Origin of the sequence: Kitasatospora sp. NPDC050463 (assembly GCF_040655255.1) — a bacterium.
In the GTDB taxonomy this organism is placed as follows: domain Bacteria; phylum Actinomycetota; class Actinomycetes; order Streptomycetales; family Streptomycetaceae; genus Kitasatospora.
Genome location: NZ_JBFAJO010000010.1, coordinates 1 through 163,067, shown reverse-complemented (window position 1 = coordinate 163,067; position 163,067 = coordinate 1). Strand labels below are relative to the sequence as shown.

The 163,067-nt window shown below is 73.0% G+C and carries 153 protein-coding genes and 5 pseudogenes; 77 read left to right on the top strand and 81 right to left on the bottom strand.

The window, feature by feature from the left end; translation table 11 throughout:
- Nucleotides 1–148: 148 nt before the first annotated feature.
- Nucleotides 149–883 (bottom strand): alpha/beta hydrolase, encoded by a 735-nt coding sequence (locus AB0J08_RS09375; protein ID WP_360629481.1) that lies wholly within the window; start codon nt 881–883, stop codon nt 149–151.
- 277 nt (nt 884–1,160) lie between these two features.
- Nucleotides 1,161–1,967 (bottom strand): DeoR/GlpR family DNA-binding transcription regulator, encoded by an 807-nt coding sequence (locus tag AB0J08_RS09370; RefSeq protein WP_360629477.1) that lies wholly within the window; start codon nt 1,965–1,967, stop codon nt 1,161–1,163.
- Nucleotides 1,968–2,133: 166 nt separating this feature from the next.
- Between AB0J08_RS09370 and galT the strand changes: the two genes are divergently transcribed.
- The 3 genes from galT to AB0J08_RS09355 all read left to right on the top strand — a co-directional run bounded on the left by galT (nt 2,134) and on the right by AB0J08_RS09355 (nt 4,963).
- Nucleotides 2,134–3,258 carry a galactose-1-phosphate uridylyltransferase gene (gene galT / locus AB0J08_RS09365; protein WP_360629474.1) on the top strand — a complete coding sequence of 375 codons (1,125 nt, stop codon included), beginning with the start codon at nt 2,134–2,136 and terminating at the stop codon, nt 3,256–3,258.
- 72 nt (nt 3,259–3,330) lie between these two features.
- Nucleotides 3,331–4,461 (top strand): galactokinase, encoded by a 1,131-nt coding sequence (galK, locus tag AB0J08_RS09360; protein ID WP_360629471.1) that lies wholly within the window; start codon nt 3,331–3,333, stop codon nt 4,459–4,461.
- Nucleotides 4,462–4,564: 103 nt separating this feature from the next.
- Nucleotides 4,565–4,963, top strand: coding sequence for a DUF4440 domain-containing protein (locus AB0J08_RS09355; RefSeq protein WP_360629468.1), 399 nt, complete (start codon nt 4,565–4,567; stop codon nt 4,961–4,963).
- A gap of 130 nt (nt 4,964–5,093) precedes the next feature.
- Here AB0J08_RS09355 and AB0J08_RS09350 read toward each other — a convergent pair whose 3' ends face one another.
- On the bottom strand, nt 5,094–6,014 hold the full coding sequence (locus AB0J08_RS09350) for a LysR family transcriptional regulator (protein ID WP_360629465.1): 921 nt from the start codon (nt 6,012–6,014) through the stop codon (nt 5,094–5,096).
- A gap of 144 nt (nt 6,015–6,158) precedes the next feature.
- On the opposite strand from AB0J08_RS09350, the gene AB0J08_RS09345 reads away from it, so the two are divergent.
- A complete protein-coding gene (locus AB0J08_RS09345; RefSeq protein WP_360629462.1) occupies nt 6,159–6,758 on the top strand; it encodes a cupin domain-containing protein in 600 nt (199 codons plus the stop codon).
- A gap of 68 nt (nt 6,759–6,826) precedes the next feature.
- On the opposite strand, the gene AB0J08_RS09340 is transcribed toward AB0J08_RS09345, so the two are convergent.
- The 6 genes from AB0J08_RS09340 to AB0J08_RS09315 all read right to left on the bottom strand — a co-directional run bounded on the left by AB0J08_RS09340 (nt 6,827) and on the right by AB0J08_RS09315 (nt 13,371).
- Entirely contained in the window at nt 6,827–7,618 is a 792-nt protein-coding gene (locus AB0J08_RS09340; RefSeq protein WP_360629459.1) for a hypothetical protein, read from the bottom strand.
- A gap of 67 nt (nt 7,619–7,685) precedes the next feature.
- A complete protein-coding gene (locus tag AB0J08_RS09335; protein ID WP_360629456.1) occupies nt 7,686–8,687 on the bottom strand; it encodes a hypothetical protein in 1,002 nt (333 codons plus the stop codon).
- Between the two features lie 6 nt (nt 8,688–8,693).
- Entirely contained in the window at nt 8,694–9,881 is a 1,188-nt protein-coding gene (locus AB0J08_RS09330; RefSeq protein ID WP_360629453.1) for a hypothetical protein, read from the bottom strand.
- Complete coding sequence (locus AB0J08_RS09325; RefSeq protein ID WP_360629450.1) at nt 9,878–10,867, bottom strand: hypothetical protein; 990 nt, start codon at nt 10,865–10,867, stop codon at nt 9,878–9,880. Before AB0J08_RS09325 ends, AB0J08_RS09330 begins: the two co-directional genes overlap by 4 nt.
- 63 nt (nt 10,868–10,930) lie before the next feature.
- On the bottom strand, nt 10,931–12,100 hold the full coding sequence (locus AB0J08_RS09320; protein ID WP_360629447.1) for a hypothetical protein: 1,170 nt from the start codon (nt 12,098–12,100) through the stop codon (nt 10,931–10,933).
- A gap of 446 nt (nt 12,101–12,546) precedes the next feature.
- Nucleotides 12,547–13,371 (bottom strand): DUF4389 domain-containing protein, encoded by an 825-nt coding sequence (locus tag AB0J08_RS09315; protein WP_360629444.1) that lies wholly within the window; start codon nt 13,369–13,371, stop codon nt 12,547–12,549.
- Between the two features lie 420 nt (nt 13,372–13,791).
- Here AB0J08_RS09315 and AB0J08_RS09310 point away from each other — a divergent pair, with 420 nt between their 5' ends.
- From AB0J08_RS09310 to AB0J08_RS09300, 3 genes are read left to right on the top strand one after another with little or no spacing between them, the layout of a single operon-like run.
- Nucleotides 13,792–14,166 (top strand): hypothetical protein, encoded by a 375-nt coding sequence (locus AB0J08_RS09310; protein ID WP_360629441.1) that lies wholly within the window; start codon nt 13,792–13,794, stop codon nt 14,164–14,166.
- The gene (locus AB0J08_RS09305; RefSeq protein ID WP_360629438.1) at nt 14,163–15,986 is read left to right on the top strand and encodes a GMC family oxidoreductase; all 1,824 of its coding nucleotides are present in this window, start codon (nt 14,163–14,165) and stop codon (nt 15,984–15,986) included. Before AB0J08_RS09310 ends, AB0J08_RS09305 begins: the two co-directional genes overlap by 4 nt.
- The gene (locus tag AB0J08_RS09300) at nt 15,986–16,855 is read left to right on the top strand and encodes a hypothetical protein (RefSeq protein WP_360629434.1); all 870 of its coding nucleotides are present in this window, start codon (nt 15,986–15,988) and stop codon (nt 16,853–16,855) included. The genes AB0J08_RS09305 and AB0J08_RS09300 overlap by 1 nt, the downstream gene beginning before the upstream one ends.
- A 14-nt stretch (nt 16,856–16,869) precedes the next feature.
- Here the strand turns inward: AB0J08_RS09300 and AB0J08_RS09295 are convergent, their stop codons facing one another.
- The 8 genes from AB0J08_RS09295 to AB0J08_RS09260 form a co-directional block, all read right to left on the bottom strand.
- Nucleotides 16,870–17,943 carry a bile acid:sodium symporter family protein gene (locus tag AB0J08_RS09295; RefSeq protein ID WP_360629431.1) on the bottom strand — a complete coding sequence of 358 codons (1,074 nt, stop codon included), beginning with the start codon at nt 17,941–17,943 and terminating at the stop codon, nt 16,870–16,872.
- On the bottom strand, nt 17,940–18,311 hold the full coding sequence (locus tag AB0J08_RS09290) for a hypothetical protein (protein ID WP_360629428.1): 372 nt from the start codon (nt 18,309–18,311) through the stop codon (nt 17,940–17,942). Before AB0J08_RS09290 ends, AB0J08_RS09295 begins: the two co-directional genes overlap by 4 nt.
- Nucleotides 18,308–19,177, bottom strand: a complete 870-nt coding sequence (locus tag AB0J08_RS09285; RefSeq protein WP_360629505.1) for an isocitrate lyase/PEP mutase family protein — start codon at nt 19,175–19,177, stop codon at nt 18,308–18,310. Before AB0J08_RS09285 ends, AB0J08_RS09290 begins: the two co-directional genes overlap by 4 nt.
- 317 nt (nt 19,178–19,494) lie before the next feature.
- Entirely contained in the window at nt 19,495–19,713 is a 219-nt protein-coding gene (locus AB0J08_RS09280) for a hypothetical protein (protein WP_360629425.1), read from the bottom strand.
- A gap of 117 nt (nt 19,714–19,830) precedes the next feature.
- Complete coding sequence (locus tag AB0J08_RS09275; RefSeq protein ID WP_360629423.1) at nt 19,831–20,745, bottom strand: acyltransferase domain-containing protein; 915 nt, start codon at nt 20,743–20,745, stop codon at nt 19,831–19,833.
- A gap of 131 nt (nt 20,746–20,876) precedes the next feature.
- The gene (locus AB0J08_RS09270; RefSeq protein ID WP_360629419.1) at nt 20,877–21,500 is read right to left on the bottom strand and encodes a phosphatase PAP2 family protein; all 624 of its coding nucleotides are present in this window, start codon (nt 21,498–21,500) and stop codon (nt 20,877–20,879) included.
- A 194-nt stretch (nt 21,501–21,694) separates the two neighbouring features.
- Nucleotides 21,695–22,600: a class I SAM-dependent methyltransferase gene (locus tag AB0J08_RS09265; protein WP_360629416.1), complete on the bottom strand. Its 906-nt coding sequence runs from the start codon at nt 22,598–22,600 to the stop codon at nt 21,695–21,697.
- Between the two features lie 268 nt (nt 22,601–22,868).
- Complete coding sequence (locus tag AB0J08_RS09260; protein WP_360629413.1) at nt 22,869–23,411, bottom strand: PadR family transcriptional regulator; 543 nt, start codon at nt 23,409–23,411, stop codon at nt 22,869–22,871.
- A gap of 176 nt (nt 23,412–23,587) precedes the next feature.
- Here AB0J08_RS09260 and AB0J08_RS09255 point away from each other — a divergent pair, with 176 nt between their 5' ends.
- Nucleotides 23,588–25,006 (top strand): MATE family efflux transporter, encoded by a 1,419-nt coding sequence (locus tag AB0J08_RS09255; protein WP_360629410.1) that lies wholly within the window; start codon nt 23,588–23,590, stop codon nt 25,004–25,006.
- 87 nt (nt 25,007–25,093) lie between these two features.
- Here AB0J08_RS09255 and AB0J08_RS09250 read toward each other — a convergent pair whose 3' ends face one another.
- The 5 genes from AB0J08_RS09250 to AB0J08_RS09230 all read right to left on the bottom strand — a co-directional run bounded on the left by AB0J08_RS09250 (nt 25,094) and on the right by AB0J08_RS09230 (nt 29,840).
- Nucleotides 25,094–26,482 carry an MFS transporter gene (locus AB0J08_RS09250; RefSeq protein ID WP_360629407.1) on the bottom strand — a complete coding sequence of 463 codons (1,389 nt, stop codon included), beginning with the start codon at nt 26,480–26,482 and terminating at the stop codon, nt 25,094–25,096.
- Nucleotides 26,479–27,063, bottom strand: coding sequence for a TetR/AcrR family transcriptional regulator (locus AB0J08_RS09245; RefSeq protein WP_360629404.1), 585 nt, complete (start codon nt 27,061–27,063; stop codon nt 26,479–26,481). Before AB0J08_RS09245 ends, AB0J08_RS09250 begins: the two co-directional genes overlap by 4 nt.
- A gap of 374 nt (nt 27,064–27,437) precedes the next feature.
- A complete protein-coding gene (locus tag AB0J08_RS09240) occupies nt 27,438–28,805 on the bottom strand; it encodes a cation:proton antiporter (RefSeq protein ID WP_360629401.1) in 1,368 nt (455 codons plus the stop codon).
- Between the two features lie 4 nt (nt 28,806–28,809).
- Nucleotides 28,810–29,295 carry a TrkA C-terminal domain-containing protein gene (locus AB0J08_RS09235; RefSeq protein WP_360629398.1) on the bottom strand — a complete coding sequence of 162 codons (486 nt, stop codon included), beginning with the start codon at nt 29,293–29,295 and terminating at the stop codon, nt 28,810–28,812.
- 368 nt (nt 29,296–29,663) lie between these two features.
- Nucleotides 29,664–29,840, bottom strand: coding sequence for an antitoxin (locus tag AB0J08_RS09230; protein WP_360629395.1), 177 nt, complete (start codon nt 29,838–29,840; stop codon nt 29,664–29,666).
- A gap of 246 nt (nt 29,841–30,086) precedes the next feature.
- On the opposite strand from AB0J08_RS09230, the gene AB0J08_RS09225 reads away from it, so the two are divergent.
- The 3 genes from AB0J08_RS09225 to AB0J08_RS09215 all read left to right on the top strand — a co-directional run bounded on the left by AB0J08_RS09225 (nt 30,087) and on the right by AB0J08_RS09215 (nt 34,257).
- A complete protein-coding gene (locus AB0J08_RS09225; RefSeq protein WP_360629502.1) occupies nt 30,087–31,574 on the top strand; it encodes a M28 family metallopeptidase in 1,488 nt (495 codons plus the stop codon).
- Between the two features lie 275 nt (nt 31,575–31,849).
- Complete coding sequence (lpdA, locus tag AB0J08_RS09220; RefSeq protein ID WP_360629392.1) at nt 31,850–33,256, top strand: dihydrolipoyl dehydrogenase; 1,407 nt, start codon at nt 31,850–31,852, stop codon at nt 33,254–33,256.
- A gap of 173 nt (nt 33,257–33,429) precedes the next feature.
- A complete protein-coding gene (locus tag AB0J08_RS09215) occupies nt 33,430–34,257 on the top strand; it encodes a PhzF family phenazine biosynthesis protein (RefSeq protein WP_360629389.1) in 828 nt (275 codons plus the stop codon).
- 112 nt (nt 34,258–34,369) lie between these two features.
- Here the strand turns inward: AB0J08_RS09215 and AB0J08_RS09210 are convergent, their stop codons facing one another.
- On the bottom strand, nt 34,370–34,852 hold the full coding sequence (locus AB0J08_RS09210) for a MarR family winged helix-turn-helix transcriptional regulator (RefSeq protein ID WP_360629386.1): 483 nt from the start codon (nt 34,850–34,852) through the stop codon (nt 34,370–34,372).
- Nucleotides 34,853–34,964: 112 nt separating this feature from the next.
- On the opposite strand from AB0J08_RS09210, the gene AB0J08_RS09205 reads away from it, so the two are divergent.
- The 3 genes from AB0J08_RS09205 (at nt 34,965) to thrS (ending at nt 38,196) form a co-directional block, all read left to right on the top strand.
- Nucleotides 34,965–35,738: a dienelactone hydrolase family protein gene (locus AB0J08_RS09205; RefSeq protein ID WP_360629498.1), complete on the top strand. Its 774-nt coding sequence runs from the start codon at nt 34,965–34,967 to the stop codon at nt 35,736–35,738.
- A gap of 215 nt (nt 35,739–35,953) precedes the next feature.
- Nucleotides 35,954–36,676 (top strand): leucine-rich repeat domain-containing protein, encoded by a 723-nt coding sequence (locus tag AB0J08_RS09200; RefSeq protein WP_360629383.1) that lies wholly within the window; start codon nt 35,954–35,956, stop codon nt 36,674–36,676.
- The gene (thrS, locus tag AB0J08_RS09195; RefSeq protein WP_360629380.1) at nt 36,604–38,196 is read left to right on the top strand and encodes a threonine--tRNA ligase; all 1,593 of its coding nucleotides are present in this window, start codon (nt 36,604–36,606) and stop codon (nt 38,194–38,196) included. The genes AB0J08_RS09200 and thrS overlap by 73 nt, the downstream gene beginning before the upstream one ends.
- Nucleotides 38,197–38,255: 59 nt before the next feature.
- On the opposite strand, the gene AB0J08_RS09190 is transcribed toward thrS, so the two are convergent.
- Nucleotides 38,256–38,663 (bottom strand): VOC family protein, encoded by a 408-nt coding sequence (locus AB0J08_RS09190; protein ID WP_360629377.1) that lies wholly within the window; start codon nt 38,661–38,663, stop codon nt 38,256–38,258.
- 79 nt (nt 38,664–38,742) lie between these two features.
- Between AB0J08_RS09190 and AB0J08_RS09185 the strand changes: the two genes are divergently transcribed.
- Nucleotides 38,743–39,195, top strand: coding sequence for a MarR family winged helix-turn-helix transcriptional regulator (locus AB0J08_RS09185; RefSeq protein ID WP_360629374.1), 453 nt, complete (start codon nt 38,743–38,745; stop codon nt 39,193–39,195).
- Nucleotides 39,196–39,287: 92 nt separating this feature from the next.
- On the opposite strand, the gene AB0J08_RS09180 is transcribed toward AB0J08_RS09185, so the two are convergent.
- Nucleotides 39,288–39,881: a C40 family peptidase gene (locus AB0J08_RS09180; protein ID WP_360629371.1), complete on the bottom strand. Its 594-nt coding sequence runs from the start codon at nt 39,879–39,881 to the stop codon at nt 39,288–39,290.
- Between the two features lie 280 nt (nt 39,882–40,161).
- Between AB0J08_RS09180 and AB0J08_RS09175 the strand changes: the two genes are divergently transcribed.
- Nucleotides 40,162–40,566: a RidA family protein gene (locus AB0J08_RS09175; RefSeq protein ID WP_360629368.1), complete on the top strand. Its 405-nt coding sequence runs from the start codon at nt 40,162–40,164 to the stop codon at nt 40,564–40,566.
- Nucleotides 40,567–40,663: 97 nt separating this feature from the next.
- Here the strand turns inward: AB0J08_RS09175 and AB0J08_RS09170 are convergent, their stop codons facing one another.
- The gene (locus AB0J08_RS09170; RefSeq protein WP_360629365.1) at nt 40,664–41,221 is read right to left on the bottom strand and encodes a YceI family protein; all 558 of its coding nucleotides are present in this window, start codon (nt 41,219–41,221) and stop codon (nt 40,664–40,666) included.
- 430 nt (nt 41,222–41,651) lie between these two features.
- On the opposite strand from AB0J08_RS09170, the gene AB0J08_RS09165 reads away from it, so the two are divergent.
- The 3 genes from AB0J08_RS09165 to ligA all read left to right on the top strand — a co-directional run bounded on the left by AB0J08_RS09165 (nt 41,652) and on the right by ligA (nt 45,599).
- Nucleotides 41,652–42,326: a ScbR family autoregulator-binding transcription factor gene (locus AB0J08_RS09165; protein WP_360629362.1), complete on the top strand. Its 675-nt coding sequence runs from the start codon at nt 41,652–41,654 to the stop codon at nt 42,324–42,326.
- Nucleotides 42,327–42,789: 463 nt separating this feature from the next.
- Nucleotides 42,790–43,428, top strand: coding sequence for a ScbR family autoregulator-binding transcription factor (locus AB0J08_RS09160; protein ID WP_360629358.1), 639 nt, complete (start codon nt 42,790–42,792; stop codon nt 43,426–43,428).
- Between the two features lie 110 nt (nt 43,429–43,538).
- A complete protein-coding gene (ligA, locus tag AB0J08_RS09155; protein WP_360629355.1) occupies nt 43,539–45,599 on the top strand; it encodes an NAD-dependent DNA ligase LigA in 2,061 nt (686 codons plus the stop codon).
- 33 nt (nt 45,600–45,632) lie between these two features.
- Here ligA and AB0J08_RS09150 read toward each other — a convergent pair whose 3' ends face one another.
- The gene (locus tag AB0J08_RS09150; RefSeq protein WP_360629352.1) at nt 45,633–46,298 is read right to left on the bottom strand and encodes an HAD family hydrolase; all 666 of its coding nucleotides are present in this window, start codon (nt 46,296–46,298) and stop codon (nt 45,633–45,635) included.
- 259 nt (nt 46,299–46,557) lie between these two features.
- Between AB0J08_RS09150 and AB0J08_RS09145 the strand changes: the two genes are divergently transcribed.
- From AB0J08_RS09145 to AB0J08_RS09120, 6 genes are all read left to right on the top strand, one after another.
- Nucleotides 46,558–47,349 (top strand): putative protein N(5)-glutamine methyltransferase, encoded by a 792-nt coding sequence (locus AB0J08_RS09145; RefSeq protein WP_360629349.1) that lies wholly within the window; start codon nt 46,558–46,560, stop codon nt 47,347–47,349.
- Between the two features lie 157 nt (nt 47,350–47,506).
- A complete protein-coding gene (locus tag AB0J08_RS09140; protein WP_360629346.1) occupies nt 47,507–48,322 on the top strand; it encodes a GNAT family N-acetyltransferase in 816 nt (271 codons plus the stop codon).
- A 171-nt stretch (nt 48,323–48,493) separates the two neighbouring features.
- Complete coding sequence (locus AB0J08_RS09135) at nt 48,494–48,811, top strand: hypothetical protein (RefSeq protein ID WP_360629343.1); 318 nt, start codon at nt 48,494–48,496, stop codon at nt 48,809–48,811.
- On the top strand, nt 48,745–50,076 hold the full coding sequence (locus tag AB0J08_RS09130; protein ID WP_360629340.1) for an MFS transporter: 1,332 nt from the start codon (nt 48,745–48,747) through the stop codon (nt 50,074–50,076). Before AB0J08_RS09135 ends, AB0J08_RS09130 begins: the two co-directional genes overlap by 67 nt.
- A gap of 209 nt (nt 50,077–50,285) precedes the next feature.
- Nucleotides 50,286–50,915, top strand: a complete 630-nt coding sequence (locus AB0J08_RS09125; protein WP_360629337.1) for an anthrone oxygenase family protein — start codon at nt 50,286–50,288, stop codon at nt 50,913–50,915.
- 161 nt (nt 50,916–51,076) lie between these two features.
- A complete protein-coding gene (locus AB0J08_RS09120) occupies nt 51,077–51,433 on the top strand; it encodes a hypothetical protein (protein ID WP_360629333.1) in 357 nt (118 codons plus the stop codon).
- 32 nt (nt 51,434–51,465) lie between these two features.
- Here the strand turns inward: AB0J08_RS09120 and AB0J08_RS09115 are convergent, their stop codons facing one another.
- Complete coding sequence (locus AB0J08_RS09115; RefSeq protein WP_360629330.1) at nt 51,466–51,951, bottom strand: anthrone oxygenase family protein; 486 nt, start codon at nt 51,949–51,951, stop codon at nt 51,466–51,468.
- 151 nt (nt 51,952–52,102) lie between these two features.
- Here AB0J08_RS09115 and AB0J08_RS09110 point away from each other — a divergent pair, with 151 nt between their 5' ends.
- Nucleotides 52,103–53,152 carry an AraC family transcriptional regulator gene (locus tag AB0J08_RS09110; RefSeq protein ID WP_360629327.1) on the top strand — a complete coding sequence of 350 codons (1,050 nt, stop codon included), beginning with the start codon at nt 52,103–52,105 and terminating at the stop codon, nt 53,150–53,152.
- Nucleotides 53,153–53,212: 60 nt separating this feature from the next.
- Here the strand turns inward: AB0J08_RS09110 and AB0J08_RS09105 are convergent, their stop codons facing one another.
- Nucleotides 53,213–53,533, bottom strand: a complete 321-nt coding sequence (locus tag AB0J08_RS09105; protein WP_360629323.1) for a cupin domain-containing protein — start codon at nt 53,531–53,533, stop codon at nt 53,213–53,215.
- Nucleotides 53,534–53,682: 149 nt separating this feature from the next.
- Here AB0J08_RS09105 and AB0J08_RS09100 point away from each other — a divergent pair, with 149 nt between their 5' ends.
- Together AB0J08_RS09100 and AB0J08_RS09095 are read left to right on the top strand one after the other, a co-directional pair.
- Nucleotides 53,683–53,982, top strand: a complete 300-nt coding sequence (locus tag AB0J08_RS09100; protein WP_360629320.1) for a YciI family protein — start codon at nt 53,683–53,685, stop codon at nt 53,980–53,982.
- 208 nt (nt 53,983–54,190) lie between these two features.
- A complete protein-coding gene (locus AB0J08_RS09095) occupies nt 54,191–55,660 on the top strand; it encodes a glutamate synthase subunit beta (RefSeq protein ID WP_360629495.1) in 1,470 nt (489 codons plus the stop codon).
- Between the two features lie 36 nt (nt 55,661–55,696).
- Here the strand turns inward: AB0J08_RS09095 and AB0J08_RS09090 are convergent, their stop codons facing one another.
- Entirely contained in the window at nt 55,697–56,704 is a 1,008-nt protein-coding gene (locus AB0J08_RS09090) for an NADP-dependent oxidoreductase (RefSeq protein WP_360629317.1), read from the bottom strand.
- A gap of 362 nt (nt 56,705–57,066) precedes the next feature.
- On the opposite strand from AB0J08_RS09090, the gene AB0J08_RS09085 reads away from it, so the two are divergent.
- The 3 genes from AB0J08_RS09085 to AB0J08_RS09075 all read left to right on the top strand — a co-directional run bounded on the left by AB0J08_RS09085 (nt 57,067) and on the right by AB0J08_RS09075 (nt 60,245).
- Complete coding sequence (locus AB0J08_RS09085; RefSeq protein ID WP_360629314.1) at nt 57,067–58,380, top strand: DUF3533 domain-containing protein; 1,314 nt, start codon at nt 57,067–57,069, stop codon at nt 58,378–58,380.
- 268 nt (nt 58,381–58,648) lie between these two features.
- Nucleotides 58,649–59,305 carry a GPP34 family phosphoprotein gene (locus AB0J08_RS09080; protein ID WP_360629311.1) on the top strand — a complete coding sequence of 219 codons (657 nt, stop codon included), beginning with the start codon at nt 58,649–58,651 and terminating at the stop codon, nt 59,303–59,305.
- Nucleotides 59,306–59,612: 307 nt separating this feature from the next.
- On the top strand, nt 59,613–60,245 hold the full coding sequence (locus AB0J08_RS09075; protein WP_360629308.1) for an NAD(P)H-dependent oxidoreductase: 633 nt from the start codon (nt 59,613–59,615) through the stop codon (nt 60,243–60,245).
- Nucleotides 60,246–60,437: 192 nt separating this feature from the next.
- Here AB0J08_RS09075 and AB0J08_RS09070 read toward each other — a convergent pair whose 3' ends face one another.
- Both AB0J08_RS09070 and AB0J08_RS09065 read right to left on the bottom strand, forming a co-directional pair.
- Nucleotides 60,438–61,103, bottom strand: a complete 666-nt coding sequence (locus tag AB0J08_RS09070) for a hypothetical protein (protein ID WP_360629305.1) — start codon at nt 61,101–61,103, stop codon at nt 60,438–60,440.
- Nucleotides 61,104–61,310: 207 nt separating this feature from the next.
- Nucleotides 61,311–62,420 carry an aminoglycoside phosphotransferase family protein gene (locus AB0J08_RS09065; protein WP_360629302.1) on the bottom strand — a complete coding sequence of 370 codons (1,110 nt, stop codon included), beginning with the start codon at nt 62,418–62,420 and terminating at the stop codon, nt 61,311–61,313.
- A 146-nt stretch (nt 62,421–62,566) separates the two neighbouring features.
- On the opposite strand from AB0J08_RS09065, the gene AB0J08_RS09060 reads away from it, so the two are divergent.
- Nucleotides 62,567–63,241, top strand: a complete 675-nt coding sequence (locus tag AB0J08_RS09060; protein WP_360629298.1) for a hypothetical protein — start codon at nt 62,567–62,569, stop codon at nt 63,239–63,241.
- Between the two features lie 11 nt (nt 63,242–63,252).
- Here AB0J08_RS09060 and AB0J08_RS09055 read toward each other — a convergent pair whose 3' ends face one another.
- A complete protein-coding gene (locus AB0J08_RS09055) occupies nt 63,253–63,402 on the bottom strand; it encodes a hypothetical protein (protein ID WP_360629295.1) in 150 nt (49 codons plus the stop codon).
- An 81-nt stretch (nt 63,403–63,483) separates the two neighbouring features.
- Here AB0J08_RS09055 and AB0J08_RS09050 point away from each other — a divergent pair, with 81 nt between their 5' ends.
- Complete coding sequence (locus AB0J08_RS09050; RefSeq protein ID WP_360629292.1) at nt 63,484–64,476, top strand: DUF5937 family protein; 993 nt, start codon at nt 63,484–63,486, stop codon at nt 64,474–64,476.
- Nucleotides 64,477–64,500: 24 nt separating this feature from the next.
- Here AB0J08_RS09050 and AB0J08_RS09045 read toward each other — a convergent pair whose 3' ends face one another.
- Nucleotides 64,501–65,136, bottom strand: coding sequence for a DUF1345 domain-containing protein (locus tag AB0J08_RS09045; RefSeq protein WP_360629289.1), 636 nt, complete (start codon nt 65,134–65,136; stop codon nt 64,501–64,503).
- A gap of 371 nt (nt 65,137–65,507) precedes the next feature.
- On the opposite strand from AB0J08_RS09045, the gene AB0J08_RS09040 reads away from it, so the two are divergent.
- The 4 genes from AB0J08_RS09040 (at nt 65,508) to AB0J08_RS09025 (ending at nt 69,236) form a co-directional block, all read left to right on the top strand.
- On the top strand, nt 65,508–66,365 hold the full coding sequence (locus tag AB0J08_RS09040; protein WP_360629286.1) for a hypothetical protein: 858 nt from the start codon (nt 65,508–65,510) through the stop codon (nt 66,363–66,365).
- A gap of 73 nt (nt 66,366–66,438) precedes the next feature.
- Complete coding sequence (locus AB0J08_RS09035; RefSeq protein WP_360629283.1) at nt 66,439–66,921, top strand: hypothetical protein; 483 nt, start codon at nt 66,439–66,441, stop codon at nt 66,919–66,921.
- 64 nt (nt 66,922–66,985) lie between these two features.
- Complete coding sequence (locus AB0J08_RS09030; protein WP_360629280.1) at nt 66,986–67,537, top strand: GNAT family N-acetyltransferase; 552 nt, start codon at nt 66,986–66,988, stop codon at nt 67,535–67,537.
- A gap of 238 nt (nt 67,538–67,775) precedes the next feature.
- Entirely contained in the window at nt 67,776–69,236 is a 1,461-nt protein-coding gene (locus tag AB0J08_RS09025) for an FAD-binding oxidoreductase (protein ID WP_360629277.1), read from the top strand.
- A 197-nt stretch (nt 69,237–69,433) separates the two neighbouring features.
- Here the strand turns inward: AB0J08_RS09025 and AB0J08_RS09020 are convergent, their stop codons facing one another.
- Complete coding sequence (locus tag AB0J08_RS09020) at nt 69,434–69,730, bottom strand: WhiB family transcriptional regulator (RefSeq protein ID WP_360629274.1); 297 nt, start codon at nt 69,728–69,730, stop codon at nt 69,434–69,436.
- 177 nt (nt 69,731–69,907) lie between these two features.
- Nucleotides 69,908–70,717 carry an SDR family oxidoreductase gene (locus AB0J08_RS09015; RefSeq protein ID WP_360629271.1) on the bottom strand — a complete coding sequence of 270 codons (810 nt, stop codon included), beginning with the start codon at nt 70,715–70,717 and terminating at the stop codon, nt 69,908–69,910.
- 319 nt (nt 70,718–71,036) lie between these two features.
- Here AB0J08_RS09015 and AB0J08_RS09010 point away from each other — a divergent pair, with 319 nt between their 5' ends.
- Nucleotides 71,037–71,477, top strand: coding sequence for a DUF2690 domain-containing protein (locus tag AB0J08_RS09010; RefSeq protein WP_360629268.1), 441 nt, complete (start codon nt 71,037–71,039; stop codon nt 71,475–71,477).
- Between the two features lie 162 nt (nt 71,478–71,639).
- Here AB0J08_RS09010 and AB0J08_RS09005 read toward each other — a convergent pair whose 3' ends face one another.
- Complete coding sequence (locus AB0J08_RS09005; RefSeq protein WP_360629264.1) at nt 71,640–72,080, bottom strand: hypothetical protein; 441 nt, start codon at nt 72,078–72,080, stop codon at nt 71,640–71,642.
- Nucleotides 72,081–72,292: 212 nt separating this feature from the next.
- Nucleotides 72,293–72,808: a hypothetical protein gene (locus tag AB0J08_RS09000; protein WP_360629261.1), complete on the bottom strand. Its 516-nt coding sequence runs from the start codon at nt 72,806–72,808 to the stop codon at nt 72,293–72,295.
- A 339-nt stretch (nt 72,809–73,147) separates the two neighbouring features.
- Here AB0J08_RS09000 and AB0J08_RS08995 point away from each other — a divergent pair, with 339 nt between their 5' ends.
- The 6 genes from AB0J08_RS08995 (at nt 73,148) to AB0J08_RS08970 (ending at nt 80,998) form a co-directional block, all read left to right on the top strand.
- Nucleotides 73,148–73,558 carry a VOC family protein gene (locus AB0J08_RS08995; protein ID WP_360629258.1) on the top strand — a complete coding sequence of 137 codons (411 nt, stop codon included), beginning with the start codon at nt 73,148–73,150 and terminating at the stop codon, nt 73,556–73,558.
- Between the two features lie 218 nt (nt 73,559–73,776).
- Nucleotides 73,777–76,176: an excinuclease ABC subunit UvrA gene (locus AB0J08_RS08990; protein ID WP_360629255.1), complete on the top strand. Its 2,400-nt coding sequence runs from the start codon at nt 73,777–73,779 to the stop codon at nt 76,174–76,176.
- A 197-nt stretch (nt 76,177–76,373) separates the two neighbouring features.
- Nucleotides 76,374–76,748: a helix-turn-helix transcriptional regulator gene (locus AB0J08_RS08985; RefSeq protein ID WP_360629492.1), complete on the top strand. Its 375-nt coding sequence runs from the start codon at nt 76,374–76,376 to the stop codon at nt 76,746–76,748.
- A gap of 10 nt (nt 76,749–76,758) precedes the next feature.
- Nucleotides 76,759–77,175 (top strand): VOC family protein, encoded by a 417-nt coding sequence (locus tag AB0J08_RS08980; RefSeq protein WP_360629252.1) that lies wholly within the window; start codon nt 76,759–76,761, stop codon nt 77,173–77,175.
- A gap of 484 nt (nt 77,176–77,659) precedes the next feature.
- Nucleotides 77,660–80,242 carry a collagenase gene (locus tag AB0J08_RS08975; protein ID WP_360629249.1) on the top strand — a complete coding sequence of 861 codons (2,583 nt, stop codon included), beginning with the start codon at nt 77,660–77,662 and terminating at the stop codon, nt 80,240–80,242.
- A 282-nt stretch (nt 80,243–80,524) separates the two neighbouring features.
- Nucleotides 80,525–80,998 (top strand): hypothetical protein, encoded by a 474-nt coding sequence (locus AB0J08_RS08970; protein WP_360629246.1) that lies wholly within the window; start codon nt 80,525–80,527, stop codon nt 80,996–80,998.
- A gap of 70 nt (nt 80,999–81,068) precedes the next feature.
- Here the strand turns inward: AB0J08_RS08970 and AB0J08_RS08965 are convergent, their stop codons facing one another.
- The 7 genes from AB0J08_RS08965 to AB0J08_RS08935 form a co-directional block, all read right to left on the bottom strand.
- Nucleotides 81,069–82,568, bottom strand: a complete 1,500-nt coding sequence (locus tag AB0J08_RS08965) for a cytochrome P450 (protein WP_360629243.1) — start codon at nt 82,566–82,568, stop codon at nt 81,069–81,071.
- 156 nt (nt 82,569–82,724) lie between these two features.
- On the bottom strand, nt 82,725–83,342 hold the full coding sequence (locus tag AB0J08_RS08960; protein WP_360629240.1) for an ATP/GTP-binding protein: 618 nt from the start codon (nt 83,340–83,342) through the stop codon (nt 82,725–82,727).
- The gene (locus tag AB0J08_RS08955; protein ID WP_360629237.1) at nt 83,323–83,682 is read right to left on the bottom strand and encodes a DUF742 domain-containing protein; all 360 of its coding nucleotides are present in this window, start codon (nt 83,680–83,682) and stop codon (nt 83,323–83,325) included. Before AB0J08_RS08955 ends, AB0J08_RS08960 begins: the two co-directional genes overlap by 20 nt.
- On the bottom strand, nt 83,679–84,086 hold the full coding sequence (locus tag AB0J08_RS08950) for a roadblock/LC7 domain-containing protein (RefSeq protein ID WP_360629234.1): 408 nt from the start codon (nt 84,084–84,086) through the stop codon (nt 83,679–83,681). The genes AB0J08_RS08955 and AB0J08_RS08950 overlap by 4 nt, the downstream gene beginning before the upstream one ends.
- Nucleotides 84,083–85,654: an ATP-binding protein gene (locus AB0J08_RS08945; protein ID WP_360629231.1), complete on the bottom strand. Its 1,572-nt coding sequence runs from the start codon at nt 85,652–85,654 to the stop codon at nt 84,083–84,085. Before AB0J08_RS08945 ends, AB0J08_RS08950 begins: the two co-directional genes overlap by 4 nt.
- A gap of 671 nt (nt 85,655–86,325) precedes the next feature.
- Nucleotides 86,326–87,687 (bottom strand): diacylglycerol kinase family protein, encoded by a 1,362-nt coding sequence (locus AB0J08_RS08940; RefSeq protein ID WP_360629228.1) that lies wholly within the window; start codon nt 87,685–87,687, stop codon nt 86,326–86,328.
- A 121-nt stretch (nt 87,688–87,808) separates the two neighbouring features.
- Nucleotides 87,809–88,135: a carboxymuconolactone decarboxylase family protein gene (locus AB0J08_RS08935; RefSeq protein ID WP_360629489.1), complete on the bottom strand. Its 327-nt coding sequence runs from the start codon at nt 88,133–88,135 to the stop codon at nt 87,809–87,811.
- A 524-nt stretch (nt 88,136–88,659) separates the two neighbouring features.
- On the opposite strand from AB0J08_RS08935, the gene AB0J08_RS08930 reads away from it, so the two are divergent.
- On the top strand, nt 88,660–89,073 hold the full coding sequence (locus AB0J08_RS08930; RefSeq protein WP_360629224.1) for a PLDc N-terminal domain-containing protein: 414 nt from the start codon (nt 88,660–88,662) through the stop codon (nt 89,071–89,073).
- A 119-nt stretch (nt 89,074–89,192) separates the two neighbouring features.
- Here the strand turns inward: AB0J08_RS08930 and AB0J08_RS08925 are convergent, their stop codons facing one another.
- Nucleotides 89,193–89,543: an isomerase gene (locus tag AB0J08_RS08925; protein WP_360629221.1), complete on the bottom strand. Its 351-nt coding sequence runs from the start codon at nt 89,541–89,543 to the stop codon at nt 89,193–89,195.
- A gap of 106 nt (nt 89,544–89,649) precedes the next feature.
- On the bottom strand, nt 89,650–91,650 hold the full coding sequence (locus AB0J08_RS08920) for a hypothetical protein (protein ID WP_360629218.1): 2,001 nt from the start codon (nt 91,648–91,650) through the stop codon (nt 89,650–89,652).
- A gap of 341 nt (nt 91,651–91,991) precedes the next feature.
- Here AB0J08_RS08920 and AB0J08_RS08915 point away from each other — a divergent pair, with 341 nt between their 5' ends.
- Both AB0J08_RS08915 and AB0J08_RS08910 read left to right on the top strand, forming a co-directional pair.
- The gene (locus AB0J08_RS08915; RefSeq protein ID WP_360629215.1) at nt 91,992–93,011 is read left to right on the top strand and encodes a LacI family DNA-binding transcriptional regulator; all 1,020 of its coding nucleotides are present in this window, start codon (nt 91,992–91,994) and stop codon (nt 93,009–93,011) included.
- Between the two features lie 457 nt (nt 93,012–93,468).
- Nucleotides 93,469–94,575, top strand: a complete 1,107-nt coding sequence (locus AB0J08_RS08910; protein WP_360629212.1) for a hypothetical protein — start codon at nt 93,469–93,471, stop codon at nt 94,573–94,575.
- Between the two features lie 835 nt (nt 94,576–95,410).
- Here the strand turns inward: AB0J08_RS08910 and AB0J08_RS08905 are convergent.
- From AB0J08_RS08905 to AB0J08_RS08890, 4 genes are all read right to left on the bottom strand, one after another.
- Nucleotides 95,411–95,875, bottom strand: coding sequence for a calmodulin-binding protein (locus AB0J08_RS08905; RefSeq protein ID WP_360629209.1), 465 nt, complete (start codon nt 95,873–95,875; stop codon nt 95,411–95,413).
- A gap of 822 nt (nt 95,876–96,697) precedes the next feature.
- Complete coding sequence (locus AB0J08_RS08900; protein WP_360629206.1) at nt 96,698–97,993, bottom strand: glycosyl hydrolase family 28-related protein; 1,296 nt, start codon at nt 97,991–97,993, stop codon at nt 96,698–96,700.
- Between the two features lie 315 nt (nt 97,994–98,308).
- Nucleotides 98,309–98,710: a VOC family protein gene (locus tag AB0J08_RS08895; RefSeq protein WP_360629203.1), complete on the bottom strand. Its 402-nt coding sequence runs from the start codon at nt 98,708–98,710 to the stop codon at nt 98,309–98,311.
- Between the two features lie 163 nt (nt 98,711–98,873).
- The gene (locus AB0J08_RS08890; RefSeq protein WP_360629200.1) at nt 98,874–99,860 is read right to left on the bottom strand and encodes a DUF5937 family protein; all 987 of its coding nucleotides are present in this window, start codon (nt 99,858–99,860) and stop codon (nt 98,874–98,876) included.
- Nucleotides 99,861–99,930: 70 nt separating this feature from the next.
- Between AB0J08_RS08890 and AB0J08_RS08885 the strand changes: the two genes are divergently transcribed.
- Nucleotides 99,931–100,803 (top strand): oxidoreductase, encoded by an 873-nt coding sequence (locus AB0J08_RS08885; RefSeq protein WP_360629197.1) that lies wholly within the window; start codon nt 99,931–99,933, stop codon nt 100,801–100,803.
- A gap of 205 nt (nt 100,804–101,008) precedes the next feature.
- On the opposite strand, the gene AB0J08_RS08880 is transcribed toward AB0J08_RS08885, so the two are convergent.
- Both AB0J08_RS08880 and AB0J08_RS08875 read right to left on the bottom strand, forming a co-directional pair.
- Nucleotides 101,009–101,704: a hypothetical protein gene (locus tag AB0J08_RS08880; protein ID WP_360629193.1), complete on the bottom strand. Its 696-nt coding sequence runs from the start codon at nt 101,702–101,704 to the stop codon at nt 101,009–101,011.
- 648 nt (nt 101,705–102,352) lie between these two features.
- Nucleotides 102,353–103,849, bottom strand: coding sequence for a hypothetical protein (locus AB0J08_RS08875; RefSeq protein WP_360629190.1), 1,497 nt, complete (start codon nt 103,847–103,849; stop codon nt 102,353–102,355).
- Between the two features lie 307 nt (nt 103,850–104,156).
- Here AB0J08_RS08875 and AB0J08_RS08870 point away from each other — a divergent pair, with 307 nt between their 5' ends.
- On the top strand, nt 104,157–104,297 hold the full coding sequence (locus tag AB0J08_RS08870; RefSeq protein WP_360629187.1) for a hypothetical protein: 141 nt from the start codon (nt 104,157–104,159) through the stop codon (nt 104,295–104,297).
- Between the two features lie 246 nt (nt 104,298–104,543).
- Here AB0J08_RS08870 and AB0J08_RS08865 read toward each other — a convergent pair whose 3' ends face one another.
- Nucleotides 104,544–104,798 (bottom strand): hypothetical protein, encoded by a 255-nt coding sequence (locus tag AB0J08_RS08865; protein ID WP_360629184.1) that lies wholly within the window; start codon nt 104,796–104,798, stop codon nt 104,544–104,546.
- Between the two features lie 191 nt (nt 104,799–104,989).
- Between AB0J08_RS08865 and AB0J08_RS08860 the strand changes: the two genes are divergently transcribed.
- From AB0J08_RS08860 to AB0J08_RS08845, 4 genes are all read left to right on the top strand, one after another.
- A complete protein-coding gene (locus AB0J08_RS08860) occupies nt 104,990–105,190 on the top strand; it encodes a hypothetical protein (protein WP_360629181.1) in 201 nt (66 codons plus the stop codon).
- Nucleotides 105,191–105,587: 397 nt separating this feature from the next.
- Entirely contained in the window at nt 105,588–106,070 is a 483-nt protein-coding gene (locus AB0J08_RS08855) for a GreA/GreB family elongation factor (RefSeq protein WP_360629178.1), read from the top strand.
- A 149-nt stretch (nt 106,071–106,219) separates the two neighbouring features.
- Entirely contained in the window at nt 106,220–107,161 is a 942-nt protein-coding gene (locus AB0J08_RS08850) for an NAD-dependent epimerase/dehydratase family protein (RefSeq protein ID WP_360629175.1), read from the top strand.
- A gap of 108 nt (nt 107,162–107,269) precedes the next feature.
- Nucleotides 107,270–107,632 (top strand): hypothetical protein, encoded by a 363-nt coding sequence (locus AB0J08_RS08845; protein ID WP_360629172.1) that lies wholly within the window; start codon nt 107,270–107,272, stop codon nt 107,630–107,632.
- A 105-nt stretch (nt 107,633–107,737) separates the two neighbouring features.
- Here AB0J08_RS08845 and AB0J08_RS08840 read toward each other — a convergent pair whose 3' ends face one another.
- The 4 genes from AB0J08_RS08840 to AB0J08_RS08825 all read right to left on the bottom strand — a co-directional run bounded on the left by AB0J08_RS08840 (nt 107,738) and on the right by AB0J08_RS08825 (nt 111,617).
- Entirely contained in the window at nt 107,738–107,911 is a 174-nt protein-coding gene (locus AB0J08_RS08840) for a CsbD family protein (RefSeq protein ID WP_360629169.1), read from the bottom strand.
- A 227-nt stretch (nt 107,912–108,138) separates the two neighbouring features.
- Nucleotides 108,139–109,170 (bottom strand): hypothetical protein, encoded by a 1,032-nt coding sequence (locus AB0J08_RS08835; protein WP_360629166.1) that lies wholly within the window; start codon nt 109,168–109,170, stop codon nt 108,139–108,141.
- On the bottom strand, nt 109,170–111,299 hold the full coding sequence (locus AB0J08_RS08830) for a DUF6571 family protein (protein ID WP_360629163.1): 2,130 nt from the start codon (nt 111,297–111,299) through the stop codon (nt 109,170–109,172). Before AB0J08_RS08830 ends, AB0J08_RS08835 begins: the two co-directional genes overlap by 1 nt.
- Nucleotides 111,300–111,302: 3 nt before the next feature.
- Nucleotides 111,303–111,617: a hypothetical protein gene (locus tag AB0J08_RS08825; RefSeq protein WP_360629159.1), complete on the bottom strand. Its 315-nt coding sequence runs from the start codon at nt 111,615–111,617 to the stop codon at nt 111,303–111,305.
- Between the two features lie 602 nt (nt 111,618–112,219).
- Here AB0J08_RS08825 and AB0J08_RS08820 point away from each other — a divergent pair.
- The 4 genes from AB0J08_RS08820 to AB0J08_RS08805 all read left to right on the top strand — a co-directional run bounded on the left by AB0J08_RS08820 (nt 112,220) and on the right by AB0J08_RS08805 (nt 117,430).
- Entirely contained in the window at nt 112,220–113,056 is an 837-nt protein-coding gene (locus tag AB0J08_RS08820) for an SDR family oxidoreductase (RefSeq protein ID WP_360629156.1), read from the top strand.
- A gap of 63 nt (nt 113,057–113,119) precedes the next feature.
- On the top strand, nt 113,120–114,577 hold the full coding sequence (locus AB0J08_RS08815) for a cytochrome ubiquinol oxidase subunit I (RefSeq protein ID WP_360629153.1): 1,458 nt from the start codon (nt 113,120–113,122) through the stop codon (nt 114,575–114,577).
- Nucleotides 114,574–115,593 carry a cytochrome d ubiquinol oxidase subunit II gene (locus tag AB0J08_RS08810; protein ID WP_360629150.1) on the top strand — a complete coding sequence of 340 codons (1,020 nt, stop codon included), beginning with the start codon at nt 114,574–114,576 and terminating at the stop codon, nt 115,591–115,593. Before AB0J08_RS08815 ends, AB0J08_RS08810 begins: the two co-directional genes overlap by 4 nt.
- 64 nt (nt 115,594–115,657) lie before the next feature.
- Nucleotides 115,658–117,430, top strand: a complete 1,773-nt coding sequence (locus AB0J08_RS08805; RefSeq protein WP_360629147.1) for a cation:proton antiporter — start codon at nt 115,658–115,660, stop codon at nt 117,428–117,430.
- Between the two features lie 245 nt (nt 117,431–117,675).
- Here the strand turns inward: AB0J08_RS08805 and AB0J08_RS08800 are convergent.
- The 11 genes and pseudogenes from AB0J08_RS08800 to AB0J08_RS08750 all read right to left on the bottom strand — a co-directional run bounded on the left by AB0J08_RS08800 (nt 117,676) and on the right by AB0J08_RS08750 (nt 132,034).
- Nucleotides 117,676–119,503, bottom strand: a pseudogene (locus AB0J08_RS08800) (glycoside hydrolase family 15 protein).
- Between the two features lie 130 nt (nt 119,504–119,633).
- A complete protein-coding gene (locus AB0J08_RS08795; RefSeq protein WP_360629143.1) occupies nt 119,634–120,407 on the bottom strand; it encodes an aminotransferase class IV in 774 nt (257 codons plus the stop codon).
- 140 nt (nt 120,408–120,547) lie between these two features.
- Nucleotides 120,548–122,158 (bottom strand): trehalase family glycosidase, encoded by a 1,611-nt coding sequence (locus AB0J08_RS08790; protein ID WP_360629140.1) that lies wholly within the window; start codon nt 122,156–122,158, stop codon nt 120,548–120,550.
- The gene (locus AB0J08_RS08785; RefSeq protein WP_360629137.1) at nt 122,158–122,982 is read right to left on the bottom strand and encodes a carbohydrate ABC transporter permease; all 825 of its coding nucleotides are present in this window, start codon (nt 122,980–122,982) and stop codon (nt 122,158–122,160) included. Before AB0J08_RS08785 ends, AB0J08_RS08790 begins: the two co-directional genes overlap by 1 nt.
- Nucleotides 122,983–122,989: 7 nt before the next feature.
- The gene (locus AB0J08_RS08780) at nt 122,990–123,934 is read right to left on the bottom strand and encodes a sugar ABC transporter permease (RefSeq protein WP_360629134.1); all 945 of its coding nucleotides are present in this window, start codon (nt 123,932–123,934) and stop codon (nt 122,990–122,992) included.
- Nucleotides 123,931–125,226, bottom strand: a complete 1,296-nt coding sequence (locus tag AB0J08_RS08775) for a sugar ABC transporter substrate-binding protein (protein WP_360629131.1) — start codon at nt 125,224–125,226, stop codon at nt 123,931–123,933. Before AB0J08_RS08775 ends, AB0J08_RS08780 begins: the two co-directional genes overlap by 4 nt.
- A 58-nt stretch (nt 125,227–125,284) precedes the next feature.
- Entirely contained in the window at nt 125,285–126,034 is a 750-nt protein-coding gene (locus tag AB0J08_RS08770) for an SDR family NAD(P)-dependent oxidoreductase (RefSeq protein ID WP_360629128.1), read from the bottom strand.
- On the bottom strand, nt 126,031–127,143 hold the full coding sequence (locus tag AB0J08_RS08765) for an ATP-NAD kinase family protein (protein ID WP_360629126.1): 1,113 nt from the start codon (nt 127,141–127,143) through the stop codon (nt 126,031–126,033). The genes AB0J08_RS08770 and AB0J08_RS08765 overlap by 4 nt, the downstream gene beginning before the upstream one ends.
- Nucleotides 127,140–128,696 carry an aminomethyl-transferring glycine dehydrogenase subunit GcvPB gene (gcvPB, locus tag AB0J08_RS08760; RefSeq protein WP_360629123.1) on the bottom strand — a complete coding sequence of 519 codons (1,557 nt, stop codon included), beginning with the start codon at nt 128,694–128,696 and terminating at the stop codon, nt 127,140–127,142. The genes AB0J08_RS08765 and gcvPB overlap by 4 nt, the downstream gene beginning before the upstream one ends.
- Entirely contained in the window at nt 128,693–130,030 is a 1,338-nt protein-coding gene (gene gcvPA / locus AB0J08_RS08755) for an aminomethyl-transferring glycine dehydrogenase subunit GcvPA (RefSeq protein WP_360629120.1), read from the bottom strand. Before gcvPA ends, gcvPB begins: the two co-directional genes overlap by 4 nt.
- Before the next feature lie 9 nt (nt 130,031–130,039).
- Complete coding sequence (locus AB0J08_RS08750; protein ID WP_360629117.1) at nt 130,040–132,034, bottom strand: beta-galactosidase; 1,995 nt, start codon at nt 132,032–132,034, stop codon at nt 130,040–130,042.
- A 107-nt stretch (nt 132,035–132,141) separates the two neighbouring features.
- On the opposite strand from AB0J08_RS08750, the gene AB0J08_RS08745 reads away from it, so the two are divergent.
- The 4 genes and pseudogenes from AB0J08_RS08745 (at nt 132,142) to AB0J08_RS08730 (ending at nt 135,103) form a co-directional block, all read left to right on the top strand.
- The gene (locus tag AB0J08_RS08745; protein ID WP_360629114.1) at nt 132,142–132,786 is read left to right on the top strand and encodes a GntR family transcriptional regulator; all 645 of its coding nucleotides are present in this window, start codon (nt 132,142–132,144) and stop codon (nt 132,784–132,786) included.
- 108 nt (nt 132,787–132,894) lie between these two features.
- A pseudogene (locus AB0J08_RS08740) lies at nt 132,895–133,347 on the top strand (SRPBCC family protein); the annotation flags it as partial.
- A gap of 287 nt (nt 133,348–133,634) precedes the next feature.
- On the top strand, nt 133,635–134,591 hold the full coding sequence (locus AB0J08_RS08735) for a TIGR03557 family F420-dependent LLM class oxidoreductase (protein WP_360629111.1): 957 nt from the start codon (nt 133,635–133,637) through the stop codon (nt 134,589–134,591).
- A 143-nt stretch (nt 134,592–134,734) separates the two neighbouring features.
- Complete coding sequence (locus AB0J08_RS08730) at nt 134,735–135,103, top strand: low affinity iron permease family protein (RefSeq protein ID WP_360629108.1); 369 nt, start codon at nt 134,735–134,737, stop codon at nt 135,101–135,103.
- Between the two features lie 189 nt (nt 135,104–135,292).
- On the opposite strand, the gene AB0J08_RS08725 is transcribed toward AB0J08_RS08730, so the two are convergent.
- Both AB0J08_RS08725 and AB0J08_RS08720 read right to left on the bottom strand, forming a co-directional pair.
- Complete coding sequence (locus tag AB0J08_RS08725) at nt 135,293–136,426, bottom strand: AI-2E family transporter (RefSeq protein WP_360629105.1); 1,134 nt, start codon at nt 136,424–136,426, stop codon at nt 135,293–135,295.
- Between the two features lie 974 nt (nt 136,427–137,400).
- Nucleotides 137,401–137,685: pseudogene (locus AB0J08_RS08720) on the bottom strand (helix-turn-helix domain-containing protein); the annotation flags it as partial.
- Between the two features lie 353 nt (nt 137,686–138,038).
- Between AB0J08_RS08720 and AB0J08_RS08715 the strand changes: the two are divergent.
- From AB0J08_RS08715 to AB0J08_RS08705, 3 genes are all read left to right on the top strand, one after another.
- A complete protein-coding gene (locus AB0J08_RS08715) occupies nt 138,039–138,473 on the top strand; it encodes an STAS domain-containing protein (protein WP_360629102.1) in 435 nt (144 codons plus the stop codon).
- 339 nt (nt 138,474–138,812) lie between these two features.
- Complete coding sequence (locus AB0J08_RS08710) at nt 138,813–139,277, top strand: ATP-binding protein (RefSeq protein ID WP_360629099.1); 465 nt, start codon at nt 138,813–138,815, stop codon at nt 139,275–139,277.
- Nucleotides 139,278–139,593: 316 nt separating this feature from the next.
- On the top strand, nt 139,594–140,499 hold the full coding sequence (locus AB0J08_RS08705) for a SigB/SigF/SigG family RNA polymerase sigma factor (RefSeq protein ID WP_360629096.1): 906 nt from the start codon (nt 139,594–139,596) through the stop codon (nt 140,497–140,499).
- On the opposite strand, the gene AB0J08_RS08700 is transcribed toward AB0J08_RS08705, so the two are convergent.
- The 4 genes from AB0J08_RS08700 to AB0J08_RS08685 all read right to left on the bottom strand — a co-directional run bounded on the left by AB0J08_RS08700 (nt 140,496) and on the right by AB0J08_RS08685 (nt 144,980).
- Complete coding sequence (locus AB0J08_RS08700; RefSeq protein ID WP_360629093.1) at nt 140,496–140,840, bottom strand: hypothetical protein; 345 nt, start codon at nt 140,838–140,840, stop codon at nt 140,496–140,498. The genes AB0J08_RS08705 and AB0J08_RS08700 overlap by 4 nt on opposite strands.
- 58 nt (nt 140,841–140,898) lie before the next feature.
- Nucleotides 140,899–142,401, bottom strand: a complete 1,503-nt coding sequence (locus tag AB0J08_RS08695; protein WP_360629090.1) for a SulP family inorganic anion transporter — start codon at nt 142,399–142,401, stop codon at nt 140,899–140,901.
- A 344-nt stretch (nt 142,402–142,745) separates the two neighbouring features.
- Nucleotides 142,746–143,789: a Ku protein gene (locus AB0J08_RS08690; RefSeq protein WP_360629087.1), complete on the bottom strand. Its 1,044-nt coding sequence runs from the start codon at nt 143,787–143,789 to the stop codon at nt 142,746–142,748.
- Between the two features lie 402 nt (nt 143,790–144,191).
- The gene (locus AB0J08_RS08685) at nt 144,192–144,980 is read right to left on the bottom strand and encodes a maleylpyruvate isomerase family mycothiol-dependent enzyme (RefSeq protein WP_360629084.1); all 789 of its coding nucleotides are present in this window, start codon (nt 144,978–144,980) and stop codon (nt 144,192–144,194) included.
- Between the two features lie 48 nt (nt 144,981–145,028).
- On the opposite strand from AB0J08_RS08685, the pseudogene AB0J08_RS08680 reads away from it, so the two are divergent.
- A pseudogene (locus AB0J08_RS08680) lies at nt 145,029–145,253 on the top strand (MerR family transcriptional regulator); the annotation flags it as partial.
- 780 nt (nt 145,254–146,033) lie between these two features.
- Here the strand turns inward: AB0J08_RS08680 and AB0J08_RS08675 are convergent.
- On the bottom strand, nt 146,034–146,717 hold the full coding sequence (locus tag AB0J08_RS08675; protein ID WP_360629486.1) for a VC0807 family protein: 684 nt from the start codon (nt 146,715–146,717) through the stop codon (nt 146,034–146,036).
- 109 nt (nt 146,718–146,826) lie between these two features.
- Entirely contained in the window at nt 146,827–147,468 is a 642-nt protein-coding gene (locus AB0J08_RS08670; protein WP_360629081.1) for a TetR/AcrR family transcriptional regulator, read from the bottom strand.
- Between the two features lie 213 nt (nt 147,469–147,681).
- On the opposite strand from AB0J08_RS08670, the gene AB0J08_RS08665 reads away from it, so the two are divergent.
- The 5 genes from AB0J08_RS08665 (at nt 147,682) to AB0J08_RS08645 (ending at nt 154,932) form a co-directional block, all read left to right on the top strand.
- Nucleotides 147,682–147,885: a hypothetical protein gene (locus tag AB0J08_RS08665; RefSeq protein WP_360629078.1), complete on the top strand. Its 204-nt coding sequence runs from the start codon at nt 147,682–147,684 to the stop codon at nt 147,883–147,885.
- A gap of 271 nt (nt 147,886–148,156) precedes the next feature.
- Nucleotides 148,157–148,528, top strand: a complete 372-nt coding sequence (locus tag AB0J08_RS08660; protein ID WP_360629075.1) for a gamma-glutamylcyclotransferase family protein — start codon at nt 148,157–148,159, stop codon at nt 148,526–148,528.
- A gap of 413 nt (nt 148,529–148,941) precedes the next feature.
- A complete protein-coding gene (locus AB0J08_RS08655; protein ID WP_360629483.1) occupies nt 148,942–153,276 on the top strand; it encodes a molybdopterin-dependent oxidoreductase in 4,335 nt (1,444 codons plus the stop codon).
- Nucleotides 153,277–153,422: 146 nt separating this feature from the next.
- Complete coding sequence (gene pip / locus AB0J08_RS08650; RefSeq protein ID WP_360629072.1) at nt 153,423–154,382, top strand: prolyl aminopeptidase; 960 nt, start codon at nt 153,423–153,425, stop codon at nt 154,380–154,382.
- A gap of 226 nt (nt 154,383–154,608) precedes the next feature.
- Entirely contained in the window at nt 154,609–154,932 is a 324-nt protein-coding gene (locus tag AB0J08_RS08645) for a hypothetical protein (protein ID WP_360629069.1), read from the top strand.
- 372 nt (nt 154,933–155,304) lie between these two features.
- On the opposite strand, the gene AB0J08_RS08640 is transcribed toward AB0J08_RS08645, so the two are convergent.
- Entirely contained in the window at nt 155,305–156,015 is a 711-nt protein-coding gene (locus AB0J08_RS08640; RefSeq protein ID WP_360629066.1) for a TetR/AcrR family transcriptional regulator, read from the bottom strand.
- Nucleotides 156,016–156,145: 130 nt separating this feature from the next.
- Here AB0J08_RS08640 and AB0J08_RS08635 point away from each other — a divergent pair, with 130 nt between their 5' ends.
- Nucleotides 156,146–156,847 carry an NAD(P)H-binding protein gene (locus AB0J08_RS08635; protein WP_360629063.1) on the top strand — a complete coding sequence of 234 codons (702 nt, stop codon included), beginning with the start codon at nt 156,146–156,148 and terminating at the stop codon, nt 156,845–156,847.
- A gap of 26 nt (nt 156,848–156,873) precedes the next feature.
- Here AB0J08_RS08635 and AB0J08_RS08630 read toward each other — a convergent pair whose 3' ends face one another.
- Nucleotides 156,874–157,140 carry a hypothetical protein gene (locus tag AB0J08_RS08630; protein WP_360629060.1) on the bottom strand — a complete coding sequence of 89 codons (267 nt, stop codon included), beginning with the start codon at nt 157,138–157,140 and terminating at the stop codon, nt 156,874–156,876.
- Between the two features lie 364 nt (nt 157,141–157,504).
- On the opposite strand from AB0J08_RS08630, the gene AB0J08_RS08625 reads away from it, so the two are divergent.
- Nucleotides 157,505–157,807: an antibiotic biosynthesis monooxygenase gene (locus AB0J08_RS08625; protein WP_360629057.1), complete on the top strand. Its 303-nt coding sequence runs from the start codon at nt 157,505–157,507 to the stop codon at nt 157,805–157,807.
- Between the two features lie 131 nt (nt 157,808–157,938).
- On the opposite strand, the gene AB0J08_RS08620 is transcribed toward AB0J08_RS08625, so the two are convergent.
- Complete coding sequence (locus AB0J08_RS08620) at nt 157,939–158,145, bottom strand: hypothetical protein (RefSeq protein WP_360629054.1); 207 nt, start codon at nt 158,143–158,145, stop codon at nt 157,939–157,941.
- Between AB0J08_RS08620 and AB0J08_RS08615 the strand changes: the two genes are divergently transcribed.
- From AB0J08_RS08615 to AB0J08_RS08595, 5 genes and pseudogenes are all read left to right on the top strand, one after another.
- A complete protein-coding gene (locus AB0J08_RS08615) occupies nt 158,122–158,652 on the top strand; it encodes a TetR/AcrR family transcriptional regulator (protein WP_360629051.1) in 531 nt (176 codons plus the stop codon). The genes AB0J08_RS08620 and AB0J08_RS08615 overlap by 24 nt on opposite strands.
- A gap of 251 nt (nt 158,653–158,903) precedes the next feature.
- Nucleotides 158,904–159,995: a hypothetical protein gene (locus AB0J08_RS08610; RefSeq protein WP_360629047.1), complete on the top strand. Its 1,092-nt coding sequence runs from the start codon at nt 158,904–158,906 to the stop codon at nt 159,993–159,995.
- A 98-nt stretch (nt 159,996–160,093) separates the two neighbouring features.
- Nucleotides 160,094–160,303, top strand: a pseudogene (locus tag AB0J08_RS08605) (beta-ketoacyl synthase N-terminal-like domain-containing protein); the annotation flags it as partial.
- A gap of 202 nt (nt 160,304–160,505) precedes the next feature.
- Entirely contained in the window at nt 160,506–160,871 is a 366-nt protein-coding gene (locus AB0J08_RS08600; protein WP_360629044.1) for a hypothetical protein, read from the top strand.
- A 150-nt stretch (nt 160,872–161,021) separates the two neighbouring features.
- A complete protein-coding gene (locus AB0J08_RS08595) occupies nt 161,022–161,318 on the top strand; it encodes a hypothetical protein (protein ID WP_360629041.1) in 297 nt (98 codons plus the stop codon).
- Between the two features lie 510 nt (nt 161,319–161,828).
- On the opposite strand, the gene AB0J08_RS08590 is transcribed toward AB0J08_RS08595, so the two are convergent.
- Entirely contained in the window at nt 161,829–162,620 is a 792-nt protein-coding gene (locus tag AB0J08_RS08590) for a hypothetical protein (protein WP_360629038.1), read from the bottom strand.
- Nucleotides 162,621–163,067: the final 447 nt, after the last annotated feature.

Sequence of the window (163,067 nt, the reverse complement as noted above, 5' to 3'; positions counted from 1 at the left end):
TGATGAACGCCTTCACCAGGGGGTTGAGGCGGGCCCAGTCGTCGCCGGCGCCCTGTGAGGAGGCCAGGGCGATCCGGCGGATGCCCTGTTCGGCCTCGATGAGCGGAGTCCTGGCTAGTACCGCCTACCGTCTACCGTCGGCCCGGCCTCACTTCAGGTGCCGGGCGAAGAACTGGGCCGCGGCGTCCCCCGCGAACTGTGGCACGCCGGTGTGCCCGCCCATATTGGCGTGCAGGGACTTCTCCCTGGAGCCGAAGGCGTCGAACAGGTCCAGGGCTGCCTGCCGGTCGTTCCCTTCGTCGTCCCACTGCAGCAGGACGTGCAGGGGAATGGTGACCTGGCGGGCCTCCTCGAACATGGCGCGAGGCACGAAGCTGCCGGCGAAGAGCCCGGCGGCCACGATGCGCGGCTCGACCGCCGCGAGGCGGACGCCGATGGAGATCACTCCCCCCGAGTACCCGACCGGGCCGCCGATCTCGGGCAACGACAGGAGGGCGTCGAGGGCGGCCTGCCATTCCGGGACCGCCTTGTCGACGAGTGGGAGGATGAGGGCGGCGATGATCTCGTCGCTGACCGGCTCGCCTGCTTCCACGGCCCGGCGCAGGTCGGCGCGGGCCTGATCGACGGCGGCCCAGCGGGGCCGGTCGCCGCTCCCGGGGAGTTCGATGGTGGCCGAGGCGAAGCCGTCCGCCGCGGCGTGCCGGGCCCGCGCCACCAGTCGGGGGTACATCCTGCGCAGTCCGAGCGGGGGGTGGCCGAGCAGGATCAGCGGCGCCGGTGCGGAGGCGGACGCGGGCGTCCACAGGATGCCGGGGATCTCGCCGAGGGTGAATTCGCGTTCGAGGATGCCGTCGTCGAGACGCTGTTCGGAAGTGAAGTGCACGGGTCGTGCCTTTCGGGAGTGCTCTGGAACGGCGCTCCCGGACGACCTATCGTCCGACCGTGGCCACGGAGGGGAGCACCCATGTCGATACTGCGTTCACGGGTACCACCTCCTTAGTTCTCTCGCACGGCCTCCGGAAACGTAGCAGTGGTCGCTGCGGTCCGACAAACGGATTTCCGCGCGGGCTCCGTAGCCGGATGCCACAGCCACCGCCCGCAGGTCCTTCGGTTCCCTCGTGCCCGCTCCGTGCCGGGGACGGCGCCCGCCGTACCGGCCTTCAGGCGGTCGGGACCACGACCAGCTCGCCGACCAGGGCGGCGGCCGCCGCACGGTCCTCCTCGGGGAGTCCCTCGTCGGTGATCAGGACGTCGACCTGGCCGAGCGGGGCGAAGGAGACCAGGCCGACGGAGTTCCACTTGGTGTGGTCGGCCACCACGACGACCCGCCGGGCGGAGTGGATGAACGTCCGGTTGGTCTCGGCCTCGGCGAGGTTGGGTGCCATCAGCCCGCCGTCGGCGGACAGGCCGTGGCAGCCGAGGATCAGCACGTTCACGTGCAGGGAGCGGATGGCCTGGTCCGCGACCGGGCCCACCATGGCGTCCGACGGGGTCCGTACGCCGCCCGTGCGGATGACCGTGGCGGAGGAGGGCGTGCCGTCCGCGCCGGGGTCCTCCATCAGGTCGGCGATGCGCAGCGCGTTGGTGACGACGGTCAGGGCGCTGATCGGGCGCAGGCAGCGGGCCACCTCGTAGGTGGTGGTGCCGGCGGCCAGGCCGACGGCCGAGCCTGGCTGGACGAGTTCGGCCGCGCTCCGGGCGATCGCCTCCTTGGCGGGAAGCTGCCAGGACGACTTGGCCTCGAAGCCGGGCTCGCGGATGACCGTGTCCTCGATCCGCACGGCGCCGCCGTGGACCTTGTGGAGCAGGTCCTTGCGGGCGAGCGCGTCCAGGTCCCGGCGGACCGTCATGTCCGACACGCCGAGCTCGCGGACGAGTTCGTTGACGCGTACTCCGCCGCGGGTGCGCACCAGGTCGAGGATCAGGGCGCGCCGCTCGCCGGCGAGGGGCTGGTGGGTGTCGGACATCGGGCTGGCCTCCTCCGGCGGGTGGTGACCCGGGTGAACGGTGATCGTCGCCATCATGACAGGTCGGGTCGGTTGCCCGCCCACACTATGCCGTTGACTTTCGTTGGATAATGTTTGATTGTGACTGCCATCCGGGGCAGGGACGCCGGCGAGCCGAGAGGGAACGATGGCCAGGACCGTGACCAAGCTGGCGGACGGCCGCGAGCTGATCTACTTCGACGCCGGTCCGGACGCACCGCCGCGCACCGCCGTCGATCGCCGCCCGCTGGACCGGGCCGCCCCGGCCTCCGAGGTGCGCCTCGACCCGGCCACCGGCGCCTGGGTCACCATCGCCGCCCACCGCCAGGCCCGTACCTACCACCCGCCGGCCGACGAGTGCCCGCTCTGCCCCTCGCGCGACGGGCGCCTCAGCGAGATCCCCGACGCCGACTACCAGGTGGTCGTGTTCGAGAACCGCTTCCCGTCGCTGGCCGCGTCTCCGGGCGCCGTGCATCCGGACGGCAGGGTCACGGACGGCGGGGCCGCGGGGGCGGATCCGCTGCGCGACGCCCGGCCGGGCGGCGGCCGCTGCGAGGTGGTCTGCTTCACCGCCGACCACGACGTCTCCTTCGCCGACCTGGACGAGGACCGCGTGCGGCTGGTGCTGGACGCCTGGACCGACCGCACGGCCGAGCTGTCGGCACTGCCCGAGGTCGAGCAGGTGTACTGCTTCGAGAACCGCGGCGCCGAGATCGGCGTCACCCTCGCCCACCCGCACGGCCAGATCTACGCCCTGCCCTTCACCGCCCCGCGCACCGCCCGGATGATCGAGCAGGCCGGGCGCCATCGCGAAGCCACCGGCCGCAACCTCTTCGAGGACCTGCTCGCCGCCGAACGCGCCGACGGCGAACGGGTGGTGGCCGCCGGCGAGCACTGGACGGCGTTCGTCCCGTTCGCCGCCCGCTGGCCGTACGAAGTCCACCTCTACCCCAACCGGCGCGTCGCGGACCTCACCGGGCTCACCGAGGACGAGCGCGCCGAGTTCCCCGTCCGCTACCTCGACCTGCTGCGCCGTTTCGACGCCCTCTTCGCCACCCCGCAGGCTCCCGGGCGGACGCCCTACATCTCCGCCTGGCACCAGGCCCCCGGCCGCGACGGTGACGAACTCGCCCTGCACCTGGAGCTGTTCACCATCCGGCGGGCCGCCGACAAGCTCAAGTACCTGGCCGGGGTCGAGTCGGGCATGGACGCCTTCGTCAACGACATCGCGCCGGAGACCGCCGCGCGGCGTCTGCGCGAGGCGCTCGCCTGATCCGCCGGCCCGCCTGCCCGCCCCGACCGACCCACCCCCACCCGCAGACCGCCCACCCGGAGAACGACGACGATGACGACCTTCCACGCGCTGTACGGCCACCAGCCCGAAGGGGAGTGGGCGGCCCCCGGCCGGGTCAACCTGATCGGCGAACACACCGACTACAACCTCGGGTTCGTGCTGCCGATCGCCCTGGCGCAGACCGTCCGCGTGCGGGCCCGCCGCCGTACCGACGGCCGGCTGCGCCTGCACAGCGCCCAGGGCGACGGTGCCGTCACCGAGCTGACCGCCGAGGACCTCGCCGCGGGCACCGTGACCGGCTGGGCCCGCTACCCGGCCGCCGTCGTCCGGGCGCTCGCCGAGGCGGGACAGCGGGTCGGAGGGGCGGACCTGAGCTTCGACAGCGACGTCCCCACCGGGGCCGGGCTCTCCTCCTCCGCGGCCCTGGAGTGCGCGGTCGCGGTGGCCTACGACGACCTGTACGACCTCGGCCTGGGCGAGCAGGAGCTGGCCCTGCTCGCCCAGCGGGCCGAGAACCGGTTCGTCGGCGTGCCCTGCGGGGTGATGGACCAGATGGCGTCGATGTGCTGCCGGGCCGGTGCGGCGCTGTACCTCGACACCCGCGACCTGTCCGCCCGTCAGGTGCCGCTCGACCTGGCCGGCGCCGGGCTGCGGCTGCTGGTGATCGACACCAAGGTGAAGCACGACCTCGCCGACGGCGCCTACGCGCAGCTGCGGGCCGGGTGCGAACGGGCCGCCGAACTGCTCGGGTTGCCCGCGCTGCGCGAGGTACCGCTCACCGGCCTGGACGAGGCCCTCACCCGGCTGCCCGCCGAGCTGCGGCCGCTGGTCCGGCACGTGGTGACGGAGAACGACCGCGTCCGGCAGGCGGTGGCCCTGCTCGACGCGGGTGACCCGGCCGGGCTGGGGCCGATCCTGACGGCGGGGCACGCCTCGCTGCGCGACGACTACCGGGTCTCCTGCGCGGAGACCGATCTCGCGGTCGCCGCGGCCGTCACCGCCGGGGCCTTCGGGGCCCGGATGACCGGCGGCGGCTTCGGCGGCTCGGTCATCGCCCTGGTCGCGGCCGAAACGGCCGAGGCGGTGGCCGGAAGCGTCACCGAGGCCTTCCGCTCGGCGGGCCACTCCCTCCCGGCCATCCACCACGCCGAGGCCGCGAGCGGGGCCCGGAGGGTGAGCTGAGCTCGGTCGGGCGCCGGGGGCGTCCGACCAGCGGGTTCGAGGCGACTCCGGCGGCTTCCACAACTCCGCCCCCACGGTGCTATTGCAGTGTTACCGTCTGATCATGTCCAAGGTCGAGATTGATGCGCTGACCGCCGAGTTCTTCGGCGCCTTCGACAACCGGGGCGGCAAGCCCGCGGACGTCGCCCGGCTGCGCCGGCTGCTGGTGCCGGGAGGAGTGATCGCCCACACCGGGACCGATCTCACCGTGTACACCGTGGAGGAGTTCATCGCCCCGCGCGAACAGTTGCTGAGCGACGGCCGGCTGGTCGACTTCTCCGAGTGGGAGACGTCCGAGCGCACCGAGGTCGTGGGCGACATCGCGTCGCGCGTCGGCGAGTACAGCAAGTCCGGGATCCTGAACGGCCGGCCGTACGAGGGCAGCGGCACCAAAGCCTTCCAGTTCGTCCGCACCTCCGAGGGCTGGCGGATCGTCGCCTTCTCCTGGTCCGACCGGGACTGAGCTTCCGGCACCGACCGACCGAACGAACGACAGCGAAGGTCCCCGACCGGAACTCCGGTCGGGGACCTCTGCCGTCACGGAGCAGCTTTCACAGGACCGCTTTCACAGGCCCGCTGTCGTGGGCCCACTGTCATGAGGCCCCTTCCCACGGGGCGGGCGCCACGGTGCGGACCGCCTGGAGGAGCCGGCGCAGGGCGGGCGGCGGCGGGCCGCTGCGGACGGCGAGGGAGGTGGTGACGGTGAGGTCGGCGAGTGGTCGGTAGACGATCCGGGGGACCGGCGGCAGCTCGGTCACCCGGTAGAAGACCGTCCACGACGGCGCGTCGTCGGCGATCTCGGTGAGCGTCTCACGCAGGGTGCTGAACGCGGGGCCAGGGACGGGTGCGGCGAGGCCGGCCGCGCTCCAGGCGGCGGTGACCAGGTCATGGAAGGGCGGGTTGTGAGCGCGGGGTGCCAGACGTAGCGGAAGGTCGCGCAGGTGGGCCAGGCTCAGCGGGGCGCCGTCGCCCGAGGCGGACCCGGTGGCGGCCAGCGGGTGGGCGGCGGGCAGGGCGGCGTACAGCGGGTCGCTCCAGAGCGGGAGCAGGTCCAGCCCGGGGACGCCGGCCGGACCGCGCACGAAGGCGGCGTCCAGCGCCCCCGAGTCGACCAGCGCGAGCCGCTGCGCCGGTGCGGCCCGGGTGAGCCGGACGCGCAGGCGCGGTGCGACGTCCGCCAGCGCGGCGAGGAGGCCGTAGAGCCGGTCGGCCGGCCCGTGGACGGCGCCCAGGCGGAGCACGCCGTCGGCCCCGGCGGCGATCTCGGCGGCCACCCGACGGGTGCGGTCGGCCGCCGCGAGGACGGCCCGGGCCTCCGGCAGCAGACGTTCACCGGCCGCCGTCAGCCGGACGTGCCGGGCCGAACGGTCGAAGATGAGCACCCCGAGCTCGCGTTCCAGCCGCTGAACCTGCTGGCTGACGGCGGACTGCACGATGCTCAGCCGCTCGGCGGCGCGGCCGAACCCGCCCTCCTCGGCCACCGCCACCACGTACGCCAGCTGCCGGAGCTCCATGCTCCCCCCTCACGAGCCGTTGAGCCGGCGGCGCCGACCCATCGCGATCACTGATCGGTGACATCGCCAACTGCTCCTGGTTCGGCCGCTATTCCCGGGCTCGAATGGATCCCGAACAGCTGGCCGACCGCGAAGGACACACCGATGCCGTCCCACCCGAACCCCCGCTCCACCTCCGACGCCACCCGTGAGCCGTTGCCCGGCGCGGGGGCGGCGCTGGTCGTCCGCGCGGCCGACGCCGAACTCGTCGCCCTTGCCGCGGGCAGCGCCTTCCACCTACTGGCCGACGGTGCCGCCGCCCCGTCCGGCGCCCCAGCGGCCGCCCCGTCCCGCGCCCCGTCCGGCGGCGCGTTCGGCGCCAACCGCCTCGTCCTGGCCGAGGGAGAGGACGGCGCCAGGCCGCACTTCCACGCGCGCTCCTCGGAGCTGTTCTACGTGCTCGGCGGCGCGGCGGAGTTCCTCCTGGGTGACCGGTCGCCCGCCGTCACGGCCGTCGCGGCGGGCGACCTGGTGGTCGTCCCGCCCGGGCTGTCCCACGCGTTCGGCGCGGCGCCCGGCCGCACTGCCGACCTGCTCGTGGTGATGACACCCGCGGTGGAGCGCTTCGACTACTTCCGCCACCTCGGCCGGATCGCCGCCGGACTGGACACCCTCGATCGGCTCCTCCCCGAACAGGAGCGCTACGACGTCCACTTCACGGACGCCGGGCCCTGGCAGCGTGCCCGCTCCGGCGCCACGCACTGACCTCGGCGCCCGCCCGGTCGCGGCGGACCCGCCCGGCCGGCGCCGGGCGGACGACGGCCCGGCGTCCGTCACATCACCACGCACGAAGGGCGGTCGGCCTCGTACAGTTTGCGACGGAAGGCCGCCGTCGCGTCACTGACCTGAACACTGAGCCCGAGGTCGAAGCTGTCGTCCGGGATCCTGGATCCCATCTCGAACTTGTTGTCGGCCGTCGAACCGCAGTACAGGCCGACGACGTGGCGGTCGTCGACCGCGACGAGTGCCGCGCCGGAGTCCCCGTTCTCACCCGGACCGCCTTCGGGCCTGATCTTCAGCAGTCCGCTCACGCCGATGACGTTCGGGTGGCGGCTCATGAACGCCCAACGATCCAGATCCACGATCTCCCCCCGTTGGATCCTCGCCGTGGACTTGCCGATCCACTGCACCAGCTCTCCCTTCTTCGGGGCGCGGGTCTCCAGCGCTGGCAGGGCGATCTCCTGGCCCTCCACGACAGGGGGACCGGAGTACAGCCCGCCGGCGATCTCCGTCGACGTCTCACCGTCGCCGGCGAGAAAGTAGGCGAAGTCGAACAGGGCGTCCGAGCGGTACTTGCCGTCGTCGAAGTAGGCGTCCGGGTCGGGGTACTCCTTCCCCGCGCAGACCGCCTCGACGACCCCGATCCTGCGGCTGCCGGGGGCCGACTGTCTGGGCTGCCAGACGGGGCTTCCCGGCCTGACGAGGACGTGCGCGTTCGACATCCCGATCCGGTGCCGCTCCGGGCCCCACAGAATCGTGGCGCCCAGGGTTCCGGCCAGCGGAATCGTCGCGCACTGGATCTCGTATCCGCCCGGGGTCGGCTTGCAGGGCGCGTCCAGTGGCATTCGAGGCTCCCGTCTCGTCTTGTCCGTGGTGGGGAGTGGGTTCGTCCGGTCGGTACCGGAGCGCTCGCTACGCTCGGTACCGGTCGGTGCGTCCGTCGGTGGCTCCGTCGGTGGCTCCGTCGTTGGTCACGTCGGTGAGGGACGGGGCCGGTGGAACGCGAGCCAGCACCTCCGGGGCGATGCTCGGCACCTCGTGCGGCGGGTCCAGCTTGTCGACGTGGGAGCCCCAGACGACGGGCGGTTGCCTCCCGCTGATGACCGAGGACTTGGCCCGGCCCGCGGAGCCGAACACGGTGAGGACATCCGTCAGCTGCCAGAAGATGACCATGAGGGGGGCCGCCCCCTGGGGGTTGGTGTACTCGTTGGTGACGACGGAGGTCGTCTGGGTCGAGGTGGTGACCTGTTGGGTGGTGGTTGAGGAGCGACTGAGTGCGGCCGAGACGGACGCACTGAACGGTCCCCAGCCGGCGCTGACGTCCGCACCCACGGAGATGTTCGTGGTCGCCGTGTCGGTGGAGCTCTCCTCGATTCCCGAGGTGATGGTGTAGCTGACGGTTCTGGTCTCGCCGCCGGCCAGGCTGTACGACTCCGGCAGGCGCTTCCAGTACTGCTCGCGGGTCACCGAGTTCCGGTTCTGGAGCTTCCCGGTGCCGACCAGGATCCGCGGCCCGTTCGGCGGAATGACCATGTCCCGGTTGGGTGTGGGGATTTCGCCGATGTCGTTCGGGTCCAGCAGGTCCGCACCGGTGATGAAGTGCACGTCAGCTGGCGAGGACGCCTTGAAGACGGCGGCGAAGGCCCCGGAGTACGACGCCTTGGCGAGGAAGTACTGCTCGGTCCCGGTCTGCATCGCCCACCCCTGTCCCGGGGCGAGCTTGATGCCCGGATATCCCGGCGCGAACCTTCCGGCTCTGTCGAGGCCGTACAGGGAGCAGTCGTAGCCGACCCAGTAGAGGTCCAGATGGACGGGCGTGTCGTTCTGGAGGATCAGAAAGCCCTCCGGCCGGCCCGACGGAGAGGAGTGGAGGGTGCCGTTGATGGCCTTCCGGTAGGTCTCGTTCATCTCCATGGATCCTCACTCCTCGCTGAGGTAGTAGACGCGCGGGCCGGTGGAGCAGATCGCCGCGAGCGGGCTGGAGTGCGCGACCGCCGGGAGGCCGGCCTCGGTGCTCAGGTCCGCGGACCACCACTCCCGGCCGTTCCGGTACAGGTGGATGAGTCGCTGCCTCGGGTCGACGTAGAAGAGGTGGCTCGACTCCGCGCTTTCCGAGAGCGTGACGGCCAGCGCGCTCGTCGCTGCGGCGACGGGGGCGGCCGCGCCGCGGTCGGCGCTCTCGGTCGGGCAGCTCGGCTCCCACCCGGAACCGCGCCAGACCATGTCGATCAGCCCGCCCCCGCCGTCCCGGTAGTACACGTGGGGTCGGCCGTCGCCGCCGAGGGCCGCGGCCATCGGGCCGGCGGCGGCCGCCGTGGGCGCTCCGGCCCAGGCGGAGAGGTCGGTGACCTCCCAGCGGGCGCTGCCCTCCGGATTCCGCTTGTCGGGCGGCCGGATCGAGTACGCCAGCTCGACGAGCCGGCTCTCGGTGTCCAGGTAGTAGACGCGCCGGAGGTCGGCGCCATCGTGCACGGCGGTCAACGGGCTGACCACGGCAGGCAGCGGTGCAAGGAGCTCCGCGGTGAGATCGGTGATCGACCAGAGTTCGCCGGCGGTGTTCACCCAGGACGCCTCGATCAGGTGGCCCCGGGCGTCCAGGTAGTAGATCTGCCGGTCCCGCCCGGTACTGGTGGCCGCGAGCTGCCCGACGGCGGAGGCCGGGGGTCCCTGGGCGCACGGCAGGTACTCCCAGGCACCGGCCGCCGACTCCGCCAGTGCGACCGGACGGTGCTCCCGGTCCAGGTAGTAGACCTGGAGGCCCCGACCGGCCGTCGTGGCCAGGGTGCTGACGCCGGCGGCGACGGGTGCGTCGATGGCAGCGGTGAAGACACGACTCTCCGCCCGGTCCGTGAAAGCCGCCGCCGCGGGCGTCAGAGCGGTGACGCTGCCGGTCAGGTCCTGGTAGTAGACCTGCCGGCCGTCACCGTCGCCCGCCACGGCGGCCAGGCCGCTCCGGGCGGAGGGCAGTGGAGCGACCTGCCGCCAGGGCGTCCGGTCCGGGCTCGAAGGGCCTTCCTGGGTAGCGAAGTTGAGATCGGTGTAGGTCCATCGGCCGTTGTTCTCGGCGACTTCGACGATGCTGGGGTTGGTCTCGCCGGCGATCCTCATGGCCTTGTCCTGTCGAGGTTCTGCCGATCCGGGTCGACGGCCGGATGGAGTTCCAGGAGCCTGGGGTGCACGGCCTGCCAGTCGTCGGCCCTGTCCTGCGCGGCCGGGCTGCTCGATGGCGACTTCAGCTCGTCGACACCGCGAGGGCCCCAGACGACGGTCGGTGTGGCGGCGGAGACGACGGAGGACAGCGAACGGCCCTTCGGACTGAAGACCGTGACGACGTCCGTCAACTGCCAGTTGAGGAACATCACGGGGGAATCCCCGTCGTTGACGTACGTCGTGGAGACGACCGACGTCTGCTGCGTCGACACGGTCACCTGCTGGGTCGAGGTCGACGACTTGCTCAGCGAAGCCGAGACCGACGCGCTGAACGGTCCCCATCCGGCCCGCGCGCTGGTGCTCACCGAATCGGCCGCGGTCTTCGTGTTCGAGGAACTCTGCTGCATGCCCGTGCTGATCGTGAAGTTGACCGCCCGTGTCTCGTGGGGGGCGAGACTGTAGGAGTCCGGCAGGCGCTGCCAGAACTGTTCGCGGGTGACGGTGTTCCTGTTCGGCAGCACACCGGCGCCCACGAGAATTCCCGGACCGTCCGGCGGGATGATCACACGGCTGTTCGGCTCGGGCACGCCTCCGATGTTGTTGGGGTCCAACAGGTGCAGACCCGAGAGGACGGCCACCTCCGGCCCGTCCCAGGTGTCGATGACGGACACGAAGGCCCCCGAATACGTGACTTTGGCAATCCAGTAGGTGCCGACCTCGCAGGCGATCAGGAAGGACCCGCCGCCGGGGTCGACGGTGACGCCGGGATACCCGGGCCGCCATTCCTTCCCGGCCCTGTTGTAGCCGACGTGATCGCCTTCGTCATTGATCCAGAAGAGATCCAGATGAACCGGTGTGTCGTTGACGATCTCCAGTATGCAGTCGTACCCGGCATCGCCCGAGACCAGAGTGCCGTTGATGGCGCGTTGGTAGGTGTCGGTCATTCTCATCGGTCGCTCCAACTGGTGCGGGGCCGAAGCCTGGGACGGTCCGGCCGCCCCGGTCGGTCATACCGGCGGCTCGTCGGTCAGGTAGTAGACATGAGCTCCGTCATCGGTGACGACGGCGGCCAGCGGGCTCTGCCTCGCGGGACGGGGGAGGTCCAGCTCACCGCTCAGGTCGACCCAGTCCCAGCTGTTCCCGGTCCGGATCAGGGTGAGCAGGTGGCCGAAGGCATCGACGAACGGGACGTATTCCAAGGCACTGTACGGATCGCTCGCGCCCGCGACCGAGGTGTTGCGCGCGGCGGGGGGCACGTGCTCCAGCACCTTCGGCGCCCACCCGTTCCCCTCCCGGCCCATCGTGCTGAGACCGTGGAACTCGTCCAGGTAGAAGACCCGGGACAGGGTGTTCTCAGGGCGGGTGTTCTCGACGGCGAAGGCGGCCATCGGAGTCGGCGTCGCCGTCCGGGGGGCGCCACTCGTGACGGTCAGGTCGAACGCGTCCCCCCGCATGTCACCTCGGCCGTCGAGCGCGATTTCGATGAGGTGTCCCGTCAGGCTCGGATAGTAGACGCGCCGGGCGCCGGAGCCGAGTTCCTCGGTGGCGAGCGAACTGAGTGAATAGGGAGCGGTATTGGGCTCGTCGGCGCCTCTGGTCCGGGAGGTGAGGTCGCGGAAGGTCTGGTTCAGCTCGGTGTCCCAGCGGACTTCGATGACGTGCCGGCCGCTCAGGTAGTAGGCGTACTGGTCCGCGTCGGTCGACAGTGCGGAAATCGGGGTGGCGGACGAGCCGGCGGGTGCGTCCTGGGCGATTCGGAACGACCACCGCCCCGAATCGTCGCCGTCCCACTGCAGTCGGACGATGCGACCGTGGGCGTCGAGGTAGTGGACGGCAGGGTGACCGGCCGAGGTCGCGGCGAGGCGGCCGCTCCCGGCGGCCGGTGCGCCGAAGTCGGTGGTGAGCCTTCGGACATCGAGCCATCTGCCGTCATGGACCAACTCGACGACGCTGCCGAAGGTGTCGACGTAGTAGAGGCGTTGACCGTCCGGGCCGGACCCGAGGGCGGCGAGGCCACTGTCGGCGGCGGCATACGGGACAGGACGTTCGAGGCCGGGCGTCTCGCCGAGCACCCGGTTCAGGTCGGCGTACGCCCAGACTCCCTCACGGTCCCGCGTGACCTCGATGACGCTCAATCTCTTCGTCCGGGTGGGGGATGCCCTTGTACCGGTGGTCATGATCCCATCCAATGCTCTCGGCCGGTCGGCACGGCGGCAGATGTGACGGGTACCCTGCGCGGGTGGGCGGACCGAGCGGACACCGCTCGGCGGCAAGCGCTTCGTGCGGACGGAGCCGGAACCGGGCTCCACGGCGGCACGACGTTCCTTTTCAAGGTTGCGACGATCGCGCCGAGTTCGCACCCGCTGGCTGTGTGTGGCGCCTCGGCGGCGGATCCCGGTGCGGCCCTCCGCCTGCCCGGCCGGGCAGGCCGCACGGCGGTGAGGAAGCCGCCGCCCTGAGGGGCGGGGAGCCGCAGGCTCCGACGGCTCGGAAGCCACCCCGTGCATGTCGCCGACCCCGTGCACGGCACCGGCCCCTTCCACGGCACCGACCCCGGGACCGGAAGGTCTCGGGGTCGGTGGGCGCCCGGTCGGCCCGGGCCGCGGGCCCGGCGGACCGGAGGTCAGCGGGCGGCGTCGAGCGGGCCCGCCGGCAGCAGGGGCCCCGGCAGCAGGGGGCCGGTGACGTGCTCGGTGTAGCCGTCATCGTCCGTGAAGGTCGTCGTGATCGAGCTGGCGCCCGAGGAGAGCACTCCGATCACGAGGAAGGCGACCAGCAGCCCGCGTCCGCCGCCGCTCAGTACCAGCGGGTGGGTCCCCGAGACCGGCCCGCCCGTCACCGGCGCCGGCTCGTCGCCGAACAGCCGCTTCGGGTAGGCGGAGGTGAGCATCAGCAGGTACGCCGTGTACCGCATCCGGTAGCGCAGGATCGCCGCCGTGGCCTCGAACAGCGGCTGCGGCATCCGGCCCAGAATCAGGACCACCAGCCAGCTGATGAAGGAGACCGCCCACCAGCCGGCGTACAGCACGGCCTGGATGATCATCGCGGGGATGACGAGCACGATCCGGAAGAAGACCGCGAGCCGGTTGAGCTCACCGGGCCGCAGCTCGACCTGTACGGGGTAGCCGGGCGTCCGGAACGCGAACGGCGGGTACCGGTCGTGGGTCAGCATCAGATAGGCGTTCACCCGGGTCTCGTACGGCACGTAGCCGGACAGGTAGTCGGCGGCGAAGCCCGGCAGCCGGCCGAGGAACAGCGCACCGAACCAACCGATCACGGTGACGAAGAACGCCACCACCGACAACGCCCAGAGCACGATGAACTGGGGGATCAGCAGCAGGATCCGCACCAGCACGGTGAGCCGGTTCTGCGGCCCCGGCGGGGGCATGTCCAGTACCGGCAGCCACTCACCGTCCAACGGAGTGGGCGCGGGGGGAGCCTGCCACATCCGGGCCTCCAGGTCTCGACACCAGGCACACGGTGGTGCACCGTCCTGTGCTCCGAAGATCGCAGCCGCCCGCCGCCCGCGCGCGCTGCACTACGCCGCCCGGGCGATCGCGGTGCGGGCGGTGAGGTACGTGCAGTGAGGTACGTGCGGGGCGGTCCGGTGCGGGGGGTCTCGGCGGTGGGTGCGCCGTGGCACCGGACCACGTCGACGAGTCGCACCCGCGGTTGCTGACGCGGACACTTCCAGCGGATCGGATGGTCATATTCACGCTCCAGGTGGCCTGGAATCGATCAGAAGAGATCACTTCCAGGCATCCGGTGCTCCCTCGCGGCACCGGGAGGGAGGATCGCAGCTGCGGTCGTCCGTGCCGCCGTTGTGACATGCCTCGGCCATGCAGTGCTCACGTGTGGGGGTGCCCGGTTGCCAACCATCGACGACCACGACGAACGCGACGACCATGACGGGCGCGACGGGCGCGACGACCACGACGACCTCGCCGACTTCGACGCGTTCCTCCGGGTCTCCGCCGGGCTCACGGGGTTCGACGAGGCGGAGCTGCGTGCCACCGGCATGGCCCACGAACACCACCGCACCCTGCTCGCCCGCCGGGTCCGTGACGAGCACGCCATCATCCAGCTCTGGTACGTCGGAGCGTGGCCGGGCGAACCGCCCTCCTCGCCCCGCGCCTACGACCGGGGGCTGATGTGGCGCACTTTCCAGGGCACCGCGCCAGGTGCCGCCGCGCCCGGGCACGGCAGCTGGGCCGAGGCGCCGCCGCACGGCGGTGGCCGGTGAGCGCGCGCTGGGACGCCATCGTGGTGGGCGCAGGTTTCGCCGGTTCCCTGGTCGCCGAGCGCCTCGGTGCGCAGGGCTGGCGCGTCCTCGTCCTGGAGGCCGGCCACCCGGCCCGCAGTGCCGTTGCCACCACGACGGCGTACCGCGCCGCCGGCGGCGGGACTCCCACCTCCCCGTACCCGCTCAGCGAGGATGCGCCGTCCCCCGACGTGGGCGACCTCACCGGGCGACCGGACGGCGGCTTCGACGCGACCGGCCACCTGGTGCAGCACGGACCCCTGCCCTACGCCAGCGGCTACCTGCGGGTCAACGGGGGCACCGGACTGCTGTGGACCGGACTCGCCCCGCGCATGCACCCCGAGGACTTCCGCACCGGCGACCTCGGCCACGGCCGCAACTGGCCGATCGGCTACCACGATCTCGAACCGTACTACCGCCACGCCGAGCGGGAACTCGGCGTGGCGGCCGACGCCGACCAGCAGCGCGAGGCCGTCGGCCTGCCCATTCCGGAGGGTTACGTCTTCCCGAGCCGCGCCATCGCCGCCAGCTACCTCGACCGGCAGGTCGCCCGTGCCCTCGACGGCCGCACCGTCCGCGACCCCGCCGTGGCGGAGGTCGCACGCCTCGCCGTCACCACCACGCCGCACGCCCGCAACGGGCTGCCCGGTGGACCGGCAGCGGATTCGCCGCACGGCCCGGGCGCGACCGCTGCGGGCGGTGCGCCCTGCGCCGGTAGCGCCAGCTGTGTCCCGATCTGCCCGACCGGTGCCAAGTACACGCCGCTGCGTACCCAGGCCCGCTGGTCCGAGACCGTCGAACTGCGCACGGACGCCGTGGTCGGCCGGGTGATCGCCGACGGCACGGGCCGGATCACCGGCGTCGACTACCTGTCCGGCGGCGCCACCCACCGGGTCGAGGCCGACCTCGTCGTCCTCGCCGCCCACGCCATCGAGAACGCCCGGCTGCTGCTCCTCTCCGGCCTGGCCAACCGCAGCGACCAGGTCGGCCGGAACCTGATGGACCATCCGGCGCTGCTCACCTGGGGCCTGATGCCGGACCAGGTCGGCCCCTACCGGGGCCCGGGGTCGACCAGTGGAGTGGAGGCGTTCCGCTTCGGTGCGGGCCGCACCCGCCGCGCGCCCTTCCGGATCGAGATCGGCAACTGGGGCTGGTCCTGGGCCGCCGGGCCGCCGCAGGTCGAGGTCACGGAGCTGCTCGCCGCCGGGGTGCGCGGGAAGGAGCTGCGCGACCGGCTGGGCGACCGGCTCGGCCGGCAGTTCGCGTTCCAGTTCGAGCTGGAACAGCCCGCCGACCCGGCCAACCGCGTCACCCTCGACCCGGACCGGCGGGACCGGCTCGGCCTGCCCCGCCCCGCCCTGCACTACGACCTCTCCGCCTACGTGCGGCGGGGCATGGCCTCGGCCCGAGCCGTCTCCGACCAGCTCTTCGCACTGCTCGGTGCCGAGGACCACACCCGCTACGAGGCCGGGCCGCGCTGGCCGGGCCGGCTGGAACACGAGGGCCGCCCGTACGCCTACCGTGGTGCGGGCCACGCCGGCGGCACGCACATCATGGGCGACTCGCCGGCCGACTCCGTCGTCGACCAGTGGCAGCGCTGCTGGGACCACCCCAATCTCTACGCCGTCGGCTGCGGCTCGATGCCCTCGCTCGGCACCTCCAACCCCTCGCTCACCATGGCCGCGCTCGCGTTGCGCAGCGCCGACCGGATCCACCGCGACCTGCTGGCGCTGCACCGAGCGGTGACGCTCGGCGCACCAGCGGGCCCGCCCGTGCCCGCCCACCGACCGACGGAGTCCTGATGACCGCCCTTCCGCTCCCGCCCGTCCCGGAGCCGTACCACCTGCCGTTCCACTACGGCGCGCTGCACAACATCGGCGTGGACTACCTCGTCTCCCCGGGTCCGTGCCGCGACCTGCTCGCCAAGCGCCACCCGGGCCTGGCCGTCGCCCTGTTCGACGGCATGGCCTGCGTCTCGCTGAACTACCAGCTCTACTTCGCGCAGTACCCGGGCGGTGGGGGGATCACCCAGGAGGTGGAGATCAACGTCATCGCCCACCCGCAGTTCGCCGAGGACCGCCTGCCCGAGCTCAACTACGGCCAGTACGCCCGGGGGTACGACCAGACCAAGCTGCTCGGGATTGCCCGGATGCACGTCCTGTGCGACAACCCGCTCGCCATCGACGCGGGCCGCAGGCTCTACGCCGAGCCCAAGCGGGCCGGCTGGTTCGACGCCGTGATGCCCTCGCTCAACGCCCCGTCCGTGCGCGAGCGCTGGTCGGTCTCCTGCCGTCGGGCCTCGCTCGGTCCGGAGGGCCTGAGCCGCCACGACGGGGAACTGTTCGCCGTCGAGGCCGACCTGGTGGGCCTCACACCCGAGGGCGTCGACAACACGCCGATCACCGGCTACGGCACCGACGAGGAGGGCCGACTGCTGGCCGGGCCGCTCAACGTCCACCAGCAGTACCGGTTCTACGCACTGGACGACCGTAGCGCGGCGCGGGTCCGGCTCTCCCTCGGCGAGCGCTCCGAGGTCGCCGCTGAGGACGGGGAGGCCGAGGAGGTGGTCGGCGATCTCGACCGGCTCGTTGGTAACGCGCCCGCCGCCGGAGTGTGGACCTACCAGTCCCCGCCGGTCGCCGCGCACCACCGGCCGTACTACGTTCGCTGACCGCGCTCGTTGACCTACGTTCGTTGAGCACGGCGTCCGTCGTGCCCCGACCACCGCGCTCGGGGTGTGGGCGACTCCGCTCCGGATGTGTCCGGTGCGGGCGCCCGTGACCAGCGGCCGGCGAGAAGGGTACCGGCGATCAGCTGGAGCTGGTGATACACCATCAGTGGCAGGACGAGGAGCCCGGCCTGCGGTCCGAACAGGACGGTCGCCATCGGCAGGCCGTTCGCCAGGCTCTTCTGCGAACCGCAGAGGACGGCCGCGATGCCGGACGCCCGGTCGAGCCCCAGCAGGTGCGCGCCGAGCCGGGCGAGGCCGAGGGTGGCACCGAGCAGCACGAGCAGCACCGTCAGCAGACCGAGCAGCGCGGTGGGGGTGGTCATGCTCCAGATGCCCTGGGCCACCGCCGCACTGAATGCGGTATAGACGACGAGCAGGATCGAGCCTCGGTCCACCGGGGTCAGGAACCGTTTGTGCCGGGCCAGGAAGCTGCCGATGCGTGGGCGCAGCGCCTGCCCGAGGAGGAACGGAGCGAGCAGTTGCGCACCGATCCGCAGCAGGCCGTCCGCGGACAGGGCGGTGTGAGCGCCCAGCAGCCAGGCGGCCAGCAGCGGTGTGAGGAGCAGGCCGGCCAGGCTGGAGTAGGTGCCCGCGCAGATCGCTGCCGGGACGTTGCCCCGGGCGGCGCCGGTGAGCGCCACCGAGGACTGCACCGTCGACGGGACGAGGCAGAGGAACAGCACCCCCGTCTGCAACTGCTCGGAGAGCGGACGGGGCGTCAGCGCACCGGTGGCGAGCCCGAGCAGGGGGAAGAGGACGAAGGTGGAGGCCAGGACCAGCCCGTGCAGCCGGACCTGGCGCAGCCCGGCCAGTGTCTCGCGGGCGGAGAGCCGGGCGCCGTAGAGGAAGAAGAGCAGCCCGACCGCGAGATCGCAGGCCAGCTCGGCCGCGCGGGCGGTCCGACCGGTGGCGGGCAGTAGCGCGGCGAGCAGCACGGTGCCCGCCAGCGCTGCCACGTACGGGTCGAGGCCCCGAAGCCGGAGCCCGGGCCGGACCCGATCCGGCCCGGGCCGGACCCCGCCGCTCATTCGCCGCTCCCCGCCGACGAGTCGGCCGCACTGACCGGAGCGAGCCCAAGCACCGTGCCCACCATCGCATTGGCAGGCCCGTGGTCGCTGCCGGCCGTGCCCTGTCCGGTCTGGAGGTTGCCCGCCTTGTCGATCTCCAGGAGCGAGTCCGTACTCACCAGCGAGTCCGCATGCGAGTTGTCGATCACTGTGATCAGGCTGCCGCCCGCCACCGCGGGCGCCGCGGCGCAGCCGAGCAGTGCCCATGCCCCGAGCACCCCGGCGACGGCCAGACGCCACAGAGCCGCCGTGCCCGGCAGCGCGCCACCCGGCAGCGCGCCACCTGGCAGCGCGCCACCCGAGGCCCACCCGCGTGGCGCCGACGTCACGCGCGCACCGCCTCGCGCCGGCGCGGGCGGGCGATGTTCCGCTCCAGCAGCTCGGTGGACTCGCGGACGCCGATCTGCGGGCTCTCCTCGGCGGGGGCCGGCAGCCGGCCGTCGGCCACCTTCAGCCCGGCCAGTGCCTCGTCCATCGCGCGGTGGGCGGCGAACAGGCAGGGAGTGCTGTAGATGGCGACGTCCACGCCGAGCTCTCCCAGCTCGGACAGCGAGAGCCGGGGGGACTTGCCACCGGCGATCTGATTGAACAGCAGTGGCTTGTCGCCCACGACCTGCCGGATCCGCCGGATCCACTCCTCGCTGCGCACCCCGTCCACCAGGACGACGTCGGCGTCGGTGGCGGCGAGTGCCTCGGCCCGCAGCAGGATGTCGCTCTCCTCGGTGGCGTCCGTCCGGGCCACCACCAGGAGGTCGGTGCGGGCGGCGAGGACCTGATCGAGCTTCTCCAGGTACTCCTCCAGCGGCAGTACCTGCTTGCCGTCGGCGTGGCCGCAGCGGCGCGGGCGCTTCTGGTCCTCCAGAATCACGCCGGAGGCGCCGATCCGTTCCAGCCTGCGCACCACGTGGCAGGCCACCTCCGGATCGACGTAACCGTCGTCGATGTCGACCAGGAGGTGGTGCTGCGGGAACGCCCCGCGCAGCCGCTCGACGAAGGCCACCATGTCCGGCCAGGCGATGAAGCCGATGTCGGGCAGGCCGTAGTAGGAGGCCGCGAAGCCGAATCCCGAGACGAACATGCCGTTGTAGTGCTCGGCCGCGATCGACGCCGAATACATGTCGTAGACGCCGATGAGCGGGGTCGTTCCCTGGGCCGCGATGTCCTCGCGGAGGCGCTGTCCGTAGCCCGGCGCCATGTCTCCGTGAAGCACTGCCTTCTCCTCACTTGCCAAGGTGGGGCGCGGCGCCGGGGGAGGCTCGACCGGCCGACAGCAGGTCGCCCACCCCGCACGCGACGCGCACAGGACTTTGCCTGAACTTGGCCATTGGTAGGGCCAAATGAGGCGTTCTCACTATGCGACCTTTAATGTTCCGTGGGCAAATCTTTAAAGGAAGTTCCCTCGCGTGGGCGATGGGTGCTCATATTGATATGACAGGCAGATGAAAAGTCGGTGGCGGGGCGCCAATCGCCCCGCCACCGACTTCCCGGACGTCCGGACTCCGGGTGAGGAGATCAGCCGCGCACCGTTGCCGGGCGGAGCCTGCGCACGGCGCCCCGTACGGTGGCGGCCAGCAGGTGGGCCGCGCCCGCCGGCGCCGGCAGCTCGACGAGCGGCCGGGTCGACAGGCCGGGCCCGGTCTCGCGGGCCCGGTCGCGGCCGTAGGAGTCGGGGTACGGGGCGAGTGCGCGGCCCAGGGCCCGGTCGGTGAGGGAGTGCTGTCGGGCCGTCATGCTGTCCCTCCGACGGGGCGCAGGGTGGTGGTGCCGAGGCGGCGCTTGGCCTCCAGGGCGGTGCTCTGGAGTCGTTCGGCCTCTGCGGCGAGGACCCCGGTCCGCCGGGGGTCCGTGTCAGCCGCCGTGGTCGCCGAGGCTCAGCCACCCGCGGGCGACGTACCAGTGGCCGCCCGCACGCAGGTGGTCCACCAGGGCGCGCTGGAGCGGGGTGTCCCGGGGCAGCGAGTCCAGCGGTCGGCCGGCGTCCCCGAAGACGTAGCGGAGCGGGTTGTCGTCCTCCGGCTCGCCGGGCGGGCGAAGCGGGGTGAACCGCCGCTGGAACCGGACGATGTTGGAGTCCGCCGGCAGGTAGCGGCAGAGCTGAGGGTCGAGCAGCCAGGAGAAGGCGCACGCCGCCGGGTACGGCTCGCCGGGGAAGTGCCGGGCGAAGAACCCGCGGGCCCGGGCGAGCGCGCGGTCGCAGGCTTCGGGGGAGAGCGGGCCGCAGTGGTCGGGGATGTGGAGCTGGAGGCACCAGGGGCCGAACCCGGCCCCGGCGGCCGCCTCGGCGTCCGGCCCGGTGAGCCGCTTGCGCTGGAACTGGAGCCGTCCGAGCTGGTACAGCTCGCCCCGGAAGTGCAGGGTCAGCCAGCCGGGGTTGCCCAGGCCGCCGGGGTGGCCCCGCCACCGGCTCACCACCAGCTGTCGGCCGAGATCGGCCAGAGTGGTCCGGGTCACCGCCGGGCTGATCCCGAGCGCACGGTGGTACGCCCGGGTCTGCGGCGCGAGGGCGACGAAGAGCAGGGTCAGGAGGTGCCCGGGACCTTCGAACTCCACCGGCCGGCCGCCGCCGAATCCGGAGGGCCGACCGACCGTCCCGACCGCCGCCGACTGCTCGCGCAGGACCTCGTCGAACGCGGCCCGCAGCCCCCGGTCCCGGGCCAGCCCGGTGCGCGCGGCGAGGACGGCGTTCACCTCGTCGAACGGGACGGCGAGTTCGAGCAGCACCTCGGGCAGCCGCTCCGTGTCCGGCAGCGTGAACGGCTCCATGGAGACCCTCCTCAAGGCCCGGCCCGGCGGCGACCCACCGACCCTATCGGGGAACGGCGGTCACGGTTGGGGCGCTCGGGGCGCTCGGGAACCGAGGAAGCCGGGCTCGGAGCCGGATCAGGGCGCGGGGCTCAGCGCAGCAGAGTGAACACCAGCGCGCAGACTCCACCGAGCGCCGTCCCGGCGAGTACCTGCGCGGGTGTGTGGGCCTTCAGCACCAGCCGAGACCAGCCCACGGCCACCGGCGCGGCCGCCGCGAGCGGCAGGACCACCGGGCCGAACGCCAGCACCAGGATCATCGCGGCACCGCCGGCCACGGCGTTGTGCAGGGAGACCTGCCACCACACCGTGACGGCCAGCGCTGACACCAGACCGGCCAGCATCGCGACGACCAGTGCGCCCACCTCCGCGGGAGCGTCCAGCGCGTACAGCAGCGCGACACCCGCCACCACCGACAGCAGGCTGGCGGCCATCGGGACGACGCGCTGGCGGCGGATCCGGATGTGCTTGTCGGTCAGTGTGCCGCGCCGCACCCCCAGGGCGATGACGCCCAGCGGGACCACTCCGCAGAACCACGCGGCCAGTAGTCCCCAGCCGGTCCCCGACCAGTCCTCGGTGCTGTGGGCGCCGACCAGCAGGAGGAGGACGATGGCCAGGTGCGCGGGCGCCAGGGTCTCGGTGACGATCCGCGCGGTCCGCTCGCGCGGTGAGGCGGCGGCGAAGGCCGGCGGCTCGGGCGGGACGAAGGCGCTCATCCGGGCAGCGCGGAGCGGGCCGGCAGGGTGATGGTTCGGTGCATCGCGACACCCTACCGACCGCGGTCGACGTCGGTCGCCCGGGCACCGTCGGGCGTGGCCGGGGCGCCAGGCCGGCCCCGCCCGACGGTGCCCGGGCGGCGCCCGGCAGCCCGGCAGCCCGGCAGCCCGGCCGATCCGGACCACCGGCCGGATCAGCCGGTCCGGACCACCGGCCGGGCGGCGCGGCGCTCGCGCAGCGCCTGGAGGAGCCGCCTGGTCGCGCGGGTGGCGACCGGAGGCAGCAGGTCCAGCGCCAGGCGCCGCGGGGCCGAGCGGTGCGGCTGGGCCGAACCCGGCTTGACCGCGTAGTTCAGCCGAACCACCCGTGCACCGGCGATGGAGTCCTCGTCCACGGTGTAGCCGTCGGCCCGCCAGTCCCGGGTGAGCAGCACCCGCTGCAGCGCCTCGGCGTCCCCCCAGGTGCCGTAGAACTTCATCGGGGTGAGCAGCACCGGCCGCAGCCCGCCGGTGAACACGGCCTGCCAGACCGCCGCCGAGACGCCGGGGGTGTGTTCCGAGCGGTAGTCGTCGAGCGCGACCAGTCCGTTCTCGCCCAGCGCGGCCCGGGCCACCTCGATGTCCCCGGCGACGTGCTCGTAGAGGTGCGAGGCGTCGATGTGGACGAAGCGGCAGCTGCCGTCCGGGATCCGGTGGTCGGCCAGTACCGAGGTGGCGGCCTGCACGATGACCGGCAACTGCGGGTGGAACGCGAGGTAGTTGGCCTCGAAGGCGGTCCTGGTCAGGGTCTTGCGGTAGGACATCGTCATCTCGGCGGCGTTGTCGGCGTCGCCCGCCTCGGAGTCGAACAGGTCGCAGACGGTCAGCTGCTCGCCGGACCGGAGGTGGTCGCCGAGCAGAACGGCGCTCCGGCCGAGGTAGGTGCCCAGTTCGAGGATGTCGCCGGTGTGGCCCGCCGTGCTCTGTTCGGCGAGGAAGTGGGCGAAGGCCTCCTGGTCGACCTTGAAGAACCAGCCGGGGATGCCGTCCCGCGTCAGGTGCTGCGGGCGGGCGGTTCCGGTGTCGGCAGTGGGCACGGCGGCCTCCAGGGGTGCGGGCATGGCCCGGCGCGTACGGTTCACCCCGCGGCGGCGCCATGGTGTGAGGCGGATCATCATAGCGACGACAACGCCCTGCTGCGCCAGGCTCGGAACGGGATTCGACGGATCGTTTCGCACCCCTGTGCGCCGGCCCCGGCGTGCCCTAGGCGACCGCCGAGCAGGTCCGGTCCGACGTCGGCCCGAGGTCCGGTCCGAGGCCCGGCCCGGGGTCTGCCCCGGCTGCCCGCCGGCGGGATCCGTCCGAGGGGCCCCGACCCCACGGCCGGTCTCAGGAGGCCGCCCGGTCGCCCTCCAGCTCGGCGATCGTCGCGACCAGCCAGGCCCGCTCGGCGGCGCCGGACGCGCGTGCGACCAGCAGCATGCCCCGCCGGAACGGGCTGGGCTCCTGCTCGGCCGTGACCGGCCGGCCCTGCGCGTCGTAGAAGAAGCTGCTCGGCGTCTCCAGGAACGCCAGACGCCGGCGCAACACCGCGGCCTGCGCGGCCGGGTCGGTGAGGCGGTCGAGGAAGGCGGCCACCGTGAAGAACCGGATCTGGTCGGAGATCTCGGCCTCGGCCGGGTCGGCCAGGCGGCGCTGCAGTTCGGCCCGGCCGTCGGCGGTGAGCTCCAGGATCTGCCTCGGCACGGCGCCGCTGCCCGGCTCGCGGTGACGCTCCAGCAGCGCGGCCTTCTCCAGGCGGGCGATAGCGGGGTAGAGCGCGCCGTCGCTGACGGGCCGGACATGCCCGGTCAGGCCGGTGATCCGTGACTTCAACTCGTAGCCGTGCAGCGGCTCGTCGTACAGGAAGCCGAGAATCGCGAGGGTGAGCACCGGTGCAGCCCTTCCGTCGTCGCGCGCTCCGTCCGGCCGTCATACTACCTCTTGCCGAGGTGCATCGAATCGATGTATCTCTATTCGAGACAGCCAGACGGCCAGGGAGCCAGACGGCGAGACGGCGAGATGGCGAGCGAGCGGCCGACCAGGCCCACGAGACCGGGGGAACGACCATGCGAGGGCACCTGTCGAGGCTGATCGGGTTGGCGGGGCCGGTCTACGCCGGGCTCCTGTCCGGGGTGATCGCCTCGGTCATCGGGACGTTCTGGGTGGGCCGGCTCGGCGGGCCGGCCGTCGCCGCCGTCACCCTCGCCGGCACCGTCGAGAACCTGCTGCTCGGTCTGGTCCTGGTGGTCGCCTCCGGCGCCACCGTGCGGATCTCGCACGCCGTCGGCGCGGCGGACCTCGCGGCGGCCGGCCGTACCGCGCGGGCGGCCTGGCGGCTCTGTGCCTACGGCAGCCTGGTGCTCGCCGTGCCCGGCTTCCTGCTGCGCCACCCGATCGCGGACGCCTTCCTGGACGGCCCCGCCGCCGCGCTCGCCGCGGACTACTTCGCGGTCTCCTTCCCCGCGGTCGGGCTCTTCTTCGGTCAGCGGGTGGCCGACGAACTCTTCAAGGGCACCGGTGACACCCGGACGCCGATGCGGCTCGCCCTGCTGGGCAATGCGCTGCTGCTCGTCCTCGACCCGGTGCTGATCTTCGGCGCCGGACCGCTCCCGGCGCTCGGCGTGACGGGCGCGGCCGTCGCGCTGACCGCCTCGCGCGCCACCGCCTTCGCCGTCACGGTGCTGCTCCGGCGCCGGCAGCGGCTGACCGCCCCGGCGGGCGGGCTCCTGCCGGAGTCCCGTCGGATCGTCTCCGCGGGCGCGCCGTTCGGCTTCGACTTCACCGCCCGGATGGGCGTCGGCACGGCGCAGCTCGGCCTGGTCGCGGCCTTCGGCGTCCCGGCCGTCGCCGGCTACGGGGTGGGCTACCGCGTGCTGTTGATCGTGACGATGTCCTTCTACGCCGTACGGCAGGCCGCCGCGATCGAGGCCGCCCGGCTCACCGGCGCGGGTGACGCGGACGGGCTGCGCACCCTGGGGCGCGACACCGCCCGGCTGGCCGGAGCCCTCGGTGCGGGTGCCGCCGTGCTCTGCGCGGCGCTGGCGGTGCCGGTCACCGCGCTGTTCACCGAGGACCGGGCGGTGGCCGCCCAGTCCGTCGGCTTCCTGCGGATGGCCGGGCTCTACCTGCTGCCGTACGCCCTGGTGGTGGCGCTCGGCGGCGTGCTGCAGGCCACCGGGGCGGGCCGCGCGCTGGTGGTGGCCGTTCTGGTCGGGCTCACCGTCCAACTCGCCGCCGGCGTGGGGCTGTCGGGCCCGTTCGGGGTGGCCGGTCTCTGGGCGGGCATGTCGGTCGGCGCGGTGACCCAACTGGTCCTGATGCGCCTGCCGGCGGTGCAGCGCCGACGGCCCGGCTCGGCGGGGCGGTCCGTACCGACAGGCCCCGCCGACCCCGCCGAGCAGGCCGACCCCGCCGATCCCGTCGACCCTGTCGAGCCGGCCGGGTCGGGCGCCGGGGTCAGCCGGTCGTCGGAGCCCGCGCGATGACGCCCAGCCCCTCGCCACGCCCCAGCCCCTCGCCGCGCCCCAGCCCCTCGCCGCGCCCGCCGCGTTCGCGGTGCGCGCTTCGCGCGGTCAGCCCGGACGCCGCACCTCGGCCACCGCTGCCCGGGCCTGCCCCGGGAGCCGGGTGGTGAGCAGGGCGCCGACGGCGGCCACGGCCGCGAGGGCGAGCAGGGCCGGGCCCATGGCGGCCACGAGCGGCCGGCCCGCGCTCAGCAGGGTCGCGACGGCCGTGCCGAGGGTGGGGCCGATGTTCATCACGGTCTGCTGGAGGCCCCCGGCGACACCCGCGTCGGCCACCGAGGCGTCGCGGACGAGCACGGCGGTGGCGGTGACCATCACCGTGCCGAACCCGGTGCCCAGCAGGAGGAAGCTGCTGCCGATCGCGACGGCTCCGGACGACTCGTCGAACCGGGCGGCGAGCACGGCACCGAGCGTGACCAGCAGCATCCCCGCCCCGGCCGTGGCGCGGGCCCCGTGACGGCGCATCAGCACGGCGGCGGCCGGGGCGGCGGCCACCATGGTGACGGCCAGCGGCAGCGCCCGGAGCCCGCACTGGAACGGGTCCAGGCCGAGCACGTCCTGCAGGAAGTAGGTGGCCAGGAACAGCGTCCCGAAGAGCGCCGCGGACGCGGTCAGCAGCACCCCGAGCGCCGACCCGACCGTGGGCGACGCGATCACCCTCGGCGGCAGCAACGGGTGCGCCGCACGTCGCTGCTGGTGGAAGAAGGCGAAGCCGAGCAGCGTGGCGGCGACGAGGCCGAACTGCGTGGTCGCCGTCCAGCCGTGCTCGGGCACGCCGACGAGCGTGTGCACCAGGCAGGCCAGCGTCGCCGCGAGCAGGCCCGCGCCCGCCAGGTCGAGCGAGCGCAGGGATCCGGTGGCCGGGTCGGCCGGCGGCTGCGGAATCCGCACCGCCAGGGCGGCGAGCCCGGCCGCGACGGCGGGGGCGACGGTGAGGAAGAAGACGGCTCGCCAGCCCAGTTGGGCGGTCAGCGCCCCGCCGACGACCGGTCCGGCCGCGGCCGCCAGCCCGATCGCGCTGGTGCGCAGGGCGATCGGCATGGCGAGCCGGTCGGCCGGGTAGGCCGCGCGCAGCATGCCCAGGGTCGCCGGTTGCAGCAGCGCGCCCGCCACGCCCTGGGCGACGCGCAGGCCGATCACCCAGCCGACGCCGGGCGCCAGGCCGATCGCGGCGGAGGTGGCGGCGAAGCCCAGCACGCCGATGGCGAAGACGCGTTGGTGCCCGTAGCGGTCGCCCAGCCGCCCGGCGAAGACCAGCAGGCCGGCGACCGCGATCAGGTACGCGGTGCTGGTCCACTGCACGGCGGTGAAGGAGGCGTCCAGGTCGTGTTGCATCGTGGGCCGGGCGACGGTGAGCACCGTGCCGTCCAGGGCCACGATCGCGGCGCCGGTGATGCTGCCGGCCAGGGTGAGACGTTGACGCGCGGACGTGGTCACCGGGCCTCCGGGCCGAGGTGGGCGGCGAGGGCGGCGCGCAGCAGCGGCTCGACGTCGTCGCCGCCGGTGGCGAGTTGCAGACTGCCCCAGGCGCGGAGCTGGGCGAGGCCGTGCAGATTGGCCCAGAGCGCACCGGCGACGACTGCGGGCTCCGCACCGCTCGGCGGCCGCACCTGGGCGACCAGAAGGGTGAGGGTCTCGAAGAGCGGAAGGCTGGTCCGGCGCAGGCCGATGCCGCTGCCCTCAAGCAGATCGTGACGGAACATCAGCTCGAACATGCCGGGCGCGGCGGCCGCGTAGTCGAGGTAGGCGTGGGCGAGGGCGGCGAGCCGTTCGCGCGGGCCGGTACCCGCGGCGTGGTCCGCATCGGCGAGGGCGGCGGCCAGTTCGTCGAAGCCGTGCCGGGCGATGGCGGACAACAGTTCGACATGGGTGGCGAAGTAGCGGCGTGGCGCGCCGTGCGAGACGCCGGCCTGGCGGGCGATCTCGCGCAGGGTGAGCGCGTGCACGCCCTCGCCGGTCACCAGTTCGACGCCGGCCGCCACCAGTCGGGCGCGCAGACCCGTGTCCTGATCGTTCATGGACACTGTCTACCAAAGCGGAGTAGACAGTGTCTACTCGCCGTCGCGGGGGTGGGCCGGGCAGAATCGGCGGTATGGACGAAGGCGGCGAACCGGCCTGCTGGCTGGACCGGGTCTGCCCGGCTTGCGGGCGGTTGCGCGAGCGGACCGGGCCGGAACCCTGTCCGGACTGCGGTGCCCGGCCCGAGCCCGAGCCCGAGCCCGAGCCCGAGCCCGAGCCCGAGCCCGAGCCCGAGCCCGAGCCCGAGCCCGGGGCGGAGCCGGCGGCGGCCCCGACCGTGCACCCGGCCGTGCATCCGCGGGCGGCCCCGGCGGCGGGGCCGGGCGTGGACCCCGGGGCGAATCGGGCCTCCTGATCCGCCCCGGGGCCGTGGTCAGCGCGGGAGCCCGTTGGCCGGTTGCTCCTGCGCGGGTCCGCCGTGCGCGAGTTCGCCGTGCGCGGGTCCGTCGTACGCGTCGTGCGCGAGTCCGTCCGGTGCGACACCCCCGGGTGCGATTGCGTCCTCCGGGCCGGTCCCCGGCAGCCGTTCGGCGGCCGGCGCGTCCCGCACGGCGGGTGCCCAGCGCCCCCGTCCCCGCCCGCGGCCGCGCAGCGCGCCGAGCCGCTCCACCGCGGGTTGGGTGGACCGGGCGGCGAGCGGTCCGGTGACCACCAGGATCAGCACGTACGCGGTGGCGAACGGGCCCAGCTCGGGTTCGATGCCCGCGGTGACGGCGAGACCGGCGATGACGATCGAGAACTCCCCGCGCGAGACCAGCGCCCCGCCGGCCCGCCAGCGACCGCGGTCGGCGATCCCGGCACGGCGGGCGGCCCAGTACCCGGTGGCGACCTTGGTGAGCGCGGTGACCAGGGCCAGCAGCAGCGCGGGCAGCAGGACGGGCGGGATGCTGGTGGGATCGGTGCTGAGCCCGAAGAACACGAAGAAGACCGCCGCGAAGAGGTCCCGCAGCGGGCTGAGCAGGGTGTGCGCGCCTTCGGCGGCCTCGCCGGAGAGGGCGATGCCGACCAGGAAGGCCCCGACCGCCGCCGACACCTGGAGCTGCTGCGCGAGGCCGGCGACCAGCAGGGTGAGCCCGAGGACGACCAGCAGCAGCTTCTCCGGGTCGTCGTGCGAGACGAACTTCGAGATCACCCGGCCGTAGCGGAGGGCGACGAAGAGCACGGCGCCGGCGGTGGCGAGCGCGATGGCGAGGGTGAGCGAGCCGGCGAGCAGCCCGGCGCCGGCCAGCAGTGCGGTCAGGATCGGCAGGTAGACGGCCATCGCCAGGTCCTCCAGCACCAGGATGCTGAGGATCACCGGGGTCTCCCGGTTGCCGAGCCGGCCGAGGTCGCCGAGCACCTTGGCGATCACCCCGGAGGAGGAGATCCAGGTGACACCGGCCAGCACCACGGCGGCGACCGGGCCCCATCCGAGCAGTAGCGCGGCTGCCGCGCCGGGCACCGCGTTGAGCAGGAAGTCGACGGCGCCGGCCGGGTACTGGGCCTTGAGGTTGGTCATCAGGTCGGCGGCGGTGTACTCCAGACCCAGCATCAACAGCAGCAGGACGACGCCGATCTCGGCGCCGGTGGCCACGAACTCCTCGCTGGCGCTGAGCGGTAGCAGCCCGCCCTTGCCGAAGGCCAGCCCGCCGAGCAGGTAGAGCGGGATGGGTGAGAACCCGTACCGGCCGGCTATTCGGCCGAGCAGGCCCAGCATCAGGATGACCGAGCCGAGTTCGATGAAGACGCTTGCAGTGTGCATCCGATCACTCCCTGCCCAGGATCGCGGCGGCGGCGTCCACGCCCTCGCGGGTGCCGATCACGATCAGGATGTCGCCGCCGGCCAGCCGGAAGTCGGGCGCGGGGGAGGGGACGGCGCCGGTGCGGCGCAGCACGGCGACGATCGAGGCGCCGGTCGCGGTGCGCATCCGGGTGTCGCCGAGCAGTCGGCCGTTCCAGTGGGAGGTGCCGTCGACGGGGAGGCGCTCGGCGACCAGGCCCAGGTCGGTGGTGTGCAGCAGACCCGGGTTGTGGTGAGCGGGCGTCAGGGCGTCGACCAGGGCGGTGGACTCCTCGGCCGTCAGCCGGAACGCCTGCGCGCAGGCGTCGGGGTCGTCCGAGCGGTAGACGTTGAGGCTGCGTGAGCCGTCGCGGTGGGCGATGACGGACAGGTGCCGTTGTTCTCGGGTGGTGAGGTCGTACTGGACGCCGACGCCGGGCAGGGGAGTGGTCCGGACACGGGGGATCGACACGGCGGCTGTCCTCTCGTCAGGGCTTCCCGCTGGCGTGCGCGACATCTGCCGGAACAGGGCCGGCCCGGCGGGCGGCCGGTGGCCCCGACGGGCCGGCCGGCGCCGCACCGCGTGCGACACGCGGAAGCGCTACCGTGCCAATGGTAATGAGTGTGTAAAGCCCTCCTGGTGGGAGGGGTTCGGGAGGCGTCCGCAGGGGCGCTCGGAGCGCAGCCGTGCGGCGGGCGCTCGCGAGGTGCATGGGGCCGCTCCGGGGTGGCCGTTCGGGGGTGCGAACGTACGGCACCCCGGTCCGGGAGCACGCGTCATCACGTGGGCCGGGCCGGGGTGCCGTACGTTCGCACGGGTGGCCGAGCGGTGCCGGCGGGCTACTGGGGAGGCTGGTCGCGGAACTGCTCCTTGGCCTTCTCCTGGGCCGTGTCGACCTGGCCGCTGTACTTGCCCTGGGTGTGTTGGTCGACGGTGTCCCCCGCCTTCTCGACGGCCCTGTCGGCCTGGTCCTCGTGGCCCTTCAGCATCTGCTTGATCTTGTCGATCATGGACATTCGGTCACACTCCTGGATGAGACGTCCCCACCTCTCCAGGATCGCCGCGCTGTCGGCTGTCCGCATCCGGTCAGCTTTCGCGTCAGGGTTGGAAATGTGACGCCGAGCATGTCAAATCGGGATCTCCATGGACTCTCGGAAGGACTTGCCGTGAATGCTCGGACCAGCCGCCCGACCGCCTCACCCCGCCCGGGGACTGCCCGGACCCGCCGGGTCGCGAGCTCCGCGCTGGCGGTGGCGGCGCTGGTGACCCCCTTGCTGCTCGTCGGTACCGGGAGCGCCGCGGCCGATCCGGACCCGGGTCGAAAGGGCGCCAAGCTGGCCGCCAGGCTCGTCGACGAGAGCAGCGCGGACAGCGCCCACCGCACGCTGGCGGCGTTCCAGCGGATCGCGGACCGCAACGGCGGCAACCGCGTGGCGGGCTCGCGCGGACACGACGAGTCCGCCCGCTACGTCTACGACCAGGCCCGCCAGGCCGGGCTGAAGGTGTCGAAGCAGGAGTTCGAGTACACCTTCTTCCAGGCACTCGCGCAGCGGCTGACCGTGGTGTCGCCGCAGGCCGAGGACGTGCCGGTGATCGCCATGACGTACTCCGTCGGCGGCCCGGAGGGCGGTCTGACCGCACCGCTCGCCGTCGTTCCGGTGGACGGCACCACCGGCTGCGAGGCGGGCGACTACGCGGCCGGCGCGTTCACCGGCCGGATCGCGCTGATCAAGCGCGGCGGCTGCAGCTTCGCCGTCAAGGCGGCCGCGGCGGCGGACGCGGGCGCGCTCGGCGCGATCGTGTACAACAACACCGACGGCGACCTCAACGGCACCCTCGGGGACCCGACGGCCGGCCGGCTCCCGACCGGCGGGATCAGCAAGGCGGCCGGCGAGGCGCTGGTCGCCCGGGCCGCGGCCGGCCCGGTCACCGTCGGGCTGGACATCCGCACCTTCATGGAGAAGCGCAAGACCTGGAACGTCATCGCCGAGACCCGCGGCGGCGACCCGGCGAACACCGTCGTCATCGGCTCCCACCTCGACTCCGTGGTGGCGGGCCCGGGCATCAACGACAACGGCTCCGGCTCGGCGGGCGTCCTGGAGGTGGCGAAGAACCTCGGCAACCGGCCGGTCAAGAACAAGGTCAGGTTCGCCTGGTGGTCCGCCGAGGAGTTCGGGCTCAAGGGCTCAGAGGCCTACGTGGCGTCGCTCTCCGAGGCCGAGCAGAAGAAGATCAAGCTCTATCTGAACTTCGACATGATCGCCTCGCCCAACTCCGCCCAGTTCGTCTACGACGGCGACGACTCCGACCACGTCGGCTCCGGCCCCGGCCCGGACGGCTCGGCGCAGCTGGAGCGGCGCATCACCGACTACCTGGACCGCCGGGGCCTGCCGCACGAGGGCACCGACTTCACCGGCCGCTCCGACTACGGCCCGTTCATCGACGCCGGAATCCCGGCCGGCGGCACCGACACCGGCGCCGAGGTGATCAAGTCCGCGGCGCAGGCGGCGCGTTACGGCGGCACCGCCGGGGTGGCTTTCGACAAGTGCTACCACAAGGCCTGCGACAACCTGGACAACCTCGACATGGAGGCCTTCGACGTCAACATCGACGTGATCGCCGACGCCGTCGGCACCTACGCCTGGGACCTCTCCTCGCTGCACGCGCCGGTGACGCCGCAGCACACCGACGGCCAGGCCGGCAGCGGCGGCGGCCTGCAGGAGGGCCACGCGCACGAGGTCGCGGCCTGACCGTCCGGGGCCCCGCCCTCACTGCGGGGCCCCGGGACGTGCGCCTGTCGTGCGTCTGTCGTGCGCCGACCAGGCCTGACCCGTGCTGTGCTGTGCCGTACCCCGCCCCGCCGTGCCCTGCCAGGCCCGCCCGGCCTCGGCGGGCCGTGCCGTAACCGGGGGAGGCCGTACCCGGGGGAGGCCGATCGGCCGGGGTCGATGAGTGCGCCGCACGGGCTCCTGACACCATGGCACCGAGATCACGTCACCGTGACACCCTCGGAGGAGTCAGCATCATGAGCACGCACTACGACGTCGTCGTCCTCGGCGCGGGTCCCGGCGGCTACACCGCCGCCGTCCGCGCCGCCCAGCTGGGCCTGCGGACCGCCGTCATCGAGGCCAAGTACTGGGGCGGGGTCTGCCTCAACGTCGGCTGCATCCCCTCCAAGGCACTGCTGCGCAACGCCGAGCTGGCACACATCTTCACCAAGGAGGCCAAGACCTTCGGCATCAAGGTCGAGGGCACGGTGAGCTTCGACTTCGGCGAGGCGTTCCGCCGCAGCCGGACCGTCGCGGACGGCCGGGTCAAGGGCGTCCACTACCTGATGAAGAAGAACGGCATCACCGAGTACGACGGCCGGGGCACCTTCGTCGACGACCGCACCCTCCAGGTCGCGCTGACCGGCGGCGGCTTCGAGGTCGTCACCTTCGACCACTGCATCATCGCGGCCGGTGCCACCACCCGGTTGCTCCCCGGCACCAGCCTCAGCGAGCGCGTCGTCACCTACGAGGAGCAGATCCTCACCGAGGAGCTGCCGGGCAGCATCATCATCGCGGGCGCCGGCGCGATCGGCGTCGAGTTCGCGTACGTGCTGCACAACTACGGTGTGAAGGTCACCATCGTCGAGTTCCTCGACCGGATGGTGCCGCTGGAGGACGCCGAGGTCTCCGCCGAGCTCGGCAAGCAGTACCGCAAGCTCGGCATCGAGGTGCTCACCTCGACCCGGGTGGAGTCGATCGACGACAGCGACCCGGCCGCCAAGGTCAGGGTCACCGTCACCCGCGACGGGCAGCAGCAGGTGCTGGAGGCCGACAAGGTGCTCCAGGCGATCGGCTTCGCGCCCCGGGTGAACGGCTACGGCCTGGAGAACACCGGTGTGAAGCTCACCGACCGGGGCGCCATCGACGTCGACGGCCGGGGTCGCACCAGCGTCGACCACATCTTCGCGATCGGTGACGTGACGGCGAAGCTGATGCTGGCCCACGCGGCCGAGTCGATGGGCGTGATCGCCGCCGAGACCATCGGCGGGGCCGAGACCATGGAACTCGACTTCGCGATGATCCCGCGCGCCACCTACTGCCAGCCGCAGATCGCCAGCTTCGGCTACACCGAGGCGCAGGCCCGCGAGCTGGGCTACGACGTCAAGGTCGCGAAGTTCCCGTTCACCGCCAACGGCAAGGCGCACGGCCTCGGCCACCCGATCGGCTTCGTCAAGGTCATCAGCGACGGCAAGCACGGCGAGCTGCTGGGCGCCCACCTGATCGGCCCCGAGGTGACCGAGCTGCTGCCGGAGCTGACCCTGGCCCAGCAGTGGGACCTCACCGTGCACGAGGTGGCCCGCAACGTGCACGCCCACCCGACCCTCGGCGAGGCGGTCAAGGAAGCCATTCACGGCCTGGCCGGTCACATGATCAACATGTGACGCAGGCTCATGCCGGGGTCGCGGCCCCGCATGCAGGGCGCCGGGCGGGCGACAGTTCGTCCGCCCGGTGCCCGGGACGCATCGGGCCGAACCGCCGCCCGCCGGTCCGGACCCAGGCCAATCATCCTCGATTGGCCATGGTGGGCCGCCGGGGCCGCCGCTATCGTCCCGGCATGCGAATTCACGTGGTCGACGCCTTCACTGACCGTCCGTTCGCCGGAAACCCGGCAGGTGTGTGCCTCCTGCCGGCGGGGGAGTGGCCGGACGACACCTGGATGCGGCAGGTGGCCGCCGAACTGAACCACTCCGAGACCGCGTTCGCCCTTCCGTCGGCCGGCGACGCCGAGGCCGACTGGGCCATCCGCTGGTTCACCCCCGTCGTGGAGGCCACCCTCTGCGGCCACGCCACCCTGGCCACGGCACACGCGCTCCGCACCGAGCGGGGGATCGTCGGCACCGTGCGGTTCAGCAGCCGCCACCACGGGGTCCTCGTCACGCACACCGACGAGTCCGGGGGCGTCACCCTGGACTTCCCGGCCGCCCCCGGCACGGAGGTCCCGGTCCCGAAGGGACTGTCCGAGGCGCTGACGGTCGAACCCGAGTCGACCTGGCACACCGGCCCGCTCGGTGACCTGCTGGCCGTCCTGCCGGACGAAGCCGCCGTTCGCACGCTGGCCCCCCGACTGGAGGAGCTGGCCGCCCTGACGCTCCGTGAGGACATCCGCGGCATCATCGTCACGGCGCCGGCCGCCCAGGACGGGGGCGAGTACGAGTTCGTCTCCCGCTTCTTCGCGCCTGCCCGGGGCATCCCGGAGGACCCGGTCACGGGCAGCGCCCACACCGCGCTCGCCCCGTACTGGTCGGCCCGCCTGGGTCGTGACCGGCTCGCCGGCCTCCAGGTGTCCGCCCGCACGGGCCTGGTCCGGACGGCCCTGCACGGCGACCGCGTCCACCTCACCGGAAGCGCGGTCACCGTCCTGGACGGCACCCTGCACGTCTGAGGCACGTAGTGGGTCGTGATCAGCCCGTGCGAATCGCCCGGGAGACGGGCTCGATCGATCCTTCCGGTCGGTCGGTCCGGCGTCGACCACCTTCCGTCAGGTGGATGTCCGGTCAGGAGATCCGGGTGTGGTGGTCCAGCAAGCGGGTGAGCAACTGCACGAACTGGTCGCGTTCGGTCGGACTCAACGGCGCGAGCAGTTCGTCGTGGAGGTCGTCCAGGACCTTGTCGAGGCGACGTAGGTGGCGGCCGCCCCGGGCGGAGATCGTGATGACGTTGCGGCGCCGGTCGTCGGGATCCGGCGCCCGCTCGACGAGGTCACGCTCGGCCAGTTCGTTGAGCACGCCGACCATGTCGCTGCGGTAGATGCCAGTGCGCCCGCTCAGCTCCGCTTGGCTGCCCGGCCCGCAGTCCTGCAGCGAGGCGAGCACGGCGTAGTGCCACTTGCGGGCGTCGACCCGGGCCAGCCCCTCGTTGATCAGCCGGTCCGACCGCGTGGTCAGCTGCGACAACTGGCGGCTCGCCCGTTGCCGCAGCCTGTCGGGCGTCTTGCGCGCGCCGTCGTCGGGCAGGTCCGCGGCTTCGGCTCTGGTCATGCCGTCCATCCTACCCTTTGCGTTAGTCAGACTAACGATGTACGGTCATTCGCACCGAAACGTTGGTGCAGTGAACGTCAATTCGGTGAACTCCAAGGAAGGAAGACCCGCCATTCCCAGCAAGATGGTGCAGATTCCCACCACGGACGGCCGGGCCGACGCCTTCGCCGCCCACCCCGACCACGGCGAGCGGCACCCGGGGGTGCTGATGTACCCGGACGGCTTCGGCATCCGGCCCGTGCTGCGGGAGATGGCCCGCGAACTGGCCGGGCACGGGTACTACGTGCTCGTCCCCAACCTCTTCTACCGGCACGGCCCGGCGCCGGTGATCGAACTTCCCGAGCACATCGGAGCAGAGGCCCGGCCCGCGGTCTTCGCCCAGTTGATGCCCTTGATCGAGGCGCACACCCCCGAACGTGTCCTGAGCGACGCCGACGCCTACCTCAGGTTCCTCACCACCCAGCCCGAGGTCGGCGCCGGACCGGTCGCGGTGACCGGTTACTGTATCGGCGGCCTCCTGGCGATGCGCACCGCCGCGGCCCACCCCGGCCAGGTCGCCGCCGTCGCCGGATTCCACGGCCCCGTGGGCGCCGACGGGCCCGACGGCCTGCAGCGCCTCCTCTCCGAGCTCACCGCCCAGGTCCACCTCGGCCACGCCGAAACCGACCTGACGCCCGAGGCCCTCGGCGAGCTCAACCAGGCGCTGGACGCCGCAGGTGTCAGCTACACCTCCGAGATCTACCCCGGCACCGTCCACGGCTTCACCATGTCCGACACCGATGCCTTCAACCCCTCCGGGCTGCAGCGTCACTGGGACCGTCTGCTCCCCCTCCTCGACCGCACCCTGGCCAACGGCCGAGGCTCCGGCCCGGTGAACCCGGCCTGACGCACACGGCTCCGGAGGCCTCGTCAGGTCCGGCGGGACGTGGGCCGGGCCCTCGGGGTCGATGACGTGGTCCTCCCTCCTCCTGGCGCCGGCGCTCCCGCTGTGCACCGCCGCCACCGCGCAGGGGCTCGGCGCGGGGGCGGCCGGTTGCACGGCTGCGGACGGTGGCGACCGCCGCCCCGTCCGCCACCGCGTGACCGGGGGAGAATGCCCGTGTGACAGACCTGACTCTCAACCTCTGGCGGCAGCCGCTCGGGTCGGTGCCGGACTCCGTCTGGGACCGCACCGACCTGACCGTCCTCATCCTGGCCGAGACCGGGCTGACCGAACTGCCGCCCGGGATCGGACGGTTGCGACGGCTGCGCACCCTCGACCTCGGACACAACGGTCTCACCACCGTGCCCGAGGCGATCGGCGAGCTCACCGGGCTGCGCGACTTCCTCTACCTGCACGACAACGCGCTCACCACCCTGCCGGACAGCCTCGGCGGGCTCGCCGCCCTGCGCTACCTCAACGTCGGCGAGAACCGGATCGGCGAACTGCCGGACGCACTGGGCGCGATGACCGCCCTCGTGGAGCTACGGGCCCAGCACAACCGGCTCACCGGCCTCCCGGACACCCTCGGCCGGCTCGGCGCGCTGCGCGAACTCTGGCTGCGCGGCAACGCGTTGACCGGTCTTCCCTCCTCCGTCGCCAACCTGACCGCGCTGCGCGAGCTCGACCTTCGGGACAACGCCTTCACCGAGATCCCGCCCGTGCTCGCCGAACTGCCACTGCTGCGCCGACTGGACCTGCGGAGCAACCGGCTGACCGCGCTGCCGCACTGGCTGGCCGAGCTGCCCGCACTGGAAAAGCTCGACCTGCGGTGGAACGAGGTGGCGCCGCCGCCCCGGCTGCTCGCCGCCCTCACGGAGCGCGGCTGCGTCGTTCTGCACTGAGCGTCCACCGGGTTCTCCACCGGGTGCGCCGGCCGTCACCGGCCGGCGAAAAGGGCTCGCCGGACGCGTCGGCGCACTGTTACCGTGGGCGACATGAAGCGCGCTGCAGCCGTCCTGACGACGACGCCGGAGAGAGTCCCGGTGCGCTGACTGCTGACCTAGTCCGAAGCCCCGGGGCCCGAGTGCCCCGGGGCTTCGTCGTACCCGGTCCACTCGGCCCCGGGAGCGCCGCCTGCGGATCCCCACCGCAGGCGTCACCCCGCAGATTCCGAGTGGAGACCGCCACCATGCACGACCACCGCCGACTCGGCCGCGAACTCGACCTTTTCGACACCGACCCGCTGATGGGCGCCGGCCTGCCGTACTGGCTGCCCGACGGCGCCGCCGTGCGGCACGCCCTGGAGGAGTTCGTCCGGGGGCGTGAACAGCGGGCCGGCTACCGCCATGTGTACTCGCCGGTGCTCGGCAAACGCGAGCTGTACGAGATCTCCGGACACTGGTCGCACTACCGGGACGACATGTTCCCCCCGATGGACCTGGGGGCCGAGCAGGTCGTGCTGCGCCCCAGCCTCTGTCCGCATCACGCCCTGATCTACCGTTCACGGGCCCGCAGCTACCGTGAACTCCCCCTGCGTATCGCAGAGTTGGGCGGGATGTACCGCTCCGAGCGGTCCGGCGTGTTGGGTGGGCTCACCCGGGTCCGGGCGATCCAGCTGAACGACGCGCACATCTTCTGCACCCCCGAGCAGGCCGCCGACGAGGCGGTGGGCGCGCTGGAGCTGATCCGCGAGGCGCATCGCGCGCTCGGGATCCGCCCCGTCCGCCACCGGCTCTCGCTGCCCGGGGCGGGCGGGAAGTACGTGGCCGATCCGGTACTCTGGGAGCGGGCCACCGCGCTGCTGACCGAGGTGCTGGAGCGCACCGGGGTGCCGTTCGAGGCGGTCGAGGGGGAGGCGGCGTTCTACGGTCCGAAGATCGACGTCCAGATCGCCGACGCCGCCGGGCGCGAGTCCACCCTGTCCACCGTGCAGATCGACTTCCACCAGCCGGAGCGGTTCGGCCTGCACTACATCGGCGCCGACGGGGCCAAGCACCGGCCGGTGATGGTCCACCGCAGCGTGATCGGCAGCGTCGAGCGGGTCGTCGCCCATCTGATCGAGCTGTACGGCGGCGCGTTCCCGGCCTGGCTGGCGCCCACCCAGCTGGTCCTGCTGCCCGTCTCCGAGGGCGAGGTGCCGCAGGCCGAGCGACTGCGCCGGCGCTGCCTCGACCAGGGACTGCGGGTCGAGGTCGCCGGGCCCGAACACGGCAGCCTGGGCGCGCGGATCCGGGAGGCCCGGTCGGTCCCGTACCAGGCGGTGATCGGGCCCAGGGAGGCGGCGGACGAGCGGGTGGCCCTGCGGTTGCGCGACGGGCGCCGACTCGACCCCCTGCCGGCCGGGGAGGCGCTGGCCCGGATCGGGGCCCTGGTCAGGGCGTTCAGCGCCGAGCTGTGGGAGGGCGTGCCGGCCGCGGCGTAGTGGCGCCCGGCCCCGGCGCCACGGGCGGCCCGCCCGGGGCGCCGGGGTGCACCCGGCGGTCAGTAGGACTGCAGCTCGATCAAGTGGCCGTCGGGGTCGCGCAGATGGGCGCTGCGCAGGTTCGGGCCCCACTCGGGGCGGTCGGTGGGCTCGATGACCGCGGTGCCGCCGTGCCGGAGGCAGAAGGCGAGCGCGTCGTCCACGTCGTCGACGCGGAAGACCAGCATCGCGCGGTCCTGCGCGGCCGGCGGGCGGGCCGGGAGCTCGCCGGTGCCCAGGGTCGCGGCCATCATCGCGCGGTCGTACAGCGCGAGCACGGCCTGGTCGTCGACGTCCCAGTTGGCGTAGGGGCCCGCGGGTTCGCCCTTGACCAGGACGGCGCTGGTGAAGCGGGGCAGGACCGCGTGGTAGAAGCCGAAGCACTCGGCGAAACGGGTGACGAGCAGGCGGTTGTACAGGGCGTCCACGACGGGCTCCTGGGCTCGGGGCGATCACCGTTATTAGTAGGTGCTCACCCACTATAGGGCGTGACCCTAGACTTGTGTCGTGACCTCAGAGAGCACCACCCCGCCCACACTGCTGGACCTCAGCACCTACCTGCTCTCCCGCATCGGCAAGACCGCCCGGAGCCGGCTGGCCGAACGGCTGGCCGGGCGCGGTCTGCGGCTCTGGGACATGGCGGTGCTCGCCGCGCTCGCCGACTTCGGGCCGCACGCCCAGCGCGACCTGGTCCGGCGGCTCGGCGTGGACCCGAGCGACATGGCCAAGGTCACCGAGCGGCTGGCCGCCGCCGGCTGGGTCGAGCGCGTGCGCGACGCGGCGGACCGCCGGCGCGTCTCGGTCAGCATCACCGAGACCGGCCGCGCGGCCCTGGCCGAACTGGACGCCGAGGCCCGGGCGGTGCAGGACGAGATCCTCGCCCCGCTCGACGTGCGGGAGCGCCACGCCCTGCACGACCTGCTGCGCCGCGTCCACCACGGCCTGCCGGGCGCGCCCTGAGACGACGGGGGGTCGGTTTGCCCGTCCGCCCGTCCGCCCGTCCGCCCGTCCGCCCGTCCGCCCGTCCGCCCGTCAGCCGGTCCGTCGGCCCGTCAGCCGAGTGGCAGCGGGCGGCGGGCGCCGGCGAACTCGGCGGCCCAGCGCGGGTCTTCGAGGACGCCCGGGAGCCGGGCGACGAGGGTGCCGGTGCGCTCGGCGTGGATCATCGCGCCGTCGCCCGCGTGAACCCCGACGTGGTGCAGTGGCGCGTCCGGGCGCGAGAAGAAGAGCAGGTCGCCGGGGAGCAGCTCGGCCGGGGCGACCGGCGCGGAGCGGTGGTACTGCGCGACGGTGTAGTGGGCGAGGTCCACGGCGCCGCCACTGGCCCGGTACCAGCAGTACAGGGCCAGTCCGCTGCAGTCGAAGCCGACGGAGTGTTCGCCGAGGCACTCGCCGTCGAGGTAGCCGTTCTCCTCGTCGCAGAAGCCGATGCCGGCGCCCAGCCGGTCGCCGCCGCCCCACGCGTACGGCACGCCGATCTGCGCGGCCGCCACCTCGGCCACCCGGCGGCCCAGGGCGGCCGGCGGCACCGCTGCCGGCGCCGCCCGCGCCGCGGCGGTCGCGAGCGCCGGCACGACGCTCGCGCCCAGCACCAGCCCCAGGACCCGGCGGCGGCCGACACCCCGGCCCGGCAGTCGAAGCACCATGCTGGGACCCCTTTGTCTCGTGGAGCACCAGGATCGGGGTCCGGACCTGCGACCCGCCATCACCCGCGACGGTGAACCGGGGGTGTGGGGGCGCGGCGGAGGCGCGGGGGGATCGGTGAAGCGAGCCGGGCCCGGCCACGCCCGGGATGAACGCCGCCCGTCGGAGCCGCGCCCGCCCCCGGGTTCGTGGTCGAGTACCGCCGACCGTCAAACGGTTTGACGTGTGATCAGAAGCGCGCCGACGATGAGGGGAAACACCCGTTCGACCTACGGAGCCCCCATGAGCGGTACTGTCCGGCTGATCCGCAACCACCGGCTCACCCAGGCGGTGGACTACGCCTACGCCGCATCCGTGGACGCGCCGGTCCGCTCGCTCTGGCTGGCGGGCGCCTGCCCGCTCGACGCCGAGGGCCGGACGGTCGCGGTGGGCGACTTCGAGGGCCAGGCCCACCAGGTGATGCGCAATCTGATCACCGTGCTGGAGGACGAGGGCGCCGCGTTGACCGACCTCGTCCGGACCACCGTGTACGTCGCCTCCTCCGACCAGGCGGACCTGGCGAAGGTGTGGGAGATCTATCGTACGTACATGGGGAGCCACGACGCGCCCAGCACCCTGCTCGGCGTCACGGTGCTGGGCTACACCGACCAGCTCGTCGAGGTCGAGGCGGTTGCCGTGCTCTCCTGACCGGCGCCTCGCGCGGGGCGCCCCCGAAGGGACGCGGCGCACATGCGGAGCCTGCGGCGGGTCTCCGCCACAGGGCCCGGGTCTTCCTGGCGGACCGTCACTCCTGCTTGACCGCGGAGATGTCGAACTCCAGCACGATCTTGTCGCCGACCAGGACGCCACCGCCCTCCAGGGCGGCGTTCCAGGTGACGCCGTAGTCCTTCCGGCTGATGGTGACCGATCCCTCCAGGCCGACCCGGAGGTTGCCGTAGGGGTCACGGGCGTTGCCGGTGTACTCGAAGTCGATGGTGATCGGGCGGGTGGTGCCCTTGATGGTGAGATCGCCGCTGACCCGGTACGTGGTGGTGCTCAGCTGCTCGACGCGCGTCGAGGTGAAGGTGATCTGCGGGTGGTTCGGCGCGTCGAGGAAGTCGTTGGTGCGCAGGTGACCGTCGCGCTGCTCGTTGCGGGTGTCGATGCTGTCGGCGGTGATCGACACCCGGGCGGTGGAGCGGCTCGGGTCGGTGCCGTCGAGGTGGGCGCTGCCCTCGAAGGTGTGGAAGGCGCCGCGCACCTTCGTCACCATCGCGTGGCGGGCCACGAAGCCGATCCGGGTGTGCGCCGGGTCCAGGACGTAGTCGCCGGTGAGATCGGACAGCGGGGTCGGCGTGGTCACGGGAATCTCCTGGAGGGACGGGTGCGGAGCCGGAGGTTCGGAGCCCCGCGGCGCCGACCGCGCCTGTTCGGGGAGGCGGCAGGCCGGGCAGGGCGCCCGGGGCCACGTTAGGCGCTCCCACCCGGTGCCGCACGCCGTGGTTCACCCGGGCTGACGGACGGGACCAACGGACGGGTCTGCCGCCCCGGCGAACGAGTCGGCGCGCCGCTTCGAAGCCCGTCGACCGCGTCCGTCCGGGGGCCGCCGCCCGGACCGCCAGGTCCGCACGATATACCGCATGGTCGGTTTCCCGAATCCCCGTCCGATCGTCACGCCACCAAAAACAGCAGGTTCGGTATGCTAATCAGCGCCGGTTAAGATACGGGCTGTCTGGTTTTGTTCAAATCGGTGCGGTGGGCGGGGTGGTCGTGTGGTGCGGCAGGAGCGGGCGGTGCGGACGCGCCGGCTGATTCTGGAGGCGGCGGCATCGGTCTTCGACGAGTGCGGGTACGAAGCGGCGACGATCGGTGAGGTGGTGGCCCGCGCCGGCGTCACCCGCGGGGCGGTCTACTTCCACTTCGCATCCAAGCGGGACCTCGCGCTGGGCGTGGTGGAGGAGCAGTTCGCCCATGACGTCGTGCCCGAACGGGCCTGCAGGCTACAGGAGTTCGTGGACACGGGCATGGTGGTGGCGCATCTGATGCCGCGTGACACCCTGCTGAGTGCGGGCGCTCGGCTGTCGTTGGGCCAGGACGGCGTCGGGGATCTGGGCGGCGGGGCCGTCCCCGGGTGGATCGCCCGGTTCGAGACGCTGCTGACGGCGGCGGGGGAGCGGGGTGAACTGCTGCCGCACGTCGTGCCGGCCGACACCGCCTGGTTGGTGACGGCGGCCTGGTCGGGCGTGCAGATCCAGTCGCAGAAGCTGTCCGACCGGACGGACCTGGAGCGGCGGATCGCCGACCTCTTCCAGCACGTGCTGCCGAGCGTGGCCGTGCCGGGCGTGCTGGCCTCACTGGAACTGGACGCCGACCGGGGTGCGCGGGTGGTCGCCGAGGTGGCCGCGGCCCGCGCCGCCGCGGACCGGGCCGGGGGTGCCCCCGCCCCGGCCGGGCCGGTCGCTCGCTGACGACCCCGCCCGGCCGTCGGTCCCGCTGCGGAGCATCGTCACCGGGCCGGAACCATACAGCGCGTCCGGTTTGAGAGAGAACAAACCGCTCGTCCCGTTTCTCGTGGTCCGGCGGTGCGCTCGGGTGCCCGCACGGGACACCGCCTGGCCGGACGCCCCCGGTGCGGCCGGGCTGCGCACCCGCCGGGATCGGCCACCCGGCAAACCAATGTGCCAAGGATGCGTCGGTAGATCACCGGAGGGGTTACCCGGTGACCATCAGTCACGGCATCGTCGACGCGCGGGAGTTCGACCGACCGGCGGGGACCGTCCGTGGGGCCGTGGGGGAACGCGATCGTCCCTCCGGCGGCGCGGCAGCGGCCCCGGCGCCGACGCCGGTGGCTCCCGCGGAGCGGGTGACGAACGGCGGAGCTCGCCGTGAAAGTCCTGGCGTGGTGCGGGCGTGAGGGTGGAGGGCCGGTTGGTGCAGGAGAGATCGGAGCGGACGCGCGGACGTCTGGTCGCGGCAGGGGCGGAGCTGTTCGACCGGTCCGGCTACGCGGGCGCGACGCTGGCGGACATCGCCGCGGCGGCAGGGGTGACGAAGGGCGCGCTGTACTTCCACTTCAGCTCGAAGGAGGAGCTGGCGCGGGCGGTCGTGGAGCACGCCGAGCGGGGACTGCGGACGGCCTGCCGCGCGCTGCGCGCGGAGACCTCGTCGGTACAGGCGCTGATCGACGCGGGGTACTGGCTGGTGACGGTGCTGGAGTCGGACCCGGTGGTCCGGGCGGCGTTCCGGCTGGGCCGTGAGGACGGTGCCTGGCAGGGCGAGCGCGGGCCGGTCGCCGGGGTCCGCGGCTTTCAGGGGGTCTGGGCGGGCGCCGTCCGGGAGCTGCTGGCGGATGCGCGCAAGGCGGGAGAGCTGCGCGAGCACTCGGGCGGGGTGGGCCCGGAGTCCCTGCTGGTGGCCGCCGCGTGCGGACTGGAGGTGCTGGGCGGTGCGGCGCGCGACCGGGCGGAGCTGGCCGGCCGGCTGCAGGCGCTCTGGGACTGGTTGCTGCCCTGCCTCGTGCCCCCGGCGGCGGTCGAGTCCTATCGCACCGCGGCGCCGCCGACCGGCTGAGCGCGGACCCGGCGGGGGCGGCCCGCCCGGTCCGGGCTCCGCCCGGGCCCGCTCCGGAGGCGGCCCGCGGCCCCCGGTCGAATGTCAGTGCCGAGAGCCATGATGGCGGTATGAAGGACGCAGCCACCATGGCCTCTCCCGCTGCCCTGGCGTCTCCGGACGCCTACGCCGACGCCGTCTCCACGGCCGTACGGGCCGCCGCCGCGTACTACGCCGACGGCGCCACCCCGCTCGGCGACGACGAGTACGACGCCCTGGTGCGCGCCATCGAGGCGTACGAGCGCGAGCACCCGCAGGAGGTGCTCCCGGACTCCCCGACCGGCAAGGTGGCCGGCGGCGCGGTGGTCGGGGACGTCCCGCACTCGGTGCCGATGCTCTCGCTCGACAACGTCTTCTCCGCCGAGGAACTGGCGGCCTGGGCGGAGGGCCTGGAGCGGCGCCTGGGCCGGCCGGTGGCCGGCTGGTGCGTCGAGCCGAAGCTGGACGGCCTGGCGATCGCCGCCCGGTACCGGGCCGGCCGCCTCACCCGGGTGCTGACCCGCGGTGACGGCCTCGCCGGCGAGGACATCACCCATGCCGCCGACGCGGTGCTCGGCCTGCCCGCCCGGCTCGCCGAACCGCTGGACATCGAGTTGCGCGGCGAAGTCCTGCTCACCCAGGAGCAGTTCGACCACGCCAACGCGGTCCGCACCGAGCACGGCGCCACCCCGTTCGCGCACCCCCGCAGCGGCGCCGCCGGCACGCTGCGGGCCAAGGACCGCGCGTACCGCGTCGAGCTCACCTTCTTCGCCTACGGTGCCATCGGCCTGCCCGGCCTCGGACACGGCGACCTGCTGGACCGCCTCGCCGGCCTCGGCGCCAACACCGCGGCCGCCACCGCGGCCCACCCGCAGCGCTGCGCCACGATCGCCGAGGTCGGGCAGCGCGTCGACGAGATCGCGGCCCTGCGCGCGGCTCTGCCGTTCGGCATCGACGGCGTCGTCGTCAAGGCGGACTCCGCCGCCGACCAGAAGCAGGCCGGCTCCGGCTCGCGCGCCCCGCGCTGGGCGGTGGCCCGCAAGCTGCAGGCCCAGCACAAGGTCACCCGGCTGCTCGGGGTGGAGTGGAACGTCGGCCGGACGGGCATCATCGCGCCCCGCGCCGTCCTGGAGCCGGTGGTCATCGACGGAGTCACCGTCACCTACGCCACCCTGCACAACCCGGCCGACATCGAGCGCCGGGGCCTGATGATCGGGGACCAGGTCTTCGTCTACCGCGCGGGCGACGTCATCCCGCGTGTCGAGGCCCCACTGGTGGACCAGCGCACCGGCGCCGAGCAGTCGATCGCCTTCCCCGAGGCGTGCCCGCGCTGCGGTGACGCGATCGACACCTCCGAGCAGCGCTGGCGCTGTGTGCGCGGCCGCGCCTGCCAGGCCGTCGCCTCGATCGTCTACGCGGCCGGGCGGGACCAGCTGGACGTCGAGGGCCTCGGCGGCACCCGTGCCGTCCAACTCGTAGAGGCCGGGCTGGTCGGGGACCTCGCCGACCTCTTCACGCTCACCAAGGAGCAGCTCCTCACCATGGAGCGGATGGGGGACACCAGCGCGGACAACCTGCTCGCCGCCATCGAGACCGCCCGCACCCAGCCGCTGAACCGGGTGTTCTGTGCGCTCGGGATCCGCGGCACCGGGCGCACGATGTCGCGCCGGATCGCCGCGCACTTCGGCAGTATGGCCGCGATCCGGGCCGCCGACGCCGAGGCGCTGGCCGGGGTGGACGGCATCGGCGCCGAGAAGGCCACCGTCATCGTCGCCGAACTCGCCGAGGTGGCAACCCTGTTGGACCGGCTGGCGGCCCTGGGGGTCGGCACCGCCGTCACCGCGCCGACCGCGCCCGCCGCCGGGGCCGGGTCGCCGGCCGCGAGCGGTGCGGCGGCCGGCGGCCCGCTGGCCGGCGAGAGCGTCGTCGTCACCGGGGCCATGACCGGCCCGCTGGCCGAGCTCTCCCGCAACGCGGTGAACGAGCTGATCGAGCGGGCCGGCGGCAAGGCCTCCTCCTCGGTCTCCAAGCGGACCACCCTGCTGGTCGCCGGCGAGAAGGCCGGCTCCAAGCGGGCCAAGGCCGAGGAGCTCGGCATCCGGATCCTCACCCCGGAGGAGTTCGCCGCCCTGGTGGCGGACCTCCTCGCCTGAGGGGAGGCCCCCCGAGGGCCGGCCGGTCGGGACTCACCCCCGCAGGGGGCCACCCGAGTGCGCGCCGTCGAGGAGCGGGGCGAGCGCCCGGCGCAGATCGGCGGGCTCGCGGTAGAGCAGCCCGGTCATCCCGAGCCGGGCGGCCGCCTCGACGTTCTCCGGACGGTCGTCGACGAAGAGGCAGCGGCCGGGCGTGGTCCGGGCCCGCTCCGCCGCGACCTCGTAGATCCGCCGGTCCGGCTTGGCCGCACCGACCTGAGCGCTGTTGACCACGTCCTCGGCGAGGTCGGCGAGCCCGAGCGCGGCCAGGTCCTCCTCCAGCCACACGGTGGCGTTGGAGACGAGCACGACGCGGCAGCGTACCCGGGCCCGGCGGAGCAGGTCGACGACGGCGGCGTCCGCGCGGGCCGGCACGTGCGTGAAGGCGGCGGCCAGCTCCCGCGCCGGTTCCGCCGGCAGGCCGGCCGCGGCGAGGTCGCGGGCGATCGCCCCGGCCCACTCGCTCCGGGTGAGCCCGCCGAGGATCAGCGTCGTTCCGGCGTCGCCGGCGAACGCCACTTCGGCGGTCCGGCCCTGCGGCAGTCCGGCGGCGTGTTCGAGGCGGGTCACCTCCCGGTGGTCGAAGAAGCGGAGCACGCCGTCGATGTCGCACAGCACGGCGTCGAAGGGCGGTTCGCCCGGCACGGTCGAGGTTGTCATCGCACCTGGATACCACCGGTGGCGGGCCCGCCGCCGGTGCTTTCCGTATCGCAGGGTGCGGTAGGGTGGCGGCGCCGAATAGGACCAAGATCTCGGGAGGTGAGACCCATTACCGGTACGACCGAGCGGGTGCTCCCCCTGAACGGCTGTGAAGGCGTGGCGCCGAGCGCGTAGTGGCGCTCGGCCGGTACGGCGACGGTCCCTCTAGGGGAGCCCCGGCGGATTGATCTTTCGCCTGCTTTCTTTGATGGGGTTCCAGTTGTCTGTTTTCTCTTCCGCGTTGCTGCGTTCCTCGGTGACCGCCCGCCTGCGGGCGGCCGGATGCGTGTTCGCCGAGGACGAGGCGCGCATCCTGCTCGACGCCGCCGCCACCCCCGCGGAACTCGCGGCGATGGTGCGGTCCCGGGCGCAGGGTCACCCGCTGGAGCACGTGGTCGGCTGGGCGGAGTTCGGGGGCCTGCGGATCTCCGTGGACGCCGGTGTCTTCGTGCCCCGGCGCCGCAGCGAATTCCTGGTCGAGACGGCGCTCGGCCTGACGCCCGCGCACGCCCTGGTGGTCGACCTCTGCTGCGGCAGCGGCGCCCTGGCCGCCGCCCTCGCGGCGGCGGCCGCCCACCCGGTGGAGGTGTACGCGGCGGATGTCGATGCGGCGGCCGTCCGGTGCGCGCGCCGCAATCTGGCTGCCGCCGGCGGCCGGGTGTTCGAGGGCGATCTGTTCGAGCCGCTGCCCGTCGCGCTGCGCGGTCGGGTCGACGTCCTGCTGGCGAACGTGCCCTACGTGCCGACCGCCGACATCGCCCTGCTGCCCGCCGAGGCCCGCGTGCACGAGGCGCGTCCGGCCCTGGACGGCGGCGCCGACGGGCTGGACGTGCTGCGCAGGGTCGCGGGGGAGGCGCCGCGGTGGCTGGCCCCGGGCGGGGCGTTGTTCTTCGAGACCAGTGAGCGCCAGGTGCCCGAGGCCCTCGCCGTCGTGGGCGCGGCCGGGCTGCACGGCGCACTCTCCTCGTGCGACGACCGCGACGCGACCGTGGTGACCGCGACGCGCCGCTGACCGCGTCGGCCGCTGCCGGCCGGCCGCGAACCGCGGGTGGGTGGCCGGGGTGCCCGGGACATGTCCCCGAGTACCCCGGTCCGGCCGCGGGTCCGCAGCCCGCAGGCCCCCGGAATTCCGGTTGCCCCGCTGGTCCCGGGGGTGATGGAGTGCCCGCATGAAAACGGATCATGAAGAGTTGCTGGCGCTCCTCGACTCCCGGATGCGCCGCGACGCCGCGTCCGAGACCCCCGCCGCCCGCATCGAGCGCACCCCGGCCGTCGTGCGTCAGAGCGGCCCCGACAGCGTCTGGAACGGCATCCTCTGGTCGGGTCTCGACGCCGACGACGCCGACGACGTGATCGCCGAGCAGGTCCGCCACTACGCCGCTCTCGGCCAGGACTTCGAGTGGACCTTGTACGGTCACGACCGCCCGGCCGACCTCGGCGACCGCCTGACCGCCGCGGGCTTCACCCCGGAGGAGCCGGAGACCCTCATGGTCGCCGACCTCGCCGACCTCACCCGCCGGATGGCCGGTACGGGCGAGCCGGCGGGTATCGAGCTGCGCGAGGTCACCGACGAGGCGGGCGTCGCCCAGGTCGTCGCCGTGCACGAGGAGGCCTTCGGCACCGACGGCACCCGGCTGGGCCGCCGCATCCTCGCTCAGCTCGCCGCGAGCCCGGACACCTTCAAGGTCCACCTCGCCGTCGCCCACCACGAGGGCCGGGAGATCCCGGTGAGCGCGGCGCGGATGGAGCTGCACCCCGGGACCGGCTTCGCGGGGCTCTGGGGCGGCGGCACCCTGGCTGCCTGGCGCGGTCGCGGCGTGTACCGCGCCCTGGTCGCGCACCGCGCCCGGATCGCCGCCGGTCTCGGCTACGAGTACCTCCGGGTCGACGCCTCCGACCAGAGCCGCCCGATCCTGGAACGCCTGGGCTTCGCCGTCCTGACCACCATGACGCCCTACCAGTACGAGCACCGCTCGGCATCCTGACCCGCTCGGCGCGCGGCCCGGGCCGACGGCGTCGCGGTCGGATCCCCCGGGTCCACGGTTCGGGCGGCCGTCCGGGTGATGGGCGGCGTGTGGCGACGGGACCGGTGCCGGTGCGCCCGGATAGTGGGCTGGTCCGTTCGGCACGGGGCCGGGCGACGGAGGGAGCGGACCATGACCGCAACGCCCGGGACGCCGAACGGGGGGTACTCCCCGCGGCGGTGGACCGCGATGACCGGCATGTGTGTCGCGGCCGGCATGGTCTGGTTGTCCTTCGCGGACTTCGGAGTCGCGGTCCCGACGATCTCCGACGAGCTGTCGGTCTCGCTGCCCGCCCTGCAGTGGGCCAACAACGCCTTCAGCCTCTCCACCGGCGCCCTGGTGCTCGCGGCCGGGAAGCTGGGGGACGTGTTCGGCGCAAGCGCATGCTGGAGCTCGGCCTGGTGCTCCTGGGTACGGTCTCGTTGCTGGCGGCGTTCACGCCGGGGGTGACCGGGATGATCGTCGGACGGGCCGCGATGGGTGTCGGCGCGGCACTGATCCTGCCCGCCACGCTGGCGCTGATCCCGCCGATGTTCCCGGCGGAGGAGCAGCCGCGGGCGTTCGGAGCCTGGATGGCGGTGGCCTGGGTCGGCCAGGCCGCCGGGCCGGCCGTCGGCGGGGTGCTGACGGGCCTGGCCGGCTGGCGGTCGACCTTCTGGATCAACGCCCCGCTGGCCGTGGTCGCCTGGTGGCTGGTGCGCCGGTCGGCCGTGGAGTCCACCGACCCGAACGCCACCCGGCACATCGACCTCGCCGGCCTGGTCATCAGCGCCGGGGCCGCGTTCTGCCTGCTCTACGGGTGCACGGCCGGCCAGGAGGACGGCTTCACCGACCCGGTGATCATCGGCCTGCTGGTCGGGTCGGTCGTCCTGGCGGTGCTGTTCGTCCTGGTGGAGCGGCGGGTCAGGGATCCGCTGCTCGACCTGCGGCTGTTCGCCTCGCGGCCGTTCGACGGGGCGCTCGCGGCGAACTCCGTGATGAACATCGTCTTCGCCGGGGTCAGCTTCCTGCTCACGCTCTACCTCCAGGAGGTCCGCGGCTACGGCCCGGTCGCGGCCGGGCTGTTGTTGCTGCCCTCCACGGTGACCATTCTGCTGTTCAACCCTTTCGGCGGGCGGGGGGCGGCCCGGCGCGGAGCGCGGCTCCCGGTGGCCGTCGGCCTGTTCCTGCTGGGCATCGGCACCCTGGTGACGGCGGTGCTCGGCGACTCCTACCACTACGCGGTCCTGGCCGCCGGGCTGCTGGTGCTCGGCGCCGGCCTCGGGTTGATGTCCGTGCCGCTGTCCGACACCGCGGTGGCCGGGCCGCCGGAGGAACTGGCCGGGACGGCCTCCGGGATGTTCAAGGTCACCAGCATGCTGGGCGGCGCCTTCGGTGTCGCCGTGATGGTGGCGGTCCAGCAGGCGGTGGAGACCAACCAGGCGATCAGTCGGGCGCGGGCGGCCGGGCTGTCGGAGGCCGACGCCCAGGAACTGGGCAACGCGGTCACGGACTCCAAGCTCGCCGACCAGATCCTCGCCTCGGTCGACCAGGCGACGGTGGACGCGATCAACGCCGCCTTCCGCGACGTCCAGGCGGTCGGCACCGGCCGCGCGATCGGCCTGGCCGGGCTGCTCGCGGTCGTGGCGGCGCTGGCCCTGCCGTTGGTGTGGCGGCAGCGGGCGGGGCGGCGGGAGCCCTCGGCGACGCGGGAGGAACGGGCGGAGCACCGGTAGCGGACAGGTGGCTCGTCGCCCGAGGAGCCTCGAAGGCGCGTTGGACGCGGGTCGGAGGCGGGTTGGACGCGCGGACATGGAGCTGAGCTCGACGACGATGGTCCACAGGGTCGCGGCGGACTTGACTGGGTGCCCTCACAGATGACGCGCGGGGCACCGGAATCACCCAGCAGACGCGGCCGCCCCGCACGCCCGCCGAAGGAGTACCGATGCGTCACGACCGGACCACCCTCACCTCCCCCGCTGCCGCACCCGCACCCGCCCCCGGCACCGCTCCCGTCCCCGCCCCCGGCACCGTCGGCGACCGAGGGAGCCGGGCCGCCGGGCCGCTCCTGGCCGTCGGCACCGTGGCGACGGGTCTGATGGCCGGGCTCTTCTTCGCCTTCGACGTGGCCGTCATGCCGGGCCTGGCCGACAGCGACGACCGGACCTACGTCACCGCGATGCAGCACATCAACAAGGCGATCGAGAACGCCGCCTTCGGGCTCGTCTTCGTCGGCGCGCTCGTGGCCACCGGCCTCGCGGCGTTCCTCCAGTACCGGGCCGGGCGGCGCGCCACCGCGATCTGGGCCGCCGCCGCGACCGCGCTCTACCTCGGTGCACTGGTCGTCACCGCGACCGTCAACCTGCCGCTCAACAGCGAGCTCGCGCGGGCCGGCGATCCCTCGCGGATCCAGGACCTCGCGGCCGTGCGGGCCGCGTTCGAGAGCAGCTGGGCGACCGGCAACCTGGTGCGCACCCTGCTCTGTACGGCGGGGCTGGCCGCGCTGGTCCGCGCTCTGCTCCTGCACGGCCGCGCCGCGTCGCGGACGGTCTCCGCCGGATTCCGGGACGCCTGAACCGGCACGGCAGCGGCCCGTTCGGCGTGCGCCCTCTGCGCCCCTTGTGCTGTCGCCCAAGTCCGTTGTTATGCAGGTGACTTGGCCGCGACCGACGGTTCCGGGATCATGGCGGGAACGGCAGGCGTTCAGCGAGCACCGGGGAAGAGGCGACAGCCACCGTGAGTCCCGTACTGCGACCGTTCCGTGTCGAGGGGAAGGCCATCCAGCTCGCCAAGTACCTTGCGGAGGAGGAGATCGGCGATCTCGTGGGCTGCTCGTGCATCGGCAACGACGTCACCATCGATCTGTCCGACACCCACTTCCTGATCAGCCTGGTCGACTTGGGCGGCGGACTGCGGCTCAACTTCCACATGGCCCACGACGGGCCGGCCCGGGCCCGTTCCTGGAGCCGCCGGCTGCCGGCGGAGGCCGGCCCGCGCGACATCGCCCGGCGCATCGCGCTGGACGTGGCCACGCTGGACCGCGAGATCGCCCCGCTGCGCAACAAGCCACCGTTGCCCCCGTCCGCGCGCTGATCGCGGTCGGGGGCAACGGCGTCGGCCCGGGCTCAGCCGGTCGCGTCGCCGTGCAGCACCAGTGCCCAGCAGAGGCAGCCGAGCGCGGCGGTGCAGAGCAGTGCCCGCGCGACGTTCCAGCGCACCCAGGGCGCCTCGAACCGCCCGCGCACCGCGGCGGGTTCCGGGATCCGCCCGGGCTCCCCGGCGGCGGCCAGGGCGTCGTTCAGTGGAATGTTGATCTTCCGGGTGACCACCAGCGCCGCCGTGTAGCAGACCAGCGCCGCGACCGCGGCCGGCAGCACCGGGTGCCCGTCGGACGGCAGGTGCAGGGCCACCGCCACCGCGGTGCAGAGCAGTGCCCCGACGAACCCGAGGAGGAACCAGCCGTTGAGGATGGCCACATTGATGCGCTGCATCACCTCGATGAACGTCCGGTCCTCCGTCCCGCGCAGCCCCGGCATCACCGAGCAGGCGTAGGCGTAGAACAGGCCCGCGCTCAGTCCGGTGGTGATCGTGGCGGCCACAAGTGCGATCACGCGTGCCAGTTCCATCGGGCTCATACCTCTTTCCGTCCAACGGCGTTGCCGCGCCAGCCAGCCAGCAGGTCGGGCATCGCCTGGTCCGTCCGCTCACGACTCTCTCAAATGACGCGGTGTCAATCCATGTCCACGCGTCTACTCTTGCCCCATGGACACTCTCACGGGGCTGCTGGACGGGCCGAAGGCGCGCGGCGCGTTCCTGCTGCGTTCGATCCTCAGCCCGCCGTGGTCCCTGCGGATCGAGGACGGCGCTCCGCTGGCGGTGGTCACCCCGATCCGGGGCGACGCCTGGATCCTGCCCGACGGCGGCACACCCGTCCGGCTGAGCCCCGGCGACGTCGCCGTCCTGCGCGGCCCGGATCCCTACACCGTGGCCGACACCCCCGGCACCCCGGTCCAGGTGGTGATCGGTCCGGGCCAGCTCTGCTCGCGCGACGGCGTCGACGTGGCCGCCTCGATGTCCCTCGGCCTCCGTACCTGGGGCGAGGTCCGACCCGGCGACGAGAGTTCCGCCGTACTGCTCTCCGGCACCTACCAGGCCGAACACGAGATCGGCCGGCGGCTGTTGGCCCATCTGCCCGCTCTGCTGGTCCGCTCTGCCGGGCGGGGCGCCGCCGCCACCGAGGACACCCTGGTCCAGCTGCTGGCCGCCGAGATGTCCCGTGAGGAGACAGGCCAGGAACTGGTCCTGGACCGCCTGCTGGACCTCCTGGTCGTCGGGGTGCTGCGCAGCTGGCTCGCGGCCCCGGACAGCAGTGCCCCCGCCTGGTACCGGGCCCAGCACGACCGGGTGGTCGGCCCGGCCCTACGCCTGCTTCACGACGACCCGGCCCGTGCCTGGACGGTGGCCGCGCTGGCCGCGGAGGTCGGCATCTCCCGCGCGGGTCTGGCCCGCCGGTTCACCGCGCTGGTCGGCGAGCCGCCGATGGCCTACCTCGCAACCTGGCGGCTGGCGTTGGCCGCCGACCTGTTCCGGGATCCCGAGTACACCGTCGCCTCGGTGGCCCGCCGGGTCGGGTACAGCAACGCCTTCGCGCTCAGCACCGCCTTCAAGAGGGTTCGCGGGCTCACCCCACAGGAGCACCGGCGGCTGGCCGGCGGCGGCGGGCGCCGGCTCGCAGGACCGATCGCCGACCCGCTGTCCGCGGGGGAGACCGGCGAGCCCGTCACGGCGGAGGGCCGGCGCGGCCGGCGCTGACGGACAACTGAGAGACCCCGCCGAAGACTTCGGCCGCTCCCGGGCTGCCCGGCCACCAGGTCAGGCGGGTGCGGCGGCCTCCTCGTCCACCTCCACGATCACCAGCGTGCCGCGGCTGCCCGCCGCCACGGCGTGCGGGACACCGGCCGCCACCACGTACAGCTCACCGGGACCGAGCGGGACGGCGGCGCCGGCGACCAGCAGGTCCAGCCGGCCGTCGAGGACGAGCAGCGCCTCGGCGTGCTCGTGCCGCTCCTCCTCCAGCGGCAGTCCGTCCATCCGCAGCACCTTGACGGCGGCCGTGCCCACCCGGCCCAGGACGCGCGAGCGCCAGGCCTGCGGCAGTACGGCGGCGGTTGCGGGGACGTCGAACCGGCTCATGGCACACCTCTTCCGGCGCGGCCTGACCGCGCCCGTGATCGATGGGGACGTCCGCACGCTATCGGCGGAGCGGGGCCCGTTGGTCGACCGTTCGGCAAAATCTCCGGGCAGCTGACGGCCCGTCGACGGCTCGGGCTAGCCTGGGCCTCATGTTCGTTCTCGAGTTGACCTACATCGCGCCCCTGGACCGCATCGACGCCGTGCTCCCGCGGCACGTGGAATGGCTGAAGGAGCACTACGAGGCCGGGACGTTCCTCGCCTCGGGCCGCAAGGTGCCCCGGAACGGCGGCGTGATCATCGCCGCGGGCACGGACCGGGCGGTCGTCGAGGAGATCGTCCGGACCGACCCGTTCAGCGAGGCCGGCCTGGTCGAGTACACCGTCACCGAGTTCCTCGCCACCACCACCGCGCCGGTGCTGGACGCCTACCGCCAGGAACTGCCGGCCTGACCGGGCGCCCGCCCGGCCCGGGGGAGGAGACCGGCGGACTGGGCCCGATCGTGCCGGAGCGCGCCCCGGCCACTGTCGCCGGGCGGTTCGCAGGCGTACGGTGGCCACACGGTGATGCGCAACCGGTGGCGCGTCCGTCGGGGCGCGGTACGGCGGTGCCACCGCCCCGCGTTGGCACGCCCCGCCGGAGACCGCGATGGCTGACCCCCTGGCCGACCGCATGGCCTTCTTCACCACGCCCCGGCACCCCCGCGAGCGCCGGGACCCGCAGGAGCGGCTGGGGGACCGCCGCGAGGTCTACCGGGAGGGCGCGCTGCTGCCGGTGATCAGTGCGCAGGCCGCCCGCTGCATGGACTGCGGGCTGCCCTTCTGCCATCACGCCTGCCCCCTGGGCAACCTCGTCCCGGACTGGAACACGCTGGTCGCCCGGGACGACTGGCGGGCCGCCGCCGCGCGGCTGCTGGCCACCAACAACTTCCCCGAGTTCACCGGCCGGCTCTGCCCCGCCCCGTGCGAGAGCGCCTGCGTCCTGGCGATCGACGCCGAGGCCGTGACGATCAAGAACGTGGAGCTGGCGATCGCCGACCGGGCCTGGGAGAGCGGCTTCGACGCGCCGCAGCCGCCCGAGCGGCTGACCGGCCTGCGGGTGGCGGTCGTCGGCTCCGGTCCGGCCGGGCTCGCCGCCGCCCAGCAGCTCACCCGGGCCGGCCACACCACGACGGTCTACGAGCGCGCCGACCGGATCGGCGGGCTGCTGCGGTACGGCATACCGCCGTTCCGGCTGGAGAAGCACCGCCTGGACCGGCGGATCGAGCAGATGCGGACCGAGGGCACCGTCTTCCGCACCGGGATCGCGGTCGGCCGCGACCTGCCCGCCGACGACCTGCGGGCGCGCAGCGACGCGCTGGTGGTCGCCGTCGGCGCCACGCGCTGCCGGGAGCTCCGGGTGCCCGGCCGCCGGCTGGCCGGCGTGCACCAGGCCATCAGCTACCTGACCCTCGCCAACCGGGTCGACGAGGGCGATCGCGACGTCTCGCCGCTGTCCGCCGAGGGCCGCCACGTGGTGATCGTCGGAGGCGGCGACACCGCCGCCGACTGCCTGGGCACGGCCCTGCGCCAGCGGGCGGCGGCCGTCACCCAGTTCGACATCAACCCCCGCCCGCCCGGGCGCCGCGCGGCCGACCAGCCCTGGCCGGTCCACCCCAAGGTCTACCGGGTGACGACCTCGCACGAGGAGGCCGGCGGCACGGCCGCCGAGCCCAGGGTGTTCGCGGCGACCACGGTGGGGTTCGAGGCGGGCGCGGACGGACGGCTGGCGGCCGTCCGCTTCGCCGAGGCGCGCCGCGGCGACCGCCGGCCCCGGCCCGGTACCGAGCGCACCCTCCCGGCGGACCTGGCCCTGTTGGCCCTGGGCTTCTCCGGCCCCGGTCACAACGGCGCGCTGATCGGGCAGCTGGGCCTCACCGTCGGCCCGCGGGGCAACCTCGCCCGCGACGAGGAGTTCGCCGGCGGGGCGGACGGCGTGTTCGTCGCGGGCGACGCCGGGCGCGGTCAGTCGCTCATCGTCTGGGCGATCGCCGAGGGCCGGGCGGTGGCCGCCGCCGTCGACCGCCACCTGCGCGGCCGCACCGAGCTGCCCACCCCGGTCGCGCCGTCCGACGGCCCGCTCACCGTCTGAGCGCGGTCGGGGCGGGCTGGCTCGGGGGTCGGGCGGTCAGACGAGTTCGAGCACCAGCTTGCCGGTGTTCTCGCCCCGGAAGAGCATCTGCAGGGTCTGCGGGAAGTCGTCCACCGTGCCCCGGACCACGTGCTCCAGCACCTTGATCCGCCCTTCGGCGATCCAGCCGCCGATCTCCCGGGCGGCCTCCTTGAAGCGCGGCGCGTAGTCGAACACCACGAAGCCCTCCATCCGGGCACGGCGCACCAGCAGCGACAGGTAGTTGGCCGGGCCCTGGACGGCCGTGGTGTTGTACTGGCTGATGGCGCCGCAGACGACCACCCGGGCGTGCATCGCCAGGCAGGCCAGGGCGGCGTCCAGGATCTCCCCGCCGACGTTGTCGAAGTACACGTCGATGCCGTCCGGGGCCTGGGTGCGCAGCGCCTTCTTGACGTTCTCGGCCCGGTAGTCGATCGCGGCGTCGAAGCCGAGTTCACCCGTGAGCAGCGCGCACTTCTCGGCCCCGCCGGCGATGCCGATCACCCGGCACCCCTTCGCCTTGGCGATCTGGCCGACCAGGCTGCCCACGGCGCCCGCGGCGCCGGAGACCACCACGGTCTCGCCCTCCTTGAGCGCCCCGACGTCCAGCAGGCCGAAGTACGCCGTCATGCCCGGGCTTCCGAGCGCGCCGAGGAAGGTGGACGGCGGGGCGACGGCGGGGTCGATCCGCAGCACGCCCTTCCCGTCGGAGACCACGTGCTCCTGGACGCCGAAGAAGCCGACGACCAGGTCGCCGATGGTGAAGTCGGGGTGGTTGGACTCGGTGATCTCGACGACCGACCCGGCTCGCATCACCTCGCCGAGCCCGACCGGCGGCAGGTAGGAGGGGCGGTCGTCGAGCCACCCGCGCATCGCCGGGTCCAGTGAGAGGAAGCGGGTGCGGCCGGCGAACAAGCCCTCGCCGGGAGCCACGGCCGGCTCGGTGACGTGCTCCCAGTCCTCCGGGCTGACCTCGCCCACCGGCCGGCGGGCGAGGCGGATCTGACGGTTCTCGGCGGACAACATGGCGGACTCCCGGTGGCTGGACTGCGGTGCGGTTGACCTTCCGCGACGAGCAAGAGTCTAAGCAAGCGCTTAGTCAGCGCGCTAGGGCGGGGGTCGCCGGTCCCGCGGCCCGGGCGCGGGTCGAAACCGGTACGAGGCGCGGAGAACGGCCCGGAGCACGGTGTTCCGGGCCGCTTTCCTCGGCGGAGCCCCCACCGGACATCGACGACGGCGGCGGCCGACCACGAGACGCGGCGGGGCCGCCCGGACGCTGCCGACCGGGTCGGGCTGCGGGCTGTTCGGGCGAGGCGCGCCGGGCGGAGGAAGGACGGCGGCTACGTTCTGGCGGGAGTGGACGACCGAACGACGCGCACGGGAGAGCCATGACTTCGAATCCGCCGCCGAGCGGGGTGCGGGCCTGGCAGGTGCTTCGCAACCCCAAGGTCTGGATGGTCCCGACGATCATCGTCGGGACGGTGGCGTTCCTGCTGTCACTGCTCTACCTGGGCGGCATCATCAACCCGCGGGCGGACCTCCACCGGTTGCCGATCGGTCTGGTCAACGAGGACCAGGGGGCCGTCGTGGCGGGTCAGCAGCAGAACCTAGGGGCGCAGATCACGGCGGGTATCGCCGCCGCGCCTGACCCGCAGGGCCAGGTCTCCTGGCGGCTGCTCGACCAGGCCGCCGCCGACGACCAGTTGGCCTCGGGGAAGCTCGCGGGAGCGTTGGAGGTCCCGGCGGGTTTCACCGCCGCCGTGGCGGCGCTGGGCTCGCCAGCGCAGCCGATGCCGCCGCGGCCGACGATGGCGGTGCTGACCAACCCCGGGGTGGGCAGCCTGGCGTCCTCGTTGGCCTCCTCGGTCTCCCAGGCGGCCGCGCAGCAGGCCTCCGCCCAACTCGGCAAGTCCCTCACGGCCCAGGCGCAGGCCCAGGCGCAGGCCCAGCCGTCGGCGGCGGGCGGCGCGGCGACCAATGCGGCGGCGCTGCAACTCGCCGACCCGGTGGACGTCGAGGTCCGCGTCGGTCACCCGATCGGCCCGCACAGCGGGTTGGGCCTGACGGCGTTCTACTACACGCTGCTGCTCGTGCTCGCCGGCTTCCTCGGTGCGAACGTGATCAGCAACGGGGTCGACGTGGCACTCGGCTACGCGGCGAGCGAGCTGGGGCCGCTGCGGACCCAGCACCCGCTGGTGCGGATCAGCCGGACCCAGACGCTGGCCGTCACCTCCGTGATGTCGGTCGCCCTCGCGGTGCTGACCTCCAGTCTGGTGATGCTGGCGACCGTGGTGGTCCTCGGAATGGACGCCTCGCACCTGCCGCTGCTCTGGGTCTTCTCGGTCTGCGCCAGCGCGGCGGTGGGGCTCGGGGCGCAGGCGCTGATCGCCGCGTTCGGCGGGATCGGGCAGCTGATCAGCATGTTCGTCTTCATCGCGCTGTCGCTGCCGTCCTCCGGGGCGACCATCCCGCTCCAGGCGCTGCCGACGTTCTACCGGGGGCTGGCGGTGTTCGAGCCGATGCGCCAGCTCAGTGACGGCGTACGGGCGATCCTCTACTTCGACGCGCAGGCCGACGCCGGGCTGACCCGGGCCTGGGTGATGATCGCGATCGGCACGGTCGCGGCCCTGGCCTTCGGCTTCGGGATGACCACCTACTACGACCGCAAGGGCCTGCACCGGTTCCACCCCGAGGTGAGCTGACCCCGGTGACCGGCCGTCCCGCTGACCGGTACCGGCCTGACGCCCTGTCACGCGCCGGGTCGTCGACCGGAGGTCCGGCCCCGGAGGACGAGCACGTCCCGGTCCGCAGGGGTCTGGGCGCACCGGCGGTCGGCGGGGCTCGTGCGGGTGCGGCATCCGGCAGGTGCCGCCCGCGCCGCTCCCGGTACGCCGCAGGGGGAGGCCGGCGGGGTCGACGCCGTCCTGCGGGCGGATGGTGGCCGGGGCGGCGCGCCGTATCGTCGGAGGTATGAGCCGACCGCTGCATCTGGCCGCCTACCTGCTGGCCTTCGACACCCGGGCCCAGACCCTCCAGGACCGCACCCGGGCCGGCTTCCTGCTGCGCGCCGCCGCGCTGGCCGAGCTCGCCCACCGCGGTGACCTCGTCGAGGACGACGCGGGCCGGGTGCGGGTGGCACCGGCGGCCGGTCCCGACGGGGATCCGGTGCTCGACGCCGTGCTGGCCGAGGTGGCGGCCCGGCGGCGCGGCTGGAAGTCGTGGATCAAGCGGGGCCGCGAGGAGACGCTGGACGCCGTCGAACAGCGGCTGGCGGTCCTCGGCGTGCTGACGGTCCAGGACCGTGACCCCTACGGCCCCGTGGTGCCGCGCCGGCCGGTGGCGATGCCCGATCCCCGGGAGGCGCTGGACCAGCAGGTGCGGGTGGCGCAGGTGGTCCGCGGGGACGGCCCGGTGGACCAGGTGGCGTTCGCGGACGCGGCGCTGGGGGCGCTGGCCGCGCACGGGCAGCTCCGGTTGGTGCTGTCGCGCGGGGAACGGCGGGCGCACGCCGAGCGGATCGCGGCGCTCACCGCCCGGCTGGCGGAGCCGGCGCCCGGGCTGGCCCGGGCGGTCGACGGGCTGGGGACGACGATGGTCGCCGCGCAGGGCGGGATGGGCGGCGGCTGAGCGCCGGCGCACCGGAGGCCGACGCCGGTCCGGGGCGGTCGGGCGCCCGGGCGGCCGGTTCGGGGCCGGTTCGTCGACGCAGCGAGTGGGCCGGAGTTGCGCACCGCTTGCTTTGACGTCGGCGTCAATGTCTACCGTCGTCATCGCGTACCGGCGCCGAGCGGGCGGCGGGAACGCGTCCGGGGGCCTGGCCGAGCGGCCAGGACCACCCGTGGTCCAACGGCACCGGCGACCGCGTCGCACCACGGACGTGGCCGGCCGGTGGTGAAGCATTGATCCGCCCCTGATAGCACCCGAGGTCGCATACATGCCTTCCCTGCTGCACATCGACGCGAGCATCCGCCACGACGGCTCGGTGTCCCGTGAGCTGTCCGCCTACTTCGCCACGCAGTGGCGCGAGAACCACCCCGACGGCGGCTACGTCTACCGGGACCTGGGCGCCGAGCCCGTCCCGCACATCACGCACGCCGTCCGCGAGGCCCTGCTCGACCCGAGCGGCGAGCACGGCGAGACCCCGGAGGAGCGGGCGCTCAGCGAGGCGGTCACCGCCGAGGTGCGCGAGGCGACCACGCTGATCATCGGTGCCCCGATGTACAACTACACGATCCCGTCCACGCTCAAGGCGTGGGTGGACCGTCTCGTCACCCCGGCCCACATGGTGGCGCCGGGCGGCGACCCGGGCCTGCTCAGCGGCAAGTCCGTCGTGGTGGTCACCGCCCGGGGCGGTTCCTACGCGCCCGGCACCCCCCGTGAGGGCTGGGACTACCAGGAGCCGTACCTGCGCGCCGTCCTGGGCGCGATCGGCCTGGCGGACGACCTGACCTTCGTGCACGCCGAGCTGACCCTGGCGGCGATCGTGCCGCAGATGGCCGCGCTCAAGCCGCTGGCGGAGAAGTCCCGGGACAGCGCCTTCGAGACGCTCAAGACGCTGGCCGTCTGACGGTCCGTCCTGCCGTATCCGCAGTACCGAGGTACCGAAGCATCGTCGTTCGGTAGTTCCGCAGTCCCACCGGTGGGCTCGGGGCCGCATCCGGGTGGTTCTCGGATGCGGCCCCGTTCGCGTCGGTCGGTGGGCCGGCCCGCCGGCTCGCCGGTCCCTCGGGACGCCCGGGGGAGCCGGGGGCAGCCGGTGTCAGCCGCGCCCGCCGGGCCGGGTGATCCCCGCGCGTTCGGCGACGTCCAGCGCCGGCTTCAGCAGCAGCGGGCGGCGGTCCGCGTGCTCGGGACCGGCCGCGGCCAGGAGGTCGGCCACCACCGCGGCGTCCACCGTGCTCGCCTCGGCGTGCCGGACGAACCGGGCGAGGGCATCGGCGAACGCCGCCTCGTCGGCGGGCTGAACGGCGGCGAGCGCGGCCGCCTCGTCGACGAACTCCTCCTCCGAGCCCAGCCACCCGGCAGCCATCGCCAGCCCGTCGTCCTGCACGGATTCGGGGTAGGGGATGCGCTGCCAGGCGCCGCCCTGCGACCAGTAGACGAAGCCGAAGAGGTTGCCCTCGGCGTCCTCACGCAGGGTTTCCCAGGGCAGCCACTGCGGAGCCCCGGCGAGAAAGTCGATCTGTCGGCCGTCGACGTGGGTCTCGCTGCCGTCGGAGTCCTGGCCGCAGAAGACGACGCCCTCCTCGCACCGCGTGACGCGCCACCAGTAGGAGCCGCCCGTCGCGTCGCACCACACCCCGTGCTCGTCCAGCCAGTAGCCCTCGGGGTTGCCGTGGGCGGCTTCCAGGAGGGCGAAGGCGACAGCTCTCGCCCACACCCGGTCGCCGTGGTCGAGGTCCTCGGGCCGGCTCGGCCTGTGCATGGTGCTGCTCCCGTTCGATAGGTCGGGCACAGCCTGGCACACCCCGGTGACAGCCGGTCGGCCACCCCGGGACGGGCTCCCCCCCCGGGGGGGGAGCTTCGGGGCGGACGTGTCGTCAGCGGACGACCGGGTCGCCGCCGCGATGGAGCCGGACGGACACCGAACGGTCGTGGTCACCGAGAGAAATCGACGGGTGCCCACCGACTCTCAGGGCGCCGCCGCCACCAAGCACGCTCCCATGCCAGCCACTACCAGCGGCAAGCAGCCCACCAGCCGTGACTGGCACTTCGGTTGGCGAGCGTGAGCTTCGTGGTGGGCGGGCGGGGCGGGCGTGGCGCGTCTGGTCCGCGTTGGTGTGGTCATGCGGCACAGTGCTGCCGCAGTGCGTCCAGATGGGTGGCCAGGTACTCGCGGCTCCACGCGTAGTGCTCCGGATTGGAGGTCCGGAAGCCGCGGGGCTCGCTCTCGATGACCAGGATGAGGCCCAAGTAGACACGGTAGAGCGCGAGCCGGTGGGCTAGGCCCGGGGCGAACTCCAGCTCGCCGCCCGCCTCCCGGTAGCCCGCCCGCGGCTCCGCCGAACTCCAGGGATACCAGCTCGGCCGCCGGGTCGCCGAAGAACGCCCTTTCGTGGTCGATCAGTCCAGTGATTCGTGTGCCGTCGTGGAAGACGTTGCCGGGCCACAGGTCGAAGTGGACGAGGCGTGACACGGCCACCTCCGCCAGCCGCTCCTGAGAGGCGTCCACCAGGGCTGTGAATTCCTTGGCCGGCGTGCCGAGTTCGGCTCCGAAGCGTTCGGCGTCCGTCAGCAGGGCGGCCGTCATCAGGCTGAAGGCGGCGGGCCAGTCATCCGCCTGAAGGGCGGACTCGGGTGCGGGGTAGCCGAAGCGCCCGTCCGGGGACGGGATCGCGTTGATCAGGGCCGTCAGCTGCCCCAGCTCGCGGCGCAGCAGATCGGGTCGGTGCGGTTCCGTCTGGTCCCAGGGGCTGCCGTCGAGCCAGGAGAGCACCAGGTGGTCCACGCCGGCATGCAGCAGCCGAGGTGTCGGCACCCTGGCCCCGGTCGGGCTGTTGAGCTGTCGGTAGACGGCGGCCTCGGTGCCGAGGATGCCGCGCTCGTAGCGGAGCACTGGCAGGTCCGCGGGTGGGGCGATCTTGACCAGTACGGTCCGGCCGTCGAAGAGCCGGGCGCGGTAAGCGGTGTTGAACATCCCGCCGGTCAACTCCCGCTCCAGCCGACCGCCCTGGCCCAGCGAGCGGTGTAGCAGCGCGTCCAGTGCGGGAGCGTCCAGACGCCGCTTGCTCAGGCTCTCCACGTCGCACACCTTAACAACCGGCGGGCGCCCAACACAGACTGACTTCAGCTTGTCGGGGTGAGGGTGTGCTGTTCTGCTGACGTGGAGTTGTTGCTTCTGGAAGGCGGCGGGGTGTGAGGTACGCAGATGGGGGCGGGTTGACGGCGATGGCACGTCAGCGTCGTGAGAGTGTGCGGGTGGAGGCGGCCGGGCTGTTCGCCGCCGACGGGGCCGCGCGGCGCGGTACGGTGCTCAGATCTTCATCCCAGGGAGTCTCCATGCGTCCGCTGTTACGCCGTCTGGCCGTCGTTCTTTCCGTGATCCCCCTTGCTGCGTGCAGCGACGGCTCGCCCGCCAGCGGTCCGGTGTCATCCGCGAGTACGCCTCCGGTCGCCAGCACACCGCCCTCTGTCAATGCCCCGCCGCTCTCCGCGGATGACCAGGTCAAGCTCGTCGCGTGGTTCGAGGAGGGTCGTCATAAGCAGGGAATGGGCGCCCTTGGTCGCGACCTCGACAGGTTCAAGCGCAGCTTGGCCATTGACTCTGTCACGTCTGCCGACTTCAGGAACGTCAATTCGGCCTGCGGAGACCTTGGCCATGATCTCAATATCATCAAGGACTTCGAGCCCATTCCCGACCCGCCCACCCAGGCACTGTGGTCCTCGGCGCTCATGAACCTGCGGCAGGGCGTGACCGACTGCCTCACCGGTTCCACCGCCAACGATGCCGCTCAGGTCACCAAGGCCAAGGCCGCCCTCATGAAGGGTGAGACCGACTACTCGGCTGTCGTGGCCCGGCTGGGCGGGGCACTCGGCGTCGCCCCCACCCCCACATCCAGCTGAAGCCCCTCCCTCTACTGTTCGGGGCGCTTGGAGTCGATGTGCCCGGCGTCCAGGTCCTCCCGGCAGCGCCGCTCGGGCTCGCCCTCGGCCTCGTCGCGGTGGGCGGGGGTGTTCCACTCGTGGACCACCTGGATCGGGTTGGTGTCGCGAGTCTCTCGCATCGAATGCGAGAGCGACCTGCTCCGGTCGGGCCATGAATTAAGCTCGGGCCGAATCCAACGGTGGCCGGAGGGTGGCAACGCATGCAGTCGGGACTGAGCTTCTCCACGGCGGATCTGGCACAGACGCGCTTCGCGGTCTCCCCGATGTGGGAGGTCGTCACCAGCTTCCGACTGCTCGCGCAGGACGAGGAGCCACCGCTGCACCGGCGCTGGGCCGAGCAGGTCCGGCCCCGGCTGGCGCACGCGGGACTGGACCGTGGCTGGCTGGCCGAACTCGTCCCCGCCGGCGGCTATCTCGCGGACTTCCTCAACCCGACCCCCGCCACCCCGTTCCCCTCCCTCGCCACCGAGCTGGAGGCGATCCGGCGGACCTCGCCCGAGCGGCTTCGGACCGAGCTCGGAATGCTGGCCGCCGAGCGCGACCGGGGCCCCTCGCCGCGGTTCAGGGTCCTGGCGGAGGCTCCGGAGGAGGCGCTGGAGAAGGTCGTCGCGGAGATCGAGGCCTACTGGGAGCTCGCCCTCGCGCCCTACTGGGACAGGATCCGGCGGCTCCTGGAAGCCGATGTGTTCCACCGGGCCCGTCAGGTGGCGGAGCACGGTTCGGCCCACGTCCTCAACGAACTGCACGACTCCGTACGGTGGGACGACGGCACGCTGCGGCTGGTCCGCCGCCACTGCGCGCTGACCCGTGACCAGGCCGGCTCGGGGCTCCTCCTGGTGCCCTCCGCGTTCGCCTGGCCGCGCGTGCTGACCCGCTCGGTGGCGCCGGACCCGCCTCAGCTCGCCTACCCGGCCCGTGGGATCGGCAACCTCTGGGAGCCGCGCGCCACCACCTCCCCGGACGCGGTGGCCGCCGTCCTGGGCCGGTCCCGCACGATGCTGCTGACCGAACTCGACACGCCCTCGTCGACCACCCGGCTCGCCCGGCACTCCGGCCTGTCTGCGGCCGGCGTCTCCCAGCACCTCACGGCCCTGCGCAACGCGGGTCTGGTGACCGCCCACCGCAGCGGCCGCTCCGTCCTCTACGCCCGCACCGCCCTCGCGGACGCCCTGCTGGCCCCCGGCGGGCGCTGAACCCGGGGAGCGGTCCGCGACGGTTCAGCCCGTCACGAGCTGGGCGACGAAGTTGATGGTGGTGGCCAGGATGCCGGCACCGAAGACGTAGGACAGCAGGCAGTGCCGGAGCACGACCGCCCTGAGCAGGCTGCTGGACACGCTCGTGTCGGAGACCTGGTAGGTCATGCCGAGGTTGTAGCTGAAGTAGAGGAAGTCGCTGTACCGCGGCGGATCGTCGGTGTTGAAGTCGATCCCGCCCCCGGCCGGCCCGTAGTAGATGTACGCGTAGCGGGTGGCGTACATCAGGTGGAGCGCGGCCCAGGCCGTGAACACGCCGCAGAGCGCCGTCGCGGCCGCGGCCTGGCCCCGGTCCGAGTGGCCGACCAGGAGCAGCAGCACGGTGCCGACCAGCCCGCACAGCGCGGACGCGACGACGGCGAGCTCCTCGACGACCGGCCTGAACTCCTCGCGCCGGACGTTGCGGCGGGTGGTCCCGGGGTCCATGGGCCACAGGACGACCCATCCCGACACCACGAAGATCGTCTCTGCCACGGCGATGCCGGCGAGGACTCCCAACGGCCCCCCGGCCAGTACGCCGACGAGCGTTCCGGCGGCCACCCCGAGGACCGCCGAAAGGGCGAGCCGAGGGACGGCGGACAGTAGGAACCAGGGCTTCATGGGGGGCTCGCGGGCGGACGGCGGGGACGGGCGCCAGCGTATCCGGGGGCGGACCGGGGTGCAGCACGACGGTTCACGGCAGGGGCGACGGCGTCGGACGGCTGCGCGGCGGGCCGCCTGCCGGAGATGAACGCCCGGTTCGCGCGCTCGGGGACCACCGGGCGCGCGGAGTGACCAGCCGATCATGGAGCACGCCACGGTCACCCTCGGCCCGACCGGCTGAACGCCCCGGCCGGGGCCCGCGCCTCCGGGCTCCGACCGGGAGGCGGGAGCGGCCGTCGCGACGGCGAGACGGGTGCTGAACCGGACCGGGGCGATCAAGGTTATGGTTCTTGGCGGTCCGCGGACACCGGGGTACGAGGGAGAGCGCTGTGAAGTTGGTTGGTCGCACGATGACGGCGGCTGCGGCCGGGGTACTGCTGGGCGTCCTGACGGCCTGTGGCTCCGGTGGGTCCGGGGCGGCGGCCGGTGGTACCGCGGCGGCCGGCCAGGGCACGGCGACGGCTGCCACCGGTGCCGGTGCCGGTGCCAGTGCCGGTGCGAGCGCGGGCGCGGCCGACCCGACGGCCCAGGCTCCGACCGCCGGCGGGGGCGTCTCGCCCGGCGCGGCCACCGGCACCTCCCCGGCGCCCGGCGCGGTGCCGCCCGGTGGCGGGGCGGCGCCCGGCGGGGGTGGCCCGGCGGCCGGTGCGGTCCCGATGCCCGTCTGGAGCGACGCCGCGACGCCGCTCCTCGACTACAAGGCCGTCCTGCAGCTGATGCCCGACCAGGCCGCGATGACCGGTTGGGCACAGGAGAAGCGGCGGGTCGACCCCACCGACCACTCCTCGACCTGCCAGAACACCGACTCCTGCAACGGCAAGCCGCTCAGCGGCGAGGCCAAGTTCAGCTCCGGCGACGTGGTCGCACGCTTCCTCGTCGACACCCTGCCGACGAAGGCGGCCGCCCAGGACAAGCTCAAGGCGGCGTACACGGCCTACGGCGACGCCACCCGCTACCACGTCGTGGAGCTGCCCGCCATCGGCACCGAGAGCCGCGCCTGGCAGGGGGAGCCCGGTGGCCGGGACGGTTGGGGCATCGTGATGCGCGCGGGCACCGTGGTCGCCACCGTGACCACCGAGGACGGCCCGGTGGACACCGCGACGGCGCAGCGCCTCGCCGTCCTGCTGGCCAAGCGCATCGAGCAGGCCCAGGCCGGCCGGGCCGCGGACGCCGTGCTCGGCGGCTGACCGGCCCGGACCGACCGGCCCCGGTGATCCGGATCACGGGAACCGGCCGCGGCGTCGCGACGATCCCGTCCACGTGTCCATCACTTCGCCGTTCGCCTCCGGGGACGAGGACGTGCTGCTCGTCGTCGAGCTGCTGCCGTTCGTCTCGCCGTTCCTCCTGCTGCTCGTCGCGCTGGTGCTGACGGTCCGGCTGGTCCGGGCCCGCCTGCGCGGAGCACCGGCGACGGCCGGGGCCCTCGTCCTGGCCGCCGTCGGCGCCGCGTTCGCGGCCTCCTGCGCCTATGTCACCGGCAGCGTGGCGGGGCCGGGGTCCGCCTGGATCACGGACAGGAAGTGGTGCAGAGCGAACGGCTGGTTCCAGGCCGAGACCCTCGACCGGACGACGTTCCCGATGAGCGCGCACTGCGCTCCGGGCGGGGACGAACTCGTCCCGGCCTGGGTCAACCCGGTACTGGTCACCGGCAGCCTCGTCGCCGCCGTCGCACTCGCCGCCGGCCTCGCCGCACATCTGCGCGCGCGGGCCGGCCGCACCGAGTACGCGGGACGCCGGGACTGAACCGCCCGGCCGGGGAGCGCTCCCCGCTGCGGGGCCCGCCGGTGCCAGTGGGATGATCATGCGTATGACGCACATCATCAGGGCAGTGGAAGCCGACGACTGGCCGAAGATCAAGCAGCTGCGCCTGGACGCGCTGCTGGATCCGGCCGCGCCCGTCGCCTTCCACGACAGCTACGAGAAGGCCAGCGCCCAGCCGGACGACTTCTGGCAGGACCGCGCGGCCGGGGCCGCCGCAGGCGTCACCGCACGGCAGTTCGCCGCGGAGGCCGCCGACGGGCGCTGGCTCGGAACCGTATCGGTGCTGGTCGAGCGCGCCGGCACGGCAACGTTCTTCGGCGATGTCCCGGAGCAGCCGCAGACGCACCTCGTCGGCGTGTTCGTCCGGCCCGAGGCACGCGGCCACGGCGTCGCCCAGGAGCTCTTCGAGGCCGCGCTGGCCTGGTCGTGGTCGCTCGCCGAGCCGCGGATCGAGCGGGTCCGGCTCTTCGTCCACCAGGACAACGGCCGGGCGGAGGCGATGTACCGGAAGGTCGGCTTCGAGCCCACCGGCCACACGCTGCCCTCGCCCTGGGACGAGAGCGCCCGCGAGCTCGAACTGGCCGTCCGGCGCGGGTGAGGCCGTCCGGCTGAGGCCGTCCAGCTGACGTCGTCCGGCGCAGCGGGCCGGTCCCACGGCCGGGCCGGGCTCCGGTTCGCGGGGCCGTCGCCCCGGCGGCCGTCGCCCCGGCGGACGGTGCCTCGGTGGCGCCGACCGGGGCGCCCCCGGCGTCCGCCACGCCGACGACGGGCCCGACCTCGGTGCCCGCCCGCGAGCCTGCCGCCCACCGGGGACCGGCCGCCCTACAGTGCTGCCCATGACCGACCGGGGCGGCCATCCGGGCCGACGTACCGTACTGGCCCTCGGCGCGGGCGCGGCGCTCGCCTCCTGGCCGACCACCGCACCGGCCCGGACACGGACCGGCCCCGACTGGCAGGCCCTCGCCGCGAGCCTGGACGGCGTGCTGCTGCGCCCGGGCTCGGCCGACTACGAGAGCGCCCGGCTGCCGCGCAACCTGAGGTTCGCCCCCGAGGCGCACCCGGAGGCGATCGCCCGGTGCGCGCACAGCGCCGACGTCGCCGAATGCCTCCGGTTCGCCCGCCGCTTCGGCATCCGGTTCGCGGTACGCAGCGGCGGCCACTGCTACGCGGGCTGGTCCAGCGACACCCCGCTGGTGATCGACCTGGCCCGGCTGGACACCGTCCGGGTCGACGGCGACCAGGCCGAACTCGGCCCCGGCACCCCCCTGATGACCGCCTACGCCGAACTCGCCCGGCACGGCGTCACCGTCCCGGCCGGCACCTGCCCCACCGTCGGGCTGGCCGGCCTGGCACTCGGCGGCGGCCACGGCGTCACCAGCCGGGCGTACGGCCTGACCTGCGACAGCCTCACCGAGGCGGAGGTCGTCCTGGCCGACGGGCGGGTGGTGCGCTGCGACGCCGAGCGGGAACCGGAGCTGTTCTGGGCCCTGCGCGGTGCCGGGAACGGAAACTTCGGGGTGGTCACCTCGCTGCGGCTGCGCACCCACCCGGCGGTGGACTGCACGATCTTCAAGTACTCCTGGGCCTGGGCGGACGCCGGCCGGGCGCTGGCCGAGTGGCAGCCCTGGGCCTTCACCGCGCCGGACCGGCTCTGGTCCAACTTCCACGTCTGGGCCCGCCCCGACGGCGCGTCGGTGGACGCGGGCGGCGTGCTGCTCGGCGACTCCGACGAGCTGGAGCGACTCGTCGCCCCGCTGCTCGCCCGCACCGGCCCGACCACCTCCGCCGCCGTCGCCACCCGGCCGTACCTGGACTCGATGCTCGCCTACACCGGCTGCCGCACCGTGGAGGCCTGCCTGCGGACGGGCAGCCAGGCCTTCGCCGCCGCCTCCCACTTCTTCGACGGCTACCTCCCCGCCGCGGCCGTCGGCGCGCTGCGCGGCTTCGCGGACCGCCGCGACCCGACGGCCGGCGCCGTCACGTTCACCGCCCTCGGCGGCGCGGTCAACCGCGTCCCGGCCGCCGCCACGGCCTTCCGGCACCGGAGTTCGACGCTGCTCGCCCAGTACTACGCAGGCTGGCCCGCCGACGGTCCGGCCGAGCCCCGGGTCCGCTGGGTGGCCGACGCCCACGCGACCCTCGCGCCCTACGCCAACGGCCACGCCTACCAGAACTACCGCGACCCCCACCTCGTCGACTGGCGCACCGCCTACTACGGCGAGCACGTGCCCCGGCTCGAACGGGTCAAGGCCGTCTACGACCCGGACCGGGTCTTCGACTTCCCCCAGGCCCTCTGAAAGGGCGTTCCGTCCGGTGGACGTGGTCCGGTGACCCGCCCAGCGTCAGCCGGTCGGGACCGTCCGCGACGGCGGCCGCCCGCCGCGGGCTGCCGGTACCCGACCGGCCGCGGCAGCGCCGGGGCCGGTCGGGCTCAGGGTCGGCCCCGGCTCCTGGGCTGCGGAGCCGTCCGGCGGTGCGGCCGACCCTGGCGGGCTCATGCGACGGGGCCGACGGCCACCAGGTCGTGGACGAAGAGGGCATGGCGTTCCTCCTCGCCCAGCCCACCCCACACCCCGAAGGGCTCACGCGCGGCGAGGGCGTGGCGGCGGCACTCGATCCGCTCCGGGCAGGCACCGCAGAGGGCCTTGGCGGCCTCCTCGGACGCGTCGGCCGAGCCGGGGCCGTCCACGTGCCGGAAGAACCGGCTGCCGTGGGTGCTCCGGCACGCGGCGTGCTGCGGCCGGTTCCAGCGGTGGTCCGGTGCGCCGGGCAGGTGGGGGGTGTCGCTCACGCTACGGGCTCCTTGTCGACGACGGGCGGGAGTGCTGCGTGCCTCGTCTGACCCGGATCGGCCGTTTCATGCCTCCTGTGTTTCCTGCCTCCTGCCCCTGGCCGGGTACGGCGCGGGCGCCCACCAGGGGTTGGTGAGCCGCCCGCGCCCCCCGCGCCCCCGCGCCGCCCCGCCGTCTCAGGCGCCGCGCCGCGGTTCCAGCCGGAAGCCGAAGGCCGTGGTGCCCGGGTCGAGGGCGGCGACCCCGCCGTCCACGGTGAGGACCGCGCCGTTCACGTAGCTCGCTGCCGACGAGAGCAGCCAGCCGATCGCCGCGGCCACCTCGTCGGGCTCGCCGGGCCGCCCGGCCGGAGTCAGCCTGGTCGCCTCGCGGTACGCCTCGTCGGGGCCGGCCAACCCCTCCTCGTCGGCGAACCGGGCCATCCGGCGGTCGGCCATCTCCGTGCGCACCCAGCTGGGGCAGACGGTGTTGGCCCGCAGCCCGAGGTGGCCGTAGTCGACGGCGAGCGAGCGGCAGAGCTGCAGCAGCGCCGCCTTCGAGGTGGCGTAGGCCGCGTTCCCGACCCCGTTGCGCAGCGCGGAGACGGAGGAGACCGCCACGACGGCTCCCCGCGACCGCAGCAGGTGCGGCACGGCGGCCCGCAGGAGGAGGAACGGGCCGGTGAGGTTGGTGCGCATCACCAGCTCCCAGTCCTCCAGCGTGACGTCCCCGACGGAGCCGCCCCGGCCGACACCGGCGTTGAGCACGATCCCGTCGAGCCGCCCGAACTCGGCCACGACTCCGTCCACCAGCGTCCGGACGTCCTCGGGATCGGTGGCGTCCGACACCCGGGCCACGGCACCGGTCTCCCGGGCCACCCGCTCCAGCGGCTCGGGGCGCCGCCCGGACACCACCACCTGGCAGGCGTCGGCCCGCAGCAGCCGGGCGGTGGCCGCCCCGATGCCGGTACCGCCGCCGGTGACGATGACAACGCGCTGATCGGACATGGGTGGGCGCCTCCGCCGTGATCGATGCTCCGAGAACCGTCGGATCCTATGCTCACACCACGTCAGCCCCGTTCCGCAGCCGCCCCCTTGGCCGCTGCCGCCCTGCCCCGGCGGCGGGTCCGCCTCCGTGGGAGCCCGCCGTGTCCGGCCACCACTCAGCGCGATCGACGAGGTGGAACGCGCCCGAGTGTCCAGGTCCGGCGCGGGGCCGGCCACTCCTTCCGGTGAATCCCGGCGGATCTCTGCCCACGAAGCACGGCCGACGCGTTATGTACGTACCAGGAGCGGCCGGCGGGGCCGCGAACGGTGGAGGACAGCGATGATGCGTGCACCCGGGGCTGCCGCCCTCACTCTCGCGGCGGCCGCAGTTCTGGCCCCCGCCACGGCCCTGCCGACCCCGGCGGCCGCCGCGGCCGGTTGCCACGGCAACGCCTGCGAGGGCAAGAACCCGAAGACGCTCGGCTGCGCGGAAGACGCGCGGGACATCCCCAGGACCGAGATCAGGCCGGACACCCAGCTGCACCCCAGGGTGTGGCTGCGCTACTCCGCGAAGTGTCATGCGGTCTGGGCGAAGGGCGAGTGGGCGGACGGCTGGACGATCCGGGTGGCGATCCTCGACGGCGACCCCTACGACGCCCCGACCCTCGCTTCGGGCGAGGCGTTCACCGCGATGGTCGGCGCCGACCGCACCCACCACGTCGGCATCCTGGACGTCGACGGGCAGTGGGTGTACGGGAAGTGGCGCAGCGGAGCGGCGTAGGACCCGTGGCGACGCGCGCGCGGCACACCGGCGGTGCATCGCCGCCGTCCTCGCCGCGCGTGGCGCCTGGTCGGCCCGATGACCGTGGGTCCGCCCCCGTGCCGGCGGTCGGCACGGGGGCGGTCCCGGTTGGAGGGCGACGTCACCTCTGGTCCGGCGCGGTCAGTTGTTCTCCTCGGCCCGGACGATCTCGTCGATCCGGCGCTGGAGGGCGTCGGCCTCGGCGCGGGCCTTCCGGGCCGCCTCGTGCTCGCCGAGCCGGTCCAGGGCGGCGGCCTTGCGGCGCAGTTCGGTGACCTCCTGCCGCATCTTCGGCAGGTCGTAGGCGACGGAGTCACGGGTGGTCGGGCGGGAGGAGGCGGACTGGCCGGACGCGTCGGACGGCTGGACGGCGCAGACGGCGCTGACGCCGCCCGGGCCGAACAGCGAGCCGCCGATCAGCGTGTTCAGCACGCCGCGGCAGGCGGCGGACTCCTGGGGCGTCTTCGGCCCATTGCCGGCTGCGGCTGGCTGGGCGAGCAGGAGCGGGGCGGCGCCGAGCGCCAGCACGGCACACGCCAGGCGTGCGGCGGACTTCAGCGACATGGAGGTGCGTGGGGACATGACGGGCCCTTCGGAGCAGGCGATGGAGGAGGGGCCATCCCTATCCGAGGGCGGGCCACGACGGGGGACGCTCCGCCGTCCGTGGGCGTGTCAGCGGCCTGCGGACGGCCTCCCGGTGGTCCGGTCGGCCGGTCCTCGTGGTGGGGCTGCCCCCTTGACCGCACGGCGCCCGGTTCCCTGGCCCGGCGGCCGGTCCGCGTCCGCGCCAGCTCTCAGTGCCCGCCCTTGGGCTCGGTGCAGCCCCCTTCCAGGTAGGGCCCGTGGGCCCGGACCTCGACGGGGGAGCCGAGTCGTCCGGTGACGCAGGGGCCGGTTCCCGGGACGAACAGGTCGAACCCGATCAGGCTGTCGGACCGGTGGACCACGGCGCTCGCCGCGGGGTAGCCGAGCGACTCCAGGAGGCGCTGGAGCTCGGCCTCGGTCGACGGCGCCCCGCCGGGGCGGGCGTCGAGTGCGGCTGCGATCCGCGCGCTGTGCGCCTCTCCCCGGCACCGGCCGGCCGCCGTCATGGCCGCCATCTGCTTGTACATGCTGTTCTCCGCGTGCTTCGCGGCCTCCGGGTCGAGCGGCGCGCCGGATCCGGTCCCACCGGCGGAGGGGCTCGGCCGGGCGGACTCGCAGCGCAGCGCCGCCACGTCCGGGAAGAGCCGGTCGTGCTCGGCGGCGCCCTGCCGGACCTGCTCCGCGTGGTCGGGCGCGGTGGCGCTCGCGCCGGTCGCGCTCGGCACTGCCGCCCCACCGGCCCCCGCCCCGGTGTCGCCCGTGCGCACGCTTCCGCAGCCCGCCACCGTCACGGCGGCGGTCAACACTGCCGCCGCCGCTGCCACCGGATACCTCATCGGCCGCCCTGCCCTCCCCGATCCGGGGCGCGCCTGTTTCGCACCCCCGTTCGAGCCATCATCATGCCGGAGCCCACCGGCTCCGGGGCCACTGACTCCCGGGCCCCGGCCGCCTGCTGCCGCCGGCCGACCACGGCCGTCCCGCCGCCGTCCCGCGTCGCGTGACGAGGACCGAACCGATCAGGATTCGAGAAGCCCTGCTCACCCCGCCGGGCCTAGCCTTTCCCCATGAACCTCACCATTCACTGGACCTTCCTCCCGCACACCGACCCGGACGCCTCGCTGGCCTTCTACCGCGACCTGCTCGGCTTCGAGGTCCGTAACGACGTCGGCTACGGCGACATGCGCTGGATCACCGTCGGGCCCGTCGACCAGCCCGGTACGTCAGTCGTCCTGGAGCCGCCGGCGGCCGACCCCGGCACCACCGACGAGGAGCGCCGCACCATCGTCGAGATGATGGCCAAGGGCACCTACGCCCGCCTCGTCCTGGCCACCGACGACCTCGACGCCACCTTCGCCCGGCTGAAGGCGGCCGGCGCCGAGGTCGCCCAGGAGCCGACCGAGCAGCCGTACGGCATCCGCGACTGCGCCTTCCGGGACCCCGCCGGCAACATGATCCGGGTCAACGAGGTCCGCTGAGCAGTCCGGCGACCCCGGACGGGGCCGACGCGCCGAGCCGCACGGACGGCCCGAGAAGTGTCCCGGCCGCCTCCCGGCCGTACTGCCGCGCGACAGTACGGCCGGGAGGCGGCCGACGAAGGGGAACCGGGCGACCGCCGGAGCTGGTTGGATCGAGCCGGGCGACGCCGACGGAGACCGCGAAGGCGACCCGCATGACGGATGGAGAGACGACAACCATGGCCACGAGGACGGATTCGCAGCCGCCCGCGCCGCACGCCGCCGACAGCCACGACGTGATCCGTGTGCACGGCGCGCGGGTGAACAACCTCAAGGACGTCAGCGTCGAGATCCCGAAGCGCCGGCTGACGGTGCTGACCGGTGTCTCCGGCTCCGGCAAGAGCTCCCTGGTGTTCGGCACGATCGCGGCGGAGTCGCAGCGGCTGATCAACGAGACCTACAGCGCCTTCGTGCAGGGCTTCATGCCGACGCTGGCGCGGCCCGAGGTCGACGTCCTCGAAGGGCTGACCACCGCGATCATCGTCGACCAGCAGCGGACGGGCTCCGACCCCCGCTCCACGGTCGGCACCGCCACCGACGCCAACGCGATGCTGCGCATCCTCTTCAGCCGGCTGGGCGAGCCGCACATCGGCCCGCCCAGCGCGTACGCCTTCAACGTCCCCTCGGTCCGGGCGAGCGGCGCCATCACCGTCGAGCGCGGTGCCAGGAAGACGGTGAAGGCGACCTTCGACCGCACCGGTGGGATGTGTCCGCGCTGCGAGGGCCGGGGCGCCGTCTCCGACATCGACCTCACCCAGCTCTACGACGCTTCCAAGTCGCTCGCCGAGGGCGCGTTCACCATCCCCGGGTGGAAGTCGGACAGCTTCTGGACGGTGCGGGTCTACGCCGAGTCCGGCTTCCTGGACCCCGACAAGCCGATCGAGAGGTTCACCGAGCAGGAGATGCGGGACTTCCTCTACCGGGAGCCGACCAAGGTGAAGGTCGAGGGGGTGAACCTCACCTACGAGGGGCTGATTCCCAAGATCCAGAAGTCGTTCCTGTCCAAGGACAAGGAGTCGCTGCAGCCGCACGTCCGGGCGTTCGTGGAGCGGGCGGTCACCTTCACCACCTGTCCCGAGTGCGAGGGCACCAGGCTCGCGGAGGGGGCCCGCTCCTCGAAGATCGGGGGGATCAGCATCGCCGACGCCTGCGCGATGCAGATCAGCGACCTGGCCGGCTGGGTCGGCGGCCTGCGGGAGCCCTCGGTGGCGCCCCTGCTCACCGCGCTCCGGCGGACCCTCGACTCGTTCGTGGAGATCGGTCTCGGCTATCTCGCGCTCGACCGGGGGTCGGGCACGCTGTCCGGCGGCGAGGCGCAGCGCGTCAAGATGATCCGCCACCTCGGCTCCTCGCTGACCGACACCACCTACGTCTTCGACGAGCCCACCGCGGGCCTGCACCCGCACGACATCCAGCGGATGAACGACCTGCTGCTGCGGCTGCGGGACAAGGGCAACACGGTGCTCGTGGTGGAGCACAAGCCGGAGACGATCGTGATCGCCGACCACATCGTCGACCTCGGCCCGGGCGCCGGCACCGCGGGCGGCACCGTCTGCTTCGAGGGCACCGTCGAGGGGCTGCGGGCCAGCGGCACTGTCACCGGCCGGCACTTCGACGACCGGGCCCGCGTCAAGGAGACGGTGCGCAAGCCCACCGGCAGGCTGGAGATCCGCGGCGCGACGACCAACAACCTGCGCGACGTCGACGTCGACGTCCCGCTCGGGGTGCTGGCCGTGGTTACCGGCGTCGCCGGCTCCGGCAAGAGCTCGCTCGTGCACGGATCGCTGGCCAAGGGGCGGCAGGCCGCCGACGAGGGTGTGGTCTCGGTCGACCAGAGCCCGATCCGCGGCTCCCGGCGCAGCAACCCCGCGACGTACACCGGACTGCTCGACCCGATCCGCAAGGCGTTCGCCAAGGCCAACGGCGTGAAGCCGGCCCTGTTCAGCGCCAACTCCGAGGGCGCCTGCCCCACCTGCAACGGCGTCGGCGTCGTCTACACCGACCTGGCGATGATGGCCGGCGTCGCCACCACTTGCGAGGAGTGCGAGGGGAAGCGGTTCCAGGCGGCGGTGCTGGAGTACCGCCTGGGCGGCCGCGACATCAGTGAGGTGCTCGCGATGTCGGTGACCGAGGCCGAGGAGTTCTTCGGCGCGGGCGAGGCGCGCACCCCGGCCGCGCACGCCGTTCTCGCGCGCTTGGCCGATGTCGGGCTCGGCTACCTCAGCCTCGGCCAGCCGCTCACCACCCTCTCCGGCGGCGAGCGGCAGCGGCTGAAGCTGGCCACCCACATGGCCGACAAGGGCGGCGTCTACATCCTCGACGAGCCGACCGCGGGCCTCCATCTCGCCGACGTCGAGCAGTTGCTGGGCCTGCTCGACCGGTTGGTCGACTCCGGCAAGTCGGTCATCGTCGTCGAGCACCACCAGGCGGTCATGGCGCATGCCGACTGGATCATCGACCTCGGCCCCGGCGCCGGTCACCACGGCGGCCGGATCGTCTTCGAGGGCACCCCCGCCGACCTCGTCGCCGCCCGCTCGACCCTCACCGGCGAGCACCTCGCCGCCTACGTCGGAGCCTGACGTCACCGCTCGCCGCTCGCCCTCGCGGACACCGCGGGCCGGCCCTCTCCTGCGCCGCGACCCGACCCGGTGCCCGTGAGGGCCCCGGCTTCCGTGGGGCCGCACTGCGACGGCTGCCGCGGGTGCTGTGGGAGACTGGCCGGGTGAAACGGCCAGACCTCGACGATCTCGTCCGGCTGCGGCGGGCCCGCGACCGGATGGACCGCGACTACGCCGAACCGCTGGACGTCCCGGCCCTGGCACGCGACGCCCTGATGTCGTCGGGCCACTTCTCCCGCAGCTTCCGCGCCGCCTTCGGCGAGACGCCGTACAGCTACCTGATGACCCGTCGCATCGAGCGGGCCAAGGCGCTGCTGCGGCGCGGCGACCTCACGGTGACCGAGGTCTGCTTCGCGGTCGGCTGTACCTCGCTCGGGTCGTTCAGCACGCGCTTCACCGAGCTGGTCTGCGAGAACCCGAGCAGCTACCGGGCCCGCGGCCATGAGGACGGCGCCGCCGTCCCGGCCTGCATCGCCAAGATCCACACCAGGCCGGTCAGGAACGGAGAAGCAGGCGCCGCCGCCCGGTCGTAGCCTGGGCGCCATGGACATCAGGCTCTCGCAGTGCTTCATCGCCGTCGACGACCACGACAAGGCGATCGCCTTCTACCGTGACGTTCTCGGTCTGGAGGTGCGCAACGACGTCGGGTTCGAGGGGATGCGCTGGGTGACCGTGGGTTCGCCCTCGCAGCCGGACGTGAACATCGTCCTCGAACCCCCGCTCGCCGACCCGAACGCCTCGTCGGCCGACAGGCAGGCCATGGCGGAGCTGATGGCCAAGGGCCTGCTCCGCGGTGTCATCTTCGCGACGGACGACTGCGACGCCGCCTTCGAGCGCGTCAGCGCCGCGGGCGGTGAGGTGCTCCAGGAGCCGATGGACCAGCCCTACGGCGTCCGCGACTGCGGATTCCGTGACCCGGCCGGCAACCTGGTGCGGTTCACCCAGGCCCTCGGGAAGTGAGCCCGGGCGGGCGCCGTTCGGCCGCCCGCGCCCGCGCCGCCAAGGCCGCCGAACGGCGGCGGCCTTCGCGCGATCGCCGCACCACGGGGTGAGTTGATCAAGCCACGATAAGTCGGACCACGCGCTCGGCCGGGGTTTCCCGGCCGAGCGTTCTGCGTGGGCGCCGAGGGTTCGGCGGGCCGGGCGCAGCGCGGGCCGGGGCGCGGACCGGCCGGTCCGCGCAGAACGCCGGCCTGCGGGGGTGGCGGGTGACCCGCCGACCTGGGAGGCGACGGCCGTCCGGTGCCGGCACGTCGGGCCGCCGGCCTCCACCGTCGCAGGTCAGCCACCCGGCGGGCGCCGCAGGCCGCGAGATGGCTGAAAATGATATGCGATATGACCTGTGACATTGTTCTGACCTTCATTCGGTGCCAGGATCCACGCCAATCTCCTTCACTCAGCTTGACCCCACGTCAGGCTGCCCCCACTCGAAGAAGGACTCAGCGTGCACCTGCGCATACGCCTCTCCACGCTCGCAGCCGGCGTCGTCGCCTGTTGTGCCACGGCCACCGCCGTGCTCCCGGTCCAGGCCTTCGCGGCGCCCGTCGCCGTCACCGCCGGACCGGCTCCGACCGCGACGGCTCCCACCGGGACCGCCGCCGGTCTGGCCGCCGCCGCGAGGCCGGCGGGCCGGTCCGGCGCCGGCGCGACGACGGGGTCCGAGAACCTCGCCGCTCCGGCCGCTCCGCTGCCCCGGGCGCTGCTCAGCGAGACCCTCATGGGCGAGCCGGCCACCACGGCCGCGCAGAGTGCCCCCGTCCAGCCCAAGTCCCTGGCGGCGCAGTCCCAGTCGGGCGCGACCGCCGCCGCGCAGAGCTGCACGCCGGCCGACTTCGCCGGACACGCCGGTGCCGACCTGGTCGCCTTCCTGAAGAGCTCGACGACGGACTGCGTGTCCGCGCTGTTCACCAACGGCGGCACCGACGCGAGCATCTTCAAGCAGTCCCGGATGCTGCCCGTCGCGGCCGCCTTCAAGGACTTGGCGGCCGCCTACACCGGCGACAACTCGACCGGCATCCTGCAACTGGTGCTCTACCTGCGGGTGGGCTACTACATCCAGTCCAACTACCCCGACGGGGCCGGCCCGTACACCAACGAGCTCACCACCGCCGTCAAGGCCGGCCTGGACGCGTTCTTCGCCGCCGCCCGCTGGCACGACGTCACCGACCAGAACGGCGCCGTGCTCAAGGAGGTGCTGACGCTCACCGACAGCGCCAACATCCAGGCCGACTACCTGGACGTCTACAAGCGGGTGCTGGACGACTACTCCAACTCCTACAACGCGTTCCCGCAGATGGTCAGCGCGGTCAACTCCGTGCTGAGGTTCCCGCTCTGGCGGGGCAACACCAACGCGAACTTCGTCAAGGCGCTCGGCGCCGACCCGAGCCTCGTCACCTCGCTCGCCAACTTCGCGATCAACCACAAGGACCTGCTCAGCGGGCCCAACGCCGTCCTCGACACCAATGCGGGCAACGACCTGGCCCGGATGGCCGGGACCAGCCCTGCCGTCGAGGCCGCGGCCAAGCCGCTGGTCAAGCAGGTGCTGAACGCCGCGCGGCTGCTCACCGCCGACGCGTCGCTGTACGTGCACACGGCCTTCCAGGCCACCGTCTACAACAACAGCCAGTGCTCGTACTACGACATCTGCAACCTGCCCGCCAAGCTCACCTCGGTGGTCCTGCCGAACCAGCTGGTCTGCGACAACCGCACCATCCAGGCCCAGGCCCTGTCGGCGGCCGAACTGGCCACCGTCTGCGAGAGCCTGCGCCACGAGGACGCGTTCTTCCACAACGTGGTCAAGGACAACGGGCCGATCCCGAACCAGTACAACAAGACCGTCACCCTGGGGATCTTCGCCAACAAGACGGACTACACCACCTACTCGTGGGCGATCTTCGGCAACTCCACCGACAACGGCGGCCAGACCGTCATGGACCCGACCGACCCGAACAACCGGGCCGCGAACGTGATGTACCAGAAGTCCTGGAACAACAGTGACCCCGCCCGGGTGTGGAACCTCAACCACGAGTACACCCACTACCTCGACGGCATCTACGACATGAAGGGCAACTTCACCACCCAGACGTCCGTCCCGGACATCTGGTGGGTCGAGGGCCTCGCCGAGTACATGTCCTACAGCTACCGCGCCACCACCGACACCGACGCGATGGCCCAGGCCGCCCAGCACACCTACAAGCTCAGCACCATCTTCCAGAACACCTACGGCAACTCGGACTCGACCCGCGTCTACCCGTGGGGCTACCTGGCCGTCCGGTACATGCTGGAGAAGCACCCGGCCGACGTCCAGGCCATGCTGAGCCGCTTCCGCGCCGGTGACTACACCGGTGGCTACGCGGTCTACAACAACCTCGGCACCTCCTACGACGCCGACTTCGACGCCTGGCTCACCGCCTGCGCCGCCGGCGCCTGCTACGCCGCCGGTCCGACCGCCCTGTTCGACACGTCGGTGACCGGTGCGACCGTCAGCGTGACCGAGCGGTCCGTGCAGACGGGCCCGGGCCAGATCGCCTCCTGGCACTGGACCTTCGGCGACGGCACCGCCTCGGACGAGCGCAACGCGAGCCACACCTACGCGGCGGCCGGCACGTACACCGTCGCCCTGACCACCACCGACACCACCGGCAAGACCGCCACCACCCCGGCCTCGGTCACGGTGACCGCCGCTCCGGTCGCCCTGCCGAACTGCACCGAGCAGCGCGCCGACGCGATGGGCCGGAACTGCTCGCGGACCGGCCGCGCCGCGACCGCCGGCAACAGCGACTACCTGTACGTCTACCTGCCGGCCGGCACCACCACGCTGAAGGTCACCACCTCCGGCGGCACCGGTACCGCGCACCTGTACTACAACCCGGGCACCTGGGCCTCGCCGAGCGCCTTCACCGCCTCGTCCACCGGCACCGGCACCACCCAGTCCCTCACCGTCACCAACCCCATCGCCGGCTACCGCTACCTCAGCCTGTACGCCGTCAGCGACTTCAGCGGCGTCACGGTCAGCACCCAGTTCTGACCCCTGACCCACCGAAGGACCTCGGGACCGCCCCGGCGGCGCGGCTCCGAGGGGTCGGCGCACCACGCGGTGGGCCGATCGAGCCATAGCTGTCCGTGCCCACGCCCGGCCGGGGTTTCCCGGTCGGGCGTTCGGCGTGGGCGGCTGCCGGGCGCGGCGGCTCCGGTCGACAGGTTCTCGGGCGCGGGACGGGTCAGGTCGGCGGCTCTGCCGCCCCTCCTGTCACCGTGCCCACCCGCTCCGCTGCGGCCGCTGAGTCGTTGACAGGGCATGGATGGTGACGTGGACGGCGGTCCGGAGCAGGCGCCGATGGTGTGGGCGCTGGCGGTGCGCGAAACGGCGGACGGGCCGCCGCTCGCGGAGGTGATCGTGGAGGTCGGCCCCGCGTTGCACGGTGAACTCGTCGAGAACCTGGTGGACAGCGGATTCACCCTGGCGGCGGGCGAGCCACCGGACACGACCGGGGTGGTGGAGGTGCGCGGGCCGCTGCTGGCCAGGCTGGTGCTGGTCGGCGGGCGGCAGGTGTGGGAGCCCGCCTCGCCGGTCATGGCCTCGGCCGGCTGGGTGTCGGCGGCCGAGAACCGGGGGAGTGCGATCGTCCTCGTGGTGCCGCCGGGGACGTGGCCGCCCGGTCTGATGTCCCTGGCGCCGCAGGAGCGGATCGAACTCTTCACCCGGGGCCTGGAGGAGGCGCGGGCGGCCGGGCGGGTGCTGCACGGCGCGGCCGCCGTCGACCTCGGCCCTGCGGAGGTCTGAGCGGGCCCGGTCCTGAGTGGTGCGGCGGTCTGCTGCACCACCCGGCACCGGGCCCGCCCGGACCGCCGGGTCAGAGCCGGAGCCACCGGGTGAGCGAATCCCACCACGACCGCCGCGGCCCGGGGACGGTGGCGGTGACGACGGGCGGGTCGCCGGCGGCAGGCTCGGCAGGGCCCGCGGGCTCGACCGGGACGGCCTGCGGTGCGGCGGCCGGCGGCGTGGGCCGTACGGCGCCCCGGGGCGCGGGCGTGCTGACGACGGGGGCGGGAGCCGCCGGTTCCTCCTCGGGCGCCGTCCGCGGTGTGAACTGGACGGGGAGGGCGGACAGATGCCGGGAGATCCAGGCGGAGGTCCAGGTCAACTCCTCCTCCTCGACGGCGAGGTGGAGGTCCGGCAGGCGGGTGAGCAGGACGTCGATGCCCGTCTCGGCGATGGCCCGCCCGATGTCCTGGCCGGGGCACTCGTGCGGGCCGGCGCCGAACGCGAGGTGGGAGCGGTTGCCGTGGAGCGGCTTGGTCGGGTCGGGGCGGACGGCCGGATCGGCGTTGCCGGCCGCGAGGCCGAGCAGGAGCATGTCGCCGGCCTTGATCTGCTGGCCGCCGAGCTCCGTGTCGCCGGTTGCCCAGCGGCCCGCGACCAGCGACATCGGCGCCGAGTCCCAGAGGACCTGGTCCAGGGCGTCGGGCAGGGTCATGTGGCCGCCGGACAGGTGGGTGCGGAACCGGTGGTCGGTGAGGACCATCTTGAGGGTGTCCGCGATCAGATTGACGGTCGTCTCGTTCGCGGCGAGCAGCACGACCCGCAGGTGTTCCAGGACCTCGTCGTCGGTGAGCCCGGCCTCGTGCTGCATCAGCCAGGACACCAGGTCGGCGCCGGGGGACGCCCGCTTGCGCTCCATCATCCGGCGCAGCGTCGCGACGACGTAGTCGTTGCTCGCGACGGCCGTCTCGGTGCCCTTCATCAGGTCACGTGCCGCCTCGACCAGGTGGGGGCCGTACTCCTCGGGCATGCCGACCAGTTGGGTCATCACGAGCATCGGCAGGTGCTCGGCGAACTGGGTCACCAGCTCGGCCCGGCCGGTGGGGCCGAACTCCTGGACGAGCTGGTCGGTGAAGCGGGTGACGTGGCGTCGGACGCCGCGCCGGTCGAAGCTGTTCAGGCCGTCGGTGACCGCGCCGCGCAGGCGTTTGTGCTCCTCGCCGTCGGCGAAGACGCAGAGCGGCTGCCAGGCGATCACCGGCATCAGCGGGGAGTCCGGGGCGACCAGCCCGTCCTGGAAGGCCGCCCAGCGGCGGGAGTCCCGGGAGAAGCGGGAGGGGGTGCGCATCGCGATGAGGTTCGCGGAGTGGCCGACGATGAGCCAGGCCGGGAGGTCGCCGTGGAGTAGGACGGGCGCGACCTCGCCGTGTTCGGCCCGCAGCTTCTCGTACAGGCCCGCCGGGTTGGCCTCGGCCTCGGGCCCGTAGAGCCGGCGGAGGCCGCCGGCGCCCAGGCCACCGGTACCGAGGCCGTGGGCGGGGCACCCGGGCGGTGGGGTGGGGAGCGCGTCGTCAGGGAACGGGGTGGTCACGGTGTCTCCGGGGTCGGGACGAGGCGGCCGCCGGCGGGCGGTCCTCGCGCGCGGTCGTCAGGAACGGGCCGGGTGCGGGTGGGTGCGGGGTGGCTGCGGCTTGGTGCGGGGTGGGCGACGGCGGGTGTGCGCGGGGGCGGGCGGTGAGCCTGGCGGTCACCGCGCCGACGGCACCGGGAGGTCGTACAGGTAGCGCATCAGGGCGAGGAGGACGTCGCGGCTGGATTCGCGGGTGCGGGCGTCGCACGCGACGATCGGCACCTCGGGCGGCAGGTCGAGCGCGGTCCGCAGTTCCTCGACCGGGTAACTCGGCGACTCGGGGAAGGTGTTGGCCGCGACGACGAACGGCACGCCGCGGTCCTCCAGCCGCCCGATCACCTCGAAGCTGACTTCGAGCCGGCGGGTGTCGACGAGCACGACGGCGCCGAGGGCGCCTTCGAACAGGCCGTTCCAGAGGAACCAGAACCGCTCCTGCCCGGGGGTGCCGAACACGTACAGCACCAGTTCGTCGTTGATGCTGATCCGGCCGAAGTCCATGGCGACCGTGGTCGAGGTCTTGCGCTCGATCCCGGCCGTGTCATCGACCTCGGCTCCGGCCTGCGTCATCGTCTCCTCGGTGGTCAGTGGGCGGATCTCGCTCACGGAGCCGACCAGGGTCGTCTTGCCGACCCCGAAGCCTCCCACGATCACCACCTTGACCGCCGTGGTGGCCGAGGCCGGGAGGAGGTCGGCACTCTGCGGCCCCAGGGCCGTCTCAGAGTCTCTGAAGTCCATGTATCACCGCCTCCAGTAGGGCGCGTTCGGGAAGGACTGCTTGGGGGACACGGGTGCGGGCCTCGATCAGCTCCTCGCCGAGGAGGTCCGCCAGGAGCACGGTGACCGCGCTCATCGGCAGCCGCAGATAGGCGGAGATCTCGGCCACCGACAGCGGTGAGCCGCAGATCCGCAGGATCGCCGCGTGCTCCGGCTGCATCGTGGGCGCCGGCTGCGCGCGGGAGACGATCAGGGTGACCAGGTCGAACGTGGTCTGCTCGGCCAACCCGCTGCGACCGCGCGTGATCACGTAGAGACGTTCGGGCTTTCCGTCGTCCCAGTCCTGGTCGGCTGCGCTCACGCGACCTGCCCGCCGTTGCGCGCCGGTGTGCTCAGGTGCTCGCCGATCCGGGCGACCAGGTCGCGCATCCGCTGGCCCATCAGCCCCGCGTCGACGCCCTCGTCGGCCAGCACGGCCAGGTACGCCCGGGCACCGGCCGCCATCAGGTAGAAGAAGCCGCCGCCCATCTCGATCACGACCAGCCGCATCCGGCCGTCGCTGTGCGGGAACTCGTGCCCGACCGCGGCGGCGAGGCTCTGCAGACCGGCGCAGGCGGCGGCGAGCCGGTCGGCGGTGTCGTTGTCGGTGCCGTGCTGAGCCATGCGCAGACCGTCGGCGGAGAGTACGACGACGTGCCGGGTGTGCGGGACGCTGTCCGCCAGATCCTTGAGCATCCAGTCCATGTTGCTCCGCTGCTGAATCACTGCTCGCTCTTCCCTGCCGACTCTTCGCTGGTGGGGCCGGCCGCGTCGGCGGACGGCGTGTGGCCGTTCACGCCCTCGTGGAACGCGGCCAGCCACATGCCGGGCTGGACCGGCGCCTGGGCCGGGGCCGGGACCGGCTCCGGGGCCCTCGGGGCCGCGGCGATCCTGGGGGGCTCGGACGCGCCCCGCCGGGAGGGCGCGGCGTGCCGGCGGCGCTGAGGCAGACCGTTCGCGGTCCGCTCGGTCACCACCGGGATGTCGTCGTCCATCGGGAACGATCCCGAGGCGGCGGCGGTGACGGTCCGCGAGCCCCAGGGCCGTGAGGCGGCCACCGGGCGCGGGCGCTCCGAGGGGCGGGGGGCGGTGTCCGGCGCCGGCCGGGGGTTGGCGGCGGCACCGATGCCGTGAGCCCGGCCGGTGGCGGGGGCCGTGGTGATGAGCTCCTGCGGCACGATCAGCACGGCGCGCACGCCGCCGTAGGCGGAGGGGCGCAGCGACACCTGGAAGCCGTAGGCCTGCGAGAGCCGGCCGACCACGGCCAGGCCGAGCCGGGGGGTCTCGCCGAGGTCGTTGAGGTCGATGCCGGCCTGTGCGTCCAGCAGCATCCGCTCGGCCCGGGCCCGGCCCTCCTCGCTCAGGCTGAGGCCGCCGTCCTCGATCTCGATCGCTATACCGGTCTGCACCTCGACGGCGGTCAGGTGCACACTGGTCTGCGGCGGGGAGTAGCGGGTGGCGTTGTCCAGCAGTTCGGCGACCGCGTGGATGAGCGGCTCGACGGCCGGTCCGACCACGGCGACCTCGGAGACCGGGTGCAGTTCCACCCGCCGGTAGTCCAGGATGCGCGAGATGCCGCCGCGCAGCACGCTGTACAGCGGTACCGCCTTGCTCCACTGGCGGCCGGGGCGGGCGCCGCCGAGGACGGCGATGCTGTCGGCGAGGCGGCCGATCAGGGCGTTGCCGTGGTCCAGGCGCAGCAGGTCGTCGAAGACCGCCGGGTCGTTGCCGTGCCGGTCCTCCATCTCGCGCAGGTCCTGGGCCTGCCGGTGCACGATCGCCTGGACGCGGCGGGCGATGTTGACGAAGGCCCGCTGGGCGTTCTCGCGCATGCCCTCCTCGTTGTCGACGGCCTCCAGGATGCTGCGCAGCACCGCAAGCCGGGCGGCCTGGAACTGCGGCCCGGTACCGGTGTCCTGGGACTCGTACGACCTCAGCACCTCGTCGGTCGACGTGCCGCGCTGGAGCCGGGCGACCGCCTCGGGCAGGCCGGTCCGGGCCAGTCGGAGCGTCTCGGCCTCCTGCTGGGCCAGCCGGCGGCGCAGTTCGTTCTCCTGCAGGGCGAACCGTGCGCGCAGGGCTGCCAGGGCGCGGCCCCGGCGTGCCGCCTCGGCGGCCACCACCGCCACCGCTACGGTGCCCACCGCCCCGCACCAGAGGACTTCCGCGCGGGCGCCGGTGGAGGTCACCAGCGCGGCGACGACAGCGGCGCCCGCCGTCACGACCGTGGGCAGCAGCCACACGAGTACGGGAGCCGGGCGTCGGCCTCCGGGTGACGATCCAGCACGAAGCATCAGCATCCTCAAGCGGTCGAAGGGTGGGGAACAGTGGTCGGGGTCGGGCTCCGGCGGTGCCGGGGACCGTGGGGACGGGCGTTCCGGGGCCGCACCGCGCCGGTGCGGGCTCCGGCGCGCCGGGAGCGCGACGGGGCCGCCCCGAGAGCGGGACAACCGGAATGTCCGGGACATTTCTGACGAAAGATCAGTAGCAGTGTTTTATAGCCGATCCACCGTCGTCCTGTCGCATGTTCCACGGAACCCCGGACGCCGACGGAACGGCCCGGCCGGGTGGGTACAGGCACCAGACTTGCCCTGCCCCGGCCCTGCCGTACCGTGGCCGGGGGATGGTTCGCTCATGCGAGGGGTATCCCGGCGAAATCTCCTCGCAGCGCGGCGAGTTCGTGGTACGTCGAGGCCTCCGGCGGGCCGTGCCGGGGCCGTGCCGGGGCCGGTCCGGGATCGTTCCTGGCCGATCCGCTGCCGGGAGCGAGGCTCGGCAGCGGATCGGGGTCCGCGACCGAGAGCCCCTTCGGAGTGTGCGGGTCGTACCGGGCTCCGCCAACAGGCCGCCGACACGCACGGGAGCAGCGAGGAGCGGTTGCAGGTTGCAACCGGCGCGCGGCTGCACTCACGCGCCCCCGGGGCGGGTGTGCTGCGGTGCCGGCTGCCCACACCGCCGGAGGAGCTCACCTCCCCCGGGAGCTCCTGGACCTCCCGGACAGCAAGGACCTCCTGGATGCTCCGGGCGGGTGGCCGAAGGCGAGGCCGGCCACCTCGCGCCAGTCCATGGCGGGCGTGGCCGCCGGAGCACCCGGGCGGCCGCGCGGAACCAGCACCCGCAGGGCACCCGGCCGGACTGCGCAGACGACCGGGGTCCGGAGCTGCAGCGCCTCCCCGTCCACGGCGACCGCGATCTGCTCCGCATCGGCGTCGACGACCACCCGAGGGGCGGTCAGCACGCGCAGGCCCGCCGCCCGGCTGCCCCGGAGCGCGACGCCGGCGGCCTGGGACGCGTTGGCCACCCGGATCCCCACCACCCCCAGCGTCGCGCGGTCCAGCCGTGGCCGGCGATTGCCCACGGCGGTCGGTTCGGGGGCCGCGTAGGGGTTGTTGCTCACCAGCAGCGCCTGCTGCGCCGTCAGTCGTGTGCCGTCGGCCAGCACCGCCTCCAGCGGGTGGCCGGAGTGGCCGAGGAGGAGGTCGGGGAGGGCGTCCAGGGCCGAGCCGGCCTTGGCGTCGCGGTACTGCGGGCTCTGCACGATCTCGGCGTACGCGCCGAACGAAGCCGTGTTGACGAAGGGCCGGCCGCCCACCGTGCCGAGGTCGACCCGCAGTTCCTCGCCGTCGGTGAGCGCGTCCAGGCACCGGGCCGGGTTCTCGCGGTCCAGGCCGAGGTCCATGGCGAAGTGGTTGCGCGTCCCGGCCGAGATCACCAGGAACGGCAGGTCGTGCTCGGCGGCGACCTCGGCCACCGTGGCCTGGGTGCCGTCGCCGCCGGCCGCACCGAGCAGGTCCGCGCCCTCCGCGACCGCACGGCGGGCGAGGTCGGCGACATCCACCCGGACCGCCGCGTCCAGCAGGACGACCCGGGCGCCCAGCGCCTCGGCCCGCTCGACCAGGTCGAACCGGCCGACCTTGCCGCCACCGGACTTCGGATTCATGATCAGCACGGGATGTCGGGGGAGCGCGCGGGCGACGGCGCGCATGCCGTCCAGGGGCCGGGCCCGACGAAGGGCCCGGCGCGCGAGCACCACGGCGGCGGCCCAGAGCGCGAGCGCGCCCAGTGCCGCCGGCCACAGGTCGGCCCTGGCATAGGCCACCACGACGGCCGCGGGTGCCGCGATCACGAGCAGTGAGCCGGCCAGCCGCACGGCCCCGTGATGGGACACCACCCACCACGTGCCGCCCGCGGTGAGCGCCAGGCCGGCCAGCCCGAAGACGACCACCAGGAAGCCGCCGGCTCCGACCACGGCCACCAGGACCGCGACGGCACCCAGGACGCAGGCGACCGCCGCACGAGCGGCCCACCGGGCACTCGCGGGGGGCACGGGGGAACGGGACGCCATCCTCCGCGCCTCCTCGGCCTTCGCCCGGCGCCGGCGGTCCGGGGCGCGCGGTCACGGGGTACCCCGGGGTGCCGGCGGCCGGGGTGGCTCGCTCCGCGGAGGATCAGGCGCCTGACGCCACGTCGCTCTCGGCCACCGCGATGGCCAGGCCGAGCGCCTCCGCGATGTGGCCGGCCGCCGACATCACGCGGGCGGTGCCCACGATCGGCGCGATGGCCACCAACACGTCCTGGAGCTGTTCGGCCGTCACATCGGTACCGTCGGCAACGCCGATGTGGGCGAGGTAGGACATCGGCGGCGCGTCCATCGCGACGAGGGCGGCGATCCGGGTGAGGAGGAAGGTGTCCATCGGCAGGCCGCACCGCTCGACCGAGTCGAGGGTCATGGCGGCGAGGGTGTCGAGAACGGGGGTGCCGGACGGGTTGGTCATGTCGCTCATGCCGGGCCATCTCCTTCGGTGGACGGGAGCCGACACGCCGCAGCTGAGGAGCAGCGGACCGCTCGAACGCCGTGCCCCCTCCATCGACCATAGGCCGGACGGGTGATGGTCGCACGCCGCCCGGCGGCCGCCCCGGCAGCCGGGGCCCAACGGCCCGCGCCCGGGAGGCCGGTGCCCCAGCGCGGGTGCCCAGCGTCGGTCCCCGAGCGCCGGTGCCCGAGGGAGGGCTAGGCTGAAAATGTGCCCGCAGTGTCGTCGGGTCCGTGATGGGGCGCGCCGATCGGCCACCGAGGAGGACGCCCGTCCGACGACCAGGGCCGACCTCGCCGCACCCGCCCGGCGGCCGGTCCGGTGGGTCGGGGCGCTGCCGCCTCCGCCTGCCGGTGCCCGCTCACGGACCCGTGCCGGACGCACCCGGTTTCCCACCCGGTGGGCCCGACTCGGCGAGGCAGCCACGGTGGTGCCACCCCCACGCGATGCGAGACCGGTCGGGGGAGTAGGACAGGAGACCGACGATGGACATTGCAGTGCAAAACCTGGCCGCGGACTACCCGCTGCTCAACGTGTTCTGGACGATGTGCTGGTTCTTCCTCTGGATCCTCTGGTTCATGCTGCTCTTCCGGATCATCGGAGACATCTTCCGGGACGACGGCCTCGGAGGGTGGGGGAAGGCCGGTTGGCTGATCTTCGTCATCTTCCTGCCGTTCCTCGGCGTCTTCGTGTACCTGATCGCCCGTGGCTCCGGTATGGGTCAGCGCGAGGTCGCCCGCGCGCGCAAGAACGAGGAGGAGTTCCGCTCCTACGTACGGCAGACCGCCGACGACCGGCCGACCGCGGCCGCGGAACTCGCCCGGCTCGCCGACCTGAAGACGCAGGGCCACCTCACCGACGAGGAGTACGAGAAGGCGAAGGCCAAGGTCCTGGCCTGAGCGGAAGAGCGTTCGCCCCGCTTCCCGGGTCTGCGGGAAGCGGGGCGTCGCGGCCGCCGGGGCCCGCCTCGCGGGCCGGGCGAGGGCCTCCGGCTCCGCTCGGCGGCCCGGAGGCCGGGCTATCGTCCGGGGTGATGGACGAAGCGGTACGTCTCCCGGTCCAGCTCGGTGACCTCCACTCCGAGGAGCGCCGGTACGGCGACGGACGCCTCCAGCAGGGCCAGCACCCGCGCCGTCAGCTCGGCCCGGAGTTCGGTGCTCCGGCCCGCCAGGATCTTGATCTCCACCAGGACCACCGCCTGCCCGGGCGAACCGTCACCGACCCGGTACTCCGCGGCTGGCCGGAACACCGTCTTGCACTCGGCCACGGTGGTGTCGATGACCTCGCAGATCAGCAGGTGGGCGGCTGCGGCGAAGCCCTGACGGTCGAAGTCGAGCTGGGCCGAGTGGTCGACCAGGATCTGTGGCACGGGGAATCTCCGGGAGAACGAGCGCATCGGGGCGCGACAGTGCGGTGGCGCAGCTGTCGCGCCGGCGTCGGACCCGTCCCACGGTACGGGCGAGTCCGGTGGTTCTTCAGTCGACCTGCACCGTCACCGTTCGGCCCGGGGCGACGGTCGGGGTGGCGTAGGTGTAGGTGACGCCGTCCACCACCTTCGTCCGGGCCTTGCACGGCACGCCGTTGACCGTGATCGTGGCGTGGGCGCCGGGGAACCGGGCCTCCCAGGTGTAGGCGCCGCTGCCCGACGTGTTGGCCAGGGTCGACTTCGTGGTCCCGTCGTGCCGCAGCGAGAAGGTGCCGGCACCGATCCGCAGGTCGTCGATCTTCAGCCAGTCCATGCCGGCGGGCAGCCGGGACTGCGTGGTGAGGGCGCGCGAGGGCGCGTCGGGCTCGACGCCCAGCAGGCCCTCGACGGTCTGGCCGAGCAGGGTGAAGGAGACCTCGGGGTAGTCGCCGTTGGTGCCCTGCTTGGCGTTGACGTGCTGGACGTCCTTCTGGTCGTAGACGTGGTTCATCCACTTCCAGGCGGTGTCGCTGCGGTTGTTCGTGAAGAAGGTGTCCGGCAGATAGGTGAGCGCCTCGATGTTGGAGGGGGCGTCCTCGCCCGAGGCCTGCTGGTCGATGTAGTCGAGGTAGGCGTCCAGGCGGGCCCCGGGGGCGAGGATCTGCTTCATCGGCATGAACCAGCTGTTCTCCTTGCCCCAGCCGGTCAGCGCACGCCCGTCGGTGGTGTAGCCCCGCACCATGTCCGCGCCCGACCCGGTGCCGCTCCAGGTGGAGTTGAAGTACGCCTTGAGGTCCCGGGCCTTGCGGTCGTACGTCGCGGCGAGGTCGCGGTCGCCCTTGCCACGGGCGAGTTCGGCCATCGCGAGGTACGCCTGGTACTGGGAGCCGATCGCGTCGCCGGCCTCGGCGAGCGGTTCGCCGCTCTGCTCGTTGTAACTGGCGGTGCCCTGGAAGATGCCCTTGCCGGTGCCCTCGGCGACCTTCACGGCGCCGTTGTCCCGGGCGCCGTTGTGCAGGTCGACGAACTCGCCGGTGGCGTGCCGGTAGAAGTCCCAGAGCGCCGGGTCGTCGACGTACGCGCGGTCGCCGCTCCACCGGTACGCCTCGGCGGCCTTCTGCACCAGTTCGAAGGTGGCGGGGACTTCGCGGACGAAGCTGGTCGGGCTGCGGTAGTCGATCGACAGGTAGCTGGTGGTGTCGAAGTTCAGTGCCCACACCGGGTAGTAGGCGTGCTCCGCGGTGGCGGAGGCGGCGAACGAGCGGAGCATGGCCTTGTTCGCGCCGCTCAGGCCGAGCACGCCCGCTCCAGCCAGCTGGTGGGCGAAGTCGCGCGAGTAGTAGCCGCTGCGGTTGGCGTAGCCGGCCCAGTAGGAGGCGCCGTACGTGCCGGTTCCGGTGCCCGCCGTGTTCCACTCGTCGACGTTCAGCGGGCCCTGGGTGCCCGGGAGTTGGACCCAGCTGTTGGCCTTGCGCTTCGCCCAGTCGAACATCTCGACGATCTTCGGGTCGGAGGAGCTGATCCGCGGGTCGGCGGGGGAGGAGGGGGAGACCATCAGGTCGTCGGCGTTGACCCAGCCGTCGCCCGACCCGAAGCCGATCTCCAGCCGGTCGCCCCGGGCGAGGGCGATCCTGCTGAGCGTGTAGCGGCGGTAGTCGGCGGCCCCGGGCAGGGTCACGGAGGCGACGACGGCACCGTTCACCCGGGCGACGAACGTGCCGTTGGGGCCGCCGGTGGCGATCCAGGCCGAGATGTCGTAGCTGCCCCGGCCGGTGGCCGTCACGCTCTGGGTGACGCTCTTCCCGGCGCCGTCGTCCAGGTAGACGAGCCCCTTGCCACCGTGCGGGTAGTTGGTCGCCACACCCGTTCCGGAGCTGAACACCCAGCCCTCGCCGCCCAGTTCGAAGCCCGGGTTGACGAGGGCGAGCGGTGCCGGGCCGGCGGTGCCGGTGCCGGGCGGTCCCGCTTCGGCGCCTGCGGCCGGGGTGGCAGCCGCCGCGGCCGGGGCGCCGAGGACGAGTGGTGCGAGTAAGGCGCACGCGGTCAGCAGGGACAGGCGGGAACGCTTCATCGGGGTCTCCCGGGCTGGGGTGGGGTCGGCCGTCGTCGACCGGGCGCGAGGCACGCTAACAAGTGCGAGTGAAGGCTTGCAATGGAAGCAGCAGGATCAGTTGCCGGATCCGACTGAAGGTTTTCATCGATATCGTGCAAGTCTGGTCCGGGAGTCCGACGGGGAGTCGGCGGCGCCGCGCTCCCCAGGAGGGGTGGCGGGCCGCGTACGGCCGGGCCCGGGGCGTGATCCACGGGCCCGCCGGCCGTATCATGGGCCGCTCGCCGGAGCTCCTGCCGGACGGGCCCCGATCGGCGGCCGACCTTGCGGAGGTCCGGAACCACGCACACGGAAGGACGGCGATGAAAGTCGGGATCACCGACGTGGCAGCCCGGGCGGGCGTCAGCGAGGCCACCGTCAGCCGGGTGATCAACCGGCGCCAGGGGGTTGCGAAGAAGACCAGGGACGCAGTCGAGCAGGCGATGGCCGAGCTGGGCTACGAGCGCCAGACGCAGGGTCAACTGGTCGCGGTGATAACCGAGTTCGTGTCGAACCCGTTCTTCGCGGACGTCGCGGAGCGGATCGAGTCGGCCCTCGCGCCACACGGCCTGAAGACGGTGCTGTGCCCCGCCTTCCCCGGCGGCGTGCAGGAACGGGACTTCATCGCCACGCTGGTGGAGAAGGGCATCGCGGCCGTCGTCTTCCTGTCCGCCTCCAACACGGTCGACGGCGCGGACACCGAGACGTACGAACTGCTGCGCCAGCGCCGCGTCCCGTTCGTCGGGATCAACGGCGAGTTCGCCGACGGGGTGCCCACTCCGGTCTTCTCGACCGACGACGCGCTCGCCGCCGAGCAGGCCGTCGACCACCTCTACCGGCTCGGACACCGGCGGATCGGGATGGCTTCCGGACCGGCCGGCAACCACCCCGCCGACCGGCGCGTCCAGGGCTTCCTCGACGCCATGGCCAGGCGTGGCATCGAGACCGCCGAGGACTGGGTGATCCGCCAGTCCTACACGGTCGAGGGCGGACAGGCGGCGGTGGCCCCGCTGCTCGCACGCGGCGTCACCGCCATCGTGGCGGCCAGCGACTACATGGCGCTGGGCGCGATCCGCGGCATCCGCCGCCAGGGGCGCTCCGTCCCCGGCGACGTGTCGGTGGTCGGCTACGACGGCTCGGCCATCACCGAGTTCGTCGACCCTCCCCTGACCACGGTGCGTCAGCCGGCCGACCGGCTCGCGCTGGAGGTGGGCCGCAGCATCCTGGCCCTCGTCAGCAACCGGGAGGTTCCGACCGGTGAGCTGCTGTTCGACCCCGAGCTGGTCGTCCGCTCCTCGACCGGCCCGGCCCCCGGCACCGCCGCGGAGCGGCTCGCCCCCTGACGGCCACCGCGCCGCCGCTGCCCCGAGCGGCCCGGGTCGATCTCCCGGGCGGATCCGGCCACCGGCGGCGCGTCGCCGGCGGGGTACGGCCGGGACGGTGGGCGAGCCGTGGGGCGCCGGGGCCCGATGGGTGCCGGCGGCGGCCGAGGAGCGGCCGAACGGTGGGGGCGGAGGGTCCGGCGGAGGCCGCCGGGGCCGGTGGGGCGGGTCGGCGAACGGCCGGCAACGGCCCCGCGGGACATGCCGCAGGCCTGGGCCTGCGGGTCATGCGCTCCTACGATGTGAGGCGCCGTCGGCCTGACCCCGACAGCGTCGGCCGACGCCGGACACCACCGGGATCCAAGGCACCTGGGTGTCCCGTCGGCCACGGCCCGCCCCGGGCACCGGGAGCGGGCTCGTAGCGCAGGCTGCACCACGCAGGCCGCACACCCCTCCTCACCACCCAGGGAGTACGCCCATGCACGCCCGCACTGTCGCACCGTCGTTCAGACCCGTCCGCGCCGTCCTGCTCGTTCTGACCATGCTGGCCGCCGTGGTGGCCGTCACGCTGCCGACGGCCGGCCCCGCCCGGGCCGCCGTGCCGGACCGCTGGGGCTTCGCGTTCCTCGACAACCCGACGCCGCCGTCCGGGTACGTCCCCGACCTCACCCGGCAGTGGGGCAGTTGGCCGTCGCCCGCCGCCAACCCCGTCAAGGTCGACCAGCTCGCGGTCGGCTCGTACCTCGTGCACTTCCCGTTCATCGCCGGCCCGGGCGGCATCGCCCACGCCACCGCGGTCGGCCGCACCGGCAACTGGTGCCAGATCAAGGGCTGGTCCACGGCGGGCACCGGGCAGGACGTCGCGGTGAACTGCTACCGGCCCGGCGGCGCTCCCGACAACACGCTGTTCACCGTGCTCTACACCACCAGCAGTGGGACGCCCTCACCGGCCGGCGGCAGCTACGGCTACACCTACTCGGACATCTCCGGCGCGGTGCTCGCCCAGTACAACTCGGCCGGTGCGGTCAACACGGTGAGCCACGGCTCGACCGGGATCTGGAAGGCCTGGCTGCCCGGCCTGGGGCTGTCCACCGCCGCCGGGAACATCGAGGTCACGGCGGTCGACGCGGTCCAGGGTGCGCGCTGCAAGGTGGCCGACTGGGCGCCCGCCGCGTCCGGCCAGACCGTCGTGGTCAGTTGCTTCGACGCGGCCAACGCCCCGTACGACACCAGGTGGACGCTGAGCTACTCGCTCAAGCGGGCCCTGCACGGGCCGGCGTTCCCGCCGAAGTCGTTCGGCCACCTCTGGTTCAACGGCGGGGTCCCCGCGGCGACCAACTTCAACTCCAGCGGCGCGACCAACACGCTCGCCGGATCCGTCCCGTTCACCGTCACCCTGCCCGGGGTTGCCGTCCCCTCGGACACCGCGCACGCCACGGCCTACGGCCCCGGGCCGGGCTGGTGCGGGCTCGCCCTGCCCTGGGCCCGGAGCGCCGGGACGGTGAAGCTCTACACGATCTGCTTCACCACCGCCGGCTCGCCCGTCTCGACCCCGTTCCTGACCGCCTACACCTCGGCGTTCTGACCCGCGGGGCCGACCCCGCCCACGCGGGGTCGGCCCACCCTGGGTCGGCCCACCGCCGGGCACGCACTCCGCGCGGATTGCACTCCGCTCCTTCGCTTGCCCGGGACCGCCCAGAAGGATCACCCCTGCGATTCCATGGCAGCGTGCCGGAGTGGGCTTCCGATTGGTTCCTGAGGTCTGCCCTCCTCTCCCCGAGGGCAAGGGGCGTCGGTCGACACGGGCAAATGGCCCCTGCCCGTTCGGCCCGTCGCCGCGACCGGACCGGGCGGCACCGAGCCGCATCGGGGGTTTGCCCGCAGGCGGCGCTGTCGTGCGGCTCGGCGGGGCGTCCCGGTGGGGTGTTCCGGCGGGGCGCGTACGTGGTGGTTCGTGGGGCCCGGGAGGCACGACGCGTGCCCGAGGCCTCCGGGGGCGGGCGGTCCCGCCGGCCGCGCGCCCTTCCGAGGGTGCGTCGAGGGCCGGCCGCGCGCCCGTGCGATCTACGTGACGCATCGTCAAATTCTTATGATAGCAGCCGGTTCGTACCGCACCACGCCGCCTGTGCCGCTGCGGGGCGTCCTCGCTCCGGCGCTCGGGTCGGCGCTGCGCGCGGCGGTCACGGTCCGGTGCAGCATGTCGTCCTGCCGCACGAGCGAGGACGCCCCGGCCGTCGCGGGATCGTTCGGCCCGGCCGTCGCGCCGCCGTCCCGCCGACGGCCCGGCGACTGAGCGCCGTGCGGGGGTGTCGCCGGGTACTCCGGGCGAATTCTTGGTCGAAACATGACAGCTCCGGCCGCCGAAGGATCCGGCGGCCGGAGCGACAACGGGCGCGGTCAGCGCCCCGGGGTGTGACCCCTTACGGCGCGGTGACCTCGCGCGTCAGCTTCGACTGCCACGGACACCAGGTCGAGCCCGGCAGGAGCGCCCCGCCCACCTCGGACAGGTGGTCGTTGACGTAGGAGATGCTCGCGTCGCACACCTCCATGGCCATGCCGAAGAAGCTCACCGAGCTCGGGGCGAGCTGGTAGTTCCAGGGCTTGTTGTACGAGGCGGGGGTCTTCACCACGGTGCCCATGACACCGACGTTCTCCGTCTCCACGCCGCTCAGGATGTTCCGGGCCTGCTGGATCCGGGTGGAGTCGGTGAGCTGGAACACGAAGGTGTTCGTGCCGTCGGTGAACTCGAAGTAGGCCGGCGCCACCGCGGCCGCGGGGCGCGCCCCCGCGGCGTCGTTCGGGGTCGCCTGCGCGGGCTGGGCCAGCGCCACGGCGAACATGGCGACCGCGCCGAGGCTGGCGACCTTGGTGATGGTACGTCGCATGACTGATACCTCCATAGGGTGTCCGACGGGCCGCGTCCACGACCCGTCTGTCAACGAACCTAATCGCGAAGGCGACGTCTTGGTCCGCCGGCCGCGGGAAGTGCCTCAAAGGGCTCCGGCGTCCCGTCGGAGCCTGCCCCATCGGGACGTTGTCGCGCCGAAGCCCACGAAGGCGGGCGTTCTGGGACTGATGGACAGTCAAAAGAGGTTTGAGGAAGGCAGGTACGGCTTCGGTCATCGGCTGCCCTTTGGGGCGGCCGGCCGCCGCGCCGGGTCGAGAGCCGCCGAGCGGGCGAACGTCCCGGCCGGGGGGAGCAGCCCGCGCCGGGCTGCCGCCGCACCGGCCCCGCATTCGGGCTCGTCGACCACGGGCCCCGGTGGACACGGCGCCGGGCGCGACAGCGGGATCCGAACCGGGGGCGCCGCGCCGGGCCTCCCCTCACCACGAGCCGCCGTCCCCGGCGCTCCGGAGGCCTGGCCGGGCCCGATGTGCCACCGTGGAATCCGGGGGGCGCACCCTGTCGGGAGAGGAGTGGCCATGTCGTCGAAGCGACGCCGCAAGAAGAAGGCACGGGCCAGGCACAAGGCCAACCACGGCCGCCGCCCCCAGTGCTGAACACGTCCTGAGCGGTCACCGGCGGCCCGGCGAGGGGTCGCCGGTGACCTTGGGCCGTCACGCCGCGGTGTGCGGTCCGGCCGGACGCTGCCGTACCCCGGCACGCGGGCGACGGCAGCGTCCCCGCTTGAGGTCGCCGACACCGTCCGCTCGCCGGCCGACCGCCCGGCGAGCGGCTGAACGGCGAGCGGCTGAACGGCGAGAGGTTACGCGTTGAGCGGCGACCAGAGCCAGGTGCTGTTCACCCGGACGTACAGCCGCTTCGACACGGTGTCCACGGCGAGCGTCCCGTCGGCCGGCGGCCGGGTGAAGGACGCGTCGCCGACCGGGCCCGCGACCAGGCGCAGCGGCGCGTTCGGCGCGTGCTTGGTCGGCAGGGTGCCGCCGGCCTGGCTGACGGTGGCGCCGGCCTGGGTGGTGTTCCCGTACGTGTTCTCGATCCGGAAGTCGCCCGAGCTGGAGCTCTCGTAGTACACGTGGTGGCCGGTCGGCCTGTATCCGTAGAGGCCCACCACGTCGCGCAGGACGGCGACCGTACCGGGGCCGGAGTAGAGGTCGACGCCGGAATTGATGGTTTCGACCGACCCGTTGGCGATCAGCACGTTCTCCAGGGCGCTGGCGATGCCGGCCCAGGCGATGATGTTCTGCGGGGTGGAGTAGCCGGGGGCGAAGTTGCCGGCGTAGGCGTAGATGTCACGGGCGTAGACGTGCTTGCAGGAGGCGTCGATCCGCAGGTGCGGTCCGCCCTGCATCTGGGAGGTCTCGAACTTGCAGTCCGTCAGGTAGATCCCGTTCGGGTTGTTGTGCGCGTACGGGCCCTGGGTGACCCACAGGCCGCCGGTGCCGAACGCCTCGAACCGGCAGCCGGTGAAGTGGATCTGGTTGACGTTGTCCTCGCTGAAGCCCCAGCCCTGGACGGCGGAGCTGTTGCGCAGCCAGACGTTGGGCTGGGTGGTGCTGCCCGCCGGGCCGGTGCTCGACTCGACCACGAGGTTGTAGAACCGCGAGTCCCAGCACTCCACGGCGTCGATGCAGAGGTCGTTGTTGGACGTGATGTAGACGTCGCGGACGTAGGTGTTGTCGTTGTAGTACAGCTCCAGGACCAGGCCGGTCCGGTGGTCGCCGTTGAACCCCAGGTCCTCGACCGCGCAGTACCGCCGGTGGGTGGCCCCGCTCGCGTCGGCGCCGCCGCCGGACAGCCGCAGCAGGATGCCGTCCGCGCCCTTGACCAGCATGGATGCCTTGCTCCCGGCGCCGACCAGGCGGATCCCGTTGCCGCCGACGGTCAGTGCCGGCGCCCCCGCCGCCGGGACGACCCGGTACTTCCCGGTCGGGAGGTAGACCGTCCCGCCGCCGGCCGCGGCCGCCGCGTTGATCGCGGCCTGCACGGCGGCGGTGTCGTCGGCCGCACCGTCGCCGACGGCGCCGTAGCTCCGTACGTCGAACCAGCCCGGCGTGGTGTTCCCCGCGGTCGCCGCGCCGGCCGGGGTGGCGGTCGCCACCGCCGCCACACCCGTCAGCCCCGCGACGGCTCCGGCGAGCAAGGCCCGCCGCCGAGTCGTCGGCTCCGTCGAAGCCCCCGTGGCCCCCGTCGTGTTCACTCTGTTCCCCCTGGTACTTCTGTCGATGGCGGCCTCCCTGGGCCGACCCGGTCGCCGCCAAGATCGCAGTACGGGTGACGACCGGTCAAGTCCTCCCTGCGACGCCGTGAAGCGCCGGGGGGCCGGGCGGCGGTGGGCCGGCGGTGGCCCGGGGAGGGGGCGTCCGCGGTCGCCGCGGCGGCGGGGTGGCCGACGCCGGCCACCCCGGGCGAACGGTCAGCCGTCGCCACTGCCCGCCCGGCTGCGCTCGCGCAGCGAGATGCGGTTGCCGTCCGGGTCCACCGCCTCGATGCGGATGCCGAACCCGTAGTCCTCCGGTTCCGGCTGGTCGAAGGTCACACCGCGGTCGCGGAACACCTTGAAGTCCGCCCGCAGGTCGTCCGATTCGAGGAAGACCGGGCCGGGCTGGCCGGCCGGCTCGGCCGGCTGCCCGGCGGCCGCGGCGTGCGCCCACAGGACGATCTCCACCGGGCTGCCGGGGACGCCCACGGTGAGGAAGCGTCCGCCGGGATTCGGGAAGTCGATGCGCTTCTCCAGGCCGAGCTGTTCCGTGTAGAAGCGCAACGCGCGGTCCTGATCGGTGACGTAGAGCGTGGTGTACATGATGTTCGTCAGCATCGTGTCGTCCTTCCATCGGTCGGGCTGTCCTACTGGATCGACGGATGCCGCCGGGAGAATGTGACGGATGGAGGGTGGAATTCCTCCGACGGATCGTTCGGAGGGCTGCCGGCCGACCCGGGAGGCGCCTGCCCGGGTCGGCGCCGAGCCACCGTGAGCGGCCTCAGGGGCGGGCGGCGGAGAGGACGGCCTCGGCGACGGAGGTGCGGGCGTAGAGCACCGAGCGGCCGGCCCGGTGGGCGCTGACCAGGCCCGCGTCGCGCAGCGCGGTGAGGTACTGCGACACCCCGGCCGGGGACAGCCCGGTGCGGCGGGCGAGTTCGGTGGTGGAGGCCGGTGAGTCCAGCTCGGTCAGCAGCCTGGTCCGGGAACGGCCGAGGACGGCGGCGATGGCATCCGTCCTCGGGGCCGGCCGGGACTCCCACAGCGCGCCGATCCCGCGTGCCGGGTAGGCGAGTTGCGGCGGCTCCGGTGGCGTCAGCCGGGTGAGCAGGTGCGGCCCGGTGAACGCCGAGGGGATCAGCAGCAGCCCTTCGCCGGCGCTCTGCCGGGACAGCGCCCGCCGCCGGGCGATCCGCAGCGCGTTGTCGTCCCAACTCGCCGAGGGGTGAAGTTCGTTGAGGAGGTGGCCGGTGCCGTGCTCGGCGACCTGCCGGGCCCGGTGGAACACATCGGCGTCGAGTACGGCCCGGATCCGTGCCCAGTAGGGCGCGATCGCGAGTTCCCAGTACGCCTCGATCTCCTCCGTGACCCTGGCCAACCGGTCCTGCGGGGATGCGTGCAGGGCCTGCAGCCGGGAGCCGAGCAGGCCCTGTTCGTCCGCCAGGCGTTCGAGGTCCTGCCGCACCCGGGAGGCGGGCGCGGCACGGATCCCGGCCAGCTCCTGTGCCAGGGTGGGCGCGGGTCCGGCGGGCGCCGGATTGAGGAAGTCGGCGACGTAGCCCGAACGCGGGACGAGCTCGGCGAGCCACCCCCGGTCGAGGCCGGCGGCGGCCACCCGCGGCCGCACCTGCTGGATCCACGGTTGGTGCACGGGGTGCGTGGCGCCGGAGGCGAGCAGCCGGTAGCTGGTGCCCACCTCCCACATCGGCGAGACGGCGAACCGCACCAGGGCCAGGTCGGTCGCCGAGAACGCCAGCTCTGCCGGCACATGGACTCCTCAGGATTCGGACATCCCCTAATCATTGGCGGCCAGCATACGTCCCGGAGATCATCCGGGCATGACCTCAGAGACGACCGCCCCGGCCACGGCAGGCAATTGGAAGATCGGCGACCTGGAACTCACCCGGATCGGCTACGGTGCGATGCAGCTGGCGGGCCCGAAGGTCTGGGGGCCGCCCCGGGACCGGGACGCCGCCCTCGCCGTCCTGCGCGCCGCCGTCGGGGCGGGCATCACCCACATCGACACCAGTGACTACTACGGCCCGCACGTGGTCAACGACCTCATCCGGGAGGCCCTGCACCCGTACCCCGGCCACCTGTGCATCGCCACCAAGGTCGGCGCCCGCCGCACCCCCGACCGCGCCTGGCCCGCGGCGCTGTCGCGCGACGAACTGGTCCGCGCCGTCCACGACAACCTCCGGCGGCTGGACGTGCCGGTACTGGACCTGGTCAACCTGCGGATGACCGACACCCGGGCCGCCGCCGACCTCGTCGAGCCGTTCACCGTGCTCGCGGACCTTCGCGAGCAGGGCCTGATCCGGCACCTCGGGGTCAGCAACGTCAGCGCCGAGCAGGTGCGGGCCGCCCAGGAGATCGCCCCGGTGGCCTGCGTGCAGAACCACTACAACGTCGCCCTCCGCGAGGACGACGACCTCGTCGACCGGTGTGCCGAGCAGGGCATCGCCTACGTGCCGTTCTACCCGCTGGGCGGCTTCCGCCCCCTGCAGCTCGACGCCCTGGACGACGTCGCCCGCGACCTGGGCGTCAGCGCCCGGCAGGTCGCGCTCGCGTGGCTGCTGCAGCGCTCCCCGAACATCCTGCTCATCCCCGGGACCTCCTCGGTCGCGCACCTGCACGCGAACATCGCGGCGGCCGCGGTCGAGCTGTCCGACCGGGCGCTGCGCACCCTCGACGCGGTCGCCACGCGCTGAGCCACGAGCCCCGGTGGCGCGCGGGCCATCCGGCGATGGTCTTCAAACCCGTCGAGTCCGCCCCGGCCCGCTGGCGCTCCGTCGACGGCGCCACCTCGTCCCAGTCTTCCGCGCCGGAGCCCGCTTCGAACGCGGTCAGCTCGTCGAGTGCCCCGGGACGGACGCGGCTTGAATGCGCAGTGGCGACGTCGGGCGGTGCGGGGCCCTACATCAGGTCGCTGATGATCGGGTGATCTGTGGAGAGGGAGCAGGTGAAGATGCGCATGGTTTCCCGTCTTCCGAGTACGACGGCGGTTGGCTCCTGGCGCCGAAGCCGATCGCTCGGACCACCTTCGAGGAAGCCGACGGGAGCCCAGCTTTCCGTGCCCCCGTCCCACTCGTTGCTGGCGATGGCGGCCACGAAGAGCATCCCGCTGCCGCACGTGTCGCACCGCACCGGCCCGTAGTAGCCCTGGTGGTTCCAGGGTTCATGACCGCCGAGCTTCCAGCCCGGGGCCGTTGAGAGATCCCAGGAGTAGCGGGGTTCGTAGTCCTCGGGGTCGTCGGGGCCGGGGTAGGTCGCCTGCTCCCATTCCTCGACCTTGGCTTCGAACTCCTCGCCAAGGGCACCCGGGTGTGGGTACTCGGTCACCGGCTCCGGTCGCAACAGGCATGGGGTGGGCAGATAGCCGGGCTCACCGATGGCCACCGGTTCCGGCGGCGCCAGGAAGCGATCTCCCACGTCAGCGGGGTGGCGGTAGCGGACCTGGACCCACGGGCCGGCGATTCCGTTGTAGGACACCGCCGGACCGTCGTAGACGTGCTGGAACGGACACCACAGGATCTGGAGGATGTCCATGCCCTCCGGAAAGCCGTCGTACCAGGGCACGTCGTGCGCGTACACCTGCATCACGGGCAGCAAGGGCCATGTCTCGTCCGCGGGTATCTCGTCCCAGGTGATCTCACCGTGGTAGGCGAACCTTGTCGACCGCTCACCTCGGACGTTGGCGGGGCGATGGGGCTGCCTGTGCATCAGATGACTGCCGCCCGGGCAGGTGGGCCATGCTTCATCCTCCGGCCAGGCAAGTGGTCCTCCGACGGAGCTGTCACGCGGGCCCGGAGTCGCCGGCGCAGGGTGCAACCGGACCGCTGTCCTTGCATGGCCGGCGAGTTCAGGGAAGACCGAAGTGACATCCAGCGGCCGTGGCGAAGAGACAGCAGCGTTCATCGCCGTCCCCGACTGCTTCCCGTGTCACCCACGCGGCCAGTAGCAAGACCATCAGATGGCCATGGCATCAGGACCGGACAAGCAGGCTTTTCCTTGATCACATGCGGCATCGTACGGGGGTCCGTCCTCCCGAAACAGGGAGCCTGCGGCTTCCGGACCACGGTGGCGGGTCCACTGTTCCACAGGGCTTGACAATTACTCGGTCGCCGTCGCACGTCGGCCGGGGGCTACGAAGCGACCCCAGCCACCTGCTCCCGGACCACTTGGTAATGATCACGACTGAGGAAGCTCCCGCACCGCCGCGCCTGCCGACCCAGGAGAGGCCCGGAACCGGTGCGACCGTCACGCCTGCCCGTCGAGCGCCGCCACCAGGCGGTGCAGCATCGGCGGGGGCAGAGCCGGGTTGGCGGCGGCCTTGTAGGCGAGTTCCTCATCGTCTAGGAGTTCGATGAGCCGCCGCAGCGACAGGCGCGGGTGCCGGGCGGCGTCGGCCCGTACATCCGGATCGGGGTCCGCGGACAGCCGGTCCACCGTGGCCGAAGGGGTCTGTGAGCTGAGGAGGGCGAGCCGTCGGACCATGGGGTCCGCGGCCTCGGCGTAGCCGGCCAGTTCCTCAGTGGGGAAGTTCGGACGGGTCGTCAGAGACCACCGCTCGCGGCCGGTGTATTCCAGGAAGCTGCGCAGCAGCAGACCGGCCGGGGCTTGCGGGTGGTTCTGGGCGAGCAGGACTCGCACGCCCAGATCCGAGTCGCACGACAGGCGCGCCACGAGGTCCGGCGGCAGGCTGGGATCGTATGCGGCCCGGCGACGCAGCGGAGGGTGGCCGCTGAGGGCATGGTGGCGGGACTGCGCCGGGTCGTACATCGAGGCAGGGATGTGGGAGCGGGCGAAGGTCTCGTCCGAGCTGACCTGGTAGTCGATCGCGGAGCGTTCTTCCTCCGTGAGCGCCGGGTGTACCGAGATCCGGGTGCGGACCGCCACGTCGGAGTCGTTGGCGAGGGCCTGCCGCTGTTCCACCGCCAGTTCCGGTCGGCCCGCAGCATTCTCGCGTACACGGGGGTCGGGATCGCGGGCGAGCAGTGCCAAGACGTCGAGCGGGAGGCTCGGGTTGCCGGCGATCATCGCCAGATCCTCGCGCCCCACCGGGGCTGCCAGCACTTGTTCCACCACGCGGCGGGAGAGTGCGCCGTACATCAGCAGGTGGGTCCGCGCGTGGCAGGACCGATCGGGGAGTTCGCGCTCGACGTACTCGGGATCGAGGTGTCTGCCCGCGCGCAGGGCGTGCTCGCGCACCCCTTCGTCCGGGTCGGTCAGCAGGGCCGACTGTTCCTGTGGGGTCAGTTCCGACCACCAGTTGCAGGCGTAGTCCCTGACCTTCGGTTCCGGATGCGACGGGAACGTCCACCGCGCCGACCTCGGGACCTGCCGATAGAGCGTGCCGAGGTGTTCGGGGTCGTAGGTCGTGAGAATCCGGACCACCGTGTGCTCCGGGAGCTTGCTGGGCTCGTGCGAGAAACCTGGTCCCCGACCGAGCCAGGCTCGGACCAGCCAGTGCGGGTCGTCCACCAGTCGCGCGCGCTGGGCGGGGTCGATGTGCGGGTTGGCGGCGAAGAAGCTCCGGGTGCGGTGGTCGGGGTGGGTGATCACCGCATCCACCACCTCCTCCGGCAGGTCCCGATCCCGGCAGAGGGTCATCCGCACGGCGGCCGAGTCGCAGGCCAGCAGCCTGAGCAGCACGTCCGTGCCGGCTATGGGGTTGAGTGCCACCCCGGCGAGCCGCCGGGCCGGCAGATCGGCGGCCAGCCAGATCGCTTCGGCTGTGCGTGGACGATGGCTCATGACCGACAACTCCCCCTGATCGAGCGAAGCGGCGATTCTAGCCCCGGGAAACAGGTGGAGAGGGCGACGGCGGGTGCTCGGATGCGCTGTGCTCCTTCACTGAAGACCGACACCGTTGCCCTGCTCGCCCGTATCGAGCGCTGCTACGACGCCGCGCCCATAGCGGCTACGGGCGGGCGAGGAGCTTGCTGTTCGGGCTCTCGCGGAGCCACTGGATGGCCCGGAAGAGAGCCGGAACGGCCTGGGCGACCACCCGCCCATGGCCTTGCTGCGATGCGCCACCCCTTGGGACGTCATTCAGCCCGACATGACCGGCAACATAACGGCAGACCTGGCCGTCGACTCCGGCCAGTGCATGCTCGACCTCGGCCGCACGGACGAGGCCCACGCCCGCACCGACGACGGCATGAGCCTGCTACCTCCAGCAGATCGGACTGGAGGGCGGTGAGACACGACCGTGCCGAGGGACCTGTTCCGGGTTGGCGTGGGGGTTGTGGTGATCACTCGAACCGCACCACAGACATGTCTCACGCACACCTCTGCGGGTGTCGCCCTCCGCGACGCGGTCGCCACGCGCTGAGGCACGGGCCCCGGTGCCGTGCGGGCGATCCGGCCCGGCGTACGTCGGACCGGCGGGCGATGGACCGGGGCCGGGGGTGGCTGATCGGCCTCCGGGTGTCAGGGGCGGACGTCGTCACCGGGCGGGGGTGATGTCCGCCAGAGCGGCGAGCAGGCGGGTGTGGACGGCGGCGGCGACCTCACGGGTGACCGGGTCCGGGTCGTCCAGCCGGTCGGCGATCAGCTCGGCGGCGGCCGCGACGACCGGGACCGGCAGGGAGGCCTCGCGCAGGTGCAGGAGCTGGGCGGCGGCCCGTTCGCTGGCGGTGGTGGCCCGGGACTGCGGGATCAGGGAGGTGAGGCCGCGGGGTTGCTGGTGTGCGCTGCTCATCCCGTCATTGTCCGGGTTCCGGTGCCGTCCCGACGCCATCCCGCCCGCCCGCCGGTGTACAGCTCTTCCCCGGCGGGCTGCGGACGCGCCCGGTTCCACCATCTGGCCCCGCGTTTCCCCTACCGTTGTCCGTTTTGGGGTTCCGGGAGCCAGGATGGATGAATGGAGTGCTGGACGACCTAGGAGGCGGTATGAACGACCGACCCGATTCGATTCAGTGGCCCGGCGGGGTCACGCCGGATGCCCTGCTGCACACCGGCTCCGGCGGTGAGGTCACCGCCGAGGACCTGGTGCTGGCCTCCGGGCGGGACATCACCCCGGAAACCCTCGCGTGGGCGGAGCGCAAGCTGGCGGCGGAGGGCCCTGCCGCTCTCGAAAAGCTGCTTCCCTGAGCATCCCGCTCCCGCGGACCGCTTCCGGGGCCGGTCGGATCGACGCCACCGCGGCGCCGATCCGACCGGCCCCGGTCCTGGTCCGGCCCCGGTCGTGGTCCGGAGCGGGCCGCTGACGGTCCCCGGGACTGCCCGCCCGGCGCACCGACCGCCGGGAGAGGCGGTGGACCGCGCACGGAGAGTACTCGGACCCGGCCGGTGCCAGGGCGTGCCGGTGGGCGACCGGATCCATCCGCAGCACCCGGCAGGCGGCGTCGATGACCTGCTGCGAGGCGCGCGCGGTCCCGGGCCGGGTGCGCGATCCTGCCGGGCGACCGCCTCGAACAGGAGTTGCTATGCTCGGAAATGCCCTGTTATCGGCGCTTCGTTCTGTCCCGCCAACACCACGGGAGCAGGAATGACCGGTGTCCCCGAGCCCATCAGCCCCGACGCCCGCCAGGCCCTCGAACAAGAGCTCGCCCAGCTGCGCAGCGAACGCGACGCGGTCGCGGCGACCTTGAAAGGCACCGGTACCGATACCGTCGGCGACCTGGCCGACCAGGCCGACGAGCTGCAACGCGTCACCGAGACCGCACGGCTGGAGGCCCGGATCGCGGCGGTCACCTCGCGACTGAGCGAAGCGGCCACCGCCCCCGACTCCGCTCCCGACGTCATCGGGGTGGGCAGCGACGTGACCCTGCGGTTCGCCGACGGTACGGAGGAGACGATTCAGATCGGCGAGCTCGCCAACGAGTTGGAGCACACCCTGGCGACCTCCGACAGTCCGCTCGGCCATGCCCTGCTCGGTCATCGCACCGGTGACTCGGTCACCTACGACACACCGGCAGGTCCGGCCACCGCGATGGTCCTGGCCATCGGTGCGCCGCCCGGCAGCGCCTGAGCGGACCGGTCACGCCGCGTCCGAGGACCGCGCGGGGCGGCCGCCGGCCCGGGCCACGGCCCGTCGGTCGCCGAGCTCGGGAGTCGGCCGGCGCCCGGAGGACGGACATCTGACGCAGGGCCACCAAGCAATCGCGCTAGTGTGCGTGCGTGAGCCTTCATGTCGTTATGGGATTCGGGCCCGCCGGGGCGGCCACTGCCAGGCTGCTGGCCGGGCAGGGGCACTCGGTGCGGGTCGTCACCAGGTCGGGTCGGAGCCCGGAGCCGGGCATCGAGCACGTCGCGGCGGACGCGGCGGACAGCGGGCGGCTGATCGAGCTGTGCCAGGGCGCGGCCGCGATCCACAGCTGCGCCGCGCCGGCCTACCACCGCTGGGTGAAAGACTGGCCGCCGCTGGCCTCGTCGGCCTGCGCGGCGGCCGAGGCCAGCGGGGCCGTCCTGGTCATGCTCGGCAACCTCTACGGCTACGGCCCGGTGGAGGGCCCGATGACCGAGAAGCTGCCGCTCGCGGCCACCGGTCCCAAGGGCAGGGTGCGCGCCGCCCTGTGGGAGCAGGCGCGGCAACTGCACGAACGGGGCCGCATCAAGGCGGTCGAGGTGCGGGCCTCGGACTTCTTCGGCCCCGGTGTGACCGTCGGCGGTCACCTTGCCGGGCGGGTCGTGCCGCGTGTGCTGCGCGGCAAGTCGGTCTCCACGATGGGGGATCCGGACGTCCCGCACAGTTGGAGCTACCTGCCGGACGTGGCCAGGGCGCTGGTCGAGGTCGCCGGCGAGGAACGGGCCTGGGGGCGGGCCTGGCACGTGCCGACGGCGCCCGCGCTGTCCAGCCGCGAGATGGTCGACCGCCTCGCCGCCCGGGCGGGAACGGGACCGGTCGCGGTGCGCGCGCTTCCGCCGGCCGTGGTGGGGGTCGCCTCGCTCTTCTCCCCGCTGGTCCGCGAGTTGAAGGAGATCCGCTACCAGTTCGACCGTCCGTTCGTGATCGATTCGAGCGCCTACGAGGCCGAGTTCGCCGTCCGGGCCACCCTCGTCGACGAGCAGGTCGCGGCGACGGTGGAGTGGTGGCGCGAGCGGGGCGCCGCCACGGGCTGACGGCCGGCGGGCACGGCGGGCGCGGGCTCGACGGCGGGCCGGAGACGCAGTGCCGGGCTGGCGCGCGCTCGGCAGGCGGCCAGGGGCCGGTGGGCGTAGGTTTCGGGCATGACCAGTGACGAGACGACGATCCCGGCCGTGGGGGTGCGGGGGCTGGACGAGGTGTTCGAAGCGATCGAGGTGGCCAACCGGTCGCCACAACCGTGGACCGGTTTCGAACACGGCGTGCTCGGTGCCTACCGGTGGGCCGCCGGCGCCCAGCCCGGAGCCCCGGTGACCGCGGCCGCCCCGCTCGGGGCGTCCGGCGGACCGTGCCGCGCACAGCTTCTCGCCGAGTGCCAGGCGGCTGCCGTCCGGGTGACCGAGGCGCTGCGGGACCAGACCGACGCCGCCTACGCCCTCGGCGCCTACCAGGCGCTCGCCTGGCTCTGCGGCCACGCCGAGCACCGCCCCGGCCCCCGGCCGCAGTAGCCGCCCCGGCGCCTGAAGGCCGGTCCTCGCCGGTCGGCGTCCGCCCGGAGGAGGGGTGCCCGCCCGTGTGGCGGGCACCGCCGCTCCTCCGTTCCTCCGGACGGCTCAGTGCTTGAAGGCGTCCTTGATCTTCTCTCCCGCCTGTTTGGCGTCACCGCTCACCTGGTCGGCCTTGCCCTCGGCGGTCAGGCGCTCGTTGCCGACCGCCTTGCCGGCCGCCTCCTTGGCCTTCCCCTTCGCCTTCTCCGTGATGTTCTTGGCCTTGTCCTCAGCGCTCACGGCTGACCTCCTTCGTGACGTTCGAACAGTCCGCCGCCGTCCGGAGCGGACTTATGCCGCATCTGCCCCGAATCGGGGGCTTCATGCAGTGAGCGCGCGAACGTGGCCGCCCTGGCGGGCCCGGCGGCCCGAAGGTGTCCCCGCCGACCGGAAGCCCCGAGGACCGGAAGCCCTACCCGCCGGAAGCCCCGACGGAAGCCCTGAAGGTCAGGGCGGTCCCCCCGGGGTCAGGAGGCGCCCTGCTTCAGCTGTCCGGCCGCCGAGCCCCGTTCGCGATCGGTGGACGCGCGGGCCCGGTCCCGGAGGGCGGGCAGGCCGATCCCGTCCTCGTCCTGGCGGGTGGCGTCGGCCCAGAGGTCCAGGAGCCCGGTGGCCTGCGCGTTCAGGCGCGCGAACCGCTCCTGCGTGGTGGGCGCCGGCCGGGCGAGCAGTTGCAGCCAGGTCTGGGCGAGGTACTCGGCAGGGGCGTCACCGAACGTCGGCGGCGTCGGTCCGGTGGGGGCCAGGCCCTGGAGCGCGGCCTCCTGCCAGGCCGCGCGGTCGCCCCCGCCGCGACCGCGCAGGACGTCGTCGGCGACACCGTCGAAGACCCCGGCGGGTGCGGCCGCGCGGGCCAGCGGGTCCGCGATCGCGTCCTGGGAGGGGCCGGCAGGGCCGGCATGGCCGTCGGAGCCGGTCGGAACGGCGGCCAGGCCGGCCGCGCCCTGTCGCAGGTCGGCGCCGCGCAGCGTCGCGTAGGCCGCCGGGTTCTCGGCGAGGCCGCGCAGGACCGCGATCAGCTGGTCCTTCCGGACGGCGAAGTGCACCCCCCGGTCGTCCTGCCAGGCGTCGGCGGCCGGGCCGTCGTGCGCCATGGCGGTGTTGCTGATGCCGGTGAGCACCGCATGGGTGTCGGCGGCGTAGTCGGCGAGGGCCCGGGCGAGCGGGTCGCGGACGTCCGGGTGTACGCGGTGGTCCGCGGCGTCCGCGACGGCCAGGACGACCGTGCGCATCGCGTGGGCCTGCGCCAGGGTGTGGGTGCCGGGCTGCTCGCCGGTGGTGGCCCGGCGGAGCCCGTCGGCGAGTTCGCCGCACGGCATCCCGGACCGCCAGGACGCCCCGAGGACGGTGCGGACGCGGTCGTCCGTGCGCAGGCCGGCGCAGTCCCGGTCGGGGTCGTCGCGCCCGAGCGTCCACCAGATCCCGGCGCCGGCCGCGGCCGCCACCGCCAGGGCGACGGCGGCGGCCGCGGTGCGGCGGGTGGTGGGGGCGGCCGCCATCAGGCGTTGCCCCGGCCGAGGTAGCGGCCGGCGACGTCGTTGCTGCGGTTGCGGCTGTTGAGCATGTCGTCCTGGAGGGAGTTGATGGTCGCACCGTCGGGATCCATGCCGCGGTCCCTGGCCCAGATGCCGATCATGTCGGACATCTGGCGGTTGGCCCCGAGGTAGGTGTCCGAGATCTTCGCGTTGGCCTCGGTGTTGTTCTGGTCCTTCTCCTCCAGGCTGACCGCGTACGTCCAGGTGTCGACCAGGCGCTGGGCGGCGTCGCCGAGCGGGGCTATCGGCGTGATCGGGGCGCCGATGGTGTGGTAGAGCACCTTGGCCTTCCAGTCGGCCTGGGCGTTCTTGTCGTCGCGCAGGTCCATCGCGGCGTCGGCCCGGATGGCGTCGAAGACACCGAGCGCGGCCGCGCCCTTGCCCATCGGGTCCTTCATCTGGGCCTCGGTGGGGTTGGGTCCGATGGCGGCCAGCTCCTGGTCGATCCGGCCGGTCTCGGCGCGGTGCAGGGTGCCGTAGGCCGCCGGGTCGTCCGACAGGCCGCGCATGAACCGGACCAGGCTGTCCTGGCCGACGGCCATCCGGGTGGTGTCGCCGTCCTTCCAGACCGAGTCGTGCCCGGTGTGGCCGTTGTAGGCGTCGTTGCGGCCGTTGAGCAGCTCGTGGGTGTCGCCGACGTAGTCGGCGAGGGCGTTGGCGAGCGGCCGGCGCAGGGTGTCCTTGACCTTGTCGGCGCCGTGCCCCTCGTCCATGGTGACGATGGTGTCGTGCATGACCCGGGCCTGGGCCTCGGTGTGCTTGCCGTCGTGGGCCGTACCGGCCCGTTCGCCGGTGGAGGCGGCCTCGATGGCGGCGGCCAGGCCGCTCTGGGAGAGCGGGTCCTCCATCTTGATCACGCCGGTGTAGCCGGTGAGGTAGCCCTCGGGCCAGTCGCGTTCCTTCAACAGGTAGTGCAGCCGCTTGTTGGCGCCGTCGGCGCCCGGGTCGAGGTAGGAGGTGGCGGCCTCGGGCTGGCGGCCCATGACGCCGAGGACCTCGTCCAGCGGGTCGGCGCCCAGCGACGTCCCGTCGTGGGAGGCCCGGTAGCTCCAGAGGCCCGGGTGCTTCTTCTCGCTCGCGGTGATGTCGTCGGCGAGGTCGGTGAGGAAGGGCGTGGAGTACTTCGCGTCGCCCTTGGTCATCAGGGTGCTGAGGATCTGGTAGCCGTAGACCGGCTCGGTGTTGGAGCCGAAGTTCTTGGTGCCGTTCTCCTTCAAGCCCTCCCGCCACCGCTTGTAGAACTCGGTGTTCGGGTCCTGGGTGGCGGAGGCGAGGGCCCGGGTGAGATCGGTCTGCAGACCGGGGTAGCTGCCTTTCCGCCCGTCGTCCTTGCCGGGGTTGTTGAGCTTCTCCGCCAGCTTCAGGGTGCCGTCGGGGCCGAGCTTGTCCAGCAGCGTCTGCGAGAACTCCGGGCTGTCCGCGTTGGCCTTCATCAGGTTCGCCAGCTGCGCCCGCTCGTCGCCGTCCAGGCTGTCGATCCGGGTGGCGAGGTCGGCGGCCCGCTGCGCGTCGGCCTTGTCACCGCCGCCCAGCGCGGAGCCGTTGAAGGAGTTGTCGACGCTGCCGGCCTTCGAGGCGCTGCGCAGGGCGCGCGCGGCCCGCTGGTCGGCGTCGGTGGCCCGCCGGATGCCCGCCTCGATGGCCTCGGTCCACTTTCCCGCGGCCTCCTGGTAGGCCCGCTGGGTGTCGGGGTCGTGGTGGAGGTCGTTCAGCGTGCCCTTGTCCATCGAGCTGGTGTCGAGCACGGCGACCCCGGTGCCGGTCACCTTGAACCCTGCCTTGACCGCGCCGTCAGCCGCCTCACGGACCTGCTTCTGGGCGGCCTCGAAGTCCGCGCGCGCGTCGTCGAGCAGCGATGCCATGGCATTGGCTTCCACCTGCGCGGCCGAGATCTGGCCCTTGGTCGCCATGAGTTGGAAGTTGGCGAGACCCGCCGTTCCGCCGGTCCAGAGCCCGTTGCGGGTCACCGACAGCACGTCACGGTCGAAGTTGGTCTCCATGGTGTGGAACTTCTGGGCCATCTCCCGCCACTTCCCGGCGGCGGTGGACAGCGTGCCGGGGTTGGCGTTGAGGACGTCTTCGTATCCGAGCATGGGTCACTTCACCTTGAGCGAGTCGGCGATGGACTGGTTGGTGGTGTGGTAGTTGAACGTGGTCTGCTGCATCGCCGCACTGTTCTGGTGCAGCCGCGCGGTCAACTGGTCCACCTGCTCGTGCCACTCGGTCAGCGCCGCGCGCATCGCCCCGGCGGTGTCCCAGCCCTTGTGCGCCGCGGCCGCGGCGTTGGTCGACTCGTCCGCCAGCGCCCCGATGGTCCTGCTGTCCAGCGCCATGCCGTTCAGCGCCGACTGCGCGCCGTTCATCGCCTGACCGTTGAGACTGAACTGCCCGTTGCCTGCCGGTGTGCTCATTCTCGCCCGCCCCCGTTCCGTGCGTTCCTCGCGCGCCCACCGGGGACGGGGAGCGGTTGAGCCGTCGCGCAACTCCCGGGCTTCCAAGGGCCCCTGAGCGCGCTGATCGTCACCGGACGTGCCGTCGACCCACCGGGCGCATGGTCGGCGCGATCGTACTGGAAGGCGGGCGTTCGATTCCGGGAGCGAAGGGGACCGGCCCGGGACACCGGCCGGCCGAGGGGGTGCAGTTGGCGGCCCGGCCGGTCGTCCGGCGGTCGTTCGCACAGGTCAGGGAGCTCGCACCCGGGCTCCGGGCCCCAGGAGTAAAGGTTTCGTCATGATTGCCCGCGGCAGTCGGTGCCGGGCCGGATCAGTCCTGGTTCTCCAGCACCGCCTTCCTGCCCCGCGTCGCGCCTGGTCCACATCCGGGCTGGAGCGCTTCCCGGCCGGCGTGGTGCCCCCGCCGGGCGGCCGATCGCCGGAGCGGTGCCGATTGCGCCCTCCGGGGGATACCGCCGCCCCGAATGGCCGACCGGGGCGAGCCGCCCGCCCGGCCACCGGCCCGGGCCCACGAGTGTGGTCCACCGGTGCCGACGTGCGGCGAGCGACGGGAGACAGTCATGGCAGTGCCTGTGGATGAAGCCAGGCGGTCGGTGCCGCCGATCCTCCGGGGGCAGAAGGCCCTGGTGACCGGTGCGAACTCCGGGATCGGCAAGGCCACCGCGATCGGCCTGGGCCGGGCCGGCGCCGACGTGGTGGTGAACTACGTCTTCGGCGCCGAGGCAGCCGAGGAGGTGGTCGAGGAGATCAGGTCGTTCGGGGTGCGGGCCTACGCCCACGAGGCGGACGTCTCCCAGGAGGACCAGGTCGTCGCGATGGTCGCGCGGATGGTCGAGGAGTTCGGCACGATCGACGTCATGGTGGCCAACGCCGGACTGCAACGGGACGCCGCCGTCACCGAGATGACCCTCGCCCAGTGGCAGAAGGTGCTGGACGTCAACCTCACCGGCCAGTTCCTGTGCGCCCGGGAGGCGGCGAAGGAGTTCGACCGCCGCGGCGTGGTGCCCGAGGTGTCCCGCTCGGCCGGGAAGATCGTCTGCATGAGCTCGGTCCACCAGATCATCCCCTGGGCCGGCCACGCGAACTACGCCTCCTCCAAGGGCGGCGTCCTGATGCTGATGCAGACCCTGGCGCAGGAGCTCGCCCCCCGGGGGATCCGGGTGAACGCCGTCGCGCCCGGCGCGATCCGCACGCCGATCAACACGTCCGCCTGGGACACCCCCGAGGCCGAGGCGGACCTCCTCCGGTTGATCCCGTACCGCCGGGTCGGCGATCCGGAGGACATCGCCAGGGCGGTGGCCGTCCTGGCCTCCGACCTGATGGACTACGTCGTCGGCGCCACCCTCTACGTCGACGGCGGGATGACCCTCTTCCCCGGCTTCGCCACCGGAGGCTGACCGCACCGTGGACGACCGCACCGTGGACGACCGCGGGGCCGAGCGCCGGCCGCGCAGGCCGGTATGACCACCGCCGCACACCTCCTGGCGAACGCCCCCGCGCAGCTGCTCCCGGCCCGGGAGCTGATGGCGTTCACCCTGGCCTCCCACATCACCCTGGTGCCGCTGGGCGTGGCGCTGCCCCTGATCACCCTGCTGATGCACTACCGGGGCCTGCGCCGCGCCGACCCGGTCGCGCTCCTGCTGGCCCGCCGGTGGTCCGCGGTGATGGCCGTCCAGTTCGCGGTCGGGATCGTCACCGGCACGGTGCTGTCCTTCGAGTTCGGGCTGCTCTGGCCCGGCATGATGGGCCGCTGGGGGGACGTCTTCGGACTCGGCTTCGGCGTGGAGGCCTGGGCCTTCTTCCTGGAGGCGATCCTGATCGCGATCTACCTGTACGGCTGGCGCCGGCTGAAGCCGTGGACGCACTTCTGGCTCGGTGTCCCGCTGCCGCTCGCGGCGCTGATGGGAGCGTTCGGCATCATCGCCGCGAACTCGTGGATGAACACCCCGCAGGGGTTCACCCTCGACGCGAGCGGGAAGCCCGTGAACGTCAGCGTCCAGCAGGCGATCTTCACTCCGATGTTCGGCCCGCAGTACTGGCACTTCGCCGTCGCGATGTTCCTGACGGCGGGCTACGTGGTGGCCGGCGTCTACGCGGTCGGCTGGCTGCGCGGCCGCCGCGACCGCTACCACCGCCTCGGCTTCACCGTGCCGTTCACCGTCGCGGCGATCCTCACCCCCGTCCAGTTCGTACTCGGCGACAACATCGCGCGGCAGATCTACCACAAGCAGCCGATCAAGTTCGCCGCGGCCGAGCTGGTCTGGGACACCGACACCCACGTACCCGAGTACCTGTTCGGCCGCCTCCAGGAGGACGGCAGCGTCAAGGGCGGCCTCAGGATCCCCCAACTCGACTCCGTCCTGGCCGGATTGAGCCCCGACACCCAGGTCACCGGGCTCAGCTCGGTACCGGCCGACGACCGCCCCACCGCGCTCCAGGCGACCATCGCGCACTGGGCCTTCGACATCATGGCGACCGTCGGCAGCGTCCTGATCCTGCTCGTCCTCTGGTACGCCTGGTGCTGGTGGCGCCGCCGTGACCTGCCGACATCGCGCTGGTTCTTCCGCTGCGCGGCCCTCGCCGGCGTCGCCAGCGTGGTGACGGTGGAGTGCGGCTGGATCACCACCGAGGTCGGCCGGCAGCCCTGGATCGTCTACGGGAACATGCGGGTCTCCGAGGCGGTCACCCCCACCGGCGCCGCCTCGCTGTGGACCATGTTCGGCATCGTCGTCACGGTCTACGTGCTCGTCTTCGGGGCCTTCCTCGCCGTGCTGCTGAAGATGCGCACCCGCTGGCGCCTCGCCGACTCCGACGCGGCGCCGACGCCCGCGGAGGATCCGGAGGCCGACACGCCGTACGGCCCGCCGCCGGCCGCCGGTGCGCCGGGCACCCGTCGAGCACCCGGGAGCGAGCTGTGACCGCGACCGTCGTCGCCTGGATCCTGCTGCTCGCGATCGCCGCCTACGCCGGCGGCGGTGGCGTGGACTACGGCGCCGGGTTCTGGGACCTGCTGGCCGGCGGCGCCGAGCGCGGCGCCCGTCCGCGCCGGCTGATCGACCACGCCATGGCGCCGGTCTGGGAGGTCAACAACGTCTGGCTGATCTTCGTGCTCGTGGTGATGTGGACCGGCTTCCCGGCGTTCTTCCAGACCGTGTTCACCGCGCTGTGGCTCCCGCTCGCGCTGGCGGCCGTCGGCATGGTCCTGCGCGGCGCCGGGTTCGCGCTGCGCAAGCCCACCCGGCGCCTCGCCGAACGCCGGATCTACGGCGCCGTGTTCGCCGTCTCCTCGCTGCTCACGCCGTTCTTCCTGGGCGCCGCCGTCGGCGGCGTGGCCTCCGGCCGGGTCGCGCCGGGCACCACCGCCTCGGCCGACGCGTGGGCCAACACCACGTCGATCACGGCCGGACTGCTCGCCGTCGCGGTCACCGCCTTCCTCGGCGCGGTGTTCCTCACCGTGGACGCCCGCCGCTTCGGCGCCCACGACCTCGTCGGCTACTTCCGGCTCCGGACCCGGATCGCCGCCGCCGGCCTGGTCGTCGTCGGCGTGATCGGGCTGACCGTGACCGACCCGCACGCCTCCTACGTCCACCACGGACTCACCCACGGCGCGGGACTCGCCCTCGTCATCGTCGCCGTCGTCGCGCTGGCGGCCACGGTCCTGCTGGTCGCCGGGCAGGCCGCCGGGTGGGCCCGGTACACCTCGGTGGCCGCCGTGGTCCTGCTGGTCGGCGCCTGGGGCCTCGCCCAGCGGCCCTACCTGGTGCCCACCTCGCTGACCGTCCAGCAGGCCGCCGGAGCGAGCGCGCCGCTCCAGTGGATGCTGATCGTCGCGGGCGTGTCGCTCGTGCTGATCGGCCCGGCACTGGTCGTGCTGTACCGCCTCGACACGCACGGCGTGCTGGAACCCCTCACCGACGAGGACGTCGCCGGATGACCCGTCCGCCGGGCGGCGGCCCGGTCGACCGGACCGGGCGGACGGCCCCCGAGGAGCAGGCACGATGACATCGACGCAGGTCACGGTGGGCCTCGGACTGATCATGGCGCTGGCCGTCGGCTCCCAGCTGCTGGCGAGCCTGCTGCGGGTACCGGCGATCCTCCTGCTGCTGCCGGCCGGGTTCACCGCGGGCGCGCTGACCGACGACGTCAACCCCGAGAAGCTGCTCGGCGCGGCGTTCTCCCCGCTGGTCTCGCTCGCCGTGGCGGTGATCCTCTACGACGCCGGCCTCGGGCTCGACCTGCGCCGGCTCAAGGGGCACACCCGCAGGGTCGTCGTCCGGCTGATCGGGCTCGGGGCCCTGGTCACCTGGGCGTCGGCGGCGCTGCTCGCCGTCCCCGTCATCGGCATCCCGTTGGGCGCGGCCGTCATGCTGGGCGCGATCCTCGTGGTCAGCGGTCCCACCGTGGTCGGGCCGCTGCTCGGCTTCGTCCGCCCGAGCGAGCGCCTGCAGCGCATCCTGGTCTGGGAGGGCACCCTGATCGACCCGCTCGGCGGCATCCTCGGGGCACTGGTCTTCCACGGCGTGCTGGCCGGCGAGCAACAGGGCCTGGCCACCCAACTGGGCAGGTTCCTCGGCAGCGCGGCGGTCGGCCTCGCCGGTGGCGCCGCCGGAGCGGCGCTGCTGCGGTGGCTGCTGGGCCGGCTCGACCTCGGCGAGGTGCTCGGTACGACGGTGCAGCTCGCCACCGTGGTCTCGGTGGCGGCGGCCTGCGACGCCTTCCGCGACGACACCGGTCTGATCGCCGCGGTCGTGATGGGCATGGCCCTGGCCAACCTGCCGGGCCTGAACCTCTCGGCCCGCCGGCCCTTCTTCGAGACCCTGGTCTCGCTGACCATCGGCCTGCTGTTCATCACGATCTCGGCCACCGTGACCCCGCACTCCCTGCGGCACCTGGTCCTGCCCACCCTCGGCCTGGTCGCCGTGCTCGTCCTGCTGGTCCGGCCCCTGGTGGCGTTGCTCTCCACCGCCCGTACCGAAATCCCTTACCCGGAGCGCTGGTTCATCGGCTGGATGGCACCGCGCGGCATCGTCGCCGCGGCCACCGCCTCCACCTTCTCGGCCGCTCTGGTCGAGGCCGGGGTCGACGGCGCCCAGGACATCCTCCCGGCCACCTTCGTCGTGATCGTCGCCACCGTCATGGTCTACGGCCTGACCGCGCTCCCGGTCGCCCGGTTCCTCGGGGTCCGCCGTCCGGCGCGGTCGCGGCCGCTGCTGGTCGGCGGCGACCCCTGGGTGGTGGACCTGGGCCGCGCCCTGCGCTCGGCCGGCCTCGACGTGCTCATGTGGGCCGGCCTCGACCGGGAGCGCCGGAGCATCACGGAGGCCGGTCTCGCACTGGCCCCCGGCGAGCTGCTCGCCGCCGCCACCGGCGCCGGGGCGGAGTTGGAGGGCATCACCGACGTCCTGCTGCTGACCGGCGAGGACGACTTCAACGCGCTCGCGGCGATGACCCTGAAGGAGACGGTCGAGGGCCCCGTCCACCGCCTGGAGCCGCCCACCAGCAGCCACGGCGTGGTCGCCCCGTACACGGACGGCGAGGCGCTGTTCGGACCCGGGCTCAACCGGCCCGAACTGGCCCGCCGGTACGCGGCCGGCGCGCGGATCGTCACCCACCGGGTCGACGGCGCGATCCCGGCCGGGCACGACGTGCTGTTCCTGGTGCGGCCGGACGGCCGCCTCGCCGCCGTCACCGGGGCCGGCGCCCCGACGCCGGGCGGCGGCGACGTGGCCGTCCTGCTGACACCCCCGGCCGGTCCCGCGCCCGCGCCGTAGCCGGTCGCGCGGGCCGTTCAGCGGATCCGCGCCGATGCCCTGGAACTCGTGCCGCAGCCGCTTCGGTCCGACGACGTGGCAGAGTCCGTCGAGCCGGCAGAGTCCGGTGAGGTGGCAGAGCGCGTCGAGGTGACTGTCGGCGTCGTCGTGCACGTTCATGCCGAAGTGGTCGGTGGCGACGCCGAGTCCGGACTCTCCTGCGGACTGCGCGCCGTCGCACCGATGGCCGTCGCTCCCGGTCCGGGTCAGCCGCGCTGCCGGTCCAGGGCCTGGTCCAGCGTGCCGGCCGCCATGATGAGCGACAGGTGGGTGAACGCCTGGGGGAAGTTGCCGAGTTGCTCCCCGCTGGGCCCGACCTCCTCGGCGAACAGGCCGACGTGGTTGGCGTAGGTGTGCATCTTCTCGAAGGTGTACCGGGCGGGCCGCAGCCGGCCGGCCCGGGCCAGTGCGTCCACGTAGAGGAAGGTGCAGAGGCTGAAGGTGCCCTCCGCGCCGCGCAGACCGTCGGGCGAGGCGGCCGGGTCGTACCGGTAGACCAGGCTGTCGGACACCAGGGTGCGGTCCATCGCGTCCAGCGTGCTGAGCCAGGACGGGTCCCGGGGGGCCACGAACCCGACGCGGGGCATCAGCAGCAGCGAGGCGTCCACGGCGTCCCCGCCGTAGTGCTGCACGTAGGCCTGCGCCTCCTCGTTCCAGCCGTGCCGCATGACCTGCTCCAGGATGGCGTCGCGGGTGCTCGTCCAGCGGTCGGTGTCGGCCGGGCGGCGGAAGTCGGCGGCCAGCCGCAGGCCGCGGTCGAAGGCCGCCCAGCACATCACCCGACTGTAGGTGAAGTCCTGGCGGCCGCCGCGGGTCTCCCAGATGCCCTCGTCGGGCCGGTCCCACGAGTCGGCCAGCCAGTCCAGCAGCCGGGACAGCAGCTTCCAGCCCCGGTAGCCGGCCTGGACGGCGATCTCGCGGCCCTCCGACAGCGCGTAACATCACCTCGCCGTAGATGTCGAGCTGGAGCTGGTCGGCGGCCGCGTTGCCCAGCCGCACCGGTGCGGAGCCGCGGTACCCCTCCAGGTGGCCGAGGATCTCCTCGGTCAGGATCGGCTCGCCGTCGACCCGGTACATGATCTGGAGCGGTTCGCGATTCGTCGAGGCCCGCTCGGGTGCCTCGCGCACGCGGTCACCGAGCCAGTGCGTGAAGGCCGTGGCCTCCTCGACGAAGCCGAGGTCGAGCAGGGCGCGGACGGAGAGCGAGCCGTCGCGCACCCAGGTGTAGCGGTAGTCCCAGTTGCGCTCGCCGCCCACCTGCTCGGGCAGGCCCATGGTGGCCGCGGCCACCGGCGCGCCGGTGGGGGCGTACGTCAGCAGCTTGAGGGTGATGGCGGAGCGGTTGACCATGTCGGGCCAGCGGCCGCGGTAGTTGGAACCGCGTACCCAGTTCTGCCAGAAGTCGGCGGCGTCCCAGAGTTCCGCGGTGATCCCGTCGACGGTGGGCCGCGGTGGCGGCTCGCCGTCGGGGTCGCAGGCGGTGAGGACGACGGCCGCCACCTCCCCGACGTTCAGCGTGACGGAGCCCCGCAGGTCGTCGCCGTCCCGCTCCACCGGGAAGGTGCTCCGGACGTAGGCGCAGACGCCCGGGGCCCGGAAGACGGCGAGGTCGGGCTGCAGGTCGAGGACGTGGTCAGCCCGGGCATAGTCGAACCGCGGGCGGCACTCCATCTCGAAGCGGACGGTGCCGCGCACGGTGCGCGCGGTCCGCACGATGGTGTGCCGGTCGGTCGGGGTGCGGCCGGTGTGCGGCGGCATCCAGTCGATCACCTCGCCCACCCCGTCGGGGGACATGTACCGGGTGACCAGGAGAGCGGTGTCCGGGTAGTACAACTGCTTGCAGGCCACGCCGGCGCTGTCCGGCGCGAGCCGGAAGTAGCCGCCGTGGTCGTGGTCGAGCAGCGCGGCGAAGATGCTCGGGGAGTCGAAGCGCGGGGCGGCGAACCAGTCCACGACGCCCCGCGAGGTCACCAGTGCGGAGGTCTGCAGGTCGCCGATCAGGCCGTGCTCGGCGATGGGCGGGTAGCGATCCATCGGAGTCCCCAGGTCGGATTGGTCCTTCACCTCACTATCGGCCCGGGCGGGCGGATGCGCCCGTCGCGGCGGCGGAGCGGCGGCCCCGGGGGCGTGAGGCGGGGCGTGGGGCATCCGGGCCGGCTTCCGGTCAGAGTGGATCGCCCGGCAGGTCGCGGTAGTCGTCACGCAGGGCGGCGATCATCGGGTGATCGTCCGGGAATGCGACCTTGTCGACGGCCGCGATCGGCCGGACGCCGATCGCGGCGTTGGTGGCGAAGGCCGCGTCGAAACCGTCGAGGTCGGTCGGCGGCACCGCCTCCGTGCGGTGCGGCCGCGCCCGGCGCAGCAGCTCCATCGTCGTGCCGGGCAGGTGGTCGGCGTCGGCCCAGACCACCTGGGAGCCGCGGACGAACCCGATGTTCCAGGTGCCGCCCTCGGAGACGCGCTGCTGCCGGTCGACGAAGAGCGCGTCGTCGAAGCCGGCCCGCTGGGCCTCGCGGCGGTGGTGCAGTGCGCCGAAGAGGCCGACGCTCTTGACCGCGGGCAGGTCACGGACGTACGGGACGGAACGGACCCGCAGCGGGAGGAGGGCGAGTCCGCCCGCGGGGCGGGTGGTCACCAGTACCCGGGGTTCGGCGGCCGCCCCGAGGTGCCCGATGTCCAGCGCCGGGTCGAACACCGTCACGCGGATCATGGTGACCGCGTCGGCGGGCGCGGCCCGCCGTGCGTACGCCCGTACCCGCTCGGGGTCGAGGTCGGCGTCGAAGACCGCCCGGCAGTCGCGGACCAGCCGGGCCAGGTGCAGTGCGAGCCCACGGACCCGGCCGGCCTCGACCCGCATCGTGGTGAAGTGGCCGAAGTTGGTGAGGGCCAGGGTCTGGAGCTCGTCCACGCGCACCGGGACGCCGTTCAGTTCCGCCATGGGCCCAGCATGGCAGCCGTGCGGGAAGGGAGGTCACCCGGTCCATGCCCTGGTCGCCTTCGACAGCCCGACGGTGCGCCCGCCGTGCCGGCGGGCGCGGCGCCGTGAGCCGGTCGCGAAACGCCGCCCCCGGTCACCGGTCACCCGCCCCCGGGGGGAGTCGTGGGGCCGGGCCGGACGGACGGGTCGGTCGCGAGGTCGACGAACAGGGCGGCGGACCAGCCGAAGCCGGAGGTCGCCCGGGGTGCGCGGGCGCCGGTCAGCGGGTTCCAGTACTCGTAGAGGCCGTCGGCGTCGCGCACCATGGCCAGGGAGCGGCGGTGGAGCTCGTCCGCGGTGTCGGCGAAGCCGGAGCGGCGCAGACCCTCGACGAGCAGGTAGTTGATGTTGAGCCAGACGGGGCCGCGCCACATCGCGTCCGGGTCGAAGGCGGGGTCGTCGAACGCGACGGTGGGGACGGGGTGTTCGCCCCAGAAGGAGCTGGAGCGAAGGGTCCTCTCCAGGGCGGCGGCCACCTCGGCGGGCAGGCGTCCGGTGAACAGCGGCATCAGCTCCAGCACCGTCCGGACGGGCACCGGCGCGTCGTCCGCCAGGGTGACGAAGCGGGTGCCGTCCCAGCGTCGGGCGACCAGCAGTTCGGCATGGGCGGCGGCGCGCGAGCGCCATCGGGCGGCGTCCGCCGGCAGGTCCAGGGCGTCCGCGATGTCGGCCAGGCGGTCGGCCTGGTGGATCAGGTAGGAGTTGAGGTCGGGGGGTTCGGCCCGGGGGCCGTAGTCCCAGACGGGGCTGTCGTCCAGGCCGGACGAGTAGGGGTGCAGATAGGCGGGGAGGCCGTCGCCGTCCGGGTCGGAGGCGGCGAACCACCAGTCGTGCGCGCGGACCAGCGCGGGGTAGACCGAGGCGAGGAACGGGAGGTCCGGGGCGCTCTGGTGGATCTTCCAGACGGCCCAGGCGGTCAGCGGCGGTTTGGTGACCGGCACCGGGTCGGGGGAGGGCGCGGTGCCGGTCGCCCGGCCGACGTGTTCGCTCAGCCGGGCGTGGTCCGCGCGGGGGAGGTCGGTGGTCTCGGCGAGCACGCCGTGGTCGTGGACGACGTCGGGGAGCCGGCCGTCGGGGAGCTGGTGGTCGAGGAGCAGCCGGATCTGGTCGCGGGCGAGCTCGGGTGAGGCGTGCCGCAGGGCCACGGCGTGGAAGAGCGCGTCCCAGTTCCAGACGCCGACGTAGCCGTACTTGGAGGGGACGAGCCCCTCGCGGCCGCCGATCGGCAGCAGGTTGACGGCCAGCGTCCACCAGGCCATCCGGGCCCGCTCGGCGAGGTCCGCCCGCACCGGTGGCAGGCGGGCGAACCAGGCGTCCCAGCGGGCCTCGGCCGCGGCGCGCACCGCCGTCTCCGACCAGGTCCCCGCCGGGCCGGCCAGCACGTGGCAGCCGGTGAGCGCGAGGGCCTGCTCCGCGCCGTCGGGCCGGCGCCAGAAGGCCTGTGCGCGGTGGCCGGCGATCACCAGGGTCGAGGCGTCGGCGAACAGCAGTGACACCCCGCCGGCGAAGGCCACTTCGGTGGGCGTGGCCGAGACGACGGGCAGCGCGCGTCCGCCGCGGTCGCGCACGACCAGCCCGCTCAGTTCCACGGTCTCCGCGAGTGGTGTCTCGTACTCGGCCCGGGCCACCCGGAGTCCGTCCGGGTGGGCCGTCACCAGCAGGCGCGAGCCGCGCTCGGTGAACGGCCGCTCGACGAGGTCCAGGGTGAACATCAGCGCCCTCCCAGGCCCGAGGAGGCCATGCTGTTGAGGATCTTGCGCTGCCCGACGAGGAAGGCGATCAGCATCGGTACCACCGTCATCGCGGACAGGGCGGCGGTCAGCCCGTAGTCGATGCCGCCGCGCTGGGCGTTGAAGGAGTCGAGCAGCAGGGGGATGGTGAAGAGGTCCGGGGTGTTCAGGAAGACCAGGGGGAAGAAGTAGCTGTTCCAGCTCGCGAGGAAGACGATGATGCCGAGCGTCCACAGGCCCGGCCGGATGTTGGGCAGGATGATTCGCCAGAAGATGGTCCAGCGGCTCGCTCCGTCGATTCGCGCCGCGTCCTCCAGTTCGACCGGGACGGCCCGGATGAACTGGCGCAGCAGGAACACCGCGAACGGGTTGGCGACGGCCGGCAGGATCAGCGCCAGGTGCGAGTCGATGAGGTGGAGCCTGGCCAGCATGATGTAGAGCGGCACGATCGTGACCTGCGCCGGGACCATCTGGGTCGCCAGGAAGAGGCCGAACACCGGCCCCGAACCGCGGAACGGTATCCGGGCGAAGGCGTAGGCCGCCATGGCGCCGGTGAACAGGGTGGCCGCGACGGTGATCGCCGCGATGTACATGCTGTTCCAGTAGGCCCGTCCGATCGGCACCTGGTGGAGGACGTCCGGGTAGTTCCGCGCGCGCCACGGCCCGGGCAGCCAGGCCAGCGGCTCGTTGATCATCTGGTTGACGCCCTTGAAGGAGGTCAGGATCATCCAGATGAACGGAAAGAGCATGAGCAGGCCGCCGAGGGCGAGGAAGGCGTGCAGGAGGAGCTGCTTCCGTTTGGTCATGCCGGCCTCACGACTCGTAGTGGACGAAGCGCTTCTGCGCCTTGAACTGGACCGCCGTGACGACGAGCGTCAGCAGCAGGAGGATCAGCGCGGCGGCGCTCGACAGGCCGAACTGGAACTCGCGGAAGCCCTGTTGGTAGACCTTGTAGACGATGGTCTGGGCGCCCTCGTTGTGGTCGGGATTGACCAGCACGTAGATCAGGTCGAAGGCCTGGAACGAGCTGATCACCGACACCACCAGGGTGAAGAAGACGGTCGGCGAGAGCATCGGCAGGATGACGGAGCGCAGCGTCTGCCACGGCCCGGCGCCGTCGATGCGCGCGGCCTCCAGCAGGCTCGGCGGGATCGTGGCGAGTCCGGCGAGGAAGATCACCACGTTCAGTCCGAGCGACGACCAGATCGTCACGACCGCGATGGCGGGGACCACCCAGTCCGGATCCGCGGGCCAGTTCGGCAGCGTGACGCCGAAGAGGTCCTGGACCGTGCCGTTCAGGATGCCGTCGGTGCCGCCGCCGAGGATCATCTGCCAGATCACCGACACCGCGACCGAGCTGGTCACCACCGGCAGGAAGTAGACCACCCGGTAGGCGGTCCGGCCCCGAACGCCGTGCAGGGCGAGCGCCAGCAGCAGGGCCAGAACGAGCCCGCCCGGCACGGTGATCAGGCCGATCTTGAGGGTGTTCCACACCGCGCGGCCGAAGAACGGGTCGGTGAGCTGGGCCTTGAAGTTGTCCAGCCCGACCCAGGTCGCGTCGCCGAGCCCGTCCCAGCGAATGAAGGACAGCACGATCGCGAAGCCGAGCGGGCCGACCAGGAAGGCCAGCAGGCCGAGCAGTTGGGGAGCCAGGAAGACCACGGCCCACCAGCGCTCCCGCCGTCGCCAGAGCGGCTCGCGGCCGGTCCGGGCGGGGCGGGCCCACCGGCGTGCCGGGGCCTGGCTGATGGCGCTCAACCCTTCTGGCCCTTCAGGTCGTCGACCAGCTTCTGGAGCTGGGTCATGCCCTCGTCGAACCCGAGCTTGCCTTCCCAGATCTTCATGAGGTGGTCGTTGATGGCCTTGGTCAGCCCGGGGACGGCCACCTCGTCGGGGTAGTTGGCGAAGCCCTTGTCGCGGACGTCGAGGAAGGTCTGGGCGTGCGCCGGGTAGTGGTCGCCGGTCACCAGGCTCTCGGCGCCCTTGATCGACGGCACGGCGCTGCCGCCCTTGAGCCGAAGCTGCTGGCCCTCCTTGCTGACGAACTCGCTCAGGAAGGTGAAGGCCTCCGCCCTGTGCCCGGTGTCCTTGTTGATGGTCAGGTAGGAGGCCGCGACCGCGCCGGGGATCGGCTGCCCGGACTCCGACGGGAACGGCACGATGTCGTAGTTCTGGCGGTCGCCGCCCTTGTCGATGCTCTCGATGACCCAGCGGCCGCCGGCGTAGAAGCCGGCCTTGTGCTTCACGAACTGGGTGGCCGCGCTGTTGCCCTCGGGCAGCAGGTCGGCGGAGGCGAAGGTCTTGTCCCGGTAGCCGTCGAAGAGGGTCCTGAGGGCCTGCCGGGCCTTCGGGTCGGACGGCGCGACGAACCTGCCGCCGTCCCAGACCTTGCCGCCGAAGCCGTTGACCAGGCTGTAGTTGGCGCCGTACCAGTTCCAGAAGACGGAGCCGTACTTGTCCGCGGCCTTGAGCTTGGCGTTCATCTCCAGGTAGGTGGCCATGGTCCACCGGCCGGCCTCGTTCAGCGCGGCCGGGTCCTCGGTGATCCCGGCGGCGGCCAGGGCCTTCTTGTCGTACCAGAGGACCTCGGGGTTGGTGTCGTTGGGGACGCCGAAGGTGACGCCGTCCTTCTTCGCGCCGCCGTAGATTCCTTCGAAGAAGTCCGCGGGCCTGCTCCTGCTGGTCGGCCCGGCGAGCTGCTCGTCGAGCGGGGAGAGCACGCCGTCGGCGACGAGCTTGCCGATGTAGTCGTCGCCGACGTAGAAGACGTCGGGGGCGGTCCCCGAGGTGAGCTGGGTGAGCAGTTTGGGGTGGTAGTCCTCGTAGGAGGCGACGGGTTCGAGCTTCAGCGTGATGTTCGGGTGCTTCCTGGTGAAGTCCTCGGTGAAGGCCTTGAAGACCTCCATGTCCTCGGCCGAGCCCCAGGTGGACCAGCGCAGGGTGACCTTGCCGTCCTTGGCGCCGCCGGCCGCGCCGGCGCCGTTGGTGCCGCTGCACGCGGACGCGGACAGCGCGATCGCCACGGCGACCAGGATTGCTCTGCTCTTCACAGCGGACATCGGGTGCCTCCGGGAGAGTTCATGGGGGTGGGGGTGAGGTGGGGCGAGCTCAGGCGAGGCCGCCGCCGTCGACGACGAGGGCCGAGCCGGTGACGTAGCTGCTCGCGTCGCCGGCCAGGAACAGCACCGCGGCGGCGATCTCCTCGGGCGAGCCCGCGCGGCCCATCGGCCGGTCGGCGGCGTCCTTCTCGAAGGCCGCCCAGTCCGCCTGGAGTTGGCGTGCCTCGTCGCGGAGCATCGGCGTCATGGTGTCGCCGGGGTTGACCGAGTTGACGCGGATGCCGGCGGCGGCGTGGTCGATGGCCAGTGCGCGGGTCATGTTGACGACCGCGGCCTTGGAGGCGCAGTAGGACAGCGCGTTGCCGCCGCCCTTCAGCCCCCAGCCGGAGCCGGTGTTGACGATGGAGCCGCCCTCCGTCATCGCGGGGATGGCGAAGCGGCACATCAGGTAGACCGACCTGACGTTGACGGCCATCACGTGGTCCCAGTCGTCGGCGGAGATCTCCAGAGCGGTCTGGCGGCGGATGATCCCGGCGTTGTTGAACAGGACGTGCAGCCCGCCGAAGGTCTGCACGGCGGTGTTCACGATCCGCTCGCAGTCGGTCTCGGCGGAGACGTCGGCCCGCAGGGCCGTGGCCCGGCCGCCGCCGGCCTCGATCTCGCGGACGAGGTCGGTGGCGTCCGCCAGGTCGGCGACGACCACGGCCGCGCCCTCGGCGGCGAACCGCCGCGCGGTGGCCCGGCCGATGCCCGAGGCACCGCCGGTGACGATGGCGACCTTGTTCTGCAGGACGTTCATGGAAGATCCTCACTGGCTGACTGGATGCGGTACATCACGCAGGCGCGGTGCCCGGTGACGACCCGGACGTGTCCGTCGAACGCGGCGTCGGCCTCGGTGTCCCCGCTGTCCACCAGCAGGGGCCGGCCGCCGAGCGCGGCGAGTTTCTGGGGGGTGGCGAGCACGACGATCCCGGCGAGCCGGTCCAGCACGCGCGGGCTGAACTGCTGGTTGCCCCGGCCGATCACGAAGCCCTGCCCGCCGATGACGGACAGCACGCCGTACGTGACCTGTGACATGGCAAGGGTGAGCAGCGTGTGCTCGGTGACGTCGGAGGCGAGCAGGGCGCCGTCCCGGACGACGTCCACCCCCAGCGGCGTCAGCTCCAGGCCGAGCGCACGCCCCACCGCGAGCGTGGTCGCCCCGGGCCCGAGCGCGTAGGCCGCGCCGGGCCGCATGGACGCCACCACCGCCCGCGCGATCGACTCCGCCGATCCCGGCGGCTCCACCGACGAACCGGTCTTGCGCCCGCTGAGCCGGGCCCGCGCCGCGGGCACCCGGAGGGTCCCGTACAGCCGGACACCGACCCGGCCGCCCGCGCGGTGGGCCTCCTCGTCCAGGTCGACGACCTCCGCGTCGAGCGTCGCCCCGTCGAACCCGGCGGCGGTCGTCGCGGAGGCGAAGGGGCTGACCGCGAAGCACCCGGAGTAGACCTTCACCCCGGCCGGGATCCCGAGCACCGCGCCGGACGGACGGGCGTCCAGGACGTCGCGGGCCGTGCCGTCACCGCCGGCGAACAGCAGCAGGTCCACCCCGGCGAGCGCCCGCACGGCCGCCCGGGTGTCCGCCGCGTCGGAGCCGCCCGCCCGGGGCCGGGGGCGGTAGACGACCTCGTGGGGAACGCCGGCCGCGACGGCGCTGTCCGCGCCCATCGGCCCGGCGGCGGTGCGCAGCCGGACGTCGGGGCGCCGGCTGCGCAGTGCCGTGAGAGCGGCGGCCGCGCGGGCGGCGGCCCGTGGCTCCGAGCCCAGGGCGAGCGCCCTGGCCTGGACGTCCGGGCCGTCGCTGCCCTTGAGGGCGACGGGACCGCCGAGGCCCGCCACGGGGTTCACGATCAGGCCGACGATCACCGACGGTGCTTCCGGCAGTAGGCGCGCCAGGTGGGGGACCACTGGGCCGGGTCATCCAGGGAGGTCGGGTCGATCCGGTGGACGCTCTGCCGGTACGGGGCGTTCTTGACGAACGCCGGGTCCTCCCGGGCCTCGGCGGCGACCTGGGCGAGGATCGCGGCGTACTCGTCCAGATCCTCGCGGGAGTAGGACTCGGTCGGCTCCAGGGTGAAGGGCTCCGGGACCACGTAGGGGTGGTGGCTGGTCCAGTAGTGCACTCCGAAGTCGGCCGCGCGAACGCCGATCTCCTCCGAGTGCACGCCGGTCTCCTCGGTGAGCTCCTGCCAGGAGTAGCGGACCTGCTCCACGCGTCGCCGGTCCGGCCAGGGCACGGAGGCGCCCGGGATCCGCAGGACCTTGTGCATCAGGTAGTTGTTGTTGAGGACGGCCGTCTCCGCGACCTCCCGCAGGCCCTCCGCGCCGAGCGCCATCACCCAGGCGTAGGCACGCACGACGTTGGGCGTGACCCCGAGGAACGGCCGGATCTTGCCGACCGAACGGGCCGGTGGGGCAAGGGTGTACGACTCGCCGTCGCGGTCGACGACCGGGCCGGGCAGGAAGGGGGCGAGTGCCTCGGTGACGCCGCACGCGCCCGCCGCCGGCCCGCCGCAGGCGTGCGGCGTCGAGAAGGTCTTGTGCAGGTTGAAGTGGCACAGGTCGAAGCCGGCGTCCCGGGCCCGGGTGATGCCGAGGACGCCGTTGGCGTTGGCCTGGTCGTAGCAGGCCAACCCGCCGGCCTGGTGGACCAGGTCGACGAACTCGCGGATCCTCGGGTTGAAGATCCCGGTGTCCTCCGGGTTGGTGATCATCAGTGCGGCGGTGCGCGGTCCGACGGCCGCGCGCAGCGCCTCGACGTCGGGGCAGCCCTCGGCGTCCGGCATCAGCGTGACGACCTCGTACCCGGCGACCTTCGCGCAGGCCGCGTTGGAGGGGTGCGAGAACATCGTGGTGATGACCTGGTCGCGCTGTTCGCCCTCGCCCCGGGAGGCGTGGTAGGCGCGGATCATGGCGATGTTGGCGTAGATCGCCGCCGAGCCCGCGCCGGGCTGCAGCGAGACCCGGGCCATCCCGGAGATCTCCCGGAGGATCTGCTCCAGGCGCCAGTAGATCTCCAGCACGCCCTGCACGGAGTCCTCCGGCTGCAGCGGGTGCAGCTCGGCGATCCTCGGGTCGCGCACGAAGGTGTCGTTGACCTTCGGGCTGTACTTCATCGTGCAGGTGCCCTGACCGACATCGATGTTCAGATCGGCGCCCAGGGTCTCCTGCGAGAGCCGTAGGTAGTGCCGGACCACCTGGTTCTGCGACAGCTCGGGCAGCGCGGGCGGGGTGGCGCGGCCGACGCCCTCGGGCAGCTCGACCAGCGGTGCGTCCGGGGCCGGGACGCCGACGCCGCGCCGGCCGGGCCGGGAGAGTTCGAAGATGATCTCCTCGTCCCAGCGTGCCTGGTGGTAGCGGCGCAGGGCCGGCTTGGCGGCGACCGGCAGCTGGGCGAACGATTCTTCCCGGGAACTCACTTGGTGCCTCCGGTGGCCGAGAGGGCGTCCTTGACGGCCGCCGCGAGGGTGTCGATGTCGGCGATGGAGTGCCGTTCGGTGACGCAGACCAGGACCACCCGGGGCCCGAGGCGCACGCCGCCGAAGATGTTCCTGAGCCGCAGCGCCGCGAGCAGGGCGTCGGCGTCCGGCACCTCGACGGCGAACTCACGGAAGTGGAGGGCGTCCTGCTCGCGGACCAGGGCGCCCGCCGAGGCGAGGGCCCGCATGGCGTACCTGGTGCGGGCGAGGATCGTCTCGCCGATCTCGCGCATGCCCTGCGGGCCCATCAGCGCGAGGTAGACGCCGGCGGTGATGCCCCACAGGGCGGCCGCGGTGCCGACCCACTCCTTGCCCTCCTCGCGCAGCGCGAAGGACGTCCGGTCGTAGAAGACGTCGCCGAAGCCGTACTCGCCCGCGACGGCGGTCGGGGCGATGCCGAACAGCCGGGACGGGAACTCGGCGACCAGCCGCTCCTCGTCGTGGCTCGCGATGAACCCGGCCTGGCCGCCGCCGTACTGCTGGTGCATGCCGAGCGACTGGATGTCCCCGCAGACGAGGTCGGCGCCGTAGGACGCGGGCGGCGCGAGCACGCCGAGCGAGATCGGGTCCGTCGACACCACCAGCAGGGCGCCGACGCCGTGGGCCAGGTCGGCCAGTTCGCGTCCGCGCGTCTCGATGACGCCGTGCACGTCGGGCGTCTCCAGGTAGAGGGCGGCGAAGGTGTCGTCCAGCGGGAGCTCCGGTGCCCCGGCCGGGGCGAGCACGACCTCGACGTCCGGGGTGAGGTAGTCGCGGATCTTGCCGAGCTTGTCGGCGGCGATCGCGCTGCCGAGCAGCACCCGGCTGCGGCCGGTACGGCGCGCGGCCATCCGCAGGGCCGTCCCCGCGGCCTGGAAGCCGTCGTAGGTGGGCACGTTGACGACGTCCATCTCCAGGAGCTCGGCCATCATCGAGACGTATTCGAAGAGCGCCTGGAAGCGGCCGTGGTCCTCGTACGGCTCGCCCGCGTAGGCGGTCAGGAACTCGCCGCGGCCGTTGACCTCGTCGCACACCGCCGGGACGTGGTGCGGGTAGCAGCCGTGGCCGAGGAAGCTCAGCGCCTCGGTGGTGTCGGTGTTGCGGGCCAGCAGGCCGCGCAGGTGCCGGACGAGGCCCTGTTCGTCGGTGAAGGGGGCGGGCAGGTCGAGCGGACGGGCCGGCCGGAGGTCGGCGGGGATGTCCGCGTAGAACTCGGCGACGTCCGACGCACCGATCTCGGCGAGCATCGCCGCCCGGGTGTCGGGCCCCGCGTTGGGGATGTAGGGATGGGTCACGGGTACTCCTCAGTACTTCAGGACCACGGCGTCGCGCGGCGCGATGACCACCGATCCGTGCAGGGGGCGACCGGTCAGCAGGTCGGTCCCGGAGGCGGGCAGGGGAACGGTGGCCGCTGCGGCCCCGTGGTTGAGCAGGAAGAGGTGGTCGCCGCGCCGGCAGGCCTCGACGCCGGGCGGCAGCTCCGCGCCGGTGACGCCGGTGACGCCGGCCGTGTCGAGCACCTCGTCGAGCACCGGCGTCAGGTCGTCGAGCAGGCAGCCGAGATAGGTGACGGTTCCGCGTCGGGTGACGGCCGGCCGGCCGTCCAGCGGGCCGCCGCGGTAGCGCGCCAGGGCGTGCGCGTCGTCGAGCTCCAGCCACTCGCTCCAGGTCCGGGCGGTCAGCCGGACGGTGTTCAGGGCCGGCGCGCCCCGGGCCGGGTCGGCTTCCGCCGACACCTCCTGGGTCCGGCCGTCGGGGATCGGCCAGAACTCCTCGACGCGCAGCCCGAGCAGTTCCCGCAGCGGCCCGGGCGCCCCACCGTCGTGGACCTGGTCGGCGGCGTCCACCACCCCACTGAACGGGCCGACGACCAGCCGGCCCGGGAAGGCGGCCAGATTGGCGGCCTGCTCCGCGGTGCACAGGTAGAGGTTCGGGGCGATGACCACCTGGTAGCCGGAGAGGTCGCGGTCGGGCGGCGCCAGATCGACGGCGATGCCGCGGCCGTGCAGCGGGGCGTACCAGGAGAGCAGGAGGCTGTGCAGCCGGAGCCGGTCGGACGGCAGCGACTCCGGCGCCTCGAGCCCCCACCAGCTCTCCCAGTCCAGCAGCAGGGCGACCTCGGCCCGCGTCGTGCTCCCCGCGACCTCGGCCAGCCGTCGCACGTCCGCGCCGAGGGCGAGCGTCTCGCGCCACTGCCGGGTGTCCGTTCCGCCGTGCGGCAGCATCGCCGAGTGGAACTTCTCCGGTCCGTACCTGGCCTGGCGCCACTGGAAGAACATGACGCCGTCCGAGCCGTGGGCCAGGGCCTGGAGGCTGTGCAGGCGCATGACGCCCGGCTCCTTCGGGACGTTCACCGCGCGCCAGCTCACGGCGCTCGGCGCCGACTCCAGGAGCAGCCACGGCCGGCGCTTCAGGGAGCGCATCAGGTCGTAGCTGAGCGCGGCCTTCACCGGGGCCTGCGGGTCGGCGGGGTCGGGGTACGCGTCGTCGCTGACGAAGTCCTCGGCGGCGGCCCACTTCCAGTAGTCGAGGTGGTGCAGGACGCTCATGAAGTTGGTGGTCACCGGGATGTCCGGGGTGACCTCCTTGAGCACCTCGCGCTCGGCCTCGAAGCAGGCGAGCAGCGCGTCGCTGGAGAACCGGCGCCAGTCCAGGACCTGGGCGGGGTTGACCGGGCCGGGGGCCTTGCGGGGCGGGGCGAGCTGCGTCCAGTCGGTGTAGTGCTGGCCCCAGCAGGACGTCCCCCAGGCGGAGTTGAGCCCGTCGAGGGTGCCGTACCGGGCCTCCAGCCAGCGGCGGAAGTCCCGGGCCGACTCCTCGCAGAAGCACTCGACCGTGTGGTCGCCGTACTCGTTGCCGATGTGCCACATGACCAGCGCGGGGTGGTCCCGGTAGCGCTCGGCCATCGCGCGGGCCAGCCGGACGGTGCCCTGGCGGAACGCGGGGGAGGAGGGGCAGTACCCCTGGCGTGACCCGAACTCCAGCCGGGTGCCGGCGGCGTCGACGGGCTGTACGTCGGGGTGCTGCCGGACGAGCCAGGGCGGTGGCGTCGCCGTCGCCGTCGCCAGGTCGACGGCGATCCCGTGCGCGTGGAGCAGGTCGAGGATCCGGTCGAGCCAGCCGAAGTCGAAGACGCCGGGCGCGGTCTCCAGCCGGGACCAGGAGAAGACCGCGACGGTCACCACGTTCACGCCCGCCTCGGCCATCAGCCGGACGTCCTGGTCCCACACCTGCTCGGACCACTGTTCGGGGTTGTAGTCGCCCCCGAACAGCAGCCCCGGTACCCGCGTCAGGCCCATCGCCGCCCCCTCTCCAGCCGCTTTGGCATTTTGTATTCAGAATGCATAGTGCAGTACTCTGTCCGTGGTCAAGGGTTGTGTCGGAGAATCAGAGCTGGGGGAGTGCGATGGCGATCGAGCGCCGTCCGTTGCGCGAGCAGATCCGCGACGAGCTGATGGAGCGGCTCACCCGCGGTGAGTTCGCCGCGGGCACCGACGTCAACGAGGCGGTTCTGGCGGCCGAGCTGGGCGTCAGCCGCACCCCGCTGCGCGAGGCACTGATCACGTTGGCGGGCGAGGGCGTCCTGGAGAGCAGCCAGGGCCGCGGTTTCCGCTTCGCGCCCGTCAGCCGCAAGGAGTTCCGCGAGCTGGTCGCGATCGTCGCGGCGCTGGAGTCCCTGGCGCTGGAGTCCTCCGATCCGGTGCACCTGCGGAAGATCGCCCCGGAGCTGCTGCGGATGGCCCAGGGGTTCCCCGACGCGGTGGCCGAGCACGCGACGGTCGACCGGCGCGACGACGAGTGGCACGGCCTGCTGCTCAGCGGCTGCCCGAACGAGCGCCTTCTCGACCTGCTCGCCGGCGTCAAGGCCGGGATGCGGCGCTACGAGAACCTGGTCGTCGCCGAGGACGAGCCGGTGGCCCGCGAGTCCGAGGAACACTGCGAGATCGCCCGCCGGCTCCTGGACGAGGACCTCACCGGTGCCATCGAGGCGCTCAGGGCCAACTGGGTGGGCGGCATGGAGCGCATGCTCGCCCACATCCCGGCGGACTGACCGCTGATCGCCGGTCCGGGTCGCGGACGTGATTGGTTTCCCGGCCGTGGGGCAGGCGCGCAGGCGTACGGAATGTCCGAACCTGCCACGAATCGGAAGGAGACCGTTGTGAGCAAGGTGAAGGAATCCATCGAGGTGGACGTCCCGCTGCACAGCGCCTACAACCAGTGGACGCAGTTCGAGGACTTCCCGCAGTTCATGGACGGTGTGGAGGAGGTCCGCCAGACCGACGACCGGCACTGCCACTGGACGACGAAGGTCGGCGGTGCCCGCCGCGAGTTCGACACCGAGATCGTCGACCAGTTGCCCGACGAGCGGATCTCCTGGCGCACGGTGGGCGGAGACGTGGAGCAGATGGGTGTGGTCACGTTCCAGCGCCTCGACGAGTCCCGCACCCGGGTGAACCTGGCCATGGACTTCGAGCCGCACGGCATGGCGGAGAAGGCCGGAGCCCTGCTCGGCGTCCTCGACCGGCAGGTCAAGGGCGACCTGAGGCGGTTCAAGGGCTTCATCGAGGAACGGGGCCGCGAGAGCGGCGCCTGGCGCGGCCGGTTGGCACCGGAAGGCGGTCGGGCCACCCCGAGCACAGGCGGAACCGGCGGCCTCGGGGACGCGCCGACGCGCGAGCGGCCCCAGGCGCGGATGACCGGCGAGGGCGCGCCTCCCCTTCCCGAGGACCCGGACGACATGCGGCACGGCTGACACCTCGCCTGCCCCGGCGCCGAAGCCCGGCCGCCCGGCCGCCCGGCTGCCGAGCCCGGCTGTCCCGGTGCCGAGCCCGGCGCCGGGGCGGCAGCCCGCCATGTCGCCACGGACCACGCGGAAGGACTCGGAAGGACAGGTGAACCATGACCGAGTACGGCTACTTCCTCTCCTGCGAGGAGTTCACGCCCGACCAGTTGCTCGACCAGGCCCGGCGTGCCGCGGACGCCGGATTCACCCGCCTGGCGATCTCGGACCACTTCCACCCCTGGAACGACGCGCAGGGCAACAGCCCGTTCGTCTGGTCGATGATCGGCGCGCTCTCCCGGACCGTCGACCTACCCGTCACCACCCTCGTCACCTGCCCGACGGTCCGCCTGCACCCGGCGGTCACGGCCCAGGCCGCCGCCACCTCCGGCGTCCTGCTGGACGGACGCTTCACGCTGGGCGTCGGCACCGGCGAGGCGCTCAACGAGCATGTGCACGGCGACCGCTGGCCGTCGTTCGACGAACGCGCCGAGATGCTGGCCGAAGCCGTGGAGGTGATGCGGGAGCTGTTCACCGGCCGCCAGGTCTCCCACCGCGGCAGGTACTACACCGTCGACAACGCCCGCCTCTACACCGTCCCCGACCGGCCGCCGCCGATCTACGTGTCCGGGTTCGGTCCGGGCGCGGCGGCCCTGGCCGGCCGGATCGGCGACGGCTTCGTCACCATGACCCCCGACCGCGACCTGGTCGGCGAGTTCCACTCGGCCGGCGGCGCCGGCAAGCCGGTGATCGGCGGGGTGAAGGTCTGCTGGAGCGACGACCGGGACAAGGCCGTCGACCTGGTCCACCGGCTCTGGTCCACCGAGCTGCTGCCGGGCGAGCTCGCCCAGCTCCTCCCCACCCCGACGCACTTCGAGCAGGCCTGCGAACTGGTCACGCCGGAGATGGTCGGCACGACGGTGACCTGCGGCAATGACACCGAGGAGCACATCGCGACGCTGCGCTCCTACGTCGAGGCCGGCTTCGACGAGGTGTACGTCGGCCAGATCGGCCCCGACAACGAGGCCTTCTTCGACCACTACCGCAGCGCGGTGCTGCCGGCGGCGATCGGTTGAGCCCCCGGGCGGGCCCGTCCGCGACCGCCGTCCGCGCTCCCGGGCGCCGGCGGCGGCCGTGGACGGGCCCGCCCGCACGACGTGATCGGGCAACCGGTCGCGGCCCGGGCGCGCCGGCGGGCGGCAGGTGCTAAGGAGAGGACATGACCCTCTCGCACCCCGCCGACCGGGGCGAAGGCGAGCGCGGCCGCTTCGAGCGGCTTGCCGAAACCGCCTCCAACCTCACCAGTTCCCCGGCGTTCTCGCTGTTCTGCGTCCTCCTGGTGGCCGCCTTCGTCGCCGTCCACGCGGTCGGCCTGTCGACGGAATGGCAGATCCTCGTGGGGGACACCATGACCGCGATCACCCTGCTCCTGCTGGCGCTGCTCAAGAACGCCGAGCGGCGAGCGGAGCACGCCATCCAGCGCAAGCTGGACGCGATCGCCGCCGCCCTCCTCGAAGCCCACGAAGGCCACGAGGGCGACGCCCACCAGGAGTTGCGCAGGGCGATCCGGATGGAGGAGCGCCTCTGACGAGGCCCGGCCCGGGCGGTGGTCCCTCCCGGGCCTCGGCGTCGCGGCCGCCCCGCGCCGGCTCGAAGGCGTACCGCCGGCTGCCGGCCACCGTCGGCCCGGGCCGACGGGCGACCCACGGGCGTGGTTGCGCCCGGCCCGCCGACCCGGTCCGCCGAGGGGCCCGCGCGGGAACGGGGTGGACGGCGCTCAGCCCGGGCGCCGGCCGCCGCCGTCGCGTCGGCGCGGTCGGACCCCCGGCGCCGTGGGGTCGGGGGGCCGGTCGGCCCGGTCCCGCAGCTCGCTGATCACCGCCCACGCCACCGACACCACCGGCACCGCCAGTACGGCGCCCAGGATGCCGCCGAGGACGGCGCCGCCGGTCACCGACAGGGCGACCGCGACCGGATGGATCCGCACCGACCACCCCAGGACCAGCGGGTGCAGCAGATGGCCCTCGATCTGGCCGATCACCACGATCAGCGCCAGCACCAGCAGGGCGACGACCGGTCCGCGCGCCGCCAGGGCGACCAGCGAGGCGATGGCCAGCGCGATCGGGGAGCCGATCAGCGGGACGAGCGCGGCGACGAACTCCAGCAGCACCAGCGGCAGGACCAACGGCACCCGCAGGACCGCCAGGGCGATGCCGACCAGCGCGGCGTTGGTCGCCGCCACGATGAGGACGCCTCGGGTGTAGCCCGCGAAGGTCTGCCACGCGGCGCGGCCCGCCCGGCCCCAGAGCGGCCGGGCCCGGGCTGGCAGCTGTCGCTGCGCCCATTGCCACATCCGGTCGCCGGAGTGCAGGAAGAACACCGAGCAGAACACCGCGAGCGCCATCGCGGTGACCACCTCGACGACCCGGCCCGCACTGCTGATCGCGGTACTGACCAGCACCGACCGGTGATCGGCGATGTACGCGCCGAGCTTGGCGCGCAGATCGGTGACCGTCCCGGCGCGGAGGTGGAAGGGCGCGCCGGTGAGCCAGTGGTCGATGCGCGCCAGGCCGCCGTGCAACTCGCCGCCGAGGCGGCCCCACTCCCCGGCGACGGTGGTGGCGATCAGCCACAGCACGCCGGCGACCAGGGCCGTCGCGGTGAGCAGGGCGAGCAGGACGGCGAGCGGGCGCGGCATCGCCCGGGCCAGCAGGTCGACCGCCGGCCGCAGTACGGAGGTGAGGACCAGGGCCAGGAACAGCGCGACGACCGGCAGTTCGAGTCGGGCAAGAACCACGACGGTCAGATAGGCGGCCACGCCGAGCAGAAGCAGCCGCCAGGTGTACCCGGCGATCGTCCGCAGGCCCGCGGGGATGTGGTCCGCGGCCGGCGCCGGGCGGGGCCGCGACACCGGGACACGTGGTCGGGGCCGGCCGGGCGGCCGGAGCCGTCGGAGCCGCCGGGCCGGTCCGTCGCTGTTCATTCGCACAGGCCGCCTTTCCGGGATCCGGGGCTCTCGCGCCGGCCCCGACCGCAGGCCGGTCAGCCGGGGCGGTCCGGGAACGCGCGCCGCCCTCGCGTCGGCGCCCCGCCGCCACGCCTGCGGCCACTCACGGGACGCGGGCGCAGACCGGCCGGCGCGCGTTGCCGCTCAGGTCACGGGCTCGGGGGCGGGCGGCCCCGGCAGGGGGCCCGGCCGAGGCCCCCGGTCGGGCCCGGGGGCGGGGGGCGGCGGGGGATCGGGTTCGGGCTGCGGCGGGGCCGGCGGCACGGGGTCGGGGCCGCCCGGTCCGGGTACGGGCCCCGGCAACGGGCCGGGCCCCGGCCCCGGGCCAGGGGAGGGCACGGGACTGGGTGGGACCGGATCATTGGGAGGTGTACCCATGGCAGGCTCCTGGTTCGGGGATCAGCCTTCCGGGAGGTGCCTGACACCCGCCGCCCTGGGTGGCGGTCAGTCGTTCGCCCTGTTCGGGAGGCGGAACGAGAACCGGCGCACCCTCGGGAGAGCATCGACCTCCTCGGTCGCTACGCCTGCCCAGGTCGCCCACGGATATGCGCCACCGCCCACCGGAATGCGGACCGGTTCGCCGCGCCCGGTGCTACGGCCGAACCATCGGGCGCCGGCCGGGACGCACCACGGTGCCTCCGGCGGGTGCCGCCGGTGCCGCCGGTGCTGCGTTATCAGCGTTCGGCGTGGTGACCGGACCGTTGCGGAAGGGTCCGGCCCGGCTCCGGGCGGTGCTCCTGTCCGTCGCCCTCCCGGCCTCCGTCACCGTTCCCGCGCAGGGTCCGGCCCGGCTCCGGTCGGTGCTCGTGCCCGTTGCCCTCCCGGGCTCCGTCACCGTTCCCGCCGGGGCTCTCGGCGCCGTGGGTGTCGGGCGGGGACAGCAGATCGAGGAGCGCGGCGACGCTGAGCCCGGACTCCGCCGGGTGCCTGAGCCAGGTGTCGGAGGTGATGCGGTAACGGTTGCGGCGCCCGATACGGGAACGGGTGAGATAACCGGCCTGTTCGAGGTCGGTCACGATGGCTTGGACGGCACGCTCGGTGAGCTGGACCTCTACCGCGACGTCCCGCAGACGCACGCGGGGGTCACGGGCGATCGCGGCGAGCACCCGGGCGTGGTTGGTGACGAACGTCCAGCCCGTTCGCGCGGATTCTTCGAGGGCCATGTCTCCATCGTAGGAGTGCTGATTCCCTTCTCGCCACAGGCGAATCCGTATTCAGGCATCTGGTGACGTGAAACGCGATCCGAGCGACTGTGGAGGGGTGTCCTCGCTCGGTGCACCACCGCCGGGGGTGCGCCATGGACGCCGTCCGCCGTGGCGCCGAGGCCGGGTCGCTCCTCGAAGCCGTGCCGGCGCCCCGGTCCGGCCGGGTGGCTCCGTCGTAGGATCCAGCCTTCAAGCTTCCCCATATACGCATTTCTGTTCACGTATCGCTTGACGCGAGAAGCATTGCGTACCACGCTGAAGAGGTCCACCTTCACCGCTCGGAGGAGGAGGCCATGCCTGACGATCCGCGTATGAGGAGTTCCGACGCCGTGCCCGCCGTGCCGCCTGGGACGGTGGACGGAAGCGGCCCGCTCGGCGGGCGGCGTCTCGCCGACGACCTGTGGGTGGACTCCGAAACCGCGCAGGACCGTGTCCGGGTGCGGGTGTCCGGCCAGATCGATCTGGATGTCGCCGGCCCTCTCTACGACACGTTCGAACGGGCCCTGCACGCCAGCAGCACCGGCGTCGACGTCGACCTGTCCGCCGTCACCTTCTGCAACAGCACCGGCCTCAACTCCCTGCTGTGCCTTCGACTGGCCGCCCTGCGCACCGGCCGCGACGTGGTCATCACCGAGGCCAGCGCCCAGGTGGGGCGGCTCCTCGCCATCACCGACACCCGGGAGCTGTTCGTCCCCGGCCCCGATGGCCGCTCAGGGCAACGGGGACCCGGCCACACGCCGTCGTGACCGTCATGGCCGTCATGACCCTCGTGATCACCGGGACCTCCGCCGTGGTGGCGCGGAGCGCGGTGGCCCGGCCGCTTCGACGCCCGGCCGGAGTCCTCCTGCCGTGGGGCCGCCCCTGCCGCCGTACGTCGGACCGCGACCGCGCCGGCGGCCACTGCGGGGGATCGCGGAGGTGTAACCGCTCCCGGGCTGGGCACCTGCCCGGCAAGGAGGATGCGAAGGGCAGGCCGAAGGCCGCCGGCCGGGTGCCGGGGCCGTGCCGCGGACTGCTGCCGCGGGGTTCGACTCGGCTCGCCCGCCACCCGATGGCGTCCTCCGGTGCCGAACGAGGGTCGCACGATGACTGTTCGCTATGAGGACGAGCCCCGGCCGGCCCGCGCGCAGCAGGTCAGACGGCTGGCGCTGTACGGCAGCCACGGTGCGGTACGTCGCAGCCGGGAGTTCACCCGCGGGGCGCTGACCGACTGGGCGTGGCTGCCGGCCCCCGACGAGGAGCGGCGGGCCGTCGCCCAGGACGTCCTGGTGATGGTCTCCGAGCTGGTCACCAACGCCTGTCTGCACGCCTCGGGCGGACCGCGGGAACTGCGCCTGGGCTGGGACGGCGTGCTGCTGCGGGTGGAGGTCGTGGACCTGAGTCCGGTGGCGCCCGTCCTTCGCCGGCCGGCTCACCCGGGGCGCCCGGGCGGGTACGGCCTGCGGGTGGTGGACCGGCTCGCCCGGGCCTGGGGTTCGCTGCCGGAGGGCGAGGGCAAGGCGGTCTGGCTGGAGGTGCTCACACCGCCTGCCCGCCGTGCCTGGTCCTGAGGCCCGCCAGGCCCCGTGGCCGTACCGGCCGCGCTGACGCGCCGGGCCCCATCGGCGTCGTTCGTGCCGGGCGTCCGATCCGGTGGACGAAGAACGAACCGGGAGATGGATGAATCAATCGGTCGATATCGGGTACCACGCAGAACGCGGCGACCGGGGCAGGTGCCGGTCGCACCCGCGCACCCCACCGGGGTGCCACGGGGACCGGGCCCGACGAAGCCGGGCAGATCCTCGGACCAGAGCGCGCACGTGCGCGCAGCAGGCGGCGAGCGCCGTCGGACCAGCTCGCTCGGCCCTGACACCCAGGAGAAGCGCCGTGTCCACCATCGTAGGAACCGGTCGGCAATGCGGCCGGACGGCCGCACCGCCGCCCGGCCTGCCCAGCCGCCCCAGCGCCGAGGAGCTGCGGGCGATGGGAAAGGTCGAGGCCCGCGCGATCAGCGATGCGCTGTTCGAGCGGCTGTCGACCCTGGAGCGCGAGAGCCACGCCTACAGCTACGTCCGCGGCACGATCATCGAACTCAACATGCCGCTGGTGCGCTTCATCGCCTCCCGCTTCCGGCACCGCTCGGAGGACATGGACGACATCCTCCAGGTCGGGACCATCGGACTGATCAAGGCCGTCGACGGCTACGATCCCGCGCGCGGGGCCGAGTTCGTCACGTACGCGATCCCCACCATCGCCGGGGAGATCAAGCGGTTCTTCCGTGACACCTCCTGGCCGGTGCGCGTGCCCCGCAGCATGCAGGAGCTCTACCTGACGGTCGTCCGCGGCTCGGACCGGCTGGAGCAGCGGCTGGGCCGCCTGCCCCGCTCCGAGGAACTCGCCGAGGATCTCGGGCTGACGGTCGACCAGGTCGTCGAGGGCCTGGTCGCCGGCCGGATCTACCGGCCCAACTCGTTGGACGCGCTGCGCGAGCAGGACACCGACGAGACCGGCAGCGCCCTCCTGGACAGGCTCGGCGCGGACGACCCGGACCTCGAACTCGTCGAGTTCCGCACCGCTGTGCGCCCGCTGCTGGGCAGGCTGCCCGAGCGTGAACAGATCGTGCTGAAGCTCCGCTTCTGGGAGGGCCGCACCCAGGCGGAGATCGCCGAGCGGATCGGGGTCTCCCAGATGCAGGTGTCCCGGGTCCTCGCCGCCGTCCTGGCCGGACTGCGCAAGCAACTGGAGGACTGCGACGCCCCTGGCCGGAGCCGAGGACCGGCCGACCCCGGCTAGCCGGGCGACTCCGGGGCGGCCGCTGCCGCAGCGGCGCCGGGCTGCTCCCCGGAGAGCCGGTAGCACCGGGTGGAACAGAACCGGTCGCGCCGTCTGACTCCCGGGTGCTGGTACGCGCGACCGCAGTGCACGCAGATCCGGGCGGCGGCCCCGGTGTCGTCGGGGTCGTCCTCACGGTCCAGGCCGAGCACCTGGAGCAGCGCCCGGCAGTCCTCCCGGTCCCGGGAGTGGGCGGCCACCACCAGCCTCGCCCGGGCTCGGACCGGCGCCGGCGCGACCGTGGCCACCGGCTCGATGATCTCTCCGAGCGTCGTCAGATCTCGGTCGGCACGCTGCTGCATGGGACTGCACCCCCTGGGACACCCGGGACGCGACGGAACCCTCCAGGGTACTGCGGTGTCAGTGGCCGGCGAGTTCGCCGCTGAGACTGCGGTGGATCTCGGCGCTGGGCTTGTCGAGACCGATGATCTCGACGGTCTTGCCGCGCTGCGCGTACCTCGCCTCGATCGCGTCGAGGGCGGCCACGGAGGAGGCGTCCCAGATGTGGGCCCGGCTCAGGTCGATGACGACCTCGTCCGGGTCGCTCCCGTAGTCGAACCGGCCGACCAGGTCGTTGCTGGAGGCGAAGAAGAGTTCCCCGGTCACGGAGTAGACCACCCGGCGGCCGTCGGGCTCGGTGACGGCGGCGATGTCCGCGCGGTGGGCGACGCGCCTGGCGAAGATCACCATGGCGGTGATCGAGCCGACGACGACGCCGACGGCGAGGTTGGAGGTGGCGACGACGAGGGCGACGGTGATCACCATGACGGCGATCTCCCCGGCCGGCATCCGCCGCAGGGTCTTCGGGGCGATCGAGTGCCAGTCGAACGTCGCGAAGCACACCATCACCATCACGGCGACCAGCGCGGCCATCGGGATGTCGGACACGACCGGGCCGAAGACGATGCACAGCACCATCAGGAACGCGCCGGCCAGGAAGGTGGAGAGCCGGGTACGGGCCCCGGACACCTTCACGTTGATCATGGTCTGCCCGATCATCGCGCAGCCGCCCATGCCACCGAAGAAGCCGGTGACGATGTTGGCGACACCCTGGCCGATCGACTCGCGAGTCTTGTCGGAGCGGGTGTCGGTGATGTCGTCGACCAGCTTGGCGGTCATCAGCGACTCCATCAGCCCCACCAGCGCCATCGCGAGGGCGTACGGGGCGATGATCGTCAGGGTGTGGAGCGTGAAGGGGACGTCCGGCAGCCCGGGCACGGGCAGTGCGGACGGCAGCTCGCCCTTGTCGCCCACGGTCGGTACCGCGAGGCCGGCCCCGACGGTGACGGCGGTGAGGATGACGATCGAGACCAGCGGCGCCGGGACGACGGTGGTGACCTTCGGGAAGAACACCATCAGGGCCAGCCCGGCCGCGATCAGCGGATACACCGGCCACGGCACGTGCGTCATCTCGGGGACCTGCGCCATGAAGACCAGGATCGCCAGGGCGTTGACGAAGCCGACCATCACCGAGCGCGGCACGAACCGGATCAGCTTCGCCACCCCGAGCGCGCCCAGGGCGATCTGGAAGACACCGGCCAGGATCACCGCCGCCACGAGCTGGCCGAAGCCGTGCTCGCGGTTCAGCGGCCCGATGACCAGCGCGACGGCGCCGGTCGCGGCCGAGATCATCGCCCGGCGGCCGCCGACGACCGAGATGACCACGGCCATCGTGAAGGAGGCGAACAGGCCGATTTTGGGAGGGACCCCGGCGATGATCGAGAACGAGATCGCCTCGGGGATCAGCGCGAGCGCGACCACGAGGCCGGCCAGCACCTCGGTGCGCCAGACCCTCCGGTCGTTCAGCCAGGTGGGACGGGCGCCACGCAGGCGCGCGACAACGGTGGGCGGGGGAGTCTGCACGAGGAGCGTGGACCTGTCGGGTTGGGGCGCGACCGGCAGGTGCGCGCGGGGACGGGGCGCGGAAGGCCGGCGGATTCCTCGCGGCGGCGCCATCGGCGCGGGAGCGTCATCGGCCCCGACACGACGGTCGGCCCGCGCGTGTCGCGCAGGCCGTGGGTGAGGCGGCGGACGACCGCCCCGCCCAGCGACTCTACCCCAACGTCAGATTCCGGAGATCTGGCGGTGTCGGTCGCCGTCGTTCGCCGCCCCCACCCGACGCCCCGCCCGACGCCCCGCCGGGTCCTGGCACGTCGACGTGGTCCGGCGTGACCGCCGCCCCCGGCCCGCGGAGCTCCCGGGCGGGGTCAGGACGCGGCACGGTGCGGGCGGCCGGCCTCTTCGAGGGCGAGTCGGAGTTCGTCGCGGGTCATGGTGGAGCGGTGGGGGATGTCGAGGTCGGTGGCGCGCTTGTAGAGCTCGGCCTTGGTGAGTTCGGAGAGCTGCTGGGCGTCCGGCTTCCCCGAGGTCTTGGCGGCGGTGCTCTTCCTGCCGCCGGTCTGCTTGGGGGTCCGGCCGGTACGGGCGGGCGTCGACCGGGAGCCGCTCTTCTTCCGACCGCCGGGACGTTCCGCGCGGGCGTCGTCGAGGCTGCGGCGCAGGGCGTCCATCAGGTCGATGACATTGGTGGCCTCGGGGGCGGGGCCGGAGACGGCGATCTCGCGGCCGGCGAGCTTGTCCTCGATGAGCTTCTTGACCTGGTCCTCGTAGGTGTCGTGCCAGTCCTCGGGGGTCCAGTCGACCGCGAGCATGCCGATCAGCCGTTCGGCGGTCCTGACCTCCTGGGCCGACAGCTCCACCTTCTCGGGAAGGTCGTCGATCTCGCTGCGGGGGTTGCGGACCTCGTCGGCGAAATGCATGGTGTGCAGCTCCAGCAGGCCGTTCTCGGAGCGGACGGCGGTCAGGTACTCCTTGCCGCGCATCGCGAACATGGCCAGCCCGGCCTTCCCGGAGTGGTCGAGGGCCTCGACGAGCAGGGCGTAGACCTTGGCGTACTCCGCCCCCTTCGGGCCCAGGTAGTAGGTCTTGTCGAAGAAGATCGGGTCCACGTCGGCGAGGTCGACGAAGCCGGCGATGTCGATGGTGCGGGAGCGCCCGGGGGAGAGCTGCTCCAGCTCCTCCGGTTCCACGACCACGTACTCGCCCTCGGCGACCGGATAGCCCTTCACGATCTCCTGGTAGTCCACTTCCTTGCCGGTCCGCTCGTTGACACGCTTGTTGCGGACCCGGTCGGAGGTGCCCCGCTGGAGCTGGTGGAAGCGCACGTCGTGGGACTGCGTCGCCGTGTACAGGGCGACGGGTACGGTGACCAGGCCGAAGGTGAGCACCCCGGTCCACACGGGTCTGGCCATGACGGCCTCCTTCCCGAACCAGGCCGGTCCGTCGCCGGTCGCGCGGCCGGCTGCACCGCTGGTCGCCCCGCCGGCGTCGCCGCTGGAGGGGCGCTCCGCACGCGGTGGCGGGCCGACCGGCGCCGCCGGGTCTCTCCGCTCGGAGGGGACGGACACGCCCTGTCCGGAGCCTGGCCGGTCACCCACCTGTCCAAACCCCGGCGACGCGGGTGTGACAGGTGGTGCTCAGCCGGGCCCGCCACCGTGGTCGCCGCCGTTCCGCACGGCACCGGCCGGTCGGGCAACTGGCCTGACCGGCCGGTGTCGGACGCCCGTCCCGCGATGCCGGGTACCGCGGGTCGAGCGGTCCGATTCCCGATGCCGAGGGTCGAGCGGTCCCGGGGGTGCCCGTCGTGCCCGCGGCTAGAGCGCCGTGCGGGCCAGCCAGTGGTCCAGGAGCGCGCGGTCGCCCGTCACGGTCACCCGGTGGTCGTCCGGCGGGACGCGGCGGGCGACCACCAGCATCAGGTCGGCCACCGCCCCCGTCACCACCACATCGGCCTCGACCGGGCCGCGCTCCCACCGCGGCGCCTCGGGCGTTCTGGTGATCACCCAGCCCGTCGCGCTGTTTGGCGTGGTGCCCGGCACGGTGCCCGGCCGGAACCCGATCCGCTCGCCCCGGCCGCGCAGCTCGGCGAGCGCCGGCCTGGCCGCCGCCAAGGCCGGGGTGGACAGCAACTCCAGGCTCTCGCCGATCACGTCGGCCGCCAGATCCTCGGCGATCTCGAACACGGTGCCCGTCGCGAGCGCCGCGTCGTAGTGGTGGACGCAGGTGTCGCTCAGCATCCTGCGCAGGAAGAAGGCCGCCGGTCGCGGCCCCAGGAACGTGCGGATCCCGGTGTCCGCGCCGGTCTCCCCGATCGCGCGGATCAGCTCCTCCGCGCCCTCGCGCAGCCACCGGTCCCAGCCGTCCGGGGCACCGGGCACGGCCTGCCACGGGTCGGGTACGGGCACCTGCTCGCCTGCGCGCACGAGCTCGGCCGCCCACCGGAGCTCCTGTCCGACGTGCCCGACGAGGGTGCGCAGCGGCCACTGCGGGCAGCTGGGCACCAGGCTGTCCGGGTCCCGGCCGGCGACCGCGCGGGCGAACCGCGTGGTCTGATCCCGCAGGCCCTCCACGAGCCGTGCGGTGTCCGTAGTCGATGTCCTCACGAAAGCTCCTCTCCGGGGTCTCGCGGGTACCGTAGAACCTCCAGCCTGGTGGAGGTTCAAGTGCCTTTGCTCGACGAGACGCTCGGGATCGGGGAGCTGGCGCGGCTGACCGGTGTGCCGGTGCGGACCGTTCGCTTCTACTGCGACGAGGGCATCGTCGACTCGATGCGCAGCACGGGCGGGCACCGCAGGTTCGACCGGGCGGCCGTGGAGCGGCTCGGCCTGGTCAGACGGCTGCGCGGGCTCGGCCTCGGGCTGCCCGCGGTCAGGCAGGTGCTCGCCGGCGAACGTTCGGTGGCCGAGGTCGTCGCGGCCGAGCGGGCCGCGCTCGACGTGCGGCTCGCGGACCTCTCGTGGCGACGGGCCTCGCTGCGCGCGGTCGAGGAGGCCGGACCGGCGGACCGGGCGGCCCGGCTGGCGCTGCTGGCCGCCGTGCAGGACGGGGGTGCCGCCCGTGACGCGCTGATCGACTTCTGGCGGCGCACGATGGTGGCCCCGGTGTCCGAGGCGATGCTCGCCGCGTTCGTGACCACGGCCGTGCCGGATCCGCCCGCCGACCCGACGCCGCCGCAGGTGGTGGCGTTCGCCGAGCTGTTCGCCCTGGCCGGCGACCGGGAACTGACCCGAAGTCTGCTGGCGATGGCGCGGGCCAACGCGGAACTGGTCACCGACGAGGCCGAGTTGCTGAACGGGATCGGCGAGGCGTGCGCGTTGGCACAGCCGGCGGTGCGGGCGGGCGAGCCGCCCCGCGCGGGACCCGAACTCGACCGGTTCGTCGCGGCACACGCCTCCGTGCGCGGCGGCGGCGACACCCCTCGGTTCAGGCGCCGGCTGCTGGCCCACCTGGCGGCCGACCGCGACCCGAGGATGCGCCGCTACTGGCGACTCGTGGCCGAGGCCGGCGGCGACCAGGCCACGATCGGCGCGTCCCACCTGTGGCTGACCGACGCTCTCGAACGGACCGCACGGCCGGGCGGCGCGGCCGCTGAGCGGTCCGGCGCCGTCCTGCCACCGGCAGCCCGCGGGCGGTGCCGCCCGCGGACCTTGAGGTCCTCAGACCTTCAGGCCGTGGCGGGTGATGTACCAGTAGTGGAAGCCGAACAGCGCGCCCAGGACGGCCGGCCACTGGAGGCTGGTCACCAGCGGGACCGCGTCGATCGGGAGCGTCTGGGCGAGGACCACCCTGATCACGGCGTCCGCGGTGAACCCGGCGCCCCAGACGGCGGTGAGCACACGGATGTGCCGGCGGAATTCGGCCTCGTGGTCCCAGCGGTCCGCCCACTCCCGCGCGCCCTCCTCGCCGACCTTCGAGGCGACGACCGACCGTCCGGCGCTGAGCATGAACGGCCGCCGGGTGGCCAGGGTGCCGAGCACCCACAGGCCCACTACGCCGAACAGCCAACTGTCCCGGACGAGCAGGGTCCTCGGGTCTCCGGTGACCATTGACACCAGGGCGCCGACGACCAGGAGCGTCAGGGTGAACACCGGCATCGCCTCCACCCTGCGGCGCCTCACCATCCCGTACCCGATCCACGGGGCCAGCAGCAGCCCGCTGACGGCCAGGGCGGCCCACTGGCTCGCCCCCAGGCCTTTCAGCAGGTAGTAGCCGCCGAGCGGCAGCGCCAGTTCGAGGACGAGCCCCCGGGCCAGGGCCAGGCGCCCGGCGCGGGTGTTCGTCGGCTCCGCCGGTGCCTGCGTCGGTGTCGGCGCAGAGTCGGGTGTCGCGGTGTCCTTCACGATGTCCCCCTCGGTGTTACGCACTTCGTGTTCCCCCACGGTCGCTTCGTGTTCCGTGATGATCGTGAGCCCGTGCCGCGGTGCTCGGCCGTGTCGCGCGGGCGGGCCGCTACGGTGTTCGGCGGGTGGCCCGGTCGAAGATGTCGGCCAGCTCGCGCCCGCAGGCGACCACGTCCAGGCCCGGTTCGGCGACCGAGCGCAGTACCACCCCGTCGATGGCTCCGCGCATCGCGGTGACCATCACGTGGACGTCGAACTCCCGGAACTCCCCGGCGGCCTGCGCGTCACGCATGCGCTGCTCCTGCACATCCATGATCGACCTCAGGGAGTCCGCGAACCCGACGCGGTGCGGATCGTCCCCCTTGAGGTTGGTGACGACCTCGGTCAGTGCCGGCAGGTGGTCGGGGTGGGCCGCCAGGAGCTCGACGTTCGACTCGATGTAGGCCCGCAGCCTGCCCGAGTAGCCCTCGGCGGCGGTGATCCGGGGCAGCATGAACGCCTCGGACACCCGCATCACTTCGGCGACCACCTCGTGCATCAGGTCGTCCTTGCCGGAGAAGTGGTACGAGATCATCCCGGTGCTGCTCAGCCCGGCCTGTTTCGCGATCTTCGCGAACGACGTCTTCGCGTACCCGGCGTCCGCGAGCACCACGATGGCGGCCTGGACGATCTGGGTGCGTCGCGCCGACTCGGTGAAGGTCCGTCCGGACCTGGAGCCACTTTGCTCGCTCGCACTGTTCTTTGCTTGCATGAGCAAAACCTTAGGGGTTCTTGCTCGGCTGAGCAAGGCGTGGGTGTCACGTGTCGCTCGGATTTCCCCACCCTTGCCGTGGAAGCGGTTTCGGTGGTCGGCGGGCTCTTCGGGAGTGAATGGCCGGAAGGCCTGCGAGGAGGCGCTATGTCCAGTGCATGTGAAGAATCTCGACAGGGTTCGCCCGGCTCCGTCCGTACGGAGCACCCCTTGGTGACCAGGCGTCTGCACGAGGCCGTCGCGCTGTCCGCCGCTCTGCTGTTGCTGGCTCTGACGGTCGCCGTCGTTCTGTTCGTCGCCCGGATCGGTCAGGCCGTGGAGCAGTCCCGGTCCCCGGACTGCCTGGGGCTCGTGGTCGACGGCGCGAGGGCGGGGGTGGCGGGGAGCGGCGACCAGGCTCCGCGGTTCGGCATCTGAGGATCGGCACTGACGCGGGGGGAGCACCTCCCCGGCGGGTCGAGGGCGGCCCCGGGTCCGCCGGGTCCGGCCGAACGCCGGAAGGCTCGCACGGAGATCCGTGAGAGCCTTCCCCGTTTCCCGGGAGCGGCGGGTGGCGATCCTCGTCCCGTCCCGACCGGTCACGGCGAGCCCCGGTGGGGCCCGACGCCTGATGGCCCCGCGCGGGCGGGTGGTCGATAGGTCGGGGCACCGGTGTGCGCAATCCATGCTCTGCGGAGGGATTTTCACGATGGTCGACCAGGCTGCTCATCAGCTGTTCTCGTACGGGACGCTGCAGCTCCCCGAAGTCCAGCTGGCCCGGTTCGGCCGGCTCCTGGAGGCACGTCCCGACGCGCTCCCGGGCTTTCGCCTGACCTGGATCGCGATCACCGACCCGGAGGTGATCGCGGCCAGTGGCACCGATCGTCACCCCCTCGTGGTCGCCTCCTCCGACGACGCTGACGCGGTGGAGGGCAGCGTCTTCGCCATCACCGACGGCGAACTGGCCGCCGCGGACGACTACGAGGTCGACGACTACGTCAGGACCGAGGTCGTCCTGCGCTCGGGTGCCAAGTCCTGGGCCTACCTCGCCGCGAGCACGCAGGACGGCGCGGCGGCCTAGCCGAGACGGTGCGATGCGGTGTCGGGATCACCGGGGTGCCCCGACACGGCCCGGCACCGCCCGCCCCCGAACCGTCGATGGCCGAGAGGATCCGGTCGTCGTCGATCGTTCGTCCGTCGAAGCGGAGGGTGCCGTCGATGTCGACGACCACGGTGCGGGCGCCGGGGTTGAGCACGATCGGACCGGCTCCGACCAGGTCGGCGGCGGGTCGCCGCGCAACCCGCGTCGGCGGCGCAGCCCGCATCGACGCCGCGGCGCCGGAGGCCGCCGCTCACACCCGTCGCGAGCAGGCCGTGCGATCCGGTTAACCCCCCGAGCCATGTGCCGTGACGGCGCGGAAATGCGGCCTTCCTAGGGTCACGATCGTGGGACCTTCCCACGGCGTGATCCCTGCGGAGGGAGTCCCGGTGACGATGCCGGCCTCGAAGGCGGACAGTGTGCGGACGGTCTGCTCGTACTGCGGCGTCGGCTGCGGCATCGTGCTCGACATCGGCCGGGACGCCGCCACCGGCCGGCGCACCGCCCGCAAGGTGTCGGGGGACCGGGACCACCCGACCAACGCCGGGCGGCTCTGCACCAAGGGTGCGACCAGCGTCGAGATGATGGCCGCCCCCGGCCGGGCCACCACGGCGCTGGTCCGCACCGAGCGCGGCGCCGAGCCCGCCGAGGTGGACGTGGACGCGGCGATCACGGCGGTCGCCGGACGCCTGCGGGCGATCCTGGACGAGCACGGTCCCGACGCGCTCTCCTTCTACGTGTCCGGGCAGATGTCCCTGGAGGCGCAGTACCTGGCGAACAAGCTCGCCAAGGGGTTCGTGCGCACCAACCGGATCGAGTCGAACTCCCGCCTGTGCATGGCCTCCGCCGGCTCCGGCTACAAGCTGTCGCTGGGCGCGGACGGGCCGCCCGGCTCCTACCGGGACTTCGACCACGCGGACGCGTTCCTCGTCATCGGTGCGAACATGGCCGACTGCCACCCGATCCTGTTCCTGCGCATGATGGACCGGGTGAGGGCCGCCGGTGCGAAGCTCATCGTCGTCGACCCGCGGCGCACCGCCACCGCCGCGAAAGCCGACCTGTTCCTGCAGATCAGACCGGGTACCGACCTCGCGCTGCTGAACGGCCTGCTGCACCTGCTGGTGGAGAACGGCCACACCGACGAGGCGTTCATCGCGGAGTTCACCGACGGGTGGGAGGAGATGCCCTCCTTCCTGGCGGACTACCCGCCCGCGAGGGTGGCCGCGATCACCGGGATACCGGAGGCGGACATCCGGCAGGCCGCGCGGTGGATCGGCGAGGCGGGCGAGTGGATGAGCTGCTGGACGATGGGCCTCAACCAGTCCACCCACGGCACCTGGAACACCAACGCGCTGGTCAACCTGCACCTGGCCACCGGCGCGATCTGCCGCCCCGGCTCCGGCCCGTTCTCGCTCACCGGCCAGCCCAACGCGATGGGCGGCCGCGAGATGGGCTACCTGGGGCCGGGCCTGCCCGGCCAGCGCTCCGTCCTGGTGGACGCGGAGCGCGCCTTCGTCGAGGAGCTCTGGGGCGTCGAGCCGGGCACGCTGCGGACCGAGGTCGGGCGCGGCACGGTGGAGATGTTCGAGCAGATGGCCGCCGGCGAGATCAAGGCCTGCTGGATCATCTGCACCAACCCGGTCGCCTCCGTCGCCAACCGCAGGACCGTCATCGCCGCCCTGGAGGCCGCCGAACTGGTCATCACCCAGGACGTGTTCACGGAGACCGAGACCAATGCGTACGCCGACGTGATGCTGCCCGCCACGCTGTGGGCCGAGTCCGACGGCGTCATGATCAACTCGGAGCGGAACCTCACCCTCGTCCAGGGTGTCCTCGACCCGCCCGGTCAGTCCCTGCCCGACTGGCAGCTGATCGCCCGCGTCGCCTGTGAGATGGGCTTCGCCGACGCGTTCAGCTACGCGAGCGCCGAGGACGTCTTCGAGGAGCTCAAGCGGGCCTGGAACCCGGCCACCGGCTGGGACCTGCGCGGCGTCGGCTACCAGCGGCTGCGCGAGACCCCCGTGCAGTGGCCGGCGCCGTCCCCGGACGGCCCCGACCGCAACCCGATCCGCTACCTCAACGACGGCGTCAGCCAGACCCTGCTGGAGCGCGCGGACGGGACGCGGCCCCGGCTCGCCTTCCCCACCGCCACCGGCCGCGCCCGATTCCTCGGCCGGCCGCACCTGCCCGCCGCCGAACTCCCCGACGACGACCACCCGTTCGTCCTCAACACGGGCCGCCTCCCGCACCAGTGGCACACCCTCACCCGGACCGGCAAGGTCGCCAAGCTCAACAGGCTCGACCCCGGCCCCTTCGTCGAACTCCACCCCGAGGACGCCGCCGCCCTGAACGCCAAGGACGGCGACCGCATCGAGGTCGCCTCCCGCCGCGGCCGTGCCGTGCTGCCCGCCGTCGTCACCGACCGTGTCCGTCCGGGGAACTGCTTCGCGCCGTTCCACTGGAACGACCTCTTCGGCGAGTACCTCGGCATCAACGCCGTCACCAACGACGCCGTCGATCCGATCTCCTACCAGCCGGAGTTCAAGGCCTGCGCCGTGGCGCTGCGCGTGGTGCCCGCCCCGACACCCGAGCAGGACCCGGCCGTGCCGGTCGACGCCGGGCCCGCCGGCCCGGCGCGGCAGCCGCAGGACCCGCCCGTCCCTCTGACCGCCGAGGCCGGGGGCCCGGGCGCGGCAGGCGGCGTGCCCGGGGCCGTCTCCGCGCTGGCCGCGCTGTTCGGCATCGCCGACCTGACACCGCCGGTCCTCGCCGAACCGGAGCGCCGCTACCTGTCCGGGTACCTGCGCGGGTACGCCGCCGGCGGGGCCGCGGCCCCGCCCGGCGAGGTGCCGGTGCTGCCCGCGGGTGCGCCGTTCGCCCCGGGGACGGCGCTCTGGGTGGACGGCGTGCTGGCCGGCATGTTCTCCCGGACCGCCGCTCCCGCCGCTCCCACCGCTCCCGCCGCCCCCACTGCTCCCGCCGCCCCGGGCGGGGCCGCCGGCTCCGCCGGCACCGGACCCGCCCCGGGCCGGGAACTGCTCCTCCTGTGGGCCTCACAGACGGGTACCGCCGAGGAGTTCGCCGCCACCGCGGCGGCCCGCCTGGCCGAAGTGGGCCGGGCCGTCACCCCGCTCGCCATGGCCGACACCACCCCCGGGCGGCTCACCGCCGGGACCGACCTGCTGATCGTCACCAGCACCTTCGGCGACGGCGAGGCGCCCGACAACGGCGCCGACTTCTGGGAGTGCCTCAGCGCCTCGGACGCCCCGCGACTGGAGGGCGTGCGCTACTCCGTCCTCGCCTTCGGCGACACCAGCTACGGGGACTTCTGCGGTCACGGCCGCCGCCTGGACGAACGCCTCGCGGAACTCGGCGCGACCCGCCTGCACCCCCGTGCCGACTGCGAAGCCGGCGAGGACGGGCCCGCCGGGCAGTGGCTCGACCAGGTCACCGGCGCGCTCACCGCGCCGGCCGAACAGCCACTCGCGCCGGCCGAACATCCGCCCGCCCCGCCCGCGTCGCCCGCCGTCCCGGCCGCCGGAGCGATGGCGCCCTCCGCCGTCCCGGTGCCCGCCGTACTCGCCACACCCCGGCCCGCCACCCCGGCCGGCTACACCAAGGCGTCCCCCTTCGCGACCCTCCTGGTCGGCAACCGGCTGCTCAGCCTGCCCGGATCGCAGAAGGAGATACGGCAGTTCGCCTTCGACACCCGCGGTGGCGAACTCGGCTACGAGGCCGGTGACGCCCTCGGCGTGTGGCCGGCCAACGGCTCGGGACTCGTCGCCGAATGGCTGGCCCTGACGGGCCTCGACCCCGAGGAGAAGGTCTGCCTGCCCGACAGCGGTGACCTCCCCCTCGTCGAGGCCCTGCGGACCCGCCTCGACATCGCCCGCATCACCCCCGACCTGCTCGGGTTCGTCGCCGATCGCACCGGTGACCGCTCCCTGAAACGGCTGCTGCGCCCCGACAACAAGGGCGAGCTGGCGAAGTGGAGTTGGGGCCGGCAGGCCGCCGACGTGGTCGGGGCCTTCCCCGTCCGGGCCTCGGCCACCGAATGGGCCGCCGTGCTCAAGCGGCTCCAGCCCCGCCTCTACTCCATCTCCTCCAGCCCGCTGGCCCACCCCGACGAGGTCCGCCTCACGGTGTCCGTGGTCCGCTACACCAACGACCTCGGCCGCGACCGCAAGGGCGTCTGCTCCACGTATCTGGCCGACTGCGCCGACGACGGCCCGGTGCAGGTGTTCGTCCAGCGCTCCCCGCACTTCCGCCCGCCCGCCGGCCCGGCCACCCCGATGATCATGGTGGGGCCAGGCACCGGCGTCGCGCCGTTCCTCGGCTTCCTGGAGGACCGGCAGGCCCGCGGCCACACCGGCCCCAACTGGCTGTTCTTCGGCGAGCAGCGCGAAGCCACCGACTTCTACTACCGGGAGGAGCTGGAGGCCTTCCGTGTCTCCGGCCACCTGAACCGCCTCGACGTCGCCTTCTCGCGCGACCAGCGCAACAAGATCTACGTCCAGGACCGGATGCGCGAACACGGCCCGCGTCTGTGGCGCTGGCTCCAGGACGGTGCCCACGTCTACGTCTGCGGGGACGCGGGCCGAATGGCCAAGGACGTCGACCGGGCCCTTCGGGAGATCGTCGCCGCCCACGGAGGCATGGACGAGGACTCGGCCGCCGCGTACGTCCGGCAGCTGGCGGGCGACAAGCGTTACGTCCGGGACGTCTACTGAGCAGCGACGACGGGCACACCGGTCACGCCGTGAAGTGACCCGGCGTCACCCGCCCGGCGCTCCAGGGTGCATGAGGGCGAGGGGGCCCGGGCCAGGCCCGCCGACCGCCCACTCCGGTCGCGGTCATGCCCGTACGATCGACGGCTATGGCCGATCTCTACCCTCCCACCAGTCCCTACGACAGCGGTTTCCTCGACACCGGGGACGGCAACCGCATCTACTACGAACAGCTCGGCAACCCCGACGGCAAGCCCGCCCTGTCCGTCCACGGCGGCCCGGGCGCGGGCGCGTCGCGGCAGCCGGCCAGGGCCTGGGACCCGGAGTGCTACCGCTTGATCCGCTTCGACCAGCGCAACTGCGGTCGCAGCACCCCGCACGCCGCCGATCCGGCGGCGGACATGAGCCTGAACACCACGCAGCACCTGATCACCGACATGGAGCGGCTGCGCGAACACCTCGGCATCGAGCGGTGGTTGCTGGCCGGCGGCTCCTGGGGCTCGACGCTGATCCTGGCCTACGCGCAGCAGCACCCCGAGCGGGTCAGCGAGATATCCATCCAGGCCGTGACGATGACCCGCCCCTCCGAGACCTACTGGCTCTACCGGGGCGCCGCGCGGTTCTACCCCGAAGCGTGGGACCGGTTCCGCGCCGGTGTCCCCGAGGACGAGCGGGACGGCGACCTGCTCGCGGCCTACGCGCGGCTGATGGAGAACCCAGAGCGGGCGGTCCGGGCGAAGGCCGCAGCCGACTGGCTCGCCTGGGAGGACGCGGTCATCTCGAACGAGCCCAACGGCGTGCCCGGCATCTACAGCGACCGCGACGTCGACGAGCAGATCGCCTTCGTCCGGATCTGCGCCCACTACTTCAGCAACGGCGCCTGGCTGGAGGAGGACCAACTGCTGCGCGACGCCCACAGGCTGGCCGGGATCCCGGCGGTGCTGGTCCACGGCCGGCACGACATGGGCAGCCCGGTGGAGACGGCGTGGGAGCTGGCGAAGGTGTGGCCGGACGCACGGCTGCGCATCTTCGAGGACTCCGGGCACGTCGGCAGCGAGGCGATGAAGGAGGCGGCCCGCGCGGCCGTCGAGGAGTTCAAGAACCGGTGACCACCGGTGACCACCGGGGCCCTGGAACGTCCCGAACGCGCGCGCACCGGCCGGCCCGGCCATGAGCCCGGCCGCTGCCCGCGGACACGACCGTGGGCCGCTGCCTCGCCGTCGGCGCTTCGTCGAACGCGCCGGGTGCCGCCCGGGCGGTGGCGTTTTGAGCGGGGGTCGCGACTGTGCCACAGTTGACGATGTGTATTGGTCCGATTCCCTGGAGTGACAGGCCATGCCTGATTCCCAGCCCCGCCTGTACGTCGAATCCCCCACCGTGTCCTGTCCGCAGCCCCCCGGCTGTGGGCAGGGCCCCGGCCGGGCCCAGCTCGTCAAGTGCATGGGCCGCACCTACTGCGCCCTGGCCGAGGAGGACCGGATCGATGTCAGTGACGTCACCGACATCACCCGGCCACTGGCTCTGGGCGTCGCCGTCCGGTCGGGGAACGCCGTCTGGGACATCCACGCCCCCGACGGGCGCGCCCTGCTGCGCACCGGCGACCTGCTGCGCGCCCTGGTGGCGCTGCGCACGGACTACACCTCGTCGGCGCGGCGCTGACGGGTCCAATCGGGCGCGCCCGCCGGTCGGGTGAGCGGTAGACGCCCGCGATCCAGCCCGCCGGCCCCGCGAACTCGGGGACGAAGACCGGCCCGGAGCACTGCCGCACCACCGCGGTGAACCCCGCGCCGCCGCCCCCGGCCGGGTCAGCCGACGGCGGGAGCGGGGCTGAAGACCGTCCTCGTGACGTGGTGCCTGCTCGGCTCGCCGGCCACGATGCGGAGCACCGCCCGGGCCATGCCGGGCATCACCGCGTCGTGGCAGTCGAGTCGCCGGGCCCGTCGTGACTCCCGTGGTCCACCGGGGGCTCCGTTCTGTGGTGCCGGTCCGTGTGTTCGGACCGGTGGCGGGTCGACGGCCCGGCACGAGGGGTCACCCCTGGGCGGTGATGCCCAGGGACCGGATGAGCTGGGTCAGTTCCGCGCGGAAGAGCTTCTCCGGGCTGAGCGTCTGGGTCCGCAGGTGGCCGTAGATCTCGAGCGACACCAGGCCGTGCAGGTGGCTCCAGATGCGCAGGGCGAGGGCGACGGCGGCCGGCGGTAGGTCCGGGAAGGCCGGGCGGACCTTGTCCAGCAGGCCGGGGTCGAAGTCGGACCACTCGAAGTCGCCGTCGGCGTAACGGGGTTCGGCGTAGGGCCAGGCCTCGGCCGCGAGCGCGGTGAGGCCGGTACAGACCCGGTGGGCGGCGTCCGGGGCGGCTCCGCCCGCGGGGGGCCGGTATCCGGGCACGGGGTCGCCGTAGACGAGGCGGAAGCCTTCGGGGTTGGTCAGCGCCCAGTTTCTGAACGCGCCGGCCCAGGCCTGGATCCGGGCGGCCGGGTCCAGGGCGGGAGCGGACTCCCAGGCGGCTTGCACGGCGCCGGCCAGTGAGGTGTAGACGTTGTCGATCAGCGTGGTGACCAGGTCGTCGCGGGTGGCGAAGTAGCCGTAGATGGCGTTGGCCGTCATGCCCATCTCGCGGGCGATGGCCCGCAGGGTGATCGCGTCGGGGCCGCCCGAAGCCATCAGCTCCAGCGCGACCTTCTTGATCTCGGCGGTCGTCTCGGCCCGCAGACGCTCGCGGCGCCCCGTTGTGCTTCCCACGCCGCCACTCTAGCGGAGCCTCTACGGCGTCACCGGGCTGGTTGCCGTATGAAAACTGCACGCCGTATAGTTTTCCTACGCCGTGCACATGCGGCTCGGCACAACCAGCAGCACGGAACAGGGGAGAGCCATGCACATCGGAGTCATCGGGGCCACGGGCACCATCGGCAGCCGCGTCGTCACCGAGGCCCTCGGCCGGGGGCACCACGTCACCGCGTTCAGCCGGGACGCCGGTCGGATCGAGGAGGGCCGGGAGAACATCGTCTGGAAGAGCGTCGACGTCCTCGACGCGGACAGCATCACGGCGGTCCTGCCCGGCCTGGACGTGCTGATCAGTGGATTCCAACCGGGCAACGCGGCCAAGGACATCGCGGACACGGTGGCCCGTTCGATCGCCGATCCGACCGTCCACAGCGTTGCCGCGTGGGCGCTCCTGAAGGCGCTGGAGAGCCACCCGAGGACGAGGCTGATCGTGATCGGGGGAGCCGGCAGCCTTGAGATCGAACCCGGGCTCGTGCTCGCCGACTCCGACGCGCACATGCACGAAGTCCTGGACGCGCTCGGGCTGCCCAGGGAGTACGCGGTCGCGGCGCGCGGCGCCCGGGACGCCCTGAACGTCCTGCGCACCTCCAACCGGCTGTGGACGTACTTCAGCCCCGCCGAGGACATCGCCCCCGGCGAGCGCACCGGCCGGTTCCGGATCGGCGGCGACCAGCCGGTTGTCGACGCCGAGGGGCGCAGCCGGATCTCCGCGGAGGACGCCGCCGTCGCCCTGGTCGACGAGGTGGAGCTGCCGCGCTTCGTCCAGCGCCGCTTCACCATCGGCTACTGACCCGCGCCGGCGAGCCGCCTCGTCAGCTACCGGCCGGCTCCCGGGGCGTGGGCCCCGAGAGCCGGCCTGCGAGCCGGCCCGAGGCGAGCGCCGGTCGGGGCCTGACCCGGCTTCCCGGCCCCTGCGAGGATATTGCTGTGCAGCTCGTACGCGCAGACCAGGCCCGCGACGCCGGCGCCGATCACGGCGACCCGGTGGCGGGCGTGGGCGGTCCGGCCCAGCAGGTGGTGCGGGTACGCGAAGCTCTCGTCGAACATCGGCACCCTCCGGTAGGGCGGCATGGAATCGGTCACGCCCCAGCCTCGGGCAGGCTGTCCGTGTCGGCCGCCTGGACCGCTCATGCGCTGTGACGGACCGGACCGGTATTCGCCGCAGCGACCCGGTCGGCGGCGATTCCGAGGCGCACCGGGACGGGGCGGCCGCCGGCCAGGCGAGCGGACACACCGTCAGGTTCGCATGGTCGGAAGGGCGCCATCCGTCATGAGGCGTCCGCGTCGCACCGCGGTCGTCGCGACGGGCCGGGCCGGGACCGAACAGGTGAAGGAGCGCCCCGTCCGGTGCGGGGACGGCCGATTGTGCCGGCCCGCCGTGCTACCGGTTGCTCCGATGCCGTCGACGCACGCGGCGGCCCCACGGACATGATCGGAGAACAGCGGAATGCCATCGAAGAACGGCCTGCTGGCTCGCATCGAAGCGCGGCCGGAGCACGCGGACGAGGTCGCGGCACTGTTGCGCGGGGCGCTCGACGCGGCCCGGGCCGAGGAGCAGACGCTGACCTGGTTCGCCTTCAGGGAGAGTCCCACCGTGTTCGGGATCTTCGACACCTTCTCCGACGAGGCCGGGCGGGCCGCGCACCTGGAGGGCCCGATCGCCGCCGCGCTGATGGAGGTCGCCCCGAGGCTGCTGGCGACCGAGCCGAGCATCCGCGCCGTCGACATCCTGGCTGCCAAGCCCGGCTGAACCGTCGATCACCCTCCGCCGATCAACGTCTCCGCCGATCAACCCGCTGCCGATCAACCCCTCCGCGATCAACCCCTCCGCGGACAACGTGAGGAGGCCGGTGTGGCCCCCGGCAGCCTCGGGCCGGCGCCCTACCAGGGGACGGTCTCGCCGCGGCGGTCCAGGAACTGCAGGCCCGGGGCGCCGGCCTGCGCTTCGAGGACATCGACGACGGCGGGGATGCTCTCCCGGGGGTCGAGCGGCGCGTCGGGGCCGCCGAGCCGGGTCCGGTTGTGGCCGGGGTCGATGAGCAGCTTGGTCTGTCCGTCTCCCGCATGACGGGTGGCGTAGCTGCGCACCAGCTCGTCGAGCACGGCTTCGGCGCGCTGACCGTCGAAGCCATCGCACGTCGTGCCGGCGTCGCCAAGCAGACGATCTACCGCTGGTGGCCCTCGAAGGTCGAGATCCTGCTCGACACGCTCATCGAGGACAGCGGCAAGCGCCTTCCCGTCCCGACGGAGAGCTCCACGGCGGAGAGCATCCGGGGCTACCTGCGCGGCTTCGCGCGATTCCTCACCCGCGACCCCGCCGGAAAGGTCCTGCTCACGCTCATCGCCGAGGCACAGCACGATCCCGGCACGGCCGGCAGGCTCCACCAGCGCTATCTCGGTCCACGTCGCGACCAGGAACGCGACATGATCGTGCGCGGAATCGACGCCGGCGAGATCTCGCCCAGGCTCGGCCCGGACGCCGCGGTCGACGCCCTCGTCGGCCCGATCGTCTACCGCGCACTGACAGGGGCGAGCATCCCCCGCACTCTGGTGGACGCCCTCGTCGAGGACCTGCTCAGGCCCCGCGCGAAGTGAACCCGCCCGGTCGGGGTTTCCCGACCGGCCGTCACCCTTCGGTCGTCCGCCCCGGGTCAGGCCGCCGCGGGTGCCGGTGGTTCAGCGCGGCCGCAGTCCGTCGAAGATCCGTTCCCGGGCCGGCGGCCCCGCGGAGAGGCGCTCCGTCCTCGCGCGGGTGCCGGCCACTGGGGCGATCGGCTCCGGCGGGCCCGGCCAGGCACGGGCGGGCCGGACGCAGCAGCCGGACACCCGAAGGGCAGAATTGCCCCGTGATCGAAGAACACCTCACCGTTGCGGGTGAACCGCTCGCCGAACTGGCCCACCGGCTCGCCGGGGCGAGGACCGGCCGCTGGAGCGAGGACGGTACCGGCCGCTGGAGCGAGGACGGTACCGGCCGCTGGAGCGAGGACGGTACCCGGGCACTCGTCCACGAGCTGGGCCTGCACTGGGAACACGTCACGGACCCGGCGTCAGCGGGTGGGCCGAGGCTTCGGCCGGTCGGGCCGTCCGAGCGCCGTCACGTCGACGAGGAGGCGTATCTGGAGCTGGCCGTGACGGTGGCGAGTGCCGGGCCGGATGCGGCCGGTCAGGTCCGGGCCTTCGGGAGGGCGAGGAGTGAACTGACCGCCGCGCTCGGCGAGGCGTCGGTCATCGGCTCGTACGGTCTCCTGGGGCCGTACTACGGCTCCACCGCGGCCTGGGGCTCGCCGTTCCTGCGGTGGCGCGGTGAGCGCGACACCCTCGAACTGCGGGCGGGCCGCCAGGGTCCCGAGCTCGTCCTGGAGCCCACCGCCCCGCTGGAGAACTGGTACTGCAGCCTCGGCCACGGTGAGGAGGGCGCCATCGGCGGGTTCCTCGGCCGCCGCTCGGGCCCGTCCACCGCCGGTCTGAGCCTGCCCGGTCGCTGGTCGGCGCGCAGTTGGGAGACGCTGACCGCCTCGCTGGCCACGTTCTTCGCCACGCTGCCGGCCGAGTTCGCCGCACTCGGCATCGCCAAGATCATGCGGTTGTACGGCCGGGTAGGCGGTACGGCGCCGAGACTGTTCGACATCGACGCCGACAGCAGGCTGATGCTGGCGTCCTTCGCCGACTCCGACCTCGGCCCGGAGTCCTTCGGCTGGGGCACCGTGGCCGAGCATCCCAGGACGACGGAGACCTGGGCGGACCCGTACGACCCCGGGTGGCGCTTCGACGGGGGTGGGCCCGGTGTGCCGGCGGGCCGTGCACTGGCCGAGATGGTCGTGGCGACGGCGCGGGCGCAGGGGGTGGCCTCGGTCGATGACCTGCTGCTGGGAGGCGAGGCTGAGGACATCGGCCCCTACAGGGTGACGTTCTACGGCCGCGGCTTGACCACGGTCTGAGCGGGCCCCGGTCTGAGCGGGCCCACGGCCGGATCGAAACCGGAGGAGGTCGCCGCGACCGCGCTCAGCTCGCCATCGACCTGGGTGCCACCGGCCCCGTGCTGCACACCGCGACGGCCTGCGCGTCCGGGGCCGGCGCCATCCACACCGCCGCCCTGCTGCTGCACGCCGGGGCCTGCGACATCGCCCTCGCGGGTGGCAGCGATGCCATGATCACCCCGGTCTGCGTCGCCGCGTTCGCCCGGATGGGGGCACTCTCGCGCCATGGCGATCCCGCGTACGCCTCGCGCCCGTTTGACGTGGACCGCGACGACTTCGTCCTCGGAGAGGGAGCCGGTTTCACCGTGCTGGAGCGCCACACGGACGCGGTGTGCCGGCGGGCCCCGATCCGGGCCCTGCTGGTCGGGGTCGGGTCGGCGGCCGACGCGCACCACCCGGTGGCACCGCATCCGCAGGCCCGGGATCTGGAGGCGGCCCGTCCGGCAGGCCCTGGCCGAAGCCGGCGCCGGTGTGACGGACGTCGACCATGTCAACGCGCACGGCACCGGCACCCGGCTCAACGACAGCGCCGAGGCGGGCATGATCGAGCGGATGTTCGCCGATCGCCCGCCGTCCGTCACCTCCGCCAAGGGGGCACTGGGCCACACCATGGGCGCGGCCGGGGCCGTCGAGGCGGCCCTGACCGTGCTCACCGTCCAGCACCGGACGGTGCCCGCCACCGCGGGCTTCGCGGAGCCCGACCGGGACACCGGCCGGATTGATCTCGTCCACGGCGAGCCCCGGAGGCAGCGGGTGCGGCTCGTGCTCAGCACCTCGGCCGGCTTCGGAGGGCACAACACCGCACTGGCGTTCGCGCCGGCCGGTTGCGGTACCTGAAGTGCCTGCTCGCCCGGCAGCCGGAAGGCCGGCGGCTGTTCACCGTGGGACTGCTGGACGACGTGGCGTGCCCTCTTGGACGCGTAACCCGGCGCCATGGATTCCGGCTCAAGTAGCATCAGGCGCAACATCGGCCGTGGGGAGGGCGCAATGGGCGCGAAAGAAGTGATGGACCGCTTGGCCTACGAGGCGAAAGACATGCTCGGTCAAGGTGGCCGAGGCGTATATGCGGGTGGCTATCAGCAAGCGGCCGATATCAGCCTTGGGATTTTGGATCAGAAGATCGACGCCTTGATGAAGCGAACGACGTCGGGTGAGCGCCTGTCTGACCAGGAGCTGTTTCTTCTGGGAAGCTTGGATGCGCTAAAGAAGGAAATGGAAAGCGAACTGATCGACTTCTGGAAACGGGGTGGCCCGGGCCGCGTCCGTACCGATGAGCGCCCATAGCCCCTTGACCGGGCAGAGGTAGGCCCGGCTCCGAGCCGGCCAGCACCACGCTGCCACACCAAGAGCGAGCAAGCTGAAGATCCTTCGGCTCGCTCGCTTCTGCGTTGCCCGAGTACGTCGACACTTTGAGTACGCGGCGGGTCCCGGCTGTACCTGATCACTTCAGGTCACCCCCTGGGCCCAGAGCACGGGGGCTCATATCTGAGTTTCGCTCAACGAACCGAATCCGGTACGGCCAGCGGACGGCGTCGACCCCTGCCCGCTCGATGCGACGGTTGGGCGAACAGTCGCCACGGTGTGCCTCCTTGCACTCGGCCAGGAGGACCATAGCGGCAGCCACTGACAGTCATTAGCCGATTACCTGAAAGTGGGTGTGGGTCCTTCGAAGTGCACGGCAGCGGTTTGCCCACATGAGGGATGCACCTGCTGAGCGCGCGGCCTGGACTGCTCCCGCCCAGCAAGCATCCGCCTGGGGAGCTCGGCGAACAGCTGTCACAGAGGACGCGGCATTCAGCGCGAGTACTCAATGCGCACCTGATCGTCCTCGCGAATGACGAAGACGTACGGCTGGTCGAACGTCCAGCCGTCAGGCAGCAGGAGGAGCCGGCCGCCGGAACGGGCGAACAGGTGCAGGCCCTGGTACCGGAACTCATACGCGCCAGGGCTGGCGTACCGGGTGACCCGAATGCCGGGGGCGACCATCCGCAGATCGTCGTGGCTGTAGAGCGTGATGCCGGGCTGGTCCTTGAATCGCTGGATGAACTGCGCCGCCTCCCCGTGACCCTCGATGACCGCGAACTCGTGGACGGTCCAGAACAACAGCGCCACGGTCAGCCCGGTGATCAAGAGCCAGGTCGGCGAGGACCACCACGTCGGACCGCTGCCCGTCTCGGCATGGCGAGCGAGGACGACGCCGTAGGCCGCCAGCAGGACCCCGGCTGCTAGTGAGGCCGGCTCGGCCAACTGCCACCACCCCGGGTCGACGGCGCTGTGGGTGATCAGCCAAGCGATGGCAGGTACGACGAGCCAGCTAAGGAGCAAGAGCGCTCGGGTACTTAGCCCAATCCCTCGCTTCCAACTGCTCGTAAGCCGTTCCGGCTCCGTTGCTCGGTACCATCGACGCACCGCTGGATCCACCAGGCGCCAGCCGATCAGCACCAGCAGGCCCACCACGATGGGAAAGAAGATGGCGGAGACACTGTCGAGCAGGAATCCGCTCGTGCCTGTGTCCCACTCGGCTTGGGGGAAGCCGATGTACTCAGTCAGTGCGGCTTGGCGGCTCCAGCCGAAATAGAACAGCAAGCCCACGAGCATGGACAAGGGCGGGCCGACTGTGGCGATAGCTTCCAAGGCGGGCCGCAGTGGACTAGCTGGAGCAGGCTGCGTCATTGTTGGCAGGATGTCCCGATGTCCGAGTCCGTGATCTCCGGATCCGAACCCGGATTGGCCCGGTGGTCCTCGACCAGTCGCCTCAACAAGTCATAGCCAGCCTGGACGGCACAGTCGGAAGCGGGGGCTCTGCTGAGACCATTGAACTTGCTGGTGGCCGTATCCCAGTCCGGCTGCTCCCTGTTGGCGAGCGGGCAGACCGCTTTGTGAACCGCCCCGTGTTCAGTGGAGACTCGATTTCGTGTAAGGATTCGAGTCATGGCACGTCCCTCCTCCTACCCGCCTGAGCTGCGCCGTCGTGCGGTGCGCATGGTCGCCGAGGTCCTCGGCGACTACCCGAACGAGTCCGCCGCGCTGCGG

Coding starts and splice junctions, on each gene's coding strand:
- AB0J08_RS09370 (WP_360629477.1), bottom strand. CDS start 1,967: ATGTCCGACACCCACCAGCCCCTCGCCGGCGAGCGGCGCGCCCTGATC.
- galT (WP_360629474.1), top strand. CDS start 2,134: ATGGCCAGGACCGTGACCAAGCTGGCGGACGGCCGCGAGCTGATCTAC.
- galK (WP_360629471.1), top strand. CDS start 3,331: ATGACGACCTTCCACGCGCTGTACGGCCACCAGCCCGAAGGGGAGTGG.
- AB0J08_RS09355 (WP_360629468.1), top strand. CDS start 4,565: ATGTCCAAGGTCGAGATTGATGCGCTGACCGCCGAGTTCTTCGGCGCC.
- AB0J08_RS09350 (WP_360629465.1), bottom strand. CDS start 6,014: ATGGAGCTCCGGCAGCTGGCGTACGTGGTGGCGGTGGCCGAGGAGGGC.
- AB0J08_RS09345 (WP_360629462.1), top strand. CDS start 6,159: ATGCCGTCCCACCCGAACCCCCGCTCCACCTCCGACGCCACCCGTGAG.
- AB0J08_RS09340 (WP_360629459.1), bottom strand. CDS start 7,618: ATGCCACTGGACGCGCCCTGCAAGCCGACCCCGGGCGGATACGAGATC.
- AB0J08_RS09335 (WP_360629456.1), bottom strand. CDS start 8,687: ATGGAGATGAACGAGACCTACCGGAAGGCCATCAACGGCACCCTCCAC.
- AB0J08_RS09330 (WP_360629453.1), bottom strand. CDS start 9,881: ATGAGGATCGCCGGCGAGACCAACCCCAGCATCGTCGAAGTCGCCGAG.
- AB0J08_RS09325 (WP_360629450.1), bottom strand. CDS start 10,867: ATGACCGACACCTACCAACGCGCCATCAACGGCACTCTGGTCTCGGGC.
- AB0J08_RS09320 (WP_360629447.1), bottom strand. CDS start 12,100: ATGACCACCGGTACAAGGGCATCCCCCACCCGGACGAAGAGATTGAGC.
- AB0J08_RS09315 (WP_360629444.1), bottom strand. CDS start 13,371: ATGTGGCAGGCTCCCCCCGCGCCCACTCCGTTGGACGGTGAGTGGCTG.
- AB0J08_RS09300 (WP_360629434.1), top strand. CDS start 15,986: ATGACCGCCCTTCCGCTCCCGCCCGTCCCGGAGCCGTACCACCTGCCG.
- AB0J08_RS09295 (WP_360629431.1), bottom strand. CDS start 17,943: ATGAGCGGCGGGGTCCGGCCCGGGCCGGATCGGGTCCGGCCCGGGCTC.
- AB0J08_RS09285 (WP_360629505.1), bottom strand. CDS start 19,177: ATGGCGCCGGGCTACGGACAGCGCCTCCGCGAGGACATCGCGGCCCAG.
- AB0J08_RS09280 (WP_360629425.1), bottom strand. CDS start 19,713: ATGACGGCCCGACAGCACTCCCTCACCGACCGGGCCCTGGGCCGCGCA.
- AB0J08_RS09275 (WP_360629423.1), bottom strand. CDS start 20,745: ATGGAGCCGTTCACGCTGCCGGACACGGAGCGGCTGCCCGAGGTGCTG.
- AB0J08_RS09270 (WP_360629419.1), bottom strand. CDS start 21,500: ATGAGCGCCTTCGTCCCGCCCGAGCCGCCGGCCTTCGCCGCCGCCTCA.
- AB0J08_RS09265 (WP_360629416.1), bottom strand. CDS start 22,600: ATGCCCGCACCCCTGGAGGCCGCCGTGCCCACTGCCGACACCGGAACC.
- AB0J08_RS09255 (WP_360629410.1), top strand. CDS start 23,588: ATGCGAGGGCACCTGTCGAGGCTGATCGGGTTGGCGGGGCCGGTCTAC.
- AB0J08_RS09245 (WP_360629404.1), bottom strand. CDS start 27,063: ATGAACGATCAGGACACGGGTCTGCGCGCCCGACTGGTGGCGGCCGGC.
- AB0J08_RS09240 (WP_360629401.1), bottom strand. CDS start 28,805: ATGCACACTGCAAGCGTCTTCATCGAACTCGGCTCGGTCATCCTGATG.
- AB0J08_RS09230 (WP_360629395.1), bottom strand. CDS start 29,840: ATGTCCATGATCGACAAGATCAAGCAGATGCTGAAGGGCCACGAGGAC.
- lpdA (WP_360629392.1), top strand. CDS start 31,850: ATGAGCACGCACTACGACGTCGTCGTCCTCGGCGCGGGTCCCGGCGGC.
- AB0J08_RS09215 (WP_360629389.1), top strand. CDS start 33,430: ATGCGAATTCACGTGGTCGACGCCTTCACTGACCGTCCGTTCGCCGGA.
- AB0J08_RS09210 (WP_360629386.1), bottom strand. CDS start 34,852: ATGACCAGAGCCGAAGCCGCGGACCTGCCCGACGACGGCGCGCGCAAG.
- AB0J08_RS09180 (WP_360629371.1), bottom strand. CDS start 39,881: ATGGTGCTTCGACTGCCGGGCCGGGGTGTCGGCCGCCGCCGGGTCCTG.
- AB0J08_RS09175 (WP_360629368.1), top strand. CDS start 40,162: ATGAGCGGTACTGTCCGGCTGATCCGCAACCACCGGCTCACCCAGGCG.
- ligA (WP_360629355.1), top strand. CDS start 43,539: ATGAAGGACGCAGCCACCATGGCCTCTCCCGCTGCCCTGGCGTCTCCG.
- AB0J08_RS09150 (WP_360629352.1), bottom strand. CDS start 46,298: ATGACAACCTCGACCGTGCCGGGCGAACCGCCCTTCGACGCCGTGCTG.
- AB0J08_RS09140 (WP_360629346.1), top strand. CDS start 47,507: ATGAAAACGGATCATGAAGAGTTGCTGGCGCTCCTCGACTCCCGGATG.
- AB0J08_RS09135 (WP_360629343.1), top strand. CDS start 48,494: ATGACCGCAACGCCCGGGACGCCGAACGGGGGGTACTCCCCGCGGCGG.
- AB0J08_RS09130 (WP_360629340.1), top strand. CDS start 48,745: ATGCTGGAGCTCGGCCTGGTGCTCCTGGGTACGGTCTCGTTGCTGGCG.
- AB0J08_RS09125 (WP_360629337.1), top strand. CDS start 50,286: ATGCGTCACGACCGGACCACCCTCACCTCCCCCGCTGCCGCACCCGCA.
- AB0J08_RS09110 (WP_360629327.1), top strand. CDS start 52,103: ATGGACACTCTCACGGGGCTGCTGGACGGGCCGAAGGCGCGCGGCGCG.
- AB0J08_RS09105 (WP_360629323.1), bottom strand. CDS start 53,533: ATGAGCCGGTTCGACGTCCCCGCAACCGCCGCCGTACTGCCGCAGGCC.
- AB0J08_RS09100 (WP_360629320.1), top strand. CDS start 53,683: ATGTTCGTTCTCGAGTTGACCTACATCGCGCCCCTGGACCGCATCGAC.
- AB0J08_RS09090 (WP_360629317.1), bottom strand. CDS start 56,704: ATGTTGTCCGCCGAGAACCGTCAGATCCGCCTCGCCCGCCGGCCGGTG.
- AB0J08_RS09085 (WP_360629314.1), top strand. CDS start 57,067: ATGACTTCGAATCCGCCGCCGAGCGGGGTGCGGGCCTGGCAGGTGCTT.
- AB0J08_RS09080 (WP_360629311.1), top strand. CDS start 58,649: ATGAGCCGACCGCTGCATCTGGCCGCCTACCTGCTGGCCTTCGACACC.
- AB0J08_RS09075 (WP_360629308.1), top strand. CDS start 59,613: ATGCCTTCCCTGCTGCACATCGACGCGAGCATCCGCCACGACGGCTCG.
- AB0J08_RS09070 (WP_360629305.1), bottom strand. CDS start 61,103: ATGCACAGGCCGAGCCGGCCCGAGGACCTCGACCACGGCGACCGGGTG.
- AB0J08_RS09060 (WP_360629298.1), top strand. CDS start 62,567: ATGGCACGTCAGCGTCGTGAGAGTGTGCGGGTGGAGGCGGCCGGGCTG.
- AB0J08_RS09055 (WP_360629295.1), bottom strand. CDS start 63,402: ATGCGAGAGACTCGCGACACCAACCCGATCCAGGTGGTCCACGAGTGG.
- AB0J08_RS09050 (WP_360629292.1), top strand. CDS start 63,484: ATGCAGTCGGGACTGAGCTTCTCCACGGCGGATCTGGCACAGACGCGC.
- AB0J08_RS09045 (WP_360629289.1), bottom strand. CDS start 65,136: ATGAAGCCCTGGTTCCTACTGTCCGCCGTCCCTCGGCTCGCCCTTTCG.
- AB0J08_RS09030 (WP_360629280.1), top strand. CDS start 66,986: ATGACGCACATCATCAGGGCAGTGGAAGCCGACGACTGGCCGAAGATC.
- AB0J08_RS09025 (WP_360629277.1), top strand. CDS start 67,776: ATGACCGACCGGGGCGGCCATCCGGGCCGACGTACCGTACTGGCCCTC.
- AB0J08_RS09015 (WP_360629271.1), bottom strand. CDS start 70,717: ATGTCCGATCAGCGCGTTGTCATCGTCACCGGCGGCGGTACCGGCATC.
- AB0J08_RS09010 (WP_360629268.1), top strand. CDS start 71,037: ATGATGCGTGCACCCGGGGCTGCCGCCCTCACTCTCGCGGCGGCCGCA.
- AB0J08_RS09005 (WP_360629264.1), bottom strand. CDS start 72,080: ATGTCCCCACGCACCTCCATGTCGCTGAAGTCCGCCGCACGCCTGGCG.
- AB0J08_RS08995 (WP_360629258.1), top strand. CDS start 73,148: ATGAACCTCACCATTCACTGGACCTTCCTCCCGCACACCGACCCGGAC.
- AB0J08_RS08990 (WP_360629255.1), top strand. CDS start 73,777: ATGGCCACGAGGACGGATTCGCAGCCGCCCGCGCCGCACGCCGCCGAC.
- AB0J08_RS08985 (WP_360629492.1), top strand. CDS start 76,374: ATGGACCGCGACTACGCCGAACCGCTGGACGTCCCGGCCCTGGCACGC.
- AB0J08_RS08980 (WP_360629252.1), top strand. CDS start 76,759: ATGGACATCAGGCTCTCGCAGTGCTTCATCGCCGTCGACGACCACGAC.
- AB0J08_RS08960 (WP_360629240.1), bottom strand. CDS start 83,342: ATGGACTTCAGAGACTCTGAGACGGCCCTGGGGCCGCAGAGTGCCGAC.
- AB0J08_RS08945 (WP_360629231.1), bottom strand. CDS start 85,654: ATGCTTCGTGCTGGATCGTCACCCGGAGGCCGACGCCCGGCTCCCGTA.
- AB0J08_RS08935 (WP_360629489.1), bottom strand. CDS start 88,135: ATGACCAACCCGTCCGGCACCCCCGTTCTCGACACCCTCGCCGCCATG.
- AB0J08_RS08930 (WP_360629224.1), top strand. CDS start 88,660: ATGGACATTGCAGTGCAAAACCTGGCCGCGGACTACCCGCTGCTCAAC.
- AB0J08_RS08920 (WP_360629218.1), bottom strand. CDS start 91,650: ATGAAGCGTTCCCGCCTGTCCCTGCTGACCGCGTGCGCCTTACTCGCA.
- AB0J08_RS08915 (WP_360629215.1), top strand. CDS start 91,992: ATGAAAGTCGGGATCACCGACGTGGCAGCCCGGGCGGGCGTCAGCGAG.
- AB0J08_RS08910 (WP_360629212.1), top strand. CDS start 93,469: ATGCACGCCCGCACTGTCGCACCGTCGTTCAGACCCGTCCGCGCCGTC.
- AB0J08_RS08905 (WP_360629209.1), bottom strand. CDS start 95,875: ATGCGACGTACCATCACCAAGGTCGCCAGCCTCGGCGCGGTCGCCATG.
- AB0J08_RS08895 (WP_360629203.1), bottom strand. CDS start 98,710: ATGCTGACGAACATCATGTACACCACGCTCTACGTCACCGATCAGGAC.
- AB0J08_RS08885 (WP_360629197.1), top strand. CDS start 99,931: ATGACCTCAGAGACGACCGCCCCGGCCACGGCAGGCAATTGGAAGATC.
- AB0J08_RS08875 (WP_360629190.1), bottom strand. CDS start 103,849: ATGAGCCATCGTCCACGCACAGCCGAAGCGATCTGGCTGGCCGCCGAT.
- AB0J08_RS08870 (WP_360629187.1), top strand. CDS start 104,157: ATGACCGGCAACATAACGGCAGACCTGGCCGTCGACTCCGGCCAGTGC.
- AB0J08_RS08865 (WP_360629184.1), bottom strand. CDS start 104,798: ATGAGCAGCGCACACCAGCAACCCCGCGGCCTCACCTCCCTGATCCCG.
- AB0J08_RS08860 (WP_360629181.1), top strand. CDS start 104,990: ATGAACGACCGACCCGATTCGATTCAGTGGCCCGGCGGGGTCACGCCG.
- AB0J08_RS08855 (WP_360629178.1), top strand. CDS start 105,588: ATGACCGGTGTCCCCGAGCCCATCAGCCCCGACGCCCGCCAGGCCCTC.
- AB0J08_RS08845 (WP_360629172.1), top strand. CDS start 107,270: ATGACCAGTGACGAGACGACGATCCCGGCCGTGGGGGTGCGGGGGCTG.
- AB0J08_RS08835 (WP_360629166.1), bottom strand. CDS start 109,170: ATGGCGGCCGCCCCCACCACCCGCCGCACCGCGGCCGCCGCCGTCGCC.
- AB0J08_RS08830 (WP_360629163.1), bottom strand. CDS start 111,299: ATGCTCGGATACGAAGACGTCCTCAACGCCAACCCCGGCACGCTGTCC.
- AB0J08_RS08825 (WP_360629159.1), bottom strand. CDS start 111,617: ATGAGCACACCGGCAGGCAACGGGCAGTTCAGTCTCAACGGTCAGGCG.
- AB0J08_RS08820 (WP_360629156.1), top strand. CDS start 112,220: ATGGCAGTGCCTGTGGATGAAGCCAGGCGGTCGGTGCCGCCGATCCTC.
- AB0J08_RS08815 (WP_360629153.1), top strand. CDS start 113,120: ATGACCACCGCCGCACACCTCCTGGCGAACGCCCCCGCGCAGCTGCTC.
- AB0J08_RS08805 (WP_360629147.1), top strand. CDS start 115,658: ATGACATCGACGCAGGTCACGGTGGGCCTCGGACTGATCATGGCGCTG.
- AB0J08_RS08795 (WP_360629143.1), bottom strand. CDS start 120,407: ATGGCGGAACTGAACGGCGTCCCGGTGCGCGTGGACGAGCTCCAGACC.
- AB0J08_RS08790 (WP_360629140.1), bottom strand. CDS start 122,158: ATGTTCACCCTGGACCTCGTCGAGCGGCCGTTCACCGAGCGCGGCTCG.
- AB0J08_RS08785 (WP_360629137.1), bottom strand. CDS start 122,982: ATGACCAAACGGAAGCAGCTCCTCCTGCACGCCTTCCTCGCCCTCGGC.
- AB0J08_RS08770 (WP_360629128.1), bottom strand. CDS start 126,034: ATGAACGTCCTGCAGAACAAGGTCGCCATCGTCACCGGCGGTGCCTCG.
- AB0J08_RS08750 (WP_360629117.1), bottom strand. CDS start 132,034: ATGGGCCTGACGCGGGTACCGGGGCTGCTGTTCGGGGGCGACTACAAC.
- AB0J08_RS08745 (WP_360629114.1), top strand. CDS start 132,142: ATGGCGATCGAGCGCCGTCCGTTGCGCGAGCAGATCCGCGACGAGCTG.
- AB0J08_RS08735 (WP_360629111.1), top strand. CDS start 133,635: ATGACCGAGTACGGCTACTTCCTCTCCTGCGAGGAGTTCACGCCCGAC.
- AB0J08_RS08730 (WP_360629108.1), top strand. CDS start 134,735: ATGACCCTCTCGCACCCCGCCGACCGGGGCGAAGGCGAGCGCGGCCGC.
- AB0J08_RS08715 (WP_360629102.1), top strand. CDS start 138,039: ATGAGGAGTTCCGACGCCGTGCCCGCCGTGCCGCCTGGGACGGTGGAC.
- AB0J08_RS08710 (WP_360629099.1), top strand. CDS start 138,813: ATGACTGTTCGCTATGAGGACGAGCCCCGGCCGGCCCGCGCGCAGCAG.
- AB0J08_RS08700 (WP_360629093.1), bottom strand. CDS start 140,840: ATGCAGCAGCGTGCCGACCGAGATCTGACGACGCTCGGAGAGATCATC.
- AB0J08_RS08690 (WP_360629087.1), bottom strand. CDS start 143,789: ATGGCCAGACCCGTGTGGACCGGGGTGCTCACCTTCGGCCTGGTCACC.
- AB0J08_RS08670 (WP_360629081.1), bottom strand. CDS start 147,468: ATGCAAGCAAAGAACAGTGCGAGCGAGCAAAGTGGCTCCAGGTCCGGA.
- AB0J08_RS08660 (WP_360629075.1), top strand. CDS start 148,157: ATGGTCGACCAGGCTGCTCATCAGCTGTTCTCGTACGGGACGCTGCAG.
- AB0J08_RS08655 (WP_360629483.1), top strand. CDS start 148,942: ATGCCGGCCTCGAAGGCGGACAGTGTGCGGACGGTCTGCTCGTACTGC.
- pip (WP_360629072.1), top strand. CDS start 153,423: ATGGCCGATCTCTACCCTCCCACCAGTCCCTACGACAGCGGTTTCCTC.
- AB0J08_RS08645 (WP_360629069.1), top strand. CDS start 154,609: ATGCCTGATTCCCAGCCCCGCCTGTACGTCGAATCCCCCACCGTGTCC.
- AB0J08_RS08635 (WP_360629063.1), top strand. CDS start 156,146: ATGCACATCGGAGTCATCGGGGCCACGGGCACCATCGGCAGCCGCGTC.
- AB0J08_RS08625 (WP_360629057.1), top strand. CDS start 157,505: ATGCCATCGAAGAACGGCCTGCTGGCTCGCATCGAAGCGCGGCCGGAG.
- AB0J08_RS08615 (WP_360629051.1), top strand. CDS start 158,122: ATGACGGGTGGCGTAGCTGCGCACCAGCTCGTCGAGCACGGCTTCGGC.
- AB0J08_RS08595 (WP_360629041.1), top strand. CDS start 161,022: ATGGGCGCGAAAGAAGTGATGGACCGCTTGGCCTACGAGGCGAAAGAC.